The organism is Citrobacter sp. CK185, assembly GCF_030333565.1.
In the GTDB taxonomy this organism is placed as follows: domain Bacteria; phylum Pseudomonadota; class Gammaproteobacteria; order Enterobacterales; family Enterobacteriaceae; genus Citrobacter_B; species Citrobacter_B koseri.
In genome coordinates, this window is the sequence record NZ_JAOWFR010000026.1 from 1 (window position 1) to 230,686 (window position 230,686).

General features: G+C 53.0%; 208 protein-coding genes, 1 tRNA gene, 1 pseudogene and 3 riboswitches (1 of these 213 cut by a window edge). Of the genes and pseudogenes, 102 read left to right on the forward strand and 108 right to left on the reverse strand.

Going from position 1 to position 230,686, the window contains the following annotated elements:
* The 3 genes from OGV79_RS14820 to OGV79_RS14830 all read right to left on the reverse strand — a co-directional run.
* Positions 1-413: DMSO/selenate family reductase complex B subunit (locus tag OGV79_RS14820; protein ID WP_286468209.1), on the reverse strand; the 413-nt coding region annotated here is incomplete at its 3' end.
* Between the two features lie 10 nt (positions 414-423).
* Complete coding sequence (ynfF, locus tag OGV79_RS14825; RefSeq protein ID WP_286468649.1) at positions 424-2,862, reverse strand: selenate/tellurate reductase subunit YnfF; 2,439 nt, start codon at positions 2,860-2,862, stop codon at positions 424-426.
* A 171-nt stretch (positions 2,863-3,033) separates the two neighbouring features.
* Positions 3,034-3,342, reverse strand: a complete 309-nt coding sequence (locus OGV79_RS14830) for a DUF1161 domain-containing protein (protein WP_012132453.1) — start codon at positions 3,340-3,342, stop codon at positions 3,034-3,036.
* A 103-nt stretch (positions 3,343-3,445) separates the two neighbouring features.
* On the opposite strand from OGV79_RS14830, the gene OGV79_RS14835 reads away from it, so the two are divergent.
* Complete coding sequence (locus OGV79_RS14835; protein ID WP_286468650.1) at positions 3,446-4,180, forward strand: YnfC family lipoprotein; 735 nt, start codon at positions 3,446-3,448, stop codon at positions 4,178-4,180.
* 4 nt (positions 4,181-4,184) lie between these two features.
* Here the strand turns inward: OGV79_RS14835 and speG are convergent, their stop codons facing one another.
* Together speG and OGV79_RS14845 are read right to left on the reverse strand one after the other, a co-directional pair.
* Positions 4,185-4,745, reverse strand: coding sequence for a spermidine N1-acetyltransferase (gene speG / locus OGV79_RS14840; protein ID WP_012132451.1), 561 nt, complete (start codon positions 4,743-4,745; stop codon positions 4,185-4,187).
* A 34-nt stretch (positions 4,746-4,779) separates the two neighbouring features.
* A complete protein-coding gene (locus OGV79_RS14845) occupies positions 4,780-5,121 on the reverse strand; it encodes a DUF1283 family protein (protein ID WP_012132450.1) in 342 nt (113 codons plus the stop codon).
* Positions 5,122-5,266: 145 nt separating this feature from the next.
* Between OGV79_RS14845 and OGV79_RS14850 the strand changes: the two genes are divergently transcribed.
* The 5 genes from OGV79_RS14850 (at position 5,267) to OGV79_RS14870 (ending at position 11,031) form a co-directional block, all read left to right on the forward strand.
* Positions 5,267-5,593: a YnfA family protein gene (locus OGV79_RS14850; RefSeq protein WP_024130346.1), complete on the forward strand. Its 327-nt coding sequence runs from the start codon at positions 5,267-5,269 to the stop codon at positions 5,591-5,593.
* Between the two features lie 109 nt (positions 5,594-5,702).
* Positions 5,703-6,917, forward strand: a complete 1,215-nt coding sequence (gene rspA, locus OGV79_RS14855) for a starvation-sensing protein RspA (RefSeq protein ID WP_012132448.1) — start codon at positions 5,703-5,705, stop codon at positions 6,915-6,917.
* A 13-nt stretch (positions 6,918-6,930) separates the two neighbouring features.
* Positions 6,931-7,950: a Zn-dependent oxidoreductase gene (locus OGV79_RS14860; RefSeq protein WP_012132447.1), complete on the forward strand. Its 1,020-nt coding sequence runs from the start codon at positions 6,931-6,933 to the stop codon at positions 7,948-7,950.
* Between the two features lie 53 nt (positions 7,951-8,003).
* Complete coding sequence (locus OGV79_RS14865) at positions 8,004-9,383, forward strand: MFS transporter (protein ID WP_012132446.1); 1,380 nt, start codon at positions 8,004-8,006, stop codon at positions 9,381-9,383.
* Positions 9,384-9,558: 175 nt separating this feature from the next.
* Positions 9,559-11,031, forward strand: coding sequence for a mannitol dehydrogenase family protein (locus OGV79_RS14870; RefSeq protein WP_058669094.1), 1,473 nt, complete (start codon positions 9,559-9,561; stop codon positions 11,029-11,031).
* A gap of 107 nt (positions 11,032-11,138) precedes the next feature.
* On the opposite strand, the gene OGV79_RS14875 is transcribed toward OGV79_RS14870, so the two are convergent.
* Positions 11,139-11,825, reverse strand: coding sequence for a GntR family transcriptional regulator (locus OGV79_RS14875; protein WP_012132443.1), 687 nt, complete (start codon positions 11,823-11,825; stop codon positions 11,139-11,141).
* A gap of 87 nt (positions 11,826-11,912) precedes the next feature.
* Positions 11,913-12,659, reverse strand: a complete 747-nt coding sequence (gene ydfG / locus OGV79_RS14880) for a bifunctional NADP-dependent 3-hydroxy acid dehydrogenase/3-hydroxypropionate dehydrogenase YdfG (RefSeq protein ID WP_024130344.1) — start codon at positions 12,657-12,659, stop codon at positions 11,913-11,915.
* Between the two features lie 137 nt (positions 12,660-12,796).
* Here ydfG and dcp point away from each other — a divergent pair, with 137 nt between their 5' ends.
* From dcp to OGV79_RS14895, 3 genes are all read left to right on the forward strand, one after another.
* Positions 12,797-14,848 (forward strand): peptidyl-dipeptidase Dcp, encoded by a 2,052-nt coding sequence (dcp, locus tag OGV79_RS14885; protein ID WP_286468651.1) that lies wholly within the window; start codon positions 12,797-12,799, stop codon positions 14,846-14,848.
* Between the two features lie 194 nt (positions 14,849-15,042).
* Positions 15,043-16,221, forward strand: a complete 1,179-nt coding sequence (locus OGV79_RS14890) for a serine hydrolase domain-containing protein (RefSeq protein WP_200076311.1) — start codon at positions 15,043-15,045, stop codon at positions 16,219-16,221.
* A gap of 182 nt (positions 16,222-16,403) precedes the next feature.
* Positions 16,404-17,294, forward strand: coding sequence for a diguanylate cyclase (locus OGV79_RS14895; RefSeq protein WP_024130343.1), 891 nt, complete (start codon positions 16,404-16,406; stop codon positions 17,292-17,294).
* A 332-nt stretch (positions 17,295-17,626) separates the two neighbouring features.
* Here the strand turns inward: OGV79_RS14895 and mgtS are convergent, their stop codons facing one another.
* Entirely contained in the window at positions 17,627-17,722 is a 96-nt protein-coding gene (mgtS, locus tag OGV79_RS14900) for a protein MgtS (protein WP_000901367.1), read from the reverse strand.
* Between the two features lie 329 nt (positions 17,723-18,051).
* On the opposite strand from mgtS, the gene OGV79_RS14905 reads away from it, so the two are divergent.
* The 6 genes from OGV79_RS14905 to urtE all read left to right on the forward strand — a co-directional run bounded on the left by OGV79_RS14905 (position 18,052) and on the right by urtE (position 24,887).
* Complete coding sequence (locus tag OGV79_RS14905) at positions 18,052-19,155, forward strand: cobalamin-independent methionine synthase II family protein (RefSeq protein ID WP_110494271.1); 1,104 nt, start codon at positions 18,052-18,054, stop codon at positions 19,153-19,155.
* Between the two features lie 263 nt (positions 19,156-19,418).
* Positions 19,419-20,690 (forward strand): urea ABC transporter substrate-binding protein, encoded by a 1,272-nt coding sequence (urtA, locus tag OGV79_RS14910; RefSeq protein ID WP_286468652.1) that lies wholly within the window; start codon positions 19,419-19,421, stop codon positions 20,688-20,690.
* Positions 20,691-20,734: 44 nt separating this feature from the next.
* Positions 20,735-22,309 (forward strand): urea ABC transporter permease subunit UrtB, encoded by a 1,575-nt coding sequence (urtB, locus tag OGV79_RS14915; protein ID WP_230032116.1) that lies wholly within the window; start codon positions 20,735-20,737, stop codon positions 22,307-22,309.
* A complete protein-coding gene (gene urtC, locus OGV79_RS14920) occupies positions 22,309-23,382 on the forward strand; it encodes an urea ABC transporter permease subunit UrtC (protein WP_286468653.1) in 1,074 nt (357 codons plus the stop codon). The genes urtB and urtC overlap by 1 nt, the downstream gene beginning before the upstream one ends.
* Positions 23,382-24,179, forward strand: coding sequence for an urea ABC transporter ATP-binding protein UrtD (urtD, locus tag OGV79_RS14925; protein WP_024130341.1), 798 nt, complete (start codon positions 23,382-23,384; stop codon positions 24,177-24,179). The genes urtC and urtD overlap by 1 nt, the downstream gene beginning before the upstream one ends.
* Positions 24,180-24,188: 9 nt before the next feature.
* Positions 24,189-24,887 carry an urea ABC transporter ATP-binding subunit UrtE gene (gene urtE, locus OGV79_RS14930; RefSeq protein WP_012132431.1) on the forward strand — a complete coding sequence of 233 codons (699 nt, stop codon included), beginning with the start codon at positions 24,189-24,191 and terminating at the stop codon, positions 24,885-24,887.
* A gap of 46 nt (positions 24,888-24,933) precedes the next feature.
* On the opposite strand, the gene ydeE is transcribed toward urtE, so the two are convergent.
* Positions 24,934-26,121, reverse strand: coding sequence for an efflux MFS transporter YdeE (gene ydeE, locus OGV79_RS14935; RefSeq protein WP_012132430.1), 1,188 nt, complete (start codon positions 26,119-26,121; stop codon positions 24,934-24,936).
* Between the two features lie 195 nt (positions 26,122-26,316).
* Here ydeE and eamA point away from each other — a divergent pair, with 195 nt between their 5' ends.
* Positions 26,317-27,216, forward strand: coding sequence for an O-acetylserine/cysteine exporter (eamA, locus tag OGV79_RS14940; protein WP_047457143.1), 900 nt, complete (start codon positions 26,317-26,319; stop codon positions 27,214-27,216).
* Between the two features lie 32 nt (positions 27,217-27,248).
* Here eamA and marB read toward each other — a convergent pair whose 3' ends face one another.
* Genes marB through marR form a run of 3 tightly spaced genes read right to left on the reverse strand, consistent with a single transcriptional unit; the run spans position 27,249 to position 28,334 of the window.
* A complete protein-coding gene (marB, locus tag OGV79_RS14945; protein WP_110494266.1) occupies positions 27,249-27,467 on the reverse strand; it encodes a multiple antibiotic resistance protein MarB in 219 nt (72 codons plus the stop codon).
* A 30-nt stretch (positions 27,468-27,497) separates the two neighbouring features.
* Positions 27,498-27,881 carry an MDR efflux pump AcrAB transcriptional activator MarA gene (gene marA / locus OGV79_RS14950; protein ID WP_024130339.1) on the reverse strand — a complete coding sequence of 128 codons (384 nt, stop codon included), beginning with the start codon at positions 27,879-27,881 and terminating at the stop codon, positions 27,498-27,500.
* An 18-nt stretch (positions 27,882-27,899) separates the two neighbouring features.
* Positions 27,900-28,334: a multiple antibiotic resistance transcriptional regulator MarR gene (gene marR, locus OGV79_RS14955; protein WP_012132424.1), complete on the reverse strand. Its 435-nt coding sequence runs from the start codon at positions 28,332-28,334 to the stop codon at positions 27,900-27,902.
* Positions 28,335-28,584: 250 nt separating this feature from the next.
* Between marR and OGV79_RS14960 the strand changes: the two genes are divergently transcribed.
* The gene (locus tag OGV79_RS14960; RefSeq protein ID WP_012132423.1) at positions 28,585-29,250 is read left to right on the forward strand and encodes a MarC family NAAT transporter; all 666 of its coding nucleotides are present in this window, start codon (positions 28,585-28,587) and stop codon (positions 29,248-29,250) included.
* A 659-nt stretch (positions 29,251-29,909) separates the two neighbouring features.
* Here the strand turns inward: OGV79_RS14960 and OGV79_RS14965 are convergent.
* The 3 genes from OGV79_RS14965 to ptrR form a co-directional block, all read right to left on the reverse strand.
* Positions 29,910-31,103, reverse strand: coding sequence for a sugar transporter (locus OGV79_RS14965; protein WP_012132421.1), 1,194 nt, complete (start codon positions 31,101-31,103; stop codon positions 29,910-29,912).
* Between the two features lie 164 nt (positions 31,104-31,267).
* A complete protein-coding gene (locus OGV79_RS14970; protein ID WP_024130338.1) occupies positions 31,268-32,212 on the reverse strand; it encodes an L-lactate dehydrogenase in 945 nt (314 codons plus the stop codon).
* Positions 32,213-32,293: 81 nt separating this feature from the next.
* Positions 32,294-33,160 (reverse strand): putrescine utilization regulator PtrR, encoded by an 867-nt coding sequence (ptrR, locus tag OGV79_RS14975; protein ID WP_071258313.1) that lies wholly within the window; start codon positions 33,158-33,160, stop codon positions 32,294-32,296.
* A 104-nt stretch (positions 33,161-33,264) separates the two neighbouring features.
* On the opposite strand from ptrR, the gene sad reads away from it, so the two are divergent.
* The 5 genes from sad to OGV79_RS15000 all read left to right on the forward strand — a co-directional run bounded on the left by sad (position 33,265) and on the right by OGV79_RS15000 (position 39,295).
* Complete coding sequence (sad, locus tag OGV79_RS14980; RefSeq protein ID WP_101744400.1) at positions 33,265-34,653, forward strand: succinate-semialdehyde dehydrogenase; 1,389 nt, start codon at positions 33,265-33,267, stop codon at positions 34,651-34,653.
* Positions 34,654-34,755: 102 nt separating this feature from the next.
* Positions 34,756-36,345: a methyl-accepting chemotaxis protein gene (locus OGV79_RS14985; protein ID WP_047457125.1), complete on the forward strand. Its 1,590-nt coding sequence runs from the start codon at positions 34,756-34,758 to the stop codon at positions 36,343-36,345.
* 63 nt (positions 36,346-36,408) lie between these two features.
* Complete coding sequence (glsB, locus tag OGV79_RS14990; protein WP_058669100.1) at positions 36,409-37,335, forward strand: glutaminase B; 927 nt, start codon at positions 36,409-36,411, stop codon at positions 37,333-37,335.
* Positions 37,335-37,694 (forward strand): DUF4186 domain-containing protein, encoded by a 360-nt coding sequence (locus tag OGV79_RS14995; protein WP_049010515.1) that lies wholly within the window; start codon positions 37,335-37,337, stop codon positions 37,692-37,694. The genes glsB and OGV79_RS14995 overlap by 1 nt, the downstream gene beginning before the upstream one ends.
* A gap of 149 nt (positions 37,695-37,843) precedes the next feature.
* A complete protein-coding gene (locus tag OGV79_RS15000) occupies positions 37,844-39,295 on the forward strand; it encodes a tagaturonate reductase (RefSeq protein ID WP_286468654.1) in 1,452 nt (483 codons plus the stop codon).
* A gap of 160 nt (positions 39,296-39,455) precedes the next feature.
* Here OGV79_RS15000 and OGV79_RS15005 read toward each other — a convergent pair whose 3' ends face one another.
* Positions 39,456-39,782, reverse strand: a complete 327-nt coding sequence (locus tag OGV79_RS15005) for a GFA family protein (RefSeq protein WP_024130336.1) — start codon at positions 39,780-39,782, stop codon at positions 39,456-39,458.
* Positions 39,783-40,105: 323 nt separating this feature from the next.
* Here OGV79_RS15005 and OGV79_RS15010 point away from each other — a divergent pair, with 323 nt between their 5' ends.
* Positions 40,106-40,627, forward strand: coding sequence for a GNAT family N-acetyltransferase (locus OGV79_RS15010; protein ID WP_286468655.1), 522 nt, complete (start codon positions 40,106-40,108; stop codon positions 40,625-40,627).
* A 35-nt stretch (positions 40,628-40,662) separates the two neighbouring features.
* Here the strand turns inward: OGV79_RS15010 and OGV79_RS15015 are convergent, their stop codons facing one another.
* A complete protein-coding gene (locus tag OGV79_RS15015; RefSeq protein ID WP_012132412.1) occupies positions 40,663-41,376 on the reverse strand; it encodes a GNAT family N-acetyltransferase in 714 nt (237 codons plus the stop codon).
* Positions 41,377-41,619: 243 nt separating this feature from the next.
* On the opposite strand from OGV79_RS15015, the gene OGV79_RS15020 reads away from it, so the two are divergent.
* Positions 41,620-42,132 carry a GNAT family N-acetyltransferase gene (locus OGV79_RS15020; protein WP_286468656.1) on the forward strand — a complete coding sequence of 171 codons (513 nt, stop codon included), beginning with the start codon at positions 41,620-41,622 and terminating at the stop codon, positions 42,130-42,132.
* Between the two features lie 366 nt (positions 42,133-42,498).
* Here the strand turns inward: OGV79_RS15020 and OGV79_RS15025 are convergent, their stop codons facing one another.
* Positions 42,499-43,278: an HAD-IIB family hydrolase gene (locus tag OGV79_RS15025; protein ID WP_286468657.1), complete on the reverse strand. Its 780-nt coding sequence runs from the start codon at positions 43,276-43,278 to the stop codon at positions 42,499-42,501.
* A gap of 202 nt (positions 43,279-43,480) precedes the next feature.
* Positions 43,481-43,555, forward strand: a riboswitch (Fluoride riboswitch).
* Positions 43,556-43,791: 236 nt separating this feature from the next.
* On the opposite strand from OGV79_RS15025, the gene OGV79_RS15030 reads away from it, so the two are divergent.
* Positions 43,792-44,220 (forward strand): universal stress protein, encoded by a 429-nt coding sequence (locus tag OGV79_RS15030; protein WP_012132409.1) that lies wholly within the window; start codon positions 43,792-43,794, stop codon positions 44,218-44,220.
* Between the two features lie 15 nt (positions 44,221-44,235).
* On the forward strand, positions 44,236-45,522 hold the full coding sequence (gene eno, locus OGV79_RS15035; protein WP_012132408.1) for a phosphopyruvate hydratase: 1,287 nt from the start codon (positions 44,236-44,238) through the stop codon (positions 45,520-45,522).
* Here eno and OGV79_RS15040 read toward each other — a convergent pair.
* Positions 45,519-47,054 carry a MutS-related protein gene (locus OGV79_RS15040; RefSeq protein WP_286468658.1) on the reverse strand — a complete coding sequence of 512 codons (1,536 nt, stop codon included), beginning with the start codon at positions 47,052-47,054 and terminating at the stop codon, positions 45,519-45,521. The two genes, eno and OGV79_RS15040, sit on opposite strands and share 4 nt — an antisense overlap.
* A complete protein-coding gene (locus OGV79_RS15045; protein WP_286468659.1) occupies positions 47,051-48,610 on the reverse strand; it encodes a MutS-related protein in 1,560 nt (519 codons plus the stop codon). Before OGV79_RS15045 ends, OGV79_RS15040 begins: the two co-directional genes overlap by 4 nt.
* A 50-nt stretch (positions 48,611-48,660) precedes the next feature.
* Positions 48,661-48,723: riboswitch (Fluoride riboswitch) on the reverse strand.
* Between the two features lie 75 nt (positions 48,724-48,798).
* On the opposite strand from OGV79_RS15045, the gene OGV79_RS15050 reads away from it, so the two are divergent.
* Positions 48,799-50,121 carry a glycoside hydrolase family 10-like protein gene (locus OGV79_RS15050; RefSeq protein WP_049011696.1) on the forward strand — a complete coding sequence of 441 codons (1,323 nt, stop codon included), beginning with the start codon at positions 48,799-48,801 and terminating at the stop codon, positions 50,119-50,121.
* A gap of 40 nt (positions 50,122-50,161) precedes the next feature.
* On the opposite strand, the gene OGV79_RS15055 is transcribed toward OGV79_RS15050, so the two are convergent.
* From OGV79_RS15055 to OGV79_RS15065, 3 genes are all read right to left on the reverse strand, one after another.
* Positions 50,162-51,430, reverse strand: coding sequence for a type II toxin-antitoxin system HipA family toxin (locus tag OGV79_RS15055; RefSeq protein WP_248622952.1), 1,269 nt, complete (start codon positions 51,428-51,430; stop codon positions 50,162-50,164).
* A complete protein-coding gene (locus OGV79_RS15060) occupies positions 51,423-51,737 on the reverse strand; it encodes a helix-turn-helix domain-containing protein (protein ID WP_047463672.1) in 315 nt (104 codons plus the stop codon). Before OGV79_RS15060 ends, OGV79_RS15055 begins: the two co-directional genes overlap by 8 nt.
* Positions 51,738-51,941: 204 nt before the next feature.
* On the reverse strand, positions 51,942-53,885 hold the full coding sequence (locus OGV79_RS15065) for a methyl-accepting chemotaxis protein (protein ID WP_286468660.1): 1,944 nt from the start codon (positions 53,883-53,885) through the stop codon (positions 51,942-51,944).
* Positions 53,886-54,610: 725 nt separating this feature from the next.
* On the opposite strand from OGV79_RS15065, the gene OGV79_RS15070 reads away from it, so the two are divergent.
* Genes OGV79_RS15070 through OGV79_RS15100 form a run of 7 tightly spaced genes read left to right on the forward strand, consistent with a single transcriptional unit; the run spans position 54,611 to position 61,538 of the window.
* Positions 54,611-55,477: a MurR/RpiR family transcriptional regulator gene (locus tag OGV79_RS15070; RefSeq protein WP_012132399.1), complete on the forward strand. Its 867-nt coding sequence runs from the start codon at positions 54,611-54,613 to the stop codon at positions 55,475-55,477.
* A 14-nt stretch (positions 55,478-55,491) separates the two neighbouring features.
* Entirely contained in the window at positions 55,492-56,079 is a 588-nt protein-coding gene (gene ddpX, locus OGV79_RS15075) for a D-alanyl-D-alanine dipeptidase (RefSeq protein WP_286468661.1), read from the forward strand.
* Positions 56,080-56,095: 16 nt separating this feature from the next.
* Positions 56,096-57,658: an ABC transporter substrate-binding protein gene (locus OGV79_RS15080; RefSeq protein ID WP_286468662.1), complete on the forward strand. Its 1,563-nt coding sequence runs from the start codon at positions 56,096-56,098 to the stop codon at positions 57,656-57,658.
* 44 nt (positions 57,659-57,702) lie between these two features.
* Positions 57,703-58,725 (forward strand): ABC transporter permease, encoded by a 1,023-nt coding sequence (locus OGV79_RS15085; protein ID WP_012132396.1) that lies wholly within the window; start codon positions 57,703-57,705, stop codon positions 58,723-58,725.
* Complete coding sequence (ddpC, locus tag OGV79_RS15090; protein WP_012132395.1) at positions 58,722-59,618, forward strand: D,D-dipeptide ABC transporter permease; 897 nt, start codon at positions 58,722-58,724, stop codon at positions 59,616-59,618. Before OGV79_RS15085 ends, ddpC begins: the two co-directional genes overlap by 4 nt.
* Positions 59,615-60,601: an ABC transporter ATP-binding protein gene (locus OGV79_RS15095; protein ID WP_153257611.1), complete on the forward strand. Its 987-nt coding sequence runs from the start codon at positions 59,615-59,617 to the stop codon at positions 60,599-60,601. Before ddpC ends, OGV79_RS15095 begins: the two co-directional genes overlap by 4 nt.
* Positions 60,594-61,538, forward strand: coding sequence for an oligopeptide/dipeptide ABC transporter ATP-binding protein (locus tag OGV79_RS15100; RefSeq protein ID WP_047463662.1), 945 nt, complete (start codon positions 60,594-60,596; stop codon positions 61,536-61,538). Before OGV79_RS15095 ends, OGV79_RS15100 begins: the two co-directional genes overlap by 8 nt.
* A gap of 100 nt (positions 61,539-61,638) precedes the next feature.
* On the opposite strand, the gene osmC is transcribed toward OGV79_RS15100, so the two are convergent.
* The gene (osmC, locus tag OGV79_RS15105; RefSeq protein ID WP_200030259.1) at positions 61,639-62,070 is read right to left on the reverse strand and encodes a peroxiredoxin OsmC; all 432 of its coding nucleotides are present in this window, start codon (positions 62,068-62,070) and stop codon (positions 61,639-61,641) included.
* Positions 62,071-62,239: 169 nt separating this feature from the next.
* Here osmC and sra point away from each other — a divergent pair, with 169 nt between their 5' ends.
* Entirely contained in the window at positions 62,240-62,383 is a 144-nt protein-coding gene (gene sra / locus OGV79_RS15110) for a stationary-phase-induced ribosome-associated protein (RefSeq protein ID WP_024130331.1), read from the forward strand.
* A gap of 173 nt (positions 62,384-62,556) precedes the next feature.
* A complete protein-coding gene (maeA, locus tag OGV79_RS15115; protein WP_012132390.1) occupies positions 62,557-64,254 on the forward strand; it encodes a malate dehydrogenase in 1,698 nt (565 codons plus the stop codon).
* A gap of 126 nt (positions 64,255-64,380) precedes the next feature.
* On the opposite strand, the gene fdnI is transcribed toward maeA, so the two are convergent.
* From fdnI to fdnG, 3 genes are read right to left on the reverse strand one after another with little or no spacing between them, the layout of a single operon-like run.
* Complete coding sequence (gene fdnI, locus OGV79_RS15120; RefSeq protein WP_012132388.1) at positions 64,381-65,037, reverse strand: formate dehydrogenase-N subunit gamma; 657 nt, start codon at positions 65,035-65,037, stop codon at positions 64,381-64,383.
* The gene (gene fdxH, locus OGV79_RS15125) at positions 65,030-65,914 is read right to left on the reverse strand and encodes a formate dehydrogenase subunit beta (RefSeq protein ID WP_012132387.1); all 885 of its coding nucleotides are present in this window, start codon (positions 65,912-65,914) and stop codon (positions 65,030-65,032) included. Before fdxH ends, fdnI begins: the two co-directional genes overlap by 8 nt.
* 13 nt (positions 65,915-65,927) lie before the next feature.
* On the reverse strand, positions 65,928-68,975 hold the full coding sequence (gene fdnG, locus OGV79_RS15130) for a formate dehydrogenase-N subunit alpha (protein ID WP_200075815.1): 3,048 nt from the start codon (positions 68,973-68,975) through the stop codon (positions 65,928-65,930).
* 234 nt (positions 68,976-69,209) lie between these two features.
* Between fdnG and yddG the strand changes: the two genes are divergently transcribed.
* The 3 genes from yddG (at position 69,210) to OGV79_RS15145 (ending at position 72,281) form a co-directional block, all read left to right on the forward strand.
* The gene (gene yddG, locus OGV79_RS15135; RefSeq protein ID WP_115614789.1) at positions 69,210-70,091 is read left to right on the forward strand and encodes an aromatic amino acid efflux DMT transporter YddG; all 882 of its coding nucleotides are present in this window, start codon (positions 69,210-69,212) and stop codon (positions 70,089-70,091) included.
* A 568-nt stretch (positions 70,092-70,659) separates the two neighbouring features.
* Complete coding sequence (ompC, locus tag OGV79_RS15140) at positions 70,660-71,760, forward strand: porin OmpC (protein ID WP_047463657.1); 1,101 nt, start codon at positions 70,660-70,662, stop codon at positions 71,758-71,760.
* 80 nt (positions 71,761-71,840) lie between these two features.
* Positions 71,841-72,281 (forward strand): GFA family protein, encoded by a 441-nt coding sequence (locus OGV79_RS15145; RefSeq protein ID WP_455906530.1) that lies wholly within the window; start codon positions 71,841-71,843, stop codon positions 72,279-72,281.
* A gap of 1 nt (position 72,282) precedes the next feature.
* Here the strand turns inward: OGV79_RS15145 and OGV79_RS15150 are convergent, their stop codons facing one another.
* Entirely contained in the window at positions 72,283-73,770 is a 1,488-nt protein-coding gene (locus tag OGV79_RS15150) for an MFS transporter (RefSeq protein ID WP_114847901.1), read from the reverse strand.
* Positions 73,771-73,888: 118 nt separating this feature from the next.
* On the opposite strand from OGV79_RS15150, the gene OGV79_RS15155 reads away from it, so the two are divergent.
* The 6 genes from OGV79_RS15155 to narI all read left to right on the forward strand — a co-directional run bounded on the left by OGV79_RS15155 (position 73,889) and on the right by narI (position 82,793).
* Complete coding sequence (locus OGV79_RS15155) at positions 73,889-74,467, forward strand: TetR family transcriptional regulator (protein WP_058669179.1); 579 nt, start codon at positions 73,889-73,891, stop codon at positions 74,465-74,467.
* A 215-nt stretch (positions 74,468-74,682) separates the two neighbouring features.
* On the forward strand, positions 74,683-76,077 hold the full coding sequence (locus OGV79_RS15160) for a NarK family nitrate/nitrite MFS transporter (protein ID WP_012132378.1): 1,395 nt from the start codon (positions 74,683-74,685) through the stop codon (positions 76,075-76,077).
* A 62-nt stretch (positions 76,078-76,139) separates the two neighbouring features.
* The gene (locus OGV79_RS15165; RefSeq protein WP_286468663.1) at positions 76,140-79,880 is read left to right on the forward strand and encodes a nitrate reductase subunit alpha; all 3,741 of its coding nucleotides are present in this window, start codon (positions 76,140-76,142) and stop codon (positions 79,878-79,880) included.
* Positions 79,877-81,421 (forward strand): nitrate reductase subunit beta, encoded by a 1,545-nt coding sequence (gene narH / locus OGV79_RS15170; RefSeq protein ID WP_012132376.1) that lies wholly within the window; start codon positions 79,877-79,879, stop codon positions 81,419-81,421. Before OGV79_RS15165 ends, narH begins: the two co-directional genes overlap by 4 nt.
* A complete protein-coding gene (narW, locus tag OGV79_RS15175; RefSeq protein WP_286468664.1) occupies positions 81,421-82,116 on the forward strand; it encodes a nitrate reductase molybdenum cofactor assembly chaperone in 696 nt (231 codons plus the stop codon). Before narH ends, narW begins: the two co-directional genes overlap by 1 nt.
* The gene (gene narI / locus OGV79_RS15180; protein WP_012132374.1) at positions 82,113-82,793 is read left to right on the forward strand and encodes a respiratory nitrate reductase subunit gamma; all 681 of its coding nucleotides are present in this window, start codon (positions 82,113-82,115) and stop codon (positions 82,791-82,793) included. Before narW ends, narI begins: the two co-directional genes overlap by 4 nt.
* A gap of 94 nt (positions 82,794-82,887) precedes the next feature.
* Here narI and nhoA read toward each other — a convergent pair whose 3' ends face one another.
* Positions 82,888-83,733, reverse strand: coding sequence for an N-hydroxyarylamine O-acetyltransferase (gene nhoA, locus OGV79_RS15185; protein WP_047463652.1), 846 nt, complete (start codon positions 83,731-83,733; stop codon positions 82,888-82,890).
* Between the two features lie 234 nt (positions 83,734-83,967).
* Between nhoA and OGV79_RS15190 the strand changes: the two genes are divergently transcribed.
* Together OGV79_RS15190 and OGV79_RS15195 are read left to right on the forward strand one after the other, a co-directional pair.
* Positions 83,968-84,537 carry a flavin reductase family protein gene (locus OGV79_RS15190; protein WP_049009885.1) on the forward strand — a complete coding sequence of 190 codons (570 nt, stop codon included), beginning with the start codon at positions 83,968-83,970 and terminating at the stop codon, positions 84,535-84,537.
* Between the two features lie 107 nt (positions 84,538-84,644).
* Entirely contained in the window at positions 84,645-85,694 is a 1,050-nt protein-coding gene (locus tag OGV79_RS15195) for a GGDEF domain-containing protein (RefSeq protein ID WP_286468845.1), read from the forward strand.
* 24 nt (positions 85,695-85,718) lie between these two features.
* Here OGV79_RS15195 and OGV79_RS15200 read toward each other — a convergent pair whose 3' ends face one another.
* The gene (locus OGV79_RS15200; protein ID WP_286468665.1) at positions 85,719-86,336 is read right to left on the reverse strand and encodes a glutathione S-transferase family protein; all 618 of its coding nucleotides are present in this window, start codon (positions 86,334-86,336) and stop codon (positions 85,719-85,721) included.
* A gap of 296 nt (positions 86,337-86,632) precedes the next feature.
* Between OGV79_RS15200 and ansP the strand changes: the two genes are divergently transcribed.
* A complete protein-coding gene (gene ansP / locus OGV79_RS15205) occupies positions 86,633-88,132 on the forward strand; it encodes an L-asparagine permease (protein WP_104868653.1) in 1,500 nt (499 codons plus the stop codon).
* Positions 88,133-88,236: 104 nt separating this feature from the next.
* Here the strand turns inward: ansP and yncE are convergent, their stop codons facing one another.
* Entirely contained in the window at positions 88,237-89,298 is a 1,062-nt protein-coding gene (yncE, locus tag OGV79_RS15210) for a 7-bladed beta-propeller protein YncE (RefSeq protein ID WP_286468666.1), read from the reverse strand.
* 265 nt (positions 89,299-89,563) lie between these two features.
* Between yncE and pqqU the strand changes: the two genes are divergently transcribed.
* Positions 89,564-91,687, forward strand: coding sequence for a TonB-dependent receptor PqqU (pqqU, locus tag OGV79_RS15215; protein ID WP_012132367.1), 2,124 nt, complete (start codon positions 89,564-89,566; stop codon positions 91,685-91,687).
* A gap of 75 nt (positions 91,688-91,762) precedes the next feature.
* Here the strand turns inward: pqqU and curA are convergent, their stop codons facing one another.
* Together curA and OGV79_RS15225 are read right to left on the reverse strand one after the other, a co-directional pair.
* Positions 91,763-92,800, reverse strand: coding sequence for an NADPH-dependent curcumin/dihydrocurcumin reductase (curA, locus tag OGV79_RS15220; RefSeq protein ID WP_049008493.1), 1,038 nt, complete (start codon positions 92,798-92,800; stop codon positions 91,763-91,765).
* A 48-nt stretch (positions 92,801-92,848) separates the two neighbouring features.
* Positions 92,849-93,424 (reverse strand): helix-turn-helix domain-containing protein, encoded by a 576-nt coding sequence (locus OGV79_RS15225; RefSeq protein ID WP_112002077.1) that lies wholly within the window; start codon positions 93,422-93,424, stop codon positions 92,849-92,851.
* A 37-nt stretch (positions 93,425-93,461) separates the two neighbouring features.
* On the opposite strand from OGV79_RS15225, the gene OGV79_RS15230 reads away from it, so the two are divergent.
* Both OGV79_RS15230 and OGV79_RS15235 read left to right on the forward strand, forming a co-directional pair.
* The gene (locus tag OGV79_RS15230; RefSeq protein ID WP_071258341.1) at positions 93,462-93,980 is read left to right on the forward strand and encodes a GNAT family N-acetyltransferase; all 519 of its coding nucleotides are present in this window, start codon (positions 93,462-93,464) and stop codon (positions 93,978-93,980) included.
* On the forward strand, positions 93,977-94,426 hold the full coding sequence (locus tag OGV79_RS15235) for a DMT family transporter (RefSeq protein WP_104868649.1): 450 nt from the start codon (positions 93,977-93,979) through the stop codon (positions 94,424-94,426). Before OGV79_RS15230 ends, OGV79_RS15235 begins: the two co-directional genes overlap by 4 nt.
* 82 nt (positions 94,427-94,508) lie before the next feature.
* On the opposite strand, the gene OGV79_RS15240 is transcribed toward OGV79_RS15235, so the two are convergent.
* A complete protein-coding gene (locus OGV79_RS15240) occupies positions 94,509-94,742 on the reverse strand; it encodes a YdcY family protein (protein ID WP_012132361.1) in 234 nt (77 codons plus the stop codon).
* Between the two features lie 17 nt (positions 94,743-94,759).
* Entirely contained in the window at positions 94,760-96,358 is a 1,599-nt protein-coding gene (locus OGV79_RS15245) for an ABC transporter substrate-binding protein (RefSeq protein ID WP_024130321.1), read from the reverse strand.
* 282 nt (positions 96,359-96,640) lie between these two features.
* Here OGV79_RS15245 and OGV79_RS15250 point away from each other — a divergent pair, with 282 nt between their 5' ends.
* The 3 genes from OGV79_RS15250 to OGV79_RS15260 are packed head-to-tail and all read left to right on the forward strand — an operon-like array spanning position 96,641 to position 103,117.
* Positions 96,641-97,972, forward strand: coding sequence for an SrfA family protein (locus OGV79_RS15250; RefSeq protein ID WP_230032104.1), 1,332 nt, complete (start codon positions 96,641-96,643; stop codon positions 97,970-97,972).
* 4 nt (positions 97,973-97,976) lie between these two features.
* The gene (locus OGV79_RS15255; RefSeq protein WP_286468667.1) at positions 97,977-100,958 is read left to right on the forward strand and encodes a virulence factor SrfB; all 2,982 of its coding nucleotides are present in this window, start codon (positions 97,977-97,979) and stop codon (positions 100,956-100,958) included.
* Positions 100,955-103,117 (forward strand): virulence factor SrfC family protein, encoded by a 2,163-nt coding sequence (locus OGV79_RS15260; RefSeq protein ID WP_286468668.1) that lies wholly within the window; start codon positions 100,955-100,957, stop codon positions 103,115-103,117. The genes OGV79_RS15255 and OGV79_RS15260 overlap by 4 nt, the downstream gene beginning before the upstream one ends.
* A gap of 65 nt (positions 103,118-103,182) precedes the next feature.
* On the opposite strand, the gene OGV79_RS15265 is transcribed toward OGV79_RS15260, so the two are convergent.
* The gene (locus OGV79_RS15265) at positions 103,183-103,356 is read right to left on the reverse strand and encodes a GhoT/OrtT family toxin (protein WP_049008504.1); all 174 of its coding nucleotides are present in this window, start codon (positions 103,354-103,356) and stop codon (positions 103,183-103,185) included.
* Between the two features lie 191 nt (positions 103,357-103,547).
* Between OGV79_RS15265 and yncL the strand changes: the two genes are divergently transcribed.
* The gene (yncL, locus tag OGV79_RS15270) at positions 103,548-103,643 is read left to right on the forward strand and encodes a stress response membrane protein YncL (protein WP_071818853.1); all 96 of its coding nucleotides are present in this window, start codon (positions 103,548-103,550) and stop codon (positions 103,641-103,643) included.
* Between the two features lie 98 nt (positions 103,644-103,741).
* Here yncL and patD read toward each other — a convergent pair whose 3' ends face one another.
* The 6 genes from patD to OGV79_RS15300 all read right to left on the reverse strand — a co-directional run bounded on the left by patD (position 103,742) and on the right by OGV79_RS15300 (position 110,383).
* Positions 103,742-105,166, reverse strand: a complete 1,425-nt coding sequence (gene patD / locus OGV79_RS15275; protein WP_012132353.1) for an aminobutyraldehyde dehydrogenase — start codon at positions 105,164-105,166, stop codon at positions 103,742-103,744.
* Positions 105,167-105,486: 320 nt separating this feature from the next.
* On the reverse strand, positions 105,487-106,896 hold the full coding sequence (locus OGV79_RS15280) for an aminotransferase-like domain-containing protein (RefSeq protein ID WP_047463638.1): 1,410 nt from the start codon (positions 106,894-106,896) through the stop codon (positions 105,487-105,489).
* 51 nt (positions 106,897-106,947) lie between these two features.
* The gene (locus tag OGV79_RS15285) at positions 106,948-107,364 is read right to left on the reverse strand and encodes a type II toxin-antitoxin system HicB family antitoxin (protein ID WP_125337124.1); all 417 of its coding nucleotides are present in this window, start codon (positions 107,362-107,364) and stop codon (positions 106,948-106,950) included.
* 46 nt (positions 107,365-107,410) lie between these two features.
* Positions 107,411-107,587, reverse strand: a complete 177-nt coding sequence (locus OGV79_RS15290; RefSeq protein WP_071818852.1) for a type II toxin-antitoxin system HicA family toxin — start codon at positions 107,585-107,587, stop codon at positions 107,411-107,413.
* Positions 107,588-107,806: 219 nt separating this feature from the next.
* Entirely contained in the window at positions 107,807-109,768 is a 1,962-nt protein-coding gene (locus OGV79_RS15295; protein WP_286468669.1) for a peptidase U32 family protein, read from the reverse strand.
* Between the two features lie 78 nt (positions 109,769-109,846).
* Entirely contained in the window at positions 109,847-110,383 is a 537-nt protein-coding gene (locus OGV79_RS15300; RefSeq protein ID WP_058669186.1) for a helix-turn-helix domain-containing protein, read from the reverse strand.
* A 92-nt stretch (positions 110,384-110,475) separates the two neighbouring features.
* Between OGV79_RS15300 and OGV79_RS15305 the strand changes: the two genes are divergently transcribed.
* Positions 110,476-111,642, forward strand: a complete 1,167-nt coding sequence (locus OGV79_RS15305) for a benzoate/H(+) symporter BenE family transporter (protein ID WP_200030223.1) — start codon at positions 110,476-110,478, stop codon at positions 111,640-111,642.
* Here OGV79_RS15305 and OGV79_RS15310 read toward each other — a convergent pair.
* Positions 111,619-112,494, reverse strand: coding sequence for an AraC family transcriptional regulator (locus OGV79_RS15310; protein ID WP_012132344.1), 876 nt, complete (start codon positions 112,492-112,494; stop codon positions 111,619-111,621). The genes OGV79_RS15305 and OGV79_RS15310 overlap by 24 nt on opposite strands.
* 193 nt (positions 112,495-112,687) lie before the next feature.
* On the opposite strand from OGV79_RS15310, the gene OGV79_RS15315 reads away from it, so the two are divergent.
* Positions 112,688-113,596 (forward strand): DMT family transporter, encoded by a 909-nt coding sequence (locus OGV79_RS15315; RefSeq protein WP_049008331.1) that lies wholly within the window; start codon positions 112,688-112,690, stop codon positions 113,594-113,596.
* Positions 113,597-113,628: 32 nt separating this feature from the next.
* On the opposite strand, the gene OGV79_RS15320 is transcribed toward OGV79_RS15315, so the two are convergent.
* From OGV79_RS15320 to tehA, 3 genes are all read right to left on the reverse strand, one after another.
* Positions 113,629-114,297, reverse strand: coding sequence for a DUF3313 domain-containing protein (locus OGV79_RS15320; protein ID WP_047463635.1), 669 nt, complete (start codon positions 114,295-114,297; stop codon positions 113,629-113,631).
* A 151-nt stretch (positions 114,298-114,448) separates the two neighbouring features.
* Positions 114,449-115,045 carry a tellurite resistance methyltransferase TehB gene (gene tehB / locus OGV79_RS15325; protein ID WP_286468670.1) on the reverse strand — a complete coding sequence of 199 codons (597 nt, stop codon included), beginning with the start codon at positions 115,043-115,045 and terminating at the stop codon, positions 114,449-114,451.
* A complete protein-coding gene (gene tehA / locus OGV79_RS15330; protein ID WP_058669188.1) occupies positions 115,045-116,046 on the reverse strand; it encodes a dicarboxylate transporter/tellurite-resistance protein TehA in 1,002 nt (333 codons plus the stop codon). The genes tehB and tehA overlap by 1 nt, the downstream gene beginning before the upstream one ends.
* 112 nt (positions 116,047-116,158) lie before the next feature.
* Here tehA and ydcK point away from each other — a divergent pair, with 112 nt between their 5' ends.
* Positions 116,159-117,139, forward strand: coding sequence for a YdcK family protein (ydcK, locus tag OGV79_RS15335; protein ID WP_286468671.1), 981 nt, complete (start codon positions 116,159-116,161; stop codon positions 117,137-117,139).
* Here the strand turns inward: ydcK and rimL are convergent.
* The 6 genes from rimL to OGV79_RS15365 all read right to left on the reverse strand — a co-directional run bounded on the left by rimL (position 117,131) and on the right by OGV79_RS15365 (position 123,998).
* The gene (gene rimL / locus OGV79_RS15340) at positions 117,131-117,676 is read right to left on the reverse strand and encodes a 50S ribosomal protein L7/L12-serine acetyltransferase (protein WP_012132338.1); all 546 of its coding nucleotides are present in this window, start codon (positions 117,674-117,676) and stop codon (positions 117,131-117,133) included. The two genes, ydcK and rimL, sit on opposite strands and share 9 nt — an antisense overlap.
* Before the next feature lie 141 nt (positions 117,677-117,817).
* A complete protein-coding gene (locus OGV79_RS15345) occupies positions 117,818-118,042 on the reverse strand; it encodes an HP1242/YdcH family protein (RefSeq protein WP_012132337.1) in 225 nt (74 codons plus the stop codon).
* 178 nt (positions 118,043-118,220) lie between these two features.
* Entirely contained in the window at positions 118,221-119,876 is a 1,656-nt protein-coding gene (locus OGV79_RS15350) for a glucan biosynthesis protein D (protein ID WP_286468672.1), read from the reverse strand.
* 244 nt (positions 119,877-120,120) lie between these two features.
* A complete protein-coding gene (locus OGV79_RS15355) occupies positions 120,121-121,629 on the reverse strand; it encodes a carboxylesterase/lipase family protein (RefSeq protein ID WP_286468673.1) in 1,509 nt (502 codons plus the stop codon).
* Between the two features lie 41 nt (positions 121,630-121,670).
* Complete coding sequence (gene hglS / locus OGV79_RS15360) at positions 121,671-123,014, reverse strand: 2-oxoadipate dioxygenase/decarboxylase HglS (RefSeq protein ID WP_071258351.1); 1,344 nt, start codon at positions 123,012-123,014, stop codon at positions 121,671-121,673.
* A gap of 81 nt (positions 123,015-123,095) precedes the next feature.
* Entirely contained in the window at positions 123,096-123,998 is a 903-nt protein-coding gene (locus OGV79_RS15365; RefSeq protein WP_286468674.1) for a DHHA2 domain-containing protein, read from the reverse strand.
* Between the two features lie 75 nt (positions 123,999-124,073).
* Positions 124,074-124,146, reverse strand: a riboswitch (Fluoride riboswitch).
* Between the two features lie 230 nt (positions 124,147-124,376).
* Here OGV79_RS15365 and OGV79_RS15370 point away from each other — a divergent pair.
* Positions 124,377-125,300, forward strand: coding sequence for a LysR substrate-binding domain-containing protein (locus OGV79_RS15370; protein WP_012132331.1), 924 nt, complete (start codon positions 124,377-124,379; stop codon positions 125,298-125,300).
* Positions 125,301-125,362: 62 nt separating this feature from the next.
* On the opposite strand, the gene OGV79_RS15375 is transcribed toward OGV79_RS15370, so the two are convergent.
* The 4 genes from OGV79_RS15375 to cybB form a co-directional block, all read right to left on the reverse strand.
* On the reverse strand, positions 125,363-127,051 hold the full coding sequence (locus OGV79_RS15375) for a methyl-accepting chemotaxis protein (protein WP_012132330.1): 1,689 nt from the start codon (positions 127,049-127,051) through the stop codon (positions 125,363-125,365).
* Between the two features lie 169 nt (positions 127,052-127,220).
* Positions 127,221-128,339: an S-(hydroxymethyl)glutathione dehydrogenase/class III alcohol dehydrogenase gene (locus OGV79_RS15380; protein ID WP_012132329.1), complete on the reverse strand. Its 1,119-nt coding sequence runs from the start codon at positions 128,337-128,339 to the stop codon at positions 127,221-127,223.
* Between the two features lie 32 nt (positions 128,340-128,371).
* Entirely contained in the window at positions 128,372-128,647 is a 276-nt protein-coding gene (locus OGV79_RS15385) for a metal/formaldehyde-sensitive transcriptional repressor (RefSeq protein ID WP_012132328.1), read from the reverse strand.
* A 203-nt stretch (positions 128,648-128,850) separates the two neighbouring features.
* Complete coding sequence (gene cybB / locus OGV79_RS15390) at positions 128,851-129,381, reverse strand: cytochrome b561 (protein ID WP_012132327.1); 531 nt, start codon at positions 129,379-129,381, stop codon at positions 128,851-128,853.
* 190 nt (positions 129,382-129,571) lie between these two features.
* On the opposite strand from cybB, the gene gap reads away from it, so the two are divergent.
* Together gap and OGV79_RS15400 are read left to right on the forward strand one after the other, a co-directional pair.
* Complete coding sequence (gene gap, locus OGV79_RS15395) at positions 129,572-130,573, forward strand: type I glyceraldehyde-3-phosphate dehydrogenase (protein ID WP_047463617.1); 1,002 nt, start codon at positions 129,572-129,574, stop codon at positions 130,571-130,573.
* Positions 130,574-130,704: 131 nt separating this feature from the next.
* Positions 130,705-131,631, forward strand: coding sequence for an alpha/beta hydrolase (locus OGV79_RS15400; RefSeq protein WP_286468675.1), 927 nt, complete (start codon positions 130,705-130,707; stop codon positions 131,629-131,631).
* A 39-nt stretch (positions 131,632-131,670) separates the two neighbouring features.
* Here OGV79_RS15400 and aldA read toward each other — a convergent pair whose 3' ends face one another.
* A complete protein-coding gene (aldA, locus tag OGV79_RS15405; RefSeq protein ID WP_286468676.1) occupies positions 131,671-133,110 on the reverse strand; it encodes an aldehyde dehydrogenase in 1,440 nt (479 codons plus the stop codon).
* 204 nt (positions 133,111-133,314) lie between these two features.
* Complete coding sequence (locus OGV79_RS15410) at positions 133,315-134,115, reverse strand: YdcF family protein (RefSeq protein WP_114847884.1); 801 nt, start codon at positions 134,113-134,115, stop codon at positions 133,315-133,317.
* 270 nt (positions 134,116-134,385) lie between these two features.
* On the opposite strand from OGV79_RS15410, the gene OGV79_RS15415 reads away from it, so the two are divergent.
* Genes OGV79_RS15415 through OGV79_RS15425 form a run of 3 tightly spaced genes read left to right on the forward strand, consistent with a single transcriptional unit; the run spans position 134,386 to position 138,535 of the window.
* Positions 134,386-136,038 carry an MFS transporter gene (locus OGV79_RS15415; protein WP_049011895.1) on the forward strand — a complete coding sequence of 551 codons (1,653 nt, stop codon included), beginning with the start codon at positions 134,386-134,388 and terminating at the stop codon, positions 136,036-136,038.
* A gap of 41 nt (positions 136,039-136,079) precedes the next feature.
* Positions 136,080-137,162 carry an HlyD family secretion protein gene (locus OGV79_RS15420; RefSeq protein ID WP_286468677.1) on the forward strand — a complete coding sequence of 361 codons (1,083 nt, stop codon included), beginning with the start codon at positions 136,080-136,082 and terminating at the stop codon, positions 137,160-137,162.
* Positions 137,159-138,535 (forward strand): efflux transporter outer membrane subunit, encoded by a 1,377-nt coding sequence (locus OGV79_RS15425; protein WP_199975823.1) that lies wholly within the window; start codon positions 137,159-137,161, stop codon positions 138,533-138,535. The genes OGV79_RS15420 and OGV79_RS15425 overlap by 4 nt, the downstream gene beginning before the upstream one ends.
* Positions 138,536-138,537: 2 nt before the next feature.
* Here the strand turns inward: OGV79_RS15425 and OGV79_RS15430 are convergent, their stop codons facing one another.
* Positions 138,538-139,173, reverse strand: coding sequence for a LysE family translocator (locus OGV79_RS15430; RefSeq protein ID WP_071259026.1), 636 nt, complete (start codon positions 139,171-139,173; stop codon positions 138,538-138,540).
* Positions 139,174-139,301: 128 nt separating this feature from the next.
* Here OGV79_RS15430 and OGV79_RS15435 point away from each other — a divergent pair, with 128 nt between their 5' ends.
* Positions 139,302-140,210: a LysR family transcriptional regulator gene (locus OGV79_RS15435; RefSeq protein ID WP_199975824.1), complete on the forward strand. Its 909-nt coding sequence runs from the start codon at positions 139,302-139,304 to the stop codon at positions 140,208-140,210.
* 8 nt (positions 140,211-140,218) lie between these two features.
* Here the strand turns inward: OGV79_RS15435 and hrpA are convergent, their stop codons facing one another.
* Positions 140,219-144,121, reverse strand: a complete 3,903-nt coding sequence (gene hrpA, locus OGV79_RS15440; protein WP_047463604.1) for an ATP-dependent RNA helicase HrpA — start codon at positions 144,119-144,121, stop codon at positions 140,219-140,221.
* A gap of 201 nt (positions 144,122-144,322) precedes the next feature.
* On the opposite strand from hrpA, the gene azoR reads away from it, so the two are divergent.
* Positions 144,323-144,928, forward strand: coding sequence for an FMN-dependent NADH-azoreductase (azoR, locus tag OGV79_RS15445; protein WP_012132314.1), 606 nt, complete (start codon positions 144,323-144,325; stop codon positions 144,926-144,928).
* A 62-nt stretch (positions 144,929-144,990) separates the two neighbouring features.
* On the opposite strand, the gene OGV79_RS15450 is transcribed toward azoR, so the two are convergent.
* From OGV79_RS15450 to OGV79_RS15480, 7 genes are all read right to left on the reverse strand, one after another.
* Complete coding sequence (locus OGV79_RS15450; protein ID WP_012132313.1) at positions 144,991-145,860, reverse strand: aldo/keto reductase family oxidoreductase; 870 nt, start codon at positions 145,858-145,860, stop codon at positions 144,991-144,993.
* A 117-nt stretch (positions 145,861-145,977) separates the two neighbouring features.
* Positions 145,978-146,301 (reverse strand): YdbL family probable chaperone protein, encoded by a 324-nt coding sequence (locus OGV79_RS15455; RefSeq protein ID WP_024130313.1) that lies wholly within the window; start codon positions 146,299-146,301, stop codon positions 145,978-145,980.
* A gap of 7 nt (positions 146,302-146,308) precedes the next feature.
* Complete coding sequence (locus OGV79_RS15460) at positions 146,309-146,491, reverse strand: YnbE family lipoprotein (protein WP_012132311.1); 183 nt, start codon at positions 146,489-146,491, stop codon at positions 146,309-146,311.
* On the reverse strand, positions 146,488-149,127 hold the full coding sequence (locus OGV79_RS15465) for a YdbH family protein (protein ID WP_286468678.1): 2,640 nt from the start codon (positions 149,125-149,127) through the stop codon (positions 146,488-146,490). The genes OGV79_RS15460 and OGV79_RS15465 overlap by 4 nt, the downstream gene beginning before the upstream one ends.
* Positions 149,128-149,471: 344 nt before the next feature.
* Positions 149,472-149,915, reverse strand: coding sequence for a DUF417 family protein (locus tag OGV79_RS15470; protein WP_012132309.1), 444 nt, complete (start codon positions 149,913-149,915; stop codon positions 149,472-149,474).
* A 47-nt stretch (positions 149,916-149,962) separates the two neighbouring features.
* Entirely contained in the window at positions 149,963-150,424 is a 462-nt protein-coding gene (locus tag OGV79_RS15475; RefSeq protein ID WP_012132308.1) for a helix-turn-helix transcriptional regulator, read from the reverse strand.
* 49 nt (positions 150,425-150,473) lie between these two features.
* Entirely contained in the window at positions 150,474-151,496 is a 1,023-nt protein-coding gene (locus OGV79_RS15480; RefSeq protein ID WP_286468679.1) for a YadA-like family protein, read from the reverse strand.
* Positions 151,497-152,954: 1,458 nt separating this feature from the next.
* Here OGV79_RS15480 and ldhA point away from each other — a divergent pair.
* Positions 152,955-153,944 (forward strand): D-lactate dehydrogenase, encoded by a 990-nt coding sequence (gene ldhA / locus OGV79_RS15485; RefSeq protein WP_012132304.1) that lies wholly within the window; start codon positions 152,955-152,957, stop codon positions 153,942-153,944.
* A 113-nt stretch (positions 153,945-154,057) separates the two neighbouring features.
* Positions 154,058-154,480: a heat shock protein HslJ gene (hslJ, locus tag OGV79_RS15490; RefSeq protein ID WP_012132303.1), complete on the forward strand. Its 423-nt coding sequence runs from the start codon at positions 154,058-154,060 to the stop codon at positions 154,478-154,480.
* On the opposite strand, the gene OGV79_RS15495 is transcribed toward hslJ, so the two are convergent.
* Positions 154,477-154,743, reverse strand: a complete 267-nt coding sequence (locus OGV79_RS15495) for a putative hemolysin (protein ID WP_286449556.1) — start codon at positions 154,741-154,743, stop codon at positions 154,477-154,479. The two genes, hslJ and OGV79_RS15495, sit on opposite strands and share 4 nt — an antisense overlap.
* Positions 154,744-155,018: 275 nt before the next feature.
* On the opposite strand from OGV79_RS15495, the gene nifJ reads away from it, so the two are divergent.
* The 5 genes from nifJ (at position 155,019) to ttcA (ending at position 162,072) form a co-directional block, all read left to right on the forward strand.
* A complete protein-coding gene (gene nifJ, locus OGV79_RS15500) occupies positions 155,019-158,543 on the forward strand; it encodes a pyruvate:ferredoxin (flavodoxin) oxidoreductase (RefSeq protein WP_115614764.1) in 3,525 nt (1,174 codons plus the stop codon).
* A 365-nt stretch (positions 158,544-158,908) separates the two neighbouring features.
* Positions 158,909-160,048 carry a porin OmpC gene (gene ompC / locus OGV79_RS15505; RefSeq protein WP_112002058.1) on the forward strand — a complete coding sequence of 380 codons (1,140 nt, stop codon included), beginning with the start codon at positions 158,909-158,911 and terminating at the stop codon, positions 160,046-160,048.
* Positions 160,049-160,189: 141 nt separating this feature from the next.
* Positions 160,190-160,408 (forward strand): KTSC domain-containing protein, encoded by a 219-nt coding sequence (locus tag OGV79_RS15510; RefSeq protein ID WP_012132297.1) that lies wholly within the window; start codon positions 160,190-160,192, stop codon positions 160,406-160,408.
* Between the two features lie 75 nt (positions 160,409-160,483).
* On the forward strand, positions 160,484-160,918 hold the full coding sequence (gene uspF, locus OGV79_RS15515) for a universal stress protein UspF (protein WP_012132296.1): 435 nt from the start codon (positions 160,484-160,486) through the stop codon (positions 160,916-160,918).
* Between the two features lie 218 nt (positions 160,919-161,136).
* Positions 161,137-162,072: a tRNA 2-thiocytidine(32) synthetase TtcA gene (gene ttcA / locus OGV79_RS15520; protein ID WP_115614763.1), complete on the forward strand. Its 936-nt coding sequence runs from the start codon at positions 161,137-161,139 to the stop codon at positions 162,070-162,072.
* Between the two features lie 81 nt (positions 162,073-162,153).
* Here ttcA and dbpA read toward each other — a convergent pair whose 3' ends face one another.
* The 3 genes from dbpA to zntB form a co-directional block, all read right to left on the reverse strand.
* Entirely contained in the window at positions 162,154-163,527 is a 1,374-nt protein-coding gene (gene dbpA / locus OGV79_RS15525) for an ATP-dependent RNA helicase DbpA (protein WP_115626717.1), read from the reverse strand.
* 29 nt (positions 163,528-163,556) lie between these two features.
* The gene (gene ynaL, locus OGV79_RS15530; protein ID WP_072025335.1) at positions 163,557-163,739 is read right to left on the reverse strand and encodes a proline-rich small protein YnaL; all 183 of its coding nucleotides are present in this window, start codon (positions 163,737-163,739) and stop codon (positions 163,557-163,559) included.
* A 275-nt stretch (positions 163,740-164,014) separates the two neighbouring features.
* Positions 164,015-164,998 (reverse strand): zinc transporter ZntB, encoded by a 984-nt coding sequence (zntB, locus tag OGV79_RS15535; RefSeq protein ID WP_200030188.1) that lies wholly within the window; start codon positions 164,996-164,998, stop codon positions 164,015-164,017.
* Positions 164,999-165,535: 537 nt separating this feature from the next.
* On the opposite strand from zntB, the gene OGV79_RS15540 reads away from it, so the two are divergent.
* Positions 165,536-166,768 (forward strand): sensor domain-containing diguanylate cyclase, encoded by a 1,233-nt coding sequence (locus tag OGV79_RS15540; RefSeq protein ID WP_114847872.1) that lies wholly within the window; start codon positions 165,536-165,538, stop codon positions 166,766-166,768.
* Between the two features lie 40 nt (positions 166,769-166,808).
* On the opposite strand, the gene smrA is transcribed toward OGV79_RS15540, so the two are convergent.
* The gene (smrA, locus tag OGV79_RS15545; protein WP_200030186.1) at positions 166,809-167,372 is read right to left on the reverse strand and encodes a DNA endonuclease SmrA; all 564 of its coding nucleotides are present in this window, start codon (positions 167,370-167,372) and stop codon (positions 166,809-166,811) included.
* A gap of 521 nt (positions 167,373-167,893) precedes the next feature.
* Here smrA and ogt point away from each other — a divergent pair.
* From ogt to uspE, 4 genes are all read left to right on the forward strand, one after another.
* Entirely contained in the window at positions 167,894-168,409 is a 516-nt protein-coding gene (gene ogt, locus OGV79_RS15550; RefSeq protein WP_012132287.1) for a methylated-DNA--[protein]-cysteine S-methyltransferase, read from the forward strand.
* Positions 168,410-168,603: 194 nt separating this feature from the next.
* Positions 168,604-169,356 (forward strand): fumarate/nitrate reduction transcriptional regulator Fnr, encoded by a 753-nt coding sequence (gene fnr, locus OGV79_RS15555; protein ID WP_003020397.1) that lies wholly within the window; start codon positions 168,604-168,606, stop codon positions 169,354-169,356.
* Between the two features lie 507 nt (positions 169,357-169,863).
* A complete protein-coding gene (gene ydfZ, locus OGV79_RS15560; RefSeq protein ID WP_024130312.1) occupies positions 169,864-170,067 on the forward strand; it encodes a putative selenium delivery protein YdfZ in 204 nt (67 codons plus the stop codon).
* Positions 170,068-170,326: 259 nt separating this feature from the next.
* Complete coding sequence (gene uspE / locus OGV79_RS15565) at positions 170,327-171,277, forward strand: universal stress protein UspE (protein ID WP_012132283.1); 951 nt, start codon at positions 170,327-170,329, stop codon at positions 171,275-171,277.
* A 54-nt stretch (positions 171,278-171,331) separates the two neighbouring features.
* Here uspE and OGV79_RS15570 read toward each other — a convergent pair whose 3' ends face one another.
* Positions 171,332-171,592 (reverse strand): DUF2534 family protein, encoded by a 261-nt coding sequence (locus OGV79_RS15570; protein WP_012132282.1) that lies wholly within the window; start codon positions 171,590-171,592, stop codon positions 171,332-171,334.
* A gap of 236 nt (positions 171,593-171,828) precedes the next feature.
* On the opposite strand from OGV79_RS15570, the gene OGV79_RS15575 reads away from it, so the two are divergent.
* The gene (locus tag OGV79_RS15575) at positions 171,829-172,860 is read left to right on the forward strand and encodes a mechanosensitive ion channel family protein (protein WP_286468680.1); all 1,032 of its coding nucleotides are present in this window, start codon (positions 171,829-171,831) and stop codon (positions 172,858-172,860) included.
* A 42-nt stretch (positions 172,861-172,902) separates the two neighbouring features.
* Here OGV79_RS15575 and OGV79_RS15580 read toward each other — a convergent pair whose 3' ends face one another.
* Positions 172,903-174,522 carry a peptide ABC transporter substrate-binding protein gene (locus tag OGV79_RS15580; protein ID WP_012132280.1) on the reverse strand — a complete coding sequence of 540 codons (1,620 nt, stop codon included), beginning with the start codon at positions 174,520-174,522 and terminating at the stop codon, positions 172,903-172,905.
* 228 nt (positions 174,523-174,750) lie between these two features.
* Between OGV79_RS15580 and mpaA the strand changes: the two genes are divergently transcribed.
* The gene (gene mpaA, locus OGV79_RS15585) at positions 174,751-175,479 is read left to right on the forward strand and encodes a murein tripeptide amidase MpaA (RefSeq protein WP_286468681.1); all 729 of its coding nucleotides are present in this window, start codon (positions 174,751-174,753) and stop codon (positions 175,477-175,479) included.
* On the opposite strand, the gene ycjG is transcribed toward mpaA, so the two are convergent.
* Positions 175,454-176,419: an L-Ala-D/L-Glu epimerase gene (ycjG, locus tag OGV79_RS15590; RefSeq protein WP_286468682.1), complete on the reverse strand. Its 966-nt coding sequence runs from the start codon at positions 176,417-176,419 to the stop codon at positions 175,454-175,456. The genes mpaA and ycjG overlap by 26 nt on opposite strands.
* Before the next feature lie 135 nt (positions 176,420-176,554).
* On the opposite strand from ycjG, the gene tpx reads away from it, so the two are divergent.
* Complete coding sequence (gene tpx, locus OGV79_RS15595) at positions 176,555-177,061, forward strand: thiol peroxidase (protein ID WP_012132276.1); 507 nt, start codon at positions 176,555-176,557, stop codon at positions 177,059-177,061.
* A 58-nt stretch (positions 177,062-177,119) separates the two neighbouring features.
* On the opposite strand, the gene tyrR is transcribed toward tpx, so the two are convergent.
* The 3 genes from tyrR to OGV79_RS15610 all read right to left on the reverse strand — a co-directional run bounded on the left by tyrR (position 177,120) and on the right by OGV79_RS15610 (position 181,265).
* Positions 177,120-178,661, reverse strand: a complete 1,542-nt coding sequence (gene tyrR, locus OGV79_RS15600; RefSeq protein ID WP_071258372.1) for a transcriptional regulator TyrR — start codon at positions 178,659-178,661, stop codon at positions 177,120-177,122.
* 148 nt (positions 178,662-178,809) lie between these two features.
* The gene (locus tag OGV79_RS15605) at positions 178,810-179,871 is read right to left on the reverse strand and encodes a YcjF family protein (RefSeq protein ID WP_012132270.1); all 1,062 of its coding nucleotides are present in this window, start codon (positions 179,869-179,871) and stop codon (positions 178,810-178,812) included.
* Entirely contained in the window at positions 179,868-181,265 is a 1,398-nt protein-coding gene (locus tag OGV79_RS15610) for a YcjX family GTP-binding protein (protein ID WP_047464077.1), read from the reverse strand. The genes OGV79_RS15605 and OGV79_RS15610 overlap by 4 nt, the downstream gene beginning before the upstream one ends.
* A 155-nt stretch (positions 181,266-181,420) precedes the next feature.
* Between OGV79_RS15610 and OGV79_RS15615 the strand changes: the two genes are divergently transcribed.
* A complete protein-coding gene (locus OGV79_RS15615) occupies positions 181,421-182,431 on the forward strand; it encodes a LacI family DNA-binding transcriptional regulator (RefSeq protein WP_110494219.1) in 1,011 nt (336 codons plus the stop codon).
* Positions 182,432-182,462: 31 nt separating this feature from the next.
* Here the strand turns inward: OGV79_RS15615 and OGV79_RS15620 are convergent, their stop codons facing one another.
* The 15 genes from OGV79_RS15620 to pspA form a co-directional block, all read right to left on the reverse strand.
* Positions 182,463-183,368 (reverse strand): OmpG family monomeric porin, encoded by a 906-nt coding sequence (locus OGV79_RS15620; protein ID WP_286468683.1) that lies wholly within the window; start codon positions 183,366-183,368, stop codon positions 182,463-182,465.
* 72 nt (positions 183,369-183,440) lie between these two features.
* The gene (locus tag OGV79_RS15625) at positions 183,441-184,523 is read right to left on the reverse strand and encodes an ABC transporter ATP-binding protein (protein WP_286468684.1); all 1,083 of its coding nucleotides are present in this window, start codon (positions 184,521-184,523) and stop codon (positions 183,441-183,443) included.
* A gap of 10 nt (positions 184,524-184,533) precedes the next feature.
* Positions 184,534-185,196, reverse strand: coding sequence for a beta-phosphoglucomutase (pgmB, locus tag OGV79_RS15630; protein ID WP_071258378.1), 663 nt, complete (start codon positions 185,194-185,196; stop codon positions 184,534-184,536).
* A complete protein-coding gene (locus OGV79_RS15635) occupies positions 185,193-187,463 on the reverse strand; it encodes a glycoside hydrolase family 65 protein (RefSeq protein ID WP_286468685.1) in 2,271 nt (756 codons plus the stop codon). The genes pgmB and OGV79_RS15635 overlap by 4 nt, the downstream gene beginning before the upstream one ends.
* Positions 187,460-188,515 (reverse strand): D-glucoside 3-dehydrogenase, encoded by a 1,056-nt coding sequence (ycjS, locus tag OGV79_RS15640; RefSeq protein WP_286468686.1) that lies wholly within the window; start codon positions 188,513-188,515, stop codon positions 187,460-187,462. The genes OGV79_RS15635 and ycjS overlap by 4 nt, the downstream gene beginning before the upstream one ends.
* 10 nt (positions 188,516-188,525) lie before the next feature.
* Entirely contained in the window at positions 188,526-189,314 is a 789-nt protein-coding gene (gene ycjR, locus OGV79_RS15645) for a 3-dehydro-D-guloside 4-epimerase (RefSeq protein WP_115181601.1), read from the reverse strand.
* A 19-nt stretch (positions 189,315-189,333) separates the two neighbouring features.
* On the reverse strand, positions 189,334-190,386 hold the full coding sequence (gene ycjQ / locus OGV79_RS15650; protein ID WP_071258382.1) for a D-guloside 3-dehydrogenase: 1,053 nt from the start codon (positions 190,384-190,386) through the stop codon (positions 189,334-189,336).
* Between the two features lie 28 nt (positions 190,387-190,414).
* Positions 190,415-191,257 (reverse strand): carbohydrate ABC transporter permease, encoded by an 843-nt coding sequence (locus OGV79_RS15655; protein ID WP_071258384.1) that lies wholly within the window; start codon positions 191,255-191,257, stop codon positions 190,415-190,417.
* Positions 191,244-192,125, reverse strand: coding sequence for a carbohydrate ABC transporter permease (locus OGV79_RS15660; protein WP_286468687.1), 882 nt, complete (start codon positions 192,123-192,125; stop codon positions 191,244-191,246). Before OGV79_RS15660 ends, OGV79_RS15655 begins: the two co-directional genes overlap by 14 nt.
* 21 nt (positions 192,126-192,146) lie before the next feature.
* Positions 192,147-193,439, reverse strand: a complete 1,293-nt coding sequence (locus OGV79_RS15665; protein ID WP_071258387.1) for an ABC transporter substrate-binding protein — start codon at positions 193,437-193,439, stop codon at positions 192,147-192,149.
* A gap of 13 nt (positions 193,440-193,452) precedes the next feature.
* Positions 193,453-195,162: a sugar phosphorylase gene (locus tag OGV79_RS15670; protein ID WP_286468688.1), complete on the reverse strand. Its 1,710-nt coding sequence runs from the start codon at positions 195,160-195,162 to the stop codon at positions 193,453-193,455.
* Positions 195,163-195,326: 164 nt separating this feature from the next.
* On the reverse strand, positions 195,327-195,557 hold the full coding sequence (pspD, locus tag OGV79_RS15675) for a phage shock protein PspD (RefSeq protein ID WP_286468689.1): 231 nt from the start codon (positions 195,555-195,557) through the stop codon (positions 195,327-195,329).
* Between the two features lie 10 nt (positions 195,558-195,567).
* Positions 195,568-195,927, reverse strand: coding sequence for an envelope stress response membrane protein PspC (pspC, locus tag OGV79_RS15680; protein ID WP_012132267.1), 360 nt, complete (start codon positions 195,925-195,927; stop codon positions 195,568-195,570).
* Positions 195,927-196,151 (reverse strand): envelope stress response membrane protein PspB, encoded by a 225-nt coding sequence (gene pspB, locus OGV79_RS15685; RefSeq protein WP_012132266.1) that lies wholly within the window; start codon positions 196,149-196,151, stop codon positions 195,927-195,929. The genes pspC and pspB overlap by 1 nt, the downstream gene beginning before the upstream one ends.
* A 54-nt stretch (positions 196,152-196,205) precedes the next feature.
* Positions 196,206-196,874 carry a phage shock protein PspA gene (gene pspA / locus OGV79_RS15690; protein ID WP_012132265.1) on the reverse strand — a complete coding sequence of 223 codons (669 nt, stop codon included), beginning with the start codon at positions 196,872-196,874 and terminating at the stop codon, positions 196,206-196,208.
* Between the two features lie 172 nt (positions 196,875-197,046).
* Here pspA and pspF point away from each other — a divergent pair, with 172 nt between their 5' ends.
* The gene (gene pspF / locus OGV79_RS15695; protein ID WP_199972032.1) at positions 197,047-198,021 is read left to right on the forward strand and encodes a phage shock protein operon transcriptional activator; all 975 of its coding nucleotides are present in this window, start codon (positions 197,047-197,049) and stop codon (positions 198,019-198,021) included.
* Between the two features lie 178 nt (positions 198,022-198,199).
* A complete protein-coding gene (locus OGV79_RS15700) occupies positions 198,200-198,700 on the forward strand; it encodes a DUF3828 domain-containing protein (RefSeq protein WP_233596873.1) in 501 nt (166 codons plus the stop codon).
* A gap of 447 nt (positions 198,701-199,147) precedes the next feature.
* On the opposite strand, the gene OGV79_RS15705 is transcribed toward OGV79_RS15700, so the two are convergent.
* Both OGV79_RS15705 and OGV79_RS15710 read right to left on the reverse strand, forming a co-directional pair.
* Complete coding sequence (locus OGV79_RS15705; protein ID WP_369701094.1) at positions 199,148-199,381, reverse strand: hypothetical protein; 234 nt, start codon at positions 199,379-199,381, stop codon at positions 199,148-199,150.
* 85 nt (positions 199,382-199,466) lie between these two features.
* Positions 199,467-199,694: a DNA polymerase V gene (locus OGV79_RS15710; protein WP_081353206.1), complete on the reverse strand. Its 228-nt coding sequence runs from the start codon at positions 199,692-199,694 to the stop codon at positions 199,467-199,469.
* Between the two features lie 118 nt (positions 199,695-199,812).
* On the opposite strand from OGV79_RS15710, the gene OGV79_RS15715 reads away from it, so the two are divergent.
* The 9 genes and pseudogenes from OGV79_RS15715 (at position 199,813) to OGV79_RS15755 (ending at position 207,907) form a co-directional block, all read left to right on the forward strand.
* Positions 199,813-200,295 carry an Hcp family type VI secretion system effector gene (locus tag OGV79_RS15715; RefSeq protein WP_071258395.1) on the forward strand — a complete coding sequence of 161 codons (483 nt, stop codon included), beginning with the start codon at positions 199,813-199,815 and terminating at the stop codon, positions 200,293-200,295.
* On the forward strand, positions 200,292-200,774 hold the full coding sequence (locus tag OGV79_RS15720; protein ID WP_286468690.1) for a DUF2778 domain-containing protein: 483 nt from the start codon (positions 200,292-200,294) through the stop codon (positions 200,772-200,774). Before OGV79_RS15715 ends, OGV79_RS15720 begins: the two co-directional genes overlap by 4 nt.
* 466 nt (positions 200,775-201,240) lie before the next feature.
* Positions 201,241-201,621, forward strand: a pseudogene (locus OGV79_RS15725) (tyrosine-type recombinase/integrase); the annotation flags it as partial.
* 84 nt (positions 201,622-201,705) lie between these two features.
* Positions 201,706-203,349 carry an ABC transporter substrate-binding protein SapA gene (gene sapA, locus OGV79_RS15730; RefSeq protein WP_049008172.1) on the forward strand — a complete coding sequence of 548 codons (1,644 nt, stop codon included), beginning with the start codon at positions 201,706-201,708 and terminating at the stop codon, positions 203,347-203,349.
* Positions 203,346-204,311, forward strand: coding sequence for a peptide ABC transporter permease SapB (gene sapB, locus OGV79_RS15735; RefSeq protein WP_047463560.1), 966 nt, complete (start codon positions 203,346-203,348; stop codon positions 204,309-204,311). Before sapA ends, sapB begins: the two co-directional genes overlap by 4 nt.
* Positions 204,298-205,188 carry a peptide ABC transporter permease SapC gene (sapC, locus tag OGV79_RS15740; RefSeq protein ID WP_012132258.1) on the forward strand — a complete coding sequence of 297 codons (891 nt, stop codon included), beginning with the start codon at positions 204,298-204,300 and terminating at the stop codon, positions 205,186-205,188. Before sapB ends, sapC begins: the two co-directional genes overlap by 14 nt.
* Positions 205,188-206,180, forward strand: coding sequence for a peptide ABC transporter ATP-binding protein SapD (gene sapD / locus OGV79_RS15745; RefSeq protein WP_012132257.1), 993 nt, complete (start codon positions 205,188-205,190; stop codon positions 206,178-206,180). The genes sapC and sapD overlap by 1 nt, the downstream gene beginning before the upstream one ends.
* Before the next feature lies 1 nt (position 206,181).
* The gene (gene sapF, locus OGV79_RS15750) at positions 206,182-206,988 is read left to right on the forward strand and encodes a peptide ABC transporter ATP-binding protein SapF (protein ID WP_286468691.1); all 807 of its coding nucleotides are present in this window, start codon (positions 206,182-206,184) and stop codon (positions 206,986-206,988) included.
* Between the two features lie 85 nt (positions 206,989-207,073).
* Positions 207,074-207,907 carry an SdiA-regulated domain-containing protein gene (locus OGV79_RS15755; RefSeq protein WP_052194490.1) on the forward strand — a complete coding sequence of 278 codons (834 nt, stop codon included), beginning with the start codon at positions 207,074-207,076 and terminating at the stop codon, positions 207,905-207,907.
* Positions 207,908-208,016: 109 nt separating this feature from the next.
* Here OGV79_RS15755 and OGV79_RS15760 read toward each other — a convergent pair.
* Positions 208,017-208,092 (reverse strand) — tRNA-Thr (locus tag OGV79_RS15760).
* Between the two features lie 477 nt (positions 208,093-208,569).
* Between OGV79_RS15760 and fabI the strand changes: the two genes are divergently transcribed.
* The 7 genes from fabI to osmB all read left to right on the forward strand — a co-directional run bounded on the left by fabI (position 208,570) and on the right by osmB (position 216,727).
* A complete protein-coding gene (gene fabI, locus OGV79_RS15765) occupies positions 208,570-209,358 on the forward strand; it encodes an enoyl-ACP reductase FabI (protein WP_024130306.1) in 789 nt (262 codons plus the stop codon).
* 243 nt (positions 209,359-209,601) lie between these two features.
* Positions 209,602-210,759, forward strand: coding sequence for a carboxymuconolactone decarboxylase family protein (locus tag OGV79_RS15770; protein WP_104868613.1), 1,158 nt, complete (start codon positions 209,602-209,604; stop codon positions 210,757-210,759).
* Between the two features lie 88 nt (positions 210,760-210,847).
* A complete protein-coding gene (locus OGV79_RS15775) occupies positions 210,848-212,782 on the forward strand; it encodes an exoribonuclease II (protein WP_047463557.1) in 1,935 nt (644 codons plus the stop codon).
* Between the two features lie 248 nt (positions 212,783-213,030).
* Positions 213,031-215,022 (forward strand): cyclic di-GMP phosphodiesterase, encoded by a 1,992-nt coding sequence (gene pdeR / locus OGV79_RS15780; RefSeq protein ID WP_047463555.1) that lies wholly within the window; start codon positions 213,031-213,033, stop codon positions 215,020-215,022.
* Between the two features lie 183 nt (positions 215,023-215,205).
* Positions 215,206-215,388 carry a YciZ family protein gene (locus tag OGV79_RS15785; protein WP_024130304.1) on the forward strand — a complete coding sequence of 61 codons (183 nt, stop codon included), beginning with the start codon at positions 215,206-215,208 and terminating at the stop codon, positions 215,386-215,388.
* 88 nt (positions 215,389-215,476) lie between these two features.
* Positions 215,477-216,229 (forward strand): DNA-binding transcriptional regulator YciT, encoded by a 753-nt coding sequence (gene yciT / locus OGV79_RS15790; RefSeq protein WP_230032092.1) that lies wholly within the window; start codon positions 215,477-215,479, stop codon positions 216,227-216,229.
* A gap of 279 nt (positions 216,230-216,508) precedes the next feature.
* Positions 216,509-216,727, forward strand: coding sequence for an osmotically-inducible lipoprotein OsmB (gene osmB / locus OGV79_RS15795; protein WP_012132246.1), 219 nt, complete (start codon positions 216,509-216,511; stop codon positions 216,725-216,727).
* Positions 216,728-216,839: 112 nt separating this feature from the next.
* On the opposite strand, the gene yciH is transcribed toward osmB, so the two are convergent.
* From yciH to pgpB, 5 genes are all read right to left on the reverse strand, one after another.
* Positions 216,840-217,166 carry a stress response translation initiation inhibitor YciH gene (gene yciH, locus OGV79_RS15800; RefSeq protein ID WP_012132245.1) on the reverse strand — a complete coding sequence of 109 codons (327 nt, stop codon included), beginning with the start codon at positions 217,164-217,166 and terminating at the stop codon, positions 216,840-216,842.
* Entirely contained in the window at positions 217,166-217,903 is a 738-nt protein-coding gene (pyrF, locus tag OGV79_RS15805) for an orotidine-5'-phosphate decarboxylase (RefSeq protein ID WP_286468692.1), read from the reverse strand. Before pyrF ends, yciH begins: the two co-directional genes overlap by 1 nt.
* A gap of 189 nt (positions 217,904-218,092) precedes the next feature.
* Positions 218,093-219,262 (reverse strand): lipopolysaccharide assembly protein LapB, encoded by a 1,170-nt coding sequence (lapB, locus tag OGV79_RS15810; RefSeq protein WP_012132243.1) that lies wholly within the window; start codon positions 219,260-219,262, stop codon positions 218,093-218,095.
* Between the two features lie 6 nt (positions 219,263-219,268).
* The gene (locus tag OGV79_RS15815; RefSeq protein WP_286468693.1) at positions 219,269-219,577 is read right to left on the reverse strand and encodes a LapA family protein; all 309 of its coding nucleotides are present in this window, start codon (positions 219,575-219,577) and stop codon (positions 219,269-219,271) included.
* A 150-nt stretch (positions 219,578-219,727) separates the two neighbouring features.
* Positions 219,728-220,492, reverse strand: coding sequence for a phosphatidylglycerophosphatase B (pgpB, locus tag OGV79_RS15820; RefSeq protein WP_110494204.1), 765 nt, complete (start codon positions 220,490-220,492; stop codon positions 219,728-219,730).
* Between the two features lie 187 nt (positions 220,493-220,679).
* Between pgpB and ribA the strand changes: the two genes are divergently transcribed.
* Positions 220,680-221,270, forward strand: coding sequence for a GTP cyclohydrolase II (gene ribA / locus OGV79_RS15825; protein WP_012132238.1), 591 nt, complete (start codon positions 220,680-220,682; stop codon positions 221,268-221,270).
* A gap of 54 nt (positions 221,271-221,324) precedes the next feature.
* Here ribA and acnA read toward each other — a convergent pair whose 3' ends face one another.
* From acnA to topA, 6 genes are all read right to left on the reverse strand, one after another.
* Positions 221,325-224,000 (reverse strand): aconitate hydratase AcnA, encoded by a 2,676-nt coding sequence (gene acnA, locus OGV79_RS15830; RefSeq protein WP_286468694.1) that lies wholly within the window; start codon positions 223,998-224,000, stop codon positions 221,325-221,327.
* Positions 224,001-224,185: 185 nt separating this feature from the next.
* A complete protein-coding gene (gene ymiC, locus OGV79_RS15835; RefSeq protein WP_223849120.1) occupies positions 224,186-224,281 on the reverse strand; it encodes a small membrane protein YmiC in 96 nt (31 codons plus the stop codon).
* Positions 224,282-224,411: 130 nt separating this feature from the next.
* Positions 224,412-224,582: a YciX family protein gene (locus tag OGV79_RS15840; protein ID WP_096753854.1), complete on the reverse strand. Its 171-nt coding sequence runs from the start codon at positions 224,580-224,582 to the stop codon at positions 224,412-224,414.
* 3 nt (positions 224,583-224,585) lie between these two features.
* Complete coding sequence (locus tag OGV79_RS15845; protein ID WP_012132233.1) at positions 224,586-224,747, reverse strand: YmiA family putative membrane protein; 162 nt, start codon at positions 224,745-224,747, stop codon at positions 224,586-224,588.
* A gap of 303 nt (positions 224,748-225,050) precedes the next feature.
* Positions 225,051-226,025 carry an HTH-type transcriptional regulator CysB gene (gene cysB, locus OGV79_RS15850; RefSeq protein ID WP_012132231.1) on the reverse strand — a complete coding sequence of 325 codons (975 nt, stop codon included), beginning with the start codon at positions 226,023-226,025 and terminating at the stop codon, positions 225,051-225,053.
* Positions 226,026-226,236: 211 nt separating this feature from the next.
* Positions 226,237-228,834, reverse strand: coding sequence for a type I DNA topoisomerase (gene topA, locus OGV79_RS15855; RefSeq protein ID WP_286468695.1), 2,598 nt, complete (start codon positions 228,832-228,834; stop codon positions 226,237-226,239).
* Between the two features lie 400 nt (positions 228,835-229,234).
* On the opposite strand from topA, the gene OGV79_RS15860 reads away from it, so the two are divergent.
* Positions 229,235-229,486, forward strand: a complete 252-nt coding sequence (locus OGV79_RS15860; RefSeq protein WP_003020616.1) for a YciN family protein — start codon at positions 229,235-229,237, stop codon at positions 229,484-229,486.
* Positions 229,487-229,641: 155 nt separating this feature from the next.
* Here the strand turns inward: OGV79_RS15860 and sohB are convergent, their stop codons facing one another.
* Positions 229,642-230,686, reverse strand: partial view of a protease SohB gene (sohB, locus tag OGV79_RS15865; protein WP_134769374.1) — the 3' portion only. It continues 2 nt past the right edge of the window; the window shows 1,045 of its 1,047 coding nt (coding positions 3-1,047); the start codon is cut by the window's right edge — 1 of its three bases falls inside, at position 230,686; it ends in the stop codon at positions 229,642-229,644.

A 230,686-nucleotide genomic window follows, 5' to 3' on the forward strand; every position in this document is an offset into this window, starting at 1 on the left:
TTTTTGCCGTCGGCAACGCGGTCATGACAGCCGTCGCATTTGGTCATGTGGCCTTTGGCGGCGTTGTACTGCGGCGCACCGTACGGGCAGGCCATATGGCAGTAGCGACAGCCGATGCAGACGTCCTCATCCACCACCACAAAACCGTCCTCGCGTTTGTGCATCGCGCCGCTCGGGCACACTTTCGTGCAGGCCGGGTCTTCGCAGTGGTTGCAGGAAATGGAAAGATAGTAGGCAAAGACATTCTGGTGCCAGACGCCGTTATCCTCCTGCCAGTCGCCGCCCGCATATTCATAGATGCGACGGAAGCTGACGTCCGGGGTTAAATCTTTGTAGTCTTTGCAGGCCAGTTCGCAGGTTTTGCAACCGGTGCAACGACTGGAGTCAATAAAAAATCCATATTGGGTTGTCATCGGTTACTCCTTATACCTTCTCAACCTGAACGAGATTGCTGTGAGACGGGTTCCCCTTCGCCAGCGGAGAAGGACGATGTGATGTCAGAATGTTGATGGAACCGCCGTGATCGACCTGGTCGCCAAACATATCCGCCTTGAGCCAGGCGCCTTGCCCGATGGCGGTAACGCCCGGCAAAATGCGCGGCGTGACTTTTGCCGGGATCAGCATCTGCCCGTTATTGTTAAATACGCGCACCGTGTCGCCCTGTTTGATGTTGCGCGCTTTCGCGTCAATGGGGTTAATCCAGATCTCTTGCGGGCACGCTTGCTGCAACACATCAATATTGCCGTAGCTGGAGTGGGTGCGGGCTTTATAGTGGAAGCCGGTCAATTGCAGCGGATAGGTTATTCGGATGGGATCGTCCCAGCCATCAAACCCTGGCGCATAGGCGGGCAGCGGATGAACGATCTCATCGTTTTCCAGCTCCCAGGTGTCGGCGATGGTCGCCAGCCGCTCGGAGTAGATTTCAATCTTCCCTGATGGCGTTTTCAGCGGACTGGAGGCAGGATCTTCGCGGAATGCGCGGAAGGCGACATAGTGTTCCTCCGGGCATTTTTTCTTGAAGATGCCGGTGGTTTTCATCTCTTCGTAGTCCGGCATTTCCGGGTTACGCGCTTTGGTTTTGGCATGCAGGTATTTCACCCACTCGTGCTGGGTACGGCCTTCCGTAAATGTCTGGTAGACATCCGGGCCGAGGCGTCTGGCGATTTCGCTCAGCGTCCAGTAGATCGGCTTTCTTTCAAATTTTGGTGAGGTGGCCGGTTGCCCCAGGATGACATAACCCATGTTGCCTGCGGATTCGTGCGAAATAAGATCTTCCTGTTCCGTTGGCATCAGGTCCGGCAGCAGAATGTCGCAGTATTTGGCGGACGCCGTCATGAAGTGCTCAATCCCGACGATCATTTCGCACTTGCTGTCGTCCTGTAATACGTCATGGGTGTGGGCGATGTTGCCATGCTGGTTAATCAGCGTATTGCTGGCGTAGCACCACATAAATTTGATCGGGACATCAAGCTTATCTTTACCGCGCACGCCGTCGCGTGTGGCGGTCATTTCCGCGCCATGATCGATGGCGTCTGTCCAGGTAAAAACGGAGATCTGCGTTTTTACCGGGTTATCCAGCATAGAAAACCACTCTACGCCGAGGTCCCAGGTGCCTTCACGCACGCCGGAGTTGCCGCCGTTGATCCCGACGTTGCCGGTCAGGATAGAGAGCATGGCGATCGCGCGCGCAGTCTGTTCGCCATTGGAGTGACGCTGCGGCCCCCAGCCCTGACAGATATACGCCGGTTTTGCCGAGCCGATTTCCCGTGCCAGCTGGATGATTTTTTCCGCCGGGATACTGGTGATATGCGCGGCCCACTCAGGCGTTTTGGCCGTGCCGTCTTCGCCCTGGCCCAGAATATAGGCTTTATAGTGGCCATTCGCTGGCGCATCGGCCGGTAGCGTTTTTTCGTCGTAACCCACGCAGTAGTTGTCGAGGAAAGGCTGGTCGACAAGATCTTCGGTGATGAGCACCCAGGCCAGTCCGGCGACCAGCGCGGCATCGGTGCCGGGACGAATAGGTATCCATTCGTCTTCACGTCCTGCCGCGGTATCGGTATAGCGTGGATCGATAACGATCATGCGCGCATTTGAACGTTCCCTGGCCTGTTCCAGGAACCAGGTAATTCCGCCGCCGCTCATACGGGTTTCTGCCGGGTTATTACCGAACATCACCACCAGTTTGGTGTTTTCGATATCGGAGGTGCTGTTACCCTCGTTCGAACCATAGGTGTAGGGCATGGCCGCCGCGATTTGCGCGGTGCTGTAGGTGCCATAGTGGCTAAGAAAACCGCCGTAACAGTTCATCAGGCGGGCCACCAGAGAGGCATAAGGCGAGGAGCGGGTGATGTTGCCGCCGACGATACCGGAGGTGTAGTTAATGTACACCGCCTCGTTACCGTATTTATCGACCGTGTTTTTCAGGCTGTTGCTGATGGTATCCAGCGCTTCTTCCCAACTGATGCGCTCAAATTTTCCTTCGCCGCGTTTGCCTGTGCGTTTCATCGGGTAGTTGAGGCGATCAGGATGGTTAATTCGCCGACGGATTGAACGTCCGCGCAGGCAGGCGCGCACCTGGTGATTGCCATAGACATCTTCGCCAGTGTTGTCGGTTTCCACCCACCAGACTTCATCATCTTTGACGTGGAGACGTAGGGCGCAGCGGCTACCGCAGTTGACCGAACATGCTCCCCAGACCACTTTGTCTTCAACGGGCTGGATTGCCTGCTGCACGGCAGCCGCAGCGGTACGCATCCCGAAAGGCAAGGAGAGTCCTCCGGCAGCGAGCGCCAGCGATCCTATCGCGGTGGATTTCACTAACGTCCTGCGGCTGATGCCTCCCTGTTGTTCAACATCGGACATAATTCACTCCATTATAGTTATCGTTATATAATTATGTTTATAACGAAATTAATAGGATACTAATGAAAGAGTGATTTTAACCCCTTATAGGTAGGGGGTATTAATCCATGTCAAAATTGAGGGAATCTTTCTAAGAGGGAGTAAGAGCCTGGTATATCAGGCTCTTATCTGTTACTGAGGTTCGACAGCATGCCCGTCCTGAGAAGGACTGGTACTGGCAGGAGCGTTTCCGCTGCTGGTGCGGGTATACAAAATTTTATGGGTATCGTTTGCACAGTGGCCTACGACCTGGGAATCGGGCTGATCCGCCTGGTCATTAGGAACAATGGTTAACGTAAAACTGGACTCCGCCACACCATTGTTAATGATGCGCTGTTCGATGTCGCTTTTGACTCTTTCACATGACTCCGGCGCCGCCAGTACCTGCGGGGAGGCGACGATGAGCAGACACGCTGCAATTCCTGCTGAGATTTTCATCATTCACTCCTTTTATGAACACGATAATGAAAGCTTAGCATTTCTAGTGTAAACAACTGTATTTGCTAATATGATTGAGAATCATCTCCTTATCCTGGTGAATAACGTGAAGAAACAGACCCTGGTGAGCTTTCTGTGTGTGCTGCTTGTTGGATGTGATAACGCCACTGTTCTGGTCTCCTTTACCCCGGAAATGGCCAGCTTTTCCAATGAGTTCGATTTTGATCCGTTGCGCGGCCCGGTTAAAGATTTCAGCCAGACGTTGATGAACGACAAAGGGGAAGTGACGAAGCGCATCAGCGGAACGCTTTCGCAGGAAGGCTGCTTTGATACGCTGGAACTGCACGATCTGGAAAACAATACCGGGCTGGCGTTGGTACTGGATGCAAACTACTACCGCGATGCCGAGACGATGGAGAAAAGAGTTCGCTTACAGGGGAAATGTCAGTTGGCGGAGTTGCCCTCGGCAGGCGTGGTCTGGGATACGGACGATAACGGTTTTGTTGTTTCCGCAACGGGAAGAGAGACGAAGGTACAGTACCGCTATGATGCGGAAGGGTATCCGTTGGGTAAGACCACCATCAGTAAAGACAAAACGTTATCCATTGATGCAAAACCGTCGGCGGACCCGCTTAAAAAGCTCGACTATACGGCGGTCAGCCTGCTGAACGATCGCCCGTTAGGCAATGTGAAGCAGACGTGTGAATATGATAATTACGCCAATCCGATCAACTGCCAGCTTGTGATCGTTGATGAAAGCGTCGAACCCGCCGTTGCGCGGAGCTATACCATTAAAAATACGATTGATTATTACCCGGTTGCGTCTGACACAGCCGGGTAGCGGCTTACTGTGCGGTAGGCTTCAGCAGGCTTGAGCCAGGCGTTTTGTGATCGTCCAGATATTGCTGCTGGAAAATGCACATACGAATGGTGTTGCGGTATTGGCCATTGATAAAGAACTCATGAATCAGTTCACCTTCAACCATAAAACCTAACTTACGGTAAATGTGAATGGCTTTTTCGTTTTCTTTATCAACGATCAGATACAGCTTATAAAGGTTGAGTACGGTGAATCCGTAGTCCATCGCCAGCTTCGCCGCGCGCGAAGCCAGCCCTTTTCCCTGGTATTCCGGCGAGATGATGATTTGAAACTCAGCCCGGCGGTGAACGTGATTAATTTCTACCAGTTCGACCAGACCGGCTTTTTCGCCGTTGCACTCCACGACAAAGCGCCGTTCGCTCTGGTCATGAATGTGCTTATCATACAGGTCAGACAGCTCGACAAACGCTTCGTACGGCTCTTCAAACCAGTAACGCATTACGCTGGCGTTGTTATCAAGCTGGTGGACGAATCGTAAATCTTCGCGCTCCAGCGGGCGCAACTTAACACTGTTGGCGTGGGTCATTTTGTGTCCTTACCGTCTGTCGCTCAACGCACTGTTATGGCGCAACGGTACGGCCAGTACGACGATCCAGGCAACGCAGCGTATTCGGTTCCCAGTACGCGTTAAGGTTGGCGCTCTGCTCGCACTTGTCGCGGTTATCAAACGCGGCGTCGGCTTTGTCCCACTCTTTCTCCGTGCGCGTGTTCACTTTCTGGCGCAGGCTGCGGGTATCATTCCATTGTTCCTTTTCCATGGCTGCGTGTTGGCGGCTTTGCGCGCTGTCTCCAGATTCAATGATCAGTTTGCTGGTATTCGCGAATGCGGAGGTGGTATACACGACAGCACCCAGCGCAAGCATTGCCGTCAGGCACAGGCGTTTGCTAAGTGTATTGTTCATGGTTAATTCCTTTCATGATAGAGGGATAAAACTTGTCTAAATTCTACACCATTCCTGGCGCAGGGCATACCCATCCTGCGGGTATGGATACGAAGGCGCTATTCTGGCGTATCATGCTTAAACCTGACGTAACGCAATGATGATGATGCTAAAAACAACACTTCTTTTTTTCATGACCGCACTGTGCGAAATCGTGGGCTGTTTTCTGCCCTGGCTATGGTTGAAGCGGGGCGCAACGGCCTGGCTGCTGGTTCCGGCGGGAGTCTCACTGGCATTATTCGTCTGGCTGCTGACGTTGCATCCGGCCGCCAGCGGCCGCGTCTATGCGGCTTATGGCGGGGTCTATGTCTGTACTGCGCTGTTATGGTTACGCTTTGTTGACGGCGTCAGACTCAGTCTTTATGACTGGTCAGGCGCACTGATCGCACTCTGTGGAATGCTGATTATCGTTGCCGGGTGGGGGCGCGCTTAAGCGCCTTATTTTGTGATCGATGAGCGATTTTTTGATCATTATACTTGTATGGTAGTAGTTCAGGTGTATAAATTTCCTGCATCGCACAGAAGAGATGTAAGGAACAACAATGAAGATTGTAGGGGCTGAAGTTTTTGTCACATGTCCGGGACGTAACTTTGTCACGCTGAAAATCACCACCGAGGACGGTATCACCGGCCTGGGCGACGCTACCCTGAATGGCCGTGAGCTGTCGGTGGCATCCTATCTGAAAGATCACCTTTGCCCGCAGCTTATTGGCCGCGATGCGCACCGTATCGAAGATATCTGGCAGTTCTTTTATAAAGGCGCCTACTGGCGTCGCGGGCCGGTCACGATGTCTGCCATTTCTGCCGTTGACATGGCGCTGTGGGATATCAAAGCGAAAGCCGCCAATATGCCGCTGTATCAGTTGCTGGGCGGCGCATCCCGCGAAGGCGTGATGGTCTATTGCCACACGACGGGTCACACCATTGATGATGTGCTGGAAGATTATGCGCGTCACAAAGAGATGGGGTTTAAAGCGATTCGCGTGCAGTGCGGCGTGCCGGGTATGAAAACCACCTACGGCATGTCTAAAGGCAAAGGTCTGGCCTACGAACCCGCTACGAAAGGCCAGTGGCCGGAAGAGCAACTCTGGTCAACCGAGAAATATCTCGATTTCACGCCGAAACTGTTTGACGCCGTACGTGCTGAATTTGGTTTTGAAGAGCATTTGCTTCACGACATGCACCACCGCCTGACGCCGATTGAAGCCGCCCGTTTTGGTAAGCGCGTTGAGGATTATCGTCTGTTCTGGATGGAAGACCCGACGCCTGCGGAAAACCAGGAATGCTTCCGTCTGATTCGTCAGCATACGGTGACGCCGATTGCCGTCGGGGAAGTGTTCAACAGCATCTGGGACTGCAAGCAGCTCATTGAAGAGCAACTGATTGACTATATCCGCACCACCATTACCCATGCCGGCGGCATTACGGGGATGCGCCGCATTGCGGATTTTGCCTCGCTTTACCAGGTGCGCACGGGGTCTCATGGGCCTTCTGATTTGTCGCCGGTTTGCATGGCCGCAGCGCTTCACTTTGATCTGTGGGTGCCTAACTTTGGCGTTCAGGAATACATGGGGTACTCCGAACAAATGCTTGATGTCTTCCCGCATAGCTGGACGTTCGATAACGGCTATATGCACCCAGGCGACAAGCCAGGTCTTGGTATTGAGTTTGATGAAAAACTGGCGGCGAAATATCCGTATGACCCTGCGTATTTGCCGGTCGCCCGTCTGGAAGATGGCACGTTGTGGAACTGGTAAGGAGTGATATGACATGAAAAGTATAGTGATTGAAAAACCTGACACGCTGGTTTTAGCGGAGCGTCCTATCCCTGAGCCTGCGGCCGGGGACGTTCGGGTTAAAGTGAAACTGGCGGGGATCTGCGGTTCTGATAGCCATATCTATCGTGGGCATAATCCTTTTGCAAAGTATCCGCGTGTTATCGGGCATGAATTTTTTGGTGTGATTGACGCCGTAGGCGAAGGTGTTAGCCACGCCAGAGTGGGGGAACGCGTATCGGTCGATCCCGTCATCAGTTGCGGGCATTGCTATCCCTGTTCAATAGGCAAGCCCAATGTATGTACCTCGCTGGTTGTTCTGGGCGTACACCGTGACGGCGGATTTAGTGAATATGCGGTCGTTCCGGCAAAAAACGCGTTTACGATCCCGGATGCCATTGCTGATAAGCACGCGGTGATGGTTGAACCTTTCACCATTGCGGCGAACGTCACCGGGCAGGTTAATCCGACAGAGAACGATATTGCGCTGATTTATGGCGCAGGGCCGATGGGACTGACGACGGTTCAGGCGCTGAAGGGCGTTTATAACGTTAAAGAGGTGATTGTTGCCGATCGTATTGATGAACGACTGGAGATGGCGAAAGAAAGCGGCGCCGACTGGGTTATCAATAATGGACAGCAATCTCTGCAAGATTTCCTGGATGAAAAAGGGTTAAAACCGACGCTGATCGTCGATGCGGCGTGTCATCCGTCCATTTTACAAGAAGCTATCTCGCTGGCGTCGCCCGCCGCGCGCATTGTACTGATGGGGTTCTCCAGCGATCCTTGCCAGATTGTGCAGCAGGGGATTACCGGCAAGGAACTGTCAATTTATTCGTCCCGTTTGAATGCGAATAAATTCCCGGTCGTTATTGGCTGGCTGGAAAAAGGTCTGATCGATCCCGATAAGCTCGTCACGCATACGTTTAATTATCACCATGTCACTGACGCGATTGAATTGTTTGAGAAAGACCAACGGCACTGCTGCAAGGTTTTACTCACATTCTCTGAATAATATTAATAAATGCGAGAGAGTGGTACGCATCTTACCTCTTAGAGATTGCCAATATGACTCAACAAAAACATGAACGGTCAACAAAAGATTTAATCAGAGCCGCCGTATCCGGTTGGCTGGGAACAGCCCTTGAATTTATGGATTTCCAGTTATATTCTCTGGGCGCTGCATTAGTTTTCCATGAGATATTTTTCCCGGAACAGTCCGCTGCAATGGCGCTTATTCTGGCGATGGGAACCTACGGCGCAGGATATATCGCACGTATTGTCGGCGCGTTTATTTTCGGCAAAATGGGCGACAGTATTGGGCGTAAAAAAGTCTTGTTTATTACTATCACCATGATGGGGATTTGTACAACCCTCATTGGGGTTCTGCCGACCTATGCGCAAATTGGTATATTTGCGCCTGTTTTACTGGTGACGTTACGTATTGTTCAGGGGTTAGGCGCCGGGGCGGAGATCTCCGGGGCGGGAACGATGCTGGCTGAGTATGCGCCTAAAGGGAAACGCGGCATTATTTCCTCGCTTGTCGCAATGGGAACAAACTGCGGTACGCTGAGCGCAACGGCAATCTGGGCAGTGATGTTCTTTGCGCTTGACAGAGAACAGCTTCTGGCCTGGGGATGGCGTATCCCATTCCTGGCGAGCGTTGTTGTCATGATCTTCGCTATCTGGCTGCGTATGAACCTCAAAGAAAGCCCGGTATTTGAAAAGGTCAATGAAAGCGAAAATGCGCCGGCGTTAAACAACGCATCAGAAAACACATTGGGTGCCATGTTTAGCAGTAAATCCTTCTGGCTGGCAACCGGTTTACGTTTCGGTCAGGCGGGCAATTCTGGATTAATTCAGACATTCCTTGCAGGATATTTAGTGCAGACGTTATTATTCAATAAGGCGATTCCTACCGACGCGTTAATGATTAGCTCTGTCATTGGTTTTATTACTATTCCACTTTTGGGATGGTTATCTGATAAATATGGTCGCCGCCTGCCTTATATTTTATTGAATATATCTGCGATTATTCTTGCGTACCCGATGTTGTCTATCATCGTGGATAAAACCTATAGCCCCGGCGTGATTATGACCGCGCTTATTGTTATTCATAACTTTGCCGTGCTGGGTCTCTTCGCGCTGGAAAACATTACGATGGCCGAGATGTTTGGTTCGCGTAATCGTTTTACCCGGATGGCGATTTCAAAAGAAGCCGGTGGATTAGTCGCCGTTGGATTTGGTCCTGTACTGGCAGGTATTTTCTGTAATATGACCGATTCCTGGTTGCCTATATTAGCGATGATCATTGCCTATTCTCTTATCGGCTTAATTTCAGCGATTTTGATGCCGGAAGTGAGAGATCGCGATCTGAGCGTGCTGGAGGATGCAGCGGACCTAAAGGCGGCAAGTAGCGTTCAGGGTTCGGCAACGCAGGTAGGGTAACGTCGCACAGGGCATGACCGGAATGGACAGGGAGTGTTGAATTTCGGTCATGTTGTCACATAACTTTAAAATGATGTCATACCAATTGCAAAAAGCTTAATTCAAATCAAATCATACAACCCTACAGGCGTTACTCTGAGACGGTCCTGAATTCATTCATACAATAGGTCATACCATGCAAAACAAGCTCTTAACGGCTAAGGCTTCGCTTCCTCATTACGATCGCGCCAGACTGGTTCCTCGCATTGTGCATTTGGGCTTTGGCGCATTCCATCGCGCGCATCAGGGTGTCTACGCGGATATCCTCGCGGCGGAACACAACAGCGACTGGGGATATTGTGAAGTCAACCTGATTGGCGGCGAGCAGCAGATTGCCGACCTGAAACAGCAAGACAACCTGTATACCGTGGCGGAAATGTCAGCAGATGCCTGGACCGCAAGGGTTGTTGGGGTGGTAAAAAACGCGCTGCACGCGCAGGTTGACGGTCTGGAAACCGTCCTGGCCGCCATGTGCGAGCCGCAGGTGGCGATTGTTTCCCTGACGATTACAGAAAAAGGGTACTGCCACTCTCCGGCGACCGGTCAGTTGATGCTGGATCACCCGATGATCGCCGCCGATCTGCAAAACCCGCAGCAGCCGAAATCCGCGCCTGGCGTGGTGGTGGAAGCGCTGGCGCGTCGTAAAGCGGCTGGCCTGGCGCCATTTACCGTGATGTCCTGCGATAACATGCCTGAAAATGGACACGTCATGCGCAATGTAGTTACCGCCTATGCCCGTGCGGTAGATGCAGAGCTGGCCGCGTGGATTGAGCAACATGTGACGTTCCCGTCCACGATGGTTGATCGTATTGTACCTGCGGTGACGGCTGACACGCTGGATAAGATCGAACAGTTAACCGGCGTACGCGATCCTGCGGGTGTGGCGTGTGAACCGTTCCGTCAGTGGGTGATTGAGGATAACTTTGTCGCGGGTCGCCCTGAATGGGAAAAAGCGGGCGCTGAACTGGTGGCAGATGTTATCCCGTTCGAAGAGATGAAACTGCGTATGCTTAATGGCAGTCACTCATTCCTGGCGTACCTCGGGTATCTGGCGGGCTATCAGCACATTAATGACTGCATGGAAGATGAGAATTACCGCCTGGCCGCGCATGCGTTGATGTTGCAGGAACAGGCGCCGACGCTGAAAGTGAAGGGGGTGGATCTGAAGCGTTATGCCGATTTGCTGATCGCGCGCTATAGCAACCCGGCGTTGCGTCACCGTACCTGGCAAATTGCGATGGACGGTAGCCAGAAACTGCCGCAGCGTATGCTGGACTCCGTTCGCTGGCATATCGCGCATAACAGCCGTTTCGATCTGCTGGCCTTAGGCGTGGCGGGCTGGATGCGTTACGTTGGCGGCGTTGATGAGCAGGGGAATCCGATTGAAATTAGCGATCCGCTGCTGCCGGTTATTCAGCAAGCGGTTCAGGGCAGTGAAGAAGGGGAAAGTCGCGTTCAGGCGCTGCTGGCCATCGATGCGATTTTTGGTAACGAATTGCCGCACGTTGAGCTGTTTACGAATAAGGTGAAAGAAGCGTATCTGTCGCTGCTTGCCAACGGCGCGAAAGCAACCGTTGCAAAATATGCGGCGAATATCGCATCAGCGTAATCTCTGCATGGTTGTAGGCCGGATAAGGCCTGCAACGTTCAACATCATTGACTATTGTAGGCCGGATAAGGCGGTTACGCCGCCATCCGGCTTGTTTGTCAGCGGGATTACTCTTCGCTGAACCAGTCGCTGTTTTCCTGGCGGATAAGCTGAACGGACTCGCCAATCTCCTGTAGATGCACAGTCATGGCGCGTTCCACCGCGTCGGCGTCATGCTTTTCCAGGGCGGCAAAAATATCATGATGCTGGCGCAGCAACATTTCAGGCGGCGACACATGATCCAGACTCATATAACGCACGCGGTCGATGGTGGCTTTAATATTTTCAACCGTATCCCACGCCAGCTGGCAATCGGCAATTAATGCCAGTTTCTGGTGAAATTCATCATCAAGCTGGAAGAAATCGTTGAGCTGCTTGCGGTCAATGGCGATCCGCTGCTGGTGAAGGTTCTGCTCCAGCTGATAGCACTGGCTGTCGGTGATCATCAACGCCGCGCGACGAACGACCGCACATTCGATGGCCTGTCGGACAAAACACCCATTCTGCACCTGCGATAATGAAATCTTATTCACATAGCTGCCGCGCTGAGGGCGGATTTGAATCAAACCGTTTTCCGCCAGCTTAATAAACGCTTCACGTACAGGCTGGCGCGATACGTTAAAGCGCACGGAAACCTCTTTCTCGGAAAGCGGTGTGCCTGGCGCAATCAGACAGTGCACGATGTCACGTCGGAGAATGCGGTAAATTTGCTGATTTACAGGCTGCGTAGGATTGAGTTGGGTTTCAACGGTCATTCGTTCTTACTTTTTAGAGAGTTAACCAGAGTACTCTACCACTTTTTTGTCACTATCTATACCCGACCCGTAGGCCGGGTATAAAAATTAACCCCGATGAACGCTCAGTCCGGCAAAAGACTGCGTAACCGGCATCATTTCCAGCGTATTAATGTTCACATGCGCAGGCAGATTAGCGACCCACCATACCGCTTCTGTGACATCATCCGGCGTGAGCGCGGTTGTGTTCTCGTAGGTTTTACCCGCTTTGTCGTCATCGCCTTTAAAGCGGACGTTAGAAAACTCCGTGCCGCCGACCAGACCGGGTTCAATATCGGTAACGCGTACTGCCGTACCGTGTAAATCCGTGCGCAGATTCAGACTGAACTGGCGCACAAACGCTTTGGTTGCGCCATATACGTTGCCACCCGCGTATGGCCAGCTACCTGCGGTAGAGCCAATATTGATGATGTGGCCGCGATTGCGCTCCACCATGCCAGGCAGAACCGCGCGGGTCATGTAAATAAGACCTTTGTTGTTCGTGTCGATCATGGTTTCCCAGTCTTCCACGCTGGCTTTATGCGCGGGCTCAAGCCCCAGCGCCAGCCCGGCGTTGTTGACCAGCACATCAATGTTGCGCCACTCTGCGGGTAATGACGCCAGCATATCTTCAATGGATGCACGGTTACGCACATCTAAACGAGCGATAAACAGATTGTCGCCCAGCTCATCTTTCAATTCTTGCAGGCGTTCCTGGCGACGGCCAGTGGCAATCACTTTGTGTCCATTCTCAATAAAACGACGTGTAATGCATTCGCCGAAACCTGCGGTCGCACCGGTGACTAAAACGATCATCTCACTGTTCCTCAACGCTTTTTGTGTTGTATTACCATAGCACGCCATCTCTGTTCAGGGGTAATCCTCGTTAATGGGATTGCGGTCATTTCAAGGGAGACCTACTCTAATGAACAAATCGTTTGCAGGAGTGAAAAATGTCGTTAACGAATCCATTCTTTAGCCAGAGCGTATTGCCTTACCAGGCCCCGCGTTTTGATCTGATTGAAGACCGCCATTACCGCCCGGCGTTTGACGAAGGGATGCGGCAAAAGCGCGCTGAAATTGATGCGATTGTCCAAAACCCGCAAGCGCCTGATTTTGAGAACACGTATCTGGCGCTGGAGCAAAGCGGCGCGTTGCTCACCCGTGTGACAAGCGTGTTTTTCGCCATGACAGCGGCGCATACCAATGACGAATTACAGCGCCTTGATGAAGCCTTTTCCGCTGAACTGGCGGCGTTGGCAAATGATATTTATCTCAACAGTACGCTCTTTGCGCGTGTGGATGCGGTCTGGCGACAGCGGGAGACGCTGGCGCTGGATGCCGAGTCGTTGCGTCTTGTGGAGGTTATCCACCAGCGTTTTGTACTTTCCGGCGCGCAGCTTGGCGATGACGATAAAGCGCAGCTCAGGAGCCTGAATACCGAATCCGCCACGCTGACCAGCCAGTTTAATCAGCGGCTGTTGGCGGCGAATAAATCCGGTGGGATGGTGGTTGATTATCGCCATCAACTGGACGGATTGAGTCAGGAGGAGGTCGCTCTTGCCGCTGATGCTGCCAGGGAAAAAGGGCTGGCGGATCGCTGGCTTATTCCGCTTCTCAATACCACACAACAACCGACACTGGCCGTTTTACGCGATCGCCAGACCCGTGAAAATCTGTTCAACGCCGCATGGACTCGTGCGGAAAAGAACGACGCCAACGACACGCGTGCGATTGTTCAGCGTCTGGTGGACATCCGTACACGGCAGGCAACATTACTCGGGTTTGCCAGTTATGCCGCCTGGAAAACCGCCGATCAGATGGCGAAAACGCCTGACGCGGCGCTCGCTTTTATGCGCGCCATTGTTCCGGCCGCGCGTCAGCGCGCGCTGGATGAGCAGGCTGAGATCCAGAAAGTGATCGATGATGAGCAGGGAGGATTCACGACCCAGGCGTGGGACTGGGCGTACTATGCTGAGCAGGTACGCCGTGGAAAATACGCGCTGGATGAAGCGCAGCTCAAACCTTACTTTGCGTTAGATACGGTACTGAACGACGGCGTGTTCTGGACGGCAAACCAGCTGTTCGGCATTAAGTTTATCGAGCGCTTTGATATCCCGGTTTACCATCCTGATGTGCGCGTCTGGGAAATTTTCGATCATGATGGCGTCGGTCTGGCGTTGTTTTATGGTGATTTCTTTGCCCGCGAGTCAAAAAGCGGCGGCGCATGGATGGGCAATTTTATTGAACAATCCACGCTTAACGAAACCAGACCGGTTATCTACAACGTCTGTAATTACCAGAAGCCAGCGGCAGGGCAGCCCGCATTGCTGCTTTGGGATGATGTGATCACCTTGTTCCATGAATTTGGTCATACGCTGCACGGCCTGTTTGCGACACAGCGCTATGCGACGCTGTCGGGGACGAACACCCCGCGCGATTTTGTCGAATTTCCTTCGCAGATTAATGAGCACTGGGCGAGTCATCCGCAGGTGTTCGAACGCTATGCGCGCCACGTCGGGACGGGTGAAAAAATGCCCGAAGCGTTGCAGGAAAAAATGCGGCGGGCAAGCCTGTTTAACAAAGGCTATGACATGACGGAACTGCTCAGCGCCGCATTGCTGGATATGCGCTGGCACAGTCTTGAAACCTTTTCGGCATCACAGTCGGTCGATCTCTTTGAACAGCAGGCGCTGGCGGCGGAAGAACTCGATCTTCCGGCAGTGCCACCGCGCTACCGGAGCAGCTATTTCGCCCATATTTTCGGTGGCGGGTATGCGGCAGGCTATTACGCCTATTTGTGGACGCAAATGCTGGCGGACGACGGCTACCAGTGGTTTGTTGAACAGGGAGGGTTAACGCGTGAGAACGGACAGCGTTTCCGTGATGCCATCTTGTCACGCGGCAACAGTACGGACCTGGAACGTCTTTACCCGGCGTGGCGGGGTCATGAACCGCGTATCGAACCCATGTTAAAACACCGGGGTTTAGACCGCTCAGCGTAAGGGCGCTGCCTGAATGTTTATCAGGCAACGCTCTGATTTTTTGTCAATATTAAGTAAGCTGCCGGGATACTGGTGTACAATACGGGCTTCTTTTTATCCGGGGTCCCTGTTTTCATGTGTTCGTATTATCTTCCGCTTTTCTCTTTGTTTGAGAAAAAACCTGTTGTGTCTGTGAATCAGAACTGATGCGAACAATGAAAATTAAACACCAGATGCTCTGCGTATCCTTATTTGCGCTCATCGGGTGTGGCAATAGCACGCTTTCACAGCTGGATATGCCTGCGCAAAAAAGCGCGCAAGTTGTGGTGGGATACTACGGGCGCGGTATTGATCCGATGATTCGGCAATATATGCGGGAAAAAGAGGTGACTGGCGTCGTTGTTGCTGTTATTCAGAATAATGGCCCGGCAGAATTTCACAGTTACGGGATAACCGATGATAAAAATCGTTATCCCATCACGCCAGATACGCTGTTCGCTTTAGGCTCGCTGAGTAAAGGCGTGACGGCAGAAGTGACGACGATGCTGGTGGATGAAGGGGTGTTTAACTGGACGGATACACTGGAAACGTTGCTTCCACAGAATACGCCTTTAAGCCCTGACGCCAAAAATATTACGCTCCTCCAGTTGGTGACTCACACTTCCGGTTTACCCCGGCAGCCTATGGATTTGCTGACGCTGGAAAACTTAATGCGCTATTTCAGTAACGGCGAGAACTTTTATACGCAACTGGACAGCGACGCCGTGCTGGGTTATCTCAGTGATTTTACTGCGCCGGACGCGCGCGTTCCGCAGTATTCCAACATCGGCTACGCCATCCTGGGGTATATTTTGCAGTGCAGAACGGGAGAGCCGATCCAGGCGCTGGCGCAACGCATGATATTTGAACCACTGGCGATGACAAACAGCAGTTATACGCCCACCTTATTGAAGGCATACCCGCGAAGAGCGCTGGGCCATGCTGGCGATCAGCCTAAGCTCATTACCCGTGGCCATCTGACGCCAGACTGGGTTTTTAACAAAAATATGATGGGGGCGGCCAGTTTATACAGTAGCGCCCGCGATCTGGCTAATTATGCCCGCGCGCATTTTACATCCACAACCGTTTCGGCCATCGATCAGGCTTTTGCTGAAGCCACACAGACTTATTATTATCGACAGAAAGAAGCAGCGAATATTGCGTGGGTGAGTGATGAGTTTTCTGCGCAAAAGATCACCTATCAGGTCGGATATATTGGTGGGTATTCCAGCTATATTGGGTTTGATAAAAGAAATCGCAACGCGGTAGTGGTTTTGCAAAATAGTTTCAACTGGAGTAATTATATCGGTCAGACGATCCTGACTCGCCTGGCGCAGCAGGGGAAGGGCGATTAAAGATGTTAAGTGCATTGCAAATATTCCAGGATTATTCACTTTTTTCCTTTATTACCACTTTAAAATCATAGCGTTATAGATTCTCCATTTCCTGGCTCGGCCTTCTATTAATAAATTGACATAAATTTGCTTTTGTACCGCTAGACTACGGTACATCAAGGATGTATGCCCAAGGAGCGGCAATGATTAAAAAAACGATAGAAATCGATACCATCTTGTTAGATCTGAACCAGTCTATTGATGCCCACTATCAGTGGCTGGTGAAAATGTTTCGTTGCACAGTGTCTGGCGATGTCAATCAACCCGATATTTTCGATATCAATTCTCACTGTCTGTGTCAGTTCAGCCAATGGCTAAATAATCATCCGGTACATGAACCTGAAGAAAAGGGCTTTGTTATCAAGATTATTATTGCTCATGAACACATGCATACACGAGGTCGGGAATTACTGCGGGCGATCGCAGAGAAACGTTCGGAAGATCACCATTTTGACCGTTTTCAGGAAGCGTTATTAGCATTTACCTCGGCGGTGATGGACTACAAAATATATCTGCTCAATATTCGCAGTAATATGGATATATTAACCGGATTACCCGGGCGCAGAGTCCTTGATGAATCTTTCGATCGTCAGCTTATTGATGCGCAACCGCTTAATTTATATTTGCTGCTTTTTGATATTGACCGCTTTAAATTGGTCAATGACAACTATGGTCATCTGGTCGGTGATAGCGTGCTGCGCACCCTGGCGTCGAATTTATCCGTCTGGACGCGCTACGATGAAACGCCTTACCGCTATGGCGGGGAGGAGTTTGTGATTATCATCCGTACAAAAACGGATGAACAGGCCTGTCGGGCAGGGTTACGTATCTGCCAGCTAGTGGCGGATAATCCGATTAACTACCCTGATGGAGAACTTTCGATAACGGTAACTGCGGGCATTACCCAGGCGCAGCAGGGAGAACCGCTGGATGTCGTCATCGGACGCGCAGACAGGGCAATGTACCGGGGTAAACAAACCGGAAGGAATCGCTGCATGTTTATGGACAAAGATCAGCAAATCACGCGTGTGTAACATGAGCCGAACGGCACGCTCTTTACATAACCGGTTATTCACTGACATAAGTGTGCAAAGGGATGGAAGCGCGAAACGCCGGTTTTGCTGGTTTAGTTCTATGTTGTTTAACCTTCATTGATATTGCCTGTGTCAGGATGGTCAACGATCCGTTATCTGCGCAGGGAATTGCCTGATAACGCATAAGGTAAAAACACAAATCTATCCATGCAAGCATTCACCGCTGGTTTATCCGGCGGTTTTTTTTGTCTGTCTGCCGGGCGGGTAAAAAAATGGCCCCTTGTGCAGTTACGCTACAAGGGGCCTTGTCGGTGAGGAGCTATCTCCGTTCATTAATCATCCCATTTATGGCTGAAATACGCGGCCAGAAAACCAGAAAATAAAATAATTCCCAGAACGGCCATGAAAACGTTCATATTACCCAGCATATAATGCCTCCTTTTATTTGTGTGTTTCCTCTCTTACCTTAATTCACCTCATGAGTACCCATAGTAGCAGATTAAATCTAAACAAATGCTGAATTAGGTGATTATTTCAACGTTAACGTCAGGATTTTTCCGGTACGGGATTTCAGACTATGAAAAAGCGTCACAAAACGATGAGGCAATGTGAATTTATTTCAAGGGTGATGAATTTTTCTCGGTTGTCAGTGAGCAGGTTGCATGTCATTTTTAGACGCATAGCCATCCAGAAGTCTAAACTTCAAATAATAAATTATCACGTCAGGCAACTAATGCCGGGTGAATGAGGAGATCACATGCAAAAACAACAGGCCCCGTTTCGCGCAGACATCGTCGGCAGTTTTTTACGCCCGGACACGATCAAACAAGCTCGTTTGCAATTTGCACGCGGTGAAATAACGGCGCAACAATTGCGTGCGGTGGAAGATGACGCTATCCGCACCGTTGTGGAACAGCAGTGTGCCTGCGGGCTGCATGTTGTCACGGATGGCGAGTTTCGCCGCGCCTGGTGGCATTTTGATTTCTTCGATGGACTGCAAGGCGTTGAACGCTATGACGCTGAGAAGGGGATCCAGTTTAATGGCGTGCAGACAAAAGCGCACGGCGTGCGCGTTACCGGAAAACTGGGGTTTGGCGATCACCCTATGCTGGAAGACTTCCGCTATCTGAAAAGCATTAGCGGTGCAGCCGAGCCCAAAATGACCATTCCATCCCCCAGCGTGCTGCATTTCCGTGGCGGGCGCAAAGATATCGATGCTACCGTTTATCCGCATCTGGACGCTTATTTCGATGATTTGGCTACCACCTGGCGCGATGCAATTCATGCTTTTTATGAAGCAGGCTGTCGTTATCTGCAATTGGATGACACCGTCTGGGCTTACTTGTGCTCCGACCAGCAACGTCAGCAGATTCGTGAGCGGGGTGACGATCCTGACGAGCTGGCGCAGATTTATGCCCGCGTGATTAACCGTGCGCTGGAGGATAAACCAGCCGATCTGACGGTCGGGCTGCATGTTTGCAGGGGAAATTTCCGTTCGACGTGGATCTCTGAAGGGGGCTATGAACCGGTGGCGGAAGTGTTGTTCGGCACGGTGAACGTTGATGCGTTTTTCCTGGAATATGATAACGATCGCTCCGGTGATTTCGCGCCGCTGCGCTTTGTTCGGCCCGGACGTCAGCAGGTGGTTCTGGGTCTGGTGACCACGAAAAACGGCGAGCTGGAAAACCCGGAAGGGGTGAAAGCCCGCTTGCAGGAGGCAGAGCGCTATGTCGCAAAAGAGCAGATCTGCCTTAGCCCACAGTGTGGATTTGCCTCCACGGAAGAGGGGAATACGCTGACGGAAGCCCAGCAATGGGGCAAAGTACGCCTCATCACCGAAATCGCCAGTCAGGTCTGGTAAGTTGCCTCTCTTTGTTACACAGCGTTGCACATTCGTAATGCAACGCTGTTTCATTCTGGATCATTTTCCTCGTTGTATTTCCCGCCTTGTGGTTTCCGATTTTCTTATTTCAGCCCTGTTGCCGGTTAATAAATTGATATTTATAGATATTTAAAAATCTGGCACCGATTTTGCCTTATCACTTCTGAACATCCTTAATTTGCACCATTTGCCCGTCCGGTTGCACCGGGACTTCCAGCAAGCTTAATTTCAGGAGTGAAACTATGCAGCGTCGTACATTATTAAAAGCCTTTGCACTGTCCGCCTCGGTGGTTGCGATGGGGCTGAGCTTTAGCGTTCAGGCGGCCGATACGATTAAGGTCGGCATCATGCATTCGCTATCCGGCACGATGGCCATTTCGGAAACCCCGCTTAAAGATATGGCGTTGATGACGATTGATGAGATCAATGCTAAAGGCGGCGTGCTGGGCAAAAAGCTGGAACCGGTGGTGGTTGACCCGGCCTCAAACTGGCCGTTGTTTGCAGAGAAATCGCGTCAGCTGCTGAGCCAGGATAAAGTCGCGGTCGTGTTTGGCTGCTGGACGTCGGTATCGCGTAAATCGGTGTTGCCGGTATTTGAAGAGTTAAACGGGCTGCTGTTTTACCCTGTGCAATACGAAGGGGAAGAGTTATCACCGAATGTTTTCTATACCGGCGCAGCGCCAAATCAGCAGGCTATTCCGGCTGTCGAATATCTGATGAGTGAAGACGGCGGCAGCGCGAAACGCTTTTTCCTGCTGGGAACCGATTATGTCTACCCTCGTACCACCAATAAGATCCTTCGCGCCTGGCTGCATGCCAAAGGCGTCGAGGATAAAGATATTGAAGAGGTGTATACCCCGTTCGGACACAGCGATTACCAGACTATTGTCGCCAATATCAAAAAATTCTCTGCGGGCGGCAAAACGGCGGTGGTCTCTACCATTAACGGCGACTCAAATGTTCCGTTCTACAAAGAGCTGGCGAATCAGGGGATAAAAGCGACAGACGTGCCGGTCGTGGCATTCTCGGTCGGTGAAGAGGAGTTGCGCGGTATCGATACCAGACCGCTGGTGGGCAACCTGGCGGCGTGGAACTATTTTGAATCTGTCGACAACCCCACTAACCAGAAATTCGTTGCGGATTACCGGGCATACGCCAGAGCGCATAAGCTGCCGAATGCCGACACCGTCGTGACCAACGATCCGATGGAAGCGACCTATGTGGGCCTGCATATGTGGGCGCAGGCAGTAGAAAAAGCCGGCACGACCGACGTCGATAAAGTCCGCGAGGCGATGGCGGGGCAATCCTTCGCTGCGCCGTCTGGCTTTACCCTGACGATGGACGCCACCAACCACCATCTGCATAAACCCGTCATGATCGGCGAAATTGAAGATAACGGCCAGTTCAATGTGGTATGGCAAACCGACGAACCGGTTCGCGCCCAGCCCTGGAGCCCGTTTATCGCCGGTAACGATAAAAAATCAGACCAGCCTGTTAAAACCGCCAGCAACTGATCTTTTGCCCTCCTGCGGGAGGGCACATTCTGGAGAACACTTTCATGAAAGCCATGCGCTTTATTCGGGGTGTGTTGCTAATGACGTGGCTGGTGCCGTGGATCGTGCAGGCAACCGATGCCGATGTGTTTGTTGGCGCCAGCCGGGCGCAACAGGCGACGTTATTAGAACAATGGGCCATCACGCCTGAGGCGCAGCGTTTGCCTTTGTTGAACGCATTAGCGCGTGAGAATGTGCTGACTGATAGCGCAAAACACGCTTTCATTCGGCAGGGTACGCAGGTTCTGCCGCTTGGCGCTGTCGCCGCGCCCGATGGCGAACTGAAAAAGGTTCGTCTGACTAACCGTCTGCGAAACCTGGTCAGCGGGGCGTTAGCCACGCATCAACTATTAAGTGACAATGTCACGGAAAGAGCCGCTGCCGCCAGCCTGTTACAGCGGGAGGCCACGCCCGCGATGCTACCGCTTTTACAGCAGCGGCTGGCGCAGGAAACGGAAAGCGAAGTGACATCACGTCTGGAGATTGCGCTGGCTAACCTGCAACTGGTGAATCCTTCCGCTGACGTCCGGCGTCAGGCGATTGTCTTACTGGGGCAGTCGGGCGACCCGGAAACGCAATCACGCCTGCAACCCTTTACGGATGCTGAACATGAACCGGATGCGCGTGTTCGCGAGGCCGCGACAGAAAGCCTGAACGCAATCGCGCAGCGGATGGTGATTGGCGATCTCCTGGGGCAGGCATTTATGGGGCTGTCGCTGGGATCGATTCTGCTGCTGGCGGCCCTGGGGCTGGCGATCACCTATGGATTACTGGGCGTAATCAATATGGCGCACGGTGAAATGCTGATGCTTGGCGCGTACAGCACATGGATGGTTCAGCAGTTTATGGGGCAGTTCATGCCACAGTGGCTGGCGTTTTATCCCGTTGTGGCGTTGCCGGTTGCCTTCCTGATCGCTGCCGGAACTGGAATGGCGCTGGAGCGCGGCATTATTCGCCATCTTTATGGTCGTCCTCTCGAAACGCTGCTGGCGACCTGGGGGATTAGCCTGATGCTGATCCAACTGGTACGCATGACCTTTGGCGCGCAAAACCTGGAGGTTGCCAACCCTGCGTGGCTTTCTGGCGGGGTGCAGGTCTATGCCAACCTGACGTTGCCCTGGAACCGTATCGTGGTGCTGGGATTCGCCATACTGGTGCTGTTTTTCACTTGGCTATTGCTGAATAAAACCCGCCTTGGGATGCGCGTTCGCGCGGTAACGCAGAACCGCAGTATGGCGGCGTGTTGCGGCGTGCCGACGGGGCGCGTGGACATGCTGGCGTTTGGCCTCGGGTCGGGGATCGCCGGGTTGGGCGGCGTGGCCTTGTCACAACTGGGCAACGTCGGGCCGGAACTGGGGCAGGGATATATTATTGATTCATTTTTAGTGGTGGTGCTCGGTGGCGTCGGACAACTGGCGGGAAGCGTGGCCGCCGCATTTGGGTTGGGTATTTTCAATAAGATTCTGGAACCGCAAATGGGCGCGGTGCTGGGCAAAATCGTCATTCTGATTGCGATCGTTCTGTTTATCCAGAAACGGCCTCAGGGATTGTTTGCGCTGAAAGGGAGGGTTATTGATTAATGACCATGCCAATGACATTAACACTGGCGCGTAGAGCGCCGCGTACTGTCCAGGTTTTTGGCCTTTGCCTGCTGGCGGCGCTGCTGATTCTGCCTTTTCTGGCGCTGCTGCCTGCGGATCACCCGCTGGCTGTCCCGGTCTGGGTGTTAACGCTGGCCGGGAAGATCCTCTGTTACGCCATTGTCGCTGTGGCGCTGGATCTGGTGTGGGGGTATGCCGGAATGCTGTCGCTGGGGCACGGTATTTTCTTCGCGCTGGGCGGGTATGCGATGGGAATGTATCTGATGCGTCAGGCCTCTGGCGACGGACTTCCCGCGTTTATGTCTTTCCTCTCCTGGAGTGAATTACCGTGGTTCTGGTGGGGAACGCAGCACTTCTCCTGGGCGATGCTGCTGGTTGTGCTGGTTCCGGGGCTGCTGGCGCTGGTGTTCGGCTATTTTGCCTTCCGCTCAAAAATCAAAGGCGTCTATTTTTCCATTATGACCCAGGCGCTGACGTTCGCAGGTATGCTGCTGTTTTTCCGTAACGAAACCGGGTTTGGCGGCAATAACGGGTTTACGGGGTTTACCACGTTGCTGGGCTTTCCTGTTGCGGCGACCTCCACGCGCGTTGCGCTGTTTCTCGCGACCGTCATATTACTGGTGCTGGCGCTGTGGCTGGGGTATCTCCTTGCACGCAGTAAGTTTGGCCGCGTTCTGACCGCCGTGCGCGATGCGGAAAATCGCCTGATGTTTTGTGGGTACGATCCGCGTGGCTTCAAACTGCTGGTATGGACGCTCTCCGCTGTTCTGTGCGGTCTGGCGGGCGCTCTGTACGTTCCTCAGGTCGGCATCATTAACCCCAGCGAAATGTCGCCGACCAACTCTATTGAAGCGGCCATCTGGGTCGCGCTGGGCGGGCGCGGCACCTTAATTGGCCCGGTGTTTGGCGCAGTGCTGGTGAACGGCGCTAAAAGTCTGTTTACGGTGATTATGCCGGAGTACTGGCAGCTGTTTCTTGGCCTGATCTTTATTGGCGTTACGCTGTTTTTACCGCGCGGCGTCATTGGTCTGTTTCGCAAAGGAGAAAAATGATGCAACCGGATGACGGACTTTTTACCCGCCAGTTGCCGGGGGATCGTTTTCGCGATCAAACAGACCCGGTTCTGCAACTGGAAGGGATCAACGTCAATTTTGACGGCTTCCAGGCGCTGACGGATTTAACCCTGAACATTGGCGTGGGGGAATTGCGCTGCGTTATTGGCCCTAATGGCGCCGGAAAAACCACCTTAATGGATGTGATTACCGGTAAAACCCGGCCGCAAAGCGGACGCGCGATTTACGATCAGTCCACGGACTTAACTTCGCTCGATCCTATTGCGATTGCCCGCCAGGGCATTGGGCGTAAATTTCAGAAACCGACCGTGTTTGAGGCCCTGACGGTGGAGGAGAATCTGGAACTGGCGATGAAAGAGGATAAATCCGTCTGGGCCACGTTAAGAGCGCGCCTCTCGGGCGAGCAGCGGGATCGCATTGACGAGATGCTCGGGTTATTGCGCCTGGGCGCGGAGCGTGGGCGTCGCGCCGGGCTGCTTTCGCACGGACAAAAGCAGTTTCTGGAAATCGGTATGCTGCTGGTACAGGAGCCGCACCTGCTGCTACTGGATGAACCTGCGGCGGGGATGACGGACGCGGAAACGGAGTATACCGCCGAGCTGTTTCGCACTCTGGCGGGGAAACACTCGCTGATGGTGGTGGAGCATGACATGGGGTTTGTCGAAACCATTGCCGACCATGTTACCGTTTTGCATCAGGGGCGCGTGCTGGCGGAAGGGAGCCTGCGCGACGTCCAGGCCAATGAACAGGTTATTGAAGTTTACCTCGGGCGATAGGGAGGACGGATGTTACAGGTGAATGAACTGAATCAATATTACGGCGGCAGTCATATCCTGCGCGGGGTAAGTTTTGAGGCCCGCATTGGCGAAGTAACCTGTTTGCTTGGGCGTAACGGCGTGGGAAAAACCACCTTACTGAAGTGTCTGATGGGGTTAATCCCGGCACGCACCGGCAATGTGATCTGGCAGGGGAAGAACATCACCCAACGTAAACCGCATCAGCGCGTGCGGGCCGGTGTCGCCTATGTGCCGCAAGGGCGGGAGATTTTTCCTCGCCTGACGGTAGAGGAAAACCTGCTGTTGGGGCTGTCGCGTTTTTCCGCCCGCGATGCAAAACAGGTGCCGGATGATATTTACGCGCTGTTTCCGGTGCTTAAAGAGATGAAACACCGGCGAGGGGGCGATCTCTCCGGGGGGCAACAGCAGCAGCTGGCAATTGGCCGGGCGCTGGCCTGCCGTCCTCAGCTGTTAATTCTGGATGAACCGACCGAAGGGATACAGCCGTCAGTGATCAAAGAGATTGGGCAGGTGATTTCACATCTGGCGCGTCAGGGGGATATGGCGATTTTGCTGGTGGAGCAGTTCTATGATTTTGCCGCCCAACTGGCGGATCACTACTTATTGATGTCGCGGGGAAGCATTATTCAGAGCGGCAGGGGCGAGAATATGGAAGCGGAGGGCGTCCGCGGGCTGGTCGCGATCTGAGTTCCGGGACTGTACCGGGCGTTATCCGGCACAGTCTGGCGTGCCGTCAGCACATTGCGGGCTGCCCCCAGGGTCTGGCCCGCATCCCTTTTAGCATCAGCGCCCAGGCAAGAATAATCGCAACGATCAGCACCGCAAACAGGGACCAGGCGGGCAAGGTGGTGAGGATCACGCCGCTGACCAGCGGGTTGACCGCCGCGCCGAGCCAGCCAAGCGACTGCGCTGAGAAGTAGCTTGCTTTCATCCCCGCCGGAGCAATGTTATCGATCAGCATATATTCGCCCGGGGCATAAATAACCTCGCCAATGGTAAATACGGCGGCGGAGAGCCCCCAGAGCAGCAGGCTGTTTCCTGAAATCATAAAACCAACCAGCCCAGCCACGAAACAGATTGTGCCGGCCGCCATCGAGGGTCTGATATTTGCGGTCGTTAACCGACGGCCTACGGCATATTGCAGGCTGACAACAATCGCCGCGTTGACGGGGAGTACGACAGCCACCACTTTTTCGGCAAAATTACCGTTCGCGACGACCATGACATACTGGGAAATACATGAGGCGAACGCGCCGCTGACAAATGACGCCAGGAAGGCCGACAGGGTAAACCAGAGCAGGGCTTTATCGCGTAACAGCACCGATGGCGACCAGACTGACGCCGTTGTTCCTTCAACGGGCGTCTCTGCGCGCTTCACCCAGGTCTGGATAAACACCAGCGGGAAAGCAGAGCAAATGGCTGCAAGCCAGAACGGCAGGTTGATGCTTTGCATGACCAGCAGGGTGCCAAGCGGCGGCCCGACGGTCCAGCCAATATTGAGCACGGTATAGTTGAGGGAAAATATTTTGCTCCTGGTTGTGGCGGAAAGATTGTCGGCAAACCAGGCTTTCAACACGGTGGCAAAGACGGAGTAGGCGCAGTTTATCAGGGCGAAAAGCAGCACCACCAGCGTGACGCTGTGTACCAGGGGGATGGCGATAAAGCCCAGCAAGAACGCCGAAATTGCCAGAAGCATATAGCGCTTTTTATCGAACTTATCCGCGAGGATGCCGAAACCCAGGCTGAAAATCACGCCGATGGTTAACGCTACCGTCATGGCATAGCCGATCAGATCGACGCTCAGATCGTACTGGCGGTTAAGATAGATCGTCATGAACGGAAGCGTGGCGCCGCGCCCAATGGTCAATAACAGTGATGAGGCGAGTAAAGCGAGGGTGGAGCGTCTCAGCGTTGTGTTCATTTTCCTGCCCGACAATGCGTTTCATTATATTTATTGGTGATTTAAAGCAATAGCACGGCAAAAGTGTGATGTATACCCGGGATGTTGTTCGAAAGTGCTCGTCCCGCCCTACCTGAATTAATGATCTGTTCCGGGGCGATGATTTCCGTTAACTTAACTTGTTTACAAAAATTTAATATTTGCAGGGGCCGTGGTATGTCGCGTAAAGACGGGTTATTGGCATTACTGGTCGTGGTGGTGTGGGGGCTTAACTTTGTCGTCATCAAAGTCGGGCTGCACAATATGCCGCCGCTGATGCTGGCGGGATTACGTTTTTTGCTGGTCGCGTTTCCGGCTATCTTCTTCGTTGCGCGTCCGAAAATCCCGCTGTCGCTGTTACTCGGCTACGGTCTGACCATCAGTTTTGGTCAATTCGCGTTTCTCTTTTGTGCGATTAAATTCGGAATGCCTGCCGGCCTGGCGTCACTGGTGCTACAGGCGCAGGCGTTTTTTACCATCGTGCTGGGCGCGTTTGCGTTCGGCGAGCGCTTGCAGGGCAAACAGGTGGCCGGTATCGCGCTGGCGGTGTTTGGCGTTCTGCTGCTGATAGAAGCCAGCCTCAATGGGCAACATATTGCGATGCTCGGGTTTATGTTAACGCTGGCGGCGGCGTTCTGCTGGGCGTGCGGGAATATTTTCAATAAGAAGATCATGCAACATGCCACTCGCCCGGCGGTGATGTCGCTGGTGGTCTGGAGCGCGCTGATCCCGATTATTCCCTTCTTTCTGGCCTCTTTGATTCTGGACGGTTCTGCGCAGATGGTTCAGAGCCTGATTGCGATTGATATGACGACGATTTTATCGCTGGTGTATCTGGCGTTTGTCGCCACGATTGTCGGTTACGGGATCTGGGGAACGTTGCTCGGACGCTATGAAACCTGGCGCGTGGCGCCGCTGTCTTTGCTGGTGCCGGTCGTGGGGTTGGCCAGCGCGGCTGTGTTGCTCAATGAGACGCTTACCGGGTTACAGTTTCTTGGCGCGGTGCTGATTATGGCGGGTTTGTACATCAACGTGTTTGGTTTTCGGCTGCGCAAAGCGGCGCAGGTAAGGGGATAAAAAAAGCCCCGCAGTGGCGGGGCAAAAACGAATTACAGGCTGTGTCCGTTGTAATACGGCACGCCTAATTCGTCGGACTTATCGCTTCCCGCACCCATATGATTGAAATCGAATGGCGACTGATCATGCGCAGACGGCATGACCATCGCATCGCGATTATTTTGTGTTCCAGGTTGTGCGGTTTGCTCCGCAATGCTTGGGCCAGAGACGACAAGCAGCACAGCCAGCATTGCGGAAGACAGAGATTTCATGATTTCCTCGATTACGTCATTAACAGGCGATTAGCAATTACAATGGTTGAGTGGATGCAAATACCGGGATTCGCCATGCATATTGGTAATACGGTACTTATGCGGTGGAACGTCGAAATAGTTTTTAAATGTCCGGGTCAGCGTCTGCTGTGACTCAAAGCCATAACGTTCCGCCAGGTACAGGATCGGTTCGTTACTTTCTTTTAATTTCTGGGCTATTTCAGTCATTTTGCGACTGCGGATGTACTGGCCTAATGAGTGACCGGTCTCTTTTTTAAACATCCGTTGCAGGTGCCATTTGGAGTAACCTGAACGCTCTGACACTTTTTCCAGTGAGAGCGGCGATTCCAGGTTATCTTCGATCCAGTCCAAAATGCTATGAATGGTAATAGCGTCAGTATTGCGTCTGGACATCGTCATACCTCTTTCTGTTTACGGCAGGATTTTCTTAAGCAAAAGCTCAAGTGTTGCCACTTCATCCGCCGTTAAGTTTTTTGTTAGTTCCTGGTGCAGGTCTTGTCCTACTAACTGATGACATTGCTCACAAATTGCCGCGCCGTGTTCGGTGAGTTTCACCAGCACGCCGCGTTTGTCATGTGGATTTGGCAGTCTTTCGATCCAGCCTTTACAGACCAGCCGATCAAGCATGCGCGTCAATGCGCCGAGATCGACAGACAGCACTTTCTTCAGCTCGACCGGGGTAATGCATACCGCGCAACGGATAGAACAGAGCACCTTAAACTGCGATGCGGTGATATCCAGCGGCGACAGATAGTCGTTCAACAGACGATCTTTTTTCTGATTGACCATGTAGATCAAGCGACCCAGCGGGATGATTTCGTTGAATAGGTCACTGGTGCTTTTCACAATGGTTGCCCCGGCAAGTAGTTAGTCACGGCAGATACTATTGCCCAGGCAAATATAAGTCAATCGAATGAATAAGGGGATGCCACGATTTGCTAAAACGCGTCAGTGCAGGGGCTGCATCACGGGGTAATTTATTAATAATAATTACTGGTTATGCTTATTCGGCATAATGAATGCTTAATGGCGAAACGCAGCATTTTCCCTTTATACTTGCCGCTTACAACGAGCTTGATGGGGAAGAGATGGCATTATGATGGATTTGTTTAAAGCGATAGGGCTTGGGCTGGTTGTCCTGCTGCCTTTGGCGAACCCGCTAACCACGGTGGCGTTGTTTTTAGGCCTGGCCGGTAATATGAACAGCGCGGAGCGTAACCGTCAGTCGCTGATGGCCTCCGTGTATGTGTTCGCCATCATGATGGTTGCGTATTACGCCGGTCAACTGGTGATGAACACCTTTGGAATTTCCATCCCCGGTTTGCGCATTGCGGGTGGGCTGATTGTCGCCTTTATCGGCTTTCGGATGTTGTTCCCGCAGCAGAAGGCGCACGAATCGCCGGAGGCGAAAAGCAAGTCAGAAGAGCTGGAGGATGAGCCTTCTGCCAATATCGCTTTTGTTCCGCTGGCGATGCCGAGCACCGCAGGGCCGGGGACTATCGCGATGATCATCAGTTCGGCCTCTACCGTACGTCACGGCGTCGATTTTCCTGGCTGGGTTATTCTGGTGGCGCCACCGCTTATTTTTCTGGCGGTGTCAGTGATTCTGTGGGGTTCTCTGCGCAGCTCAGGGGCGATTATGCGCCTGGTCGGCAAGGGGGGAATTGAAGCTATTTCCCGGCTGATGGGCTTCTTACTGGTCTGTATGGGCGTGCAGTTTATCATTAACGGCGTGCTGGAAATTATTAAGACTTACCATTAAGTGACATGTGTTGCCCTGAAAAAAATAAAAACCACCGTTGGTAGCGGTGGTTTTTATTTTTGAAGCCAGTCATTGATTCAGGAAAGGCTTCAGCACTTATAAAAAGTGCGATAAACCAAACTTAACACGCGCATTATCTTACGCCACATCAGGCCATCATACAAATCTAACCGTTAATGATTACATCGCTAAGCCGTCTTATATTCGGTGCTGAATTATTTATGTTTTTATATACACCCTGTGAATTAATGTATAAAAATCATTGTGTTGATGCGTTTTTCGGGGAAGGTTATACTGCGCAGGTGTGTTGATTATCGTTTTACTGGCTTTTGCTCCTGTGCAAAAAAAGTTTCTAAGTCCTGGCTTACGGGGTGGTACCTGCGAGCGCCTGGGCCAGGAATGCGATAAACCAAACTTAACACACTTGATCTTCGGTGGACGGGCAAGGAGAGGCTAAGCCGGAGTAATCGCATTCCTCTTTAAGAGGAAGAAAGCGTGGTGAATATCTTAAGCACGATTATTGTGGTTCTTGAGTTCATCGTTGCATCATTGCAACTGATCTTATCGTTCATTAAGTAACATTGATAAGAAACGAGTAAAGGGCCAGAACTTACCTGCTCTGGCCCTTTATAAAAAAGTCATTTTATTGGGGTTTTACTTCAATGCTGCGGCTGCTCTTCCAGCGAAACAGGCCAGCGGCGAAAGATAATGATCGACCACACCAGCGCCGCCAGGGCTGGCACTGCGCCGACGTAGCCAATAGTGGACATCGACCAGTGTAAACTCACCTGATTCCCCACCAATGCGCCAGCGCCAATGCCAATATTAAAAATGCCTGAGAACAGCGCCATTGCCACATCGGTGGCGTCCGGCGCCAGTGCCAGGACTTTCACCTGCATCCCCAGGCCTATCACCATAATGGCGATGCCCCAGAAAATACTCAGCACGGCAAGATGGCTTTCGCTGTCTGCTGCGGGCAGCAGGAGCATCAGGCAAATCACCAGCAGCATAATGGCAATGCTGATAAGCGGCGAGGCGTACTGATTACCCAGTTTGCCGAATACCACGCTGCCGATAATCCCGGCGCCGCCGAGGATCAGCAGTAATACCGTGGCAAAGTTTGCGCTCAGACCCGCCACCGTTTGTACAAACGGTTCAATATAGCTGTATGCCGTATAGTGTGCGGTGACCACTACGACCGTCAGTAAATAAATACTCATTAGCGCCGGGCGACGGAACAGCAGCGGCAGACTTTTTAGTGACCCAGAATGTTCGCTGGGCAATTTCGGCAGCAGTTTGATCAGGCATACCAGCGTGATTAACGCCCCTATACCAATGGCGAAGAACGTTGTTCGCCAGCCGAAGTATTGACCAACAATACGCCCGATAGGCAGCCCCAGCACCATCGCCAGCGCGGTTCCGGTGGCGATCAGACTCAGTGCCTGCGCGCGTTTGCCTGGCGGCGCAAGGCGAATGGCCAGCGAAGCGGTAATAGACCAGAAGACAGCGTGTGCAAACGCGATCCCGATGCGGCTGATTACCAGCACGGTAAAATTCCATGCCAGGAAGGAGAGCACATGGCTGGCAATGAAGAGAACAAACAGGCAGATTAGCAGTTTACGCCGCTCAACCTGACTGGTCAGCAACATAAAGGGCAACGACATCAGCGCCACAACCCAGGCATAGATCGTCAGCATAATCCCGACCTGCGCGGTCGGCATAGCAAAGCTCCGGGCGATGTCCGACAGTAAGCCAACAGGGACAAACTCTGTGGTATTGAAAATAAAAGCGGCAATAGCAAGCGTAACTACCCGTAGCCACGCGACCTTGCGGGAAACAGTGTTTGTTGTCATAAGAGTAAATCGGGTTAGTTGCGAAAAGGCGAGGTCACGATCTTAAAACGTTTGCTGGCGAAAATACAATCATTTTGTGATGTATGTCTCATTATCGTTGATGAGCCGATTGATGAAACAAACGAAATAGCGTCCGGGTATGGAAATCATCCCGGACACCGTATTCAGGGGAGTTTTGCGATATTCGCTTTGATGACTTCGGCGGAGTATCTGAATTTCGCCAGCTCATCATCGGCTAACTGTAATTCGATAATTTGTTGAACACCGCTTTGAGTCAGCACCGCCGGTACGCCGATGGCGACGCCGTCAACGCCGTATTCCCCCTCCAGTACGCAGGAGATGGCCAGCGCCCGATGGCTTCCGGTGAAGACGTTCCGGCAAATTTCCGCAATGGTTCCGGCAATACCATATTCAGTGCAGCCCTTGCGGTTATAGATTTCAAACCCATGTTTGCGCACTTTTTCCGCCATCGCCTCGACGTCCAGGATTTTACCCGTACGGCGTTGATAAACATCCGCAATCGGAGAACCGTAGACGGAGGAGTGGGACCAGACCGGGAATTGCGTATCGCCATGCTCTCCCAGAATAAAGGCATCGATGCTTTGCGCGCCGATATCCAGTTCCTGCGCCAGCGCGCGCCGTAAACGGGTGGTGTCCAGCCAGACGCCGGTGCCGATTACCTGGCTGCGCGGCAGGCCTGATAGCGTCCATACCTGCCAGGTAATGATATCGCAAGGATTGGTGGCGATAAGAAAGATGCCGTTAAAGCCGCCATCCATCATTTCCGGCACGATCTTTTGGACGATCCGCGCAGTGTTGTTCAGCTCATCAAGCCGTGTTTGCCCTGGTTTTAATGCGCCGCCGGAAACGGTAATCACGGCGATATCGACATCGGCGCATTCATGCGCCTCTCGGGTGGAAATGGTCATCATCCCCGGCATGTAGGCCGCTGCGTCGGCGAGATCCAAAGCATGGCCTTCCGAACGATCTCTGTTTAAATCGACCAGAATCAGCTCTTCACAAATATTCTGATTGAGCAGAGCGTAAGCTGCTGATGCGCCAACATTACCTGCCCCAATGATCATCACTTTACGCGCTTTGGTGTTCATGACTGTTCCATATCCGTTTTCGTCTTGCGCAGTATAAAACGCTTCTCCCGGCAGGCGTAGCCCCAAACCCATAGGATAATGCTATGGCTGCGAGGACGGATTCAGCAGGGCGATAAACGCGTCCAGTTGACGGGTCATTGCCCCGCGACGCCACACAAGCCAGGTGTCCAGCCATCGCCACTCTTCGCTCAACGGCCAGGCTTCGACCTGATGATGCCCGGGCATACTTTCCAGCATGGTACGAGGGATCAGCGCGATGCCCGCTCCGGCGATAACGCACGCCAGCATGCCGTGGTACGACTCCATTTCATGAATGGTGCCGGGCATCGCGCGATCGGCATGAAACCAGCTTTCAAAGTGACGGCGATAAGAGCAGTTTGCGCGAAAGGCGTAGATATTGCTGCCATTCACGTCTTTTGCCCGCCGTACGGGGGAATGCCCATGAGGGGCGACAATCATCATCTCTTCACGGTATACCGGCATGCCTTCAAGACCCGGATGAGTAATCGGGCCATCAACAAACGCTGCGTTAAGTCTGCCTTCCAGAACGCCTTCGAGCATTGTCCCGGAAGGCCCGGTAGAGAGGGCGAACTGAATTTTGGGGTAACGCTGATTGTACCCGGCAAGCGTGGCCGGGATGCGTACCGCTGCGGTGCTTTCCAGCGCGCCGAGTGAAAACAGTCCCTGAGGTTCATCACCAGCAACCACCATTCGCGCTTCATCAACCAGCGCCAGGATCTGCTGGCTGTAGCGCAGAAAGTTATGTCCGGCGGGAGAAAGGCGCAGCCGCTGACTTTTACGAATAAACAGATCCACGCCAAGATCGGCCTCAAGCTGGCGGATTCGCGTAGTGAGGTTCGACGGGACGCGATGCACCTTCGCCGCCGCCTGCGTAATACTGCCGGTTTCGGCCACGGCATTGAACATTTCCAGCTGAGTCAGATCCATGGTTTTCTCTTTTTGTGAACGCAGTGCTTAATATTATTCATTTTTCAGAAAGAGTAAATGCGCCCATTATGCAGGCATATCCCGCAACGTAGAGAGACAAACCGATGACGATGACACCTGCTACACATGCGATTTCCGTGGACCCGACAACCGGTGAAACGTTGGCGATGATGCCGTGGGCCAGCGCTGATGATATTGAAAATGCACTTACTCTGGCTGCCCGTGGACTTGAGGAATGGAAACGCACGACGGTGGCATTCCGGGCGCAGAAACTTCGCGATATCGGGCAAGCGCTGCGTAACCGTACAGACGAGATGGCGCACAGTATTTCCCGTGAGATGGGAAAACCGATCCGGCAGGCGCGCGCCGAGGTGGCGAAATCTGCGGCGCTCTGTGACTGGTATGCAGAACATGGCCCCGCGATGCTTAACCCGGAACCGACGCTGGTGGAAAATCAGCAGGCGGTGATTGCATATCGTCCGCTGGGGACAATACTGGCGGTCATGCCGTGGAACTTTCCGCTCTGGCAGGTATTACGCGGGGCGATTCCCATCCTGCTGGCGGGTAACGGCTATTTACTAAAACATGCGCCGAATGTGATCGGTTGTGCTGAACGTATTGCGCAGATCTTCGCCGATGCCGATATTCCGGCGGGCGTTTATGGCTGGGTAAATGCCAGTAACGACGGCGTTAGCCAGATGATTAACGATCCCCGTATTGCCGCCGTGACGGTAACGGGCAGCGTGCGTGCCGGGGCCGCGATTGGCGCGCAGGCCGGGGCAGCGCTGAAAAAATGCGTGCTTGAACTGGGCGGTTCCGATCCGTTTATCGTTCTTAACGATGCCGATCTGGATCTGGCTGTTAAAGCCGCTGTCGCCGGTCGCTATCAAAATACCGGGCAGGTATGCGCGGCGGCGAAGCGCTTTATTGTTGAAGAGGGGATTGCCGGGGAATTTACTGAACGGTTTGTTGCCGCCGCCAGCGCACTGAAAATGGGCGATCCGCTGGCGGAAGAGAACGATCTCGGCCCTATGGCGCGTTTTGATCTACGGGATGAGCTGCATCAGCAAGTGGAGGCATCAATAGCAGAAGGCGCGCGTTTATTACTGGGCGGTGAAAAGCTCGCCGGGGAAGGCAACTATTATGCCGTGACGGTGCTGGGCGATGTGACGCCTGAGATGACGGCGTTTCGTCAGGAGTTGTTTGGGCCCGTGGCGGCGATTACCGTGGCGAAGAACGCCGAACATGCCTTGCAACTGGCTAATGACAGCGACTTTGGGTTGTCGGCGACGCTGTTCACTGCGCGTGATGTACTGGCTCAGGAGATGGCATCGCGCCTGGAATGCGGCGGGGTATTTATCAATGGATACAGCGCCAGCGATCCGCGTGTGGCATTTGGCGGCGTGAAGAAAAGCGGCTTTGGTCGCGAGCTCTCCCATTTTGGCCTGCATGAGTTTTGCAACGTACAAACTGTCTGGAAAAACCGTCTGTGATCATTCTGGCGTCTTCTTGAGGCGCCATGTCACATTACTGCAATAGTTCTGTCATTTTCTCTCCGTACACTCGCGCATAACGCATTGATACAGAAGAATATCATGAACTTAACGCAAATTTTTCGAGGCTTAATTCGTCGTTTCACTCCCCGCCAGTTTGGTCTGTTAACGGGAATATTTTGCATTATCGCGCTGTTTTCTATTTTGCAGGTTGCGTCATCCCTGATGCTGTCGTTTTCCGTGCGAGACGCTCAGCGCAACGAACAACGTAACCAGCAGGCACTGCTGCAACAAACGAAGGTGGATGAGGCGAGGGTAGCGCTGTTGTCCGCAAGCGATCTGCTGAACCGGGCGGGCGTTTACTTTATGCAGGATGCCGCAACGGGATCAGAAGGCAGCTGGCGCCCGTTGATGGATGAAGCTCAGCAGGCGCTGGTAGAGTCAAAAACGGCCTGGGATGCCTGGCTTGCAATGGCCCCTCATAAAGACGACGGCCTGATTGAGAGTTATCAGCGTTTTTATAGTGGTATTCAGGAACAGGCGGATGGTTTGAGCCAGACTAACGCCATCGACGCGTTCTTTGCTGTTCCTGTTCAGGCGTTTCAGACAGATTTCAATGAAAACTATGCTCGCTTTCAGCAAGAGAGTGGGCGTCAGACAGAGGGTGGCAGGCAGCAGCTGATTGCCAGCCTGGAAGGGTTGCAGCACCTCTTTTTGTTCATCCCGTTTGTGCTGGTGGTGATTGCCCTGCTGGTCTGGAGCGGCATGTCTCGCTGGGTTATTTCTCCGCTGCGCCGCCTGATCGCCCATATTAATATTCTGGCCGCAGGCGATCTGTCCGAACCAATGCCGAAGGTGAGCGGGTTTAACCGCGAGGTCGCGCAACTCAGTTCACGCATTGATGCGATGCAACAGGGGCTGAGGCAGCTGGTGCAGCAGGTGAGCGATGCCACCACCGCAATGGTCGGCAACATCGATCAGCTTGCGCAGAGCAACAAACAGCTTTATCAGCAATCGGCGAAACAGAGCGAAGAGTTAAGTAGTGTCACCTCGCATATCTCGTTTCTGGAAACGCATGTCGAGGACAATAGCGGCTTTGCCAGACTGGCTAATCAACGTGCAGCCGAGGCGCGTCAGGTAGCGGCTGGCGGCGATCGTATGATGGAGACCGTTAACCGTTCGATGCAGGCGATTGTTGAACGATCGTCAGAAATGCGCGGGATCATCTCTCTGATTGATAGCGTCGCGTTCCAGACCAATATCCTGGCGCTGAACGCGGCTATCGAAGCAGCTCATGCCGGAGAACAAGGTCGCGGATTTGCCGTGGTGGCAAAAGAAGTGGGGCTGCTGGCCCGTAAAAGCAGTCAGTCCACGCAGAACATACAGGAACTTATCCACCACTCCTTGCAGGGAATCGAGGAGGGTTCACATGCGGTTAACCGACTGGAAGAAAATTTACAGCAGGTGATTTCGTTAGTAGACAATCTGGGCATACTGTTGAATGACATCTCTGGCGCCACGTTAAGCCAGGGAGACAGCATCCACCAGATGACGGGACAGCTACAGGCGCTTAACCGTGCGGCGCAAGAGACCAGCAGCCTGGTGAATACTGCATCGGCGTCATCGCTGCAACTGCATCATGAATCTCATCAGCTTCTGAACGCGGTGGCGCGATTTCGTCTTTCTGCCTGACGCCGCACATTCAGCTCTGTTATACTCGCAGGCCTTTTCAGACCTGCGAGCAAGGAGCACATTGTGGCCAGGGCCATGGACAATTCAATTTTAGAGACCATCCTTCAGCAGGTGCGCCCGTTGATTGGACAGGGGAAAGTGGCTGATTACATCCCTGCGCTGGCTTCTGTCGATGGGTCAAAACTGGGGATCGCCATTTGCACCGTTGACGGGCAATACTATCAGGCTGGCGATGCGCAGGAACGCTTCTCAATACAATCCATATCAAAGGTGCTGAGTCTGGTGGTGGCGATGCGTCACTACCCGGAAGAGGAAATCTGGCAACGTGTCGGAAAAGATCCCTCCGGGTCGCCATTCAATTCACTGGTGCAACTGGAACTGGAGCAAGGGATACCGCGTAACCCGTTCATTAATGCCGGCGCGCTGGTGGTTTGCGATATGCTGCAAGGGCGACTGAGCGCGCCGCGCCAGCGTATGCTGGAAGTGGTTCGGGCGCTTAGCGGCGTGTCGGATATTGCGTATGACGTCACAGTTGCCCGTTCTGAATTTGAGCACTCCGCACGCAATGCCGCTATTGCCTGGCTGATGAAGTCATTTGGTAATTTCCAGCATGATGTCACTACCGTTTTGCAAAATTACTTTCACTACTGCGCGTTGAAAATGAGCTGTGCGGAACTGGCGCGTACATTTGTTTTTCTGGCCAGACAGGGGCAGGCGTTTCACCTTGATGAACCGGTTGTCTCGCCGATGCAGGCCCGACAAATCAACGCACTGATGGCGACCAGTGGAATGTACCAGAACGCAGGCGAATTTGCCTGGCGAGTAGGATTACCTGCCAAGTCAGGCGTTGGCGGCGGGATTGTGGCGATTGTCCCGCACGAAATGGCGATTGCGGTATGGAGCCCTGAACTGGACCCGGCGGGTAACTCCCTGGCGGGTATTGCGGTACTTGAACAACTCACCCAACAATTAGGTCGTTCGGTTTACTGATGAACGCGCTTGATCCACTTTTTTCTCGCCTGTCACGCTCGCCATTTCGCGCGCGGTTTCGTCTTGGCGCAAAAGAAAGGCAGTATTGCTGGGATAAAGGCGCGCAGGTTATTGATCAACATGCCGCCGAGTTTATTGCTAAGCGGCTGGCCCCGGCTTTTCCGCGCAACGATGGTAAACAAACGCCGATGCGCGGCCACCCCGTATTTATTGCCCAACACGCGACGGCGACCTGCTGCCGTGGTTGTCTGGCGAAATGGCACAACATTCCCCAGGGAGAATCGCTGAGTGAAGAACAGCAGCAGTATGTTGTTGCTGTCATTCACCACTGGCTGGTTATACAGATGAATCAGCCGTAAATCTCCGCGTCGTGAGAGATGTTAAAGCATAAAACAGTTTTGATTAATCGTGACTACTTGATCAAAACAGGGTTTCAATATCATAAAGTTTGCTAACCTGTTCTACCAATTCAAACAGGTTGTATGACTAATTAAGAAGGGAACCCATTGTGAAAACTCTAAACCGTCGCGATTTTCCCGGTGCCTGCTATCCTGAGCGCATCATTCAGTTTGGTGAGGGAAACTTCCTGCGCGCCTTTGTTGACTGGCAAGTTGATCTACTGAATGAACATACCGATTTGAACGCCGGAGTGGTCATTGTTCGCCCTATCGAAAGCACGTTTCCGCCGTCATTGAGTACCCAGGACGGGCTCTATACCACGATTATTCGTGGTTTGAATGAAAAGGGCGAGGCGGTTAGCGACGCGCGTTTGATCCGTTCTGTTAACCGTGAAATCAGCGTCTATGCTGATTACGATGAATTCCTGAAACTGGCGCATAACCCGGACATGCGTTTTGTTTTCTCTAATACCACAGAAGCCGGTATTAGCTACCATGCCGATGACGCATTTGATGACGCGCCTGCGGTCAGCTACCCCGCGAAGCTGACGCGACTGCTGTTTGAACGTTATACCTGTTTTGATGGCGCGCTTGATAAAGGCTGGATTATCATTCCTTGTGAACTGATTGATTACAATGGCGAGGCGTTGCGCGAACTGGTACTGCGTTACGCTCAGGAGTGGAGCTTGTCCGCTGCGTTTGTGCAGTGGCTGGATCAGGCGAACACCTTTTGCTCCACGCTGGTTGACCGGATTGTGACCGGATATCCGCGTGATGAAGTGACGCAACTTGAAGCGGAACTTGGCTATCACGATGCTTTTCTCGATACTGCGGAGCATTTTTATCTGTTTGTGATTCAGGGGCCAAAAAAGGTAGCGTCTGAGCTGCGTCTTGATAAGTATCCGCTCAACGTGCTGATTGTTGATGACATCAAGCCGTACAAAGAGCGTAAGGTCGCGATCCTGAATGGTGCGCATACGGCGCTGGTGCCCGTTGCGTTCCAGGCCGGGCTGGATACCGTTGGTGAAGCCATGAATGACCGCGACATTTGCGCCTTTGTTGAAAAAGCCATCTATGAAGAGATTATTCCGGTGCTGGATTTACCTCGCGACGAGCTAATGTCGTTCGCCAGTGCGGTGACGGGGCGTTTCCAGAATCCGTATATTAAACACCAGTTGTTGTCGATTGCGTTAAATGGCATGACTAAATTTCGCACCCGTATTTTACCGCAGCTACTGGCAGGGCAGCAGGTCAGCGGCGTTTTACCGGCGCGCCTGACGTTTGCGCTTGCGGCGCTGATCGCATTTTATCGTGGTGAACGTCGCGGCGAGACGTATCCGCTCCAGGATGATGCGCACTGGATTGAGCGCTATCAACAGTTGTGGCATCAACATAGCGACGGTCTTATCAGCACACAGGATTTGGTTCATACCGTGCTGGCCGTGGATGCGCATTGGGAGCAGGATCTGACGCACGTTGCAGGTCTGGTCGAACAGGTCACGACCGACCTGGATGCAATCCTGACGAAAGGGATGCGTGAAGCGGTAAAACCGCTGTGCTAATCATCTGACCCGGCTGCGGCCGGGTTTTGTTTTCATGTTATTTAGTTACAACATACTTTTGAGGGAAAAGTTAATCGCCGTCTGAAACTTCCGTGCGTTTACCCGTCAGGCAGAAAAGGGAGGGCTGGCGAAACAGGCAGACAGGGTGAGGGCGATGCGCTCAATGCGCATGAAGATCTTCATCCTGAGGCTCGTCAAATACGCCAGTTAACAACGCAACGGTGGGCGCATCATCAATTGCGCCTACTGAACTTCCGCAGTGAGAACAAAATGCCCGACTGGAAATATCCGAAGAACGCCAGACCGCAGGCTTGTCTCCTTGTCCTGTCCACGTCACATCCTGAGCGTCGAACTCAACCCAACTGACCGAATATGCACCTGTATGTTTTTGGCAAATCGAGCAGGAACAGGTATGTGGATTTTTCGGCGCTACCGCCGAAAAACGGATAAAACCGCACAGACAGCCGCCAGTATAGACTTTGCTCATCGTCATTTCCGTTAAACATTCATTTCCCGACACTATCAGATGATCCCACACTCAACCAGTGATGAATGGCAGAAAGGAGAACAGACGCAGGATCATAATGACAAAGCGGGATCTGTGTTGCAACGGAGGCTAAACAGATATCTCAATGGCGGGAAAACCGTGTCTATCTGTCTATTGGAATTTGCCAGCGACAGCGCATTTGTTGCGTTCTTCCGTCAATACACGGGATTAACGCCAACGCGTTATCCACAGAAAGTTTTGGACGGAATGAGTGGATAACTCAGTTACAATAGAAGCAACGTAAGCATAATGAGTGGAAAATAATGTCTGCTATCGTCACGGAAAGATTCATTTTGCGCCCTCAAGTCATCACAGATTATGATGTATGGTATCCGATGTATTCAGACCCTAAAATATTTCATCTGGTTAATGCCCCAGGCTTTACGCCGGAAGAGGCGTGGAACCGCCTGTTGAGAAACATCGGGCATTGGTCTATTTTTGGTTACGGTATATTTTCTATTTTTCAAAAGTCTGACGGTACGTTTTTAGGCGAAACAGGGCTGGCTAATTTTCATCGTGGTATTGATGAATACTTTGAGAACTGTGTCGAGGCATCATGGGTTATTTCACGTTCAGCTCAGGGGGCTGGCGTGGCAAAGGAAGCCGCCGTCGCTGCGCATCAGTGGTTTGTCCATTCGTTTTCACCTTCGAAGACAATTTGTCTTATCGCAAAGAATAACATTCCGTCCATTCGTGTTGCTGAGCATGTGGGCTACCGTATTTATGATGAATGCTTATACAAAGGCGCTGAGTGTTTAAAACTTGAATGCTTATGGGATAAATAAAAGCATGGGCCGTCGTCACGGCCCCGTATTCCTGATTACACTTCAGGCTCCGCCAGATAGTGCCGTAAAGGGTGGATCTGATGTCCACGTTCGTCGAGATTTTCCGTTCTTAGCCAGACAGATATCGCACTGGATATCTTCGGCCACTCGGCGCTAATAATTGAATATGTTGCGATATCCACGCTCCTTGATTTTATGATTTGCTTATCACGTAAGATGCCTTCTTTCCGAAACCCAATTCTTTCAGCAGCATTCATTCCAGCATGATTAAGCGTGTCTGTTTGCCACTCACAACGACGATATTTAAGGACATCAAAAACATACATCAGTAAAAGATAAATTGCTTCCGTGCTTAAAAAGGTGCGTTTTATCGCTGGCGTGAGATGTACATATCCGATTTCCGCAACGCCATTATTCTTGTCTATATTAAAAAGGGCGAGGGTGCCTCGGGCTTTCGCAGATTTATTTTCTATTATGGCATAATATGAAATTCCACCCTGACTGATGATGCGTTTGATATAGTCAAAGGTTGCTTGCCTTGTTTCGGGGCGTTCATCAGGAAGATAAGTCCAGTCCCGTGGGTCCTCTATGCTATGCCAGCCCTGATAAAGATCATCACAGTGGTAAGTCGCAAGGGGTTGTAAGTGACAGTAACGGCCTGACAACTGGCGCGTGTCAGGTAAAATAAAATCAAGGTTACCCTCAAGATGTCTGCCTACATATTGACCGAAGATATTAAGCTCTTTCATACTCTTCTCCTTAAAATAATAACGACAAGGATTTAAACGAGTAATATCGGTATGTTTATGTGAGTAAGCGACAGGTTCCTTAGTATGTTAACAACAACTGATGGATGTACCCGATGAAAACATTATATATTAACCATAGCATATTTTAATCTTGCTACAGCGCTTCTGAGCGCTTTGTGATAAATATCATATTCAGCATTATATTGTGCGTTAACTTAAATTTAAGCCGTTTCAGGAGAGTGTATGAACTTGACCATACGTTATGCTGTACCTGCCGATACCCCGATATTGCAAACGCTGGGGAAGTCAAGTTATTACCATCATTTCAAAGAGTTATGGGATTGTCCTGTAGAGCTTCGACAATTTATTGACAGTGAGTACGCGCCGGACCAACTTGAAAATAGTTTAAATGATCCGTCAGTCACCTGGCTCATTGCGGAAAGCGATAAGCCAGTAGGTTTTGCAAAGATAAGCTGGGACCGTCCAGTTAGCGGTGGTAATCACTCAGGAGCGCTCTTAAACAAACTGTATTTTGCACCCGGAGAAACCGGGAAAGGATATGGCCGAATTCTTTTCGAAAAAGCTATCGAGATAGCAAGGCATAAGGAGCAGCATTTTTTCTGGTTGCAGGTTCTTAAGGGTAACGACAGCGGGCGTCGGTTTTATGAATCCTTGGGGATGCAGCATCTTGCGGATGAGGAACTCACAACTCCTAAGCAAAAAAGCGTGTTACATGTATTCGGAAAATGTATTTAGACATCGCGGGAAGTGCCGGCGCTGTGAAACAGAGCCCCAGACTCAACGGAGTCGTGCTGGAGAAAGTGCTTTCAGAGACTATAGTATAGTGGCCAGCACAAGGATGACTACAAAACCACAGATTCTCCCTTTATCCTCTTTAGTGCGCATAATGTATATTATGTTAAATTGAATTTATGACGCCCAATACAGGCTTACTCCCTTGACTCATAACGCATCCCTCGCCTTTCTCTGCACGCCTTCCATCGTGCCCTGTGTGAATTCTGCAAACTGTTGGCGGTTATCCCTGCGTCAGATTTCACGTAGCGCACGCATTAAAAACCCGGCCACTGTGACCGGATAAGCCGACGGGACCTGCGTTTTTCACTATCTGGCGGCAATTACCGCATCTGCAATTTCCACAAAACCAGCACCTCCCGGGCCACGGGTAATCCACTGCGGAGGTTTCGGGATTTGATCAAGGTAATCTGATACCGTGCTCACTCCAACCGTATGTTCAAAGAATGAAAACATCGGCGCATCATTCGTCGAGTCGCCGCTATACAATACGGCAGAACGTTCGGCATCAATGTCGAGATCGTAAAAATCCCTGAGCACTCGTCGGGCCATAGATAACTTGTCATATTCTCCAGACCAGCCAAGAATCCAGAGATTGTTTACGGTGGTTGTAGCGCCTGCTTGCGTCAATGCGTTAAGTATTAATGAACACTGATGGGCTTCTGACGGTTTAGCAAAGGCAATGGACGTCATCCTGAAAGGTTGATCGTCGGCAAAATGAGCGGCAGGAATTTCCCTTTTTATCTGTTCCCCAATTTGCGTCAGGCGCTCAGCGACGTCAGGATATTTTTCTGTGCCGTGCCAGAAGAAACGCTCAATGCCATGACCGTCATTTCGCCTTCTGAAAAACACACCGCCATTTTCACCAATGACGCCATCAACTGGCCACATCCGTGCCATCTGGTCGCACCAGCCTGCGGGCGCGGCTGTGACCGGTATCACTTTTACTCCTGCATTCTGCAACCGTTCCAGCGCCATATAGGTTTCAGCCGCAAGGCGCCCCTTGTAAGTCAGCGTTTCATCCATGTCTGTGAGAACAAAACGCACATGTTTAAATGTTGACGAATCTGCGGAACAGATCTCTTTCATAAGCACACTCGAAGACTTGTAGATACAATAACTGTCTATAATTAAACGACTTATGGAATTGTTAAAGTCAAAATCGTACTAAGTTATAATTTTTATTGCGTTATTTCCGCCGCAGATTTCGTTGACTACCCTCTCCTTCTTCGCGATCCATGCGTAACAGACTTACTTCTCATTGATTTCCGCCTGAACCTGCTATACGCTTAGTTCACAAGGTGATGGTGTTCCACCTTTCCCAACCGCCGGTTCGCTCGAATCGGATGATGACGCCTGATATACAACTGTTGCTGTTTTTCTTAGGCATGTATGTCGGGTATCGCTATGAATAGTAAAACAACCACTTCATTACTTCCTGAATCTCATCTTTTTGAAAAGAAAGATGTTATCCATGCCTTTGACTATCACAACATCAGCAACAACGTAGCGCTCACCGGCTCTTGTTATGTCCATCGGCCCGTCTGCAACACATTGTTCATTTGCGATGCTGAACGTTTCTCATTACTTGAGAGGTGGCGTATGCATATGTACAAACACGCATTATTACTGGTCCAGAATGAAATCGATGGTGTGCTGTTGCTGCACCATGCTGAACGTCTGGCAAAAGAAATGGGGACTCAGATCACCCTCGGGCATATCAGTTCTGATTACCGGGAGCTGGATTACACGAGTGATGCTTTAACCCGGGATCGGCAATCACATGAAGTGATCGAGGCCAAAGCGATGCTCAGTCGCCTGGCGGAATCCAGCAGTATTCATGTGCAAGTGAAATCAATTATCAGCATTCAACGTTTCAAAGATGTTGAAGCGGTTATCCAACATGAGGATATCGACCTGGTCATGCTGGGTCATAAGAATCGCCTGTTTGGGGTTTTTTCCTCGTTCTCTTTTGAGTTCATCAATCATCTCTCGGTTGATGTGCTGATTAAACATATATCCACTCCATAAAATAAGGTCATTTCTATGAGCTATGAAATTGAACGTGTGATCGCAAGAGAAATTCTGGACTCCCGAGGTAATCCGACCGTTGAAGTCGAAGTCTCCGCCATCGGCGGCGGTGTTGCGCGCGCGTCAGTCCCTTCCGGTGCCAGTACCGGTTCGCGCGAAGCCATTGAGCGCCGTGATGGAGATAAATCGCGTTTTGGCGGCAAAGGTGTATTGGGCGCGGTTCAGAGTATCAATACTGAAATCGATAATGCGCTGCGGGGATATGATGTCCGCCGCCAGAAAGATATCGATAACCGCCTGATAACTCTTGATGGTACGGAAAATAAAAGTCGTCTCGGGGCTAATGCTATTCTCGGGGTATCGCTTGCCGTGGCGCGTCTGGCCGCGCAGCTATCAAACATTCCGCTGTATCGTTACCTCGGCGGCGTTGGCGCTAACCTCCTCCCGGTTCCTTGTATGAATATCATCAATGGCGGCGTTCACGCTCGCTGGCAAGGCGCCGATTTTCAGGAGTTCATGATTGCTCCCTGGGGCGCAAGCTCTGTTCGGGAAGCCATTCGCTGGGGTAGCGAGGTGTATCAGAATTTACGTCAGGTCTTACTGGAGAAAGGTTTGTCTACTGGTGTGGGCGATGAAGGTGGATTCGCGCCAGCCGTCTCGTCAAACCGGCAACCGCTGGAATTGATTGTCGAAGCGATCGAAAAAGCCGGTTATAAACCCGGCGAGGATATTGTTATTTGCATGGACCCCGCATCCAGCGAATTTTATTCAGACGGAAAATACACCCTGCGCAGCGAAAATGCGCAATTCAGTGCGGAAGAGATGACGCGCTATTATGAGCGGCTGGTCAACGAATTCCCCATTGTTCTGATCGAAGATGGCCTGGCCGAAGATGACTGGGCTGGCTGGCGAATTCTGAGTGATACGCTTGGCAATAAGATTGAACTGGTGGGTGACGATCTTTTTGTAACTAACGTAAAATATATCCAGCGAGGAATTGATGAAAATCTGGCGAATGCCGCGCTGATCAAATTGAACCAGATTGGTACGTTAAGCGAGACAATCGAAGCGGTTCAATTGTGTCATGATCATCACTGGGGCAGCTTTATCTCACACCGTAGCGGAGAAACAATAGACAGTTTCATTGCTGATATGACGGTAGGCTTACGCGCCGGACACCTCAAAACGGGAGCGCCAAGCCGTGGAGAACGCATCGAGAAATACAATCAGCTAATGCGTATTGAAGATGAACTTGGCGATGCCGCCGTTTTCGCCGGTAAATCTGCCTTCAGAAAAGGTTAACGCTCTGAAACCTCTCCCGTATTCCGGTATACGGGGGAGGCATCAAAAACATCCCGGTACAGATCTTCGCCATAACTGATATCCAGAGGCACGCCTTCTGCTATTTTGTATGTCCTTTCTCCATCGTCGCGTCGTTCGGCGCACAAGTATACCGTGTCCTGGCGATCCTCCTGATAAAACGAACATGCAAATTCCGCAGTATGCGTGACAAAAAAGAGCTTCACGTTGCTTTCTGCCAGTGCGGTTACCACGCCTCTGATGATTTCGGCCCCTTCCTGACTGTTTGTCGCAGAGAACGATTCGTTAAACAGCACCAGGTCATCACGTTGTAGAGCATCAACAATATCACTCATTCGTCGGAGCTCTTCATCCAGCTTTCCGCTGACCATATGGCTGTCTTCTTCACATTTGTAATGCGTGAATATCTGCCGACAAAGATCCGCGCTATAACATTCAGCAGAAACGAACATCCCCGTCTGCATCATTATCTGCGCCAGCCCGATACTGCGTAAAAACGTGGATTTCCCTCCCTGGTTTGCGCCAGTGATGATAAAAGTATTTTTATTATCCGTTCTTAATGTGTTGCTAACGATTTCCCGATCCGATGTCAGTGCAAGGCAGGGATCAAAGAGTGCCTCAAACACATGATGGCGTTCTCTTTGATATATCGGGACAGGAAAGCACAGTGGAATATTGCGTTTGTTTAAGGCCTGCGCAAGATTAAGGCATGAAATATAAAATCCTAATTCAGTGCGCAGTGACTTTAGAAAATTAAGCAAATGCGCGGTGGATTGCGCCATTGCGTTGGCGATCAATACGAGCCCTTCGTCCTTTAAGTCGCTTAATGCCCTGAAGCCATTTTCATCACGCGCGGCTAGCTGTACGGTGTAATGCGCTGGCCTTTTTGTCCAAAGACGCCGAAACCATCCTTTTTGCGGGGGATTGGGCCGCCTGAGTACATAGTCTTTGCCCTGATTACCCTGCCCTAATCGCGCGCTGATTAATACGCCTTTTTTGAAAGCCATCTGCTTTAGATGTCTTTCAATAGTGCTCATATAATCATCGTTTAACTCCTGAACAAGCATCGAGAAAAGACGAACCATCCCCGGAGATTCAACGTGATGGATATTTTCTTGTGCGATAATTTTTATTTTCTGTAAATAGGTCATCAGGAATTGGGTAAACGAAAGAGACTGATGCAGCACAGCGGAAGGATAATGACCAAAAACGCCGTAGTGAAGTTTCTCCTTTTCCATTTGCAGACATTCAACCACCACGTTATAGAATGTTCTGATAACGTCCTCGTTATACAGACAATCCCGCAGAATAGCCTGCCTGTACTCAATGTCAGGAATGCCCGATAGCAGCACAGAACATGCCTTCCTGACGACGGAATAAAGAAAATCATCTCCATCAGACAACGCATGAAACAACACCGCCAGCTCCAGATCTTTCATGGCAAATTTGATGTTCTCTGGGATATTATCGTCAACGATAAAATCGTTATCTTTATACATCAGATACGCGTTCATCCGTTTAACCTCGTTTTTATCTGCTCATATGTCAGCCCATGCTTTATCACCAGCGTCGTTGACCATGCGATACCATCGGCCGGTTTCCTGGTGATTTTATAGGTTCTTAATGCCGCATTATTATGCTCAACCGTACTCATTAAGCTGACGATGGACGGGTCTAATGCCGTAAGCTCGTCGATAAACGTTACGCAGACACAAAGCGCATCGAGCATGACTATTTTCTTGATTACCCGCGTTCCCAGATAAATGGCGTCCCGCGATGTGGTTGACGTAAAAATCTCATTCATGATAATCAAACTGTGTGATGTGGCAGCATCAAGGATCGCTTTTATTCTCACCAGGTCGTCATACAGTTTTCCCCGGAGGTTATAAATATTTTCGCTTTTCTCAAAATGCGTAAAAATAGTGTCTGTCAGAAAGAGCTTTGCCTGCCTGGCAGGGACATAAATGCCCAGCAAGGCAAGAAAATGCAGTTGCCCTATCATGCGGGCAAAGGTGGTTTTCCCGCCCTGGTTGGGGCCCGATATGACGAAAATACGTTCATGCTCCTGGAAGCTGAAATCATTGCAGACAACCTTCTCCTTTTTCTCAAGGATGACCTCTGCAAGCGCGAGATCGAAAGCCGCAACAGCCGAAATAGCCTTTTCATCTCGTTGTACCTCCGGGATACAAAATGGCAGCCCTTTCTGCCGAAATTTTTCAATGTATTCCACAACAGCCAGATAAAACTGCACTTCACGTTCAAAAAGATCCAGCGTGTTATCTCTGTAGCGCCTGTTGGCATCTATAAACACATCAAGTTGATGAAACTCGGCGGGAAATAGTCTGGCAACACAATCCAGAACTTGTGCTTCAATATGGTTCATCCCGAAGCTGTGATGTCTACTTTCCACCTCGACATTCACATCATGCTGCTTAAATTTTGAGAACACATCGAGGATCTCATCGCTATAGTTTTTCTCCTGGTGATACCGTTCAACAATAATGGTGTCGCCTTTAATTTTCAGGCCGTACTGAACCGCCTCCAGACTTTTTCTTATCATAGTGGCGGTTGAATATAACCCGGTAAAATTTTCACTCTCGATATACTGACGAAGATAATGCCTGAAATTAATCATACCATCGGAAGACAAAGACAGCGGCGCTATACGCTCATACAGCGCCGTAACGGCCTGGCAATACAACAAAATGCACTCAAGCTCCCAGCGCCGCTGTTGATAGAAGTAAAACCGGTTTGTTTTTTCTTCTGAAATCTCCCTGATATTCTTCATCTCTGCGGAATATGCCATTAGCGCCTTATAGAGCGCGTGTATTGTCACATCCTGAATAATTTCCTGTCGATAGAGGATATCCTCCAGACATTCGAGCGGTGAATAAAAGAAAGCACTGATGCCGTACTCTTCCCGCCCCTGAACAATGCGATCGACGATTTTATCAATATTCAGATCGACAAAATATGCAGGAGCACGATCGCCCGAAGGGGGTGTATGACGACGACCAGAGGCATACAAAACGGTAATAAATTGCAGCGATGTTGTTGAGGTACGGCGCATAATGACTCCTACACAATACACGTTGACTTGTCCACGCGGGGCAACGTCCAGAATGTGCAGGCATCATCAGCCAGAGGGCGGTTATGAGGAGGAATGCCATCTCCTGTAAAAAACGTAGCAATGAACTCTGTAATTAGCCAGATCTCGTGTAAGATTTTTTGGATTAACCAAACGGAAAATTGGCAAATATGATCATCAGCTCTCGTCACGCTCGTCTTGTCAGCAAAGTAAAAAAACGGGCTACGCTTGTCGCCACCGCGTTTTTACTTGCCAGTTGCGCCTCAAAACCTCCCGTTTCTCTGGTTACGCCCCCTTCTTCCGCGACGCCAGCCCCATCCCAGAAAAATCAGCAGCCGGTTCGTGGTATCTGGCTGGCAACCGTTTCGCGTCTTGACTGGCCTCCGGTCAGTTCCGTGAATACGAGTAATGCGGCGGTTCGGGTGCGTCAACAACAGAACGCGTTGATCGAAAAGCTGGATAAGCTAAAAAGTCTGGGAATCAATACCGTGTTTTTCCAGGTCAAGCCGGATGGAACGGCGCTCTGGCCGTCAAAAATTTTACCGTGGTCAGATATGCTGACCGGAAAGATTGGTGAAGATCCGGGCTACGATCCGCTACAGTTTATGCTTGATGAAGCGCATAAGCGGGGAATGAAAGTACACGCCTGGTTTAACCCCTACCGCGTATCGGTAAACACCAAACCGGCAACGGTGGCGCAGTTAAACGCGACGGTGACGTCAAATCCGGCGAGCGTGTTTGTGCTGCATCGCGACTGGGTGCGCATCTCTGGAGACCGTTTTGTTCTTGATCCCGGCATTCCTGACGTCCGGGACTGGATCACCAGTATCGTGGCGGAAGTGGTCACACGTTATCCCATCGATGGCGTACAGTTTGATGACTATTTCTATACCGAAACGCCTGGCTCCACGCTTAACGACAATTCCACCTTTGCCCGATATGGTCAGGCGTTTGCCTCAAAAGCGGACTGGCGGCGACACAATACGCAACTGCTGATTGAGCAGGTGTCCCGCACGGTCAAAAACCTGAAACCGGATGTTGAATTTGGCGTCAGCCCCGCTGGCGTATGGCGTAACCGCTCGCATGATCCGGCAGGTTCGGATACGAGGGGCGCGGCGGCGTATGATGAATCCTATGCCGATACTCGCCGCTGGGTGCAACTGGGATTACTGGATTACATTGCGCCGCAGCTCTACTGGCCCTTTGCGCGTGACGCGGCCCGTTATGATGTGCTGGCGAAATGGTGGGCGGATGTGGTGAAACCCACGAATACCCATCTCTATATTGGCGTGGCGTTGTATAAAGTCGGCGAACCGTCAAAGAATGAGCCGGACTGGATGATTAATGGCGGCGTCCCGGAGCTTAAGAAGCAACTGGATCTGAATGAATCCGTCTCACAAATCAAAGGCACAATCCTGTTCAGAGAAAGCTATCTTGATCGGCCGCAAACCCAGCAAGCGGTGAACTATCTGAAAAGCCGGTGGGGAAGCTAACCTCCCCACACCCTCTTGTTCCGTGAGACTGACTCAGCCGTCATCCCTTCAGGCGGCTGATATTCCCATCAATTTGCTTTTGGATATAGTTCAGCGTGTCGCCCGTGATTTGCCCCGGGTAGAGGTCGGTAGCAATTGCGCTGAACGTCGCCGCAACGTCGCAAATAGTCGCGATGATCTCCGCGACTCTGGGGGCTGGCAATTCGGCTTCCTGTTCACCCAGCGCCTGAAGATGCTTTCTTTCAATATCCAGTGCTTCACCCATCACATCCATCTGATGATAGCCGCCAGGCCCATCGCAATAGGTCACATCATAGGCGGGCGCCAGGGTCCATTGTCCATCTGCGGACATCAGATAAGCGAAGTTCTTAGGATGATCGTCCCGGTTGTTGAACACGACATTAAAGACCACTCGTTCGAAGGCAAGCGCTTTTTCCCGAATATCGTTGGTGCATATTTGCGTCGCACGTAAAAAACTTCGGTAGTCGAGCGAACCCGGCGTCTGGTAATTCGCGCCAGTGAAGGCGGCCAGACTTTGCATGGGCACGCGCATCCCTTGTTCACGATCAAAACGGCGGGTGGCGAATGCCGCTTGCCCTTCCGGCAAGGCGAAATACGTAACGTCAGGCGTCTGGATGCCGCATTTGCGCAGACACGCTGAATAGACGGCTTCAATGGCGCAGACCTCGGCATGTTCCTGTCTGGCCGGGAATTTGACCAGCCAGCTTTCCGCGCCTGCTAACGGCGAGGTGGTGAATTTTGACGTGACAGTGTCACGGTAGAGTAATGCTTTTGGCCGTGCCCCCTGTGGTGAACCGCCCATTTGCAATAATTTTTGCAGGAACTCCCCGCCTTCTCCGCTCAGAACCTCCTGCACCTCTGCGGCCAGCTGCACCAGCGGGATCTCTTCTTGCGAGGTAAGTTCGGCCTCAGCCTGTACCGGCTGGAATGTCATTGCCCCCATTGCGTTGCCGCCCACCCAGGTGAGCCGCTCCAGGGGGCCAATTCGGGCGGCATTGAGTCCCCTGCGTTTGAATAAGCGATCCATCAGCAGCATTCCCCAGCCATCAGGCAGAGCGTCGTAAACCGGCCCCGGAAGATGTAATTGATGAGCCGGAAAGTCCCTGCGTAATCGCGGCCCCTCAAGCGGTAATGTTAAGCGGGACAGCTCAAAACCTTTGCGAACGGCCTCGTCACTGTATTCAAAGGCGATGACTGGCCGACCGGTCAATGCCGTTGAGGAGACCAGCTTGCCCCAGAGCCATCGTTCCCCCCATCCTTCATAGAAGACGTCTATCTGCTCAGGCATCGCTATTTTTCCTCTTCACCCGCTGACGCGTCGCGCTCTTCTCATAACGTAAGATATCATCCAGGCTATCAATTTTGGGCTTGAACAGCGCTTTCAACGCGTCGCCATAACCTAATACCACCGCCACTCTGACCAGATTCTCGAAGCCCACATTTTTGCCTGCTTCAAGGTTTGAAACCGTATTGACGCCAACTCCCGCCCGGGCGGCCACGTCAGCCTGAGTCATCTGTTTTGCCAGGCGTTCTTTGCGTAACCGGTCGCACAGCAGCGTAACAATCTCGGCTGGAGAACTAAGGGTTAAATCCATCATAGTGTCCCTTATCGCAATATTTCTGACGTAATACACCATATTATAGAGTTAATGTGCAACGAAGGCAAAAAGCATAAATCATTATATAATGGAGTTATTAGCTATTTATGGAGATAAAACACTAAATAATGGATTTAGTTATCTGACTGACACAAGCAGAACGTCTGCAATTTGCAGACGTTCTGTGAGGGAGAGAGAAAATTATGCCGCAGTGGGTTCAGGCAATCTGAATGAAGAGACCAGCAGCGCCAGTTGTTCAGCCTCTTCTTTCAGGACCTGGGTTCGCGCAGCGGCATCATCAATCAGCGACGCGTTCTGCTGAACCGTACTGTCCATTTCGGTTACTGCCAGCGTGACCTCAGAGACACCTTTACGCTGTTCTTCACCCGCCACGCGAATTTCACCCATCAGTTGTCTGACCTGACGCACGTTGCCGACCAACTCGCCAAGACGATCCCCGGCGTTATGGATCTGCTGACTGCTGCTGTCTACGTGTGAGACCGACTCATCGATTAACGCTTTGATCTCCTGTGCGGCGGTGGCGCTGCGCTGTGCCAGCGTGCGCACTTCAGAGGCGACGACGGCAAATCCGCGACCGGCATCACCCGCTCGTGCGGCTTCCACCGCCGCATTCAGCGCGAGAATGTTGGTCTGAAACGCGATGCTGTCGATAACGGCGACAATTTCCACCATCCTGCCGGACGACGCGCTGACGTTATCCATCGTGGAAATCACGCCCTGCATGACATCGCCACAGCGGTTAGCCGTTTGCGCCGTGTTTTCGGAAAGCTCATCGGCTAACTGTGTATTCCCGGTATTTTGATGAACGGTCGCATTTAATTGCTCCATCGCCGACGCGCTTTCCTCCAGCGCGGCAGCCTGCTGCGTTACGCGGGAGGATAACTCCATATTACTGTCAGCCAGACTGACGGCGTTATTCGCAACCACCACGCTACTGCTGCGAACGGTAATCAGGATCGCGGATATTTTGTCCACAAAGAGGTTAAAGGCCTGAGCAATATCGGAAATCTCATCTTTACCCCGGACGTCCAGGCGGCGAGTCAGATCGCCTTCGCCCTGGGCGATATCATCCAGCGCGCGACGCGTATCGTCCAGACGAGAGATAAGACGGCGCACCACCAGCCAGGAACCCACCAGCAGAATGGCCATGATCGGAATCAGCACTTCCAGTACATCCTTCATCATCACTTTTGCCAGTCCGACAACGCGTTCTTCAGGCGTCACCAGCCCAACGATCCACCCGGTATCCGCCATCGGGAAAAGCATCACCCGGGAAGGCCCGTCCAGTATGCCGTCGTGTGCAAGGGGAATGGTGGTGACATCGGCCGAGGCATTCAGCGTTTTCAGCGACCCGGCTACCGGGGCGAGCCAGTCAGAGGCTTTGACCAGGTCAGTAAACGTTTTAAACTGCGCGTGATCGGCCTGCGGGAAATAGAGGATTTGCCCCTGTTTATCCACCACAAAGGCATAACCGCCTGTGCTGTTCCCCTGCTGTTGCATAAAGGTGGCGACGTTATCCAGCCGGATATCGGTTGTGGCGACGCCGGCAAATTTCCCTGCCAGTTGATAAGGAATGCTACAGGTCACCATGTTAACCCCGGAAATCGTATCCTGGTAAACATCAGACCAGACGCAGCTGTTCTGTGAGTGCCCTTTCGCCTGGAGGTACCAGCTTTCGTTATGATAACCGCTTCCACCGGCAACGTTGTAGTCGTCGGAAAAGATCAATTTCCCTTCTGCATCACGCGCCCAGAAGAAACTGCGTCGTTCAATGCCGGGCGTAAAGGCATCCGGCTCCGGCCAGATGCCGCCGCCGGTAATGATGGAATCATTCTGTTCGCCAATAAGATGCGGAACGACATGCTGGTATAGCGATTCGTCGTTTGGCAGCACTTCGGCAAGGCGCGACAGGCTTACCGTTTCACCTTCAATACGCGATAAAACAGTACCTAACTGGCGAGTCAGTCCTTGCCCTGTCTCCTCTATCAGGGCGGAGTTGATCTCAACAACGCGCGGCTGACCGCGCCAGAGCATAATGGCAACAATAACCAGCGTGGTCACTGCAAGCAGCGCAATCCCCCCAATCGTCAGACGGGTGGAAATGCGTGATGGATACCAGACCATACAAACCCCTTATGTAAACGACTCTCTTTTATTCAGTATCGGCACACAAATTTATATCTTTATGCGGTTTTATGGTTCGTTAAGAAATATTAACACGCTCTTAAATGTGACGTTGTCACTAATAACAAAATCCTGCACTTTCACCTGATTTAAATAGCGTGATAAGCTTATTTTGAATATTATTTTTAATGCGTTGTTTTAATCACTTACGCGCCAGGCCTTGTGTTCTCCTGGTTGTGCCGCACTTCATAAGTCAGGGGATTTTACGCTTAACCGCCTTCATACGTTGCTACAAACCTGTCTGTTATAAAAGAATAATTAATATCGCGTTGTATTTTAATGCGTAAAATGAACAGATTACTTGCCTGATGAATATTTATTAAATCTACAAAAATAATACACTGTTCTTTCCGCTGATAAATAATGTGTCTCGCGCTTTTATATTTCTCTGCTATCCACGTTGGCGTTTGCCATTTTTGACCCTGCAATTTCTGGCATCACAATGTGATCCCTGCGACGGATTCGACACATTCATGCCCTCTCTGACGATCGCTGCACCAAAAGTGAACTAATCTGCACAAATGTTGATCATTCGTTAATTAAATATCACTTTAATTTAACAAAAAAGACGGCGATGCCGTGGTTTCCAGGTTGGCATGCGTCCTGCATTGTTAATTCAGTAACAGCGGAACGCTCTCTGACAGCTCACTAACAGCGAGACGGTAATGACATCAAAACCTGAGTTATTTGCCCGAATTGAGAAGAGTTTTAGCCAGCATACGCCCAGCGAAAAGCGCGTTGCAGGCTGGCTGTTAGCGCACGCGGCGCAGATACCGTTTGAAACGGCAGACGGTATCGCCAGAGCGACAGGCACCAGCGGCATCACGGTGGGACGTTATTTACGGAAGCTTGGTTTTCGTAATCTTGAGGATGCCAAAGCCAGCCTGCGGGAACTGCCATCCGTGCCCTATCAGCCCTGGGGGATGAATGAACGCCTTGACTCCTGGCAACAGCAGCAGCGACTGCCCGACAGAGCGCGTCAGTCGCTGTCGCTGGAAATTGATGCCATCACCCACGTCTATCAGCTGGCGCAAAGTGAAACGTTCTTGCGCATCGCTCAGCAACTGGCGCATGCGGAGGCCGTGTATGTTCTGGGGATTCAGTCCACGCGCGGCATTGCTAACGCCTTTTTCAGCCATCTGGAATACCTGCGGCCCAAAGTCAGTTATTCCGAAGGGCTATCCGGGAGCTGGGTCGAGTCGCTGAATTCCGGGTTCGCACGGCCATATGTGGTGATCACGGATACCCGCGCCTATTCCGCCGCTGCCCGTCAGTATTGTCGCGTTGCCAGCGAGCGGCGCATTCCGCTGGCGTTAATCACTGATGTCTGGTGTCCGTGGGCCAGAGACTACGCCATCGACTTATTGCAGGTAAAAACCGACACCGGGCACTTCTGGGATTCACTCGCCCCCGTGAGCTGCCTGTTCAACTTATTGCTGTCAGGCGTGGTGGATCAACTGGGCGATACGCTTGCTGAACGGCTGCGAACCAATCGCCAGCTGCAACAAGAGTTTGGTCAATTCGAACAATAAACAGGAAACGTGCTATGTCAGAAACCCCTGAACTGGTCGATCTGTCAGTGATTTTCCCCTCACTGCATATCGATCTCAAATACGCCACCGCCGATAACCTCACCGGCGCGCCCATTTACCGGGAGGCCCGTTGCCTGCTGCATACGGATGCCGTCACCGCGCTGGCGAAAAGTATCAGCATCGCGCAGCTGGCAGGGCTGTCTCTGGTGGTATACGACGCCTATCGTCCGCAGCAGGCGCAGTCGGTTCTGTGGCATGTCTGTCCCGATCCGCAATACGTGGTGGATGTAGCCATCGGTTCAAACCATAGCCGTGGTACGGCAATTGACGTCACTCTGATGGATGAGCATGGCAACGTGCTTGATATGGGGGCCGGTTTTGATGAAATGCACGATCGCTCGCACTCGTATCACCCTTCTGTTCCACCCGCAGCGCAACGTAATCGATTGTTATTGAACGCTATTATGCTTGGCGGTGGTTTTGTTGGCATCACCAGTGAATGGTGGCATTTCGAATTGCCGGACGCGGCCAGCTACCCCTTGCTCGACGACTGCATTGCCTGTTTCCCGGCATCACGCACAACAACACAACCCTCCCTGTAAATGATGGAGCACGGTCATGAAGACAACACACGCTTTAACTTCGCTGTTTCGTCCCGCCCTGATTGCCGTGGCACTGGCTGTTGCCCTGCCCGCCGCTCAGGCGGCTGTACCCAAAGATATGCTGGTGATTGGTAAAGCGGCCGATCCGCAAACGCTTGATCCTGCCGTCACTATTGATAACAACGACTGGACGGTGACCTACCCGTCCTATCAACGCCTTGTGCAGTACAAAACCGAGGGAGGTAAAGGTTCCACGGAGGTTGAAGGCGATCTGGCGAGCGACTGGAAGGCCTCTGACGATCAGAAAGAGTGGACGTTTACCCTTAATAAAGATGCCCGATTCGCTGATGGCTCGCCCGTTACGGCAGATGCGGTGCAACAATCTTTTGCGCGTCTGCTGAAAATTGGACAAGGCCCGGCAGAAGCCTTTCCAAAAGATTTGAAAGTCGAAGCCGTCGATGACTATACGGTGAAATTTACGCTGAGCCAGCCGTTTGCGCCCTTCCTGTACACGCTGGCGAATGACGGCGCCTCCATTATTAACCCGGCGGTTCTGAAAGAACATGCCGCAGATGATGCGCGCGGTTTTCTGGCGCAGAACACCGCAGGTTCCGGCCCGTTTATGCTGAAAAGCTGGCAGAAAGGACAGCAGCTGATTCTGGTGCCGAATCCGCATTATGCGGGAGCCAAACCTGCCTTTAAGCGCGTGTCGGTAAAAATCATTGGTGAGAGCGCTTCCCGCCGCCTGCAATTGTCGCGGGGAGACATCGACATTGCCGATGCTCTCCCGGTAGACCAGCTCAACGCGTTAAAACAGGAAGGGAAAGTCAACGTAGCGGATTATCCTTCGCTGCGCGTGACTTATCTCTATCTGAACAACAGTAAAGCGCCGCTGAATCAGGTGGATTTGCGCCGGGCCATCTCATGGTCAACGGACTATCAGGGCATGGTGGCGGGTATCCTCAGCGGTAACGGCAAGCAGATGCGCGGCCCGATTCCTGAAGGTATGTGGGGCTATGACGCGAAGGCAATGCAGTACAGTTTTGATGAAGCGAAAGCTAAAGCCGCCTGGGAGCAAGTCGCGACCAAGCCCGATGGCCTGAGCTTCCTCTACTCTGATAACGATCCAAACTGGGAGCCGATTGCGCTTTCCACGCAGGCCAGTCTCAGCAAGCTGGGTATTAAGGTGAAGCTGGAAAAACTGGCGAATGCCACCATGCGCGACCGGATCGGCAAAGGTGATTACGACATTGCCATCGGCAACTGGAGCCCGGACTTCGCCGATCCGTACATGTTCATGAACTACTGGTTTGAGTCTGATAAGAAAGGTCTGCCGGGTAACCGTTCGTTTTATGAAAACGCCGGGGTCGATAAACTTCTGCGCAGCGCGCTGACCACCACCGATCAGGCGGCCAGAACGAAGGATTACCAGCAGGCGCAAACCATCGTGATTGATGAGGCCGCCTACGTCTATCTCTTCCAGAAAAACTACCAGCTGGCGATGAACAAAGAGGTCAAAGGCTTTGTCTTCAACCCCATGCTGGAACAGGTCTTTAACATTGGCGCCATGAGTAAATAAGCCACGTTGATGCGGGGCCGTTATGGCTCCGCAAGGGGAAGCCTATGACGTTCTGGAGCATTTTACGCCAGCGATGCTGGGGACTAATTCTGGTGGTCGCCGGTGTTTGCGTAATTACGTTTATTATTTCTCACCTGATTCCTGGCGACCCTGCGCGACTGCTGGCCGGCGATCGCGCCAGCGATGAGATTGTCGAAAACATTCGCCAGCAGCTGGGGCTGGATCAGCCGCTGTATGTGCAATTTTTTCGCTATGTCAGCGACGTTTTTCACGGTGATCTGGGCACGTCTATACGCACTGGCCGCCCGGTAATGGAAGAGTTGCGCGTGTTTTTCCCCGCCACGCTTGAACTGGCCTTCTGTTCCCTGCTGCTGGCGTTGGTGATCGGGATCCCTCTGGGGATTTTATCCGCCGTATGGCGAAACCGCTGGCTGGACCATCTGGTGCGGCTGATGGCGATAACCGGCATTTCCACCCCGGCGTTCTGGCTGGGGCTGGGCGTTATTGTTCTGTTTTACGGGCATCTGCAAATTCTGCCCGGCGGCGGAAGGCTTGATGACTGGCTGGACCCGCCCGCCCACGTCACCGGGTTCTACCTGATTGACGCGCTGCTGGAGGGGAATGGCGAGGTCTTTTTCAACGCGTTACAACACCTTATTTTACCGGCGCTGACTCTGGCGTTTGTCCACCTGGGAATTGTCGCCCGTCAGATTCGTTCCGCCATGCTGGAGCAACTCAGCGAGGACTACATTCGCACCGCGCGTGCCAGCGGTCTGCCTGGCTGGTACATCGTGCTCTGCTATGCCTTACCTAACGCCCTGATTCCGTCGATTACCGTTCTGGGGCTGGCGCTGGGCGATTTGCTGTATGGCGCCGTGCTTACCGAGACGGTCTTTGCCTGGCCGGGAATGGGGGCGTGGGTGGTCACCTCTATTCAGGCGCTGGATTTTCCGGCGGTGATGGGATTCGCCGTAGTGGTCTCTTTGGCTTATGTGCTGGTAAACCTGGTCGTCGATTTACTCTATTTGTGGATCGATCCCCGAATCGGTCGCGGAGGTGCTGAATGATGTTAACGCAAGAGACGCCCGCCCCGTCGCAGACCGCCCGCCGCCGGATCGACTGGGCAAAACTCTTCTGGCTGATGAAAAGCAGCCCGCTGACGCTGACTGGCGGCGTGATTATCATCCTGATGTTGCTACTGATGGTGCTGTCGCCCTGGATAACGCCTTACGATCCCAATGCCATTGATTTGACCGCGCGCCTGCTTGCGCCCTCTGCGACGCACTGGTTCGGCACTGACGAAGTGGGACGCGATCTGTTCAGCCGCGTACTGGTCGGCAGCCAGCAATCCATTGTCGCCGGGCTGGTCGTCGTGGGGATTGCCGGTGGAATCGGCTCCTTGCTTGGCTGTCTGTCCGGCGTCATGGGCGGGCGCGCCGACGCTATTATTATGCGTCTGATGGATATTATGCTGTCGATTCCTTCGCTGGTGCTGACGATGGCGCTGGCCGCCGCGCTGGGGCCAAGCCTGTTTAACGCCATGATGGCGATCGCCATTGTCCGTATTCCTTTTTATGTGCGCCTGGCGCGGGGGCAAACGCTGGTCGTGCGCCAGTTTACCTATGTACAGGCTGCCCGAACGTATGGCGCTTCCCGCTGGCACCTTATCAGCTGGCATATCTTACGTAATTCGCTGCCGCCGCTTATCGTGCAGGCGTCGTTGGATATTGGCAGCGCGATCCTGATGGCCGCCACGCTGGGCTTTATTGGCCTTGGCGCACAACAGCCCTCCGCTGAATGGGGCGCAATGGTGGCTATTGGTCGTAACTATGTCCTCGACCAGTGGTGGTATTGCGCCTTTCCTGGGGCGGCGATCCTGATTACCGCTGTCGGGTTTAACCTGTTTGGCGATGGTATTCGCGATCTGCTTGACCCTAAAGCCGGAGGAAAACAGTCATGACCCAACCCGTGCTGGAAATTGAGGATTTACACCTGAGCTTTCCGGGTTACAAAGCCGATGTTCACGCCCTTAACCACGTATCGTTGCGTATCGACCGGGGCGAAATCGTCGGCGTGGTCGGTGAGTCCGGGTCAGGTAAATCCGTCACCGCCATGCTGGCAATGCGGCTGCTGCCGGAAGGCAGCTATCACATTCATCAGGGCCGCGTATCGCTGCTGGGCGAGGACGTGCTGAATGCCAGCGAAAAGCAGATGCGTAAATGGCGCGGCGCGCGCGTGTCGATGATCTTCCAGGAGCCAATGACGGCGCTGAATCCCACCCGGCGCATTGGGCAACAAATGGTGGAAGTCATTCGCCATCATCAGGCGGTGAGCCGCCAGGCGGCGCGGGAGAAAGCCATCGCCCTGCTGGAAGAGATGCAAATTCCCGATGCGGCGCAGGTTATGGCGCGATTTCCGTTTGAGCTTTCCGGCGGGATGCGCCAGCGGGTGATGATCGCGCTGGCATTCTCCTGCGAACCGGAGCTGATTATTGCCGACGAACCCACTACCGCTCTGGACGTCACGGTGCAGCTACAGGTTCTGCGTTTGCTGAAACTAAAAGCGCGAGCCAGCGGTACTGCGGTGCTGTTTATCAGTCATGATATGGCGGTGGTATCGCAGTTGTGCGATCGGCTGTATGTCATGTACGCCGGAAGCGTGATTGAGAGCGGCCCCACGCAGACGGTTATTCACCGCCCCACGCATCCCTATTCCATTGGTTTGTTGAAATGCGCGCCGGAACACGGCGAACCTCGCGCGCCGCTGCCCGCGATTCCAGGGACAGTGCCTAACCTGACCTGTCTGCCAACCGGATGCGCCTTCCGCGAACGCTGTTTTGCCGCCGGGACGCTGTGCGAGGCTGTCCCGGCGCTGGAGAATCATGGCGAACCTGAACAACAATCCGCCTGCTGGTATCCACAACAGGAGATGACGCATGTCTGACATATTGCTCTCGTTACGGGATGTCCATATCACCTTCCCCGCCCGTAAAAACTGGTTGGGGCGGGTGACGGAGCGCGTACATGCCCTGAACGGTATGGATTTGCAGATTCGCCAGGGAGAAACGCTTGGCATCGTGGGGGAATCCGGCTGCGGGAAAAGTACGCTGGCGCAACTGCTGATGGGAATGTTAAAACCCAGCCACGGCGAGTGCTCGCGGCCTGGCGTTGCTCGCACCGGCGCCAACAGCGGGATGCAGATGGTCTTTCAGGACCCGCTCTCTTCGCTGGACCCCCGATTACCCGTCTGGCGGATTATCACCGAGCCCGTCTGGCTCCAGAAGCATAACAGCGAACGTGAACGGCGGACGCTGGCGGAAGAACTGGCCTTACAGGTTGGCATCCGGCCTGAGTACCTCGACAGGCTTCCCCATGCGTTTTCCGGCGGACAACGCCAGCGCATCGCCATTGCCCGCGCCTTATCGTCAGAGCCGGACGTTATCGTGCTTGATGAACCGACTTCCGCGCTGGATATCTCCGTGCAGGCGCAGATCCTGAATCTGCTGGTTGCGCTACAGACGCGCCGTAAACTGACGTATGTGCTGATTTCACACAACGTGTCGGTTGTGCGATACATGAGCGATCGGGTGGCGGTGATGTATCTCGGGCAAATTGTTGAACTGGGCGACGCGCAACAGGTGTTAACTACGCCTGCGCATCCCTATACCCGGCTGTTGCTGGATTCCGTGCCGAAAACGGGGGCGCCGCTGGCCGAAGACCTGGTGCTGCGCAAAACGGAATTACCGGGGAACCGCCACCTGCCGCAAGGGTGTTATTTTCGCGATCGCTGTCCGCTGGCAACCCGTGGCTGTGAAAAACCGCAGGCATTATTGACGCGGGGATCGGAGAGCGACGTTCGCTGCTGGCGAGCGGTGGAGTAAGAGCTAGGCAATCGCCCGGTGGCGCTGTCGCTTACCGGGCCTACAGGGTGTTGTGGGGCCGACCCGACGCTCAATCACCGGGCCGTCGAGATTGATGCCGTTATGACGTCAACTGATAATCCAGCGTGATTTCCGCTTTCAGCACCTGCGAAACCGGGCATCCGGCTTTCGCTTTCTGAATAATGCCGTCAAAGGTGGACGCATCAATGCCAGGTACGGCAACTTTACTGTGCAACGCAATTTTCGTGATCGCAAAACCCGCGGCGACTTTATCCAGCGAGACATCGGCTGTCGTGTCGATTGACGATGGGGTAAAACCCGCCTCGCCCAGCATCAGCGAAAGCGCCATCGAGAAACAGGCCGCGTGGGCTGCGCCGATTAACTCTTCCGGGTTGGTCCCTTTTACGCCTTCAAAGCGTGTATTAAAGCCATAGGGTTGTTGATTCAACACGCCGCTTTCGGTCGATACCGTACCTTTTCCACCTTTAATATCGCCTTCCCAGTGTGCCTGACCTTTCTTATGGATTGTCATTCTTGCTCTCCTGTTGGCTCAAAACAGAAAGTATAGACCAACTCTGTTACACGCGTTCGGTCGCCTTCCGGGGAAAACCTGCTATGCTGTACCAGCAACCTAAGGGGTTACGTTTCTTTCGCAATTGCGAATTTGTCCTTAAAACTAGCAACAGGATTGAGGAGTTAAAATGAAATCGAACCGTCAGGCCCGTCATATTCTTGGACTGGACCATAAAATTTCCAACCAACGCAAGCTCGTGACCGAAGGCGACAAAGTCAGCGTGGTCAACAACCCTACTGGCAGAAAACGTCACGCTGACAGCCAAAAGTAAGCGCCCCGTTCTGATATGACGATAAACACCATTGCAACCGCAATGGTGTTTTTGCTTACAAAAGCCTGGATTCATTCACAATGCTTTATACTCTTTGCCCGACGCCCTGGTGAAAACCTAAGTACGCCCATAAAACAGCACCAGGAACGGATATTCGAAAAAGAGTGAGTGACATGGAAACCAAAATCAAGAAACAGCGTTCCCTTTATATTCCTTACGCTGGCCCTGTGCTGCTGGAATTTCCTCTCCTGAATAAAGGAAGCGCTTTCAGTATAGAAGAACGCCGTAACTTCAACCTGCTGGGGTTACTGCCGGAAGTGGTCGAATCGATTGAAGAACAGGCGGAGCGCGCCTGGATCCAGTATCAGGGATTCAAAACGGAAATCGATAAACATATCTATCTGCGCAACATTCAGGATACCAACGAAACCCTGTTCTACCGACTGGTGCAAAACCATCTCGATGAGATGATGCCGGTTATCTATACCCCAACGGTGGGCGCCGCCTGTGAGCGCTTCTCTGAGATCTACCGTCGCGCGCGCGGCGTGTTCATCTCTTATCAGAACCGCCACAACATGGACGATATCCTGCAAAACGTGCCTAACCACAATATCAAAGTGATTGTGGTGACGGACGGGGAACGCATCCTCGGTCTTGGCGACCAGGGCATTGGCGGAATGGGGATTCCAATCGGTAAACTGTCGCTGTACACCGCCTGTGGCGGCATCAGCCCGGCCTATACCCTACCGGTGGTGCTGGACGTCGGCACCAACAATCAGCAGTTGCTGAACGATCCGCTCTATATGGGCTGGCGTAACCCGCGCATCACCGATGACGAATACTATGAATTCGTCGATGAGTTTATTCAGGCGGTGAAACAGCGCTGGCCGGACGTCTTGCTGCAATTCGAAGATTTCGCGCAGAAAAACGCGATGCCGCTGCTTAATCGCTATCGCGATGAAATCTGCTCTTTCAACGATGATATTCAGGGAACGGCGGCCGTGACCGTCGGTACTCTGATTGCCGCCAGCCGTGCGGCGGGCAGCCAGTTGAGCGAGCAGAAAATCGTCTTCCTTGGCGCAGGTTCTGCCGGTTGCGGGATCGCTGAACAGATCATCGCGCAGACCCAACGCGAAGGGCTCAGCGAAGAAGCCGCTCGCCAGAAAGTGTTTATGGTGGATCGCTTTGGTCTGTTGACGGACCAGATGCCTAACCTGCTCTCATTCCAGACGAAGCTGGTGCAAAAACGCGAGAACCTGCAACACTGGGACAGCGAAAGCGAAGTGCTCTCCCTGCTTGATGTCGTGCGCAACGTGAAGCCGGACATTCTGATCGGCGTGTCGGGGCAAACCGGACTCTTTACTGAAGAGATCATTCGCGAGATGCACAAGCACTGCCCACGTCCGATCGTGATGCCGCTGTCTAACCCGACGTCCCGCGTTGAAGCCACGCCTCAGGACATCATCGCCTGGACCGAAGGCAATGCGCTGGTCGCGACCGGCAGTCCTTTCGCGCCGGTGGCCTGGAAAGATAAAATTTACCCTATTGCGCAATGTAATAACGCCTACATCTTCCCGGGGATCGGCCTGGGCGTGATTGCGTCCGGCGCGTCGCGTATTACTGACGAAATGCTGATGTCGGCAAGCGAAACGCTGGCGAAATACTCTCCGCTGGTGCTCAACGGCGAAGGTCTGGTATTGCCGGAGCTGAAAGATATTCAGACCGTGTCGCGAGCGATTGCCTTTGCCGTGGGTAAAATGGCGCAGCAACAGGGCGTGGCGGTAAAAACGTCCGCAGAAGCGCTACAGCAAGCCATCGACGAGAATTTCTGGCAAGCGGAATACCGCGATTACCGCCGTACCTCTATCTGAGTGTTTGCCAGGTGGCGCTACGCTTACCGGGCCTGCGTTTTATACGGTTGTCGGCCAGCGCCATCCGGCATTCTGTTGGCAAAAAAAAGCGCTACAGACGTAGCGCTTTTGTCTTTTGAAAGCGGGTTATTGTAATCCCTCTTTGCTTTCCTTTTTCGCTTCGACCTTCTCGACGTCGCGATACCAGCGCGGGTGGTGTTTCTTCGCCCAGCGACGACTCACCTTACCTTCGATCATCCCTTTAATCGATCCTTTCACCCAGAATGCCATATACATATGGATGAGGATGGCGTGCATCAGGATGATGCCTGCCGCCGCATGGATCAGCAGGCTGTAACGCACGACCTGCATCGGGAAGAACTGCGCGAAGTACGGACGCCAGATAATCACGCCCGTCACCAGCAGCACGAAAATCATGCTCATGATCGACCAGAACATCATTTTCTGCCCGGCATTGTACTTACCGACATCGGCGACTTTGTGTTCATTGCCCTTCAGAACCTCCACAATATTTTTCAGCCACGGAAGATCTTTCTTGTCCGGGATGTTGTGGTGTACAAAGCGCACAAACATGAACATCAGTGCGACAAAAATCGCTACGCCGAAGAACGGGTGCAAAATACGCCCCATCTGCGGCGTCCCGAAGGTTTGCGTCAGCCATTGCAGCGTCGGGAAGAAAAACGCAATTCCCGACAGCGACACCAGGAAGAAGCAAATCACCACCGTCCAGTGACAGGCGCGATCGATAAATTTCGTGCGCACAATCATTTTCGACTTACTCATGATGGTCCTCCTCTTCATCGTCCACTTCCTTGTTCGGGCCAATACCAATGTAGTGATAGATAAGCCCGGCGAAGGTGGCGATAAACCCGGCGGCAGCCAGAGGTTTCAGCGCCCCTTTCCACAAGTTGATAGAGGTATCGATCTGTGGATCTTTCGGTAAGCCGTGATACAGCTCCGGCTGGTTCGCGTGATGCAGAACGTACATGACGTGCGTACCGCCCACACCTTGTGGGTTGTAAACACCGGCATGTTCGAAACCGCGCGCTTTGAGTTTCTCCACGCGCTGCTCCCCCATCTCCAGCATCTCTTTCTTGGTGCCGAAATGGATTGCCCCGGTCGGGCAAGTTTTCACGCAAGCCGGTTCCTGACCGATACTGACGCGATCCACACACAGCGTACATTTATAGACGCGGTTGTCCTCTTTATTGAGGCGCGGAACATTAAATGGACACCCGGCGATGCAGTAGCCGCAGCCAATACAATGTTCGGACTGGAAATCAACAATCCCGTTAGCGTACTGGATGATCGCGCCGGCAGACGGGCATGCTTTCAGGCAGCCCGGATCTTCACAGTGCATACAGCCGTCTTTACGAATCAGCCATTCCAGCTTGCCGTTCTGTTCGGTTTCGCTAAAACGCATCACCGTCCAGGATTTCGCGCTAAGATCGGCCGGGTTGTCATACACCCCGACGCAATGACCTACCTCGTCACGAATGTCATTCCACTCGGAACAAGCCACCTGGCAGGCTTTACAGCCTACGCAGGAGGAGACGTCGATCAGTTTTGCGACTTCCGCTTTATAATCACGCGCCTGGGGAGGCGGCGTGATCGGGTTTGTTGCAGACCGTTTGATGATGTCCTGCGTTTCCAAAGACATATGTTCGCCTCCCTTACGCCTTCTCGATGTTAACTAAAAACGCTTTATATTCCGGCGTTTGCGAGTTGGAATCACCGACATTTGGCGTCAGGGTGTTCGCGATATAGCCTTTCCGCGCAACCCCTTCAAAGCCCCAGTGCAGCGGAATACCCACGGTTTCAACCTGCTGACCATTGACGTTCAGCGTTTGCAGACGTCGGGTCACCACGGCAACCGCCCGGATAAATCCACGTTTGCTGCTGACTTTCACTGCGTCGCCGTTGGCAATCCCTTTCGAGGCCGCCAGGTTTTCGCTGATTTCCACAAACTGCTCTGGCTGAGCAATCGCGTTCAGCAGTGCGTGCTTGGTCCAGGTGTGGAAATGTTCGGTCAGACGATAGGTTGTACCGACATACGGGAACTGATCTTTCTTGCCCATACGCCGCGCATCTTCTTCGTACAGACGAACGACCGGGCTGGAGATCACGTTCGGGTGCAGCGGGTTGGTGCCCAGCGGCGTTTCCATCGGCTCGTAGTGTTCCGGGAACGGCCCTTCCGCCAGCTTATCGATGGCGAACAGACGTCCCAGCCCTTCCGGCTGCATGATAAACGGCCCGGTTGCGCTACCCGGTGCGGCGGTGTTGAAGTCCGGGATATCGTTCCCCGTCCACTTCGACCCGTTCCACTGAATCAGCATCCGTTTCGGGTCCCACGGTTTACCCTGTGGATCTGCCGAGGCGCGGTTATACAGTACGCGGCGATTCAGCGGCCATGCCCATGCCCAACCCAACGTATTGCCGAGACCTGACGGGTCGGCGTTGTCACGGTTAGCCATCTGGTTGCCCTGCTCGGTCCAGCTGCCGGTATAAATCCAGCAGGAGGACGACGTCGTTCCGTCATCGCGTAACTGGGCAAAACTGCTCAGCAACTGGCCTTTTTTCGCCAGCAGGACGCCGTTGGCGTCATAGAGATCTTCCAGCGCGTAGCCGTTGTTCTCTTTCGCAATCTCTTCAGACTCAGGATGATCCGGCTGTTTGTATTCCCAGCTCATCTTCAGCAGCGGTTCAACGCCTTTACCCCCTTCGCTGCGATACATCTCACGCAGACGGTGGTAAATACCGGCCAGAATTTGGCCGTCGTTGCGGGCTTCGCCCGGTGCATCCTGACCTTTCCAGTGCCACTGCAACCAGCGGCCAGAGTTGGCGATAGAGCCATCTTCTTCGGCAAAACAGGTTGACGGCAGGCGGAAGACTTCAGTCTGGATCGACGCCGGATCGACGTCGTTAGACTCGCCGTGGTTCTGCCAGAACGTGGAGGTTTCCGTCACCAGCGGGTCAATGACCACCATGTACTTCAGCTTGCTCAGCGACTGCACCACTTTGTTTTTGTCCGGGAAGGACGCAACCGGGTTAAAGCCCTGACAGATGTAGCCGGTCACTTTACCGCTATCCATCATGTTGAAGTATTTAATGACGTCGTAGGCCTGATCCCACTTCGGCAGCCATTCAAAGCCCCAGTCATTCTCTTTCTGCGCCGCATCGCCGTAGAATGATTTCATCAGACTGACGAAGAACTTCGGATAGTTGCCCCAGTAGTTCACCTGGTCAGCCAGCGTGGCTTTCGGCGTGTTTGCGCTCAGATAGGTTTGCAGATCCGCCTGCTTCTCGGACGGCAGAGTCAGATAACCGCTCAGGCTGGTGGAAAGCAGACCTAAATCCGTTAACCCCTGGATGTTAGAGTGGCCGCGTAAGGCGTTGACGCCGCCGCCTGCCATCCCCATGTTGCCGAGCAGCAACTGGATCATCGCCATCGTACGGATGTTCTGCGCACCAACGGTATGTTGCGTCCAGCCCAGCGCGTACAGGAAGGTAGTGGTACGATCGGCGGCACTGGTGGAGGCCAGCACTTCACACACTTTCAGGAAATCGGCCTTTGGCGTACCGCAGATGTTTTCGACAACATCTGGCGTATAGCGGGAAACGTGTTGTTTCAGCAAATTCCATACGCAGCGCGGATGGCTCAGCGTCTCATCACGTTTTGCATAGCCGTTTTCGTCGAACTGATAGTTCCAGGATGACTTGTCATACTGGCGTTTTTTGGCGTCGTAGCCGCTAAACAGACCATCATCGAAAGCAAAATCGTCCCGCACCAGCAGGCTGGCGTTGGTGTAATGCTTAACGTATTCGGCATTGATTTTATTGTTTTCAATCAGATACAGCAGTACGCCGGACAGGAAGGTAATGTCTGTACCGGAACGAATAGGCGCGTAAATATCCGCGACCGAGGCTGTACGTGTAAAACGTGGATCGACGACAATCAGCGTGGCGTCGTTGTTGTTTTTCGCTTCTATCGCCCAGCGGAATCCCACCGGATGTGCTTCAGCGGCGTTACCGCCCATCACCATAACGACGTTGGCGTTTTTGATATCAACCCAGTGGTTGGTCATCGCACCGCGACCAAATGTTGGAGCAAGACTTGCTACCGTTGGTCCGTGTCAGACGCGTGCCTGGTTGTCTACTGCCAGCATGCCGAGGGAACGCGCGAACTTCTGCGTCAACATGCCTGTTTCGTTACTGGCGGCGGAGGCGCAAAGCATCCCCGTGGAAAGCCAGCGGTTTACCGTTACGCCCTGTTCGTTCTTTTCAATAAAGTTGGCGTCACGGTCGGCTTTCATCAGCTTTGCGATGCGGGTGAACGCGTCATCCCAGCTAATGCGTTGCCATTTATCTGAACCGGGCGCGCGATACTCCGGGTAACGCAAGCGGTTTTCACTGTGTACATAGTCCAGCAAACCTGCGCCCTTCGGACACAATGCGCCACGGCTGACCGGATGATCCGGGTCCCCTTCGATGTGATAAATTGCTTCTTTTGCGTTTTTTGCTCCATCGCCCAGGCTATACATTAATAGCCCGCAACCTACGGAACAGTATGTGCAGGTGTTTCGGATCTCTTTAGCGCGTAACAGCTTATAATTTCGCGCTTGAGCCAGTGCCATTTTGGGTGCAAAACCCAGAGCAGCGACTGTTGTTCCCGCCATACCGCCCGCGCAGATTTTAAAAAATTGTCTGCGGCTGACGTCCATTGCTTTCCTCTTTTTTCCAGGGATGTAACTTCGCGAGGAAACTAACAGCAATATCCATAACTTTTTTGCGTCAAATCAATAACGAATCGGTTCCGCTACTAAATAGTTCTTTTTGTCGAGTTTATATACCACCAAAGGAGTATCAGAAAGACAATGAATTAGCGCGGGAAGGTGTAAAAGTGCTATAAATTTCAGCGATATTTTTTTGACCAGGAATGGGGATAAACGGAGAGAATGACGACACAAAAAGCAACGTTAATTGGACTTATTGCCATCGTACTCTGGAGCACGATGGTCGGGCTTATTCGTGGGGTAAGTGAAGGACTTGGGCCTGTTGGCGGCGCCGCCGCTATTTATTCGCTAAGCGGATTATTGCTCATCTTTACCGTTGGGTTCCCCAATATTCGTCGTTTTCCTGTTCGTTATTTAATCGCTGGCAGCGTACTGTTTGTCAGTTATGAAATATGTCTGGCGCTCTCGCTGGGATATGCAGCAACGCGTCACCAGGCAATTGAAGTCGGCATGGTCAACTATTTATGGCCCAGCCTGACGATTCTTTTTGCTATTTTGTTCAATGGACAAAAAACAACCTGGCTGGTTGTTCCAGGATTAATTGTCGCGTTAACCGGCGTCTGTTGGGTTTTAGGCGGTGAACATGGACTCCATGCTGATGAAATTATCAGCAATATTGCAACCAGCCCATTAAGCTATTTTCTCGCTTTTCTCGGCGCATTTATCTGGGCAACCTACTGTACCGTCACTAACAAATATGCCAGAGGGTTTAATGGCATTACGATATTTGTCCTCCTCACTGCTGCAAGTTTATGGGTACATTATTTTCTGACGCCGCAGCCGGAGATGATTTTTAGCACGCCTGTCGTTATCAAACTGTTTTCTGCTGCCCTGACGTTAGGATTTGCTTATGCAGCATGGAACGTGGGTATTTTGCATGGCAACGTCACGATTATGGCTGTGGGGTCCTATTTTACCCCGGTGCTGTCATCTGCGCTGGCCGCTGTCCTGTTAAGCGCGCCGCTGTCATTTTCATTCTGGCAAGGTGCGGTTATGGTGTGTGTGGGTTCCCTGCTTTGTTGGTTAGCGACGCGTCGCGCCTGAAGTCAGTGGTTGGGGCGGATTATCTTTCGAGTTCTGTGGCTGCCCCGACTCTCTTCCTGCTGTATTAATTTCGGTTAAATGAATATTGCGATCGGCGTTATTTCTTCGAAAATTCTTATTTGCTTTTTTTCTGGCTTCTTGCCATATAGTTATTTAAATGAAAATTTGTTGTTGCTGATGAATGGCGAGCGGAGTGTATAATAGTTCATCAATTGTTTTTCATTTGTTAAAATTATGATATTTAATTGATGCAATAAAGCATTTTATGTTCATTTGTAACTGTATTTTCGTATATAGTCAGCAAGCGTGACTAGAGACAATAAAACCATCACCCGCAAAACAATTCCTTTTGAAAATATATTATCTCAGGATATACCCATCTAAAATTAATACCATGAGATCTATTATGTAGATCTGGATCACACAACTTCAAATAATTTGTAATCTTATGAAACTTATTATTGAATTAGTACCACGACGTCTATTAAAAATAGTCTGCCATTGACAAGCGGCCTCGTTTAGAAATGGTTTAGGAAACACGCTAAGAAAATTATAAGGATTAATTAAAATGAAACTTAAATTAGTTGCAGTGGCAGTGACTACCCTGTTGGCAGCAGGTGCGGTAAACGCAGCTGAGGTATATAACAAAGACGGCAACAAACTGGACCTGTACGGTAAAGTAACCGCTCTTCATTATTTCTCTGACGACAAGGGTGATGATGGCGATAAAACTTATGCGCGTCTGGGCTTCAAAGGCGAAACTCAGATCAATGACCAACTGACCGGTTTCGGCCAGTGGGAATATGAATTCAAAGGCAACAACGACGAGTCCAACGGCACCAAAGGCAACAAAACGCGTCTGGCGTTCGCTGGTCTGAAATTTGATCAGTTCGGTTCTCTGGACTACGGCCGTAACTACGGCGTCGTTTACGACATCGGCGCATGGACTGACGTTCTGCCTGAGTTCGGTGGCGATACCTGGACCCAGAGCGATGTGTTCATGACTGGCCGTACTACCGGCGTTGCAACCTACCGTAACACCGACTTCTTCGGTCTGGTTGAAGGTCTGAACTTCGCTGCTCAGTATCAGGGTAAAAACGAACGTAGTAACAGCGATAAAATCTACGGCGCTGACATCACTAAAGCGAATGGCGACGGTTTCGGTATCTCCTCTACCTATGAGTTCGACGGTTTCGGCGTGGGTGCATCTTATGCAAAATCTGACCGTACTGACGCGCAGGTGAATTCTGCTGCGAACGAACTGAACGCAGGCGGTAAAAACGCAGAGGTTTGGGCTGCTGGTCTGAAATACGATGCGAACAACATCTACCTGGCGACCACCTACTCTGAAACCCGCAATATGACTGCTTACGGCAGCGATCACATTGCGAACAAAGCGCAGAACTTCGAAGCTGTTGCTCAGTACCAGTTCGACTTCGGTCTGCGTCCGTCCATCGCTTACCTGAAATCCAAAGGTAAAGACATCGGTAGCTGGGGCGACCAGGATCTGGTTGAGTACATCGATGTGGGCGCGACCTACTACTTCAACAAAAACATGTCTACCTACGTTGATTACAAAATCAACCTGGTTGACGACAGCCGCTTCACCGAAGCAGCTGGCGTTAGCACTGACAACATCGTTGCTGTTGGTCTGACCTACCAGTTCTAATCTTTCTTGATTTGAACATAAGCCAGCCCATGATGGGCTGGCTTTTCTCCAGATGTTGATCCGGTCATAAGGAGTATGCCGTGCAAACGTTCACAGGACGTTGCCTCTGTGGGCAGAGTCATTTTACCGTTGACGTTGAAATGCTCGATGTTTATGCCTGTCACTGCACGCTGTGTCAAAAATGGTCTGGTGGTATTGCGATGTACCTGGAAGCCTGCGGTCGTCCGCTTATGGCTCCCCATTCATCAGAGCCCTCTCACTTCTCTTCTTCTTTGCGTGGCGAACGCTACTTCTGTTCAGGTTGTGGGTGTCCGCTGTGGTTCCGGCTGACGGAAAGCGACCGCTATTTTATGCCCTGGACGCTGTTGGAATTAACCGAAGATGAACGGCGTCGTCTGATCCTGGCAGCCGAAATCTATACCGAAACGCAACCTGCGTTCTGGCGGTTGACGGGGCAATACGCTCGCCTGAGCGGTAAAGAGATCGAAGCGATGGATTACCCCTGTCAATTAGCACATTAGGTTAGCCGCGTTTTACTTTTGCCAGACTAAACCACATCCCTACCGCTAACAGAATTAACATGCTTCCGGCACTGCTCAGCGCCACGCTGTGCGACCAGGTAAACGCCTGTCTGGCGGCGTCCAGTATCGCCTCACCAAGTGAAGGCGAGAGCGTATCCGCCAGCTGCACCGCTTCTCCCATTGACGACGATGCGCGTTCGATTTCCTCTGCGTTCAGGCCGGAAGGAAGCAGGATAGATGCGGAAAAGCTGCGGCTTAACAACAAGCCAAAGATCGCAATGCCAAGCCCGGCGCCCAGTTCATAGGCCATGGTTTCTATCGCCCCGGCCGCCGCCGCTTTTTCTGCGGGCGCAGCGGCCATAATGGCGGCGGTAGAGGCGAGCAACGCGCTGGCGGCGCTAAAACCCAGCAGCGCCATCAGGCACCAGGCCTGCCATTGCTGCGTGCTGAAATCCGTCATTGCCAGGCCATAAAAGCTCAGCGCGCTTAGCGCCATGCCGCCAGTCGCCACTGTTCGCAATCCCAGTCGTGAAACCAGCATCCCGGCAAGGGGGCCGCTGAATCCACTTGCGAGCATCACCGGCAGCATAAACAGCCCTGCTTCATACGGCGTTAAGCCATGAACAAACTGAAGCTCCTGCGCCATCAGCAACTCGAAGCCGACCAGCGTGATCATCGCCGTCATCGCCATCACAACGCCGCTCAGAATGATGCGATGCGTAAACAGACGCATATCGATCATCGGGCGTGCTGCCGCGAGCTGCGTGCGGATAAACATGCCCAACAACAGCGCGCCGATCATCAGCGTCAGGGCGATAACGCCGCTGGCCAGTTGCCCTTTCAGCGCGGTTTTCGCGCTGTATACCAGCAGCAGGATGGCGATAATCAGCATGACCGCATGGCTAAAGTTCAATGGCTGATCGCGGCGACCGGGCTGGCGAGGCACAAAGCGCGCCGTTAACGCCATCACCACCAGGACAATGGGCACATTGATCAGGAAGACCGATCCCCAGTAAAAGTGCTCCAGTAACATACCGCCGACCAGCGGGCCGAACGCGGCGCCGCCCGACCCTACGGCCGCCCAGACGCCAAGCGCCATATTACGGTGACGGGCCTCAGAAAACGTGGCGCGGATACCGGCCAGCGTCGCCGGAACAATCATCGCCGCGCCGATAGCCAGAATCGCGCGGGTAGCAATCAGCCAACTGGCGCTGTGGGCGAACGCTGCCGCCAGCGACGCAAGACCGAATAAGCCTCCCCCCAGCAACAGCAGGCGTTTAAAGCCGATTCGATCGCCCAGCGCGCCCATCGGCAATACCATCCCTGCCATCACCAGAGAATAAATATCAATGATCCACAACAGCTCGTTGCCACTGGCGCCCAACGTCATGCTCAGCGTGGGTGCGGCAACGTGCAGCACCGTTGCATCAATCGCAACAGGGATGTAGACCAGTACAATAATCATTAACGTTAACCACTGACGAAACATAAAACGTCCTTTGAAAGCAAAAACTGAACACATGTTCAACTCTCGCGATCCTACGGAAAGTTGAACGCATGTCCAGCTTTTTGTTACACTGCGCCAACTGCGAAAATGGGAGAAAGCCATGAGTTATCTGAATCGGGATGAGCGCCGTGAGGTGATCCTGCAAGCGGCAATGCGCGTCGCGCTGGAAGAGGGATTGAGCGGCATGACGGTAAGGCGAATCGCGCAGGAAGCCGGCGTCGCGACCGGACAACTCCACCACCATTTCAGCAGTTCGGGCGAGCTTAAATCTCAGGTATTCGTTCGTCTGATTCGCACCTTGCTGGATGCCAGCCTGGTGCCCGAGCACTGCACCTGGCGCATGCGGCTGCACGCCATGCTGGGGAGTGACGATGGCGGATTAGAGCCCTACATTAAACTCTGGCGGGAAGCGCAGATCCTGGCGGATAACGACCCGGAAATTAAAAGCGCCTACCTGCTGACCATGCAAATGTGGCATGAAGAAACGACCGCCATCATTGAAGGCGGTCAGGAGGCAGGAGAATTTTCATTGGCCTCAGCCGCCGCTGATGTCGCCTGGCGATTAATCGCATTAGCCTGCGGGCTGGACGGCATGTACGCCCTCGGTATGCCTGAAATGACCGACCCTGCCTACCAGCAGCATCTGGACCGCATGATTACGCTGGAGTTATTTCGCTGATGTTATACGTTAGTTAACAATGCATCTTTTGTATTTACATTTGGTAACACTTAAGCAACTTATTAACCGCCCTTCACTCCTCGTGGTCTCGCTTTTTTATCTATCCTTTCAATCAATATTCTTAAAAGTCTTCAATAAATTCTAAAAAGGGCCCGCGCGCCCTTCCTGGACTTATTTCTTTTTTTTCATGAACGACGTGTGCGTGTGAGGGCAATATGGCGCTACAAAATGAGAAAAATAATCGTTATCTTTTGAGTGACTGGAGGCCAGAACAACCCGCTTTCTGGGAAAACAAAGGTAAACACATTGCCCGAAGAAATCTTTGGATATCAGTGGCTTGTTTATTGCTCGCATTCTGCGTCTGGATGTTATTTAGCGCCGTCGCCGTTAATTTGAATAAAATTGGTTTTAATTTCACCACTGACCAGCTCTTTTTATTAACCGCTTTACCTTCGCTGTCCGGGGCTATATTACGCGTGCCCTACTCCTTTATGGTACCTATATTTGGCGGGCGTCGCTGGACGATTTTTAGCACAGTTATTCTGATTATTCCCTGTATCTGGCTCGGTTTTGCGGTGCAAAATACATCCACCCCTTTTGGAGTATTTATTATCATTGCGCTGCTATGCGGTTTTGCTGGCGCTAACTTTGCCTCCAGTATGGGCAACATCAGTTTTTTCTTCCCGAAAGCAAAGCAAGGTAGCGCCCTCGGCGTGAACGGCGGTTTAGGCAACCTTGGCGTCAGCGTGATGCAACTTGTCGCCCCGCTGGTGATTTTCCTGCCCATGTTCACTTTTCTGGGCGTACAGGGTGTGCCGCAGCCCGATGGCTCGCTGCTTTCGCTGACGAATGCCGCGTGGATCTGGGTGCCGTTATTGCTTATCGCGACCCTCGCAGCCTGGACCGGGATGAATGATATCGCCAGTTCGAAAGCCTCTGTCGCTTCTCAACTGCCGGTGCTGAAACGCTTTCACCTTTGGCTGCTCAGCCTGCTCTATCTCGCCACCTTCGGTTCTTTTATCGGTTTCTCCGCAGGATTCGCCATGCTGGCGAAAACCCAGTTTCCCGACGTCAATATTCTGCAACTGGCCTTCTTTGGCCCGTTTATCGGCGCGCTTGCGCGTTCTGCGGGCGGCGTTATTTCTGACAAGTTCGGCGGCGTTCGCGTCACGCTGATTAACTTCGTTTTCATGGCGCTGTTTACCGCCCTGCTGTTTCTGACATTACCGGGCTCCGGCTCAGGAAGTTTTATCGCCTTCTATCTGGTGTTTATGGGGCTTTTCCTGACGGCGGGCTTGGGAAGCGGCTCGACCTTCCAGATGATTGCGGTCATTTTCCGCCAGATCACGATCTACAGAGTGAAACTGCGCGGCGGCTCAGATGCGCAGGCCCAGCGTGAAGCCGTGACCGATACGGCCGCCGCCCTCGGTTTTATCTCTGCGATTGGCGCAGTCGGCGGTTTCTTTATCCCTAAAGCTTTTGGTTCTTCTCTGGCGTTGACCGGCTCGCCGGTTGGCGCAATGAAAATCTTTCTGGTGTTTTACATCGTTTGCGTACTGGTGACCTGGCTGGTTTATGGTCGCCGTAAACCGGCAGCAACAAAAAAATAAAACATATTCATCACAGGTTCGGACGTAGGCCGCCTGACACATTATGGAGCAGGAGAAATGTCATGAGTAAACTGTTGGATCGCTTTCGCTATTTTAAGCAAAAAGGCGACACTTTTGCGGACGGTCACGGTCAGGTGATGCACACCAACCGGGACTGGGAGGACAGTTATCGTCAGCGCTGGCAGTTCGATAAAATCGTGCGCTCCACGCATGGCGTGAACTGCACCGGCTCCTGTAGCTGGAAAATCTACGTTAAAAATGGTCTGGTGACCTGGGAAACGCAGCAGACGGACTACCCCCGAACCCGCCCGGATCTGCCTAATCATGAACCGCGCGGCTGCCCACGCGGCGCCAGCTATTCCTGGTATCTCTATAGCGCTAACCGCCTGAAGTATCCGCTGGTGCGTAAACGCCTGATTGAACTGTGGCGTGACGCCCTTTCCCGCCAGCCTGATCCGGTACTGGCGTGGGAGTCGATCATGAACGATCCGCAAAAGTGCCAAAGCTACAAGCAGGTGCGTGGACGCGGTGGGTTTATTCGTTCTAACTGGAAAGAACTTAATCAGCTGATCGCGGCGGCCAACGTCTGGACCGTCAAAAACTATGGCCCTGACCGTGTCGCCGGGTTCTCGCCGATTCCGGCGATGTCGATGGTCTCCTACGCCGCCGGAACCCGTTATCTCTCGTTGCTCGGCGGAACCTGCCTGAGTTTCTATGACTGGTACTGCGATCTGCCGCCCGCATCGCCGATGACGTGGGGCGAGCAAACCGATGTCCCGGAATCCGCAGACTGGTACAACTCCAGCTATATCATCGCCTGGGGCTCTAACGTGCCGCAAACGCGCACGCCGGACGCACACTTCTTCACAGAAGTGCGTTACAAAGGCACCAAGACGATTGCCATTACGCCGGACTACTCAGAAGTCGCCAAGCTGTGCGACCAGTGGCTGGCGCCGAAGCAAGGTACTGACAGCGCGCTGGCGATGGCAATGGGCCACGTCATCCTCAAAGAGTTTCATCTCGATAACCCCAGCGACTATTTCCTGAATTACTGTCGCCGCTATACCGACATGCCGATGCTGGTCATGCTTGAAGCGCGCGAAGACGGCAGCTATGTGCCGGGTCGCATGATGCGGGCGTCCGATCTGGTCGACGGGCTGGGTGAAACCAATAACCCGGAATGGAAAACCGTCGCTTATAACCGCGCGGGTGAACTGGTGGTGCCGAACGGTTCCATCGGCTTTCGCTGGGGCGAGAAAGGCAAGTGGAATCTTGAGCCGCTGGCGGCAGGCAACGAAACGGAACTGACCCTCTCCTTGCTGGGCCAGCATGATGATGTCGCTGGCGTAACGTTCCCTTACTTTGGCGGTAATGAGAACCCGCATTTTCGCAGCGTGAAGCAAGAACCGGTTCTGGTGCGCCAGTTGCCGGTGAAGCGTCTTACCCTGGCCGATGGCAGCCTCTGCCCGGTCGTCAGCGTCTACGACCTGGTGCTGGCGAATTATGGCCTGGATCGTGGTCTGGATGACGATCACAGCGCCAAAGATTACGCGGAAATTAAGGCCTACACTCCCGCCTGGGGCGAACAGATTACCGGCGTACCGCGTCGTCACATCGAAACGATCGCCAGGGAATTTGCCGATACCGCGCATAAAACGCATGGCCGTTCCATGATCATCCTCGGCGCCGGTGTGAACCACTGGTATCACATGGATATGAACTATCGCGGGATGATTAACATCCTCGTGTTCTGCGGCTGCGTGGGGCAAAGCGGTGGCGGCTGGGCGCACTACGTGGGGCAGGAAAAGTTACGCCCGCAAACCGGCTGGCTACCGCTGGCGTTTGCGCTGGACTGGAACCGTCCGCCGCGTCAGATGAACAGCACATCGTTTTTCTATAATCACGCCAGCCAGTGGCGTTATGAAAAACTAACCGCGCAGGAACTGCTGTCGCCGCTGGCTGATTCCTCACGCTTTACCGGCCATTTAATTGATTTCAACGTGCGAGCTGAACGTATGGGCTGGCTGCCCTCCGCGCCTCAGCTCAATCTCAACCCGCTCACGCTGAAAAGCAAAGCGGAACAGGCCGGATTATCCCCTGCCGATTACACCGTACAGGCGCTGAAGTCGGGGGATATTCGTTTTGCCTGCGAGCAGCCGGACAGCGGTAAAAACCACCCGCGCAACCTCTTCGTCTGGCGCTCGAATTTGCTGGGTTCATCCGGCAAGGGGCATGAATACATGCTCAAATACCTGCTAGGCACTGAAAGCGGCATTCAGGGAGAGGCGCTGGGGTCCAGTGACGGCGTCAAACCGGAAGATGTGGAGTGGCAAACGGACGCCATTGAAGGCAAGCTCGACCTGCTGGTGACGCTGGATTTCCGTATGTCCAGCACCTGCCTGTTCTCGGATATTGTGCTGCCGACCGCCACCTGGTATGAAAAAGACGACATGAATACCTCGGATATGCATCCGTTTATTCATCCGCTGTCTGCTGCCGTTGACCCGGCGTGGGAATCGAAAAGCGACTGGGAAATCTATAAAGGGATCGCCAAAGTGTTCTCCGACGTCTGCGTGGGGCATCTTGGCAAAGAAACCGATGTGGTGCTGCAACCGCTACAGCATGACTCCCCGGCGGAGCTGGCGCAGCCGTTTGATATTCTCGACTGGCGCAAAGGCGAATGCGATCTTATCCCCGGTAAAACCGCGCCGAACATCGCGGTGGTGGAACGCGACTATCCGGCGACGTATGAACGGTTCACCTCCCTCGGCCCGTTGATGGATACGCTGGGCAACGGCGGGAAAGGCATTTCCTGGAATACGGAAAACGAAGTCGATTTCCTCGGTAAACTCAATTACACCAAACGCGAAGGCCCGGCGAAAGGTCGCCCGCTGATTGACACCGCGCTGGATGCCTCTGAGGTCATCCTTGCGCTGGCACCGGAAACCAACGGCCAGGTGGCAGTCAAAGCCTGGGAAGCGCTGGGCGCGATTACCGGGCGCGATCATACTCATCTGGCGCTGAACAAAGAAGACGAGAAAATCCGCTTCCGGGATATTCAGGCCCAGCCGCGCAAAATTATCTCCAGCCCGACCTGGTCCGGTCTTGAAAGCGAGCATGTCTCTTACAATGCCGGGTACACCAACGTCCATGAGCTGATCCCGTGGCGCACGCTGTCCGGTCGTCAGCAGCTCTATCAGGATCACGCCTGGATGCGCGCCTTCGGGGAAAGTCTGGTGGCCTACCGTCCGCCGATTGACACCCGTAGCGTCAGCGAAATGCGCGAAATCCCGCCGAACGGTTTCCCGGAAAAAGCGCTGAACTTCCTCACGCCGCACCAGAAATGGGGCATTCACTCCACCTATAGCGAAAACCTGCTCATGCTGACGCTGTCGCGCGGCGGGCCGATTGTCTGGATCAGTGAAACTGATGCCCGTGAGCTCGGCATTGAGGATAACGACTGGATCGAGGCCTTCAACGCCAACGGCGCCCTCACCGCGCGTGCGGTGGTCAGCCAGCGCGTGCCGCCGGGTATGACCATGATGTACCACGCTCAGGAACGCATCATGAATATCCCGGGTTCTGAAGTCACAGGGATGCGCGGCGGGATCCACAACTCCGTTACGCGCGTCTGCCCGAAACCGACCCATATGATCGGCGGCTATGCGCAGCTGGCTTACAGCTTTAACTACTACGGTACGGTCGGATCGAACCGCGACGAGTTCATCATGATTAGAAAAATGAAAAATATTAACTGGCTGGATGATGAAGGTCGGGATCAGGTACAGGAGGCGAAAAAATGAAAATACGCTCACAGGTAGGCATGGTTCTCAACCTTGATAAGTGCATCGGCTGCCACACCTGCTCCGTCACCTGTAAAAACGTCTGGACCGGGCGTGAAGGTATGGAGTACGCGTGGTTTAACAACGTTGAGACAAAACCCGGTATCGGCTATCCGAAAAACTGGGAAGATCAGGAGGAGTGGCAAGGCGGCTGGGTTCGCGATGTCAACGGCAAGATAAGACCGCGTCTGGGCGGCAAGATGGGCGTTATCACCAAAATTTTCGCCAACCCGGTGATCCCGCAAATCGATGATTACTACGAACCGTTTACCTACGATTATCAGCATCTGCACAGCGCGCCGGAGAGCAAAAACCAGCCCACCGCCCGCCCGCGTTCGCTGATTGACGGCAAAAGGATGGACAAAATTGTCTGGGGGCCAAACTGGGAAGAATTGCTCGGCGGCGAATTTTCAAAACGTGCCCGCGATCGTAACTTCGAGAAGATGCAAAAGGAGATGTACGGCCAGTTCGAAAACACCTTCATGATGTATCTGCCGCGTCTGTGCGAGCACTGCCTGAACCCAAGCTGTGTGGCGACCTGCCCGAGCGGCGCGATTTATAAGCGTGAAGAAGATGGCATTGTGCTGATCGATCAGGACAAATGTCGCGGCTGGCGTCTGTGCATCAGCGGTTGTCCGTACAAAAAAATCTACTTCAACTGGAAAAGCGGCAAATCAGAAAAATGTATTTTCTGTTATCCGCGTATCGAATCCGGTCAGCCGACCGTCTGCTCGGAAACCTGTGTTGGCCGTATTCGCTATCTCGGCGTGTTGCTGTATGACGCGGACCGCATTGAAGAAGCGGCCAGCACCGAACACGAAACCGATCTCTATGAGCGTCAGTGCGACGTGTTCCTTGACCCGAACGATCCGGCGGTGATTGAAGAAGCGCTGAAACAGGGTATTCCGCAAAACGTGATTGAGGCCGCTCAGCGTTCCCCGGTCTACAAAATGGCGATGGACTGGAAGCTGGCGCTGCCGTTACACCCGGAATACCGCACCCTGCCGATGGTCTGGTACGTGCCGCCGCTGTCGCCAATTCAGTCTTATGCCGATGCTGGCGGCCTGCCGCAAACCGAAGGTGTGCTTCCGGCGATCGAAAGCCTGCGTATTCCGGTGCAGTACCTTGCCAATATGCTGAGCGCAGGCGATACCGGCCCGGTGCTGCGCGCCCTGAAACGGATGATGGCGATGCGCCACTATATGCGTTCGCAGACGGTGGAAGGCGTTACGGACACCCGTGCTATTGAGGAAGTCGGCTTAAGTGTGGAACAGGTGGAAGAGATGTATCGCTACCTGGCGATCGCCAACTACGAAGACCGTTTCGTGATCCCAACCAGCCACCGTGAAATGGCGCGTGACGCCTTCCCTGAGCGTAACGGCTGCGGCTTCACCTTCGGCGATGGCTGCCACGGTTCCGACACCAAATTTAACCTGTTTAACAGCAGCCGCATTGACGCCATCAACATCACCGAAGTACGCGATAAGGCGGAGGGCGAATAATGCAGATCCTCAAGATTATTGGCTTGCTGATAGAGTACCCGGATGAGCTGTTGTGGGAGTGCCGTGACGACGCCATCGCGCTTATTCGCCATGACGCGCCAATGCTCACCGACTTCACCACTGAGCTGTTAAACGCCCCGCTGCTGGATAAACAGGCGCAGTGGTGCGAAGTCTTTGATCGTGGGCGCGCGACGTCGCTGTTGCTGTTTGAACACGTTCATGCGGAATCGCGCGATCGGGGCCAGGCAATGGTCGATCTGCTGGCCCAGTATGAAAAGGTGGGACTGCAACTTGACTGCCGCGAGTTACCCGACCATCTGCCGCTCTATCTGGAGTATTTGAGCGTGCTGCCGGAAGCAGAAGCGCGGGAGGGATTGCAGAATATCGCGCCGATCCTCGCGCTGCTGGGCGGGCGTTTAAAACAACGGGAAACGCCGTGGTATCAGCTGTTTGACGCCCTGCTATCGCTGGCGGGTAGCCCACTTTCCAGTGACAGTGTCACGAAGCAGATCGACGGCGAGGCGCGTGACGATACGCGTCAGGCGCTGGATACCGTCTGGGAAGAGGAACAGGTGAAGTTTATCGAAGATAACGCCACCGCCTGTGACAGTTCTCCGTTACAACACTATCAACGACGCTTTAGCCAGGACGTGGCGCCACAGTATGTCGACGTCAGCGCGGGAGGCCCGAAATGATACAGTACCTGAACGTCTTTTTTTACGACATCTACCCCTACCTCTGCGGCACGGTGTTTATTCTCGGCAGTTGGTTGCGCTATGACTACGGGCAATACACCTGGCGCGCCTCGTCCAGCCAGATGCTGGACAAACGCGGCATGGTGCTATGGTCAAACCTGTTCCATATCGGCATCCTGGGGATCTTCTTCGGCCATCTGTTCGGTATGTTAACGCCCCACTGGATGTACGCCTGGTTCCTGCCCATTGCGGTGAAACAGCAAATGGCGATGATTCTTGGCGGGGTCTGCGGCGTGCTGACGCTGGTCGGCGGCGCAGGTCTGCTGATTCGGCGCCTGTTTAATCAGCGCGTGCGCGCCAGCTCATCCACGGCGGATATTTTGATCCTCTGTATCCTGCTGATCCAGTGCATCCTCGGGCTGACAACAATACCGTTCTCCGCGCAACACCCGGACGGAAGCGAGATGCTGAAACTGGTCGGTTGGGCGCAGGCGGTTGTGACGTTCCAGGGCGGTGCTTCGGCGCATCTGGACGGCGTGGCGCCAATTTTCCGCGCGCATCTGGTGCTGGGAATGACCATCTTCCTGATTTTCCCGTTCACGCGTCTGGTGCATGTCTGGAGCGCGCCGTTTGAGTATTTCACTCGCCGCTACCAGATTGTCCGCTCACGTCGCTGACCTGACCCCATGCCCGGTGGCGCGACGCTTACCGGGCCTACAAAATACTCCCTGTAGGCCGGATCAGGCGTAAGCCGCCATCCGGCGCAAAACGTTATTTCCCTGCCTCCGGGTGGGTATCAAACGCCGCCATGACGGCCGCTAATTCCGCCTCGGTAAACCCGTGCTTCGCATCATCGACTCCCAGCCCAAACTGCTCCTGCAATAGCGCGTAAAGCGACGCCACATCCGGCACATTACGCTGTTCTATCGCATGGCCTTCCTGATAATGGGTGAAATGGAAATTGGTCAGCGTCAGCTTACCGCCATCCGGCAAATGGCGGCACATCAACAGGTGATGGCGAAAATGCGACTGCGGCCAGTGCGCTGACCAGAAGTTGCCCATCACGTAATCGCTCTGCTGCTGAACCCCCAGATCGAAGCAATACATCGACTGCCAGTGATCGTGATGGCGGAACTGCAAAATCCAGTTATTCCCCTCTTGTCGCAAACGGTATTTGCCATGCGGCGTCTGTTGTTCACATTCTGCCTGCAAACGGATGGGCGCGGTCAATGTCTGCCCGCCAAATCCGACGTCAGCAATCCACGGCTCGCCTTGCAGTTCGACCAGTAACAGCCGGTGCGTGCGTGGCGGCAAGCTGGTCGGGTTTGTCAGTACGACGCGCCCCAGCAGGCTGCGCACGGTAAAGCCTGTCTCCCGTAAAGCACGTTCAAACAGCCCATTTTGTTCGAAGCAATAGCCGCCGCGACGGGCGGTCAGCAATTTTTCCTCCAGCGACAGATCGTCGAGCTGAATTTCGCGCGGCAGTAAGACATCCAGATTTTCAAACGGAATGGTGCTGTTATGCTGCAAATGCAGCGCTCGTAAAGTGTCAAGATTAGCTTCGGCAGCGCCCGACCAATTTATGCGGGCAAAATAGGCGGTCAAAAAAGACGTCATAAGGCATTCCTGTCTGTAGGGGTTCACGCAAAAAAACTGATTCTACGCTGATGGCGGCAATCTGTTACCCCGCCGCCTGGCGTAATATGTCACGGATGCGGTTCTCAACCTGGAGTATGATTTATTTTTGGCGGTATTACGTACAATAACGTGCGTTGCACATGTATCCTTTAGCCACTATTTTCAATAGTGTCGTTACGATAAGACGATAATCCCCCTGAACGAGGCATACCTATGAGTCGTTTTCGTCCTGTAGAGCTACATCATGCCAGCCGTCTGTTAAATCACGGCCCGACGGTTCTGATCACCAGCCGGGACGATCGCACGGAGCGGCGGAATGTTATGGCGGCGGCGTGGTCTATGCCCGTCGAGTTTGAGCCTCCTCGTCTTGCCATTGTGCTGGATAAAACCACCTGGTCGCGCGAGCTTATAGAACGCAGCGGTATGTTTGGCATCGTGATTCCCGGCGTAGCGGCAACGAACTGGACGTATGCGGTAGGCAGCGTCTCTGGCCGCGAAGAAGATAAATTCAACTGCTATGGCATCCCGGTGGTAAAAGGCCCGGTGCTCGGTTTACCCATGATCGAAGAGAAATGCCTCGCCTGGATGGAATGCCGACTGCTGCCCGCAACGTCGGCACAGGAAAAATATGACACGCTTTTTGGCGAAGTGGTTTCGGCGGCGGCGGATGAACGTGTTTTTATTGAAGGCCGCTGGCAGTTTGATGACGATAAACTGAATACCCTGCATCATTTAGGCGCGGGAACCTTCGTTACCTCGGGCAAAAAAATTACCGCGGGCTGAAGGCGAAATGCCCTCCGGCATCCCCGTTTATCATCCACTCTTCAGATAACGCTATGGCTCAGGATAACAGAAAAGCGAAACATACCATCTGGACCACTCGCGAGGATATGGTGAGACGAGGAATGGCTCTCAGCCTGCCGTGGTTTGCTTTTGTGAATATCAGTTTTGCGCTGATGATCTTTTTTCGTGACGCGTTATTCCACGATACCCACGCGCGCTATCTGGCAGAGATGCGTATTGTCCGCACTATTGATGACGCTGTTATCGGCATTATGCTGGTCTGTGCCCTGCTGTTGATTACCTCCCGGCGGCAATCCTGGCTGACGCAGGGATTATTAATCACCCTTAGCCTGTTCTGGTCCTGGTGCAGTTATTATTTCATCAGCCACTGGCAATTAACGTTCGCCTATCCTCTCTGCGCGGTGTTATTACTCAGCGCCGTGATCGCACTCTATTTTCATACGCCGAGCGTACTCGCTTTTCTGCTCCCGCTATGGCTGACCGTCCCCGTCGCCAGCGTTGTTTTGAATCAGAAAGTGAATATTCATTTCGCGGTGATCTGGGGCATTTTCTCGCTTATTTTGCTGGGCGGCCGTTTTATGCTGATTCGCTGGTTTGATGAAGCCTGGCGACAGAATCAACACAACAACCTGCTTATTTCGCGCCTGGATAACCTTGCGCATCGCGACCCGCTCACCGGTACGGCAAACCGGCGCGCAATGGAAAAACTGCTGCATAGCGCAATGGCGCAGCAAAATGCGTTTGCGCTGATCATGCTCGATGTCGATTTTTTTAAACGCTATAACGACGCCTACGGGCACCCGGCCGGCGATGCCTGCCTGAGTCAGGTCGCGGATATATTCGCTCAGTCGGTGCGTAGCCCGGAAGATGTGGTCGCCCGCTATGGCGGCGAAGAGTTCGCTGTTATTTTGTTTGACGCGACGTTGCAAGATGCAGAGCGCGTGGCGGCGAGAATACAACAAGCGCTGGAAGCGGCGGCGATCCCTCACCCGGCGTCAACGGTAAGTGACACTGTCACGGTAAGCCAGGGTATCGCCTGCTCAGAGAAAGGAAAAACCGCTGAACAGACGATCGCGGATGCCGATGCCGCGCTGTACCGGGCCAAAGAGGCCGGACGGAATCGTTGGGCGCGCTAACGGCCATCATCGGCATCGCCCGTGCTAAATGATGTCGTTATTTTTCAGCACCGTCTGGAGCGGTGGATGCTGGCAGACCGCATCGGCAATCGCGCTAATGTTCGGGGCGTTGTCCTGAAACCAGTCATGGCCCGGCCCCCAGGTGCGCATCACGCACAGATAACAGTCCAGCAGCGTTAGCTGTCCGCCAAAGGCGTAGAGTTCCGCTATCAGCCGATCGTTGAGCCACATATACAGCGCCTTACGGTATTCAAGGCAGCTTTTCTTCAACTGCTCCGGGGCATTTTGCACCCAGCGTTCAGGGTAATCAGCATACGTGAATGTGGGATAAACGTTCGCTACCAGCCAGATTAACAAACGCTGAAACTGCTGACGCTCGGCGTGTCCGACCGGCGGCGCGAGATCGGGACGGCGATCGAGGATCATCAGCGCAATGGCGGCGCTCTCCGTCATGATTTCTCCGTTTTCCAGCGCCAGCGTTGGAATCTGGCACAGCGGGTTGAGCTTCTGGAGCAGATCCCGCTGCGGCCCCTCGGCATCAAACCCCTTCACATCGATAAATTGATACGGAATCTCCGCCAGAGTCAGCATGACTTCGCTAATTGCCGAGCCCCAGCCGGGTACGCCATAAACTTTGATCATGCGGCCTCCACAACGTGTAAAACGCTAAGTGTAGTTGATTCACCGTGCTACTGGCTGAATCGTGACCACAGCGCGGCTGAGCTGACCACACGTAAAAGCACGACGTCTTAACGCTGCGTTTCCGGGTATGTTTTGCGTCGTTTAACAATTGCAGGTAGGATGCTCCGCCGATGGTTTTATCCCTACCACAGAATGATGGGAAAAACCGTTTCAGCGTTAGCCAGGCAATCGTTTGGTTAGCAAAAGGTGCGGCACAAAAAGTATCTCTTCTGTCCGACAGGTCAACAGGTAACACAATGAAAACACACAATACAAACGCGCTTGAACAACATGCCGCGAAACGACGCTGGTTGAACGCCCATGAAGAGGGTTATCACAAGGCGATGGGCAACCGACAGGTACAAATGATTGCCATTGGCGGCGCAATTGGCACCGGATTGTTTTTAGGGGCTGGCGCACGACTACAAATGGCTGGCCCTGCCCTGGCGCTGGTTTATCTGGTATGCGGTATTTTCTCATTCTTTATTCTTCGCGCGCTCGGCGAGCTGGTTTTGCATCGCCCTTCCAGCGGCAGCTTCGTCTCCTACGCCCGTGAATTTTTAGGCGAGAAAGCGGCATACGTCGCAGGCTGGATGTACTTCATCAACTGGGCGATGACCGGGATCGTCGATATCACCGCAGTGGCGCTGTATATGCACTACTGGGGCGCATTCGGTGACGTTCCGCAATGGGTGTTTGCCCTGGGCGCGCTGGCGATTGTGGGCACAATGAACATGATTGGCGTGAAGTGGTTCGCCGAGATGGAGTTCTGGTTCGCGCTGGTAAAAGTGCTGGCGATTGTCCTGTTTCTGGTTGTCGGCACAATCTTTTTAGGAAGCGGCAAACCGCTGGATGGCAACACAACAGGCTTCCATCTGATCACCGATAACGGCGGGTTCTTCCCGCATGGCCTGTTGCCTGCTCTGGTGCTGGTTCAGGGCGTTGTCTTCGCCTTCGCGTCGATTGAGCTTGTTGGTACGGCGGCCGGAGAGTGCAAAGATCCGCAAACGATGGTGCCAAAAGCGATCAACAGCGTGATCTGGCGTATTGGCCTGTTCTATGTCGGTTCTGTTGTCCTGCTGGTGTTGCTGCTGCCGTGGAATGCGTATCAGGCCGGTCAGAGCCCCTTCGTGACCTTCTTCTCAAAACTGGGCGTGCCTTACATCGGCAGCATCATGAACATTGTCGTGTTGACGGCGGCCCTCTCCAGTCTGAATTCAGGTCTGTACTGCACCGGCCGTATTTTACGTTCGATGTCGATGGGCGGTTCCGCGCCGAAATTTATGGCGAAAATGAGTCGTCAACAGGTGCCGTACGCCGGTATTCTGGCGACGCTGGGCGTGTATGTCATCGGGGTGTTGCTCAACTATCTGGTGCCTTCTCAGGTCTTTGAAATTGTCCTTAACTTCGCATCGCTGGGTATTATCGCCTCCTGGGGCTTCATCGTGGTGTGCCAGATGCGTTTGCGTAAGGCGATTAAAGAAGGCAAAGCGGCTGACGTCAGCTTTAAGTTACCGGGCGCGCCGTTTACCTCCTGGCTCACCCTGCTGTTCCTGCTGAGCGTTCTGGTACTGATGGCGTTTGATTACCCTAACGGCACCTATACCATCGCTTCACTTCCGCTGATTGCTATTCTGCTGGTTGCTGGCTGGTTTGGCGTGCGCAACCGCGTGGCGGAAATTCACCGCACCGCGCCGGTTGTGCCGCAGGAAGAGAATAAACAGGACATGGTATTACGAGAAGAGACGGCGAGTTAACACTGGCAGCCCGGTGGCGTGACGTTTATCGGGATGTTGTTACGCAGTAAAAAGGAGGGGCAAGCCCCTCCTTTTTACTTAATGCTTACAGCGTTATTTCACCGTTACAGCGCGATGCGGATAACATCATCTGGCTGAGTGGCTTCCTGCTCACGGGTTGATTTCTGCTTCACGCTCACGAACAGCGTTTGCCCGTCCGCAGACAGCGCCAGGCTATTCGGGAATGTCGGCGTGTCGTAAGTTTTCACGACCTTATAGCTTTTCGCGTCAATCACGCTCACTTTACCGGCCTGGCGGTGCGTCACATAGGCTTCGTTGCGGGTCGGGTTGAACAGCACGGCCAGTGATTCCGGCGCGGCTACTTTTGCCAGCACATTGCCATTACGGGTATCCACCACCAGAACTTCAGCCGCTTTGGAATCGGTGATAAAAGCGCGATGGCCTGCGGTGTCGAGGCTCAGGTTGATAAAGAAGTGCTCTTTCCCGTCATCCAGCAATGTTTTGCGGCTCAGGATCTTGTTGTCCGCAGTATCGATGGTGATGAACTCGCCGTCTGCGTTAGTGGTGTAAAGACGCTTCGCTTGACTGTCAATGGCCAGACCCGTGCTCATTTTACCGGTATTCTGGATGGTCGTTTTCAGGGCGATTTTTTCACCGTCAACCACCCAAATCACGCTCTCTTTACCGATACCGCTGATATATACGGTGTTGGTCGCATCATCGCTGACCAGTTCGCGTGGTTGCAGCGGACGGACATCTTCGGAACGCTTGCGCTCATCCAGCACCAGACGCCCTTTTACATCACCTGTTTTGGCATCGATTGCCGTCAGCGCGCTGTTTACGGTGTTACCAAACCACAGCGTTTGCGCCGCGTTGTTGATGGTCGCGCCAAACGGTTTGAGATCGTTATGGATGGCCTGCGTCACCTCAAGGGTAACCGGGTCGAGGCGATAAACCACCCCACCTTTGTCCGTTTTGCGGCTTTGCGAAGTAGCCAGCCACAGCGCATTTTCCTGCTGGCTATAGGCCATTTCATAAGCGCCCTTGCCGACGGCTTTACGCAGCATTTCTTCTGCCGCCTGCGTGCTAAATGAAGACGCGACCAGCAGTGAACCTAACAGTAAAGAACCACGCAGGCGCGGCGAAAACAGATGACGTAAATGCATGACGACTCCCTTTGATAAACACGTTTGTAGCTGCTTCACATGGCTTCGGCGAGTGAATCCATGTCCCACTCGCTGTATGTAGATGCGAATAGTAATCATTATTTAGTGCAAAGTGGAGCGTTTCTTTGCAGGCAGTCTACAATTTCTTTAATTTTTTCATGTTCCATTAACGCATCGTGCTATTAAATTTTTCATATATTTACAAAGTAATTAAAGTATTCATCAAATTTCATTTGGCACGTTTACTCGTGATTGGTTTTTTTTCATGAAGATCATTACCGCTCGTCAGGCCGCATTTCCCGCCCTTTTATTCCCTTTCGTTTTCTCGCCGGTGAGCCAGGCGGCCACGGCTGAAGATGAACAAACGATGATTGTTAGCGCGACGCCGCAAACGGTGTCTGAACTGGACACGCCCGCCGCCGTCACCGTGGTTGAAGGGGAAGATATGCGACTGGCGACGCCGCGTATTAACCTGTCTGAATCCTTAAACGGCGTACCCGGTTTGCAGGTGCAAAACCGTCAGAACTATGCGCAGGATTTACAGTTGTCAATTCGCGGATTTGGCTCCCGCTCTGCGTACGGCATTCGCGGTATTCGTCTGTATGTTGACGGCATCCCGGCCACCATGCCGGACGGACAAGGGCAGACGTCCAATATCGATCTGAGCAGCGTCCAGAATGTGGAAGTGCTGCGCGGCCCCTTCTCCGCGCTGTACGGCAACTCTTCCGGCGGCGTGATGAACGTGACGACGGAAACCGGACGCCAGCCGCCGACGATTGAAGCCAGCAGCTATTACGGCAGTTTCGGGAGCTGGCGCTATGGCATGAAAGCCACGGGGGCGATGGGTGACGGAACGCAGGCGGGTGACGTGGATTACACCGTCTCCACGACCCGATTCACCACCCACGGTTTTCGCGATCGCAGCAGCGCGCAAAAGAATCTGGCTAACGCAAAACTGGGGGTGCGTCTGGACGATGCCAGTAAGCTAAGCCTGATTTTCAATAGCGTAGACATTCACGCGAACGACCCCGGCGGCCTGACCGAATCCGAATGGAAAGCCAACCCGCAGCAGTCGCCGCGCGCCGAACAGTTCAACACGCGAAAGACCATCAAGCAGACTCAGGCAGGCCTGCGCTATGAGCGTCAGCTCAGCGAACACGACGATCTGAGCGTGATGATGTATGCCGGTGAACGTGAAACCACACAATACCAGTCCATACCGATGGCGCCGCAGCGGGATAACCCCGCGCATGCAGGCGGCGTAATCGTGCTTCAGCGTCATTATCAGGGTATCGACACCCGCTGGACGCACCGGGGCGAACTGGGCGTACCTGTGACGTTCACCACCGGCCTGAACTATGAAAATATGAGCGAAAATCGCAAGGGATACGAGAACTACCGCCTGAATAACGGCGTGCCGCAGTTTGGCGTAAAAGGCGATTTGCGCCGTAACGAGCGCAACCTGATGTGGAACGCCGATCCCTACCTGCAAACGCAGTGGCAGCTGACCGAAAAACTTTCGCTTGATGCCGGCGTGCGGTACAGCTCAGTCTGGTTTGACTCTAACGATCATTACGTTACGCCAGGAAACAGAGATGACAGCGGTGAGGCTAGCTACCATCAATGGCTCCCTGCCGGGGCGCTCAAGTATGCGTTCACCGATGCATGGAACGTTTATCTGGCCGCAGGGCGCGGTTTTGAAACGCCGACCATCAATGAACTCTCCTATCGCCCGGACGGACAAAGCGGCCTGAACTTTGGCCTGAAACCCGCCACCAATGACACGGTGGAAATTGGCAGTAAAACGCGTATTGGCGATGGTTTACTGACGGCGGCGCTCTTCCAGACGGATACGGATGATGAAATTGTCGTCGCCACCAGCGGCGGCGGGCGCACTACATATAAAAACGCCGGTAAAACCCGCCGCCAGGGCGCGGAATTATCGTGGGATCAGCGTTTCGCCGGTAACTGGCGGGTAAACGCCTCCTGGACCTGGCTGGATGCGACCTACCGCAGCAACGTCTGCAAAAGTGGCGATTGCAACGGTAACCGCATGCCGGGCATTGCGCGTAATATGGGGTTCGCCTCGTTGGGATATGTACCGGATGAAGGCTGGTATGCCGGCACCGATGCCCGCTATATGGGGGACATTATGGCAGACGATCACAACACGGCAAAAGCGCCCTCGTATACCGTGGTTGGTCTGAACACCGGGTATAAGTTTAACTACAGCAACTTAACGGTCGATGTGTTTGGCCGGGTCGATAACCTGTTTGATAAAGAGTATGTCGGTTCGGTGATCGTCAACGAATCAAACGGACGCTATTACGAACCGGCGCCGGGGAGAAACTACGGCGTTGGCGTCAATCTGGCATGGCGTTTTGAGTAAGCGCCAGAGCTAAAAAAGCTTAAAAAATAGCGGGGAATCACCCCGCTATTTTTTAATGTCATGCAGCGTCAATTCTCAGGCATCATCCGCCAGGCGAATCACGACCTTGCCGAAGTTCTTCCCGGTCAGCAGACCGATAAACGCCCCCGGCGCTTTTTCCAGTCCATCGGTGATCTGTTCGCGGTAGTGGATCTTCCCTTCTTTGACCCAGCGCCCCATCTCCTGCTGAAACTCATGAATCCGGTGCCCGTAGTCCTGACCAATAATAAACCCTTGCAGGCGGATGCGTTTTTTTAACAGCGTCGCCATTAATAGTGGCAGCCGGTCAGGTCCGTCGGGGAGTTTTGTGGCGTTATATCCGCTCACCAGACCACACAACGGGATACGTGCCGAAGTATTCAACAGCGGCAGAACCGCATCAAACACCTTGCCGCCGACATTTTCATAATACACATCAATTCCCTGCGGGCAGGCTTTCGCCAGTTGTTCCGCAAAATCCGCCGCGTGGTGATCGAGGCATATGTCAAAACCGAGAATCTCGGTCGCGTAGCGGCATTTTTCTGCGCCGCCTGCGACACCCACCACATGACAGCCTTTCAGTTTGCCGATTTGCCCGACGGTTGCGCCGACCGGCCCGGTGGCGGCCGCAACGACCAGCGTTTCCCCTGCTTTGGGCTGGCCGATATCCAGCAGTCCCATATAGGCGGTAAAGCCCGGCATCCCCAGCACGCCCAGCGCCCATGACGGATGCTCAGGGTTGTCACCGAGTTTCACCAGCCCTTTCCCGTCGGAAATATCATAATCCTGCCAGCCGCTGTAACTTAATACCCATTCTCCCGGACGGTAATCAGGGTGACTGGACTCCACGACCCGGCTGACCGTTCCGCCAACCATCACGCCGTCGATTTCCACTGGCGGTGAGTAGGACGGTTCGTCGCTCATTCTTCCGCGCATGTAGGGATCGAGGGACAGGAAAATTGTACGTAACAGCACTTGCCCTTCACCGGGCGTCGCCACGTCGTCCTCTTCCATGCGGAAGTTGCTCTCAACCGGCGCGCCATGCGGACGCGAAGCCAGAACCCAACGACGATTACGGTATGCTTGTTGGCCCATGATGTTCTCCTCTGCTTGTGGCATGAATCCCTCAATAGTAGCCGAACATTAATTACCCGCGTGGTTTAAGCGCACAACCAGGTAAACGCATGTTTCCTGCGTCTCATTGATAAAACAGCAGTCGTTTGGCGGCCCCAGCTCCAGGCAGTCGCCCGCTTTCATCTCATGGCGAACCCCGCCTTCGACAAAGACCAGCTCTCCCTGCTGTAGCCAGATAAGCTGTCTTGCCAGCGCGTAGGATGCCGCAGGCATCGGTACGTCACTCCCCGCCGGAAGCGAGATTTGTACGAGATCGATGGGCAGGTCGCTGCGCGGTGAGACGTGGCGGCGCAGGTAGTGCGTCTGCGGGTCGTGCCAGACGGGTTGATCGGCAAAACGCAGCAGCTTGCCCTCCTGCATTTCTGCCCGCGCGATCAGCGTTGACATGCTGATGCCAAACGCCCCGGAAAGCCGCCCCAGCAGCGTGGCCGTCGGGCTGCTCTCTCCGCGTTCGATTTTGTGGATCATGGCGCGCGATACGCCTGCCCGCTCGGCAAGCTCCGTCAGCGACCAGCCCCGCGATTCACGCTCAATGCGAATTCTTGCACTGATCCGTTGATTTATGCTGTCTTCGATAGTATTCATATCGTAATACTATAGTGAACAACAACTGAGGTTCAACATGTCTATTCGATTTGCTGGCAAAGAAGACTGCGCCGCCATCGCCGAAATCTACAATCACGCGGTATTGCACACGGCGGCAATCTGGAACGATCAAACGGTCGATGTGGATAACCGCATCGCATGGTTTGATGCGCGTCAGCTATCAGGCTATCCGGTTCTGGTCAGTGAAGAGAATGGCGTCGTCACCGGGTACGCCTCCTTTGGTGACTGGCGTAACTTTGACGGTTTCCGCCATACGGTTGAACATTCCGTATATGTCCACCCGGATCATCAGGGGAAAGGCCTCGGACGGGCGCTTCTCAGCCGTCTGATCGAGGAAGCGCGCGCATGTGGCAAGCATGTGATGGTCGCCGGAATCGAGTCGCAAAATCAGGCATCGCTGCATCTGCACGAAACGCTGGGGTTCAGCATTACCGCCCAAATGCCGCAGGTTGGCACCAAATTCGGCCGCTGGCTGGATCTGACGTTTATGCAGCTTCAGCTTGACGATCGTCGCGACCCGGATGCGCGCGGATGAACCAGACGCTGACCCTCGCCTTTCTGATTGCCGCCGGTATTGGGCTGGTTGTGCAAAACACGCTTATGGTGCGCATTACACAGAACTCGTCAACGATTCTCATCGCCATGCTGCTGAACTCGCTGGTCGGGATTGTCCTGTTTGTCAGCATTTTGTGGTTTAAACAAGGCGCGGCGGGGTTTAGCGAGCTGGTTTCCAGCGTGCGCTGGTGGACGTTGATTCCCGGCTTGCTCGGATCGTTTTTCGTTTTCGCCAGTATTAGCGGGTATCAGTACGTTGGCGCAGCGACAACTATCGCGGTTCTGGTTGCCAGCCAGCTTATTGGCGGCCTGGTATTGGACATTTTGAGAAGTCATGGCGTGCCGTTACGTGCGCTGGCAGGCCCGGTTTGCGGAGCGGTGTTGTTGGTGATCGGCGCGTGGCTGGTCGCCAGACGCCAGTTTTAACTGCCGCTTCGCCGGATGGCGGCGGCGCGGCGTAAATGCCTTATCCGGCCTGTACATCCCTCACAGGCCGTGCTTATCAACGTCAGAGAATGCTACCGCCTTTGGTAAGCTGTTCGCGACGCGCTTCCATATCTTCCTTGTACTGACGACCGTGATGCGCAATCGCCGTCCGTAGCCGCTGTTGCTGGGTGTAACGATCTTCCCGGCTCAGTTCGGCGTCATCGCTCAGCGCGATCAGCAGTTCGTTCATATGGGTAATGACGCTCTCTTCGATAGCGGCATCTACGCGCGCAGTGACCTCTTCCAGGTGCGACATAAACTCTCCTTAAACCATCAATTCAATTTAGCTTTTGAAAAATCACTGCCCATCAGGCTTACGCTGTATCCGGTTACGTTGCTGCGTGTGGCGTAGAACGTTTTGCCGTTTGCCAGCGCGATCCACGGCGCTTGCTGATAGAAAATGTCCTGCGCCTGCTGGTAGAGCTGCGCACGTTCTTCCGGCTTGCTCACCCGTTTCGCTTTCTGGACGAGATCATCATACCCTTTATCGCACCAGCGCGCGGCATTTGAGCCGGTTTTTATGCTATTGCAGCCCAGCAGCACATCGGCAAAGTTATCTGGATCGCCATTGTCAGACATCCAGCCGAACAGCGCGGTATCGTGCTCGCCTTTACGCATCCCGGACAGATACTCTCCCCATTCGTAAGAGACGATTTTCGCCGTCACGCCGACTTTTGCCCAGTCGCTCTGGATCATCTCCGCAATGCGCCGGGAATTGGGGTTATAAGGGCGTTGCACCGGCATCGACCAGAGCGTTGCCTCGAACCCCTTCTCCAGCCCCGCCTGCTTCAGCAAATCTTTGGCTTTTTGCGGATCGTAGTCGTAATCCTTCAGGTTGTTATTAAAGCCCATCATATTTGGCGGGATGGGCGATTTCGCCACCGTACCGGAACCGAGGAACACCGCGTTGATAATGGCTTTTTTATCAGTAGCGTAATTTAACGCCTGGCGCACCAGTACGTTATCAAACGGTTTTTTCTCGGTATTAAAGGCCAGATAGCCGACGTTCAGCGCATCGACCGAATGCAGCGTTAACGCGTTATTCTTTTTAATCTCGTCAAACTGTACGGGTGATGGCGCCGGAATAATCTGGCACTCGTTGGTTTGCAGTTTTGCCAGGCGCGTCTGGGCGTTAGGCGTAATCGAGAAAATAAGATGTCTGGTCGGCACTTCGCCATCCCAGTAGTTCGGGTTCGCCAGGTAGCGAATCTGTGAATCCTGCTTGTAGTGTTGCAGTACGTAAGGGCCAGTGCCGACAGGCCAGTTATCGACGTTTTCCGGTGTGCCTTTTTTCAGCATCGCATCGGCATACTCTGCGGAGAGAATGGAGGCGAAATCCATGCCCCAGTCAGCGAGGAATGCCGCATTGGGTTCGTTCAGCACAAACTGGACGTGATAATCGTCGACCTTTTTCACCTCTTTAATCAACTTATCGAGGCCGACATCATTGAAGTATTCGTAGCTGCCCTGCGACACATTATGGTACGGATGATCTGCATCCTTCTGGCGCAGCACCGAGAAAATAACGTCATCGGCATTAAAATCGCGCGTCGGTTTAAAGAATTTATTGCTGTTGAACTTCACGCCCTGACGCAGCGTAAACGTGTATGTTTTCCCGTCCGGGGAAATCGTCCAGTCGGTCGCCAGCGACGGCACCGGCGTATTTTTTACCGGATCGAAATTGATCAGTCGGTTGTACAACACCTGCGAACTGGCCACGAATGACGGGCCGGAACTGGCGATTTGCGGGTTAAACGATTCGGGTGAGGCTTCAGAACAGTAGATGATGGTATCGGTATTGGCCGCAAATGCCGCCCCTGCCGGTAAAAGTGCGCTGAGCGCCAGCGCGAGCAACGTTTTCCCTGTAGACATCGTTATAAGCCTTTTCATTTGATTATAAAGAGAGTCATATGAGCATAGCTTACAAAAGCTGACAAATAACGAATCACTCTCAGGTTATTCCGTTCTGGTATTTTTCGCTAATGAATGCGTCCTGCGGCGTGAAATAATTTCCCTTAAGTCTTTTTGAAAACGTCAAGATTTTTCCCCCGGCGCTATGCCATGAAAATTAGCCCCTTTTTGCCTCTCTTCCGCCGTTTGCTTGTCTTTGTAATCCGTAAAGTAGATGCGTGAAGAAGTCTAAGGGACAACAACGTGGCAAAAACTCTCTTACGTAGCGGCAATCTGGACGACTATCAGGCCGTGGGCGGCGGCGGTCAGGCCGTATTTGATTCCGCATTGCAAATTCGTGAAACGCTTCGTCTGCGTAAACAGCAGGCAATGGTGGATTGTCTGGCGATCCCGCAAATTAATGACAGCGGCGATCGCGTCGACTGGTATTCCCCGGTCGAGGGAAAAGCCATCGCATGGAAGGCCGCAGAGGAAGAAGCGCGATTTCGGGCGCTGCGCTACCTGAGCAGCACGCTGGAAAACGCGGCGGCGCTGAGCCGCCAAAGTCTGCAATCCGGGAAAACTTCGTTGCAGCTGTTCGGTTCCCTGCTGGAAAAAGCGGTTCAGTTCCCTGGGGAAAACCACGTTTTTCTGGTTGATGGCAAACCGGTCATCACCTTCTGGGGGTTTGTGAATCTTAATGAAAACACCCGTGATGACGTACTTGACTGCCTGCGCGCCATTGATGTTCCGCCCGTCCTGCCGCCTGCCGCTGAACCCGAGCAGGAGGTGGAAGATGAGCCGTTGCCAGAGGTGACGTTTGCCCGTTCCGATGAGCCGTTACTGACGCCGGTGATGATTGAACGCCCCCAGGAACCCGAACCTGAACCGGTCGCCCCTGTTGTTGTCAGCGAACCGCAAGCGCCTTCACCATCTCCAACCGCTCCCGTGAAGCCCTCTTCGCGTCTGCCGCTATGGAGCCTGCCGGTTGCCGCCGTGATTGTCGCCGCCGTTGCGGCGCCGCTGTTGTGGAAACCGTCTGCCCCCGTCGCCGAAGCCACGGCGGTCAGTACGCCGGTTGTCGCCGCGAAAGTAGACAGTAAACCGTTGCCGAAGATGATTGCCCAACTGCCGCTGCATCAGGCGGAAGTGATTCCGCCAGTGAAAAAAGCGAAGCCCGCAGATGAACCGGTGGTGATCGCCGCCATCCCCAAAGATGCGCTGGTGATGGATGCCGGTCAGATGAAAGCGGGAGTCACGCGCTTTTTGAATGGAAACTGGCGCGTACTGATTGACGTTAAAGATCCGGTCAGCGGAAAAGCGCCTTCGCTGCGTTACCAGATCCAGAACAACAAAGGCACCGCCCGGGTGGTACACGGCGACAACATCGTCTGCCGGGCGGACATTTTCTCCGGCCTGCATCAGACCGGAGAGCTGATGATCAAGAGTCGTGGTCACGCACGTTGCACCGATGGTTCGCGCTACCCGATGCCGGAAATCACCTGTAAAGCCAGCACGAATGACGTTGCGGCTTGCTCAGCGCGTTATGACGCCCATGCGGAAGTCCCGTTGACGATCAAAAAGATAGGTGCCTGATTTTATGTTGGTGAATCTGTGTGATTACAAACAGAGCGTAACGCTCATCGCAAACAGCGGCGTACAATTCCTCGACTTCGGCCTGACGCCGCAGGAGTCTGCCCATCTTGGTCGTTTCGTGCGTAAAACGGCGAACGGCCCCCTGCTCCGGCTCGACTTTGATCTGACCAACGGGCGCTATACGGTACCGGGGCGCACGGGGGGTCAACCTGAAGTGGTCAAACCGGAAAGCACCCAGATGTTGCACTATTCGCTGGATGTGCTGGATGGCGTCTGGTTGCCGCTCCCTTTCCTGCGCTTTAACCCTCCCCGTACGTTTGTGGAAGGCCCCGACAACTGGGCGCGCGTACAGGTGCGTAAGCTGCCTGAACCCGACAGCGCGGGTCATACGCACCGCATTACCGTGGCGCTGGACAGCCAGTTAAGCGAGAACGCGCCGGCGGCGCTGGCGCCTAACGAAAACGACCTGCTCAATGGCACGCGGTTCGCGCTGGCCTGGCGCGATGATGAAATTGCCGATTTTCTTGACCAGACGTGGATTGACGGCTGGCTGCGCGAATCCTTCCTTCACCACGTCGCCCAGGAGGAAAACCGCTCTGAGCAGGAGATTCAGCAGGCGCTGCGTAACTTTGAGTACCAGGCGCACTGGTTGAATCTGATGACGTTACTGGGGGAACAGCTTTCCGTGCCGGAAGTGAAGCTGGTCACCCACACGCTCAGCACGCCTGCGATTCCGGTGGATCTGATTCTGGACGTCGGCAATACCCATACCTGCGGCGTATTGATTGAAGATCACGGCGACGCCAATGACGGTTTGCGCCAGACGGCGGAATTACAGGTACGCTCCTTAAGTGAGCCGCAATGTCTTAACGATCCGCTGTTCACCAGCCGACTGGAGTTCTCCGAAGCGCGTTTCGGCAAACAGCATTTCTCGGTTGAAAGCGGCCGCGACGACGCCTTTATCTGGCCATCGATTGTGCGCGTGGGCGACGAAGCCCGCAAACTGGCTATGCAGCGTCTGGGAACGGAAGGCAGCAGCGGGATCTCCAGCCCGCGTCGTTATTTGTGGGACGAAACCCCGGTTTTACAGGACTGGCGCTTCAGCCAGATGAACAGCAAAACGCAGCGAGAACCGCTCGCCACCGCCTTCCCGCTGATGAATCTGATGAATGACGACGGACAACCGTTATTCAGCCTGCCGCCTGATGACCGGTTGCCGGTCTTTTCGCCGCAGTACAGCCGCAGCACGCTGATGACGCACATGCTGTGCGAAATTCTGTCGCAGGCGCTGGGGCAAATGAACAGCGTGGCGACGCGGTTACGCCTCGGTTTTCCGGCGTCGCCGCGTCAGTTGCGCACGCTGATTCTGACCCTGCCATCGGCAATGCCGAAACAGGAACGCGAAATTTTCCGCCAGCGTATGTTCGAAGCCATCGCACTGGTATGGAAAGCGATGGGCTGGCATCCGCAGGATGAGGATTTTTCCTCCCGTAAGCAGCAGGAAAAGAGCGTTGTTCCGGTGCCGGACATTCAGATGGAATGGGATGAAGCCAGCTGCGGACAGCTGGTATGGCTGTATAACGAAGCGATTTCCCATTACGCCGGGCGCACGGAGACGTTCTTCAACGCCCTGGCTCGCCCGGACCGTTTGCCGGAACCGGGCGAAACCAAAGGTCGGGCGCTACGCGTGGCGTCTATCGACATTGGCGGCGGCACGACGGATATGGCAGTCGTTCACTACCAGCTTGATGACGGCGTCGGCGCGAACGTCAAGATCACCCCGCACTTACTGTTCCGTGAAGGGTTTAAAGTCGCGGGCGATGACATGCTGCTGGACGTCATCCAGAAATGCATATTGCCTGCGCTGCAAACCCGCTTACAGCAGGCCGGCGTGACGGATGCCGCCGCCCTGCTGGCAACGCTGTTTGGAGATTCAGGCCGCATTGATACGCAGGCGATTTTGCGTCAACAAACGGCGCTACAGCTGTTTATGCCGCTGGGGCACGCCGTACTGGCCGCCTGGGAACAGAGCGACGTTAACGATCCGCTCGCGGGTCTACACGCGACCTTCGGCGAACTGCTGACTCAACGCCCTACGCGCAACGTGATGAATTACATCCAGCAGGCGATCGACCATGCGCTGCCTTCAGGCTCACCGGCGTTCGATCTGCTGAGCGTGCCGTTGCAGGTGCAGTTCAGTCACTTACAGGAGGCACTACTGGCCGGTCAGTTTACCCTGACCTCGCCGCTGCATGCCGTTTGCGAAGCGATTTCTCATTACCGCTGCGACATTCTGCTGGTGACGGGCAGACCAACCTGTCTGCCCGGCGTGCAGGCGCTGATCCGCCATTTACAGCCGGTTCCCGTTAACCGCATCGTCTGGATGGACAAGTATCGCGTCCATGAATGGTATCCCTTCAGCCAACAGGGGCGGATTGGCAACCCGAAATCAACCGCCGCCGTGGGGGCGATGCTGTGCAGCCTGGCGCTGGATTTACGGCTACCGCGCTTTAACTTTAAAGCCGCCGATATCGGCGCCTATTCCACCGTACGCTATCTCGGCGTTCTGGATAACACGGTCAATACCTTGCGCGATGAAAACGTCTGGTATCAGGAGATCGATCTCGATAAACCCGGCGCGAAGCTGGATACCCGTCTGCACTTCCCGCTTCGCGGCAACGTGACGCTCGGTTTCCGCCAACTGGCGAACAGCCGCTGGCCTGCGACCCCACTCTATACCCTGAGCATTAACTCAGCAGAGCTGGCGAAAACCATCGCCGGTGATGGCGTTCTCAATGTCCGACTGCAACTGCGCGGCGGGAACAAAGAGACGGGGCCGGAATCGTTTGTGCTGGGTGACGCCTGGCTACAGGATGGAACGCCCGTCGCCGCGAATGCCCTGACCTTAAAACTGAATACCCTGGCCGACCGTCGTCATAGCGGCAGCCACTACTGGATCGACAGCGGGAGCGTGTACCTGAAATGAGCAAGACGTTGAACACCACACAGGCCGCCATTACGTGGGTTAACTATACACGTCAGCACGCAGTACGCCTGGATGATGAAGCGGACGCCCTGCTGGCGCAGCTCACACTCGCCGCTGCCGGTGAATCGGCGCTGAACGCCGCGCAACAGGCAAGAGGCAGCATCGGTTTGTATGGCCATTCACAATCCTCAAAAGCGCATCTGCTTGGCGCGCTGTGCGGTAACGGTGAGGGAAAACTGAACATCGCCACACCGGATCGCTGCTTTGACTATTTTACCCATATCAACCCAGGCCATGCGCCAGCCAATATGGCGATCCGTTTTACGCAGGATGAAAGCGCGGCGGTTGATAGCGAATGGCCGCTACGTCTGCGGCTCATCAGTGAAGCTGAACTGGTACAACTGTTTATCGCCTGGGCCAGCGCCTCGCCCGATAACCGGCAGGTCGAAAAATCCATTATTGAGACTCGGTTAGAAAAGTGGCAGGCGCTGCGTCAGCGTCAGCCGGTTCAGGGCGTGACCGCAGAGGACGTCGCCGCCATTGCCCGTTTCTGGCGCGCCTGCGTTCCTGTCGGGCAACAGCAAATCGACGATGCGCTCTGGCATCAGTTCGCCTCCCTGCTGCCCTCGGTGGATCTGACGACCCGCGCCAGCGCCTGGGCATTACTCTGGGGCGAACAGCCTGAATTAACGCAACAGTGGCTAACGCTGGCGCGTACGCTGCAACAGACCGGCCATGCGCAGGAGTTAGCGGCGCCGTTGAGTCTGCTGGTCGATCATTTCGGCCTTCCGGCAGAAAGTTTTCTGACCCAGGGCGCGTTATCCGGCAACGACGCGCAGAGCGACGTCGTTGTACATCCTGTCGAGCACCATCAGTTACTCAATGCGGTGAGCCTCTCTCTGGATTCACTGGCTTTGCTGACGCGTGAACTGGTGCTTAGCGTTGAAAACACGGCGCTGGATAATGTCGATCTGCTGGATATTCCACTGGCGCCGGATGCGCACCCGCATCCACTCTGGCGGGCAAAACTCGGCTGGATGCTGGAACATTATCGCCAACATTTGCAGCCCGATGTGCTGGTCATTTGCAATGCCACCTCCGCCCGGTCGCAGACGCCCGCTGCCGCCCGTACGCTGCTGGGCTGGGTAAACGATACACAACCGCTACGCGACGCCGCGTTACCGGGCGTGGTCTGGGCCATTACGCCGCAGGATGCGCGTTTCACAACGCAGCAGAATCTTGATGAAGCCGTGCAGCAGTTAATGGGGAAACCCGGCCTTCACTGGGGCACCCTTCAGGCGCTGGATAAACACAGCTTGCAGCGTCTGGTGGAATGGCTGTCACAGGCGACGTCGCCGTTACAGCGCCAGGCGCGGCTGGCCTCCCTGTGTGAGCAGCATCAACAACGGCTTCATGACCTGCTGTTAAGCCATATCACCCCGGAAGACAGCGGCAGTAAGGCGACGGAATCCGTTATTCGCCAGCTTCAGGGGCAGGCCGCCCGGCATGGCGAATTGCTCGACGGGCTTCTGCCGCCGATACACCACTTTGAGTCGCTTTTGCGTATCCAGCAGCCGCGCGAGGAGCAGGTCAGCGGCCTGTTTAATGAAGCGATCGATCTGTTTGCGGATGAGCCAGACGCTCCCCGCCCGGCAGAAAACAAAGAGACAGGGTATCTGGCCCATAAAATGTGGATTAACCATGTGCGCCAGTGGAGCCGAAATGAGAACAACGCCCGTCGTTTAGGTCTGGAGTCGCATACGCTCAGGCTGGTCGTGGATATTCTGATTACCGCCAGCTATCGGCTTAATGTGCCTCAGCAGTTACAGCAGATTATGCAGCGTGAAGAGGTTTGCGGCGCGCAGCTGCATGCCGGGATCGGTAACTTTATCGCCTGGCTTGGCTACGAAAATGTGGCGGAGGACGCCCGACCCGCCAGCCGGTTCCAGAAAGGATCGGCGATCTTCAGCGCGCCTCGCCTGCAACCGATGGCCCGGCTCACCCAACTGGATGAACAGCCGGTACATGCCGCCAGTCGCTATGTGTATGACTGGCTGGTCGCGCTCTATACCCGGGCAAATGAAAATAAGGGGTATCAGCATCCGCAGGATGTGTCCGACGCCGACAAAAAACGGCTGATGGCGCTGCTCAATGCCTGATGGCGCTATGCAACATCGTAAGCCGGATAAGGCGCTCGCGCCGCCATCCGGCAATCTTCATCTCATCAAAACAACGAAAATAACAATGCGACGGGCAGACTCATCGGCCAGGTTGCGCCCACGAGAATGGCGCTCAGAAAGCGGATACGTTTTTTATCGTGGGAAAGAAACCAGGTAATCAGGCAGGCAATCGCCGCCATCACTGCGTAAAAAACCAACATTTTTTGGTAGAGCGACATTTCGGGCATCCGAACCAGAGGGGAAAAACGCGCGCAATATGCTCTTTTTTTTGACGTACATCAAGTTTTATCCGTACTATTCAGCAAAACACTGAAATAGCTACACCATTCACCATGTTCATATTTTGTCTTATTGCGGATTGCCTGAACCCGTACTATACACAAAGGGGTCATAACGAAAGGTGGCAAAAATGAATGTTTCCAGTAAAACCGTGGTGCTGATAAATGTCTTTGCTGCTATTGGACTTTTTGGCCTTATCTCATTGAGATTCGGCTGGTTTGCCTGATGTACTGAGTGCTTGCTGCGCATACTGGCAGAGAGCGTTCCTCCTCTCTGCCATCGATTTACGATCTTCCCATGCCGCGCCGGAACGGTAAATTATCCTTAATGTTTAACCATTATGTGGCGGATAACCGTATAGTCTTCCAGCCCATAAAGTGACATATCCTTGCCGTAGCCCGAGCGTTTTTGCCCACCGTGCGGCATCTCGCTCACCAACATGAAATGCGTATTAACCCAGGTGCAGCCATACTGCAATCGCGCGCTCAGGCGATGCGCCCGACCCACATCTTTCGTCCAGACGGATGATGCCAGCCCGTACTGAGTATCATTTGCCCACGCCAGCACCTGCTCTTCATCATCAAACACCGTCATGCTGACAACCGGGCCGAACACTTCTCGCTGCACGATGGCGTCCTCCTGTTTTGCGCCGGCCAGCAGCGTTGGCGCAAAATAGTATCCTGCGCCGTCCAGTTTCTGGCCGCCGGTCACCACGTTGATATGTCCGAGCGCTTTCGCCTCTTCCACCGCTTTTGTCACTCGCTCAAGGTGCGCCTGCGAGCTGAGCGGCCCAAGCTCAGTCGATTCGTCGTTTGGCGAACCGGTTTTCAGGCTGGCGACCGCCGCGCCGAGTTTTTCAACCAGCGCGTCATAGATCCCTTTTTGCGCATAGATACGACAGGCCGCCGTACAATCCTGCCCGGCATTGTAGAAACCGAACGTTCGCACACCTTCGACAACGGCATCCAGATCGGCATCATCAAAGACAATCACCGGAGCCTTACCGCCTAATTCCATGTGCGTGCGCTTAATGGAGGGCGCGGTATGTTGAATAATGTGCTCGCCCGTCGCAATCGAGCCGGTCAGGGAGACCATCCGTACTTTTTCATGCCCGGTGAGCGGATCGCCAACCGTCTTGCCCCGCCCGAACAGCACGTTAAGCACGCCTGGCGGGAAAATATCCTTCGCAAACTCCGCCAGCTTCAATGCCGTCAGCGGCGTGATTTCAGACGGTTTTATCACCACACAGTTACCCGCCGCCAGCGCTGGCGCCAGTTTCCAGGCCGCCATCATCAGCGGATAGTTCCACGGCGCGATCGAGGCGACGACCCCAACCGGATCGCGGCGGATCATCGAGGTATGCCCTTCCAGATACTCCCCCGCCGCCAGGCCGTTCAGACAGCGTGCGGCGCCGGCAAAGAAGCGAAATACATCGACAATCGCCGGGATCTCATCATTGAGCGCGCAATGCAGCGGCTTCCCGCAGTTTTGCGACTCCAGTTCGGCGAATGTCTGCGCATTTTCCTCAATCACGTCCGCCAGTGTTAACAGCAGCTCCGCTCTGGCTTTTGGCGTGGTTTGCCCCCATTCCGCGAACGCCCGGTCTGCGGCGCGAACGGCGGCATCTACCTGTGCAGGCGACGCCTCTGCAATCTCCAAAATCACCTCGCCCGTCGCCGGGTTGTAGACGGGCTGTTTTTCACCTTCACCGCTGACCAGCTCGCCGTTAATCAGTAACTGATGTGGCATACATCTTACTCCTGTCGCAAAATATTGAGCGGCAGCCTTGCCGTAAATATATGTCCTTTCCTAAAAATAGTCGGCGCGTCTGCCGCGCACCTGTTGGGATAAGGAATTTTAATCAGGTTGTGAGCTGACGCGCATTACGCCGCTCCACGCGGCGCGCATGTTCCATCTTTCGGAGTATAGACAAGGAGTTAGGCTGAGGATGGAAAAGACGGGGGGGTATTGATATTTCCTATGGCGAGTCAGCGATAAATAACGTTCTGCCCTGATAATCGATACGCTTTCTCTATTTTGGCTAAAACCAAAAGATGGCAACGCGTATTTTATTTCAGCATATCGCGAATAAGTTTCCCCAGTTGAGATACCGCCTGCTCCTCTCTTTCTCCCCACCCCCATGCGGTATTAAACCGGAAAAAATGTGACCAGGTATCAGAGGTCGAAAACATTTTACCGGGGGCGATACTGATCTGATGCGCCAGAGCCTGCGCACTGAGTTCCCCGGCATCAAGAGATTCGGGCAGTTCCAGCCAGAGAAAATAGCCGCTGTCATTGTGGTGAATCTTCACCTCAGCGGGCAGATGGCGCAGCAGCGTTTGCCAGGCCTGCTGTTTTCGCTCCGCCAACTGGCGGCGCAGACGACGCAAATGCGCGTCATAGCGGCGTGTCGAAAGGTAATCGACCAGAGCAAGCTGCATCGGTGAACTGGTGGATAGCGTACTCATCAGCTGTAGCCGCTGAATTTGTCTGGCGTACTTTCCCGCTGCAACCCAACCGATACGAAAACCGGGAACCAGACATTTCGAGAATGACGAGCAATGCAATATTTTGTCGCGGCGATCCCAGGCTTTGGCAGGCAGCGGTTTGTCGCGGCCAAAATAGAGCTCGCTGTATACGTCATCTTCAATCAGCACGACGTTGTATTGATCCAGTAACGCGACCAGCCGCGCTTTTTTCTCCGGGCTAAGGGTGAAGCCGAGCGGGTTTTGGCTATTGGTCATCAGCCAGCACGCCTTCACCGGATACTCTTGTAATGCCTGTTCCAGCGCCGCTAAATCGATCCCCTCTTTTACATCCGTGGCGACAGAAAGCGCTTTCAGGCGGAGTCGCTCCAGCGCCTGTAACGCGCCATAAAAGCAGGGATTCTCCACAATAACCCAGTCGCCCGGTTCGGTAACCGCCTGAAGGCTGAGGTTCAGGGCTTCCAGCGCCCCGGCGGTAATGACGATTTCATCAGGAGAGACGGTAATTCCCTGCTGCGCATAGCGTCGGGCGATGGCATGGCGCAGCTCGCTGTTCCCCGGCGGCAGGTTCTCAATCACGCTCATGGCCGTGGCGGTTTTACTGACCTGCGCCAGGGAACGGTTAAGCTGCTGCAACGGAAACAGACGCGGGTCTGGAAAGGCAGAGGCGAACGGCATCACCGACGCATCCCGGCTAGCCTGCAACATTTCGAAAATATAGGTATTAATATCAACGGCTTCATCGCGCATTACCTGCACAGGCGGCATCGCAGGCTGGCGCACCGGGCGCGCCGCCACGTAATAACCCGACTGCGGACGCGCAATAATGCGCCCCTGGCTTTCCAGCAACTGATACGCATGTCCTACGGTCATAAAACTCATGCCGCTGCTGACCACCTGCTCACGCAAGGAGGGTAATCGATCGCCAGGCTGCCACACGCCGGAGGCGATTTGATCGCAAATTTGTTCCGCCAGTCGCTGATATTTCTTCATCGTTTTTTTATTTCACACAATATGTAATGCCTGCTGGAACAACCGGAAAAGCTAAAGCATAGTCAGCGATAACTCTTTACCCAATGCTCTGGCCGCAATCTGCACAGCATCGATTTTCGTTGCGTGTTTTAAGTCGAATAGTCGGGTAATTTCCTGCTTGGGTCTGCCAATGCGCCTCGCCAGCTCCTGCTGCGTGATTTTTGATTCAAGGAACGCATTCAACAAAAGGACTTTAGACGCAATGCTAAGAGGAATCTCCACATAATCATCAGCTTCATCAACCATTGAAGGTAAAGGAATTGGCTGGTTATCTTCAAAATAAAATTCAAAGGCGGTGACTAATGCGCCCTGCGCGGCTTCGAGAGACTCATGGCGGGTGTCACCTTGTGTTAACGCCTCTGGAATGTCCGGGAACGACACAACATAACCCCCTTCTTCTGCGGGAATGAGATTGACGGGATAACGCATAGTTTCTGGTAACGCTCTCATGTGATCAACCTTATATATCTGATGATTAATTCAAACCAAGCTGCTTTAGTATTGCTTTACGCAGGGTGTCTTTAATTTCATCACCAGGATGTCTGGGCATGACACTTCGTTTGTCGTGATATCTCAACTTCAAATGATTCGTTCCATTTGTTACATCGACTCCCTGAGATTCAAGCCAGCGTCTGAACTCGCTCTGCTTCACCGCGCCTCCCTGCCATGTATTATAACCATAAGGTAAACATTTTTGTTTACCTTTTCTCTTTTTTTGAATGTTATACACCCCGAAATGGCTTTTGGCTGATTAACACTCAAAAACCGGAAAGCCGGTTCCAGTTTTGCGGGAAGGTTAATTATGGTGAGGGGTTTTGAGGTACATCAGGCGTGGCCGGGTGACGCTCAGCGTTCCCGGCCAGCCGCTGACTTAGTTTTTACGTTTTGGCAGCGTTTTCATCAGATCTTCCGGGCTTACGGAGGCGACAACGCTGCCGGGCAAGGGCATTTTCAGAATATGATTTTTAATCTTGCCGATAACGTGCATTTCGCACGGACGGCAATCAAACTTCAGCGTCAATACTTCGTCGCCGTGTACCAGTTGCATTGGCGTTGCTTTCCAGCTTTTGATATTCCCTTTCGCCTGTTTCGGGCACAGGTTAAAGGCAAAGCGCAAACAATGTTTGGTGATCATCACCGGCACATCGCCCTTCTCCTGGTGCGCCTCATACGCCGCGTCGATCAGTTGAACGCCGTAGCGATGATAAAACGCGCGCGCTTTGTGATTGTAGACGTTAGCCAGGAAGCTCAAATGCGTTTCCGGGTAAACCGGGGCTGGTTGCGCCACCGGCTTACGGCTGCCGCGTTGATAGTTCGCCAGACGCGCCGCATCCAGCATTTCTGCCGCTTCGCGACGGAACTGGTTGAGTAAACTGTTCGGCACGAACAGTGCGCCGGGGAGATTCACCTCAACGCTACGTGCGTAGTACATCGTCTGTCCCAGCTTCGCCACGCCTTCTTTCAGGTTGTTCAACGCTTTTTCGGCGTTGTTCGCCTCGTCAAACTGTCCCTCCAGCGTATGGGTGACGCTCACGCCCTCTTCGCTGGTCAGCGTCAGAATTAGCTGTTCCTGCCAGCCGCCTAACGCGATATCCACCGCCACCCGGCGTTCGCTGGAGGTTTTGGTTAACGCCTGCTGCCAGTTGTGGTCGAGATTACGGTTCAGCGGATGATGCGGGCGCACTTTATGCAGGTCGGGCGGCATTTCATTCGGCCAGACGCGATAACGGTTCTGTCCCGTCTTTTCCACCGTATTGGCGCGAAACCCCACCACTTCACGTTTGATCAGCACATTCAGGCCATCGCCGTTGGATAACGGTTCCGTCACCTCAACGTCCAGGTGATCTTTTGCCACTTTGACGACTTCGCCTACCGGTAAACCGATAAATTTTGGCGAATCGAACGCGCCGATATCCCCTTTACGGGCGTTAACAAAATAGTCGGTACTGCCGCGATGGAAGGTTTTATCCGTAGAAGGAATAAAAAAGTGCTCAGTACGACCGGCGGAAGCCCGCGCCAGGTCGCCACGCTCCTCGATAATCGCATCCAGCATCTGGCGATAGTGCGCCGTGATGTTCTTCACATAGCTCATGTCTTTGTAGCGCCCTTCAATTTTGAAGGAACGCACGCCGGCATCGATCAACGCGCCCAGATTGGCCGTCTGGTCATTATCTTTCATCGACAACAGGTGTTTTTCGTACGAGACCACCCGCCCCTGATCGTCTTTTAAGGTGTACGGCAGGCGACAGGCCTGGGAGCAGTCGCCACGGTTAGCGCTGCGACCGGTCTGCGCATGAGAGATATAGCACTGCCCGGAATAAGCCACGCACAGCGCGCCGTGGATGAAAAACTCAATAGTAGCGTCGGTGGCCTGATGAATCGCCTGGATCTGGCTCAGACTCAGTTCGCGCGCCAGCACAATCTGGGTGAAACCGACGTCGGCAAGGAATTTCGCCTTTTCAACGCTGCGGATATCACACTGCGTACTGGCATGCAGTTCAATGGGGGGAATGTCCAGTTCCAGGATGCCCATATCCTGCACAATCAGCGCATCGACGCCGGTCTGGTACAGATCGGTAATCAGCCGTTGCGCGGGCTCAAGCTCATCATTATGCAGAATGGTGTTTAACGTCACAAAGATCTTCGCGCCATAGCGATGCGCAAAAGGCACCAGTTCCGCGATATCTTTCAGGTTGTTACTGGCATTATGCCGCGCGCCGAAGCCCGGCCCGCCGATGTAAACAGCATCGGCGCCATGTAAGATCGCTTCACGAGCAATGACGGTATCGCGTGCCGGACTTAACAGTTCAAGGTGATGAGGTTGCTGGCGCATACGGTTAATATCATCCAATAACAGCAAAATGGCGGCTATTGTAGTCAGAAGCGCGACGTTTCGGAATACTTTTCCCGTCTAACTATGTGGGTAATGGATCAAGGAGTGAAAGTGAACCGTCTGGTCGCTGCTATTGCGATACGCATGGGCAGCATCGCCCGCAAAACGCACGCCTTCGCCGGATTTGAGCGTGCGCCACTCCCCGGCAATACACATATCCAGCGTTCCCTGAATCACCACCACATGTTCGATGACGCCTGCCTCATGCGGCGTTGATTCGCTAAGCGCGCCCGGGGCCATCAATATTGAAAAATGGTCAAAACGGAGCTGCGGGTCCCACGGAAACAGCGGCGTGATCACCATTGCCTGTTGCTGCGGGTCGAAGGTCGGGAGATCCTCCGCTTCCGGCGGGGAGATAAACGTTGAAAACGGGACATTCAAACCGGTGGCAATCTTCCATAATGTCGATACCGTCGGGCTGGATTCGTTGCGCTCTATCTGGCCGAGCATTGCTTTTGAAACCCCTGTCGCTTCCGCCAGACGCGACAGACTCCATTCTCGCTGTTGGCGCAGCGCCTTCAGCGTCGTCGCCAGATAATGGGTCAGGTTGTCCATTTTTCTCCTCCGGTAAAGCCGCAGTCTATCACTTGTGCGCTATAGCGCACAATGCTACAGTTTGTGACCGTTATAACGCACAAGGGGCAATCATGCGCTCGTTTTCACTTCCTCTGCCAACCGTGTTGTCTGGTTTCGTTGCGGTCCTGGTCGGCTATGCAAGCTCAGCGGCAATCATCTGGCAAGCCGCTATTGCCGCCGGCGCATCAACCGGACAAATTGCCGGATGGATGACGGCGCTTGGCATCGCGATGGGCGTCAGTACACTGGCGTTAACCCTCTGGTATCGTGCTCCGGTGCTGACGGCATGGTCAACGCCCGGCGCCGCGTTACTGGTTACCGGCTTGCAGGGTCTCACGCTGGCGGAGGCCATCGGCGTATTTATTGTCGCGAATGCGTTAATCGTTCTGTGCGGCGTAACCGGGTTGTTTGCCCGCTTAATGCAGGTGATTCCGCATTCTCTTGCCGCCGCGATGCTGGCCGGTATTTTATTGCGTTTTGGTTTGCAGGCGTTCGGTCATCTGGATGGCGAGCTGTTTCTGTGCGGCAGTATGCTGCTGGCGTGGTTAGCGCTGAAAGTGCTGGCGCCGCGCTATGCGGTTATCGCCGCAATGGTTGTCGGTATTCTGGTTGCGGGCATGAAAGGTGACATTGTCACGTCCGGCATAACCTTCTCCCCGGTGCTACCGGCGTTTATCGCGCCCCATTTTTCGCTTGCTCATAGCCTCGGCGTCGCCATTCCACTGTTTCTGGTGACAATGGCGTCACAAAACGCGCCCGGTATCGCCACGATGAAAGCCTCCGGTTACTCCCTTCCGGTTTCGCCGCTGATCGTGTTTACAGGGCTGCTGGCGCTGGTTTTATCTCCTTTTGGCGTCTACTCCATATGCATTGCCGCTATTACCGCCGCCATTTGCCAGAGTCCCGAAGCGCACCCGGACGCCGGGCGTCGCTGGCTGGCTGCGGCTGTCGCAGGCGGGTTCTATCTGCTGGCGGGATTGTTCGGCGGTTCCGTCACCGCTCTGATGGCCGCCCTGCCCGTAAGCTGGATTCAGATGCTGGCCGGGCTGGCGCTGCTGGGAACAATCAGCGGCAGTTTGTACCAGGCATTGCTTAATGAAACGGAGCGTGATGCCGCTATCGTGACCTTTCTCGTCACCGCAAGCGGGCTGACGCTGCTGGGCATTGGCTCTGCGTTTTGGGGACTGGTAGTCGGAGGCGTCTGCTACGGGGTGCTATCGTTTGCTCGCCGCGCGTAACTGCGACGGCGTCTTACCGGTCACCTGCTTAAAGCGATTGCTGAAATGGCTCGCCGAACTGAATCCGCAGGCCATCGCGATCTCTGACAGCGAACGGGTTGAATGACAGACCCATTGCTGTGCCAGCGCCATACGCCGCTGCATCACGTACTGGTGCGGCGCCATGTTCATCGACTGGCGAAACATTCTGGCGAAATGAAATTCGCTCAATGCCGCCTCGCGCGCCAGGTCGCTTAGCGTCAGCGGCTCAGCAAGATGCGCTTCAATGTACGCCAGCACATTGCGCAGCGTGGCGGGCGCCAACCCGCCAGTAACCGTCGGGAGACGCCACTGCACGTTACTGTAATGCTGCACCAGATGCGTCAACAGCAGTGACGAGGCGGCGCTGAGCGTCATATGATTCGCCGGTTGCTGCCAGTCATTTCCCAGCAGGAACTGGCGATAAACCGCCGTTATTCCTGGATCGTTGCCAAAGGTGCGCTCATCCAGGGTAAAGCTGTACGGGCTTTTATCCCAGACCTTTTCCCCAACATCCCGCAGATGGGCATCTGTACAGTAGAGATGGACAAACGACAGGTCGTCGCGAATGTCCCAGACGGACTCACTCTCTTTTGGCATCAGACAGAAGCGATCCGGCCCCCCGCCATTCTTCCAGCCGCCCGGCGTTTTGTGGTAGCTCTCGTAGCCGTCAGCGACATACAGGCTGAGAGTATGGTGATCGCAATATTGCGTAATGTTGTCACGTTTATTTGACCATGCCGCCAGCTGGACACCCGAATGCAACGCAACCGAGTCATGCAGCACGGCATTATGTTTGCGTAAATTTTCAAAGGCATCATAAGACTGAGACATACCATCACATCACAAAGCAGTAATAAGTAGAATCTCAGTCTATAACAGCCACGATCCGTTTCCAGCCCTCACCGGTCAGACAGCGGCAAAAAAGCGCAAGATTTTGCAAGTCATCCGCAAACCGGTGCAAGCGCGCGCATTTTTTACATGTCACATTCCTTCTTCGGATAATAAAGATAAAGAAGAGAGTGTTATGAACGCATTATTATACTGTCTGGTGGTTGTCATTTGGGGAACCACCTGGATTGCGATTTATCTGCAACAAGGCCCGGTATCGGCGCCCGTGTCCATTTTCTGGCGGTTTGCCGTCGCCAGCGCGTTAATGATGCTCATCCTGCTGGCGAGCGGGAAATTACGAAAATTATCCGGGCGCGACCACCTGTTTTGCCTGTTACAGGGCGGATGCGTCTTCTGCTTTAATTTCTGGTGTTTTTATAGCGCCGCCGCCTGGATCAATACGGGGCTGGAGTCCGTCATTTTCTCAATGGCCGTACTGTTTAATGCAGTTAACAGCTTTGTGTTCTTCGGGCATAAACCGCCGCTACGCTTTTATTACGCTGCCGGTCTGGGATTAACGGGCATTATCACGTTGTTCTGGCAGGATCTGGCCAACAGCGGCTGGAACCACTCGCTGTTACTGGGGATCGGTCTGAGCGCGCTGGGAACGTTTGGCTTCTCTTTGGGCAATATGATCAGCATGCGCCATCAGAGAAAAGGTCTGGAAGTCATGACCACCAACAGCTGGGCGATGCTGTACGGCACGCTGCTGATCGCCGCCATTGCCTGTATACGCGGCGATAACTTCACGCCGCAATGGACGTTGAGCTACCTCGGCGCCCTGCTGTATCTGGCAATATTCGGTTCCGTTATCGCGTTTGGCGCGTATTTTACTCTGGTGGGACGCATCGGCCCCGGCAACGCGGCCTACAGTACGCTGCTGTTTCCTCTGGTGGCGCTGACAATATCCACACTCTATGAAGGTTACGTCTGGCAAATGAATGCCGTTGTTGGATTAGTGCTGATTCTGGTTGGCAATCTGGTGATGTTCATGCGTCCAGAGGCGTTAATGAGTAAGTTAATTTACCGTCGCCGGGCGGCATAAAAAAACGCGCCATCCGAAGATGGCGCGTGAACTTATTTTTTACCGACATCAAACATGGTGGCATCAGTCGCCATGTCATCAATCACTTCTTTCAACGTTTCAAACGCCATCGGCGTATTTTCGTTGCTCAGGTCTTTACCCTCGCCCTGACGAACCACTTTCACCACCGGTTTATTGGTGGCGGCATCAATCAGCTCGCCTTCAAAGTAAAGATGCGTATCCATTGTGCGATGGCCTGTCGCCATCTGCGTACCCGCAACCACCAGGGCGACCGGCACCACCTCATAGAATTGCAGCCCCTCTTTGCTGGTATCAACGCCGGTTATCGCGCCGCGGAAAATCAGGCTACGCGGCCCTGGGGTCGTTACCAGAGGTTTACGTTTCTCAATGGCCGTTTTCAGTTGGGTATCGGTATAGCTTCGTAATTTATCCAGAACCTGCTGCCCGACCTGCGTCGTGGGTTTTGGCACCGGATAGTAGGTTATCGGGTTCCAGACGATGCTGTCATATTTAGACTCATCAAAGCTGGAGTCAACCCAACGGAGCACCGGTTTTCCCGTTGCGGAGGTTGTTTCTTTCAGCCCTGAATAATCTTTTAAGAACCCAGAATATTTATCCGGCTGAGTAATTTTTGACGCACAGCCAGATAAAGCCAATAAGCCAGAAAGCACTGCAACTTTAAATAAAGTATGAGTACGCATGGAAACTATCCCTTTTGTTTTTGCAGATATGCAATTGGAATAGTAGCAAAAGGAAACTAATCTGGATGGACTATAAATGGTATCGCCAGCACAAATTCAACACGGCGAGTTGCAGGCCGTATCAGGCCTGCAACGCTATCATAAAATTGCGTTATGCGCTTTTACGCGCCAGCAGCGTCGCAAAACGCAGTTTGATACGGTTGCCGTTGGCGTCCGTGCGGTGAAGTTCACCCACATCCTCGTTGTATTTCAGCAATTCCCAGCCTTCGTAGTAACGGCGCAGTTCCCCTTCTTTAAACGCAAACGGGAAACCCACGGTGCAGGGGAAATCTTTCGTATCCATTGCCGCCACAATCAGGTTATGCCCGCCCGGTTTGGTGCAGCGCTGCATATTGGCAATCAGCCCCGGAATGGTTTTCGCTTCCAGGAACATCATCACGACCGTTGAGAGAATAAAATCGTAGTCGCCTTCGAAGCTTAACGCGTTAAGGTCAACCACCTTTGCTTGCAGGTTTTCCAGCCCTTCCGCCGCTTTGATGCGCTCAACGTTGGCGATGCTCATCGGATTCTTATCCCAGGCGGTAACGTCATAGCCGTTCGCCGCCAGATAGAGGCTATTACGGCCATTTCCGCAGCCCAGATCCAACGTTTTACCCGGCGCGACCACCTTTGCCGCCTCAACGACGTCGGAGTGCGTACGGGTTAAATCGTATTTTTCAGTAAAGTAATTTTCGTCACGAAGGGTCATTAGTTATCCTCAGATTTCAGTAATGCGGCGCGTTCTGTGCGCACGAGAAGTTTCCCCTGCATCAGCAGCGCAAACGTGCGTACGAGCAATAACGCTATGATAAAATTGGTAAAAATAAACAACGGAATCGCCAGCGTATGAAAAAATCCCGACGCGCTGGCGTGCCCTAAATGCAGCCCTGTCGTCGCCAGCGCTGAAACGCCGAACGAGAAGCTCCAGAAAGAGGCATTAAACGGCTGCGACAGATACCACGGCATCAGGCGCAGCATGAAAAGCAGTTGCAGCAAGCCATAGCCAAACAGCATTTTCGCCAGCGTATCGCCTTCTCCGCCGTTGACGCTCAGCCAGGCGCTACAGGCCACTAACGCCGGAGCCAACTGAATGCCCAGCGATGTGCGCAGTACCGCCGGTAATTCACCGGAACTGCGCAAACGTTGCAAAATAACGGGTTCCAGACTCAGCCACGAGAATACGCCAGCCCCTAAAAAGACCAGCCCGGCGTCGTTGTAACCCAACGCGCCGCAAGCCATCGCGCTAATAAAGTTGTTCGCTACCGTCGGCAGATACAGCCCCGGCGTTGTCGCCTCTTCAGGATGCGAACCGCGCCAGAGTCCCGCCGTTTGCCATGCGGCATAAGCCAGTTGCACCACGACGCCAATGCTGAACAATCCCACGGCTAACCCACGACACCAGGGGACAAAGCCAATCGCCACCAGCATCGTGGTCGCAGGAAAAAGGCTGACAAAACTGCTCTTTACCGGATGCCGAACCTCCGCCAGTACGCTCTGTGGAAAACGCAGCAGACGGTTAAGAAAGGCAAGCGTCAGCAAGCTCCAGATGATCATTGCCAGGATCACCAGACCATCGCCAATCCAGTGACTGACGGGCCAGATATGGCTGGCATAGCGCCACGCGAAGCCCATGCCAATGGTGCCCAGTACCATCCCAAAATAGCCAGCCGGAAGATTAAGCACCCGGTCGCTCTGCTTGTTCTTACTCATTTTGTTTAATTTATAAAGTATATTTTAAATGCATTTTATGGAATTTCGCCCTGTTTAGCCAGTGCTGAAAAATTTGCTACGGTTATCTTAAGCGAGCAAAGGGAAATTCCCCATGAGCAAATATCACCTGAGTGAAGAATCGCGTGCCTTTAGTTATCAGGATAACGGCCACAAGAAAAGCGTCCTGCTGCGCCAGATCATTGCCCTTACCGACTTTAACGACGTCAAAGCCGGAACCGCTGGTGGCTGGGTAGACGACGAAAGCGTGCTGGCGCAAGAAGGACACTGCTGGATTTACGACGAGAATGCCCTCGCATTCGCCGGGGCGATGATTTCAGGCAACGCCCGCATCACCCAGGCCTGCATCATCAGAGATCGCGCGCAAATCAGTGATAACGTCTGGATTGATCTGGCCGAGATCAGTCACGGCGCCCGGATAAGCAACAACGTCACCGTGCAGAATTCGCTCGTTCGCGGTGAATGTCATCTGTCTGGCGACGCTCGTATTCTGCACCATTCGGAGATTATCGCCGCAAAAGGCCTAACCCAGGAAAGCGACCTGACGCTGCAAATCTACGATCGCGCCACCGTCAGCAACTCGCGCATTGTCCATCAGGCGCAAATCTACGGCGATGCGATAGTCACCCAGGCGTTTATTGAACACCGCGCGGAAGTGTTTGATTTCGCGATCGTCGAAGGAAATGAAGAGAATAACGTCTGGCTTTGCGACTGTGCCAAAGTGTACGGTCACGCCCGCGTTATTGCGGGAACGGAGGAAGATGCCATCCCTACGCTGCGTTACAGTGCTCAGGTGGCGGAGCACGCGACGGTTGAAGGTAACTGCGTATTGAAACATCACGTTCTGGTCGGTGGTCATGCCGAACTACGCGGCGGCCCTGTCCTGCTTGACGATCATATCCTGATCGAAGGCCATGCCCGCATTCTGGGGGACGTGCTGATTGAGCATCATGTGGAAATCACCGATCGGGCGACGATCGAAACCTTTGATGGCGACAGCATCCATCTGCGTGGCCCAAAAGTGGTTAACGGTGAACAGCATATTACACGAACACCGTTGGCAGGGTTACTCTGAGGCGTTCTCGATAATGCGGGCGTACAGGTTAACGTCGTGATACTCCCCGTTGAGAAACTCCGCTTGTTTCAGGCATCCTTCCAGTTCAAAACCATTGCGGCGCGCCACCTGGTTGCTCGCCTGGTTCGCAACCCGACATTTAATCACAAAGCGTCGAAGCTCGCCGCGCCCGGCATAATGGCCGATAAACGCCTGAAGCGCGCGCGACATAATGCCCTGCCGCTGGTGAGATTCATCCAGCCAGTAACCGATATAGGCGGTTTTATTCAACGGCTCTATCAGATTAAACGAGATGACGCCCACCACCTCCTCTTCCTGAAAGATAAGGAACATTTTGGCGTAGCCGCGCTGGTGCAACATCATATTACCCTGCACATTTTTGCGCGTATCGTCTTCGCTGGCGACAAACTGCGGCCAGTTTAGCGATGCCTGTAGCCAGTCTTTGTTTTTAAGCACCAGTTGATGTAACGGCGTAACATGGCACTCTTCCACCGCTCGCAGTTCCAGTGTTTCGCTGATCGTGATGACTTCAGCCATTTCTCCATCCTTTACGGTGACAACAGCAGGATTTATTAGCTTATCACAGACTTGCCCGCATACCTGAAAACAGGAAGGGCTTCCTTGTCTGTCAGGAAGCCCTTTTAAGCAGGACAAAGACTGCGCAGTACCTACAACGAATCAGCTCTCATTCAAACTTTCTTTCTGCAATATTCTGAGCAGATCCTCCTTCAGATGGAGTTTCTCTTTCTTCAGACGAACAATATCCAAACTGTATCCCCTGCCGTCAGAACCTTCCAGCCGGGCAATCTCATGATCAAGGGTGTTGTGTTTTTCGAACAAGGAAAGAAAGCGAGGATTCTCGGTTTTCAGTCGTGAAATCAGATCTCTGTATTCTGGAAACATACGCACTCCCTGTTAGTGGCTGTAAAACGTGTACTGAAGTACACACCGTCAGCTTACGCATTTGACATAAGGAATAATGCGAACGGGATCGAGTTTAAATAATGAGCAGAAAATGCGCCGGGAATCGTCGGGAGAAAAGAGCCGCCAGCAGTGTGGCGGCTCGGGGCAGCAGAGCGGATTAACGCATCACGCGGTCATCAACGTAGCGGCGCTTATCCGGCGTCGGCGGGAAATACTGATACAGCCAGGTTTCGCTAATGGCGTCCCCCTGGCAGCGCAGGAACATACGCATATCCACCGGGTCGGTCGAATCTGACGTCGGATACCAGTCAAACTGGATGCGATAACCATCGAACGGTTCGACGTAGAGGATCTCAATCTGTTTCGCTTCGCCGTTAGACAGCGTAATGACAGGTTCGATCCCCTTCGGCGCAGCGGCTTTCAGGTCGCCGCCGACAAAATCAATGGCAAAGCGGCGCGCCCATTTTTCCGGGTAGTGTTCACCCGGCGCCCACCCTTCGGGGAAACCGCCCATACCGGTACGGGTCGCCATCACGCGCGCCAACGGCGAGCGAACCGGCGGTTGCGCGCTCCAGTAAAGACGGTATTTGAACGCCAGATCATCGCCCGCTTTGATCGCTTTTTCCGGCTGCCAGAAGCACACCACGTTATCGAGCGTTTCACCGGTCGTCGGGATTTCCATCAGGCCGATAGACCCTTTCCCCCATTTGTTACGCGGCTCCACCCACAGGCTTGGGCGTTTGTTATACCAGCCCATGATGTCCTGATAGTGGGAAAAGTCACGGTCAAGTTGCAGCAGGCCGAACCCTTTCGGGTTATTGTCGAGATAGGCGTTGAACTGCAATTTCTGCGGGTTATTCAGCGGACGGCAGATCCATTCGCCATTGCCCAGCCACATGGCCAGGCGGTCAGAGTCATGAATTTGCGGATGAATGGTGTCGCACATCCGGCGTTCATTGTTGCCGCAGCTGAACATGCTGGTCATTGGCGCGATACCCAGCTGCTTGATGTCTTTACGCGCATAAATGTGGTTTTCCACATCCATGATCACCTGACTCTCTTCACAGTGGATCACAAATTTATAGGCGCCAGTGACGCTTGGGCTATCCAGCAGCGCGTACACGGTAAAGGTGGTGTCGCCCGGTTTCGCCGTCTCAAACCAGAATGCGGTGAAGTCCGGGAACTCTTCTTTGCTGTCGGTATAGGTGTCTATCGCCAGGCCTCGCGCGGACAGCCCGTACTGATAAGTGTTATCTACCGCGCGGAAGTAGCTTGCCCCCAGGAAGGAGACGATGTCGCGACGCGCCAGTTCAGGCGCTTTAAAGGCGCGAAAGCCCGCGAAGCCAAGATCGGTTTGCCCTTCCAGTTGACGGGTATCGACACCGGCATCGTTGTATTTGAACAGTTCCGGGCGGAAATGAATTTCGCGCGCCTGATGCGTGCTGGCATCAAGCGAGAACATACGCACGCGACGACGAAAGCCCATTCCTACGTGGAAAAATTGCACATCCAGCTTGCGGCCTTCGATGTTGTTCCACAGAGAGTGCGCCGCATCGTACTGAATGCTGTTGTAGGCCTGCGGCGTCAGATTCGCCAGCGTATTGGGTAACGCCCGGGGTTCGCCGCCCCACGGCTTTTGCGCTAAATCGTTCGCCATTGATTGCAGAACGGAAAAGTCAAAACGGACGGTTTGACCATCTGCAATATCAGACTCTGCCGCGAAAGCGGCGCGGGAAAAGAGTGAAGCAATACCGCTCGTACCGCACACGGCGGCCATTGCCATTGAACCTTTAATAAATCGTCTACGATCCATACCTGAAAGTGAGTCCTTCTGGTCGTGTGAATGGTCCCGCGCTGGTCTCTATCAGCGGCAAGAAGTGCAACGTTTCTGACCGCTCACTCTAGACAAAATTCATTAATAATCCAATTGTTGGCTGTCGATAATCTGTACAAAAGCCAAAATATTTTATGTCGATAAGAACAGACTGAATACCGTGTAAATACAGATGGGCGCGCTTTCAGGTTATGAAAAGCGCAACCTGCCAGACATCTCGCCATTATTCCAGACTGACGTGATGTTTCATCACCCGTTTGAACAGCGCCATCCGCGCGCCCATAAAGCGGTTCTCTACTTTAAAACCGGCAAATTTATTCAGTCCGATGCGTAACAAGCGATCCCGCCCTTGAACGCTGGCGGGCCAGCGCACCGGACCATGCAGAACATCGCAGGTCCGGCTGGCGTGACGGGCGAAATTAACCCAGTAATCGGCGATATGCCGGGCAAACGCCAGATCGTTGTCATTCACGTAATTGCGCGCGGGTTCCGCCAGCGTCAGCGTATCAAAGACATACGGCACTTCATTTCCGTGCCAGGCGCCGTTGGCGTAGGTTGTGTGTTCAGTTTCCGCGACATAGTCAAACCAGTATCGCCAGCACGGTTCACCTACCCGCTGCTGCGCCTGCATCACCACATAACCCAACGTGGTGAACGCCATATCGCGGCAGACCTGACGCCCCAGTTCTTCATCGCCTTTCACGCCGGGATAGAGCAGCTTGATCAGCCCTAACCCCAGTCGGCGTTCGCGCCGCAATTTCGCGATCTGCCCGGCGAGATCAACGCCAAACACTGCCATCACGCTCGCTTCGTCGCTGTTGGAGCCAACCAGAACCGGCATTGGGTGCTGCTTTCCGGCAAAGAAGGTCTCCATCATCGGCTGTGGCAATACCGCATCGCCGGAAATCGGCGTCGGCGCGATTTTCAACGGTGCGCCCAGCGGCCAGAATGCCTCCGCCGGTAGCGCCCGCAACTGTTCAGCAGTAGCGTCCGGCAAATTAAAATGCGCCGCCAGTTCGATGCCCTTTTGCAGCGCGACCTCGCGCGGCGTATCCGGTAACGTATAACCACTCTGAATAATAGCTTTATGGAACAGGCCCTTTGCCCGTGGGGACGCCATCAACGACAGGACGCTACGCGCGCCAGCGGACTCGCCGAACAGCGTCACATTCTGCGCATCGCCGCCGAAAGCGGCAATATTGTCCTGCACCCAGCGTAGCGCCGCGATCTGATCGAGCAAGGCGAAGTTATGCACGCATTCGCCGTCCTCGCCATCAAGGGCCGGATGAGCAAAAAATCCCAGGTGACCAAGACGATAATTGAGCGTGACTACCACGACATCGCGCTTCGCCAGCGCACAACCGTCGTAAGGCGGTAATCCTCCCGCGCCGATGGTGTAGCCGCCGCCATGCAGCCAGACCATCACCGGCAACGGCTGCGGGCGCACCGCGGGCGCCCAGATGTTCAGATACAGGCAATCCTCGGAAAAACGCCCCGGATCGCCCCCGCCAAGCTCGCGACAATATTCAATATCCTGCCAGCTGGCGCATGAAAATGTATTCGCAGGGCGTTCGCCCTGCCAGGGAGCGGCAGGCTGTGGCGCCCGCCAGCGGAGCTGACCCGTAGGCGGCGCGGCATACGGTATACCGCGCCAGATGTGGATGTCGTTTTGCACGACACCCATGACATTTCCCTGTTGTGTTTCGACAAGCGGGATGGAGGGATTCAACATGACGCATTCCTTTTCCTTCACATCCCGACAGCATACCGCGATCAGAGCAGTCCGCAACGCCGTTTACTGCGTTCTTCCGCCGCCTGATAAAGCGCAAACTCATCATATACCGGGCACCCTAACGCCTGCTCAAAGGCGTCGCGGCTGGCATTGCCGTGGCTGCGCGCCTGGGTTTCGTTACCCAGGTTAGACTGGAATATTCCGGCCGCGCTTACCGGCAGAAAATCTTCATAGGTAATGGGTTGTGCCACCACCCAACCGCGTTCAATCAGCGGCTGTGGGTCGTCGCCCGGATGAATAGACTGGCGGTGCGATTCACCAGCAGGCGTTAACCGGTAGCGAAACCAGGCGAGCCCCTGCTGGCGCAGTAAAAATTCGCTGTCCGGGAAAGCGTTAAAGACCGCCTGCAAATGCAGCTGATGCGTAAGATTATCTTTGCCCGTCCCCGCCTTATGCAGTAACGCATCGTACAACCGCCGTCCTTCAGGCGTCAGCGCCACGCCGCGCTGTTCAATCTCACCAAAACGTGCCGTATGGCTGCCCTCCGTTTCACCGGCAAACAGCACCGACTCTTCCAGCGCCTTGAAACTGGTCTGGCGTAACAGAATCGGCACCTCACGGCGCGGCGGCCCTTCAATCAGGATCTTGGGTTCGATACCGCATTCCGGCATCATCAACTGCACTTTGTCGATATCCAGCGTGCGCGGCGTCAGGTGGTTAATGTGGCACCCCGGAAAACACACCACGTCAGCAATCAGACGGTGTTCATTATGTAATGCCTGATACGTTTCCCTGTCCACCGTGGCGTGCCGGTGCCAGCGGAAAGTCTCCAGCGCCTCCTGCACAAACTCTCGCGCCTGCGCCCCGGTAAAATTGCCCTGCGCATCAAAGACGTCCAGAAGTTCGCGACAGCGCGGCGTAAAGATATCGCGCTTCGCCAGAATATCCGCCGCGCGTTGGCGCAGCGTCGCGTTCTCAATTAACTCCAGCCGTAATAGCGAGGTGAAGACGCGAAACGGGTTGCGGGAAAGCGACGCATCGTCAATGGGGCGAAAGGCGGTGGAATGAACGGGAACGCCCGCCTGAGAAAGGTCGTAATAACTGACGGGATACATCCCCATAATCGCAAACATTCGGCGCAAGGTGGAAAGCTCCTGCGCCGTACCCACCCGAATCGCGCCATGCCGTTCAACGTTCAGCCGCGCCAGCTCATCCGCGTTGGCCAGCTTTTCATGCAGCGTGGGATTATTTTCCAGTACCGTCAGATTCACATCAGCGACAAGTTCCAGCAATGTACCGTACTGTGGAACTTCCTGCTGGTACATTGCTGACATTGCCTGCGAAAAGTGTTCCCGAATCTCATCAGCCGCGATGGTGTTCGCCATAATGTCATGCCTCCAGTGAATATTACCTGGAGTGTAGAAAACGCCGTTCACTCTGGTGGGAAGAATTTACAAAGTGTGATCTCACCTGTGCGGATTCAGGTGATGTTCCAGCCAGGGGAGCATCTGTTTCTTACGGCTCAGCATCCCTTCCACCTCGCAGGGGTGCGGGACATCCGGCTGGGTATCTCCGGCAAACCAGAGGCGGGAATAACCGAGATTGATATCCGTGAGCATCAGAACAACCAGCGCCGCATCTGCCCCGGCGGCATAGCGCGTCATTTCCTCACGCAGGTCGTCCATCATCGCATCAACCTGTTCCAGCGCATACAGCTCAAGCTGCGCCACGCAAACCCGTTGCCCGTGGACAGTAAAGGTTTTCATGTCCTTCTGAAGAAGCTGGCTGGCGCTCATCCCTTCCACGCTGGTTTTCGCGTACAGAAGATCGCGGCTAAAGCGTTCAAGAGACAAACCGGCGAGCTGGCTGAGCGATTCCACCGCAAGGCGGTCATCCGGGGTCGTTGTCGGCGAACGAAGCGTGACAGTGTCACTCAGAACGGCGCCCAGTAATAACGTCGCTTCTGCGGGTGAAAGCTGTTTTCGAATGGCATCCGTCATCAGTTGCCACAGTAATGTTGCGCTACTGCCAACAGGTTTTACCCATACTTCCGGCGGCAGTCGGGTGATCAACCCGCCTAAGCGGTGATGGTCAATAATGCCAACAACGTTACTCTGCGCTAAAGAATCCGGCCCCTGGGCTGGTTCGGTAAAATCAACCAGCCAGACGTCCCGATCGGTGAGCGGAACGCTTAATCGTTCAGGAATGGGCAACCCCGCCTGCGCAAAAATAAACTGCGTCTCACGGTTGGCTTCCCCCGTGCGGAACGCCACTGCCTCCTGCCCGCGCAACGTCAGCCAGCGCGCCGTCATCATGGCCGTACAGATAGCATCGCTATCAGGATTGAGGTGACCAATTACATATATCATTGTTGTTTCCTGTTGGAAAAAGCATGAGGAACCGGAAGAGTATTGACCAGCCCGACACGCTCCTGGTGATAAAGAGTCATATCAGGCGTCATCAGCCTACTGAAACGAGGCGGTTGGAATAAGGTGGAACGCCATCACCCTGCCCAGGATTGTGAACCCGCTTGATGTCTCTTTCAAGTATGAACTCACGTTATGACCTGTCGCTTTCTGCGCCACGCATTGTCATTATTCTCACATCACTGTGAATCGTACAAAACATAAGCAAAACAAACTTCTTGTAAAAGAAATGAGTTAGATGTTAATAATATTTTGCTATCAGGTTATCAAAAACCAATAACTTTACTTGTCACCGGCACCGCTCTGTTTTTAACATCGCTTATGGAAAAAAATAGCTTGTTTAGTCAGCGCATCCGTTTGCGCCATCTTCATACTTTTGTAGCTGTCGCCCAACAAGGAACACTGGGGCGCGCGGCTGAAACCCTTAACCTGAGTCAACCTGCACTCTCTAAAACGCTTAACGAGCTGGAGCAACTGACCGGAACCCGCCTTTTTGAGCGCGGTCGCCTCGGCGCGCAGTTAACGCTGCCCGGCGAACAGTTCCTCACCCATGCGGTAAAAGTGCTTGATGCGCTTAATACCGCGGGCCAGGCGTTGAATCGCAAAGAAAGCCTCAATAATGATGTGGTGCGCATTGGCGCATTGCCCACCGCCGCGTTGGGTATCCTTCCGGCCGTTATTGGTCAGTTCCATAAGCAGCAAAAAGAGACGACGTTACAGGTCGCCACCATGAATAACCCGATGCTGCTCGCTGGCTTAAAAACGGGGGAAATCGACCTCGGTATTGGCCGGATGTCCGACCCGGAATTGATGAGCGGTCTGAATTACGAGCTGCTGTTTCTGGAGTCGCTGAAGCTGGTTGTGCGCCCTAATCACCCGCTGTTACAGGAAACCGTCACCTTAAGCCGTGTGATGGAATGGCCGGTGGTTGTGTCGCCCAAAGGCACCGCTCCCCGGCAGAATGCGGAAGGTCTGCTACAAAGTCAGGGCTGCAAAATGCCCGTTGGCTGCATCGAAACGCTGTCGGCCTCGCTGTCTCGCCAGCTTACCGTTGATTATGACTACGTCTGGTTTGTCCCTTCAGGCGCGGTGAAAGAAGATCTGCGCCAGGCTACGCTGGTATCACTGCCGATTCCCACCCTGGGCGCTGGCGAACCGATTGGCATCCTCACCCGCGTAGACACGCCGCTTTCTCCCGGCGCGCAGGCGCTGATCGCCGCTATCCGCAAATCCATGCCGCACTGAATGCGCCCTCAAATAAATGCCGGATAAGACGCATTAGCGTCGTTACCCGGCAATATTAAGGCTTAAAACGTTTCCCAGTTATCACCGCTGGTTGTTACCGGCTGCGGTGATGAACTGGCGACGACGTCCACAGACGGCGCGCGTTTAATCGCACTTCCCCCCTGCAAACGAAACGCCCCGACCGCTTCGGTTAAGCGAGCGGCCTGCTCTTCCAGAGACGCGGCGGCGGCAGAGGCCTCTTCGACCAGCGAGGCGTTTTGCTGCGTGACCTTATCCATCTCGGAAATCGCCTGGCTCACCTGCACAATCCCACGACTTTGCTCATCAGAGGCTGCGGCGATCTCCAGCATAATGTCCGTTACGCGTCGCACGGCATCGACAATATCATTCATGGTGTTGCCTGCTGCGACGACTTCCCCGGAACCCTGGTCAATCAGTCTGACCGATTCGCTGATCAGCCCTTCAATTTCTTTCGCCGCCTGCGCACTGCGGCTTGCCAGCGTGCGCACTTCACTGGCGACCACGGCGAAGCCGCGCCCTTGTTCACCCGCTCGCGCCGCTTCGACCGCCGCGTTAAGCGCCAGGATATTGGTCTGGAAAGCGATGCTGTTGATGACGGCCGTGATCTCGGAAATTTTCTTCGAACTATTGGAGATGTTGCCCATTGTTTTCACGACGCCAGACACCATCTGACCGCCGTGACTGGCTTTGCCGGAGGCGTCTTCCGCCAGTTTGCTGGCATGATGCGCGTTGTCCGCATTTTGTTTCACCGTGGCCGTGAGCTCTTCCATGCTGGCTGCGGTCTGTTCAATTGCTGCGGCCTGCTCTTCCGTACGCGATGACAAATCGGTATTACCGGCGGAAATCTCACTGGTGCCGCGATAAATCTCTTCCGCCCCCTGGCGTACCGTTCCCACCGTTTGCCCCAGAGAGGACTGCATCTTCTGGAGATGGCGGCTTAAGCGACCGATTTCGCTGCGTCCGGTTGGATCATCCGGCATGGTGAGATCGCCTGCGGCAATCTGTTCAATACGCTGCGCAGCACGTTGCAGAGGGTTGATTACCGTCCGGCGGAGCGCGATAAACGTCAGTAGCGTAAGCACCAGCGCCAGCGCGAACGCCCCAATCATGAACATCAATCCCAGTTGGCTGCGCTGATGCGCCTGGTCGCTAAGCTGATTCGCGCGCGCCGTGCGTAGCTCAATCGCCTTGAGCAATACGGTGTTATACGCGGTATCAAGCGGTCTGGCCTGTTCATTTTCATGGTTGATAATCGCCTCGAACATACCGTTTCTGGCGTATTTCAACATAGGTTGCAGGCCATCGATATAGGCTTTGAAGCGGGTATTCAGCTCCGCATCCAGCGCTTCGTCCGCCGGTGTTTTTACCGCCCGCGCCATAAAGACGTTAAAGCCTTCCTGCGACTGCTTAATCCGCTTCTCCGCCTCAGCGATATTGGCTTTCATGTCATCCATTTCAGCAATGCGGCTCGCCGCGCCTGCATGGATCATATTGATACGCGCGGTACGCAGATGGTTAGAACTGTTGGATAAGCCCATCCGCACCTGAATTTCGTCCGTCACATCCCGCTGGTCACGATCTGCCTGTAGCAGAAAGTACCCCGCCAGCCCGGAACTAAGTGCGAACAGAAGAAGGATGCCACCGAGAATGGAGGAAAACAGCGGAACCAGCCGAATATGATGCAGAAAACCCAGCTTATGCGGTGCTTGCATCGTTGATGTGTTGTCCATGACCGTCGACTCTCTTGTAGGTTATTGCGTATAAAACACGCCCGTTAGATAGTCATCGGCATTCCAGGAAGTTTGCTTACGGTGAAAATCGGAATGTTTGTCACATTTTCACAACATTTATTCCTGAAAATTCAGGAAAGTGCCAGCGGCAGACCCGCTGGCATGTGAATCAGTTATCACCGAAATGGATAACGGTACGAATGGACTTGCCCTGATGCATTAAATCAAAGGCATCGTTGATTTGATCAAGCGGCAAGCGATGGGTAATGAACGGGTCCAGACGAATTTTCCCCGCCATCGCCTCTTCCACCATGCCTGGCAGTTGGCTACGCCCTTTCACACCGCCAAAAGCGGAACCGCGCCAGACGCGCCCGGTAACAAGCTGGAACGGACGGGTTTTAATTTCCTGGCCTGCGCCAGCCACGCCGATGATGATGCTCTCGCCCCAGCCTTTGTGACAGCACTCCAGCGCTGCGCGCATCACATTGACGTTACCGATACATTCAAAACTGAAATCGACGCCGCCATCGGTCAGCTCAACAATCACATCCTGAATGGGTTTGTCATAGTCATTCGGGTTAATGAAATCGGTCGCGCCCATTTCTTCCGCCAGTTTGAATTTCTCCGGGTTGGTGTCAACCGCCAGAATACGCCCGGCTTTCGCCTGCACCGCTCCCTGAATCACCGCCAGGCCGATACCGCCCAGGCCAAAGACCGCAACGCTATCCCCTTCTTTTACTTTTGCCGTGTTGTGTACCGCGCCAATCCCTGTGGTGACGCCGCACCCCAGCAGACAGACTTTATCCAGCGGCGCCTGCGGATTGACTTTCGCCAGGGAAATTTCAGCACAAACGGTATATTCACTGAATGTGCTGGTGCCCATATAGTGATAGACAGGTTCGCCGTTGTAAGAAAAACGGGTGGTGCCATCCGGCATCAACCCTTTACCCTGCGTGGCGCGCACCGCCTGACACAGGTTGGTTTTGCCGGATTTACAGAACTTACACTCGCCGCATTCTGCGGTGTACAGCGGAATAACATGATCGCCAGGCTTCAGACTGGTGACGCCTTCGCCAACGTCAACCACCACGCCACCGCCTTCGTGACCCAGAACCGCCGGGAACACGCCTTCCGGGTCGTCGCCGGAGAGCGTAAACGCATCCGTATGGCAAACGCCGGTATGGGTAATTTTAACCAGCACTTCACCTTTTTGCGGCGGCGCGACGTCAATTTCAACAATCTTTAACGGCTGGCCGGGGCCAAATGCAACTGCTGCACGTGATTTCATTTGTCTCTTCCCATTATTGTGAGGTGATCTGTTTATTTTAGATAAGCGCGCAGAAGGTGGCCGATTTCAGCCATGCGCACGGCGCGTTGATCCGGCGTGGTGTCACCGCTGACCAGTTCATCTTTCAGGTGAATCTCAACCATCTCTCCCATCAGCCCGTTAGATGCGCCGCGAACGGCGGCAATCTGTTGCAGGATCGCCAGGCAAGGTTCTCCTGACTCCAGCGCCCGTTCCAGCGCGTCAACCTGCCCGCGGATACGGCGAACCCGAGTGAGAATACGTTTTTTATCTTCAGGTGAATGCGGCATACGCCCTCCATACTATAGGGGGGTATACTATCAGATTTGTTATGTGACTGTAAAACCAACAGCAGCATCTCGCAATTTGTATGACAAATGGCTATACTGCCCGCTTCCGATGTAGACCCGTTTCCTTCACCTGCGTCACGGGTCTGGTTACACGCAGGTGTTTTCTAAAAGAAACCCCGCATTACGCGGGGTGGTGAGAAGAGTCAGGAACGTTTGCGCGGCATCATGCGCAATAGCGTATTGTCTTTCCAGACGTAGTGATGCATCAGCGCCGCGGCGGCATGCAAACCAATGACAAAATACCCCAGTTTCGCCAGCGTGATATGCCAGGTTTTCAGCATATCCACCACCTCAAAATTAGCGTCTGACGCATGCGGCATCACCAGGCCGAACGCAACCCAGGGATTGCCCCGGTTATACATCATCACCAGGCCAATAATCGGCAAGACAATAAACAGCAGATAGATCACCAGATGCCCAAGATGCGCCATTCCGGTCACCATCGGCTTTGGTTTTGGCACAATGGGCGGCGCCGGGTATTTCAGTCTGACCAGCAGACGCGTCACCATCAACACCAGGATTGTCATCCCGCACGAGACATGAACCATATTGATCCACGGACGATAGCTGCGGGGCGCAAATCCCCTCAACTCCATTGCACAGTAGGTCACAATAACCAGTAAAAAGACCAGCCAGTGGATGCCAATTTGCAGGCTTGTGTACTTATTGCTCATAACACGTCCTGAGTAAAAAAATAAAGCGTCAACATAGCGAGCTTTTGTTAAAAATTCATTAACTTTTGTTCACCCAATTTCAACCAGTTACGCTTAGCCGCAAAATCTGTTATTGCCCTGGACGCCTGACTGGACTATGCCTGGTAGGGAAAAAATGTGTCGTACCGTTGCATCCTGACAGGAGAAAACCATGAGTAAAATTGGCATTAACGGCTTTGGTCGTATCGGTCGTCTGGTGTTACGTCGTCTGCTGGAAGTGAAAAGCGACATTGATGTCGTCGCCATCAATGACCTGACCTCCCCTAAAATCCTCGCGTATCTGTTGAAATATGACTCAAACTACGGCGTATTCCCCTGGAGTGTAGATTTCACCGAAGACGCGCTGATTGTGGACGGCAAAAAAATTGCGGTTTACGCAGAAAAAGAGGCTAAAAATATTCCGTGGAAAACCACCGGTGCCGGGATCATTGTCGAGTGCACCGGCTTCTATACCTCAGCCGAGAAGTCCAAAGCGCACCTCGACGCTGGCGCTAAAAAAGTGCTGATTTCCGCCCCGGCTGGCGATATGAAAACCATTGTCTTCAACGTGAATGACGACACGCTGGATGCCAGCGACCAGATTGTTTCTGTCGCATCCTGCACCACCAACTGCCTGGCGCCGATGGCGAAAGCGCTGAATGACAACTTTGGCATTCAGGTTGGCACCATGACCACAATTCACGCCTACACCGGAACCCAGTCGCTGGTCGACGGGCCGCGCGGGAAGGATCTGCGCGCTTCGCGGGCGGCGGCGGAAAACATCATCCCCCACACCACCGGCGCGGCGAAAGCCATTGGTCTGGTGATTCCTGAACTGAGCGGAAAACTTAAAGGCCATGCTCAGCGCGTTCCGGTGAAAACCGGCTCTGTAACCGAACTGGTCTCGATTCTGGAGAAAAAAGTCACTGCGGAAGAGATCAACGCGGCGCTGAAGAAAGCGACAACCCATAATCCGTCGTTCGGCTATACCGATGAAGAGATCGTCTCTTCCGATATTATCGGCTCACATTTCGGTTCGGTGTTCGATGCCACGCAAACTGAAATCAGCACAGTGGGCGATCTGCAACTGGTGAAAACCGTCGCCTGGTACGATAACGAGTACGGTTTTGTGACCCAACTTATTCGCACGCTGGATAAATTCGCCAAACTCTGACCCTCTGGCGGAGGCATTGTTCCTCCGCCGTTTTCACATTTATCTGGTCATTCAAGACGATGTGAATCCCTTCCGATTTTCAATGGATTAACTGTGTTATAGATAACGTTTATCACTGAGTGAGCACAGTCATGGACGTATTCAGCCGCGAAACCTTAGAAGAAATGATGGCGCAAGCCGTCTCCCGCTCAGCCACATTTACCCTCTGGCCTGATGGCGAAGCCCCCGGAGCGAAAAACAGCGATACTGTTTTTACGCCAGAACCGCGGCATACCGGTACATCCATCTTCGATCGCGCCGTCACGGGCGTCCGATCTCCTGAAATCACCGTTTACGCGCCAGATAAACCCAACGGCGTGGGGCTTCTCGTGACGCCAGGCGGTTCCTACCGGCGCGTCGTGCTGGACAAAGAAGGCAGCGCGCTGGCGCCCTTTTTTAATGCGCGTGGTTATACCCTGTTCGTGATGACCTACCGGATGCCCGGAGATGGCCATGATGAAGGGGCAAACGCGCCGCTGGCGGATGTGCAGCGCGCGATGCGCTATCTTCGCGCCAATGCGCAAGCGTGGAAGATCGACCCGGAACGCATCGGGGTGCTGGGTTTTTCTGCCGGTGCGCATGTCGCCGCCAGTCTGGGGACGCGTTTTGCTGAACCCGTCTATTCCCCTATAGATAGCCTGGATGAAATCAACGCCCGCCCTGCTTTTATGGCGCTGGTCTATCCGGTCATCACCATGCGTGACGACATTCATCATCCCGGCTCACGCCTTGAGCTGATGGGCGCGGAACCTGACGATGAACAGATTCGCCACTACTCGCTTGAGGAACGCGCGGATGCCGCTACGCCGCCCACATTTCTGCTGCATGCCATCGACGATCCGGCGGTAAAGGTGGAAAACAGCCTGGTATTTTTTAACGCGCTGCGCCGTTCTGGCGTAGCGGTGGAAATGCATCTGTTTGAGCGAGGAAAACACGGGTTTGGCATTCGTGATACGCAGGGATTGCCGATCGCGGTCTGGCCGGAACTGATGATGAACTGGATTGCGACCAAAGTGTGACCGCCATTAGCAGGCCGGGGAAAACCCCGGCCTGCCACATCAGGACTGCAAATAGACCACCTGCGTTTGCAGATACTCGTTCAGACCGTGTTTGCCATCCGCCCCGCCAATACCTGACTTGCGCCAGCCAGCATGGAATCCCTGCATCGCCTCAAAGTTTTCGCGATTGATGTAGGTCTCGCCGAATTTCAGCCCGCCGATCGCCTTCATCGCAACATTCAGGTTTTGCGTATATACAGACGATGTCAGACCGTAATCGCTGTCGTTCGCCATCTCCAGCGCCTCTTCCAGCGTATCAAACGCCACAACCGGTAGCACGGGGCCAAATGTCTCCTCATGCATGATGGTCATCTCCTGGCGAACGTCCAGCAGCAGCGTCGGTGGATAATAATAACCTTTGCCCTCCACGACCTTGCCGCCCAACGCCACGCGAGCGCCTTCCTGTACGGCACGCGCCACTTTCTGCTCTACCCGCTCCAGCGCGGCAGCGTTAATCAGCGGCCCCATTGCGATGTCATCACGCTGTGCCGGATCGCCAAACTGAACCGCTTTCATCGCCTCGCCCAGACGATTCACAAAGCGATCGTAAATCCCTTTTTGTACATAAACGCGCTCAGCACAGTTACAGACCTGCCCGGTGTTGATCACTCTGGAATCCACAATCGCTTTCACGGCCAGCTCAAGATCCGCATCGTCCATCACGATTGCCGGGGCTTTCCCGCCCAGTTCCAGGCAAACTTTAGTGATGTTTTTCGCTGCCGCCGCCATAATTTTCTCGCCGGCGACCACGCTGCCGGTCATGCTCACCATCGCGACTTTCGGGTTCCCCGCCAGCTCCTGCCCAACCGTTTCACCGCGTCCCAGCACCAGGTTGAATACGCCTTTCGGTAAGCCGATGTCATGCACGATCTGCGCGAAAGCAATGGCATTGTTTGGCGTAAATTCGCTGGGTTTAATGACGATGGTATTCCCGGTCAACAACGCCGGAGCGAGCTTCCGGGCAATCAAAAAGAACGGAAAGTTCCACGGCAGAATCCCGGTGGTGACGCCCAGCGCGCGTTTAAAGACCAGAATATTTTCTCCGGGGCGGTCGCTTTGCAGGATCTCGCCTTCATAACGGCGCGCCCACTCGGCCATATATTCGATGTAGTCGGCGGTGAACGCGACTTCCACCTGCGCCAGCTGCTGGATTTTTCCGCCTTCCGCGACAATCAGCGCGCTGATCTCTTCTGCCCGCTCACGAATCCCTGCCGCGATCTTTCTCAGCCACCCCGCGCGTTCAATCGCAGGCAGCGCCTCCCATTCCGGCTGAGCGCGCGCAGCGGCGTCAATGGCCTGACGCGCCTCTTGCGCGCCGCCATCAGGAATACGGGAGAGCAGTTCTTCGGTGGCAGGATTCACCACATCAATCCATGCGTCTCCCTGCCAGCTAACAAATTGACCATTGATATACATCGGGTGTTGTACGGGTGCGGACATGCGCTGCTCCTGTAATTGAATTGTTTTTAACAAGTAAAATCATTGTTAAGTAATAACAATCACATGTTCTCAGGGTCGTCTGCGGTGCTGGTTTTGTGATGTGCTTCATAAAAGCAGCCAGGAAGGTTCTGTCAGAGGGGCGATATCGGGGAGAGAGTTTGCCCGTTTGAGCGTAAATTTCCGCAAACGGGCAAGAAAGTAACATTAACGCAACGAACGACTGTTCATGGTCTCAATCAGGTCAGCGTCATTTTGCAGCGTCTGCCACGCCGCCTCAACGTCAGCGGGAATATCAACGTGCACAATAAAGTCGCGGCCACGCGGCCCGTAGCCGGTTTCATCATCCCGTAAGCGCGGAAGCTCTCCCGCAATCAGGGAGAGATAGCGATCCACGGACCACAACCCCTTCTGTTCTCCGGCAAAATCCACGCCGTCATCGTGCTGGCACAGCGTCGGGACAATACCAGGATAGCTCAACCAGCGGGGCGAATCGGGATCGTCGCAGGTGACGCGGCGGAACGTCGCCATCGTCCGGCGTTGCATTGTCGGGTCCTGTACGATAATGGCGGTGTTAATGGGCGCCGATACCTGACTAATCAGGGCGCAGCTAAACTGCGCGTTCTCACCGCAGTTTGTTGACTTGTCTTCTGGCCAAATGTTCTCCGTCGGGATCTGCCAGAACTGATGAGCGATATCCGCGAGGATTTTGGCTTCCGTACGCCCGGTGGTGCGTATGGTGTTGTAGCGCGGGTGCCCGGCGATGGCGGCATAGAGAAACGTGGTGGAATGGCCGATGCCGCCGCTGATCAACAGCGGGATCTGCTGCGCTTTCGCTATGTTGCAGGCGGCGTCTATCGCCGGGATGACGGCATTCCCCGCCAGCACAACGCAGTCAGCCTGATACGGCGCGTCACCAGAGAAGTCATTTTGGGCCAGCCAATGCCCCAGCGTGTTCGCTGCTTCCAGCGTTGTACTGGATAATGCCGGAAACGGTCTCATTCTCATGGTTCTTCCTCCTGTGTTCCTTGCAGAGTACCGGAGTGGCTTCTGGTGAGTACCAGATCACTCCGAAAGACGATCCGCTGATTATCCTGTGGTGCGAGGGTGAGATAAAGCGTTGATGTCAAACAACGTTCAATGAGAGAAAATCCCGGCTTAACGGCAATGAATATTTGATTTACCGGGCGTTTTCATATTCACTTGAATTATGGTTTACGTCAGACGTAGAATCATTAGCCCGCTAACCATTAAAATAATACAAAGGTATACGACGTTATGCGCCTGCCCCAACGCGATCCTTATGCTCCTCGCGAGTGGCAGCCTCACGAAAAGCCCGCGCTGTTAGGCTCACCTTCGACTCCCATTCACAGCACGCCGAAACGCATCGCCTACGGCGTGGTCGGCCTGCTGGTGTGTCTGACCGGCGCACTCGGGAACGCGGTCGTGACCGCGAATCTGCAAAATTTACAGGGCACCTTTGCCGCCTGGTCGACGGAGATCGCCTGGCTGCCTGCCGTTTATGTCATGACCAATGTCTCAATTAACCTGCTGCTGGTGAAATTTCGCCAGCAGTTTGGTCTGCGGGCATTTACCGAAGGTTTTCTGGTGCTGTATGTGCTGGTCACCTTTTTTCACCTCTTCGTCAACGATCTGAGTTCCGCGCTAATGGTACGCGCGGCGCACGGTATGGTCGCCGCCGCGCTCAGTTCGCTGGGTATTTATTATCAGATACAGGCCTGGCCTGCGAAACACCGTCTGAAAGCGTTAACGATCGGTATTACCGGGTCGTCGCTGGCTATTCCCCTCGCCCGGTTGTTCTCTACCGAACTGCTGCAACTGGATGAGTGGCGCGGCCTGTACTTCTTTGAGCTGGGACTGGCGCTGGTTTCGCTGGGCTGCGTCATCGCCTTAAAACTGCCTCCCGGCGACAGACGTAAGGTTTTTGAAAAGAAAGACTTTATTACTTTTATTCTGCTCGCGCCCGGCATGGCGCTGGTCTGTGCCGTGCTGTCGCTGGGGCGACTGGACTGGTGGTTTGAAGCGCCCTGGATTGGCTGGTCTCTGGCGCTGGCGACGGTACTCATCATCAGCGCAATTGTGTTCGAGCATAACCGCAGCAATCCGCTGTTGAATACGCGCTGGCTCTCCAGCGGCAGTATTCTCCGCCTGGGGCTGATTATGTTGCTGATCCGCATTGTGCTGGCGGAGCAAAACACCGGCGTAATTGGCTGGCTGCAATACGCTGGCTTACAGAATGAGCAAATGACGCATCTGGCCTGGTCAATTTTCGCTGGCATTGTGTGCGGCATCATCACCAGTTGCCTGACGATTAAACCGACGCGGCTGGCCTGGCCCGTGATTACGTCGCTGGCATTGATGATCGTCGCCTCGCTGCTCGACAGCCACTCCACAAACCTGACGCGCCCCGACCAGTTAATGGTCAGCCAATTCTTACTCGGTTTTGGCAGCGCGTTTTTCCTTGCCCCGGCAATGCTGGCGGGTATCGGCGGCGTCATCGCCGATCCGCGCAACCTGGTCAGTTTTTCCGTCTTATTTGGGATGAGTCAGAACATCGGCGGTCTGCTGGGCTCCGCCATTCTCGGCACGTTCCAGACCTGGCGTGAAAAATATCACTCCAGCCTGCTGGCCGATCAGCTCACCACGCTAAATCCGCTGGTGAATGAGCGTCTACAGATGTACAGCCAGATGTACAAAAGCCTGATTGGCGACAGCGCATTGCTGAACACCCAGGCGATCGCCCAGCTACAAACCGTTACGTCGCTTGAGGCAAATATCCTCGCCTATAACGATACTTATTTACTGACGGCCAGCATTGCCGCCGCTACGCTAATCTGGATTTTATGGCGCTTGCTGCGACTGCGTATTACCGCCCGGATGGCGCTGAAAAAAGCCACCGGAACCAAGTAACAGATGAAAATTATGTTTATCGCTTTACCTCAGGAGCCGCTATGAGTCAGCAGGATGCCGCCAAAGAGCAGGCAAATACCCGAAACAATCTCCGTGTGGTGTCAATTTTTGCCGCTGCCGCCATTGGCCTCGTCGGGGTTCTGGTGATCCTCTACGCCTGGCAATTACCGCCGTTTACCCGCCATACGCAATTTACGGATAACGCCTATGTGCGTGGACAAACCACCTTTATTAGCCCGCAGGTGAATGGATATATCACGCAGGTGAATGTGCAGGACTTTGTGCAGGTGAAAAAAGGCGAACTGCTGATGCAGATCGACGACCGTATTTATCGCCAGCGTGTCCATCAGGCCGAAACACAGCTGGCCATGAAAATTGCCGCGTTAAATAACAACCTGCAACAGCGTAAAAGCGCCGAAGCCGTGATTGCGCGCAATGAAGCGGTACTGAAGAACGCCAAAGCGCAAAGTTTGAAAACCCAGGCAGATTTGAAACGCGTGAAAGATCTCACCGCCGACGGTTCGCTGTCGATTCGTGAACGCGATGCGGCGCTGGCCAGCGCGGCGCAAGGCAGCGCGGATATCGACCAGGCGAAAGCCACGCTGGAGATGTCACGACAGGATTTACAAACGGTAATCGTCAACCGGGGAGCGCTGGAAGCCGACGTTGAAAATGCCCGCGCAGCGTTAGAACTGGCGCAGATCGATCTGCAAAATACCCGCATTGTCGCGCCGCGCGACGGCCAGCTTGGGCAGATTGCCGTCCGCCTCGGCGCGTATGTCACCGCCGGAACGCATCTCACCACGCTGGTGCCGCCGCAGCACTGGGTTATCGCCAATATTAAAGAGACGCAACTGGCGGAGCTGCGCGTGGGTCAGCCGGTACGGTTTACCGTCGATGCGCTGAATGATCGGGTTTATGAAGGCCGGGTGGAGAGCATTTCTCCGGCAACCGGCGTGGAGTTCAGCGCCATTACGCCGGACAACGCGACCGGCAACTTTGTCAAAATCGCCCAGCGTATTCCGGTTCGGGTAGAGGTGTTGGGTAAACCGGAGGAGATTGCGCGATTGCGTCCGGGTATGTCGGTGCAGGTACATATCGATACCCGGGAGGCGAAACAATGACGCGCCGTCCCGTTGCCGCTTTGCTGTTCGCCCTGCTGCTCAGTGGCTGTCAGTCGGTTGATGTGGCACCCGCAAAACCGTCTTTGCAAATCCCCGCCGCCTGGCGAACCGCCACCGGCCCCGCCAGCGCAACAGAACAGGTATGGTGGAGAAATTTTCACGACAGTCATCTGAATCGTTATGTCGATCAGGCGCTGCAAAATAACAGTGACGTGCTGATTGCCCGCGAACGGGTAAATGAATACCAGGCCAGGGTCTATGCCGCCGAAGGCAGCCTGTTCCCCTCGCTGGATGCGGGCGTTAGCGGAGCGCGGGCGCGAACGCAGTCTGCGGCAACCGGACTTCCGATCTACAGTACGTTGTATAAGGGCAGCCTGACGGCAAGCTACGATGTCGATATCTGGGGCGTTAATCGCAGCACCGCCAGTGCGGCGCAGGCCTCGCTGGCGGCGCAAAAAGCGGCGGCGGCCGCCGCCGATCTGACCGTTGCCTCGTCCGTTGCGTCCGGTTATGTCACGCTGCTGGCGCTGGATGAGCAGCTCAACGTGACAAAATCGACGCTGAAATCGCGTGAAGAAGCCTGGAATCTGGCAAAACGGCAATATGAAACAGGCTACAGCTCGCGCCTGGAATTGATGCAGTCGGATTCTGAGCTTCGCTCGACGCGCGCGCAAATTCCCCTGCTTGAGCACCAGATCGCACAACAGGAAAACGCGCTGAGTCTTCTGCTGGGCAGCAACCCGACGCGGCTGGCCCGTAGCGACCGTTTTGATGCGCTGACGCCCTTAACGTTGCCGTCACAGTTGCCCTCTTCGTTGCTCAACCGCCGTCCTGATGTTGTGCAGGCCGAGAGACAGCTTATTGCGACCGATGCGACGCTTGCCGCCTCTCGCTCCAGCCTGCTGCCGTCGATCAACCTGACAGCGACCGGATCGGTGCAGGATCGCACGCTTCCCGGTCTGCTTGACGACCCGCTCCGCTTATGGAGTATTGGCGGCAGCATTCTCGCCCCTCTGCTTAATCGTCAGGCATTGAATGCGCAGGTTGATATTTCCCAGTCCCAGCGTAATCAGGCGCTGTACAGTTATGAAAAAACCGTGCGTAACGCCTTCAGAGAGGTAAACGATAGCCTCGACGCCATCACCCGCTATCAGGAACAGCTCAGTGAATTACAGGCGCAGCAGGATGTGGCGCAGGAAACATTGCGCATCGCCCAGAATCGCTATCGCAATGGCTATTCGTCTTATCTGGATGTACTGGACGCCCAGCGCACGCTGTTCTCAGTGCAAACCAATGTGGTGCAGGTGAAAAACAATCTGCTGCTGGCGCAGATTGATCTCTACAAAGCGCTGGGCGGCGGCTGGTCAGTCTGACGTCATCCGTACGGCAAGTGGTGAATGATTTCGCGGACGTTATAGACCATGCCAGACAGCGATACCACCAGCAAAAACAGCGATGACGCCAGCCCAATACGCCTGCTGTGATGCGGTGACAACCATTTATTGATGAGCAGGATGTACAGCGATAAAACAGCAAAATCAAAAATGATCCACACCACCGTCAGCGTCATAATGCTGGCGGCGAAGTTCTGCGTCACCGCAATAAACTGAGGGAAGAAAGCGACAAAGAAAAGGATGTCTTTCGGATTTGAAATGCCGGTAATAAATCCCCGGATCACCCCGCCGTCGCCCGCAGCGACCGTGTTTTCTTGCGCATTTGCCTGCGGATTCCCCGCCCGCAGGCTGATTAACGCGCCGTAGCCGATATACAACGACCCTGCGATCCCCAGCAAAGACAGAAACAAACCGGAGATCGACACCACCCCGGCCAGCATCAGCGCCGCCAGGATAATCAGCACCAGAGAGGCGCTGTTCGTTCCGATCACCGTCGCAAAGGCTTTACGCGCACCGTGCCGGGCCGCCGTTCCGGTTACCAGCGCAACCACCGGGCCGGGCGTGACCAGCAACAGTAAAACCGATAAACTATACGCACTCAGCAATGTCAGATTAATCAACGCCTTTTCTCCTTCATAACGCACACAGGCCCGGAAACTCCCGGCATTATTCAGCGAGCGATGACATTTGAAAAACGAATAAAACTGCTATTTAATGTGAGTAAAACTCACAATAGCGTATCGCCATGACTCTGCCGCCACTGTATGCCCTGCGCGCTTTTGAAGCCGCCGCCCGCCTCGGATCATTCAGCAAAGCCGCTGACGCGCTGAACGTCACTCCGGGCGCGATCAGCAGACACATCCGTACCCTGGAGACAAGATTTGACTGCCCGCTGTTTCACCGCAACGGCCCGCAGGTTGAGGTAACGGAAGCGGGACGCGCGCTGGCGGAGCAGCTGGCCGCAGGCTTTCGGACGCTGGAAAACGCCTGCTCCGCGTTTCGCAACCAGCAGCACGGTCTGCGCTTAAAGGCGCCCTCAACCCTGACAATGGGCTGGTTGCTGGACGTGCTGAACAGCGTACATCAGCAGGAGCCCTCGCTTAACGTGGAGCTTTCCAGCGTCTGGATGGACACCGATACGGTGAATTTCAATCGCGAACCCTTTCACTGCGCCATCCTGTTAGGCAACGGTCATTTTGGTTCCGGCACGCAAAGCAGGCTGCTTTTTAAAGAGTGGCTGATCCCAATATGCGCCCCTGCGCTGCTTGAACAGGTACGAGAAAACATTGCCGACTGCGAGCTTATTCATCCTTCGCCGGACCGGCGCGACTGGACGCGATGGCTGGCACGCAGCGGTAAATTTAACGGGCTGAATACCCGTCGGGGAAAAGTGTTCGACACGCTGGAACAGGGAAATCAGGCGGCGATAAGGGGGCATGGCGTCTCCGTGGGCGATCTGCTGCTCAGTCTGGAGGCGGTAAAAAGCGGTCTGCTCACCCTTCCGTTCAATGAAGCAGTGGCAACCGGAGAAGGCTACTATCTGGTCTGGCCGCAAGATACGGCATTCGAAAAAGACATTGCGCTGCTTTATGACAGGCTAAAGTGCGCCGCCCCGCAGGAGAAGATACCCGAAGGTATCTCCTGCCTGAGCTGAGCATGGAGCTACAGGCTGATTTGCTCCATCGCCTGTAAAATGCGCTTATCGGAGATCGGGTACGGCGTGCCGAGCTGTTGTGCAAAGTAGCTGACGCGCAGCTCCTCAATCATCCAGCGGATTTCTTTGACGTCGTCGTCATCACGGCGGGCTGGCGGCAGCTTGTTAATCCACTGCTGCCAGGCCTGCTGCACGCTTTCGATTTTCAGCATCTGCGCCCTGTCACGGTGCGGATCAACCGCCAGTTTCTCCAGCCGTTTTTCAATCGCCTGCAAATAGCGCAGCGTATCGCCGAGGCGCTTAAAGCCGTTGCCGGTGACAAAACCGCGATACACCAGCCCGCCCATTTGCGCTTTGATATCAGACAGCCCCAGCGCCATCGTCATATCCACACGTCCTTTCAGACGTTTGTTGATCGTGAACACGGCGGTCAGGATCTGCTCGACCTGCTTCGCGATATCGACAACGGTGTCGTTCAGCTCAGCGCGCACCTTCTCATGCAGTGCGGCAAAAGCCTCTTCCGTCCATACCGGGCCGCCATTGGCGTCAATCAGCTTGTCCACGCCGCAGGAGATACAGTCGTCAATCAACTCCAGCACTTTGCCATACGGGTTAAAGTACAGACCGAGCTTGGCTTTGTTCGGCAGCTTTTCGTGCAGATACTTAATCGGCGACGGAATATTCAGCAGCAGCAAGCGGCGTAAACCGCACCACATTGCCTGTTGTTGCTCCAGCGGATTGTCGAACAGCCTGATGGCGACGCTATCACGCTCATCTACCAGCGCAGGCCACGCCTTCACTTTGTAATTGCCGCGTTTCTGCTCATAGCTTTCCGGCAGCTGACCGAAACTCCAGATGTGCAGCCCACTCTGCTCGATGCCGTCATCAGCCACCGCCGAGAGCGTCTCCTGGACTTTCCCTTTCAGCGCCTCTTTCAGCCCCTGCAAAGCGCGCCCTTCCTGCAACTTCTTGTTTTTGTCATCCACCACGCGGAAGGTGATCTTCAGATGATCGGGCACCTGATCCCAGTGCCAGTCTTCGCGATCTACCGTCACGCCGGTCATCCGCCGCAATTCACGCTCCAGCGCATCCAGCAACGGTAGCTCCAGCGGCGTTACGCGACCTAAAAACGCTTCGGCATAGTTCGGCGCCGGAACAAAGTTCCGTCGTACCGGTTTCGGCAGCGATTTAATCAGCGCAATCACCAGCTCTCGGCGCAGACCTGGAATTTGCCATTCAAACCCGGACTCTTCCACCTGGTTTAACAACGGAAGCGGGATATGGACGGTGACGCCGTCGGCGTCGGCGCCCGGTTCAAACTGATAGCTCAGCCGCAGCTTAAGATTTCCCTGGTGCCAGAAGTTCGGGTAATCCAGCTTGCTGATTTTTTCCGCGCCCTCTTTGATGAGCATACTCTTTTCAAAGTTGAGCAGATCCGGCGTTTCGCGGCTGACTTTTTTCCACCAGTTGTCGAAGTGGCGCGCGGAGATCACATCATGACTGATGCGCTGGTCGTAGAACTCAAACAGCGTCTCATCATCGACCAGAATGTCGCGGCGACGCGATTTGTGCTCCAGCTCTTCCACTTCCGCACGCAGCTTCAGGTTGTCGCGGAAGAAGGCGTGGCGCGTCTGCCAGTCGCCCTCTACCAGCGCATGACGAATAAACAACTCGCGACACAGCGCCGGGTCGATCTGGCTGTAATTCACCTTGCGCGCGGCCACTATCGGCAGACCGTACACGGTCACTTTCTCCGTCGCCATCACCGCGCCCTGCGCCCGTTCCCAGTGCGGTTCGCTGTAAGAACGCTTAATCAGATGCTGGGCAACCGGTTCCACCCACTCGGGATCGATGCGCGCCGCAATGCGCCCCCACAGGCGGCTGGTTTCCACCAGTTCTGCGACCATCGCCCACTTCGGCGGCTTCTTGAACAAACCGGAACCCGGGAAGATGGAGAAACGGGCGTTACGCGCGCCGGTATACTCCTGCTTGTCGGCATCTTTCATCCCGATATGCGACAGCAGCCCGGTCAGCAGCGCGATATGCACTTCACGGTATTGCGCCGGTTCGCTGTTTACCGGAATACCCAGCTCTTTCACCACCTGGCGCAATTGGGTGTAGATATCCTGCCATTCGCGCACGCGCAGATAGTTCAGGTAATCGGTGCGGCACAGGCGGCGGAACTGGTTCGACGACAGCGCTTTCTGCTGCTCGCCGAGGTAATTCCACAGATTCACAAAGGCGAGGAAGTCAGACTCTTTATCATGGAAACGACGGTGCTTCTCATCGGACGCCTGCTGTTTATCCATCGGGCGCTCACGCGGGTCCTGAATAGACAGCGCGGAGGTGATGATCATCGCCTCACGCACGCAGCCGTGTTTCTGCGCTTCCAGCACCATCCGCGCCAGACGTGGGTCTACCGGCAGCTGCGACAACTGGCGGCCTGAAGGCGTCAGTTTATAAGCCGTTTGCTGCTCATCGGTCGTAATCGCCCCAAGCTCTTCCAGCAGACGCACGCCGTCCTGAATGTTGCGTTTATCCGGCGCTTCAACAAACGGGAATGCGGCGATATCGCCCAGCCCCAGCGCCGTCATTTGCAAAATAACCGAAGCCAGGTTGGTACGCAGAATCTCCGGGTCGGTAAATTCCGGGCGCGACAGGAAGTCATCTTCCGAATACAGGCGGATGCAGATCCCTTCCGACACACGTCCACAGCGGCCTTTACGCTGGTTAGCGGAAGCCTGTGAAACCGGTTCAATCGGCAGCCGCTGCACTTTGGTGCGGTAGCTGTAGCGACTGATGCGCGCGGTGCCGGGATCGATAACGTACTTAATGCCCGGTACGGTCAGCGAGGTTTCCGCCACGTTAGTCGCCAGCACGATGCGACGTCCGCTGTGCGACTGGAACACGCGGTTCTGCTCGCTGTTAGAGAGGCGTGCATACAGCGGCAATACTTCGGTATGGCGCAAATTGAGTTTATTGAGCGCATCGGCGGTATCGCGGATTTCACGCTCGCCGCTCATAAAGATCAGGATATCGCCGGGACTTTCACGCCCCAGTTCATCCACCGCGTCAAAAATAGCCTGAAGCTGATCGCGCTCGGTATCGTCCGCTTCTTCGACAATCGGACGATAGCGCACTTCAACCGGGTACGTTCTGCCGGAAACTTCAATGATCGGCGCATTGTTAAAATGACGCGAGAAGCGCTCCGGGTCGATGGTCGCGGAGGTGATGATGATTTTCAGATCCGGGCGACGCGGCAACAGCTCTTTCAGGTAGCCAAGCAGAAAGTCGATATTCAGGCTGCGCTCGTGCGCTTCATCAATGATGATGGTGTCGTACTGCATCAGCAGCCTGTCCTGCTGGATTTCCGCCAGCAGGATACCGTCCGTCATCAGCTTGACCATCGTGTTGTCGCTGACGTGATCGCTGAAACGGACTTTATAACCGATGCAGCCGCCCGGTTCCGTTTGCAACTCTTCGGCAATACGGTTGGCAACGGTACGCGCCGCCAGACGACGCGGCTGCGTATGGCCGATCAGCCCTTTAATACCGCGCCCCAGCTCCATACAAATTTTCGGCAATTGCGTGGTTTTACCAGAGCCGGTCTCCCCCGCCACAATCACCACCTGGTGGTCGCGAACGGCCTCCAGGATGGCCTGTTTTTTCTGGCTGACAGGCAGGTTTTCTGGATACGTTATTTCCGGTCTGGCGGCTTCGCGCAGCACAATTTTACCTGCTGCCTGTTCAATCTCTTTCGCCATCTCCAGGAGAATGGCCTGTTGTGCATCAGGTTTTTTAACCTTCTTCACGCCATGCAGGCGGCGGGCAAAGCGCTGCCTGTCACGCAGCATCAGCGTATCCAGCTGTTGCTGAAGTGCGGCGAAGGTGATTTTCTGTTGTTCTGTCATAGCATTAGAGGGCAGTGCTCTGCCGGGTAAAATCTCTTTTTAATGATTGGTATAGAGTACCACATCGGCGCTTTTCGTGTGTTGTTCAATAATTTCGAACATAGGATTCGATATATTGCGCTATCTCTGCGACAGGATTGTGAATAGAGTGTCAACAAGCAACGGGGCTCACCCCATTCAAACACATAAAAGGAAACACCCATGAGCAAAGTATTAGTTCTTAAATCCAGTATTCTGGCAGGGTACTCTCAGTCTGGTCAGTTGTCTGATTATTTTGTTGAACAGTGGCGCGAAAAGCATCCTGCGGATGCAATCACCGTGCGCGACCTGGCCGCGAATCCTGTTCCGGTACTGGATGGCGAACTGGTGGGTGCCCTGCGCCCGAGCGACGCTCCGCTGACTCCGCGTCAACAGGACGCGCTGGCGTTGTCCGACGAGCTGATCGCAGAACTGCAAGCGCACGATGTGATCGTCATTGCGGCGCCGATGTACAACTTCAACATCCCGACTCAGTTGAAAAACTATTTTGACCTGGTTGCCCGCGCGGGCGTCACCTTCCGTTACACCGAGAAAGGGCCGGAAGGTCTGGTGACCGGTAAACGTGCGGTGATTCTCTCCAGCCGTGGTGGTATCCACAAAGATACGCCGACTGACCTGATCGCGCCGTACCTGAAAGTCTTCCTGGGCTTTATTGGTATCACCGACGTGAACTTCGTGTTTGCTGAAGGGATTGCTTACGGCCCGGAAGTCGCGGCCAAAGCGCAGTCTGATGCCAAAGCGGCGATTGACAGCGTTGTTGCTGCATAAGATTTATTTGCCTCATCCGGCCTGCAAGGGGTGTCATCCTCCCGCAGGCCGGATAACCTCCATCAGGCATTCATGCCATTCAGCACCGCAAGAACCTCATCCGAAAGTTGCAAATCCCCTGCCGCCATATTTTCACGCAAATGCGTCACTGACGACGTTCCCGGAATTAACAGGATATTGGCTGAACGTTGCAGCAACCATGCCAGCGCTACCTGCATTGGCGTCGCATTCAGGCTGGCGGCAACGTCGGAGAGCGTTGATGACTGCAACGGCGTAAACCCGCCCAGTGGGAAGAACGGCACATAAGCGATACCCTCGCCCGCCAGCGCGTCAATGAGTGCGTCATCCTGGCGATGGGCAATGTTGTACTCATTCTGCACGCAAACAATTTCGGCAATCTTCCTCGCCTCAGCCACCTGTTTCGCAGTGACATTGCTCAGACCGATATGCTTCACCAGCCCCTGCTGCTGAAGTTCTGCCAGCACGCTAAAACTCTCTTCGATAGATCCTTCATGCGGGCCATGACCGTCGCCGAACATAACGCGCAGGTTGACCACATCCAGCACATCAAGTCCGAGATTACGCAGATTATCGTGAACCGCCTGCTTCAATTCCGCAGGCGAGAAAGCGGGCAACCACGACGCATCTTCCCCGCGACGGGCGCCAATTTTGGTAACGATCGCCAGATCGTCAGGATACGGATGCAGCGCTTCTCGAATGATTTGGTTCGTAACATGCGGGCCGTAAAAATCGCTGGTATCAATGTGATTCACACCCAGCGAAATCGCCTCCCGAAGCACCGTCAGCGCGACGTGACGATCTCTCGGCGGGCCAAATACACCAGGTCCTGCCAGTTGCATTGCCCCATAGCCCAGCCGTTTTACCTGCCGGGAACCGAGAGAAAACGTCGCTGAATTACCGTGACTTGCCATAACTGCCCCTCTTGCTGAATATCGCTTCAGAGCAGACAGTATAGAAACTTACCCTGCAAATTATCGCGCTTTATCATACAAAACAGAAAATACGCAGAAGCTACGCACTGTTGCCAGTTACTTTTTCAGCCACTTACCGTTAATGCCCTGCACATACTCACCCGGTTTTGCACGGTCGACCAGCTTTTGTCCGGCCATTTTCGCCACCTCATCCACCGGAATCTGATGGCTTTTCGCCAGCTGTTGATAACTGGCGCTACGCTCTTTATTAATCTCGCTGACGAGCGAGCGCGTTTCTGGATCGGTTGCCAGCGCCACCAGATAACCATTAAGCGTTTCCCCCACTCGCCCTTGCGTTCTCGCTTCGCTCAGAGTCAACGCGATGGCGTTGCAGCTCAATAAACTCAGGATAAGAACGGTCGCTCTAAGCTGTTTTTTCATCATGACCTCAGAACAAATCACTGCGTGACTTCAATAAACTTTCCACGTCCTTATCAACCTTGATATGAATTTCATGCTCAATTTTGACGTTCATATTGATGGTGATCGGTTCCTTCGGCGCTGCAACTTCAATACGCGGCGTACAGCCAGCCAGTAAGAAGAGCGCCAGCATGGCAATCATCGTTTTCATTGTTGTTCCTCACATTCCTTGCCTTCCGGGCAACGGGTTTCCGGCAACGCGGTGTTTTGTTCAAGCCATGCCTGTAAGTTGTCGCCAAAACGCAAACTGCGCCAGAGCGTAAAGACATTTTCTTCATGGGTATAGTTCAGGTTAACCGTGCCGACTTTACCGTCCACATGGCTTTTACCCGTGACCGTCGCCTGCATGGTCAGCACGCCCAGATTGTCCAGATTAATCTTCGTCCACGAACGGGCAATCTCCATATAGCGTAGCCAGTTGATTGCCGCGCCTGCCGCCATATTGTCTTTGACGACCGCATCGGCGGTATCTTTATCGATACGCAGCGTCATCGGGCCTGGATTGGTTAACCAGCCGTCTTTAATGATCCATTTTTCATTGCTCAGCCACAGCGGAAGCGCGCCGCTAACCGGGCCGGACATCGCAAATTGTTTGGGATTCACCGCGCTGATCAGTTCGCTGGAAGAGACATTTTGCACCCGCAGTAGTGCCGGATCGTGCTGCGGCATACGCAGCTGTTTCATGATGATTTTGCCGCCCAGCACATCCACGCTCACGTCACTCAGCAATAAAGGATTCTCTTCGCTCCACGGATAGCTTCCCTGGAGATCGGCCGTGATATTTTTCGCGGTGACCTGGTTTACCACCTCTGCGATGCGTAATGACACCGGCCCGCGCGTCCCCAGTTGCCAGGCACCCTGACTGAAACGGAACGGCAACACAAAATCGACGCCGTTGATTTGGTTGTCCGGCATCCAGGCGCTACCGCCTTTCAGTACGCCGTGTCCACCCGCTTCAAACCCCTGCTCCTCTGCGGCGGAAAAAGCCACCTGCGCGTACAGTTCGCCTGCGCGCAAATTCATTTTCCAGTCAGGAGGCAGCAAGGGCTGGAAGACCGTAACCGACTGTTTTGGCCACCAGGCCTGCCCGCGTAAACGAATGCCGTCCCAGCGCCCATTTACCCGTACTGGCCCAATCGCCCCTGCGTGCAGGTCGCCTTTGAACTGGAATACCGTTGGGTCCGTTCCTTCAACGCTGAATTTGAGCGTTGACGGCGGTAAGACGCTGCCGCCGGTGAACACGGTATTGCCCGCATCCAGCGATAACGCGCCGCTGAAGGTCGGGTTCCCGACATCACGAACCCACACGATCGGTTTATCGAGCACCAGGCGCGGAGACGCCACCGTCATCGTGCCGTATTGCAGTTGATCGAACCCGGTGGACAGGTCGGTCAGCGTGATGGTGTTGTCGTGCCATTCTCCTTTCCCGGCGACATCCCAACTGGCGTTCATCGGGGTGAAGCTGCCCTCGCCCCAGTAACGCCACTGCCAGCGCCCTGCATCGGGAAGAAAATCATCCGCCAGCCCATCAAGATGCAGGACAAAGTCGCCCATCTTATTTTCGTGCGCGCGTAAAATTGCCTGTAATCGGCCATCAACTCCGCGTTGGGTGACTTTTACGCCAGCCAGCGGCCAGCGAATTTCGTCAATATCCAGAGAGTCAATCACCCGGCCACGAGAACGCAACAGCGCGCCGGGTTCAAAGGTCAGTTGTGGATCGGCCAGACTGCCGGTGAGCTGTGTCGGCAGTACCGCATAAAAAATCAGATCATCCTGTTTCGCTTCACCGGTTAAACGCAGGGGCATGTCGCTGTTATCCATACTCAGCTTGCCTGGCCCAATCGTCAGCACCGCATTGCCTTTACCCGCATCGCCTTGCGTCAGAACATTCAACCGGCCGCTTATCACCGCATTTTCAAGACCTGCCTGCCAGTTATCAATGTTGATCCCCAGACGTCCGCTCAGCGGAAAGCCCTGATACGGCCAGTTCCAGCGTCCATCGCTGATGGCAAGTTGCTGGCGAGTAACCTGCCAGGGGAGATCGAGCAGCGGCTCCGGGTTACCGCGCGCCATGACGATCAGCTGTCCGGCGTTGTCCCGCCACTCCAGTTCCGCATCCACCAGCGACGGTTCCTGCGGCAGGCTCAGCGTTGCGACGGCGTGTCCGTTCACTGGCAGCCCGTCCGGCACCAGAGGTAGCGTAAATTCCCCTTCCAGTTTTACAGGGGGCTGATTTTCGAAGGCGCTCACCTCCAGTTGGCTGACGGTGAAGTTTTGCCCGTGCAGCCGCCCCTGAAAGTTGACCTTCTCGCCCTGATAACGAATCTGTTGGAGGGCTGGCGTCAGCGAAAGCGACAATTTCCCCTGCCATTCCTGCCAGGGAGAAAGAATAAGCCTGTCGATATTAACCCAGGTATTAGGCAGCATAGACTGCCATTCTGCGAGCGTGCGCGGCGCTGCGGGCGATGGTTCAGATTCAGGGAGTTTTGCCAAACAGGCGGAGTCCAGTTCAAGCGTACCGATATTCAGCTGCCAGCGGCTGGGATGGGTGAGTTCCGCGCCGCTCATGCGTGCTAACGGGCAGTCCTCCACCAGATAACGCAGCTCCGGGATATGCAGGCCGTGGCGCGTAAGTTTCGGGCTTTCATCCAGCGCGATACGCGTACCAACCGGTAACCAGATGCCCGCCAGCGTAGGAAGCCACAGGCCAAGCGTCATGAGCAGCGTTAACGGTATAAGGATCAATAATAAAAGTAGCGCGAGAACGGCTTTGTATTTACCCTTCATGGGTAGTTAATATCCTGATTTAGCAAAAATTAAGCCGGTAAGGCCCGTATTGTGGCATGTTTGGGCGCTCAGTTGAAGGCGTCGCCCTCACTAAGGATAGATGTTCTGCCGCGACCCAACAATTTTGAGGTCGTCTTAGAAATGATAAAGTTGATGATATAACAGAGCGTTAGTATCCGATCCTTCTGCCATCTCACCGTGATGGCGCACATCCGCAGTCAGGCAAACATTTTGTACTGAATTAACTCAGTCTCCTGATTTATTACGGAAAACAGAGGCGCAGAGGACTGACCATTTGCAGATCCTCTGCCAGGGCTCACATTCCTGCCATTCTGTAGCAGCGTTTATACCCGGTATGTTCCATTCCTGAATGCCAGATACCGGGTAAGGTCATATTTCAGCAAAACTGCGCCAGCGCCAATCAAGAGAACATCCTTGATAATGAAGCTGTCAATTTTCCCCAGTTGTGGCAGCAGGCTCAGAGTCGTTACTCCTGTAGTGATAACAATGAGATCGCCAGATATGCCAACACCAGGTCGGGCGAAGCCAATGATCAACGCAAGAAATGTAATGGTTTCCATAACGCCAAGGAAATAACTTCCCCCGTGGACACCAAAAATCAAATACAGAATATTGAGCCATGTTGATGAAATCAGAGGCTCCAGGGCCATAACTTCAAAATCAAACCATTTATAAGTACCAAACAGCATAAATACACCGATAACGCTCAGGCGAAGAATGACGATATCGTAATCTGAGCGAATAAATCGATTAATGAAATTCTTCATTCATATTCTCCGGGAAGATAATAATGAGATGCCAGCCAGATTTTATCTCAGATGAGAAATATCAGTTCAAAAAAAGCATTCCGATCAATGCCGTTACTTTTAAATGGCAGGTGCATTCCATTTTTTAAGCCGATTTTTTTCTTGATATTGTAAATATGCGAATATACTGTTTTCTTACTTCGACCTCTCACCCTGGCGATTTGCTCTACACTAAAGTGTTTATAGTATAAAAGGAAAGCGATAATTCTTTCATTATGTGTTAATGATTTACCTTGATCATTCAAACAAGATCCATGCTTCATATTGCAAGGCTCTGACTTGCAGGCAAGGTAAAAATCATACCCGTAGAAAAGTATGCTCATGAGTCCGGCGAACTCATTATCACAGATAATAAAATACGTTTCTCTTTCGCTGTTAAAATGTTCAACGCCAAGTGCCTCACACGAATTGAATAATACTTCAGCGCCTTGCTGAAAATAAAAATCATGCGTCGCGACGATAATTTTCATTATTGCTCCCTGAGCAGGGAGTAAAATACCCCCCTGCTGTAAGCTTTAATCAGAACTCCAGACTAATACCCGTGTTCCATGAAACGGAATCTCCACCGGCCGCAACTGCCATTTTACCTGCAACATTGTCTGTAAAGCGGTAGCCGATCCCAACGGCTACTGCCTGCTTATCTGAATATCCTCCCAATGCCGCAGTAGCATTAAATTTACCCACGCTATAAGGCTGGAATAAACCTGCAAGCGCCGCATTCTGAGCTGCACTTTCACGAATTTCTTTGCGGTTGTTAGATATCTGTTTTTGCAGACCATTCATTCTGTCTGCCGCCATTTTTTGCCAGGATTCATGAAGATCTAAACGGCGACTATTCTTACTGGCCGCAGACTGGTTAGCATTGATTTTTCCAGATAAATATTTGCTGGTCTGAGAAAACTCGCCACGAACAGTTTCCGTATTGCTGTCTATACGCGCGTAAGCATCCTTTTTGACACTGCCGATTTCGCCGCGCAGGGAATCACCCTGCTGCTTAAGCTCGCCACGCACGGCTTTTGCATTACTGTCGGCCCGTGCGTAGGCATCCCTTTTGGCGCTGCCGATTTCACCACGCAGGGAATCACCCTGCTGCTTAAGCTCGCCACGCACGACGTTCGCATTATTGTCAGCCTGTGCAATTGCATCAGCTTTGGCCTGGCCGATTTCGCCGCGCAGAACATCCTTTTGTTCATCCAGTTCTTTATTAACCTTCCCAACGCTTACGGTCACGTCCTGTTTCACCGTATTTATTGCGTCCCGCTGTGAAGCCAGCGAGCGATTTTGAGCATTAATTTGTTCATTAATATAATTTTTCGTCGTATTTGCAGCATCATTTACACGCCCATTTACATATCTAACCACCTCGTTTCGATAATTCTCCCCTTTTTGAGAAAGAGATCGGGCTAATTCGAACAGTTCATTATTTAGTTCTCCCCTGGTAATTGTTTTGTTGGGATCGATCTGCTCTTCTGCCCAACTGATATTGCTTAGAGCACCAAACAAAACCACACCTAACATAGAGGCCATAACATTCTTATGCATGTAAACACCCTTAAATTAAAATTAGGAACAATTTTTATCTATTGCAGAAATAAACAGACTCAACCAGAGAACAACAATCTGGAATTCGCCATCTTTTGCGTAGGAAGTTTTCAATCAACCAGACTTGCCTGATTCCAACTTTTAAATTAATTGCTATCATCTCTCGACTGAAGCCAGAAAGTATTAGTGCAAGAACACTTTTAGACAGCTTCGATAACCTCCCGGAAGAAAGTCGCGCATGTGTTATTTCATTAAGTAAAGGTACTGTATCCGTAAGATATGCTGTATCCTGAACAGATTCTTTCCTTAGTAAAACGGGAGGAAGAAAATAAATTACACGCTGTATTGTTTTATCGTGGTGTTTTACACCGCTTCTCCCTTCAATAGTGAAGTAGTTAAAAAACTCAGCAATGGTCTCATCCACAGGCAAAAAATAGCCATGCTTAAATATCAATGCTGCGCACGGGTAACATTCCCGAACATGCAGCCAGAAACTCAAAAATAAAGACGGCCGCCCATATATTACGACAGTAGCTGAAGGATACCTGTGAAGCTGCTCCAGTAGACTACATGTAGAGCAGGCATTTTCAGTTATTGAAATTGGTTTATTCAATAAGGTTATCTTGCTTACTGTTCCAGGCTTATTCATCGACAGATTCATCGCGTACATTTTTATTCCATTAAAAAGTCGCTACGATACTGCGCGCAGTCATAATAACACCTCCAACTTAACTTAGCCGGATAAGACAGGATTTAACATGCTGTGTTGTTAATAGTATGTATTAAGTTACGGCAATATCACCCCTCCACTCTTGTTTGTATTAAACGTGTTAATAAAAATCACGAGGATTCAAGTTAAAATAACAAAACTAATTTCTTGGTTAAATTATGCTTATTTGGAATCCTTTGACAATCCCTTGATAAACGGGATAACAGGAGCATATCAACGCCTGTTTAAATAAGTGCAAAAAATAAAAGGGAAATTACTGCTGGTCACACCAGACAGGACAATTGGTGAAATTTACAGAAATGTGATAAATATCACAGCAAATGAAAAAGTTCATGAAATTCATCATGGAATGGAGCGATGGGCGGAGCAATTATCAATTTTTGTCAATCAATTGAAGCGATAGGTGATTTCGTATGAAAGTGAGGGTTTGCAGGTTATGTCTGTCGGTTGTTCGACGTTACGAACGTCTGTCAGACTGATTCGCTACAGAAAGAATACGTCAGTCTGTGGAAGAGTAACTGACCCACTGATAAGGCGTGGGTTCAGAATGACCGAAAGGGAAATATGTGTTAAAGAAAGTTGTTTAATTTTAGTATGATAGGTGCCTTAAGAAGAGATGTTCTAAAATTATTCATTATGTCATGGTTACGCCTATCAATTATTTTTTAAATTTTGTAAGATAATTTTAATTGATTCAATGTTATTCCACCATCGCTGGAGAAAGTCTTATGAAACTCGCAGTTTACAGTACAAAGCAGTACGACAAGAAGTACCTGCAACATGTTAACGAGTCCTTTGGTTTTGAACTTGAATTTTTTGACTTTCTGCTGACTGAAAAAACGGCAAAAACCGCCAACGGTTGCGAGGCGGTATGCATCTTCGTTAACGACGACGGCAGCCGCCCGGTTCTGGAAGAGCTGAAAAAGCACGGCGTAAAATACATTGCGCTGCGTTGCGCTGGCTTCAATAACGTCGATCTGGACGCCGCAAAAGAGCTGGGTCTGCAAGTCGTGCGCGTCCCGGCCTATTCTCCTGAAGCCGTCGCCGAACATGCGATTGGTATGATGATGACGCTGAACCGTCGCATTCATCGCGCTTATCAACGTACCCGTGATGCAAACTTTTCACTGGAAGGTCTGACCGGTTTTACCATGCACGGTAAAACGGCTGGCGTGATCGGGACGGGCAAGATCGGCGTCGCCGCGCTGCGTATTCTGAAAGGTTTTGGTATGCGACTGCTGGCGTTTGATCCTTACCCAAGCGCCGCCGCGCTGGAGCTTGGCGTGGAGTATGTCGATCTGCCGACGCTGTTTGCGGAGTCTGATGTCATTTCTCTGCATTGCCCGCTGACAGCTGAAAACTACCATTTGCTTAATCATGCCGCGTTCGATCAGATGAAAAACGGGGTGATGGTGATCAACACCAGTCGTGGGGCGTTGATTGATTCGCAGGCGGCAATTGAAGCGCTGAAAAACCAGAAGATTGGTTCACTGGGGATGGACGTCTATGAAAACGAACGCGATCTGTTCTTTGAGGACAAGTCCAACGATGTGATTCAGGATGACGTATTCCGTCGTCTGTCTGCCTGCCATAACGTGCTATTCACCGGGCACCAGGCTTTCCTGACCGCGGAAGCGTTGACCAGCATCTCGGAAACCACTCTGCAAAATCTGGAACAGCTCTCAAAAGGTGAAACCTGCCCGAACGCCCTGTTCTGACCCTTCTGCTCCCCTGCGTTCAGGGGAGCACTTTCAGATAATCCCCGATGATATACCAGGCTATATCATTACAATTATGAATGATTTCCCGTCAGCAAATGTAGAGAGTTTTAATGAAGAAGATCGTCGCACTGGTTGCACTCAGCATGCTTATGGCAGGCTGCGTCAGCAATGGAAAAGTCTCCGTTAACCGTGATCAGCTACAGCATCACCGTTTTGTTCTGGAGAGTGTAAACGGAAAACCAGTCGCTGCGGGTAAGAACGCCCCGGAGTTAAGCTTCGGTGAAAAAATGACGGTTTCTGGCCGCATGTGCAACCGCTTCAGCGGCCAGGGCAAGCTGTCTGATGGCGAGCTGAAAGTCAAAGACATGGCGATGACGCGTATGATGTGCGCCGACCCGCAGTTAAATGAACTGGATCACACCATTAGCGCGATGCTCAAACAAGGCGCGCAGGTCGACTTAACGGCTAACCAGTTGACGCTGGCGACCGCAGAACAAACGCTGATGTTCCGACTGGCTGATTTAGTGCATTAATAGCTGCCGCAGCTTCCAGCGGCGAGCGACTGTTCACTACAGCGTTTGCCGTTGGGTAATGCGCACATGCCGATCGCCGACCCGTCAAGCTGACGGGCAACAGAGAGCGACCCGCCAATCATGGCGCAGTTAGCGTCCCCGGAACTGGACATTGCCGCCTTTAACCCCGGCGCAACATGCGCTGCCGTCGCCTGCTGAACAGGCTCATTACTACAGGCCGACAATAATAACGCGGCACACCCCACTAAAAACGCTGCGCGCATCTCTCTCCCCTCTGAACGTTAGCCAAAACGACACCGCCATAAATAATAGGCAGGCAGCCCTGCGTCGTCGAGAGGCAAACTGCCCATTTATGCGGTTCATTGACATTTTTTAGCAATTTTTTTGCCCTCTCTTTGATCAAATCATTCATTCCCTCTATTCCAGGGACACAAAAGCGAAAATGGTAGAGATCGGGGTTTGCTAAAATAGAGGAATAACTATCAGGGCCCGCCGATGTTTCGCGAGTCCCTCTTTTTGTGCAATGTAAGGGTGTCATATGATCACTATTGACGGTAATGGCGCGGTTGCTTCGGTCGCATTCCGTACCAGCGAAGTTATCGCCATCTACCCAATTACGCCCAGTTCGACAATGGCTGAGCAGGCGGATGCCTGGGCCGGAAACGGGCTTAAGAACGTCTGGGGCGATACCCCTCGCGTCGTAGAAATGCAGTCGGAAGGCGGCGCCATCGCCACCGTTCACGGGGCATTACAGACCGGCGCACTCTCGACCTCATTTACCTCATCTCAGGGCCTGCTGCTGATGATCCCAACGTTGTACAAACTGGCGGGACAGCTCACGCCGTTTGTACTCCACGTCGCCGCACGCACCATTGCTACTCATGCCTTGTCTATTTTTGGCGATCACTCTGATGTGATGGCGGTTCGCCAGACAGGCTGCGCCATGCTGAGCGCCGGTAGCGTTCAGGAAGCGCAGGATTTCGCGCTCATTTCGCAGATTGCCACGCTGAAAAGCCGCGTGCCATTTATTCATTTCTTTGATGGTTTCCGTACCTCGCATGAAATCAATAAAATTGTGCCGCTGGCGGATGACACCATTCTGAAACTGATGCCGCAGGCTGAAATTGACGCGCACCGCTCCCGCGCGCTCAATCCTGAACATCCGGTGATTCGCGGCACGTCTGCCAACCCGGATACCTACTTCCAGTCCCGTGAAGCCACGAACCCGTGGTACAACGCGGTTTATGACCACGTTGAACAGGCAATGAATGATTTCGCCGGGGCCACCGGTCGCCAGTACAAGCCGTTTGAATACTATGGCCATCCGCAGGCGGAACGCGTCATTATTCTGATGGGTTCCGCAATCGGCACCTGTGAGGAAGTGGTGGACGAGCTGCTGGCGCGCGGCGAAAAAGTGGGCGTACTGAAAGTCCGTCTGTTCCGTCCGTTCTCAGCAAAACATTTATTACAGGCGCTGCCGGAAACCGTACGTACCGTCGCCGTACTGGATCGCACCAAAGAGCCTGGCGCACAGGCCGAACCGCTGTATCTGGATGTGATGACCGCGCTGGCGGAGGCATTCAACAGCGGCGAGAGAGAAACCTTACCGCGGGTGATCGGCGGGCGCTATGGCCTCTCTTCAAAAGAGTTTGGCCCCGATTGCGTGCTGGCTGTTTTCAACGAACTGGCGAGCGCCAGACCCAAATCCCGCTTCACGGTTGGCATCTATGATGATGTCACTAATCTGTCTCTGCCCCTGCCGGAAAACACCCTGCCCGGTACAGCGAAGCTGGAAGCGCTATTTTACGGTCTGGGCAGCGACGGCAGCGTTTCTGCAACCAAAAACAACATCAAGATTATTGGTAACTCCACGCCGTGGTATGCACAGGGTTACTTTGTCTATGACTCGAAGAAAGCTGGCGGGCTGACGGTCTCTCACCTGCGCGTCAGCGAGCAGCCGATTCGTTCCGCTTACCTGGTGGCGCAGGCTGATTTTGTCGGCTGCCACCAGTTGCAGTTTATTGATAAGTATCAGATGGTGGAACGTCTGAAACCAGGCGGTATTTTCCTGCTCAATACGCCGTACAACGCAGATGAAGTCTGGGCCCGTCTGCCGCAGGAAGTTCAGGCGGTGCTGAACCAGAAAAAAGCGCGGTTCTTTGTGATTAACGCGGCTAAAATCGCCCGCGAATGCGGACTGGCGGCACGTATTAATACCGTGATGCAGATGGCCTTCTTCCACCTGACGCAGATTCTGCCTGGTGATAGCGCGCTGGCGGAATTGCAGGGAGCGATAGCGAAAAGCTACAGCAGTAAAGGCCAGGAGCTGGTTGAGCGTAACTGGCAGGCGCTGGCGCTGGCGCGCGAATCGGTAACAGAAGTTCCGTTGCAGGCGGTGGACCCGCACAGCGCAAATCGTCCTCCGGTGGTGTCTGACGCCGCGCCCGATTTCGTTAAAACGGTTACAGCCGCCATGCTCGCCGGGCTTGGTGACGCCCTGCCCGTTTCAGCGTTGCCGCCAGACGGCACCTGGCCGATGGGGACGACCCGTTGGGAAAAACGCAACATCGCCGAAGAGATCCCTATCTGGAAAGAAGAGCTGTGTACCCAGTGTAACCACTGTGTCGCCGCCTGCCCGCACTCGGCGATCCGCGCTAAAGTGGTTTCGCCGGAAGCAATGGAGAACGCCCCGGCCAGTCTGCACTCGCTGGATGTGAAATCACGCGATATGCGTGGTCAGAAATACGTGTTGCAGGTGGCGCCGGAAGACTGCACGGGTTGTAACCTGTGTGTTGAAGTTTGCCCGGCGAAAGACCGCCAGAACCCTGAAATCAAGGCCATCAATATGATGTCCCGCCTTGAACATGTCGAAGAAGAAAAAGTGAATTATGACTTCTTCCTCAATCTGCCGGAAATCGACAAGAGCAAGCTGGAGCGTATTGATATTCGCACCTCTCAGTTGATCACGCCGCTGTTCGAATACTCCGGCGCCTGCTCCGGTTGTGGTGAAACGCCGTATATCAAGCTGCTGACCCAGCTGTATGGCGACCGCATGTTAATTGCCAATGCGACCGGCTGTTCTTCTATTTATGGCGGTAACCTGCCTTCAACGCCTTACACCACCGATGCTAACGGTCGCGGCCCCGCATGGGCGAACTCGCTGTTTGAAGATAACGCCGAATTCGGTCTGGGCTTCCGCCTGACGGTTGATCAACATCGCGTGCGCGTCATGCGTCTGCTGGAACAGTTCGCCGATCGCATCCCAACGGATTTAAACGACGCATTGCACGCCGACGCGACGCCGGAAGTTCGTCGTGAACAGGTCGCCGCATTACGCCAGCATCTGAAAGATGTCGACGGCGCGCATGAACTGTTAACCGATGCCGATGCGCTGATTGAGAAATCAATCTGGCTGATTGGCGGTGACGGCTGGGCCTACGATATTGGCTTTGGCGGTCTGGATCATGTGCTGAGCCTGACCGAGAACGTCAATATTCTGGTTCTGGACACGCAGTGTTATTCCAATACCGGCGGGCAGGCGTCGAAGGCGACGCCGCTTGGCGCGGTCACGAAGTTTGGCGAACACGGCAAGCGCAAAGCGCGTAAGGATCTGGGTGTGAGCATGATGATGTACGGTCATGTGTATGTCGCGCAGATCTCGCTGGGCGCGCAGTTAAATCAGACGGTGAAAGCAATCCAGGAAGCGGAAGCGTATCCGGGGCCATCGCTGATCATTGCGTACAGCCCATGTGAAGAACACGGCTACGACCTGGCGCTGAGCCACGATCAGATGCGTCAGTTAACGGCTACCGGCTTCTGGCCGCTGTACCGCTTTGACCCGCGTCGCGCCGATGAGGGTAAACTGCCGCTGGCGCTGGACTCCCGTCCACCGTCAGACGCGCTGGCAGAGACGCTGCTCAACGAGCAACGCTTCCGCCGCCTGAATGCACAGCAGCCAGACGTTGCTGAACAGCTCTGGAAGGATGCGACGGCGGATCTGCAAAAACGCTATGACTTCCTTGCTCAACTGGCAGGTAAAGCGGAAAAGAGCGGTGCTGAATAATACGGCTGTTTGAGTATTCGTCAGAACGAAAAAAAAGCCCGAACCAAGGTTCGGGCTTGTCAATTCATTCGCTGGAAGATCAGTACTTATCGCAATGGCCCAACGAAAAAAGCAAAATGTGACAATAAAGGCATATAACCCGCGCAGAATATCGCAACAAAATTAAATTGTATAATTTTTATTTTATATGTTTTATTAAAAAACATTCATGTCAATTATCATCATTTCTGTAGAATTATTTAATTAAGATTTTACTTAAGACGTAACAATTCATATTTATCTCTTTACGGAACTTCTCCTTTAGCATGATTTCACTTCCCTTATGGGGAGTCACAGGTAAATAAAAAAACTAAAGGGTTATTTCAATGAAAAGAAAAGTACTGGCTCTCGTAATCCCTGCCCTGTTAGCCGCAGGCGCGGCCCACGCCGCTGAAGTTTATAATAAAGACGGCAATAAATTAGATCTCTATGGCAAAGTAGACGGTCTGCATTATTTCTCTGATGACGCAAATTCTGACGGCGATCAAACATACATGCGTATGGGTTTCAAAGGTGAAACTCAGGTTAACGATATGATCACGGGTTACGGCCAGTGGGAATATCAGGTTCAGGCTAACGGTACCGAAGGTGATAAAGGTGACTCCTGGACTCGTCTGGCATTCGCAGGTATTAAAGTCGGTGACTATGGTTCATTCGACTACGGCCGTAACTACGGCGTACTGTACGACGTGGAAGGCTGGACCGATATGCTGCCAGAATTCGGCGGCGACTCTTATACCAAAGCAGACAACTTCATGACCGGTCGTGCTAACGGCGTAGCAACCTACCGTAATACCGACTTCTTCGGTCTGGTGGATGGTCTGAGCTTTGCGCTGCAATATCAGGGTGCGAATGAAAACCAATCCGGCAGCGAAGACACGTATTCCCAGGAGGGGACAAATAACGGCGGCGACCGTGATGTGAAAAACTCCAACGGTGACGGCTTCGGTATCTCCTCAACTTACGATCTGGGTATGGGCGTAAGCTTCGGTGCGGCATATACCACTTCCGACCGAACGAATCAGCAAGCAAATCACTCTACTGCTGGCGGTGATAAAGCAGATGCGTGGACTGCTGGCCTGAAATATGACGCTAACAACATCTATCTGGCGACCATGTATTCTGAAACACGTAACATGACGCCATATGGTGGAAAAGACAGCTGGAGTGATAGCACCATTGCCAACAAAACCCAGAACTTTGAAGTTACAGCGCAGTACCAGTTCGACTTCGGTCTGCGTCCTGCCGTATCTTTCCTGATGTCTAAAGGTAAGGATCTGGCCGGCGGTGAAGATAAAGACCTGGTTAAATATGCTGACGTAGGCGCGACCTACTACTTCAACAAAAACTTCTCCACTTATGTTGATTACAAAATCAACCTGCTGGATGAAGATGACAGCTTCTACACTCGCAACGATATGTCTACTGACGACGTCGTTGCTCTGGGTATGGTTTACCAGTTCTAAGTCCGTCAGCCCGCTGGCAACGGCGGGCTTTTCTCATAACAACAGTGTTTTATCTATACTAAAACAATATATTTGTTGCGCTAAAACTCTCCATTGATAGATGATATATTGCATAAAGATCTGCTGTAGAGGACGCCGGCAATGAACCATCATCCCGTTAAATCATCCCGTATTGCATCCGTCGGCTATGACGAAACCTCCAGCACGCTGGAAATTCGTTTTCATCGAACCGGTACTCTGCAATATCTCGGCGTCCCGTCGCGTATTTTCCGTGATTTTCTTGTCGTGGTTTCTAAAGGCCGCTTTTATGACGGCGTGATCAAAGGGAAATTTCCAGAGCAGAAACCAAACTCACGCTAAAATGTGACTCCTGTCATTGTACATAAAGTGCCATTAAGGGTTAAACTTTAATCGGATACTTAAACAGGAGGTTTTATGAGCAGAACGATTCTTGTGCCCATCGATATTTCAGATTCAGAATTAACTCAACGCGTTATCACCCATGTTGAAGCCGAGGCAAAAATAGATGACGCAGAGGTCCATTTCCTGACCGTTATTCCGTCACTGCCTTATTACGCCTCTTTAGGCCTGGCCTACTCAGCAGAGTTACCGGCTATGGACGATCTGAAAGCCGAAGCAAAATCTCAACTGGAAGAGATTATCAAGAAGTTCAGTATTCCTGCCGACAGAGTACAGATTCATATCGCGGAAGGTTCTCCGAAAGATAAAATTCTGGAAATGGCTAAAAAATTACCGGCAGACATGGTGATTATTGCTTCTCACCGCCCGGACATCACCACGTATCTGCTGGGCTCCAACGCCGCAGCGGTCGTACGCCATGCCGAATGTTCCGTCCTGGTGGTTCGCTAAACGCATCAGCCCGCACGCCGTTGCGGGCTTTTCATATCCACTTTTCAACCCTGCACGCTTACCTGCAACCTGAGGTATAACGGGTATAAATGTGCTGACATTCTTCTCGCCAATCCGTACCATACACGCCACAGTTTTTATATCAGATTTCTTTTGCCGGTCTTTCCGGCGTGATGCATACTTTTCTGATGCCACACAATGAATTGAGCCTCTATTAAATGTCGCAAAATCAAGATATTAGCAAGAAAGAACAATACAACCTGAACAAATTACAAAAACGTCTGCGTCGTAACGTGGGCGAAGCGATTGCTGACTTCAATATGATCGAAGAAGGCGATCGCATCATGGTGTGCCTTTCCGGCGGGAAAGACAGCTATACCATGCTGGAAATTCTGCGTAATTTGCAGCAAAGCGCGCCCGTCAACTTTTCTCTGGTCGCCGTTAACCTTGACCAGAAGCAACCGGGTTTTCCCGAACACATTCTGCCGGAATATCTCGAGAAACTGGGCGTAGAGTATAAGATCGTTGAAGAAAACACCTATGGGATCGTTAAAGAGAAAATTCCTGAAGGCAAAACGACCTGCTCTCTGTGCTCCCGACTGCGCCGCGGTATTCTCTACCGCACCGCAACAGAACTGGGTGCAACCAAAATTGCGTTAGGCCACCACCGCGACGATATCCTGCAAACGTTATTCCTGAACATGTTCTACGGCGGGAAAATGAAAGGGATGCCGCCGAAGCTGATGAGCGATGACGGCAAACACATCGTTATCCGCCCGCTGGCCTACTGCCGCGAGAAAGATATTGAGCGTTTTTCAGAAGCCAAAGCGTTCCCGATCATTCCGTGCAACCTGTGCGGGTCGCAGCCAAACCTGCAACGCCAGGTCATCGCCGACATGCTGCGCGACTGGGATAAGCGTTATCCAGGGCGTATTGAAACCATGTTCAGCGCGATGCAGAACGTGGTGCCTTCTCATCTGAGCGATATTAATCTTTTTGATTTCAAAGGCATTAATCATGATTCCGATGTGGTAGACGGTGGTGATTTAGCCTTTGACCGCGAAGAGATCCCTCTGCAACCCGCAGGCTGGCAGCCAGAGGAAGACGATAACCAACTGGATGAACTGCGTCTGAACATCGTGGAAGTGAAGTAATTTCTGACTCAGCCGGATGGCGACGTAAACGTCTTATCCGGCCTACGATGCGCATAAGCACCTGTAGGCCGGAACGGGCATTTATTTCAATAAACGAACCCGACAGCTCTTCCCTTTTATCTTTCCGTTCTGCAATTGCTTCCAGGCTTTCTGCGCCACAGGCTGGCGAACCGCCACATAGACATGGGCCGGATGTACGGTAATTTTGCCAATATCAGCGCTATCCAGACCAATATCTCCCGTTAATGCTCCCAGCACGTCGCCCGGGCGCATTTTTGCCTTTTTACCGCCATCAATGCACAGCGTCGCCATTTCAGCTTCCAGCGGTGCAACCGGAACGTTGCCCGGCGGCGTCAGCCAGTTCAGTTTAAGCTGCAACATTTCAGACAAAATATTGGCGCGCTGCGCCTCTTCCGGCGCGCAAAAACTGATCGCCAGACCGCTGTTGCCTGCACGGGCGGTACGACCAATACGGTGTACGTGAACTTCCGGGTCCCACGCCAGCTCGAAGTTTACGACCAGCTCCAGCGACTTGATATCCAGCCCACGCGCGGCGACGTCCGTCGCTACCAGTACGCGCGCGCTGCCGTTTGCAAAACGAACCAGCGTCTGGTCACGATCGCGCTGCTCAAGGTCGCCATGCAGCGATAATGCGCTCTGCCCAACAGAATTGAGCGCATCACAAACCGCCTGACAATCTTTTTTGGTATTACAGAAAACAACGCATGACGCAGGCTGATGCTGGCTCAGCAGCTTTTGCAGCAGCGGGATTTTCCCCTGCGAAGATGTTTCAAAAAACTGCTGCTCGATAGATGGCAGCGCATCCACCGAATCAATTTCAATCGTCAGTGGATTTTGCTGAACCCGACCGCTGATCGCCGCGATGGCCTCAGGCCAGGTTGCGGAAAACAGCAGAGTCTGACGGCGTGACGGCGCAAAGCGAATCACCTCGTCAATAGCGTCGCTAAAGCCCATATCCAGCATCCTGTCGGCTTCATCCATCACCAGCGTTTGCAGGGCATCCAGAGAAACGGTGCCTTTTTGCAGATGGTCAAGCAGGCGGCCCGGCGTCGCGACAATAATGTGCGGCGCATGCTGGAGAGAGTCTCGCTGCGCGCCGAAAGGTTGCCCGCCGCACAACGTCAGGATTTTGGTATTAGGCAGAAAACGCGCCAGACGACGCAGCTCCCCTGCCACCTGATCGGCCAGTTCGCGCGTAGGACAAAGCACCAGCGACTGGGTCTGGAACAGACTGGCATCAATATGCTGTAAAAGCCCGAGACCAAATGCAGCCGTTTTTCCGCTGCCGGTTTTTGCCTGCACGCGCACATCTTTTCCGGCCAGGATCGCCGGTAACGCAGCGGCCTGGACAGGCGTCATCTCAAGATAACCCAACTCGTTAAGATTCTCGAGTTGGGCGGCAGGCAGGACATTCAGAGTAGAAAAAGCGGTCACAATTTAATCTCGCGGTAAAAGACACACAGTCAGCAGGCGCGTATCCTCGCAGATCTCCGCTCTTGATGCGACAATTTAATCGGTTCTTCATCCGGCGGCGGATCTGGCATAGGTTGTGGGCGCGGGATAGGATCGGGAATCGGCACCGGATCGGTTGGTACGGAATCCGACTGGCGCGTTTGCATTTGCAACAACGTGAACAGGCTGGTCATATTACCCTCCGGTCATACAGATTGACTCTTTTAGGGTAGACGCTGATATCCCGCAGGCAAAAAAAAGCCGACTAATCTAAGTCGGCGTCGTACGAATCAATTGTGCTATGCAGTAATTCAAAAAAGGAAGTAAGACAATATGGAGCGCAACGCCCATCGCTTGACGTTGCATTCACCTGCGAGAGAGATATTGCCCCGAATGGGTAGATTGTTTATTGACTTCGCTCAAATTATGCGGCGTTTTTCTGCTCAAAGGACGATGAAAAGCGTTGTTGTTACAACCATTTACTACGATGCAACCATAAGGTAACACCACCAATCAGGACAACTAACAGAATACAGAACATAGAAAATCCAAAATGCCATGCGCCGCCCGGAATTCCCCCGAGATTCACGCCGAACAAGCCGGTTAAAAATGTGCTGGGCAGAAAGACCATCGCCATCAGCGACATCGTATAGGTTCTGCGCGCTAAGGACTCCTGCATAACTTGCGCGATTTCATCGGCCATCACGCCCGTGCGCGCAATACACGCGTCGATCTCATCCAGCCCCCTTCCCAGACGATCCGCGATATCCTGCATTCGACGCCGCTGATCATCATTCATCCAGGCCAGACGCTCGCTTGCCAGTCGCGCATAAACATCACGCTGAGGCGCCATGTATCGACGCATCACAATCAGTTGCTTACGCAGTAACGCCAGGAATCCACGCGGCGGGATCTGCTGATCGAGCAGATTGTCTTCCAGGTCGATAATTTTATCGTGTAATTGCTCGATAAATTCGCTGGCGTGATCCGTCAGGGCGTCACACGCGTCGACCAGCCAGCCGCCGCAATCGGACGGGCCAGTCCCTTCCTGCAAGTCGCTAACCACCTCATCAAGCGCCAGAACTTTTCGCTGTCGCGTTGAGACGATAAAACGTTCATCCATATATACACGCATCGCCACTAGCTGGTCAGGGCGTTCATCGGTACTGCCGTTGATGCAGCGTAAGGTGATCAGCGTGCCTTCCCCCATCCGACTGACGCGTGGGCGCGAACTCTCGCCAGCCAGCGCATCGCGTACAGAATTCGGTAACAAAGGCGTCGACGCCAGCCACTGCGCGCTGTCAGGGTGGGTGTAATTGAGATGCAACCAGCAGGGATGCTGGCTGTCGATAATATCGTCATTTTCAAGCGGTTTAATGCCGCCGCGACCATCCAGTAGCCAGGCAAAAACGGCATCCGGCACATTGACTTCCGATCCCTTGATGGCTTCCACAACGCCTCCACATTCATTCAACGCTTTTTCGTTAGTCTAGCCTTCGGCGTATGTTAAGCAATACCTCATTATCCCATTGCGCTGAAATGATTCAGAAAAGTACGATATGGCAGGAAAGGCGCCGGCATCACCGGCGCAAATGTGTTGTGCGAGACAATATGGGGTGTTCAACGGATGATAATTTACTTAATCGAAATTTATGAATTTTAGTCTGTAGATCGATAACCTTGCGTTGCATCATCAGCTTTAATATGTCGTACGGGAAAGGGTTAACCTCTTTCAGAATGATTAGCCTGAGTAATGTTTATATAAGTCGCCATCAACCTTTCTCCCTTTTTACTCGTTCACACTTATATCGACCATTGAAAAAAAACTTATCATTCGTGGATTTGTCCTGGTTCCCTGCTAGATTTATCTGCACGTCTATTGTTGTCTCCCGATTTGTGAAAAAACGCTCCATATCACTGTAAGCTGTTAATAAAAAAGCCATTCACCAATAAACCGGCAACACAGCATGTGAAGATAACGGGATTATCGATGATTGCTCACGAACTCAATGCTCTGGATTTATTAAGTTTTCCTGTCTGGATTGTTTTACCACACACAGAAGAGTTAGTTTTCGCTAATACCGCCGCACGCGAACTGACACAGGAACAGACTTTCAGCCGTCTCAGAAAGGGGATATTTTCAACTTATGCGCAAAATGAACTGCGCATGTACGTTGCTGATTTACACCACCATCACGATATTGTTGAAATTCTGACGGTCTGTCGTGATGGTAAAGAAATCGCCTTAACCTGCCGCCTCTCGGTTAAAACCCTGTCGACGCAGGGAGACGTTATTATTTTTGAAGGCATAGAGACACCCACGGCGCAAGGTCTCAAGGCCAGCCGTTCGGCAAACTATCAGCGTAAAAAACAAGGGTTTTACGCCCGTTTTTTCCTGACGAACTCCGCGCCGATGCTGTTGATAGACCCTTCGCGGGACGGTCTGATCGTCGATGCCAATCTGGCCGCACTCAATTTCTATGGCTACAGCCATGAAGCGATGTGCCAGAAACATACATGGGAAATCAACGTATTAGGCCGCCAGATCTTACCCGTTATGCATGAGATTGCCCGTCTGCCCGGCGGTCATAAGCCCTTAAACTTCGTCCATAAACTCTCTGACGGCACCACCCGGCACGTACAAACCTATGCGGGGCCCCTTGAGATATACGGCGATAAACTCATGTTATGCATCATTCATGACATTACCGAGCAAAAACGGCTGGAACAGGAGCTGGAACGCGCTGCCCTGCATGATGCGCTGACTGGCTTACTGAACCGCAGGCAATTTTATCTTCTTACTGAGCAAAACCATACGCCCCATCTGTCGATGACAATGGATTACAGCCTGCTGCTCATCGATACCGATCGCTTCAAAAGCATTAACGATTTGTACGGTCATTTGAAAGGCGATGAAGTGCTGTGCGCTCTGGCGCGAACGCTGGAAGCCTGCGCACGTAAAGGCGACCTGGTCTTTCGCTGGGGCGGTGAAGAATTTGTCTTGCTGCTGCCGCGAACCTCGCTGGAGGTTGCGCTTAATCTTGCAGAATCAATACGCGCCGCCGTGGCGAAAGTCTGTATTCCTGGCCTGCCCCGTTTTACCGTCAGCATCGGCGTCGCACGGCACGAATCGAATGAAAGTATTGATGAATTATTTAAGCGGGTGGACGATGCCCTGTACAAAGCCAAAAACGACGGCAGAAATCGGGTGCTGGCGGCGTAATAAACGTCACAGGCTGCCCGTAAGTAGCCTGTGAACGCCCTTAACGGCTGCGTTTCGCGTGGCGCTCCCAGTTTTCCTGCTTTGCCTGCGCCGTTTTACGCAACGCAACATAACACGCTCCGCTGCCGCCATGATGAGGCAGCGCCGTACAGTAAGCCTGAACGTCGTCAAATTCCGTCAGCCAACGCGCCACATAACTGCGCACAATATTGGCATGCGCGTTATCTTCTCGCCCTTTGCCATGAATGATCAGCACGTTGCGTAAACCATCCTGACGCGCCTGGCAGATGAAGCTAAACAGCATCTTGCGACATTCCTCAACCGGCTGACGAAGCAAATTGAGACTCGCCTGCTGGCTGTATTTTCCCGAACGCAGTTTGTCGAGCACGCCCTGCTGCAACCCTTCCCGGCGAAACTCCAGCGGTTCGCCCAAAGGAAGAATATCCAGAAACCCGGTAGTGAGAAAATTGTCGAGCTGGAGCGTATCGATACGCTGCGGCGTCCGTGAATTGCGCGTGGGCTGCCAGTGTACATCAGCGCAACGTTTCAACGGTTGGACATCCTCCATGGCGTCAAGAAACAGCGTTTTGTCGTCAAGGTTCATGATTCCTCCTCCAGCGCGTTAAGACAGGCACTATCATAACCGCACGCTATTATACCGACAACGGTTTACAGTTATTTCCAATAAACGACACTGGCTCAATTATCTGGCTATGCGCATCTCACTATTTCATCCCCGGTAAAGCCACGTTTTATCCTGCGTTAACCGACAATTTCAGCGGGGCTTTTGTAAAATCAATTATGCCCTGAAAGTGGAATATCTCTTTTATAGCCGTTATAACTTTATTACCCGCTGAGGGAAAACCAGGCCGGGAAAAGGTTAAGGAAGCACTGCTGTGTAGATTTTAGGGGCTGGCGGATGTCGACAGTCCCTGTTTTTTATTCTCCTGCCGTGCTTCATTTTTCCAGCATCTTTATTTGTTCGTTTTTTCAACAAACAATGACGCTAAACGTATTATGCCCGCTTATCTTTTTAGGGGTATGGTTGCGGATATTGGTCGCATGGTATCTTGTTGAACTGCTGATGAGTCCGGGAATTATCCCGCCTGCAATGAGAGATAACGGATGCTGAGATTACTTGAAGACAATATCGCGACCCCGCTGGGGCCGTTATGGGTGATTTGCGATGAGCAATTCCGCCTGCGCGCCGTCGAATGGGAGCAACACAGCGACCGTATGGAACAGCTACTGGACATACATTATCGTTCAGAGGGATACGAGCGCATCGCCGCCAAAAATCCGGGTGGCCTGAGCGATAAGCTCACCGCTTATTTTGAGGGAAATCTCAGCATCATTGATACGCTGGAGACCGCCACCGGGGGAACACCTTTTCAGCGGGAAGTGTGGCAGGCGCTGCGCACCATCCCCTGCGGTCAGGTTATGCATTATGGTCAACTTGCCGAAAAATTAGGCCGTCCGGGAGCCGCTCGCGCCGTAGGCGCCGCTAACGGATCTAACCCGGTCAGTATCGTTGTACCCTGCCATCGCGTAATCGGGCGCAACGGGACAATGACGGGATATGCTGGCGGCGTGCAAAGAAAAGAGTGGTTATTACGCCATGAAGGGTATCTGCTGCTGTAGAAACCAGGCATTTTGTGCCTTACCCGTCACACTTTGATGTAAAGTAACCACTTATAAAGCATGGATTTTCAAAGGGATATAAATATTTCTCCTGCTTATGCCTGAATTATCCTCTATTGGGAGTAGCTCAGGCTTACGTGCTCACCAAAAAGATGTTAAAATTGACAAATATCAATTACGGCTTGAGCAGACCTATGATCCCGGAAAAGCGAATTATACGGCGCATTCAGTCTGGCGGTTGTGCTATCCATTGCCAGGATTGCAGTATCAGCCAGCTTTGCATCCCGTTCACACTTAACGAACATGAGCTTGATCAGCTTGATAATATCATCGAGCGTAAAAAGCCTATTCAGAAAGGGCAAACGCTGTTTAAAGCAGGTGATGAATTGAAATCGCTCTATGCTATCCGCTCCGGTACGATTAAAAGCTACACCATTACCGAGCAGGGCGACGAGCAAATCACTGGTTTTCATTTAGCGGGCGACCTGGTCGGCTTTGACGCGATTGGCAGCGGGCACCACCCGAGCTTTGCCCAGGCGCTGGAAACCTCAATGGTATGTGAAATCCCGTTTGAGACTCTGGACGATCTCTCCGGTAAGATGCCTAACCTGCGTCAACAGATGATGCGTCTGATGAGCGGCGAGATCAAAGGCGATCAGGATATGATCCTGTTGCTGTCGAAGAAAAATGCGGAAGAACGTCTGGCAGCCTTTATCTACAATCTGTCCCGTCGTTTTGCCCAGCGCGGTTTCTCTCCGCGTGAATTCCGCCTGACGATGACCCGTGGCGATATCGGTAACTACCTTGGCTTAACGGTCGAAACGATCAGCCGTCTGCTGGGTCGTTTCCAGAAAAGCGGTATGCTGGCGGTGAAAGGTAAATACATCACCATCGAAAACAGCGATGCGCTCGCAGTGCTTGCTGGTCATACTCGCAACGTTGCTTAATCTTTCCGCAAGTAAGTCAGTTATCCTTCTGTTAAATCATTAAATTTTCCTGATTTATTGGTTTGACAGAAGGAATCACACCACGTCAATAAGCTAAAGAAATCTCAAATACGTAGCCATCACTCCAGTTGGACACCACTGGCATGGTTTACGCCCTGCCAGGCCGTTTTCGGATTAACCACATTGATTCATCATGCCGGAAAAGTACAATCCGCAGCGGCTGGCAACCGTTCTATATTCGCACTATCGAACGATCGCCAGCTGGCCGCAGTTGCGTTCTTGCATACGACGCAACTGCGGCAACCCTAACACCGTGTCATTTACAATGATTATTGATTTAACTCCCCCCGAAAACAGCGGTTTAGTGAGTATAGAAAAAGTGTGACCTTGATCAAAAACAAAAAAAGATTATGGCAAAGGTGTATTTATATTACGTTCGCTTCTGGACTGCGGCCCGGATTGTTAAGCGGATTTTTTGATACCCAGATATTAAGAGGAGAAAGAACCATGATCACTTATGATCGTAACCATAATCCTATTACTAATGGCAGTCGGGTTATGATTAATGGGACGGGCAGAACGGGTAAAATCGTTGCCATACATTCTAACGGGTTAACTCCAGCCCAGTTACGCCGCAACAAAACCGTCGAAGTGGAAGGCTGTGAAGGCCAGTTCGAACCCGTTGAACTGATCCGTCTTGGTTCCCACTAACGATAAGAATGCCGCTATGGCGGCATTCATGAATCAAACAGATTTAATTACAGACTCTACTAAGCCGCTATTTACCCCAGGTATGCCCCGGAAGTCTGATTTTACTGATAGAAATTGTTTACATTCAATACACTGCTCTATAGAACAGCAAATTTTCCTGATTTATTGATCTGGCAGAAGGTTCCCCCCTGTTTCATTCAACATATATGGGTTACTCTTTTAATTACAAACTGCGGTGACAGTTGTAAGGAGACCCTGTATGGCTATGTATCAAAATATGCTGGTGGTCATCGACCCAAACCAGGACGATCAACCCGCATTACGACGCGCTGTTTATTTGCATCAACGGATTGGTGGCAAAATTAAAGCCTTTTTGCCGATCTATGATTTTTCTTATGAAATGACTACCCTGCTCTCGCCTGATGAGCGTACCGCGATGCGTCAGGGCGTCATCAGCCAGCGAACAGCCTGGATACGCGAACAAGCGAAATACTACATCGAAGCAGGTGTTCCCGTTGAGATAAAAGTGGTCTGGCACAACCGTCCCTTTGAAGCCATTATCCAGGAAGTGATCAGCGACGATCACGATCTGGTGCTCAAAATGGCGCACCAGCATGACCGCCTGGAAGCGGTAATCTTTACGCCGACTGACTGGCATTTGTTGCGTAAATGCCCAAGCCCGGTATGGATGGTCAAGGATCAACCGTGGCCTGAAGGCGGTAAAGCGCTGGTGGCCGTGAATCTGGCGAGCGAAGAACCTTATCACAATGCGCTGAATGAAAAGCTGGTCAAAGAAACGCTGCAACTCGCAGAACAGGTGAACCACACCGAAGTCCATCTGGTTGGCGCCTACCCCGTGACGCCCATCAATATCGCAATCGAACTGCCTGAATTTGATCCGAGCGTTTACAACGACGCGATTCGCGGTCAGCATTTGCTGGCGATGAAGGCGCTACGGCAGAAATTCAGCATTGATGAGAAAGTGACGCATGTTGAAAAAGGGTTGCCTGAAGAGGTTATCCCGGATTTAGCCGAGCACCTACAGGCAGGTATCGTTGTACTGGGTACGGTTGGTCGTACCGGGATATCTGCGGCCTTCCTGGGCAATACAGCGGAACAGGTTATCGACCATTTGCGCTGCGATCTGCTCGTCATTAAACCCGATCAGTATCAGACACCGGTCGAACTGGACGACGAAGAAGACGATTAAGCCTATTTTCGTGCCGGGTAGCGTATGCCTACCCGGCGAAGCCGCTCACTCACGTTACTGTTTGTCCTCACCACCGAGGAAATAGATCCCCAGCGGAATGGCCAGCAGAATGGTGAAAACCAGACTGTAGACGCAAATCATTGATGACTGGATGAAATACATCGAGGTTGTCCACTCGGACAACGGAATATCATACTGTTCGATCACGCCGCCGATAGTCGCCCGCGTAACCACTGATGCCGCAATAATAAACACCGCCAGCAGGCCCAACAGAAATTTCTTCCCCTTTGCTGTCTTCAGCTTTGTCATGATCATGGTATCGTCCTTTTGCAGATGAAAGCTCTGTTACTTGCGCGTAACAATACCATGACAATCCCCCGTTGTCTGCCACACAAGTCGTGACATAATATTCACATCGCGCGTCCCTGTCTGAAAATGCGCTACGTCTTATTCTTTTTGATCAATGACCAGCGCATTCGAAGCGGATAAAATATCTGCACCTCAGGATCTTTTAGCGTTATATCAACCATACGGGGTAGTGACAGACCAAAATGATTGCAGAATTTTTTTTCAAAAACGCGTTTAATCTGGCAATAATTTTTGGCAGTGGCGCCGCCTTACTTCTGATGAATATTGTGTTTCGTCGTGGCGAGAAAAGAAGAAAAGGATTTATATTTCATGCCGTACAGTTCTTCGTTTATGCCCTTATCATCGGCACGCTGGGCAGTATCGCCAATAATGTTATTGAAAACTACGATCTGAAATTCATCTCTCCAAATGCCGTCGATTTTATCTGCACATCTCTGATTGCGCTGATTCTGACAATAAAACTGTTTTTACTCATCAACCGCTTTGAAAAATCACAGATCGGTAAAGGCAGAGATGTCACCAGTGCGAAGATCCTGTCTCGCATTATTAAGATCACCATTATTATCGCCATCGTTTTACTCTATGGCGAACACTTTGGCATGAGTCTGTCCGGGTTGCTGACTTTTGGCGGCATTGGCGGCATCGCTGTTGGGATGGCGGGTAAGGACATTCTGAGCAACTTTTTCTCGGGGATTATGCTCTATTTTGATCGCCCCTTTAGCATTGGCGACTGGGTTCGTTCCCCGGACAGAAATATTGAAGGCACCGTGACTGAAATCGGCTGGCGAATGACCAAAATTAACACCTTCGACCACCGCCCTTTATATGTGCCGAATTCGATTTTCTCCTCCATTAGCGTGGAGAATCCCGGCAGGATGACCAACCGACGTATTAAAACGGTGATCGGGTTACGGTATCAGGATGCCAGTAAAACAGGCGTTATTGTTGATGCGGTCAGAACGATGCTGCAAAACCACCCTGATATCGATCAGCGCCAGACGCTACTGGTCTATTTCAATGAATTCGGCGAATCATCGCTGAATATCATGGTCTATTGCTTTAGCAAAACCACCGAATGGGAAGCCTGGCTTGCGGTTCAGCAGGATGTTTACCTGAAGATTATCGACATTGTTCAGGCGAACGGCACAGATTTTGCGTTTCCAAGCCAGACGCTTTATCTGGATAACGTCGCGTCACCGCAATCCGCAAATTAAAAAAGACGCGGTATTCCGCGTCTTTTCGCTTACTGCTGCATATTATTTGTCGTGCTTCACAATATACATTGTCCGACTATACGCCACGTCTTCCGGGTTATTAATGGGATAACCTTTCAGCCACGGTTTGATCAAACGTCCGTTGGTATACTGGTAAATCGGCGCAATCGGCGCCTGTTCCATCAGGATTTTCTCTGCCGCGTTATAGTCCGCATTGCGCGCCTTCGCCGTATTTTCTACTGTCGCCTGCGTCATGATTTTATCGTAGGCCGGGTTATTGAAGCGCGAGATATTGCCCGTATGGGTCGAGGTTAACAATGACAGGAAAGTAGACGGTTCATTGTAGTCCCCCACCCAAGAGGCGCGGATAACATCAAAATTACCGGTGTTGCGGCTGTCGATATAGGTTTTCCATTCCTGGTTTTGCAGCTTCACCTCTACGCCCAGATTCTTTTTCCACATCGAGGCGACCGCAATCGCGATTTTCTGATGATTTTCAGACGTGTTATATAACAGCGTCAATTTGAGCGGTTTCTGCGGGCCATAGCCAGCCGCAAGCAATAACGTTTTCGCCTGAGCATTGAGTTCTTCCTGGCTCATTTGTTCAAATGGCGAAGGATCAGGAGTAAAGCCTGCCGTCACGTCCGGGGTGAAACGCCAGGCCGGTTTCTCCCCGGTTCCTAACACTTTTTCCGCCATGATGCGGCGATCAATCGTCATGCTCAGCGCCAGACGAACGCGGGAATCCGCCGTCGGGCCTTTTTGGGTGTTAAACGCATAATAATAGGTGCCCAACTGCGGCGGCGTATAAACCTGCCCCGGTATATCCTTCAGCAACTTCTGATACAGATTTTTCGGGAAAGATTCGGTGATATCGATATCGCCAGCCAGATAACGTTTAGTCGCTGACGACTCCTGATTAATCGGCAGGAAAGTCACTTTTTGCAGCACCGTCTTCGCATTGTCCCAGTAGTGGGTATTGGGCACCACCACCAGTTTTTCGTTGACCACGCGATCATTCAACACATAGGCGCCATTGCCGATCAGGTTTCCGGGCTTCGTCCAGTCTTTACCGCTTTCTACATTGGCTTTCTGTACCGGGTAAAAAGCAAAGTTGGCGGTCAGGTTAACAAACCACGGCAGCGGTTTATCCAGCTGTATTTTTAGCGTGCGGGCGTCCACGGCGCTAACCCCAAGCGTATCCGGCGACGCTTTACCATCAATAATCGCCTGGGCGTTATTAATGCCAGCAAGGGCGGCAAACCAGGCAAACGGTGACAGGGTTTTCGGATCAACCAGACGTTGCCAGCTGTAGACAAAATCCTGCGCGGTCACCGGAGTGCCGTCCGACCACTTTGCGTTATTGCGCAGGGTAAACGTCCAGATCCGGTTATCATTGGTCTTCCAGCGCGTAGCGACGCCAGGAATGATTTCCCCTTTCTCATTCTGATTCACCAGACCTTCAAACAAATCGCGAATGACCTGAATCTCCGGCAGCCCAACCGCTTTTGCCGGATCTAACGACGCCGGTTCATCTTTAATATGGCGGACCAGTTCTTGCTTCTCTGCCAGTACCGTTCCGCCGGGAACATCCGCAGCGTGTGTCAGGGAGACGCTGCTAATCAACAGCGCACAACAGGTAACTGAAACAGAGTGCTTCATAAGATGCCCTTAAATGATGAAGTTAGATGACTGCGTAATTATTTGTTTCGCATGAAGGAAATGCAAATGTCTTCCTACAGAAAGTTGATATTAACCCGATATACGCATCCGCTTCCAGGAAGCCAGATGGAGGATATTGCATAGCGCGCGCAACGCGTGAAAACGATTTGATTATCTGGACAATTTGCACAACACTGCGAGTAATAACAACAGCATTCAGAGACACTTATGACCGTTACCCGTCCTCGTGCCGAGCGCGGCGCATTTCCGCCAGGAACCGAACATTATGGGCGTTCATTGCTGGGAGCGCCGTTGATCTGGTTTCCGGCTACGGCGGCCGATCGCGAAAGCGGCCTGATTCTGGCCGGAACGCACGGCGATGAGAACGCGTCAGTGGTGACGCTCTCGTGTGCGCTGCGTACGCTGAATCCTTCACTCCGCCGTCATCATGTGGTGCTGGCGGTGAACCCGGACGGTTGCCAGCTTGGTCTGCGCGCCAATGCCAATGGCGTCGATTTGAACCGTAATTTTCCGGCGGCGAACTGGAAAGCGGGTGAGACGGTTTATCGCTGGAACAGCAGCGCCGAGGAGCGCGATGTGGTGCTGCTTACCGGCGAACATCCGGGGTCCGAACCCGAAACCCAGGCGCTGTGCCAACTGATACACCGGGTGCATCCTGCCTGGGTGGTCTCCTTTCACGATCCTCTTGCCTGTATTGAAGATCCCAGACATAGCGAGTTAGGCGAATGGCTGGCCCGGGCATTCGAACTGCCGCTGGTCTCCAGCGTAGGTTACGAAACGCCCGGTTCGTTTGGAAGCTGGTGCGCCGACCTCAATCTGCACTGTATTACCGCAGAGTTCCCGCCGATCTCATCCGATGAGGCCAGCGAAAAGTATCTGATGGCGATGTCTACTCTGCTGCGCTGGCACCCTAAAGATGAAGTTGCCCGGTCGTAAACCGTAAAGCGGGCTCGACATCCACCGCCAGCCAGGTGGGGCCATCGAGGTCAGCAAAACGCACCTGTGGGGCCAGCGGCAACGCTGCGCTGATGGCCCTGGAGGTACACAGCATACATCCCAGCATCAGCCCAAAACCCTGTTCTCTGGCTTCGACGGCCAGCGCCAGCGCTTCCGTCAGACCACCGGTTTTATCCAGTTTGATATTGACCATATCGTAGCGCCCCTGTAACGCCTTCAGGCTACTGCGGGTATGGCAACTTTCATCCGCGCAAATAGGGAGCGGATGAACAAAATTTTCCAGCGCGGCGTCATCCTGCGCAGGTAACGGTTGTTCCAGCATCGCGACGCCTAAATCCGCCAGCAGCTGACATCGCGCCGCCAGCCCTTCTGTACGCCAGGACTCGTTTGCATCCACGATTAGCGTCGCATCGGGCACGACGGAGCGAATCGCGACCATTCGTTCGCTGATCAGGCGATCGTCCAGCTTAATTTTGAGCAGTTTCGCCCCTTTTTCCCACAGTGCCGCCGCGCTGGCCGCCATCTGTTCAGGCGTACCGATCACGACAGTCTGTGCTGTTGTCAGCGTAGCGGGCAATTCAACGGACACAAACTCCGCCAGCGTTTGCTGCTGCTGGCGAGCGCCCAGATCCCACAGCGCGCAATCCACCGCATTTCTGGCCGCGCCGGCAGGCAGCAATTTTTGTAGTGCTTCGCGGGTCAGCCCCTGTTCCAGTTGCGGCGCGATACTCATGATCTGCGCCAGCACCGAGGCATCGCTTTCGCCATAACGTGGATAAGGCGTACATTCCCCTACGCCTTTTACGCCCTCTTCCTCCAGCTCCACGACCACAACATGCGCTTCGGTACGACTTCCCCGGGCAATCACAAAGGGCGTGTGCAGCGGCCAGGCCTCCTCATACACCTTAACAGATCTCATTGGTTCTCCTTTTCTCGCCGTTTTTCACGTTGCAGATGCGTGGCGGTGGATTAAACACAAATAGCGTTTGCCGTGTTAACTGCTGATGGCATAAACTAGCCACGACGTTAACTATATGTAAACAGGAAGATAACCATGTCACAAACCGTTCATTTCCAGGGCAATCCAGTCGCCGTCGCCAACACCATTCCTCAAGCTGGTAGCAAAGCACAGGCTTTTACCCTCGTGGCAAAAGATCTGTCTGACGTCACACTGGCTCAGTTTGCAGGCAAGCGCAAGGTGCTGAATATTTTCCCAAGTATTGATACCGGCGTTTGTGCGGCATCGGTACGTAAGTTTAACCAACTGGCGACAGAAATCGACAACACCGTCGTACTGTGCGTTTCTGCGGATCTGCCGTTCGCCCAGTCTCGTTTCTGCGGCGCGGAAGGTCTGAGCAACGTCATTACCCTTTCCACTCTGCGTAATCCTGACTTCCTGAAAGACTACGGCGTTGAAATCACTGAAGGCCCGCTGAAAGGTCTGGCGGCGCGTGCCGTGGTGGTCATTGATGAAAACGACAACGTCATTTTCAGCCAGCTGGTGAACGAAATCACCAACGAACCTGACTATGCTGCTGCGCTGGACGTGCTGAAAGCGTAAGACGGTAAAAAAGCCCGATGGCGCAATGCTCATCGGGCTTCTAATTCTTGTGTCGTTTCTACTCTTCGCTTTTCTTCTGATTCAAACCGTATTCACGTAACTTATTGGCAATCGCGGTATGTGAGACGCCCAGGCGTTTCGCCAGTTTACGCGTGCTCGGATAATTGCGATAAAGCTGCGTCAACACGGAACGTTCAAAACGACTGGTGATATCATCCAGCGAGCCTTCCATCGCATCTTCACCAACGGCAACGGTCGTGGCGTCGTAATCCGGCAGCAAGATATCCTGCGGACGTAATTCGTACCCTTCAAGCTGCGTCAGCGCCCGGTAGATGGCGTTTTTAAGCTGGCGCACGTTGCCCGGCCAGCCATAACGGGTTAATACGGTGCTGAGATCGGCAGAGAGTTTTGGACGCGGCACGCCCTGCTCATCGGCAAAACGCGCCACGAAAAGTTCAGTGAGCGGCATGATATCCTGCGGGCAATCACGCAGCGGCGGCAGATTGAGCGTCAGCACATTCAGACGGTAGTAGAGATCCTCGCGGAACAACCCTTTTTGCACCAGCTCCACCAGATTCTTCTGCGTGGCGCAGATCACCCGGACATCAACGTGAACCTCATGATCCTCGCCAACACGACGGAAAGTGCCGTCGTTAAGAAAACGCAGCAATTTGGTCTGCATGCGTGGCGACATCTCACCAATCTCATCCAGCAGCACCGAACCCCCGTTAGCCTGTTCAAAGAAGCCTTTTTTACCTTCCGGCGCATGACCAAACAGTTCGCTTTCAACCGCATCTTCAGGAATGGAGGCGCAGTTCAATGCCAGATACGGTTTTGCCGCACGCGGGCTTGCCAGGTGACAGGCATGGGCGAAGAGATCTTTACCGGTTCCGGTATCGCCGGTAATCAGCAGTGGCGCGCTCAGCGTAGCCAGCTTACGAGCCTGCTCTACGACATGCTTCATTTTCGCGCTGACGGCGATAATCTGGCTAAACGCGCTCAAATCCTGGGTCGTCAAATTCTGCAACTGACGCCCCATTCGGATGGTGGAACGTAACATAACGACAGCGCCCGTGAGCATGTACTCGTCATTTTCCCCTTGCAAATGAACCGGGGTAATCTCCATCAGGAAGTTCTGCCCATTGATCACCACATGCTCGTTGTGAGAGACCTGCGGGTTGCTCTCCAGCCAACGCTGGAAGTTGAAGCCGTTGATCAACTGCGCGGCAGTGTGATTGCGCATACGCTCCTGATTTTGTGCGAAAAGCTGACAGCTCGCGGGGTTCGCCATCTCTATTTTACTTTTCATATCCAGAGAGAGGACGGGTTCCGGCAACGCTTCGAGCAGTGCGCTCAGCGCCAGATGCTCGCGTTCAGACGGCATCCACGGCACCGTACGGACATCGGTTACGCCGGAAATGCGGCGGATCTCCGCCATCAGGCTGCTGAAGTTGGTGAACTCCAGTTCAGCAAAATTAAGGTAAATTCGCCCGATGGGGTCAATCTCAATACCGCGTAAATCAATGCTACGAAGCACCAGCAAATCGAGTAACTCGCGGGTCAGACCAAGACGGTCTTCACAAAAGACTTCCAGACGCATGGGAACTTTCACCTAAAACAATGAGCTATTAGATAGATGATAAGCCAGTATTCGATTAGCAGGAAGGATTCTGTCAACAATTATTGACAGCATGACGGAAAATTGGGCGCCGGGCCGTAAAGTTATACGGTCAGCGCCCTTCCAGCGATCAGTTTTCGCGCGGGGTTTTGCTTTTCTGCAAGGTCTCTTTGACCTGAACGATAAGCTGGCGACGAAAATCCCCCAGACGCGGCTTATCATCGTCGATCCACGGTAAGGGACGACACAGTTCCATCGCTTTAATGCCCAGACGAGCGGTTAACAGCCCGGCGCCAATACCCTGCGCCGCACGGGCAGACAAACGCGCCGCCAGATCCTGCGACATCCAGTCCATCCCGACTTCACGCACCAGCTCGCTGGCGCCCGCAAACGCAATATTGAGCAACACCAGACGAAACAGGCGCAGACGGCTGTAATACCCCAGTTCAATGCCATACAACGTCGCAATGCGATTGATCAGTCGCAAATTTCGCCAGGCGATAAATGCCATATCCACCAACGCCAGCGGGCTGACGGCGATCATTAACGTGGACTCGGCGGCCGAACGGCTGATTTCACGTCGCGCCTGGGCATCCAGCACCGGTTGCACCAGTTGAGCGTATAAGCTGACCACTTCCCGATCATTTTGCGTTTCGTGAATCGAAGCATACCAGCGCTGCAACGCCGGGTGAGACTGATCGATACCGGCCTGCTGCGCCAGCTTTTCGCAAAACGCACGACCCTTTCCCGTACCGTGGCTGTGCAACAGGTCGCGCGCTTCATCCCGTTCATGCGCCCGCTGGCGTAATCGCCATAACCGACGCCATTCAGTCGCGACCGAGCCAACGCCTGCGCCAATGATCAACGCCCCGGCGGCACAACCGCCCAGTGCCACCCAGTCCTGGGTTTGCCATGCGTTCATGGTCCATTGCACGCCCTGGCCCACAACGCTGACGCCAAACAACGCCAGTCCCCCCATCACCATCTTGCGCCACAAACTGCGTTTCGGGCGCAGCGCGGCATCAATGACCGCTTCCGCCTGTCCCTCGTCTTCCAGAGGTTCATCCACCTGCGCGGGGGCAAAGGTCTGCGCCTGCGTCTCGCTGAAGGTCTGTTGCGTTTTAAGCGTCTGGTTTTGCTCCACCTCCAGTGGACCTGCGAAATCGATACGCGGTTTTAACGGTTCGCTCATCGCAATTTGTCTCCTATTAAAAATTCCAGCGCGGCATCCAGACGAATGTGCGGCAATGGTTTGTCCACATCCATCACCTGCGGGCGAAACGCTTCAAACTGGAAACCCTGACTGTCCCAGAACGCTTGTCCCGGCAGGCGTGCGGGCACTTCGCCGGGGTACACCGTTAACGGCGTTCCGTCGCTTAAACGGTTGCCGCGTAAAGCCGGGATCTTTTCACCATTTACGTCGATCAATCCACTGGTCGTCGCCTGTACGGACGCCAGTCCCAGACAATCCATGCTGATGCCTTCAAACGCCGCGTTTTGCCAGGCATCCTGAATCAGTTGCTGGAGCAAAGAGACCATATTGGCATGTTGATCGACAGTCACATGGTCTGCCTTGGTCGCCGCAAACAGCAGTTTATCAATCACCGGGGAAAAGAGTCGGCGAAATAGCGTTCGCTGACCATAGTGGAAACTCTGCATCAATTGCGTCAGCGCCAGACGCATATCGTTGAACGCCTGCGGCCCGCTGTTCAACGGTTGCAGGCAATCCACCAGTACAATCTGGCGATCAAACCGCAGGAAATGGTTTTTATAGAACCCTTTCACCACTTTTTCACAGTAGTAATTAAAGCGTTCACGCAACATTCCGGCGTTGGTGTGTTTATCCGCCTGCGCCAGTATCGATTCGCCATGCGCATCCACATCCGGCCACGGGAAAAACTGCAACGCAGGCGCGCCCGCCATATCGCCCGGCAGCACAAAGCGGCCAGGCTGAATAAAGTGCAGCCCCTGCTGTTTACATTGGTGCAGATACGCCGTCCAGGTCGCGGCGATCTCCGCCAGGCGGTTTTCATCAGCAGGCGCCAGCGGGTCCAGCCCTTGGCATAGCTGACGCCATTTGGCCGACCATTCGCCCCGCTGCCCTTGCAGTAAGCCGGTCATTTGCCGGGACCAGCTCAGGTAATCCTGCGCCAGCATCGGCAAGTCGAGCAGCCATTCGCCGGGATAATCGACAATCTCCAGGTATAACGTCGAGGTGTCTTTAAAATGACGCAGCAAAGAATCATTGGATTTATAGCGTAACGCGAGGCGGATTTCGCTCACGCCGCGCGTTGGCGTCGGCCAGGCAGGCGGCTGGCCATAAAGCTGGGCCAGCCCTTCATCGTAGGTAAAACGTGGAATACCAAAATCACGTTGTGGAACGCGTTTCACGCCCAGCAAACGCTCCTCACGCACCGCGCTTAGCAGCGGCAGTCGCGATCCGGCATGGATGTTGAGCAGTTGGTTAACCATCGCAGTGATAAACGCGGTTTTCCCACTACGGCTAAGTCCGGTAACGGCCAGACGTAAATGCCTGTCTACACCGCGATTAACCAGCGAGTTAAGTTCGTTTTTGAGTCGCTTCATCGCCATCCTGTTGTGCCTGAAGACCAGAAAAAAATTATAACCTATGCGTATTGATGTGGGGGCAGGCTGTTGATAATCAACCGCCTTGTGTTGTCATCCGCCAGTTAACTCCATAAGATGTGCGTCATTAACTCTCGAACGGAGTTCCCCCGACTATGTCCCCTACTATTTATGATATCGCGCGCGTCGCCGGAGTATCAAAATCCACGGTATCGCGCGTGCTGAATAAACAAACCAATATCTCCCCGGAAGCACGGGAGAAAGTATTACGCGCCATTGATGAACTGCAATACCAACCGAATAAACTGGCGCGCGCCCTGACCTCTTCCGGGTTTGACGCCATTATGGTTATTTCTACTCGTTCAGCAAAAACAACGGTCGGTAATCCTTTTTTCTCTGAAGTTCTGCATGCGATTACGGCAAAGGCCGAAGAGGAAGGTTTTGATGTCATATTACAGACCTCCCGCAGTACGGAAGATGACTTGCAAAAATGCGAAAGCAAAATTAAGCAGAAAATGATCAAAGGCATTATTATGCTGAGTTCCCCGGCGGATGAGTTCTTCTTTGCGCGTCTGAATAAGTATGATGTTCCTGTTGTCGTCATTGGCAAAGTGGAAGGCGAATACGCTCATGTTTACTCTGTCGATACGGATAATTTCCAGGACAGTATTCAACTCACAAATGCATTAATTGACAGTGGTCATCAGCATATTGCCTGTCTGCATGCGCCACTTGATTTCCATGTTTCCATCGACCGTGTTAATGGTTATAAAGCCAGTCTGGAAGTCCATAAAATCCAGTGCCGTGATGAATGGATCGTTGATGGTGGATACACGCATGAAAGCGCGCTACTGGCCGCCAGAAAACTGTTAAGCCAGACCCCATTGCCAAATGCCGTTTTCGCAACAGACAGCTTAAAGTTAATGAGTTTATACCGGGTGGCGGCAGAGAAAAATATCGCGATTCCACAACAACTCGCCGTTGTCGGTTACAGTAATGAACTGCTCTCGTTTATGCTGACTCCCGCCCCAGGCGGCATTGACGTTCCCACGCAGGAATTAGGCGAGCAAAGTTGTAATCTGTTATTTAACCTGATTGCCGGCAAGAAAGGCCTGCAAAATATTATCGTAAAAACGCAAATATCATTAGCCGGCTCCCTCGCTTAAAAACTGGGGCATGAATATGCCCCAGTACATTTTAGAACGCGTAGTTGATGCCGATCCCCGCATAATGGAATTTGTCACTCTCACCTTCGTCGTGATCTTCCCACTCAAAGGCATATTCCAGCGACATTGATAACCCATTCTGGAAATCATACGCATAAAGCAAACCGAGACGGTTAAAGTCGTGACCTTCACGCTCAGGATCATCCTGCCAGTCCCAGTTGGACCAGCGATCCAGACCGATACGGGTATAAGGCGTGAGGGTGGTATTGCCTAATGCTATCGGTAAATAGGCACGGATTTCCTGTGTGGAGAATTCACCGTTATCACGGTTTTCGGCAAGATTGAAGCCACGTTCCAGGTAATAATTCACCGTCAGACCAACCGTTTCATTAAAAGTGTAATTCAGGCCGGTTTCACTTTCGACACGACTGTCTGAGTAGCCGGTGATACTCAGGTCATTGACGAATTGATACATCGCCAGCCAGCCGCTGAAACGTAAATCGTCGGTCAGTTTCACATCCCAGTCCGGCTGTACTTTCCAGCGTTGCATATTGACGGTGTCTTTACCCACTTCATTTACGTAATGGTAGCCATAGTTACGAAAACCGCCGGTTAAACCGAAATTAACATCATCGCTTTCGAGGAATTGATAACGAACTTCCAGTTCCGGGCGATCAAACCATGTACCGCGTTTACCGGCACTATAATCGAAAGGTCCTTCCTGATAATACGCCAGTGAAATTTTCCACGGACCGGTTGCCGCATTAAAATAGATGGACGGTTCACCCAGCCCATCCATATCTTCACCATAGCCTTCGACGTTTTCTATTTCATACATAGCACCGATATTAAAATGCCAGTCATTGTTTTCAGCGGCCTGCGCGCAAGCCATTCCTGCGCATATGACCAGCGCAGTAGAGTACAGTAAGGTTTTCATTTTTATTCCTTGTTAAAATACCGACAAAAAAATGCACCTGCTACCGGGGGATAATTCCCCCGGAGGAATTATTTATTGAATAGCCAGTTCGGTTTCAGCATCAAAGAAATGGCATTTCGCCATATCAAAATGTATGGTGATATTTTCTCCCGCAGAATAATCGTTAATCGCCCCGGCACGGACGACCAGCTCGTGCCCCCCAACGGTGATATAAAGCATAAATTCCGCACCGGTTAATTCAGCCACGCTAATACGCGCCGTTATGCTATTACCATCCTGTTTTTCAGGATGGATATCCTCCGGGCGAATCCCCATTACCACCGCTTTATGCTCGTGGCCTTGTTTTATTAACGCGTTCAGCTTGTCATCCGGGATTGTTAATTTCAGCGTTTCGGTAACGAATTTATCGCCATCAATTGCACCACGAATAAAGTTCATTGCAGGAGAACCAATAAATCCTGCGACAAACATATTGGCCGGATGGTTATATACCATCTTAGGCGCACCGACCTGCTGAACAATGCCATCTTTCATAATGACGATTCGCGTTGCCATCGTCATGGCTTCAGTCTGATCGTGCGTAACGTAAATCATGGTGGTATTCAGCTTCTGGTGCAGCTTACTGATCTCTGCGCGCATCTGGACACGTAATTTTGCATCCAGGTTAGACAACGGTTCATCCATCAGGAACACACCCGCTTCACGAACGATGGCGCGCCCAAGCGCAACACGCTGACGCTGTCCGCCGGAAAGCGCGCCCGGTTTGCGTTTCAGGTAATCCCGCAATCCAAGAATTTGCGCCGCCCAGTTCACGCGTTCATCAATAATGCCCGGGTCCATCTTTTGCATTTTCAGCCCAAACGCCATGTTGTCGTAAACGGTCATGTGCGGATATAAGGCGTAATTCTGAAAGACCATGGCAATATTGCGCGCTTTTGCCGGTACATCATTCATCCGCTTACCGTCGATCAATAATTCACCGGCGCTGATCTCTTCCAGCCCCGCAATCATGCGTAGCGTGGTGGATTTGCCGCAGCCCGACGGACCGACAAAAACGATGAACTCTTTATCCTCAATCTCCAGGTTAAAGTCTTTAACCACATGCACCTGGTTATCGTATATTTTTTGGATATGTTGCAACGAAAGCTGTGCCATATTGATTCCTTTACTTTGCGTTTAGCCAGAAAGCCGATAAGCACGGCCACGTCAGAAATTCCGTTGAAGGAAGATGTAACTCCGCGCCGGTTAACCCCGGACCTATACCGACAGAATGCATACCGCAGGCATTGATGGCATCAATACCCGCCTGTGCATCTTCAATACCGATGCACGCATCAGGCCTCACCCCAAGACCGTTGCAGGCGGCAAGAAAAATCTCAGGATCCGGTTTCGAGCGGGATATGTGCGCTGCGTCTGCACAAAAATCAAAAAAGTCAGCAATCTCCAGCGCCTGTAAGATTGCAGGGGCATTGAGAGAGACGGATGCCAGCCCTACCGGAATCTGTAATTCATGCAGCGAGGTCAATAACGCCCGAATACCGGGCAGGACAGAGTCGGTCGTTAACTGGCGCAGAGCGTGAACGTACAGGGCATTTTTACGCGCAGCTAGCTGCAAACATTCAGCATCGGTAAACACCCCTTCTTTACCGCCATGCTGCAAAATGCGACACAACGATTCATTACGGCTAATGCCTTTCAAACGTTCATTGAACGCCTCATCAATCACGATCCCCGTCTCATCGGCTATCTGTTTCCACGCCAGAAAATGCAGGTGCGCGGTATCAGTAATCACGCCGTCTAAATCAAAAATGATGGCCTGAGGTTTCATTTCCCCTCCCTGGTAGCGGTCCCATTAACAGGTAAAATAACGTCACTGCATTTGAATGACCGCTCACCGTCGACAGTAACCTTGCGGTTGCAAATCCACACATCGACGGGGCCGATGCTGGTGATGCTGATGTTATCTGCATCCATGGTGATAAACAGTTCTCTGCCCTGCCACTGCAACGGAAAAGCGAGGCGTTTCCACTGCGCCGGGAGCGCCGGATGCAGATGCAGTTCGCCATGACGCACGCTTAACCCTGCAAATCCTTGTATCGCGCCCAGCCAGATAGCCCCTGTCGCTGCGGCATGAATGCCGTCATCGCAACTGTGCGGATCGTCGCCAAGATCGATTTGCCCCCCATCGCGCCAGAACTGATACCCCATTTCTGGATCTTTACAGCGCGCCGCCACGATACCGTGGATCGCTTTACTCAGAGAGGAGTCATGAATCGTGCGCGCCTCATAAAAGCGCAGGTTCGCCAGGCATGTCTGCGGCGTAAACAGATCCGGCAGCATATACATCAGCATTACCACGTCCGCCTGCTTGAGAATTTGCATCTCATTAACTTCAGCGCGTGAATAATCAAGCAGGATCGTCTGCTTGCCCGCATTGGCTTTATATTTCGCTAAATCGATAACCGGTTTGCTGAGAAACGCATCATCCTGCGGCAAAATGCCATCCTGCTGAATGTCAGGCCGCCAAAGTTTCTGCAAAAAGTATTCCGCACGATAAATAAACGTGTCGTCAGCACAACCCTGCGCACGCGCAAAACGCAGCGCCTGCTCCACGTTGTACCAGGCCATGTAGTTGGTGAAGGCATTGTTATTAACGTGCTCGGTGTACTCATCCGGGCCAATAACGTCATGAATCTCCAGACGTCCGTTCACGTCAACCGCACGACTTATCCAGAATTTGGCGGTTTCCAGCAGCAGCGCCATACCTTCACGCGCCATAAAACTCATGTCGCCTGTGGCTTGCCAGTAGCCGATAACAGCCCAGGCAATATCGGCGACAAGATGGTGTTCCGCTAATGCCGACGCCACTTTTTGCCGCAGGCCAGTACGGATGTTGATCGCCGCAAACTCCGGCGTCTCTTCTTCACCGCTACGCGCGCTTTCCCATGGAAACAACGCGCCTTGCCAGCCGTTACGTCTCGCTTTCTCACGCGCGCCGGACAGGTTATGCCAACGGTAACGTAACAGGCCTCTGGCAGTGTCTGGCTCGGTAAACAGATGAAACGGCAGCAGAAAAACCTCGGTATCCCAGAATACGTGGCCCTTGTAACCTTCTCCGGTTAATCCTTTTGCCGCGATGCTGCTGCGCTCATCATGAACCGGCGTCATGATGCGTAAGTGATAGAGCGCGAAATCCAACGCGCGCTGATCGCCAGGCGCCACGCTGCTGACCTGAACACGGCGACGCTGCCACCAGCGATGCCAGTTAGCGGCGGTTTCTGCTCTTAGCGCGTCGTACCCCTGCTCAGCACAGGCTTCCAGTTGACGAAGGGCCTGACTCCCCCAGATTTCAGGCGAGGTATTCCGTTCAGATGTCCACTCAATCCAGACCAATTTCTCCAGCGTGATACGCTGGCCCGCTTTTACACACAAACTGTTGTGCTGCATCAGGCGGCGATCTTTTGCCGTAAAGCAACGTTGCACATCGCCTTTCACGCGGCAGAAAGCGGAAATGGAAATATCGTTGCGGCCATCCTGAGTCGTATAGACCCCCTGCAAAAGGTGCTGTCCGAACACTCTGACCTGTGTTTCGTCCAGATGCTGACGGCCATGGTTAGTTATCGTCGCGTCAATACCGGTCGAGAGAGAAAGCGTGGCGTCGGCGTCCAACGGCGTAATAGTCATTTCCATCGCAAACAGCGGTAACTTTTCTGCGGATGCAAAACGGCGGCTTTCGATCGCAAAGCGCATGCCGCCAGGCGAGCGCCATATCAGCGAACGGCGCAACTCTCCGGTGGCAAAATCCACATCGCGCCGCCAGCTTTCAATTGTGCCGCTCAGCAGGGAGAAAATATCGCCATTCAGCGTTATCTCTACGCCAACCACATCGGGGAGATTGACCAGTTCATTAATCTCTCCCTTGCCAGCCTGATGATAGAGACCCGCCAGAAACATGCCGCGAGTCTGTACTGTATACGCTTCTTCGTGGCTTGCGCGGATCCCCATATAACCATTACCTGACGCCATAAGTGAGGCATATTTATTCAGGCTGTGCAGGCAAAAAAACGGGTCTGTTAACATTACAGGCTTCATCATAATTCCACGCAGGTTCCTGTTTCAGCAGAGTGATACAACGCAGCCACAATTTGTTGAATGACAAAACCTTGTTCTGCATCGGCGATCGTCACCGGCTCCCCTTTCACATGATTGACAAAAGCATCCATACTCCGAAAATGGCGGTGATCATCCGCAACGTCACGCTGAAACAGGACCGCCAGCTCCCCCTCCCGGTCGGTGTAAACCTGTACCGGGAAAAGCGTTGCTCCGGCCTTATCACCGCAAAAATTCACGTTCATGACCGACTGCTCTGGAATGTTGAGCGCAAAGGAGGTTTCCAGCCGCAAGATGCCGCCATTGTGAAATTCGATTGTGCCGAACAGCGCATCTTCAACGGTGTACGTTGCCGGGTCCCATTCACCAAACTGCCCGCTGTTTTTGCAGGTGCCGATTTTTTGAAAGCTGTGCGCGCAAACCCGTTTAACCGCCGGGAACCCTAAGACATACATTGCCGCATCCAGCATATGCACGCCGATATCGATCAACGGCCCCCCGCCCTGCAAGGCTTTGTTGGTGAATACACCCCAGCCGGGCACTCCGCAGCGGCGCAAGGCTCTGGCATTGGTGACATAGATTTCACCCAGCACGCCAGCCACAACCTGTTCACGCAACAATTGCGTGTCCAGCGCAAAGCGATGATGAAAATCGTAGGCCAGCACCTTTCCCATTCGTCGCGCGGTTTTGCACATCTCCAGCGCCTGTTCTGGCGTCATGGCGGGAGGCTTCTCGCACATCACATGACAACCGGCTTCCAGGGCCAGCATGGTGTGTTCGTAATGAAAACGATTTGGCGAACAGACGCTGACGATATCCGGCTGAGCGTCGCGCAGCATCTTCTCTGGGTCATCCCAGACCTGTGCATTACCGTATTTATCTGCCAACGCTTGCGCCTGGGACAGGCGGCTGTCACAGACAGCCACCAGTTCCAGATCCTCGCGGGTGCAGTAGTACGAAGCATGAACTTTATCCGCCACCTGCCCGGCGCCAATGATGGCGACACGCAACGGCGCGCTTGTCATTGCACTTTTCACGGGAACCCTCTTAGCAGGTACGCAACCAGGCCAATGACTGACGGTAGGCTTCCGGCAGATTATCTGCGCGTACCCGCCCTTCATACACCACATACCCCTGATAATTGTCCTGCCGCAACTGCTCAAACAGCGCGCCGAAATTCAGGGTGCCGGTTCCCGGCTGATAGCGGTGGTTGTCGGCAATATGCACATGGCCGAGCAGATCCCGGTTGTCATGCAGCGCCTTCGCCATATCGTCTTCTTCGATGTTCATGTGATAAAAATCACCGATAATCTCTACATGTTTGAGATCGTTTTCGACGATATAGCGACGAGCGTCGGCAAGCGTATTGATCATGTGATCCTGGTAGCGGTTAAGCGGTTCCAGGTACACCACCGTTCCAGTGCGCTCAGCCACGTTGTCAAGGAAACGCAGCGAGTCGCTCACCGCTTTGCGATCGCCTTCCAGGCTGCGCGGCGAGGCCATTGGCGGCAAACGGAAGGTAAACATTCCCCACGCGGCCGGCACGATAATGCCTTTGCCGCCCACTTCCGCCAGCGCTTCAAGAATGCGTTCAATTTGTTTCAGGCCGTTCAGACGGCGCTCTTCAATAAAATCGCCAATCCAGCCGTCATAACCACCGCAGGCTGTGGTAACAGGCAGACCCGTTTCTTTAATCGCCGCTTTGACGTCATCAAGGTTATTGACCAGCAATTTGCCGTCGATCTCAAATCCGTCAAACCCCATCTCTTTGATATAGCGAAATTTATCCAGAATATTTTCTGGAAAGAAAGCCTGATTCTGAGTTCCAATTTTCATAGTATTCATTCCCTTAGAATTAAAACGTCACGCCCATTTTGATGCTCTTTTCCGGGTGCTTGTCGACAAACTCCATATAGCTTTCCGGGCTGTTGGCAAACGTTACGATGGGGTCGATAATCTCTTCGCAATCGAGATAACCATTCATCAGCAATTCCCAGCAGGTTTCTTCAATACGCTTACGGTTCCAGCGCGGGTAATCAGGGTTCGGCTCACTACAGGCACGAGCGAAAACGATTTTGGCGTTATTGAAGTGCGCTTCACGCCCGAGATTGAATCCCGCCGCAAACGGTTTAGCGAAAGCCACATAGGAGATAGTGCCGCCGTAGGCCAGCCCGCGCAGCGCCGACTGTAACGCGTCAGCATAACCACAGGTTTCGATGATCACATCAGCGCCCTGTTTCCCGGTCAGTTTTTTAATTTCCATACCGACATCCGTGCCGACCGGGTTCAGGCAGTAATCCGCGCCATGACGACGCGCAATATCACAGCGGTGAGCGATCGGGTCTACGCCGATAACCACTGACGCTCCCGCTTTTTTCGCCAGTTGCACCGCAATCTGACCAATCGCGCCCAGCCCGACAATCACGACAAAGTCACCCACGCGCACATTCGCGTCACGCACGCCGCTCATCGCGAATTGTGCCGGGTCATAGCAGACTGCGTTTTTCCAGGAACACCCTTCCGGCATTTTGCGCAGCTTATAGTTATTAACGGCGTTGATGATGACCGTCTCAGAAAGCGGACCATAACCACATACGCGATCGCCCACGGCATAGTCCGTCACGTCACTGCCGCATTCGATAATGTCGCCCACCACCATGTTACCGAGCTGGAACTTACCGAATTCGATACCGCGCGGCGCGCCTTCCGGGCGTGGCATAAACATCTGCCATTGCGCATCAAAATCTTCATCAATGAACGGGCTGGCAGCGCGGAAATCAACCACCTCAGTACCATGCTTCGGCGCGCCAAACAGAACGCGGATTTTCACTTCGTTGGCTAAAATCGCGCGATCTTCATACTCCACAAGCGCCGCAACGCGCGGTTCGGTGGCAACTAACTTTTTCATTTACAACTCCTTAATTAAACTGGCCGCCTTAGCCCTTCACGCCACCAGCGGTCAAACCACTCTTAATAAAACGTTCGGAAAGCGCATACATAATGACGACAGGTAATGCCGTTACCAGCGACGCCGCCATCATGCGTCCCCAGATATAATCCGGCGTGCTAAACAGCGTATTCAGCCCTACCGGAAGGGTGAAATTGCTGGCGCTGGAGAGAAAAATCGACGCAAACAGATAGTCATTCCAGGCCACCATAAAGCAGTAGACAAACACCGAGACCAGGCCAGACATCGCCAGCGGAACGGTAATGCGAAAAATAATTTGCAGACGGTTCAAGCCATCCATCATGGCGGCCTCTTCAATCTCATCCGGGATGGTGTCGAAGTAGCTTTTCAGCATGAACACCGCAGTCGGCAGCGTCTGAGTGACCATCGTGATAATGAGCGCCATTTCGGTGTCATAAATGCCTAACGCAGTGATGATTTTGAACAACGGCACCACCAGCAAAATGCCGGAGAACATGTACACGGTGTAAAAGCTGGCATTAATGGTCATGCGACCTTTAAAGCGCAGACGTGACAGCGCGTACGCGCCAAGCGTGCCCAAAAATACGGCCACAACGGATGACACTACCGACACCACCATGCTGTTGCGGAAATAATCGACAAACGGGAAAATCAGCGGATTAAAAATGTCGATATAGTGTTCCAGCGTCCAGTGCTGCGGGAAAAGGGTCGGATGCAGTGAAATCGCCTCTTTCGCGCTTTTAAACGAGGTCATCAGCATCACAAAGAAAGGAAACAGCGTGATGAGAAGAAAGACGATCAGGCCACAGTAAAAGCCGACACGCTCAAGTTTGCGTTTATTTGTTGCCATTGAGATTCACCCGTTTTCTGGTCAGCAAGATGACGGCAAAAATAATGATGAAGAGCACCACGGAAATGGCGACTGCTTTACCTAAGTCATTAAATGCAAATGCTGTTTTGTAGAGATACACCCCGAGAATATCGACCTTCGTCGTCAACAGATAAACATCGGCGAACATGTAGAACATCCAGATGGTGCGTAAGGTCACGACCGTCGCCAGCACCGGCATGATGGCGGGCAGCGTTACGATGCGAAATCGCTGCCAGGCATTCGCGCCATCCATTTCGGCTGCTTCATACAGCGATTTATCGATAGTCTGTAAGATCGCCAGGAATGAAATGAACGCATACGGGAAGTAACGCCAGATTGCAAACAACACCACCAGCGCGAAACTACTGCCCGGATTGTCGAACCACAGCGGCGCATGATCGTAGAGATGCAGCAGATCCACGCCGAGGTAGTTCACAATGCCGTAGCCGTTGTTGAACATGTACTTCCAGGCGAACACCAGCGAGATGGACGGCGTCACATAAGAGAGGATCACCAACGAACGTGCCGTTTTACGCAGGCGAAACTCCCGGTTAAAGAACATCGCGACGCCCAGCCCCAGTGCGGTACTACCGGCCACAACCAGCGCGGTATACCAGATCGTCATCCACAGCGCGTGCCAGAACCCAGGATCGGAGAGAATGTTAATGTAGTTGCTAAACCCCACGAACGTTGAGGCAATTCGCGGATTAAGCGGCAAACGCAAAAAACTGATTTCGATATTCGATATCATCGGCCATGCCACCAGACCGCCCAGCAGTAATAAACTGGGCGCCAGCAGCAACATCGCGAATGGCATATCGGAACGACCGGAAAAAAGCCTGGTCATAACTGCTTTCCTCTTTCCGCATTAGCGCTGTTCAACAAGGGTATCCAGCTTTTTCTGGCTTTCCTTAAGGGCCGAAGACAGGCTGGCGTTACCCACCGTCACGTTATGCACCAGCGAACTCACCACGCCAGAGCCCGTCACGTCGCCCATACGGGTAAAGTTCTTGTCGCCCACCGCGCCAAACACCTGGATATTAGGCAGTTTTGCAATCAACTGATAAGGCAGATCGCCAAGCGCGTTGATCACATCGTTTTCCTTCCACACGGGCGTGTTCACCACGGCTTTGTTGACCGGCAGTGCCGCTCCCGGAGACATCATCACCCAGTCCGCAATGTTGTCCGCCTGCTCCATAAAGGTGACAAATTTCTCGGCCGCCTCCGTCTCTTCCGCTTTCTGTCCGCTGGTGATGGTCAGCGAAGTCAACATGCCATAGACGGCAGAGGTTTTTTCCGTCGGAACGACAAACCCCACGTTCTGCGGTTCGCCTTCTTTAATGACGGCCGGGAGGATATAGGTGGAATAAATCGCCATTGGTGCAGTCCCGTTCATGAAAGCGTCTTTCACTTCCATGATGTCGTTAGAACCCGGCATCGTATTTGCCGCCAGCGCACGATAATATTCCAGCGCCTGCGCCATCTCTGGCGTATCAAGGGTTATTTTTCCTTGTGCATCAAAGACGTTGGCCTGATTTGACAACGCAAACTGCGAGAAAGACTGTTCAGTCAGCACGCTCTCCGCCGTCGGTAGCGCAATACCGTATTTCTTACTGGCGGGATCGTTGAGTTTTTGCGCGACGGTCAGCAATTGCTGCCAGTTTTTTGGCTCTTCCAGCCCGGCTTTCGCCAGAACATCTTTGCGATACCAGATACCGCCAATCCAGGCACTTACCGGAACGCCGGTCCACGCCGCGCTATCTTCAGTACGCACAATGCGCAGCACACCGTCATAAAACGCGCTTTCACCCACGTTCTGAATAACATCCGCAACAGCATCACGGTCGATCAGTTGCTCTTTATCCATCACTTTGGCGTAATCATGGCTGGTCTCAATAACCTCCGGCAGCGAGCCGCTGCGCGCCAGCGTGATCACTTTGGTGTTATAGGCATCTTCCTCAACAGGAACCTGTTTCACGGTGATTCCAGGATTTTCTTTCTCAAAACGCGTAATCAGTTTTGTAATAACGGCCTGACGCTCCTGTTCCACCGACGAATGCATAAATTCAATGGAGACATGAGATTGTTTGTCATCTTTGCACCCTGAAATCAGGGCGCAGGAAACCAGTGCTGATAACAGCACAACGTTAGATTTAAGCATTAGATGTTCCTTATTATTTTTTAATCCACATAACCTGCCATGGGTGCAGCGTTAATGTTTCCCCGGTGATATAACTTTCACTAATTAAGTCATAACCACCCGAGCAACAAATATTCACAGTTTGAATTTGATCGCTTACATTAAACAATGCAGTAATGGCTTCGCCATCTTTTGTTGTACGCGTCACTCGCATAACTTCTGATGTGAGACTCTCTATTTCAAAAGCGCTGTTCGGATGAAAGGCATTATTATGACGACGTATAATAATAAGCTTTGATAATGTCTGAAAGACGTTATGTCTTAGCGTGTCGTCATCGTTTAAAGCCGATTCAATTGTTGCCAGATCATATTTTTTACGATTAATAGCGCGGTTATACCCCAGTTGTTCCACACCATCATAGTCATTACGAGAGCCCAGAATACTTTGAATATATACCGCAGGTACGCCAGGGAAACTCAACAATATGGCATGCGCTAAAATAAACCGGGCGAGTCTCTCATCATCACTGCTGTCGCGCTTGCTGAGCGCATCCATATAAGTAACATTGATTTCGTAAGGGCTTCGACTCCCGTCCGGGTTGTTTTTCCAGTTGACTAACGCCCCTTCCTGCTGCAATGCTTCAACTAATTGCAGTATTTCCTCTTCCGGCAAAATACCGCGTAATGGATTCAGGCCTATTCCGTCATGGGAAGCCAGAAAGTTAAACCAGGTCGTTTTCGAGGATGGCAGCGACAGCGTTTTCGCCCAGTCGCACAACGCACGCGTATCCTGGCGTTGCACAGCATGCAATACCAGCGGCGGAAGAGAAAACTGGTAGACCATGTGCGCTTCATCATAGCCATTACCCAGATAGGAAATGTTATCCTGATGCGGAACGTTGGTCTCAGTAATGATGACGGTCCCCGGTGCCACCTCATCAGCAATAGCCCGGAACAGCTTGATTAACTGGTGCGTTTTTTCCAGGTGAATACACGTTGTACCCGGTGCTTTCCACATAAACCCGACGGCGTCCAGACGAATATAGTCCGCCCCTTGTTCGAGGTAGGTCAGTAAAACATCAACCATCGCCAGCAGCACGTCAGGGCAAGCATAATTCAGGTCAATCTGATCATCACTGAATGTCGTCCATAAATGACGGACGGTGCCATCGTGCAATGTAAAAGGCGTCAGTAACGGTAATGCGCGCGGACGCGTCACTGCACTCAGGTCTGTCGAAGGGTCCATTTCAATAAAGAAATGCTCATAGCCCGGCTTTTGCTGTAAATAGTTTTTAAACCATTTACTTTTGGCAGACATATGATTGCAGACAAAATCAAACATTAATTGACTTGTTTGATTCAGTTCACCGATATCTTTCCACTCCCCTGTTTCCTGCGCCACCTGGTGATAATCAATGACCGAAAATCCATCATCAGATGACCATGGATAAAAAGGTAACAGATGGACATGAGAAAAACTCGCGCTTAGCCGTTCACGGAAGAACTGATTAAATGCGGGAAGCGGTTTTGACGTCTTACAGTGAAATTGGTCGGCATAGGTAATAAGCACAACATCACTTTCATCCCAATGCAACTTACGCTGTTTTTTAATTAATGAACGTGATTTTTCAATACGCCTTTCCAGTACGTCGTAGTGGCGTTGCGAAAATGTTTTCCCATAAACTTCAAGCAGGTATTTCTGGATTTTTTGGCTCACTTTTTCTTTCCGTGGTAGCGGTCCCATGAAAGAAGAGACTACTCTGTGAAAAATAAGCTGTCAATCAGGCGAGCGGGTTTAGAGGGGGGATAAAAAAGAATTTTGGCAGCCCAAAAATCGTATTTGTGAGCTGCCGCAAATTACCGGGGAATATGTAATCGAAGTGTTACTCTGCGTACACAGAATCGTAGTCAGGGATGATTTCCGGTATAACGCCGAGATAATTTAGCCGCTGCCCGGCTCAGTAAAGGCTCAAGCGCCACCGCCAGCAACATCTTCAGCGGGCGCCGGGCCACGGATTTCACCGCCCACCCCGCTACGCCTGCGGGACCGTAGCGTAACGCGGTCAGGAAAACCAGCTTCCCTGCAAGTTTAAAGCCCGGCTTCACCTTTTGCCCGGCGCGTTGCCAGCGAGTATTCATCTCTGTCCTCTTACAATTGACGGAAGCGGCTGCGTAACGTGAAGGTATCAGAGGTCACATAGCGCTCCATTTCGCGTAAACGTTTTTCGCCTGCGGCCAGTTCACGATCCACCGCATCTAACAGTTCACCGCTGGAAGGCTGTTGCTCGCCCGTTGCCATGCTGTCCGGCATCGGGTCCAGTACAAAAGAGAGAATGATGTAAGCCACCAGGGTGAAAAATGCCAGACCAAAGAAGATCGATAACACCACCAGGATACGCACCAGTTTCACCGGTACATCAAGGTACTGCGCGATACCGGCACACACCCCTCGCACCATCCCCTGCTGCGGCATACGCCATAATTTCTTGTTCAGGTTAATTCCTCCCATTAGCGATCCCTCCAGTTCGGATGTTCGGCGTCAAGAATGGCTTCCAGCGCCTGAATACGCTCGCGCATGCGTTGCGCTTCGTCGGTTAGCTGCATTAAACGTTGCTGTTCGCTTTGCGACAGTTCACCCCGACCGGAACGGTTGCTGTAATGCAGCCATAACCAAATCGGTAACACGAACAGCACGAAAATGGTTAACGGTATGGCCAGAAATAACGCGCTCATGAGTGCTCCTTACAGGTGATGAGCGGCGGCGCGTTCGGGCGCCGCCAGGTATTATTATTGGTTATCTTGCTTCATTTTGGCTTTCAATTGCGCCAGTTGTTCGCTGATTTCATCATCTGCTTTCAGATCGGCAAACTGCTGATCCAGGGTTCTCTGCTTGCCAAAGTTTTGGCTTTCCGCTTCCGCCTCCATCTGATCGATACGGCGTTCAAACGATTCAAAACGCGCCATAGCCTCATCCAGTTTGCCGCTGTCCAGTTGACGACGAACATCACGGGAAGAGCTTGCCGCCTGGTGGCGCAACGTCAATGCCTGCTGACGGGCACGGGTTTCACTGAGTTTATTTTCCAGCTCGCCAATCTCTTTCTTCATCCGCACCAGCGTGTCGTCAACCAGTGCCGCTTCCTGATCGAGGGTGGCGATCAAATCCGTCAGTTTTTGTTTCTCAATCAGCGCGGCGCGCGCCAGATCCTCTTTGTCTTTACGCAGCGCCAGCTCGGCTTTCTCCTGCCACTCCGCCTGCTGCGCGGCGGCCTGCTCAATGCGACGGGATAACTGTTTCTTTTCTGCCAGCGCGCGCGCGGAATTAGAACGGACTTCCACCAGCGTATCTTCCATTTCCTGAATCATCAGGCGCACCAGCTTTTGCGGATCTTCCGCTTTTTCCAGCAGCGCATTAATGTTGGCGTTCACGATGTCGGCAAAACGAGAAAAAATACCCATAATTCAATCCTCACACGGTATGTTCTGATATCGGGCTATGCCCTGCTACAGGGTTAATACAATCTGCGTGCCAACTTTTTAATATATTGATTATTAAAACAATGTACGATTTTACCTCACGAGAGAAATAGGCTAAAGTGGTGAATAACACTAACAAGTGGTGAATCTCATCATGGCAGAATACAAAGATAACCTTCTCGGCGAAGCCAACAGCTTTCTTGAAGTGCTGGAGCAGGTTTCCCATCTGGCGCCGCTGGATAAACCCGTGCTTATCATTGGCGAACGCGGAACAGGGAAAGAGCTGATCGCCAACCGGCTGCATTTTCTCTCAACGCGCTGGCAAGGGCCGTTCATCTCCCTTAACTGCGCCGCGCTCAATGAAAACCTGCTCGACTCCGAGTTATTTGGTCATGAGGCAGGCGCATTTACCGGCGCGCAAAAACGTCATCCCGGGCGCTTTGAACGCGCCGATGGCGGTACGCTCTTTTTGGATGAGCTGGCGACCGCTCCCATGCTGGTTCAGGAAAAACTGCTGCGGGTGATCGAATACGGCGAACTGGAGCGCGTCGGCGGCAGCCAGCCGTTGCAGGTTAATGTGCGTCTGGTCTGCGCGACGAATGCCGATTTGCCGCAAATGGTGAGCGAAGGGACATTTCGCGCCGATCTGCTGGACCGGCTCGCTTTCGACGTCGTGCAGCTTCCCCCTTTACGCCAGCGTCAAAGCGACATCATGTTAATGGCCGAACACTTTGCCATTCAGATGTGCCGTGAGATTCATCTGCCCCTCTTCCCGGGTTTTACCGCGCGGGCGAGAGAAACCCTGCTTCAGTACCGCTGGCCGGGAAATATTCGTGAGCTGAAAAACGTGGTTGAGCGTTCGGTTTATCGGCATGGCAGCAGCGATTATCCGTTAGATGAAATTATCATCGACCCGTTTAAGCGTGACACTCCCGAACCGACGCCGCCGGAAACGCCCGTTTCTGTGCCATCATTGCCGCTGGATTTACGCGAATTTCAGCAACAGCAGGAGAAAGACTTTCTGCAAATCAGTCTGCAACAGGCGAAATTTAATCAAAAACGGGCAGCAGAATTGCTGGGTCTGACCTACCACCAGTTGCGCGCATTGCTCAAAAAACATCAGATTTAGCGCTCATGCCCGGGACAGTTGTTCTCATTCTGTGGGGGTAATATGTTAAGTGAATTAATGAGGTTTTCTTTATAATTAATTTCGATATTGGTTAATAACATAATAAAAATAATTACAAAGGTGATTGAATTTCCAGCGTAATGTTATACCCAACGATTTTGCATACAAGGGAAATGCCATGAATTGGGATAAACACGCAACCGTAGAATACGCACGCAGACACGCTATGATGGGTGCGAGACTGGCTGGCTTGTTAATCAGCTCTTCTGCTTTTGCGGCGTTGTCTCCCGGCGGACCCGAAGCTACAGCTTTAACATTTAATCGCTGGTACATATCCCAGTTAATACAGGAGAAAAATCCACTGGCTGATTATGAGGGACTCCAGCCCTACGTTACAGCAAACACCATTGCTGCGTTAAAGACCTCAAATACAGCAGACCCAGGCTCCGAAGATGTACCCGATTCTGATATGTTCATCAAAGCCCAGGATTTTGACGATGACTGGCAGCAAATAGAGATCGTCTCATCAGACTTAGATCCCGTATGTACACAGGTCTATGTCTCTTTCGGCGCTGAACAGAAACACACAGTAATAGACTGCATGGTGAAAGAAAACGGTACCTGGAAAGTACAATCTGTCGCAGGCCAGAAAATATTGCGAAACGTAAGCCTGAAGTAATCATGTATCAAAGCCCGTAACTTAACTGAACGGGCATTTCCTTTGGTGTTTATTCAACCAGTATGACGATTCCTTCATCGCAATTGTGTACATTTACGCCAGTTGTCCGCAGTCATTTTTACCTGGCGGGCCGAAGTGCGATACACTTTGCTGATCGAATCTAAAAACCTTAAAAATTATTTGCGCATTTTAAATCTCTCTTGCGAATCAATAATTTATAAAATAAACAATTAGTTAGAACAATCACCATTAAGACAATGTGAGTCATTACTGGTCATTTTACTGCCCCAAAACCTGTCCCCAAGCAATTTTCGCCCCCAAATTTGCCCCCAAAAATCCCACTTTGCGTAGCTCCTTCCAGTTTCGAAACACCCAGTTTTACCGGCTCCTGATCTTGCTTCATGATGTTCGTGTTTAAAATCATAAAGTTTCGGTGCGCACCGCTTTTTAGACAGGGATATCATCTTCAGTTGCACGGTTAATGAAAAACGTTACACGTCCCAACACCTCAACTTCAGCCAGAGCAGTACCTTCGATCGCTTCGCCATCGTCTGTGATAAGCACCTCCCCCATAAGCTTTGCAAACTGAGTGTTTCCATCGAATAGGATCAGCAGCACGTCACCTGGTGTCTTTCTGGTTGCAGGCTCAATGACAGCAAACCCGACGTCAGTTTCAAGCACTCTGCTTTCCGCCCCTATATTGCATAGAACTGCAGGTGAGAGCGCGCACTCAACGTAATCGGTAGCTGGTGAAGGGAAACCCATCTCATAGCCCTCCGTTCGGATTGAAAAGCTGGAAAGTACGATCTTTGCCTTCGTGGTCAGTAACATCCTTGAACGTCGTCACATACGTTTCTATCCAGGTGTTGGCCTGTCCCAGAGACCAGTTCCAGTTCACTTTTCCCAGCTCGCTCAAGAATGCCTGAGTAGTGACAGTTCTGCGTCCATTCGGTTCAATGCGGATAATTGAAAAAATCAATATTGCAAACCTCATCAATAACCAACTGAAATATATAGATTTTGCATAACACATTTTGCCTAATAATCTTAATAATTAGGGGATTATTAACGTTTCTAGCATATGAACCGTTAATAAAAAAAGGAGTTTTGAAATGGCAATCCCGGCATATCTTTGGCTGAAAGATGATGGCGGCGCAGATATCAAAAGCGCTGTTGATGTACAAGATCGCGAAGGAAGTATTGAGGTTTTGGGGTTCGGTCATGGACTACATCTGCCGACCGATAATATGACAGGGAAGATCACCGGCACACGCGTACATAGCGCTCTTGTATTTGAAAAGGAGTTCGACAGCTCAAGCCCATATCTGTACAAAGCAGTGGCAAAGGGTCAGACATTGAAAAGTGCGAAGTTCAAATGGTACCGCATTAATGACGCCGGGCAGGAGGTGGAATACATCAACATGCTGCTAGAGAACGTCAAAGTCGTCTCGATTTGCCCGATGATGCACGACGTGAAGACCCCTGCCACCGAGAAGCATAACCATCTCGAAAGCGTTGCGCTACGATACGAGAAAATCACCTGGAAGCACTGCGACGGCAACATCATCTTTTCTGATGAATGGAAAGACAGATGATCCGCTGCACGTTTCATCTCAATAGCGGACAGCTGTCGACGCTGAGCTGCCCTTGCGTGGGATTCTTTCCGGCTTACTCTGGAAACGCGGGTGAGAACAGAAACAATCCGGGCAAAACCGGCGTTCCGGAGAAGGGGCCGCTTCCACCCGGCAAATACTATATTGTCGCCAGACCGGGTAGCGGCGCGGTGCATTTCATCAAAAACGTGGCATATTCGGTAGCGTCTGGCTCGAATTATTTCAACTGGTTCGCGTTATATCGTGAAGACTCGAATATTGATGATTATACGTTCGTCGAGGAAGTAAAGAGAGGGAATTCCAGACTGCATCCCGCGGGATACAAAGGAGTAAGCAACGGCTGTATAACGTTCGTCAGCACTACTCATTACAACATATTGAGAGAAGCCATTTTAAGACAGCCGACATTTAGAATAAACGGGACGCACCTCGTCGCGTTCGGCACGGTGCAGGTGTACTGATGAATACTTTGAAATTTACAGTGTTATGGCATATTTATTTATTATCGTATGCTTGCATTTTTATTGCATTTTTTGCGGTAGTACCAGAGCAACAATTGTTCACATGGCTGTCAAATAAATATGGGTTTATTGATATTGAGAAGTGGGATATTTACTATTCATTATTCACTCTATTGACTACAGCCTTGCTGAATAGTTTATTCATTATCATAACCTTTCGACTTGTTAGAAAAAACAGTCGAGCGAATAACAACTATTAATACACATAGGGGAGGATTCCCTCCCCCTGTTCATCTTTAAGTTTTTGCCGCATTAATTATTACGTCAATGCCAGCCAGTTCAGCCCCGTTTTTACCTGAGCCGAAATTCGTCACAGTATTGTACTGGCTATACGACGGTAGAGCAGCATCTTTATCTGCAGCGGCTTTTCTGACTGCAGCTGTTGCAGCGTACTCTGCTGCTTTGGCTTACCGGGCATATGGAAAAGACAGATATCGTTTTCAATCATAGAGAGCATGGACACACTGAACAACAAAGCCTCAGATTCGTGTTTGTTCCAGGAAAACAGTCAAAGGATGGGAGCACTTATTTTTCGCGGGGTTCCATCGCAAGCAGTTGGAAACGATCCGGCATCAGGAGGTGCCCACCCTATCAGTCGCGCCATACTTACGCCTGCTGGCTATTGTCCACCGGGGCTAACCCTTCGTTTATTGCGAGTCAGATGGGCCATGAAAATGCTAAGATGGTTTATGAGGTATATTCGAAGTGGATAGCTGGTATGAACGCTGATCAGGTTGCAATGTTAAACGCCCGATTACCATCACTACTGCCCCCATTATGCCCCTAAACACAAACGGCAATGGCAATGGCAATGGCAAATGTCATTAAATATTAGTAAGATAGCATCTTTATACATAATCCCTTAAAAATTATGCGCCTGGTTTTATCGTCTCTGATCGTGATGGCTGGACTCCTGAGTGGTCAGGCTGCGGCTGCGCCTGAACCGACTATGCATGCTGATATTCGCGACAGCGGTTTTGTCTATTGCGTCAGTGGGCAGGTCAACACCTTCAATCCACAAAAAGCGAGCAGTGGCCTGATCGTTGATACGCTTGCCGCCCAGCTGTATGACAGACTGCTGGATGTGGACCCTTATACTTATCGTCTGGTGCCGGAACTGGCAGAAAGCTGGGAAGTGCTGGACAACGGCGCGACCTACCGTTTCCACCTGCGTCGCAACGTCTCTTTCCAGAAGACCGCCTGGTTCACCCCTACCCGCAAGCTGAACGCGGATGACGTGGTGTTTACCTTCGAGCGCATTTTTGATCGCAAACATCCCTGGCATAACGTTAACGGCGGCAGTTTTCCCTATTTCGACAGTTTGCAGTTTGCCGATAACGTAAAGAGCGTGCGTAAGCTGGACAACAATATTGTCGAATTTCGCCTGACCCAACCAGACGCCTCCTTCTTATGGCATCTGGCGACGCACTATGCGTCGGTCATGTCAGCGGAATATGCGGCGCAGCTGACAAAGCAGGATCACCCGGAACTGATTGACCGCCAGCCGGTCGGCACCGGCCCGTTCCAGCTCTCGGAATATCGCGCCGGACAATATATTCGTCTGCAACGTCATGAGGGATTCTGGCGTGGTAAACCGCTGATGCCGCAGGTGGTGGTTGACTTAGGCTCCGGCGGCACAGGCCGTTTATCGAAATTGCTCACCGGCGAATGCGATGTGCTGGCCTGGCCCGCTGCCAGTCAGCTCACGATTCTGCGCGACGATCCGCGCCTGCGTTTGACGCTGCGCCCCGGTATGAACATCGCCTACCTGGCCTTTAATACCGATAAGCCGCCGCTGAATAATCCCGCCGTACGCCATGCGCTGGCGTTGTCGATCAACAACCAGCGGCTGATGCAGTCGATCTACTACGGTACAGCGGAAACCGCCGCCTCTATTTTGCCGCGCGCCTCGTGGGCCTATGACAACGAGGCTAAAATTACAGAATACAATCCGGCTAAATCCCGCGAGCAGTTGAAAGCGCTGGGGCTGGAAAACTTAACGCTACAGCTGTGGGTGCCGACCAGTTCCCAGGCCTGGAACCCCAGCCCGCTGAAAACCGCCGAGCTGATCCAGGCGGATATGGCGCAGGTCGGCGTAAAAGTGGTGATTGTTCCGGTAGAAGGTCGTTTCCAGGAGGCGCGGTTGATGGACATGAACCATGATCTGACGTTGTCCGGTTGGGCAACCGACAGTAACGATCCAGACAGCTTCTTCAGGCCGTTGCTGAGCTGCGCCGCCATTAACTCGCAGACCAACTTTGCACACTGGTGCCATCCTGAGTTTGACGGCATTCTGCGAAAAGCGCTCTCGTCCCAGCAGCTTGCGGCGCGTATTGACGCGTATGATGAAGCGCAAAATATTCTGGCAAAAGAGCTGCCGATACTGCCGCTCGCCTCCTCGCTGCGTTTACAGGCTTATCGCTATGATATTAAAGGACTGGTTTTAAGTCCCTTTGGTAACGCCTCGTTTGCCGGTGTTTCGCGGGAAAAAGAAGATGAGGTGAAAAAACCATGATTATTTTCACCCTGCGTCGGTTTCTGCTGCTGTTGGTCACGCTGTTCTTTCTGACCTTTATCGGCTTTAGCCTGAGCTATTTCACGCCCCATGCGCCATTACAGGGCGCATCGCTGTGGAACGCCTGGGTTTTCTGGTTTAACAGCCTGATCCACTGGGATTTTGGCGTTTCCAGCATTAACGGCCAGCTGATCTCCGAACAGCTCAAAGAGGTTTTTCCCGCCACGATGGAGCTGTGCATTCTCGCTTTCGGCTTTGCCCTGATGGTCGGAATCCCCGTGGGGATGCTGGCAGGCGTAACGCGGAATAAATGGCCAGACCGTTTCATCAGCGCCCTCGCCTTAGTGGGATTTTCGATTCCGGTCTTCTGGCTGGCGCTGCTGTTGACGCTGTTTTTCTCGCTCACGCTCGGCTGGCTGCCGGTATCAGGTCGTTTTGATCTGCTTTACGAAGTGAAGCCGGTCACCGGTTTCGCCATTATTGATGCCTGGATTTCCGACTCGCCCTGGCGCGATGAGATGGTGATGAGCGCAGTACGTCACATGGTATTGCCGGTGCTGACGCTGGCCGTCGCCCCCACCACGGAAGTGATTCGTCTGATGCGCATCAGCACTATTGAAGTGTATGACCAGAATTACGTGAAGGCAGCGGCGACGCGCGGTCTGTCACGGCTGACGATTCTGCGTCGGCATGTGCTGCACAACGCGCTGCCGCCGGTGATCCCGCGTCTCGGCTTGCAGTTTTCCACCATGCTGACGCTGGCGATGATCACCGAGATGGTCTTTAGCTGGCCGGGGCTGGGACGCTGGTTGATCAACGCTATCCGCCAGCAGGACTACGCCGCTATTTCCGCAGGCGTAATGGTGGTTGGTTCGCTGGTGATTATCGTCAACGTGATCTCTGATATTTTGGGTGCTATGGCTAACCCTCTGAAACATAAGGAATGGTATGCCTTACGATAGTGTGTACAGCGAAAAGCGCCCACCGGGAACACTGCGCACTGCCTGGCGCAAATTTTATGGCGACGCTTCTGCGATGGTCGGTCTTTACGGCTGCGCAGGTCTGGTGGTGCTGTGTATTTTTGGCAGCTGGTTTGCTCCCTACGGCATCGATCAGCAGTTCCTCGGCTACCAGTTGCTGCCGCCGTCCTGGTCGCGCTATGGCGAAGTCTCGTTTTTTCTGGGGACGGACGATCTGGGGCGTGACGTTTTAAGTCGCCTGCTGAGCGGCGCGGCGCCCACCGTCGGCGGCGCGTTTATCGTCACGCTGGCGGCAACGCTGTGCGGCCTGATTCTGGGCGTTGTCGCCGGGGCTACACACGGCTTACGCTCCGCCGTACTCAACCATATTCTGGACACCCTGCTCTCTATTCCGTCGTTGCTGTTGGCGATTATCGTTGTTGCCTTTGCCGGGCCGCATCTGAGTCACGCAATGTTTGCCGTCTGGCTCGCACTGCTGCCGCGTATGGTGCGCTCGGTCTACAGCATGGTGCATGACGAGCTGGAAAAAGAGTATGTGATCGCCGCGCGCCTCGACGGTGCCACCACGCTCAATATTCTCTGGTTTGCCATTCTGCCCAATATTACCGCCGGTCTGATTACCGAAATCACCCGCGCGTTGTCGATGGCGATCCTCGATATCGCCGCGCTCGGTTTTCTCGACCTCGGCGCGCAACTCCCCTCTCCTGAATGGGGCGCCATGCTCGGCGACGCGCTGGAGCTGATATATGTCGCGCCGTGGACGGTGATGTTACCAGGCGCGGCAATTATGATCAGCGTTCTGCTGGTGAACCTGCTTGGCGACGGCATCCGGCGCGCGATTATCGCGGGGGTGGAATAATGCCGTTACTGGATATCCGTAACCTGACCATTGAATTTAAAACCGGCGAAGACTGGGTTAAAGCCGTAGATCGGGTCAGCATGACGTTAAATGAAGGGGAGATTCGTGGACTGGTCGGCGAATCCGGCTCCGGGAAAAGCCTGATTGCGAAAGCCATTTGCGGTGTGGCGAAAGACAACTGGCGCGTCACCGCCGACCGTATGCGCTTTGACGATATCGACCTGCTGCGTCTTTCCGCGCGCGAGCGTCGCAAACTGGTCGGCCATAACGTGTCGATGATCTTTCAGGAACCGCAGTCGTGCCTTGATCCTTCGGAGCGCATTGGCCGTCAACTGATGCAGAATATTCCCGCCTGGACCTATAAAGGTCGCTGGTGGCAGCGTATTGGCTGGCGAAAACGCCGTGCCATTGAACTGTTGCACCGGGTCGGCATTAAAGATCACAAAGACGCGATGCGCAGTTTTCCGTATGAACTGACGGATGGCGAATGTCAGAAAGTCATGATCGCCATTGCGCTCGCCAATCAGCCGCGCTTGCTGATTGCCGACGAACCGACCAACGCGATGGAACCCACCACCCAGGCGCAGATTTTCCGCCTGCTGACGCGCCTGAACCAGAACAGCAATACCACTATTTTGCTGATCAGTCATGACCTGCAAATGCTCAGCCAGTGGGCAGACAAAATTAACGTTCTGTATTGCGGGCAGACGGTTGAAACTGCGCCCAGTAAGGATCTGGTGGCGACGCCTCACCACCCTTATACTCAGGCGCTCATCCGCGCGATACCGGATTTTGGCAGCGCCATGCCGCATAAAAGCCGCCTGAATACCATGCCAGGGGCAATCCCGCTGCTGGAACAATTACCGATAGGTTGTCGTCTGGGGCCGCGTTGCCCGTATGCTCAACGAGAATGCATTGAAACCCCGCGTCTGACCGGGGCGAAGAATCATCTCTACGCCTGTCATTTTCCGCTGAATATGGAGAAAGAGTGACATGGTGGAAACCCTGCTCGAAGTGCGTAACCTGAGTAAAACCTTCCGCTACCGTACAGGATGGTTCCGGCGTCAGACCGTCGAGGCGGTAAAGCCGCTCAGCTTCACCTTACGCGAACGCCAGACGCTCGCCATTATTGGCGAGAATGGCTCCGGCAAATCCACGCTGGCGAAAATGCTGGCAGGAATGATCGCGCCGACCAGCGGTGAACTGCTGATTGACGATCATCCGCTGAAATATGGCGACTACTCGTTTCGCAGCCAGCGCATCCGCATGATTTTTCAGGACCCGTCAACGTCACTCAATCCGCGACAGCGCATCTCGCAGATTCTGGATTTCCCGCTGCGGTTGAACACCGATCTGGAACCGGAGCAGCGACGTAAGCAGATTATTGAAACCATGCGGATGGTCGGCCTTCTCCCTGACCACGTCAGCTATTATCCGCACATGCTGGCGCCAGGGCAGAAACAGCGTCTGGGATTAGCCCGCGCCCTGATTTTACGACCGAAGGTGATCATCGCCGACGAAGCGCTGGCTTCGCTCGATATGTCGATGCGCTCGCAGCTCATCAACCTGATGCTGGAACTCCAGGAAAAACAGGGGATTTCGTATATCTACGTCACTCAGCATCTGGGGATGATGAAACACATCAGCGATCAGGTGCTGGTCATGCACCAGGGCGAAGTGGTCGAACGCGGCAGCACTGCTGATGTTCTCGTCTCTCCGTTACATGAACTCACCCGCCGTTTGATCGCAGGACACTTCGGCGAAGCCCTCACCGCCGACGCCTGGCGAAAAGATCGCTAGCCTGAAGGAGCGTTATGATGTTGTTGTCTGAATCAATTAGCGGCCATTTGGTCATCCACCACGCGCCCCGAATGCAGGAGCGCCCATGAGAAAATATTCTTGGCTGATCCTGTGTCTGGCGCTGGTTATGCTACTGGCGTCCGCTTTCGTATTCACTCGCGCTGACAACCAGACTGAACCGGCATTCGGCTACACTCTGGACTTCAAAAAACCGTTGTCCGGGATCGACAATTTATCCTCCCTGAGCTACGTGCCCGAAGAAGATGTTTTTGTCGCCACCCTCAACAGACCCGCCACCATCCTCAAACTGTCTAAAAATGGAGAAATACTCGCCAGAAAAAGCATCGCAGATCGGATTAAAGATGCTGAATCAATCGAATACGCGGGTAACGGGACATACTTACTGGTCGATGAAGCAGACTCTGCGATGTATGTTTACCAGCTCAGCCAGGATCTGGACATCAGATCAGTGAGAAAAATAGAAACAGACCTGTTTGAGAACGCGCGCAACCGGGGAATCGAAGGCATTGCCTGGATGGCCGGACGAAATGAACTCTATTTCGCCAAAGAACGTAAACCGGTCATGCTGTACCGAACCCAAAGCGACGGTGGCCTTACTCGTTTTTCTGAGATCGTCCCGCTGGATGATCTGATTAAAAATCTGGACGTAGACGATATCTCCGCCCTTCACATCCACGGTGAACATCTGCTGATCTTATCTGATGAGTCACGCAGCCTGACAGAGATAGACCTGAACGGCAATGTGCTGCGCCGGATGTCATTAACGCAGGGCGAAAATGGTCTTGAGGAAGATATCCCGCAACCTGAAGGCGTGTCGATGGATAAGGCCGGCAACATTTATATTATGAGTGAGCCGAACCTGTTTTATCGATTTGAAAAGGTCTCGACTGGCAGGTAAACCGTAAGTTCAGACTCTTCTTTCCCGTTGAAGCGCGGTTTTGACGGGAGAGAAGAAACGGCGATACGCGGGCTTTTATGAAGTCAGAAAACATTGGAAACGTTTGAAATGGTGCCGACTACCGGAATCGAACTGGTGACCTACTGATTACAAGTCAGTTGCTCTACCTACTGAGCTAAGTCGGCCTGGGCCGCCATCGAGGCCTCGAACCCCGTTCCCTACAACACCCACAACAAATGTCGTTCGCTCTTCCAGATGAGCTAATGGCGGTTTGACGGTTCTTGTGAGTTATCACGCACTTACGCGTCATAACGAACCGGCTGCGAATAATACATAAGTAGAATTAGTCATGCAACCATTATGATTCGTCCAAATGTATTTATCCCTTATATTCGCAGCGCGTCGCCCGCTCGTGCTGGTTGGATGAGGCGAACCTGATAGCGGGTGATATACTGGACGGATGCAGGAAAATATCGAAAGTAAACAGGCTCGTCCTGCGCCGCCCCGGAGCTAAGTCACGGGAAATGACGGAAAAATATCGTGACACAAAGGGCTGTGAGTGGGATATAATTTCGAGCTAATTTCGAATAACTTTGAAATGTTGCTTTTAATTTATTGATATTAAAAGCAAAAAATAAGTAATGACTATAAGGATTAAAGCTATGGGTTTTCTTTCCGGTAAGCGCATTCTGGTAACGGGTGTTGCCAGCAAATTGTCCATCGCCTACGGTATCGCTCAGGCGATGCGCCGCGAAGGAGCTGAACTGGCGTTCACCTACCAGAACGACAAACTGAAAGGCCGCGTGGAAGAGTTTGCCGCTCAACTGGATTCCAGCATCGTGTTGCAGTGTGATGTGGCTGAAGATGCCAGCATCGACGCTATGTTTGCCGAGCTGGGTAAAGTCTGGCCGAAATTCGACGGTTTCGTTCACTCTATCGGCTTCGCACCTGGCGATCAGTTGGATGGCGACTATGTGAATGCCGTTACCCGTGAAGGCTTTAAAATCGCGCACGACATCAGCTCTTACAGCTTTGTGGCGATGGCAAAAGCTTGCCGTACCATGCTAAATCCGGGTTCCGCCCTGCTGACCCTGTCTTATCTGGGTGCTGAGCGTGCAATCCCGAACTACAACGTCATGGGTCTGGCAAAAGCGTCTCTGGAAGCAAACGTGCGTTACATGGCTAACGCGATGGGCCCGGAAGGTGTTCGTGTTAACGCAATCTCCGCAGGTCCGATCCGTACTCTGGCCGCGTCCGGCATCAAAGATTTCCGTAAAATGCTGTCGCATTGCGAAGCGGTTACGCCGATTCGCCGCACCGTTACCATTGAAGATGTGGGCAACTCTGCCGCCTTCCTGTGCTCTGATCTGTCTGCCGGTATCTCCGGTGAAGTCGTTCACGTCGACGGCGGTTTCAGCATCGCAGCCATGAACGAACTGGAACTGAAATAATCGTTTCACTTCCCGCAATGGGCGGCGCAGCGTCGCCCATTATTCCCTTCACTGATGACGCCTTTCACCCCCTTCCATTCTTCGCGCGCTGTCGCATCGCGGTATATATCATTCTGATATTTATTATCACCTAACAATCTTTTATCCCCTCTCTTGCTTACGCCAGGATAATGCAGCGAAAACGATCCGGCGTGATTCGACGACGACGTGTCCGGGTCGCCACTTTTAGACCAAGGAACGCCCATGGAACAACGCCGAATTGAAGGCAAAAGCCACTGGTATCATGAAACTCAGTCCAGCACTTATCCGCAAGAGGTTCTCCCGCTGGTGCCGGAAGCCGCGAACGTCGAGGACAGTTTTCTGCTGGATTTAGCGATCGCCGAAGACGTGCTTTTACCCTTTCAGTCCTGGTTGCACCCTGCCCGTCAACTTGCTCAACGCCTCTTTCCCGAGCGCGTCACACAGAATCGTCTCCACACGTTCAGCGCCTATGAACGGATGAGTACCGCATTGACCGTTGCCCAGGTCTATGGCGTACAGCGGCTCTGTAACCATTACGCCGCGCGACTGACCCCGCTTCCCGGCCCGGACTCCTCCCGGGAGAGTAACCACCGACTGGCGCAAATCACGCAATACGCGCGTCAACTGGCCAGTTCCCCTGCGGTCATTAATGCCCGCGACCGCCAGCATCTTGACGATGTGGGTCTGACGACCTGCGACATCATTCTGATAAACCAGATTATTGGTTTTGTGGGTTTTCAGGCGCGCGTCGTGGCAATATTCCAGGCTTATCATGGACACCCCGTCCGCTGGGTGCCGGGCCTGGATATACAGCAATTCGCCGATGCGCAGCTTTTCCAGGAAAAGGACGCGCAATGGCACCCGGCTCAGGAAGGCGTGGAAATACGTTACGCCAGCGCCGAACAGCTGGAGTGCCTGTCTCACCATCAGCCGGTTGCAGAACTGCTGACGCTCGCGCCAGTCCTGGTTCACGAACCCGCCCTGCTTTCTTTACTTGGCACACTGCTCACCAGCGCCCTGCGTACGGATGCGCCACCGGCGTCGCTCCCGCTCGCCACGCTGCTCACGTCACGCATCAATGGCAGCGTCGCCTGTTTTAATGAACAGTCACGCCACGCGGGCGAATGGGCAGAGACCATTTCGGTGTTCCGCCGGGGTGAACGGGAGATACAGCACTGGGAAAGCCAACATCCGGTTGAGCGTCCTGTCACGCAAGCGATACAATGGCTGACCAGGGCGCCCGATCGTTTTAGCGCTGCGCAATTCACGCCGTTACTCGAACAAGGGGCGTCACTGGAACAGGCCGTCAACTTGCTGGGCTGGTGCGGATTGTGCGGTTGGTTGAACCGTTTAAAAATCGCGTTGGGCGAAACACATTAACCGCGCCTTTACTGAAAGAGCGCTTGCTGCGCCAGGCAGAATCGCGTAAAACTGTCAGCCGCTCTTTTGGCCACGAAAATAGACAATTATGTTTCAGGACAACCCGCTGCTAGCGCAGCTTAAACAGCAACTACATTCCCAGACGCCGCGTGCTGAAGGGGTGGTAAAAGCCACGGAAAAAGGCTTTGGCTTCCTGGAAGTCGATGCACAAAAAAGTTATTTCATCCCGCCGCCGCAGATGAAAAAAGTCATGCACGGCGACCGCATTGTCGCGGTGATCCATACGGAAAAAGAACGCGAGTCCGCCGAGCCAGAAGAACTGATCGAGCCGTTCCTGACCCGCTTCGTGGGCAAAATCCAGGGTAAAAACGATCGTCTGTCCATCGTACCGGATCATCCGTTGCTGAAAGACGCTATCCCATGCCGTGCCGCCCGTGGCGTGGAACACGAATTTAAAGAGGGTGACTGGGCCGTTGCTGAAATGCGCCGTCATCCGCTGAAAGGCGACCGCTCTTTCTACGCCGAGTTAACCCAGTTTATCACCTTCGCCGACGACCACTTCGTACCGTGGTGGGTCACGCTGGCTCGCCATAATCTCGAAAAAGAAGCGCCGAACGGCGCGGCGACAGAAATGCTTGATGAAGGTCTGGTACGCCAGGATCTGACCGAGCTGGATTTTGTCACTATCGACAGCGCCAGCACCGAAGACATGGATGACGCCCTTTATGCGCAAGAGTTGGGCGAAGGTAAGCTGCAACTGACGGTTGCGATTGCTGACCCGACCGCGTGGATTGCGGAAGGCAGCAAGCTGGATAACATCGCAAAAATCCGGGCGTTTACCAACTATCTGCCGGGCTTCAACATCCCGATGTTGCCGCGCGAACTGTCTGACGACCTCTGTTCCCTGCGCGCGCAGGAAGTTCGTCCGGCACTGGCCTGCCGCATGACCATTGCCGCCGACGGCACTATTGAAGATGACATCACCTTCTTTGCGGCCACGATCAAGTCGAAAGCCAAACTGGCCTACGACAATGTCTCCGACTGGCTGGAAAATACCGGCAGCTGGCAGCCTGAGAGTGACGCTATCGCCCAACAGATCCGCCTGCTCCAGCGCATTTGCCTGAGCCGTGGCGAATGGCGTCACAACCATGCGCTGGTGTTCAAAGATCGCCCGGACTATCGCTTTATTCTTGGAGAGAAAGGCGAAGTGCTGGATATCGTCGCGGAACCTCGCCGCATTGCGAACCGCATTGTGGAAGAGTCCATGATCGCGGCAAACATTTGCGCCGCCCGCGTGCTGCGCGACAAACTGGGCTTTGGTATTTACAACGTTCACATGGGCTTCGACCCGGCCAACGCCGACGCGCTGGCAGCGTTGTTGAAAACGCATGGCCTGCACGTTGACGCAGGAGACGTATTAACCCTGGAAGGCTTCTGCAAACTGCGCCGCGAGCTGGATGCCCAACCGTCCGGTTTCCTGGACAGCCGTATTCGTCGCTTCCAGTCATTCGCAGAGATCAGCACCGAACCGGGCCCTCACTTCGGACTGGGTCTGGAAGCGTATGCGACCTGGACCTCTCCGATTCGTAAATACGGCGACATGATTAACCACCGCCTGCTGAAAGCCGTCATCAAAGGCGAAACCATCGCGCGTCCGCAGGAAGAGACAACGCAGCAGATGGCTGAACGCCGCCGCCTGAACCGTATGGCGGAACGTGACGTCGGAGACTGGTTATATGCGCGCTTCCTGAATGATAAAGCCGGTACAGAAACACGCTTTGCGGCGGAAATCGTTGATATCAGCCGCGGCGGGATGCGCGTTCGCCTGGTCGATAATGGCGCAATGGCCTTTATCCCGGCGCCGTTCCTGCATGCCGTACGTGACGAGCTGGTTTGCAGCCAGGAAAGCGGCACCGTGCAGATCAAAGGTGAAACGGTATACAAAGTGACGGATGTGATCGATGTAACGATCGCGGAAGTTCGCATGGAAACCCGTAGCATTATCGCCCGGCCTGTCGCCTGACGTTTTTGATGTAGCGGCCTTTCTTTAACCGGAAAGGCCGTTTTTTTTCTGCCCGCTCCACCCACCTCACGCTACACTTCACTCATCCGTTCAGAATTATTTTTATCCGCTCGCTATGCTTTTTTCTGAATCTGGATTACATATAAATACATAAGTAAAACAATATGTTCAGCCATAATTACCTCGTACGAATCATGGCTAACCTTTCTCCTGAGGCTGTATGCGCTTTAAACGGGATGGTAAGCATCATGAAAGACGTTCTGGAGCCTGTTTCATTGTTTAGCGATTTGGGAACCCATAGCCCTTACTGGCGTTTATCGGATGACTGCGACACCCTGCGTTTATCCGCGACTGAGGCTGCCGACGCTGACCAGACCGTTGCGTTATCTTCCGAGCAGGCTGACCGCATCCGGGAGATGACCGTCATCACGTCAAGCCTGTTACTCACCCTTCCCGGTGAACATAATGCCGTTCCCGTGCAACTTGTCGGGCGAAAAATCAACAAGCGCGAATGGGCAGGAAACGTATCGGTCTGGCATGATGCGCCCTCAGATACGCAGGAGGCCGTTCTGGGACTCTCCTTTGCCGAGCAGGTGGTATCAGAGGCCAACTCAGCGATCGTGATCCTTGACAGCCGCGGGAATATCCAGCGTTTTAACCGTCTTTGCGAAGAATACACCGGGTTAAAAGAACATGACGTCATTGGGCAAAGCGTCTTCAAATTATTTATGAGCCGGCGCGAAGCCGCGGCCTCCAGGCGCAACATCAGCGGTTTTTTCCGCAACGGCAACTCTTATGAGATCGAACGCTGGGTAAAGACCCGCAAAGGCCAGCGCCTGTTTCTGTTTCGGAATAAATTTGTCCATAGCGGCAGCGGTAAGAACGAAATCTTTTTAATCTGTTCAGGCACCGACATTACCGAGGAGCGGCGTACGCAGGAGCGTTTACGCGTACTGGCGAATACGGACACAATCACCGGGCTGCCTAACCGGAATGCCATTCATGAGCTGATTAACGATGCCATTGAAAACGCGGGCGACAATCAGGTCGGTATCGTCTATCTGGACCTGGACAACTTCAAAAGGGTGAACGACGCCTACGGGCATATGTTTGGAGACCAGTTGCTACAGGCCGTCTCGCTGGCGATCCTGAGTTGCCTTGAGGAGAATCAACTGCTGGCCCGCCTCGGCGGCGATGAATTCATCGTTCTCGCCACGCAGACTTCGCAAGGGTCGCTGGAGGCCATGGCATCGCGAATTCTCACACGCTTACGTCAACCCTTTCGCATTGGCCTTATCGAGGTGTATACCGGCTGTTCTATCGGTATCGCCCTTGCGCCGCAGCATGGGCATGACAGCGAAAGCGTGATTCGTAATGCGGATACCGCAATGTACACCGCGAAAGAAGGCGGACGTGGACAGTTTTGCGTGTTCTCTCCTGAGATGAACCAGCGCGTCTTTGAGTATCTTTGGCTGGATACAAATCTGCGCAAAGCGCTGGAAAACGATCAGCTCCTGATCCACTACCAGCCGAAGATGACCTGGCGCGGCGAAGTCCGTAGCCTCGAAGCGCTGGTGCGCTGGCAATCACCGGAACGCGGGTTAATTCCCCCGCTGGAGTTTATCTCCTACGCCGAAGAGTCTGGGCTGATTGTCCCGCTGGGGCGATGGGTGATGATGGATGTTGTACGGCAGGTCGCCAAATGGCGCAGCAAAGGCATCAACCTGCGCGTCGCGGTGAATGTATCCGCCCGCCAGCTCGCGGATCAAACTATTTTTACCGACCTGAAGCAGGTGCTTCATGAACTGAACTTCGAATATTGCCCGATTGATGTCGAACTGACAGAAAGCTGTTTGATTGAAAACGAAGAGCTGGCGCTGACCGTCATCCAGCAATTCAGCCAGCTTGGCGCGCAGATACATCTGGACGATTTTGGCACCGGCTACTCGTCGCTTTCTCAGCTTGCCCGCTTCCCCATTGATGCGGTCAAGCTGGATCAGACGTTTGTCAGAGACATTCATAAGCGGTCGGTTTCGCAATCGTTAGTACGCGCGATCGTCGCCGTAGCGCAGGCGTTAAATCTACAGGTGATTGCGGAAGGCGTCGAAAGCGCAAAAGAAGATGCGTTTTTAACCAAGAATGGCGTCAACGAGCGGCAGGGGTTCCTGTTTGCCAAACCCATGCCCGCCGCCGCTTTTGAACGCTGGTATAAACGCTATCTGAATAAAAAGATGCGCTGAGATGGGCAAAAAACAGGCGTTCGGGACAGGGTAAGAGACATCTGATAACAAACTTATCTGCATGTAATAACAGAATATATAATATTACCCAATGGTTTTGGCGAATCCTGTTTTTCCCCTTCTCTTTTGGCATTATTTTTTGCATCATGAAATTCATACATTTTTGACGTAAGGATGATAACCATGTCTGATATCGACGCCCAACGTGTTGCCGAACGCATTGATACCGTGCTGGATATCCTTGTTGCTGGCGATTACCACTCTGCCATCCACAACCTTGAAATTCTTAAAGCGGAGTTGTTAAGTCAGGTGAAAGAAGATACCGACGCCTCCTCGACGAAACCCCGGGCTCCGTGGGAGATCTAAGTGACGCGAGCTTTTCGTGGCACCTGACTCAGGAAACGCAGCATCCCTTATACTCCCCGGTACTGATACCGTTATAAAAATTAAAATTATGAATTCCCGACAACAATCAATTTTGCAAATGGTCATTGATAAAGGCCAGATGAGCGTGGCTGAGCTGGCGAAAATCACCGGCGTCTCTGAAGTCACGATCCGACAGGATCTTAACACCCTGGAAAAACAGAGCTATCTGCGCCGTGCGCATGGTTTTGCCGTCTCGCTGGACAGCGATGACGTCGAAACGCGCATGATGACCAATTACACGCTCAAACGCGAACTGGCTGAATTTGCCGCATCACTGGTCAGCCCCGGCGAATCGGTGTTTATTGAAAACGGCAGCAGCAATGCCCTGCTGGCCAGAACGTTAGCGGAACAAAAGGATGTCACCATTATTACGGTGAGTAGCTATATCGCTCACTTGCTCAAAGAGACGCCGTGCGAAGTGATCCTCCTTGGCGGAATCTACCAGAAAAAAAGTGAAAGTATGGTCGGGCCATTGACCCGCCAGTTTATCCAGCAGGTTCACTTCAGTAAGGCCTTCATCGGTATCGATGGCTGGCAGTCGGATACCGGTTTTACCGGACGGGACATGATGCGATCGGATGTGGTTAATGCCGTACTGGAAAAAGGCTCTGAAGCCATTGTTCTGACGGACAGCTCTAAATTCGGCGCAGTACATCCTTATACGCTGGGGCCGTTAACACGTTTTAGCCGCGTTATCACCGATTCCAGAATAAGTGCGGACCATCAAATGCAACTGGAACGCACCGGGCTGACGGTGAACATCATCGAACCTCGCGCCTGAGCGCATTGCAGATGATTTGCCGGATGGCAAATCATCTCTCCCCTCTGAGATTTTTCCGACAATCTAATTAAGACTATTTACCTGTTATTAACAGGGTAAAGTCGTAAAATTTATATTAGCGATATAACAGGAAGTGACTATCACCTGCGTGATTTTAAGCTGTTACCCCTGCGCAACGAGGTTTTGCGGACAGTCTCTTTAATGGCTTTAATGAACATCATTTTAGCTATAATTAAAGAGAACTTACTTCCGTGAATCAATTATTCAGGAGAAAGTATTATGTTTATGACGAGCAAAAAAATGACCGCCGCTGTTCTGGCAATTACCCTGGCGATGTCTCTGAGCGCTTGCTCTAATTGGTCTAAACGTGACCGTAACACTGCGATCGGTGCAGGGGCTGGGGCGTTGGGCGGTGCCATTTTAACTGATGGTAGCACGCTGGGTACACTTGGCGGGGCTGCGGTAGGTGGTGTTATCGGCCATCAGGTAGGTAAATAATCTACGGTCGACCGGCTCGAAATAATAATACGATAATTCTTTACAGGTCTTTACTCTAAATATACACAGTGAAATTTAAAGCCACGATAAATAACTATCGTGGCTTTTTTCATTAGCCGCCCGCCAGTTTAACTTTCATTCCTTTGGCTTCCAGTAATGATTTAATCAGATCGCGCTTATCGCCCTGAATTTCAATTATTCCCTCTTTAACCGCCCCACCGCAGCCGCATTTTTTCTTCAGCTCTGCGGCCAGTTTGGTCAGTTCAGCATCATCCATATCAATGCCGGTAACGAGGCACACACCCTTACCTTTCCGCCCGCTGGTCTGGCGCTGAATACGGACGATACCATCCCCCTTTGGGCGTTCAACCGCCGCTTTCGGTTCGTCAATCCGGCCCGTTTCCGTGGAATAGACCAGACGGCTGTCAGAATTGTTCATCAGGCTCCCCGTTTCAGTGATGCATTAATGGCCTTCAGGGTTTGCGCAGGGTCAGCAGACTGCGTAACCGGTCGTCCTATAACCATATAGTCCACGCCCGCCGCCAGCGCCTGTTCCGGCGTCATGATGCGGCGCTGATCGCCAGCGTCAGACCCCTGAGGACGGATACCCGGCGTTACCAGTTTAAACTCTGAGCCAAATTCCTGCTTAAAGCGCACCGCTTCCTGCGCCGAGCAGACCACGCCATCCAGCCCGCAATTTTGCGTCAGGCGCGCCAGACGTTCCGCATGCTCAGCCGGTGACAACGTCACGCCAAGATCCGCCAGATCGCTAGCTTCCATGCTGGTCAGTACCGTCACCGCAATCAGCAATGGCGCATCCTTACCCAGCGGCAGTAAGGCTTCGCGCGCTGCGGTCATCATTCGCGCCCCACCCGACGCATGGACGTTAACCATCCATACGCCCAGATCTGCCGCCGCCGCAACGGCATGTGCCGTGGTATTTGGAATATCATGAAATTTCAGGTCAAGAAAGATATCGAAGCCGCGCTGCTGCAAATCACGAACCAACTGCGGGCCGAACAGCGTGAACATCTCTTTGCCGACTTTCAGGCGGCAATCACGCGGGTCGATTCTGTCGACGAAAGCCAGCGCGTTATCACGATTATTGTAATCCAGAGCAACAACGACAGGAGAATCGGTAACAGCGCGGGAAGAAGATGAAGCAGTAAACGTCATGACCAGACCTTCTTGATGATGGGCACCGGGTGCGGCGCGAAATGGGTAAACGGCGTGCATTCTACCTGCGCAAGGGCAAAATGAACAGGCGCGATTGTACCTCTGCGAGGCGATATTGCCCGGATGCCAGCGTGAGGGCCAAGTAAAAACCAACAGTATGTTGTAACTAAAGTGCAGACTTTTTTAAAACTACTGCCCGTCGAGACCGCGAATAGGTTTAATCGTCGACCACGCCCGGCAGGAAGGACAATGCCAGTACATGGTATAGGCGGTAAACCCACACTTCTGGCAGCGATAACGTGGTTTGCTGCGCACCTGCTCACCGACCATATCACGCAGCACCATCAGGCTCTCTTTCGCGCGCCCTTCTTCTGCCTCATTGAGGTGATAATCCATCAGCTTATGAAACACCCGCATGGTCGGATGGCGCTGTAACTGGCGAGTGATATAGACCTGCGCAGTGTCGTGCCCTTCCCGCGCTTCCAGAATATCGGCAAGCATCAACTCAGCGGCGGCACCGGTGTTTTCTTCCACGGCCCGACGTAAGAACTCCGCCCATTCATCATTTTTACCAAGCTGCTGATAGCACGTCTGCAACATCTCCAGCGTTTCACTGACCAGTTCTTTATCCTGGGAGATAACCCGCTGTAAGCTCTCCACCGCTTTGGCGTATTCCCCCTTTGCCATAAACACACGGCCCATCATGATAGAAACACGGGCGCTGTTTTTGTCTGCGGCGGCGCCTTTTTTCAGCAACGTCATGGCGCGATCCATATCATCGCAGCCCATCTGTTGCAGCGCCAGTTCACAATAGAAATGTGCGATCTCAATGCGCTGTTTGTCTTTGCCGAGCTTCACCAGCCGCTCTGCCACATCAATCGCTTTCTGCCAGTCGCTGGTCGCCTGATAAATTTGCAACAGCTGTTGCAACGCCCCTACGCGGAAATCCGTTTCATCCGTGAGCTGGTTGAACATATCTTCCGCCCGGTCATACAACCCGGCCGCCATGTAATCACGCCCCAGTTGCTGCACAGCCAGCAGACGCTGCTCATAAGTCAGCGACGCGCTTTCCATTAAGGTCTGGTGGATGCGGATGGCGCGGTCTACTTCACCGCGAGAGCGAAACAGGTTTCCAAGAGTGAGATGAGCCTCAACGGTGCCGGTATCCTCTTTCAGCATGTCGAGGAACAGATCCACCGCCTTATCCTGTTGGTTACTCAGGAGGAAGTTAACCCCCGCCACATAGTCGCGAGAAAGACGGTTAGCTTCGTCCTGTTTTGTTTGTTGCGCACTTCTGCGACCCATATACCAGCCATAGGCTGCCGCTACAGGTAAAAGCAGAAACAACAACTCCAGCATAAATGATTATTCCTTCACAACCGACGAATCGGCAGATACCGCAACGTCGGTCGCAGGCAAAAGCTGGTTTTCCAGTCGTTTGATTTTACGTTCGGCACGCACCAGGGAGACGCGAACACGCAGCCAGAACAGGCCGCAAATTAGCCAACCAATAGCAAAGCCTGCGGCAAATAAAACGGCAAGCAACGTAGAAATACGGTACTCCCCTTGAGCCAGCAGGTAATTAAACGTTACCTGTTGATCGTTCTGCGCACCCAATGTCACCGAAATAACAAAAATCGCCAACACCAGTAAGAAAATGAGTAAATATTTCACATTACTTCCCGTTATGTGGTTTGAGCGAATAAATCGTGTTCAACTTACCGCATTCAGCCCTTTAAATTACCATTTTCGCGACGCGCGCGAAACGGAAAAGCGTTCTGTCCACTCATGATTTAAGGGCAAATTACGGAAAATCAACCACCGTCAACGTTCTTGCTCCCGCTGCGCTATCTCGCGAGCCTCTTCAACGGGTGGCGTAAGCGGCCCGCAAATGCGCTGAGCAAACCAGGTCGCCAGCGTCACCAGAAGCCAGGATATCAACGTCGCGACAACTAAATCGCGCGGCCAATGCATACCCAACAACAGGCGACTGCCCATAACACTTGTCGCCCAGACTAACAAAATCGCAATCGTAAGGGTACGCCTGCGCGGCCATAATAGTCCTACCGCCAACAACGCCCAGCTTGCGGCAAACAGGGTATGCCCGGAAGGAAACGCGAATCCGGTCTCTTTTTGCCAGTGTTGACGCAGAAAAGCCGGAATATCCTGCTGCCCGGACAGTTGTTCTTTGACTAAGTGCCCGCGTTCTTTACGTTTTAAAGTGTAGAACTCATCAACGGGAATATGGTGCGTTTTTTCCAGCCAAATAACAAAGGGTCGGGGTTCCTGCACCCGCTCCTTCACCAGCGATTTTACCCCCTGACCCAGCAGGATCGCACCGGCCAGAATAGCAAAAAGCATCATTGCGGCTTTCAGGCGAAATCTCAGGCACCAAAGAAACCAGGCGCACAGAAGCACATGCGTAATAATTCCCCACGGCTGCGTCACCGTTTCTGTCACCCAGTATAAGGATTTTAACCACCAGACCGAGTGTCCGGGTTGCCAGTTCCAGCCTGAAATCCATACGCTAACCGGCATCACAAGCAACAGAGCAGCGCCTACGGTTGTGCGCTTCGCAATCGAAAGCATGACCTCTCCTTTCGTCGATAAGTGCCACAATCATAACTGAAAACCTGGCGTGCCGGAAAATTGACAAATTTGTGCCATTCCAAAAGCGATCGCACGGCAGCGATTAGGTGAAGTCCGCCGCCTTATGGCAAAATAGAAACATACAGAAGCCAATTGGCGATGACACCAGCATTATCTGGAGAAATACATGCAGCTTAAACGAGTGGCAGAAGCCAAACTGCCAACCCCATGGGGCGATTTCCTGATGGTGGGATTTGAAGAACTGGCAACCGGACACGACCACGTCGCGCTGGTTTATGGCGATATCTCTGGTCAAACCCCTGTCCTGGCTCGCGTCCATTCAGAATGTCTGACCGGCGACGCATTGTTTAGTCTGCGCTGCGATTGTGGTTTTCAGTTAGAGGCGGCGCTGACGCATATCGCGGAAGAAGGTCGCGGTATTCTGCTCTACCACCGTCAGGAAGGACGTAATATTGGCCTGCTCAATAAGATTCGCGCCTACGCGTTGCAGGATCAGGGTTACGATACCGTAGAAGCCAACCATCAGTTGGGGTTTGCCGCCGATGAGCGTGATTTCACCCTGTGTGCCGATATGTTTAAACTGCTGGGCGTCGATGAAGTCCGTCTGCTGACCAATAACCCGAAGAAAGTCGAAATTCTGACGGAAGCAGGTATCAATATTGTTGAGCGCGTACCGCTGATTGTTGGCCGTAACCCAAATAACGAACACTATCTGGATACCAAAGCCGCTAAGATGGGGCATTTATTGGGTAAATAAATTTTTGCTATTAAAGGCCTGATGAGCACCGCGCCATCAGGCCTTTTTTATATCTTAATGCAACATATTACGAATCACATAATGCAGAATGCCGTCATTCTGGTAGTAGGTTAATTCAGTTGCGGTATCGATACGGCACCGGCACGAAATCACCTCTGTGCTGCCATCCACTTTGGTTAACGTCACCGGAATGGCGGCGCCAGGCTTCAGGTTTTGCAGACTGGCAATATCAATTGTCTCCTCACCGGTTAACCCGAGCGTTTTACGCGTAACGCCCTGCGGGAACTCCAGCGGTAGAATCCCCATACCAATCAGGTTTGAACGGTGAATACGTTCAAACGACTCGGCAATCACGACGCGAATACCCAGCAAACGCGGGCCTTTGGCCGCCCAGTCACGGCTGGAACCGGAACCGTACTCTTTACCCGCAATCACCGCCAGCGGCGTTTTCTCCTGCTGATACAGCATCGCTGCATCATAGATGGAGATCACCTCCGTCCCCGGCAAATGTCGGGTCATTCCCCCTTCAACGCCGGGAACCATTTCGTTGCGGATACGAATATTCGCGAACGTACCGCGCATCATCACTTCATGGTTTCCACGGCGCGAACCGTAGGAGTTGAAGTCCCGACGCTCAACGCCATGATTCTGCAAATAGCGCCCTGCCGGGCTGTCCGCCTTTATGCTGCCCGCCGGGGAGATGTGGTCAGTGGTGACGGAATCACCCAGCATGGCCAGAATACGGGCGCCATGAATATCCTCCACCGGATCGGGTTGAACCTGCATTTCGTCAAAGAACGGCGACAAGCGGATATAGGTGGAGTCATCCTGCCAGCCATAGGTGTCTGAGCGATCAACATTGATCGCTTTCCATTCCGGCGTCCCTTCAAAAACCTCGGCATACTCTTTGTGGAACATTTCCGACGACACCAGTTCAACGGCGCGGGCGATCTCCTGCGCGGAAGGCCAGATATCCTTCAGATAAACCGGGTCGCCTTTGCGATCGTGGCCCAGCGGCTCTTTCGCCAGGTTAATATTCATATTGCCCGCCAGCGCATAGGCGACAACCAGCGGCGGCGACGCCAGCCAGTTGGTTTTCACCAGCGGATGGATTCGGCCTTCAAAGTTACGGTTGCCGGAAAGTACCGCGCCCACCGTCAAGTCGCCCTTTTTGATTGCCGTTTCGATAGGCTCCGGCAGTGGGCCGGAGTTACCAATACAGGTGGTGCACCCATACCCCACCAGATTAAAGCCAAGTTCATCAAGATAAGGCGTGAGTTTCGCCTGCGCCAGGTAATCCGAGACCACTTTCGATCCCGGCGCCAGCGAGGCTTTCACCCACGGCTGCCGTTTCAGTCCCAGCGTTACCGCTTTTTTCGCCAGCAAACCGGCGGCCATCAGCACGCTGGGGTTTGAAGTATTGGTACAGGAGGTGATAGCCGCAATCACGACAGCGCCGTCCGGGAGCTGGTATTGATGGCCGTTCATAACATAATCGATTGGCTGCCGGTCTTTTTGCGCGGTGTTCAGTTCCAGCTCCGAGCTCGCGGCGAAGGCTTTCGGCACATCTGCCAGCGCAACCCGATCCTGCGGGCGCTTCGGCCCGGCAAGGCTCGCCTCGACATCCCCCATATCCAGTTCCAGCGAACTGGTGAAAACAGGTTCATCGCCAGGGTTTCGCCACATCCCCTGCGCTTTGGCATAGGTTTCGACCAGCTCAACCTGCTCCTCGCTACGGCCGCTTAAACGCATATATTCGAGGGTGATGCCGTCAATCGGGAAGAAGCCGCAGGTCGCGCCATATTCCGGCGACATGTTTGCTATCGTCGCGCGATCGGCCAGTGGCAAGGAGTCCAGACCGTCGCCGTAGAATTCAACGAATTTACCAACGACGCCGTGTTTACGCAGCATCTGGGTCACGGTCAGCACCAGGTCGGTCGCGGTGATACCTTCACGCAGCTTACCGGTCAACTTGAAGCCAACAACATCGGGAATGAGCATTGAAACCGGCTGGCCCAGCATCGCGGCTTCCGCTTCAATCCCCCCGACGCCCCATCCCAGCACGCCAAGGCCGTTGATCATCGTGGTGTGGGAGTCGGTACCGACCAGCGTGTCCGGGTATGCGACCCACTCTCCCGCCTGCAATTCGCTCCAGACGGCCTTACCAAGGTATTCCAGGTTCACCTGGTGGCAGATCCCGGTTCCTGGCGGCACCACGCTGAAGCGACTAAAAGCCTGTTGCCCCCATTTCAGGAACACATAGCGCTCGTGGTTGCGTTCCATTTCCAGACGCACGTTCTCTTCGAAAGCGTCATCATCGCCAAAGCGATCGACCGTTACCGAGTGGTCAATAACAAGGTCTACCGGGGATAGCGGATTCACTTTCGCAGTATCCCCGCCGAGGCGTTTGACCGCTTCGCGCATGGCGGCCAGATCCACCACCGCCGGGACACCGGTAAAATCCTGCATTAATACACGGGCGGGTCGATAGGCAATTTCGCGGTCGGCATGGGCTTTTTTCAGCCACCCGGCTAACGCCTGAATATCTTCTTCGGTAACAGAGTCACCGTCCTGCCAACGCAGCAGATTTTCAAGCAGAACTTTTAGCGACTTGGGCAAGCGGGTAATATCGCCCAGTTTTTTGGCAGCCAGGGGCAGACTGTAGTAATGATAGGTTTTGTCTTTGGCCTGCAACGTGTCCTTACTGGCTTCTCGTAGGGTTGACGACATAGCTCCTCCTTAATAACAGGGTTGGATACCCTGACTCTCCTCAGGGTTAGTATTAAAGATAACACAAACAGAATGTAACGTTTTGATAACAACCCAAATTGATAAAAGAGGAGAAACCTTACGGACGGGAATCGGCATGCGCAGGCCCGATGACGTTGCGCCATCGGGCATTTACCGGCATACGATCAGAAAGAGACAATCCAGATAAGTTGAGCCCAGAACAAGAGCGATACTGAGAACGCCCCAATCCATGACCAATATTTAAGATTCACAGTTTGCATAGGCTACACCGACATTTGTTTAATACTTTATGCTGAGATTTACTCAGCGCTTATTGCTGTGGTGTATAAGAAAGTACAGTACGGGATGTTAATGACCTGTACTGGAAATGATGATTAAAAAAATCGCCAATTATTGTTTCTGTTGCTCATCTTCAGCGAATGAATCAATAAATGCCTGTTGCTGTTGTGTGAGTTTCCAGGATTCTGGAATATTCGTCACACATTCGCTCCGCGCTTCCTTCACGCTATCACGAGGCTGACGTGCTGGCGTTGAGGGTTGCTGATGTTCCTGCGAAACCATGACTTACCCCCACACTTGCCAGATAACCAGCGCAATCACAACCCAGAACAGCGCAGAGCCGAGGAATACCGCCAGCCATGCTTTGCGTTTAAGCTCGGGGTCCCTGCGGGGTTCCTGGTTTCCAGAAGGCATTGCTAACCTCATACAATCGGCATCACTTATCATTTCAGCACCAAACAATCGGTACAATTAATCATCAGATGAGACAAATCCTAAAGAAACTTTAGTCAAAAATCCAGTGAATTTACGAATCGTTTCCCATGAATAAATCAATCTTTTGACCGGAAATAAATATTTGAAAGGCGGAATTTGCGAGGCGGGTAATTCGAAACTACTTTACTGGCGCTTTTCCATGAATACCATGCAGGTAATATGATCGCAGAAAAAGCGAAAACCATAATCCATAAATTTAGTGGTTATTCAGGTATCTCCTCATGTCTGGAGATACCTGAAAACTCACGCGCGTGATTACTTTTCCGGTAATTTAATATCGTTAAACATGGCTTCAATTTCTTCGTTAGAACGCAAGGCCACGGCGGTATCCACAACATCGCGCGTCAGATGCGGCGCAAAGCGTTGAATAAAGTCGTACATATAGCTTCGTAAAAACGTGCTGCGGCGAAAACCAATTTTCGTGGTGCTATGGCTGAAAATATCATGCGCATCGACACGCACCAGGTCCGGGTCGGAAATTGGATCGACGGCCATGCTGGCAATCACCCCTACCCCCAGGCCAAGTCGGACGTATGTTTTTATCACGTCCGCATCGGTTGCCGTAAAGACAATACGCGGCGTCAGCCCGGCGCGATTAAACGCGGTATCCAGCTCGGAGCGCCCGGTAAAGCCAAAGGTGTAGGTCACCAGCGGATACTGTGCCAGTTCCTCAATCGTCACCGATGATTTAGCGGCCAGCGGGTGCTCTGGCGTGACGACGATAGAGCGATTCCAGTGGTAGCATGGCAGCATCACCAGATCGTCATACAGGTGCAGCGCTTCGGTGGCGATAGCGAAGTCGGCATTCCCTTTCGAAACCGCTTCCGCGATTTGCGTGGGCGACCCCTGATGCATATGCAATGAAACGCGAGGATAGCGCTCAATAAAGCCTTTGATCACATTTGGCAGCGCATAGCGCGCCTGAGTGTGCGTGGTGGCAATATACAGAGAACCTTTATCCGGCCAGGTGTGTTCGCCCGCCACGGACTTGATGGCATCGACTTTGGACAACACTTCGCGCGCAATGCGAATAATTTCCTGCCCCGCTGGCGTCACCTGCGTCAGGTGTTTACCGCTACGCGCAAAAATCTGGATGCCAAGCTCATCTTCCAGCATACGAACTTGCTTACTGATGCCCGGCTGGGAGGTGTAAAGCCCTTCGGCGGTGGAAGAGACATTAAGGTTGTGATTAACCACCTCAACAATGTAGCGAAGCTGCTGTAATTTCATGTTAAACCATCCAGATTAGCGCCGTCATGTCATCGTTTGATAAGCAGCACGTCATGCGCTGCTAATACGATTTAATAATAAAAAAGCCGTTAACTATAACCACTATATCATTTATATCAGAGCTGTATAGATGCGAAGAAAAAATAATAAGCCCGGAATAAAAAAGGGCCGCTTGCGCGACCCTCTTAAGTGAAATTCAGCCAGGTGACTGTTATTTCTTACCTTCTACCCAATTGCCATCAACGAAGAATGCGGACCATCCCGTCGCTTTCCCGTCTTTTTCAGCGGCAACATACTGCTGTTTCGTCTTACGGCTAAAACGCACCAGCGTCTTATTGCCTTCCGGGTCCTGCTGCGGCGCATCGGCCAGATAACGCAGTTTTTCCGGCAGACGGTCGCGGAAGCGGTACAACTCTTCCACTAACGGCGCACGCGTTTCACGCGATTTCGGGAAGGTATTCGCCGCGAGGAAGATCCCTGCGGCGCCGTCACGCAGCACGAAATACGCGTCCGATTTCTCGCACGGCAGTTCCGGCAACGGCACCGGATCTTCTTTCGGCGGCGCGACTTCACCGTTACGCAGAATCTTACGGGTATTTTTACATTCGTCGTTAGTACAGGCCATGTACTTACCAAAACGCCCCATCTTCAGGTGCATTTCAGAACCACATTTTTCGCACTCAACGATCGGGCCGTCATAACCTTTAATGCGGAACTCGCCCTCTTCGATTTCGTAACCGTCGCAGGTCGGGTTATTACCGCAGACATGCAGCTTGCGTTTCGGATCGATCAGGTAGCTGTCCATTGCGGTGCCGCACTTCTGGCAACGACGTTTTGCACGCAAGGCGTTGGTTTCCGCATCATCGCCTTCCAGTACGTTCAGCACTTCATTTTCCGGCACCAGGTTGATGGTGGTTTTGCAGCGCTCTTTCGGCGGTAGCGCATAGCCGGAACATCCCAGGAACACGCCGGTGCTGGCGGTGCGAATCCCCATCTTGCGCCCGCATGTCGGGCAGTCAATGCTGGTCAGCACCATCTGGTTAGGACGCATGCCGCCCTCTTCAGGATCTTTCTCCGCTTTATCAAGCTGCTGAGTAAAATCGCTGAAGAAGTTATCAAGCACGTTTTTCCACTCGGCTTCGTGGCTGGCCACCTTGTCGAGGCTGTCTTCCATCTGGGCGGTGAAATCGTAGTTCATCAGCTCGCGGAAGTTTTCTTCCAGTCTATCGGTGACAATCTCACCCATTTTTTCAGCATAGAAGCGACGGTTTTCCACGCGGACATAACCGCGATCCTGAATGGTCGAGATGATCGACGCATAGGTGGATGGACGACCAATACCGCGTTTTTCCAGCTCTTTAACCAGCGATGCTTCACTGAAGCGCGCCGGTGGTTTGGTGAAGTGCTGCGCCGGGGTCAGTTCAACCAGCGTCAACACATCGCCTTTATTCACCGCAGGCAACGTCCGGTCTTCATCGCCTTTACGCAGCGCAGGCATGACTTTCGTCCAGCCGTCGAAACGCAGAATGCGGCCACGCGCTTTCAGGCGGAAATCACCCGCACCGACCGTCAGCGTGGTGGAATCGTACTGGGCTGGCGTCATCTGACAGGCGACAAACTGACGCCAGATCAGCTGATACAGTTTCTGCGCGTCCGCTTCCATATCCTTCAGCGCTTCGGCCATCACCGCGACATCAGAAGGACGGATCGCTTCGTGCGCTTCCTGTGAATTTTCTTTGCTGGCGTACTGGTTCGGGCTCTCCGGCAGGTATTTCTTGCCGAAGCTATCGCTGATATAACCGCGAACCATGTTTACCGCATCCTGGCTCAGGTTGGTGGAGTCAGTACGCATGTAGGTGATGTAGCCCGCTTCGTACAAGCGCTGCGCCATCATCATGGTTTTTTTCACGCCAAAGCCCAGACGCGTGCTCGCCGCCTGTTGCAGCGTCGACGTGATAAACGGCGCGCCAGGCTTGCTGCTGGTCGGTTTATCTTCACGCTCCAGTACGCTGTAACGCGCTTTTTCCAGCAGGCTGACCGCCGCCAGCGTTTGCTCGCGGTTAACCGGACGGAACGGTTTATCATTCTGGTGCGTAACGTCAAGCGGCAAGGCATCGCCAGAAGGCGTTGTTGTGCTGGCGTTCACTTCCCAGAACTCTTCCGGTACGAACGCTTTGATGTCACGTTCGCGTTCAACAACCAGACGCACGGCAACGGACTGTACGCGGCCTGCCGACAGGCCTCGCGCAATTTTTTTCCACAGCAATGGCGACACCATATAGCCCACAACGCGGTCCATAAAGCGGCGCGCCTGCTGCGCGTTAACACGGTCGATATTCAGTTCGCCTGGCTTATCAAACGCCTGGCGAATCGCGTTTTTGGTTATTTCGTTAAACACCACGCGGCTATAGCGCGTGTCATCACCCCCGATCACTTCCCGCAGGTGCCAGGCAATGGCTTCCCCTTCGCGGTCAAGGTCGGTTGCGAGATAGATGTGGTCGGCTTTTTCAGCCAATTGTTTCAGTTCAGAGACGACCTTCTCTTTACCGGGCAGCACTTCATACTGCGCATCCCAGTTATGCCAAGGGTCAACCCCCATTCGGTTGACGAGAGCGCCACGTTCATCCTTTTTGGGCTTTTTAGCCGTTTTGGTGGAGGTAGAGTCGGCGCTCTTTTTAGCTGCTGAGCCACTGGTCGGCAAATCACGGATATGACCGACGCTGGACTTAACCACGTAATCATTACCCAGATACTTGTTGATCGTTTTGGCTTTTGCCGGGGACTCAACGATGACAAGAGCTTTACCCATATTCACCTTTACCTAAATTGATTCTTCCTGGAATGCGTCGCACGTTGATTCACCTTCCACTGGCGACGAGACACCGATATGGTCTCTGTGTCGGCGGATATCAACCCCTTGTACTGACTCGGTGCGCGAAACGTGATCCTCAGGTGACTGAGTTAACAGGCTTTTTAGCACACAAGCGCTATAGCACGACGGAATTTTGGTCGAATGTCAAGCAAATCTGTTGCCAGATTGACGAAAGCGTCACACTGTACCTGATAAAATTCGTTACGCAACTTTATTAGCATGCAAAAACAAATCTTGCCAGTAACAGCACCTTTACAAGACCTTCGTGTTTATCAGGGAATATTTGCCCATAAGCAGCGCCCGGCGTAGACTAATGTCCTTGTTTAAGGAGTAAATAATGCATAAAGACACCCAACCTATCGATCGTGAAACACTGCTGATTGAAGCCAACAAAATCATTCGTGAGCATGAGGACACGCTGGCGGGGATTGTCGCCACCGGTGTGACGCAACGAAACGGCGTGCTGGTCTTCAGCGGCGATTACTTTTTAGACGAGCAAGGTTTACCGACGCCAAAAAGCACCGCCGTGTTTAATATGTTTAAACATCTGGCACATGTGCTTTCTGAGAAGTATCACCTGATCGATTAACGCAGGAAAGGTTTTGCCGGATGGCGGCTACGCCTTATCCGGCCTACAAAACAGTCCGCAGGCCCGGTAAGCATTAGCGCCACCGGGCTCCTTATCCGGCCTACAAAACAGTCCGCAGGCCCGGTAAGCGTTAGCGCCACCGGGCAATGAAAATTTTACATCAGCGGTTTTTGTCCGCGCTGCCACCAGCGTAGCAACAAACGATCGGCGCTTTCTGCGGCGCTACCCGTAAACCGATCCATCAATTTCTTACGCTGCATAAAGCGAACGTTGAACACCTCATAACCGTCCATCAAGCGGAGAATGACGTCATCACTGGTGTTGATTTCGTCCACCAGACCTTTCTCCAGCGCCTGTTGGCCATACCAGTGCTCGCCTGTGGCCACCTGTTCGATATCCAGCACAGGGCGCATCTGCTGCACAAAATGCTTAAACAGGTGATGGGTTTCATTCAGATCTTCACGGAATTTCTGGCGCCCTTCCTCCGTGTTTTCGCCAAGCAGCGTCAGCGTGCGCTTATACTGGCCCGCCGTGTGCAGCTCAATATCGATATCCTTCCCTTTCAAAAAGCGATTAAAGTTAGGGATTTGCGCCACAACGCCAATAGAGCCAACAATCGCAAACGGCGCCGAAACAATTTTGTCGGCCACACAGGCCATCATGTAACCGCCGCTGGCGGCGACTTTGTCCACCGTTACCGTCAACGGGATCTGCTTATCGCGCAGACGCTGCAATTGCGAAGCCGCCAGGCCATAGCCATGCACAACGCCGCCGGGGCTTTCCAGACGCACGACCACCTGATCCTGCGGTTTAAACGCCGCTAACACCGCCGTCACCTCCTCACGCAGCGCGCTGACTTCGTGGGCATCCATACTGCCTTTAAAATCCAGCACCCAGGCACGAGGTTTCTCCGTCGCGGCATTTTCCCCCTGCTTTGCTTTCGCTTTCGCCGCTTTTGCCTCCAGCTTCTGCTTCTTTTTCTGCGCTTTATGCCAGAGTTTTTGTTGATGGCCGTCCATCAGCGCCGTCGCCAGATCGTCCTTCATCTCTTTATATTGTTCGCTGAGATTCGTTACCCGCAGCTCCCCACGCTGGCGTTTACGCTGGGCAGCATTCACGATCAGCATCACAATGACGGCGATTGCCACCACGACAGTGACGATTTTTGCCAAAAACAACCCATATTCAGACAACAATTCC

Bases quoted from the DNA above. Each gene is read 5' to 3' on its own strand.
- ynfF (WP_286468649.1), bottom strand. From the start codon at position 2,862: ATGTCCGATGTTGAACAACAGGGAGGCATCAGCCGCAGGACGTTAGTG.
- OGV79_RS14830 (WP_012132453.1), bottom strand. From the start codon at position 3,342: ATGATGAAAATCTCAGCAGGAATTGCAGCGTGTCTGCTCATCGTCGCC.
- speG (WP_012132451.1), bottom strand. From the start codon at position 4,745: ATGACCCACGCCAACAGTGTTAAGTTGCGCCCGCTGGAGCGCGAAGAT.
- OGV79_RS14845 (WP_012132450.1), bottom strand. From the start codon at position 5,121: ATGAACAATACACTTAGCAAACGCCTGTGCCTGACGGCAATGCTTGCG.
- OGV79_RS14850 (WP_024130346.1), top strand. From the start codon at position 5,267: ATGCTAAAAACAACACTTCTTTTTTTCATGACCGCACTGTGCGAAATC.
- rspA (WP_012132448.1), top strand. From the start codon at position 5,703: ATGAAGATTGTAGGGGCTGAAGTTTTTGTCACATGTCCGGGACGTAAC.
- OGV79_RS14860 (WP_012132447.1), top strand. From the start codon at position 6,931: ATGAAAAGTATAGTGATTGAAAAACCTGACACGCTGGTTTTAGCGGAG.
- OGV79_RS14865 (WP_012132446.1), top strand. From the start codon at position 8,004: ATGACTCAACAAAAACATGAACGGTCAACAAAAGATTTAATCAGAGCC.
- OGV79_RS14870 (WP_058669094.1), top strand. From the start codon at position 9,559: ATGCAAAACAAGCTCTTAACGGCTAAGGCTTCGCTTCCTCATTACGAT.
- OGV79_RS14875 (WP_012132443.1), bottom strand. From the start codon at position 11,825: ATGACCGTTGAAACCCAACTCAATCCTACGCAGCCTGTAAATCAGCAA.
- ydfG (WP_024130344.1), bottom strand. From the start codon at position 12,659: ATGATCGTTTTAGTCACCGGTGCGACCGCAGGTTTCGGCGAATGCATT.
- dcp (WP_286468651.1), top strand. From the start codon at position 12,797: ATGTCGTTAACGAATCCATTCTTTAGCCAGAGCGTATTGCCTTACCAG.
- OGV79_RS14890 (WP_200076311.1), top strand. From the start codon at position 15,043: ATGAAAATTAAACACCAGATGCTCTGCGTATCCTTATTTGCGCTCATC.
- OGV79_RS14895 (WP_024130343.1), top strand. From the start codon at position 16,404: ATGATTAAAAAAACGATAGAAATCGATACCATCTTGTTAGATCTGAAC.
- mgtS (WP_000901367.1), bottom strand. From the start codon at position 17,722: ATGCTGGGTAATATGAACGTTTTCATGGCCGTTCTGGGAATTATTTTA.
- OGV79_RS14905 (WP_110494271.1), top strand. From the start codon at position 18,052: ATGCAAAAACAACAGGCCCCGTTTCGCGCAGACATCGTCGGCAGTTTT.
- urtA (WP_286468652.1), top strand. From the start codon at position 19,419: ATGCAGCGTCGTACATTATTAAAAGCCTTTGCACTGTCCGCCTCGGTG.
- urtB (WP_230032116.1), top strand. From the start codon at position 20,735: ATGAAAGCCATGCGCTTTATTCGGGGTGTGTTGCTAATGACGTGGCTG.
- urtC (WP_286468653.1), top strand. From the start codon at position 22,309: ATGACCATGCCAATGACATTAACACTGGCGCGTAGAGCGCCGCGTACT.
- urtD (WP_024130341.1), top strand. From the start codon at position 23,382: ATGCAACCGGATGACGGACTTTTTACCCGCCAGTTGCCGGGGGATCGT.
- urtE (WP_012132431.1), top strand. From the start codon at position 24,189: ATGTTACAGGTGAATGAACTGAATCAATATTACGGCGGCAGTCATATC.
- ydeE (WP_012132430.1), bottom strand. From the start codon at position 26,121: ATGAACACAACGCTGAGACGCTCCACCCTCGCTTTACTCGCCTCATCA.
- eamA (WP_047457143.1), top strand. From the start codon at position 26,317: ATGTCGCGTAAAGACGGGTTATTGGCATTACTGGTCGTGGTGGTGTGG.
- marB (WP_110494266.1), bottom strand. From the start codon at position 27,467: ATGAAATCTCTGTCTTCCGCAATGCTGGCTGTGCTGCTTGTCGTCTCT.
- marA (WP_024130339.1), bottom strand. From the start codon at position 27,881: ATGTCCAGACGCAATACTGACGCTATTACCATTCATAGCATTTTGGAC.
- OGV79_RS14960 (WP_012132423.1), top strand. From the start codon at position 28,585: ATGATGGATTTGTTTAAAGCGATAGGGCTTGGGCTGGTTGTCCTGCTG.
- OGV79_RS14965 (WP_012132421.1), bottom strand. From the start codon at position 31,103: ATGACAACAAACACTGTTTCCCGCAAGGTCGCGTGGCTACGGGTAGTT.
- OGV79_RS14970 (WP_024130338.1), bottom strand. From the start codon at position 32,212: ATGAACACCAAAGCGCGTAAAGTGATGATCATTGGGGCAGGTAATGTT.
- ptrR (WP_071258313.1), bottom strand. From the start codon at position 33,160: ATGGATCTGACTCAGCTGGAAATGTTCAATGCCGTGGCCGAAACCGGC.
- sad (WP_101744400.1), top strand. From the start codon at position 33,265: ATGACGATGACACCTGCTACACATGCGATTTCCGTGGACCCGACAACC.
- OGV79_RS14985 (WP_047457125.1), top strand. From the start codon at position 34,756: ATGAACTTAACGCAAATTTTTCGAGGCTTAATTCGTCGTTTCACTCCC.
- OGV79_RS14995 (WP_049010515.1), top strand. From the start codon at position 37,335: ATGAACGCGCTTGATCCACTTTTTTCTCGCCTGTCACGCTCGCCATTT.
- OGV79_RS15005 (WP_024130336.1), bottom strand. From the start codon at position 39,782: ATGAGCAAAGTCTATACTGGCGGCTGTCTGTGCGGTTTTATCCGTTTT.
- OGV79_RS15010 (WP_286468655.1), top strand. From the start codon at position 40,106: ATGTCTGCTATCGTCACGGAAAGATTCATTTTGCGCCCTCAAGTCATC.
- OGV79_RS15015 (WP_012132412.1), bottom strand. From the start codon at position 41,376: ATGAAAGAGCTTAATATCTTCGGTCAATATGTAGGCAGACATCTTGAG.
- OGV79_RS15020 (WP_286468656.1), top strand. From the start codon at position 41,620: ATGAACTTGACCATACGTTATGCTGTACCTGCCGATACCCCGATATTG.
- OGV79_RS15025 (WP_286468657.1), bottom strand. From the start codon at position 43,278: ATGAAAGAGATCTGTTCCGCAGATTCGTCAACATTTAAACATGTGCGT.
- OGV79_RS15030 (WP_012132409.1), top strand. From the start codon at position 43,792: ATGCATATGTACAAACACGCATTATTACTGGTCCAGAATGAAATCGAT.
- eno (WP_012132408.1), top strand. From the start codon at position 44,236: ATGAGCTATGAAATTGAACGTGTGATCGCAAGAGAAATTCTGGACTCC.
- OGV79_RS15040 (WP_286468658.1), bottom strand. From the start codon at position 47,054: ATGAACGCGTATCTGATGTATAAAGATAACGATTTTATCGTTGACGAT.
- OGV79_RS15045 (WP_286468659.1), bottom strand. From the start codon at position 48,610: ATGCGCCGTACCTCAACAACATCGCTGCAATTTATTACCGTTTTGTAT.
- OGV79_RS15050 (WP_049011696.1), top strand. From the start codon at position 48,799: ATGATCATCAGCTCTCGTCACGCTCGTCTTGTCAGCAAAGTAAAAAAA.
- OGV79_RS15055 (WP_248622952.1), bottom strand. From the start codon at position 51,430: ATGCCTGAGCAGATAGACGTCTTCTATGAAGGATGGGGGGAACGATGG.
- OGV79_RS15060 (WP_047463672.1), bottom strand. From the start codon at position 51,737: ATGGATTTAACCCTTAGTTCTCCAGCCGAGATTGTTACGCTGCTGTGC.
- OGV79_RS15065 (WP_286468660.1), bottom strand. From the start codon at position 53,885: ATGGTCTGGTATCCATCACGCATTTCCACCCGTCTGACGATTGGGGGG.
- OGV79_RS15070 (WP_012132399.1), top strand. From the start codon at position 54,611: ATGACATCAAAACCTGAGTTATTTGCCCGAATTGAGAAGAGTTTTAGC.
- ddpX (WP_286468661.1), top strand. From the start codon at position 55,492: ATGTCAGAAACCCCTGAACTGGTCGATCTGTCAGTGATTTTCCCCTCA.
- OGV79_RS15080 (WP_286468662.1), top strand. From the start codon at position 56,096: ATGAAGACAACACACGCTTTAACTTCGCTGTTTCGTCCCGCCCTGATT.
- OGV79_RS15085 (WP_012132396.1), top strand. From the start codon at position 57,703: ATGACGTTCTGGAGCATTTTACGCCAGCGATGCTGGGGACTAATTCTG.
- ddpC (WP_012132395.1), top strand. From the start codon at position 58,722: ATGATGTTAACGCAAGAGACGCCCGCCCCGTCGCAGACCGCCCGCCGC.
- OGV79_RS15095 (WP_153257611.1), top strand. From the start codon at position 59,615: ATGACCCAACCCGTGCTGGAAATTGAGGATTTACACCTGAGCTTTCCG.
- OGV79_RS15100 (WP_047463662.1), top strand. From the start codon at position 60,594: ATGTCTGACATATTGCTCTCGTTACGGGATGTCCATATCACCTTCCCC.
- osmC (WP_200030259.1), bottom strand. From the start codon at position 62,070: ATGACAATCCATAAGAAAGGTCAGGCACACTGGGAAGGCGATATTAAA.
- sra (WP_024130331.1), top strand. From the start codon at position 62,240: ATGAAATCGAACCGTCAGGCCCGTCATATTCTTGGACTGGACCATAAA.
- maeA (WP_012132390.1), top strand. From the start codon at position 62,557: ATGGAAACCAAAATCAAGAAACAGCGTTCCCTTTATATTCCTTACGCT.
- fdnI (WP_012132388.1), bottom strand. From the start codon at position 65,037: ATGAGTAAGTCGAAAATGATTGTGCGCACGAAATTTATCGATCGCGCC.
- fdxH (WP_012132387.1), bottom strand. From the start codon at position 65,914: ATGTCTTTGGAAACGCAGGACATCATCAAACGGTCTGCAACAAACCCG.
- yddG (WP_115614789.1), top strand. From the start codon at position 69,210: ATGACGACACAAAAAGCAACGTTAATTGGACTTATTGCCATCGTACTC.
- ompC (WP_047463657.1), top strand. From the start codon at position 70,660: ATGAAACTTAAATTAGTTGCAGTGGCAGTGACTACCCTGTTGGCAGCA.
- OGV79_RS15150 (WP_114847901.1), bottom strand. From the start codon at position 73,770: ATGTTTCGTCAGTGGTTAACGTTAATGATTATTGTACTGGTCTACATC.
- OGV79_RS15155 (WP_058669179.1), top strand. From the start codon at position 73,889: ATGAGTTATCTGAATCGGGATGAGCGCCGTGAGGTGATCCTGCAAGCG.
- OGV79_RS15160 (WP_012132378.1), top strand. From the start codon at position 74,683: ATGGCGCTACAAAATGAGAAAAATAATCGTTATCTTTTGAGTGACTGG.
- OGV79_RS15165 (WP_286468663.1), top strand. From the start codon at position 76,140: ATGAGTAAACTGTTGGATCGCTTTCGCTATTTTAAGCAAAAAGGCGAC.
- narH (WP_012132376.1), top strand. From the start codon at position 79,877: ATGAAAATACGCTCACAGGTAGGCATGGTTCTCAACCTTGATAAGTGC.
- narW (WP_286468664.1), top strand. From the start codon at position 81,421: ATGCAGATCCTCAAGATTATTGGCTTGCTGATAGAGTACCCGGATGAG.
- narI (WP_012132374.1), top strand. From the start codon at position 82,113: ATGATACAGTACCTGAACGTCTTTTTTTACGACATCTACCCCTACCTC.
- nhoA (WP_047463652.1), bottom strand. From the start codon at position 83,733: ATGACGTCTTTTTTGACCGCCTATTTTGCCCGCATAAATTGGTCGGGC.
- OGV79_RS15190 (WP_049009885.1), top strand. From the start codon at position 83,968: ATGAGTCGTTTTCGTCCTGTAGAGCTACATCATGCCAGCCGTCTGTTA.
- OGV79_RS15195 (WP_286468845.1), top strand. From the start codon at position 84,645: ATGGTGAGACGAGGAATGGCTCTCAGCCTGCCGTGGTTTGCTTTTGTG.
- OGV79_RS15200 (WP_286468665.1), bottom strand. From the start codon at position 86,336: ATGATCAAAGTTTATGGCGTACCCGGCTGGGGCTCGGCAATTAGCGAA.
- ansP (WP_104868653.1), top strand. From the start codon at position 86,633: ATGAAAACACACAATACAAACGCGCTTGAACAACATGCCGCGAAACGA.
- yncE (WP_286468666.1), bottom strand. From the start codon at position 89,298: ATGCATTTACGTCATCTGTTTTCGCCGCGCCTGCGTGGTTCTTTACTG.
- pqqU (WP_012132367.1), top strand. From the start codon at position 89,564: ATGAAGATCATTACCGCTCGTCAGGCCGCATTTCCCGCCCTTTTATTC.
- curA (WP_049008493.1), bottom strand. From the start codon at position 92,800: ATGGGCCAACAAGCATACCGTAATCGTCGTTGGGTTCTGGCTTCGCGT.
- OGV79_RS15225 (WP_112002077.1), bottom strand. From the start codon at position 93,424: ATGAATACTATCGAAGACAGCATAAATCAACGGATCAGTGCAAGAATT.
- OGV79_RS15230 (WP_071258341.1), top strand. From the start codon at position 93,462: ATGTCTATTCGATTTGCTGGCAAAGAAGACTGCGCCGCCATCGCCGAA.
- OGV79_RS15235 (WP_104868649.1), top strand. From the start codon at position 93,977: ATGAACCAGACGCTGACCCTCGCCTTTCTGATTGCCGCCGGTATTGGG.
- OGV79_RS15240 (WP_012132361.1), bottom strand. From the start codon at position 94,742: ATGTCGCACCTGGAAGAGGTCACTGCGCGCGTAGATGCCGCTATCGAA.
- OGV79_RS15245 (WP_024130321.1), bottom strand. From the start codon at position 96,358: ATGTCTACAGGGAAAACGTTGCTCGCGCTGGCGCTCAGCGCACTTTTA.
- OGV79_RS15255 (WP_286468667.1), top strand. From the start codon at position 97,977: ATGTTGGTGAATCTGTGTGATTACAAACAGAGCGTAACGCTCATCGCA.
- OGV79_RS15260 (WP_286468668.1), top strand. From the start codon at position 100,955: ATGAGCAAGACGTTGAACACCACACAGGCCGCCATTACGTGGGTTAAC.
- OGV79_RS15265 (WP_049008504.1), bottom strand. From the start codon at position 103,356: ATGTCGCTCTACCAAAAAATGTTGGTTTTTTACGCAGTGATGGCGGCG.
- yncL (WP_071818853.1), top strand. From the start codon at position 103,548: ATGAATGTTTCCAGTAAAACCGTGGTGCTGATAAATGTCTTTGCTGCT.
- patD (WP_012132353.1), bottom strand. From the start codon at position 105,166: ATGCCACATCAGTTACTGATTAACGGCGAGCTGGTCAGCGGTGAAGGT.
- OGV79_RS15280 (WP_047463638.1), bottom strand. From the start codon at position 106,896: ATGAAGAAATATCAGCGACTGGCGGAACAAATTTGCGATCAAATCGCC.
- OGV79_RS15285 (WP_125337124.1), bottom strand. From the start codon at position 107,364: ATGCGTTATCCCGTCAATCTCATTCCCGCAGAAGAAGGGGGTTATGTT.
- OGV79_RS15295 (WP_286468669.1), bottom strand. From the start codon at position 109,768: ATGCGCCAGCAACCTCATCACCTTGAACTGTTAAGTCCGGCACGCGAT.
- OGV79_RS15300 (WP_058669186.1), bottom strand. From the start codon at position 110,383: ATGGACAACCTGACCCATTATCTGGCGACGACGCTGAAGGCGCTGCGC.
- OGV79_RS15305 (WP_200030223.1), top strand. From the start codon at position 110,476: ATGCGCTCGTTTTCACTTCCTCTGCCAACCGTGTTGTCTGGTTTCGTT.
- OGV79_RS15310 (WP_012132344.1), bottom strand. From the start codon at position 112,494: ATGTCTCAGTCTTATGATGCCTTTGAAAATTTACGCAAACATAATGCC.
- OGV79_RS15315 (WP_049008331.1), top strand. From the start codon at position 112,688: ATGAACGCATTATTATACTGTCTGGTGGTTGTCATTTGGGGAACCACC.
- OGV79_RS15320 (WP_047463635.1), bottom strand. From the start codon at position 114,297: ATGCGTACTCATACTTTATTTAAAGTTGCAGTGCTTTCTGGCTTATTG.
- tehB (WP_286468670.1), bottom strand. From the start codon at position 115,045: ATGACCCTTCGTGACGAAAATTACTTTACTGAAAAATACGATTTAACC.
- tehA (WP_058669188.1), bottom strand. From the start codon at position 116,046: ATGAGTAAGAACAAGCAGAGCGACCGGGTGCTTAATCTTCCGGCTGGC.
- ydcK (WP_286468671.1), top strand. From the start codon at position 116,159: ATGAGCAAATATCACCTGAGTGAAGAATCGCGTGCCTTTAGTTATCAG.
- rimL (WP_012132338.1), bottom strand. From the start codon at position 117,676: ATGGCTGAAGTCATCACGATCAGCGAAACACTGGAACTGCGAGCGGTG.
- OGV79_RS15345 (WP_012132337.1), bottom strand. From the start codon at position 118,042: ATGTTTCCAGAATACAGAGATCTGATTTCACGACTGAAAACCGAGAAT.
- OGV79_RS15350 (WP_286468672.1), bottom strand. From the start codon at position 119,876: ATGGATCGTAGACGATTTATTAAAGGTTCAATGGCAATGGCCGCCGTG.
- OGV79_RS15355 (WP_286468673.1), bottom strand. From the start codon at position 121,629: ATGTTGAATCCCTCCATCCCGCTTGTCGAAACACAACAGGGAAATGTC.
- hglS (WP_071258351.1), bottom strand. From the start codon at position 123,014: ATGGCGAACACCATCGCGGCTGATGAGATTCGGGAACACTTTTCGCAG.
- OGV79_RS15365 (WP_286468674.1), bottom strand. From the start codon at position 123,998: ATGATATATGTAATTGGTCACCTCAATCCTGATAGCGATGCTATCTGT.
- OGV79_RS15370 (WP_012132331.1), top strand. From the start codon at position 124,377: ATGGAAAAAAATAGCTTGTTTAGTCAGCGCATCCGTTTGCGCCATCTT.
- OGV79_RS15375 (WP_012132330.1), bottom strand. From the start codon at position 127,051: ATGGACAACACATCAACGATGCAAGCACCGCATAAGCTGGGTTTTCTG.
- OGV79_RS15380 (WP_012132329.1), bottom strand. From the start codon at position 128,339: ATGAAATCACGTGCAGCAGTTGCATTTGGCCCCGGCCAGCCGTTAAAG.
- OGV79_RS15385 (WP_012132328.1), bottom strand. From the start codon at position 128,647: ATGCCGCATTCACCTGAAGATAAAAAACGTATTCTCACTCGGGTTCGC.
- cybB (WP_012132327.1), bottom strand. From the start codon at position 129,381: ATGAGCAATAAGTACACAAGCCTGCAAATTGGCATCCACTGGCTGGTC.
- gap (WP_047463617.1), top strand. From the start codon at position 129,572: ATGAGTAAAATTGGCATTAACGGCTTTGGTCGTATCGGTCGTCTGGTG.
- OGV79_RS15400 (WP_286468675.1), top strand. From the start codon at position 130,705: ATGGACGTATTCAGCCGCGAAACCTTAGAAGAAATGATGGCGCAAGCC.
- aldA (WP_286468676.1), bottom strand. From the start codon at position 133,110: ATGTCCGCACCCGTACAACACCCGATGTATATCAATGGTCAATTTGTT.
- OGV79_RS15410 (WP_114847884.1), bottom strand. From the start codon at position 134,115: ATGAGAATGAGACCGTTTCCGGCATTATCCAGTACAACGCTGGAAGCA.
- OGV79_RS15415 (WP_049011895.1), top strand. From the start codon at position 134,386: ATGCGCCTGCCCCAACGCGATCCTTATGCTCCTCGCGAGTGGCAGCCT.
- OGV79_RS15420 (WP_286468677.1), top strand. From the start codon at position 136,080: ATGAGTCAGCAGGATGCCGCCAAAGAGCAGGCAAATACCCGAAACAAT.
- OGV79_RS15425 (WP_199975823.1), top strand. From the start codon at position 137,159: ATGACGCGCCGTCCCGTTGCCGCTTTGCTGTTCGCCCTGCTGCTCAGT.
- OGV79_RS15435 (WP_199975824.1), top strand. From the start codon at position 139,302: ATGACTCTGCCGCCACTGTATGCCCTGCGCGCTTTTGAAGCCGCCGCC.
- hrpA (WP_047463604.1), bottom strand. From the start codon at position 144,121: ATGACAGAACAACAGAAAATCACCTTCGCCGCACTTCAGCAACAGCTG.
- azoR (WP_012132314.1), top strand. From the start codon at position 144,323: ATGAGCAAAGTATTAGTTCTTAAATCCAGTATTCTGGCAGGGTACTCT.
- OGV79_RS15450 (WP_012132313.1), bottom strand. From the start codon at position 145,860: ATGGCAAGTCACGGTAATTCAGCGACGTTTTCTCTCGGTTCCCGGCAG.
- OGV79_RS15455 (WP_024130313.1), bottom strand. From the start codon at position 146,301: ATGAAAAAACAGCTTAGAGCGACCGTTCTTATCCTGAGTTTATTGAGC.
- OGV79_RS15460 (WP_012132311.1), bottom strand. From the start codon at position 146,491: ATGAAAACGATGATTGCCATGCTGGCGCTCTTCTTACTGGCTGGCTGT.
- OGV79_RS15465 (WP_286468678.1), bottom strand. From the start codon at position 149,127: ATGAAGGGTAAATACAAAGCCGTTCTCGCGCTACTTTTATTATTGATC.
- OGV79_RS15470 (WP_012132309.1), bottom strand. From the start codon at position 149,915: ATGAAGAATTTCATTAATCGATTTATTCGCTCAGATTACGATATCGTC.
- OGV79_RS15475 (WP_012132308.1), bottom strand. From the start codon at position 150,424: ATGAAAATTATCGTCGCGACGCATGATTTTTATTTTCAGCAAGGCGCT.
- OGV79_RS15480 (WP_286468679.1), bottom strand. From the start codon at position 151,496: ATGCATAAGAATGTTATGGCCTCTATGTTAGGTGTGGTTTTGTTTGGT.
- ldhA (WP_012132304.1), top strand. From the start codon at position 152,955: ATGAAACTCGCAGTTTACAGTACAAAGCAGTACGACAAGAAGTACCTG.
- hslJ (WP_012132303.1), top strand. From the start codon at position 154,058: ATGAAGAAGATCGTCGCACTGGTTGCACTCAGCATGCTTATGGCAGGC.
- OGV79_RS15495 (WP_286449556.1), bottom strand. From the start codon at position 154,743: ATGCGCGCAGCGTTTTTAGTGGGGTGTGCCGCGTTATTATTGTCGGCC.
- nifJ (WP_115614764.1), top strand. From the start codon at position 155,019: ATGATCACTATTGACGGTAATGGCGCGGTTGCTTCGGTCGCATTCCGT.
- ompC (WP_112002058.1), top strand. From the start codon at position 158,909: ATGAAAAGAAAAGTACTGGCTCTCGTAATCCCTGCCCTGTTAGCCGCA.
- OGV79_RS15510 (WP_012132297.1), top strand. From the start codon at position 160,190: ATGAACCATCATCCCGTTAAATCATCCCGTATTGCATCCGTCGGCTAT.
- uspF (WP_012132296.1), top strand. From the start codon at position 160,484: ATGAGCAGAACGATTCTTGTGCCCATCGATATTTCAGATTCAGAATTA.
- ttcA (WP_115614763.1), top strand. From the start codon at position 161,137: ATGTCGCAAAATCAAGATATTAGCAAGAAAGAACAATACAACCTGAAC.
- ynaL (WP_072025335.1), bottom strand. From the start codon at position 163,739: ATGACCAGCCTGTTCACGTTGTTGCAAATGCAAACGCGCCAGTCGGAT.
- OGV79_RS15540 (WP_114847872.1), top strand. From the start codon at position 165,536: ATGATTGCTCACGAACTCAATGCTCTGGATTTATTAAGTTTTCCTGTC.
- smrA (WP_200030186.1), bottom strand. From the start codon at position 167,372: ATGAACCTTGACGACAAAACGCTGTTTCTTGACGCCATGGAGGATGTC.
- ogt (WP_012132287.1), top strand. From the start codon at position 167,894: ATGCTGAGATTACTTGAAGACAATATCGCGACCCCGCTGGGGCCGTTA.
- fnr (WP_003020397.1), top strand. From the start codon at position 168,604: ATGATCCCGGAAAAGCGAATTATACGGCGCATTCAGTCTGGCGGTTGT.
- ydfZ (WP_024130312.1), top strand. From the start codon at position 169,864: ATGATCACTTATGATCGTAACCATAATCCTATTACTAATGGCAGTCGG.
- uspE (WP_012132283.1), top strand. From the start codon at position 170,327: ATGGCTATGTATCAAAATATGCTGGTGGTCATCGACCCAAACCAGGAC.
- OGV79_RS15570 (WP_012132282.1), bottom strand. From the start codon at position 171,592: ATGATCATGACAAAGCTGAAGACAGCAAAGGGGAAGAAATTTCTGTTG.
- OGV79_RS15575 (WP_286468680.1), top strand. From the start codon at position 171,829: ATGATTGCAGAATTTTTTTTCAAAAACGCGTTTAATCTGGCAATAATT.
- OGV79_RS15580 (WP_012132280.1), bottom strand. From the start codon at position 174,522: ATGAAGCACTCTGTTTCAGTTACCTGTTGTGCGCTGTTGATTAGCAGC.
- mpaA (WP_286468681.1), top strand. From the start codon at position 174,751: ATGACCGTTACCCGTCCTCGTGCCGAGCGCGGCGCATTTCCGCCAGGA.
- ycjG (WP_286468682.1), bottom strand. From the start codon at position 176,419: ATGAGATCTGTTAAGGTGTATGAGGAGGCCTGGCCGCTGCACACGCCC.
- tpx (WP_012132276.1), top strand. From the start codon at position 176,555: ATGTCACAAACCGTTCATTTCCAGGGCAATCCAGTCGCCGTCGCCAAC.
- tyrR (WP_071258372.1), bottom strand. From the start codon at position 178,661: ATGCGTCTGGAAGTCTTTTGTGAAGACCGTCTTGGTCTGACCCGCGAG.
- OGV79_RS15605 (WP_012132270.1), bottom strand. From the start codon at position 179,871: ATGAGCGAACCGTTAAAACCGCGTATCGATTTCGCAGGTCCACTGGAG.
- OGV79_RS15610 (WP_047464077.1), bottom strand. From the start codon at position 181,265: ATGAAGCGACTCAAAAACGAACTTAACTCGCTGGTTAATCGCGGTGTA.
- OGV79_RS15615 (WP_110494219.1), top strand. From the start codon at position 181,421: ATGTCCCCTACTATTTATGATATCGCGCGCGTCGCCGGAGTATCAAAA.
- OGV79_RS15620 (WP_286468683.1), bottom strand. From the start codon at position 183,368: ATGAAAACCTTACTGTACTCTACTGCGCTGGTCATATGCGCAGGAATG.
- OGV79_RS15625 (WP_286468684.1), bottom strand. From the start codon at position 184,523: ATGGCACAGCTTTCGTTGCAACATATCCAAAAAATATACGATAACCAG.
- pgmB (WP_071258378.1), bottom strand. From the start codon at position 185,196: ATGAAACCTCAGGCCATCATTTTTGATTTAGACGGCGTGATTACTGAT.
- OGV79_RS15635 (WP_286468685.1), bottom strand. From the start codon at position 187,463: ATGATGAAGCCTGTAATGTTAACAGACCCGTTTTTTTGCCTGCACAGC.
- ycjR (WP_115181601.1), bottom strand. From the start codon at position 189,314: ATGAAAATTGGAACTCAGAATCAGGCTTTCTTTCCAGAAAATATTCTG.
- ycjQ (WP_071258382.1), bottom strand. From the start codon at position 190,386: ATGAAAAAGTTAGTTGCCACCGAACCGCGCGTTGCGGCGCTTGTGGAG.
- OGV79_RS15655 (WP_071258384.1), bottom strand. From the start codon at position 191,257: ATGGCAACAAATAAACGCAAACTTGAGCGTGTCGGCTTTTACTGTGGC.
- OGV79_RS15660 (WP_286468687.1), bottom strand. From the start codon at position 192,125: ATGACCAGGCTTTTTTCCGGTCGTTCCGATATGCCATTCGCGATGTTG.
- OGV79_RS15665 (WP_071258387.1), bottom strand. From the start codon at position 193,439: ATGCTTAAATCTAACGTTGTGCTGTTATCAGCACTGGTTTCCTGCGCC.
- OGV79_RS15670 (WP_286468688.1), bottom strand. From the start codon at position 195,162: ATGGGACCGCTACCACGGAAAGAAAAAGTGAGCCAAAAAATCCAGAAA.
- pspD (WP_286468689.1), bottom strand. From the start codon at position 195,557: ATGAATACTCGCTGGCAACGCGCCGGGCAAAAGGTGAAGCCGGGCTTT.
- pspC (WP_012132267.1), bottom strand. From the start codon at position 195,927: ATGGGAGGAATTAACCTGAACAAGAAATTATGGCGTATGCCGCAGCAG.
- pspB (WP_012132266.1), bottom strand. From the start codon at position 196,151: ATGAGCGCGTTATTTCTGGCCATACCGTTAACCATTTTCGTGCTGTTC.
- pspA (WP_012132265.1), bottom strand. From the start codon at position 196,874: ATGGGTATTTTTTCTCGTTTTGCCGACATCGTGAACGCCAACATTAAT.
- pspF (WP_199972032.1), top strand. From the start codon at position 197,047: ATGGCAGAATACAAAGATAACCTTCTCGGCGAAGCCAACAGCTTTCTT.
- OGV79_RS15700 (WP_233596873.1), top strand. From the start codon at position 198,200: ATGAATTGGGATAAACACGCAACCGTAGAATACGCACGCAGACACGCT.
- OGV79_RS15710 (WP_081353206.1), bottom strand. From the start codon at position 199,694: ATGAGGTTTGCAATATTGATTTTTTCAATTATCCGCATTGAACCGAAT.
- OGV79_RS15715 (WP_071258395.1), top strand. From the start codon at position 199,813: ATGGCAATCCCGGCATATCTTTGGCTGAAAGATGATGGCGGCGCAGAT.
- OGV79_RS15720 (WP_286468690.1), top strand. From the start codon at position 200,292: ATGATCCGCTGCACGTTTCATCTCAATAGCGGACAGCTGTCGACGCTG.
- sapA (WP_049008172.1), top strand. From the start codon at position 201,706: ATGCGCCTGGTTTTATCGTCTCTGATCGTGATGGCTGGACTCCTGAGT.
- sapB (WP_047463560.1), top strand. From the start codon at position 203,346: ATGATTATTTTCACCCTGCGTCGGTTTCTGCTGCTGTTGGTCACGCTG.
- sapC (WP_012132258.1), top strand. From the start codon at position 204,298: ATGCCTTACGATAGTGTGTACAGCGAAAAGCGCCCACCGGGAACACTG.
- sapD (WP_012132257.1), top strand. From the start codon at position 205,188: ATGCCGTTACTGGATATCCGTAACCTGACCATTGAATTTAAAACCGGC.
- sapF (WP_286468691.1), top strand. From the start codon at position 206,182: ATGGTGGAAACCCTGCTCGAAGTGCGTAACCTGAGTAAAACCTTCCGC.
- OGV79_RS15755 (WP_052194490.1), top strand. From the start codon at position 207,074: ATGAGAAAATATTCTTGGCTGATCCTGTGTCTGGCGCTGGTTATGCTA.
- fabI (WP_024130306.1), top strand. From the start codon at position 208,570: ATGGGTTTTCTTTCCGGTAAGCGCATTCTGGTAACGGGTGTTGCCAGC.
- OGV79_RS15770 (WP_104868613.1), top strand. From the start codon at position 209,602: ATGGAACAACGCCGAATTGAAGGCAAAAGCCACTGGTATCATGAAACT.
- OGV79_RS15775 (WP_047463557.1), top strand. From the start codon at position 210,848: ATGTTTCAGGACAACCCGCTGCTAGCGCAGCTTAAACAGCAACTACAT.
- pdeR (WP_047463555.1), top strand. From the start codon at position 213,031: ATGAAAGACGTTCTGGAGCCTGTTTCATTGTTTAGCGATTTGGGAACC.
- OGV79_RS15785 (WP_024130304.1), top strand. From the start codon at position 215,206: ATGTCTGATATCGACGCCCAACGTGTTGCCGAACGCATTGATACCGTG.
- yciT (WP_230032092.1), top strand. From the start codon at position 215,477: ATGAATTCCCGACAACAATCAATTTTGCAAATGGTCATTGATAAAGGC.
- osmB (WP_012132246.1), top strand. From the start codon at position 216,509: ATGTTTATGACGAGCAAAAAAATGACCGCCGCTGTTCTGGCAATTACC.
- yciH (WP_012132245.1), bottom strand. From the start codon at position 217,166: ATGAACAATTCTGACAGCCGTCTGGTCTATTCCACGGAAACGGGCCGG.
- pyrF (WP_286468692.1), bottom strand. From the start codon at position 217,903: ATGACGTTTACTGCTTCATCTTCTTCCCGCGCTGTTACCGATTCTCCT.
- lapB (WP_012132243.1), bottom strand. From the start codon at position 219,262: ATGCTGGAGTTGTTGTTTCTGCTTTTACCTGTAGCGGCAGCCTATGGC.
- pgpB (WP_110494204.1), bottom strand. From the start codon at position 220,492: ATGCTTTCGATTGCGAAGCGCACAACCGTAGGCGCTGCTCTGTTGCTT.
- ribA (WP_012132238.1), top strand. From the start codon at position 220,680: ATGCAGCTTAAACGAGTGGCAGAAGCCAAACTGCCAACCCCATGGGGC.
- acnA (WP_286468694.1), bottom strand. From the start codon at position 224,000: ATGTCGTCAACCCTACGAGAAGCCAGTAAGGACACGTTGCAGGCCAAA.
- ymiC (WP_223849120.1), bottom strand. From the start codon at position 224,281: ATGCAAACTGTGAATCTTAAATATTGGTCATGGATTGGGGCGTTCTCA.
- OGV79_RS15840 (WP_096753854.1), bottom strand. From the start codon at position 224,582: ATGGTTTCGCAGGAACATCAGCAACCCTCAACGCCAGCACGTCAGCCT.
- OGV79_RS15845 (WP_012132233.1), bottom strand. From the start codon at position 224,747: ATGATAAGTGATGCCGATTGTATGAGGTTAGCAATGCCTTCTGGAAAC.
- cysB (WP_012132231.1), bottom strand. From the start codon at position 226,025: ATGAAATTACAGCAGCTTCGCTACATTGTTGAGGTGGTTAATCACAAC.
- topA (WP_286468695.1), bottom strand. From the start codon at position 228,834: ATGGGTAAAGCTCTTGTCATCGTTGAGTCCCCGGCAAAAGCCAAAACG.
- OGV79_RS15860 (WP_003020616.1), top strand. From the start codon at position 229,235: ATGCATAAAGACACCCAACCTATCGATCGTGAAACACTGCTGATTGAA.